Source organism: Ruegeria arenilitoris, assembly GCF_013030985.1.
Lineage (GTDB): Bacteria > Pseudomonadota > Alphaproteobacteria > Rhodobacterales > Rhodobacteraceae > Ruegeria > Ruegeria arenilitoris_B.
Genome location: NZ_WPYP01000011.1, coordinates 1 through 164,403, shown reverse-complemented (window position 1 = coordinate 164,403; position 164,403 = coordinate 1). Strand labels below are relative to the sequence as shown.

The window sequence follows — 164,403 nt, the reverse complement described above, 5'->3', positions numbered from 1 at the left end:
GCCATGCGGTCGCCTGTTCGGTGGCGTCGAATTTCACTTCGATCTGGTTCAGGACATAAAGCTCGACGATCGTGTCCGCGATCAGGGCCGATTTGCGCGCCGATTCCGTTTCGGCCGTCACCTCGAACACCAGGCTTTGCGGCACGTTGCGTACCGATACGTTTTTGAGCAGTTCGGTGATCACATCGTCCCGGGTCAGCTGTTTGGCCAGTTCCTCGGAAACCTGCTCTTCATCGGGGTTGGCACCAAGCATGGACTGGAGGAACTGTTTGACCCCTTCCAGCGCCGAGGCGGGCACGAGGTCTTCGTTGAACTCCGGGTCCGAGACGAGGTCCAGCCTGTCGACAACCTTGCCCATCAGGCCGCGGGACCGCAGCACTTCAAGCTCGGAATTGACCTCGGCGGTGTCGCCGGCCAGACCGCCCACGACGCTTTGCAGGTCGATCACGCTGGCCTGCTCTGTTTCCAGCATGACCACGGCTGAGGATTTGTAGATCGGGACAGCAGCAACAAAGGCGTAGAAAGCGCCGACCAGAATGGCCAGGGTGGTGGTCAGGCCAATGATCCACTTGCCACGCCACAACGTGGTCACCAAAGTGTTCAGGTCGATGACGTCTTCTTGCGGTGCGTCATTCGCCGGGGACCGGTTCGATTTGAACTGCGCGTCGTGTATCGGAGATTGCTTCATATCAAATATACGATCCCAATGGCCAGACACACGCGAAACGCGTGTGCCGCTGCTCTCTACACGGTCCCAATGCAAGAATAAAGGTCTGTACGCCTGTTACCGGCCGGTTCGGAGAAGGACTGCCGAGGCGGTCAGAGAGATGATTTTGATATCGCTGAGAAAGCTGCACCGGGTCAGATAAGTGACATCCATCGCCACCCGCTCGGCATAGCTGATGTCGTTGCGCCCCGAGACCTGCCACAGCCCGGTGATCCCCGGTTTCTGCGCCAGATAGGCCGAGGCCGAGCTGCCGTATTTGACCAGTTCGATGGCCACAACAGGGCGCGGGCCGACAAAGCTCATCTCGCCTTTCAGCACGTTCCAGATCTGCGGCAGCTCGTCCAGACTGGTCTTGCGCAGGATGTGCCCCAGCCGGTTGATGCGCGGATCGTCGGTCAGCTTGTGATCGCGTTCCCACTCGGCCGCGGCTTCGGGATTGGCGTCCAGATACGCCTGCAGCCGCGCTTCGGCGTCGATCACCATGCTGCGAATCTTCCAGCATTTGAAGGGTTTGGCATTTTGGCCCACACGGGTATGGCCGAAAAAGCCCGGACCGCCGTCACGGCGCACAAGGCACCACAGCACCGCAATGACCGGCGCTACAACGGGCAGCAGCAGCAAGGCAAACACGATGTCGAAGGCCCGCTTGCCCAGCCCCGAATACAGCCCCGAGGGTGCCTGATGCGGCACCGGCTGGTCCGCTGTTCCGCCTTGTGAAGTTGTTGAGGAAGCAAAATCCAACATCGTAAATAAATCCTGACACCGTAAGAGCAGCTGCTAATGCATCAAAGAAGCAATCAAACGGTGTCCCGGATAAAGCCGCGGCGTAACATATTTAAGATGTAAAATTAATTAGAGGTTAAACTTGCCCTGAATTTGCACAGTTGTTGCGCAGTTGCATCATTTGCCAGCGTGCAAAAAACAGCGGTTTGGCGCGTAACAACCAATAGTTGAACCAATTCACACAGCTCCGACGCCCAAATCGCAGGAGTGCAGGTAAATCTGGTTCAGGATTCGAGGATGAAAATATGCACAGTCTTGACGCGCCTGTTGTCGGGATTGAGTGCCGGTCAGCGCATCGGAAGAATGCCGATTTCGATCACTCGGACAAGCGGTGAAATGCGGTGATTGCACCGACTGCCTAAGAAGCGCTCGAAGGCGCTGCGGATAGGACGGGGCCTCACGGATGAGACTGAAAAAATTGACTGAACAGTAAAAAAATGCTGGCATCCCGTTACACAGGAGAGAGATATGACAAAAAGCACATTAACACGCAGAGTGCTGCTGGCTGCGGTCGCGGCGGTATCAACATTGTATTCCGCCGGGCTGGCGGCGGCAGAAACGGTCAAGGTGGCGGCGATTTACACGCTGCCCGTGGAACAGCAATGGATCAGCCGTATCCACAAGGCACTGAACACCGCGGCCGAGCGAGGCGACATCGAATATGTGTTCTCGGAAAATGTCGCCAACACCGATTATGAACGCGTGATGCGCGAATACGCCGAACAAGGTGCCCAACTGATCGTGGGCGAGGTGTTCGGTTTGGAACGCGCCGCGCGCAAGGTAGCGAAGGACTACCCGGATACAGCGTTTCTGATGGGCTCGTCCTTTGGTCCGGTTGCCCCCAATTTCTCGGTCTTTGACAATTGGATCCATGAACCCTCCTACCTGACCGGCATGGTGGCTGGCGCTGCGACGGAATCAAACGTGATCGGAATGGTTGGCGGCTATGCCATCCCCGAGGTGAACCGTCTGATGAACGCCTTCATGGATGGCGCGCGCGAGGTGAACCCGGATGTCACTTTCCTCGTGACCTTCATCGACAGCTGGTATGACCCGCCCAAGGCCAAGGAGAGCGCCATCGCGATGATGGATGCCGGAGCGGACATCATGTACGCCGAACGCTTTGGCGTGTCGGACGCGGCGGTTGAACGTGGCGTCAAGGCCGTGGGCAATGTCATCGATACGTCGGGCGATTATCCCGGCACGATCATGGCTTCGGCCCTTTGGCATATGGAGCCGACCATCGACAAAGCGATCGCCAACGTCGCCAACGGGTCATTCGAGGCTGCGGATTATGGTCAATACAGCTTTATGGGCTATGGCGGCGGTTCGATGGTTCTGGATGAAGAACTGGTTCCGGCTGATGTGCTCGAAGCTGTGAACGCGCGCCAAGCCGAGATTCTGGACGGGCTGTTCCGTGTGAACGTCAACGATGACCGTCCGGTCTCGGACAACTGATTGCAATCGGGCCGGCCCTGCGTCGGCCCGCTTTCCCAATGACCACAGTTCTGAAGCTCAACGGGCTGAGCAAGCATTTCGGTCCGGTCATCGCCAATGACGATGTCAGCCTGACCCTGAACAAGGGTGAAGTTCTGGCATTGCTGGGCGAAAACGGCGCGGGCAAGACCACGCTGATGAATATGCTGTTCGGGCATTATCTGCCCGATTCAGGGTCTATCGAAGTCGCGGATGAGGCGGGCGTTTTGCAGCCACTGCCGCTGGGCCATCCGCAGGTGGCGCTGGCCGCAGGTGTCGGCATGGTGCATCAGCATTTCACGCTGGCCGAGAATATCTCGGCTTTGGACAATATCACCTTGGGCGCTGAACCCTTGTTCGCCCTGCGCCGCAACCGGCGCGCTGCGCGGCGCAAGGTCGAGGAAATCATTGCCCAAAGCGGACTGACTGCGCCACTGGATACGCCGGTCGGGCGGTTGTCGGTGGGGGAAAGGCAGCGGGTCGAGATCCTCAAGGCGCTCTATCGGCAGGCGCGTATTCTGGTGCTGGATGAGCCCACCGCCGTTCTGACCCCACAAGAAGCCGACACGCTGTTCGAAAACATCCGCTTGATGACGGCCGAGGGGCTGTCGGTCATCTTCATCAGCCACAAGCTGCGTGAGGTTCTGGCCTTTTCCGACCGGATCGCCGTACTGCGCCACGGGCGGAAAGTGGGTGAAATGGCGACCTCGGAAGCAGACGAGAAATCCATTGCCCGGATGATGGTCGGGGCAGATACACCGGAACTGGCGGGGGCTGCGATGGCGCCGGGTGCGCCGGTGCTGGCCCTGACGGGCGTGTCGGTCACTGGCCGCTCCAAACGCGATACCCTCAGCGGCGTTGATCTGACGGTACACGCACATGAAATCCTTGGGATTGCCGGGGTATCGGGCAATGGTCAAAGCGGGTTGGCCAATGTGATCTCGGGCCTGACTCGGCCCGAGCAGGGTCTAATACGGGTGAATGGCGTTGAAATCGGTGCTCCCAGCCCCTCGGCTATGGTGCAGGCGGGCGTTGGCCGCATTCCCGAAGATCGCCACCACGAAGGCATCGTCGGCGCGATGAGTGTGGCCGAAAACATGATCATCGAACGGCTGGATGACGCGGACGTGCAATCGCGCGGCCTGCTGCGGCGAGAGGCTATTCAGGACAACGCCGAACGTCTGGCCAGGGCATATGACGTACGTGGGCCGGGTGTTGAGGCCCCGGCGCGGCTGCTGTCCGGGGGCAATATTCAGAAACTCATTCTGGCACGCGTGTTCGATCGGTCGCCGACCCTGATCCTGGCCAACCAACCCACCCGCGGTCTGGACATGGGTGCCGCGGCCGAGGTCGGGCGGCGTTTGCTTGAGGCGCGCGAACGCGGCGCGGGGGTGGTGCTGATTTCCGAGGATCTGGACGAAATTCTGGGCCTTGCCGACCGGATCGTGGTCATCCGCGATGGAGCTTTGCATGAGGCCCCCAGCCGCGACCGCGAACAGATCGGGTTGATGATGGCAGGAGAACCGGCATGATCCGCATTGAACCTCGTCAAACCCAGTCGCGGGCCTTCACGCTGGGCGTGCCAGTTCTTTCCGCCGTAATCGCGCTGGCGTTTGCGGCAATCCCGCTTCTTGCTGCCGGGGCGAACCCACTCCAAGCATACGCTGAGATGTTTCGCGGCGTGTTCGGCTCTGTTTTTGCATTTTCCGAGGTGCTGACCCGCGCGACGCCGCTGATCTTTACCGGCCTCGCTGCAGCTTTGGCCTTTCGCGCCAAGCTGTGGAACATCGGGGCCGAGGGGCAGCTTTATCTGGGGGCGATGGCCGCTGTCGCCATCGGTTCGGGGGTGCTGGATGTTTCGGGCATCCTCTTGCTGCCGCTGATTGTCCTGCTGGGCGCAGCGGCGGGGGCGGCGGGCATGGTTGCCCCCACCTATCTGAAGACCCGCTTCGGTGCAGATGAGGTTGTGACCACGCTGCTGCTGAACTTCATCATCCTGATCTTTGTGCAGATGATGCTGGAAGGCCCGTTGCAAGACCCGATGAGCTTGGGTTGGCCGCAATCGGCCCCGGTTCTGGATCAGGGAATGCTGCCACCGTTGATGGATCGGATGCGGGTGCATTCCGGGCTGGTTGTGGCTCTGATTCTGGCGGGTTTGGCCCAATTCATGCTGGCGCGGTCGGTCTGGGGCTTCCGGTTGCGGGCGGTGGGGGAAAACGCCGCAGCGGCACGCCATGCGGGGATCAACGTGAACCGGTCGCTGTTTGGCGTCGCCATACTGTCCGGAGGGCTGGCCGGTCTGGCAGGTGTCAGCGAGGTGGCCGGGCTAAAAGGCTATCTGACCTCGGACCTGTCACCCGGATTTGGCTATACGGGGATTGTTGTAGCGATGCTGGCAGGATTGTCACCGGCAGGCGTGGTCATCGCGGCACTGTTCATCGCGTCTGTCTTTGTCGGCGCCGACAGTATGAGCCGCGCCATGGGCGTGTCGTCCTTTCTGGCCGATCTGGTGGTGTCGGTCTCGCTGCTCTGCGTTCTCGTCGGCGGCTTTGTTGCGCGGTATCGGATCGTCCGGGCCAGCACCACGAGGGCGGCGTCATGATGGATATCCTCAATATTCTGATCAGCGAAAGTTTCTGGGCGGCTTCCCTGCGCATCGCAACGCCGCTGATCTTTGGCGTTCTGGGTGCGCTGATCTGCGAACGGGCGGGTGTGCTGAACCTCGGGATCGAGGGGATCTTCGTCGTCGGTGCCATGTGCGGCTGGATGGCGGTCTGGCTGGGCGCGGGCCTGTGGGGCGGGGTTCTGGTTGCAGCGCTTGCCGGAGCGTTCTTCGGCCTGCTGCATGCGATCCTGACAGTGCCTTTGGGGCTGTCGCAACATGTCTCGGGGCTGGGGATCACGTTGTTTGCCACTTCGGTCAGTTACTACACCTATCGCACGGCACTGCCCAACGTATCTTCTCCGCCCCGGATCGAGCCGTTTCAACCGCTGGACCTGCCTGTTCTATCCGAATTGCCCTTTTTAGGGTCTGTTCTGTTTCAGCAAACCGCCCTTACCTGGCTGGCGTTGCTGATGGTGGCGGTGGTCTGGTATGTGATGAACCGCACGGCTCTGGGCGTGGCGATCAAAGCCGTCGGAGACAACCCGGACAGCGTCGATGCGCAGGGCCTGTCGGTCTATGGGTTGCGGATCGGCGCCATTGTTGCGGGGTCTGCCTTGATGGCGCTGGGCGGGGCCTTCCTGACCATGAGCGCCTTTGATGCGTTTTTCTTCGGCATGGTCAACGGGCGCGGCTGGGTTTGTATTGCGTTGGTGATCTTTGCCAGCTGGCGGCCGGGCAAGGCGCTGTTGGGCGCGCTGCTGTTCGGTGCGTTCGATGCGCTGCAAGTGCGGCTGCAAACTGAAATCGGCGCGCTGGTGCCCGGTCAGGTGTTCCTGATGGCGCCGTACATCCTGTCGATCATCGCGCTTGTGGTTGCCGCACGGTCGGCGGATTATCCGCGTGCACTGCTAACCCCCTGGTTCAAAGGCCAACGATAGGAGCCGCCATGTTTGATCTGATCGTCAAGAATGCCACCCTGACCGATGGCCAGACCGGCGTGGACATCGCCTGCAAGGGCGGCAAAATCGCGGCTGTTGAGGTCGGGATCACCGCTGAGGCGCAAGAAGTGATCGACGCAAATGGGCAACTGGTTTCTCCGCCCTTTGTCGATCCGCATTTCCACATGGACGCGACGCTTTCACTGGGCACCCCGCGGATGAATGTCTCGGGCACGTTGCTGGAAGGGATTGCGCTGTGGGGAGAGTTGAAGCCGATTCAGTCCGTCGACGACATCATTGCCCGTGCGCTGCGTTATTGCGAGTTGGCGGTGGCGAAAGGCATTGGCGCGATCCGCAGTCATGTGGATACCTGTGATGATGACCTCAAAGGCGTGCAGGCCCTGGTGCAGGTGCGCGAGCAGGTGAAGGAGTATCTTGACCTGCAACTGGTCGCCTTCCCGCAGGACGGCGTGTTGCGCGACGCGACCGCGATGCAGAACACGATCCGCGCGCTGGATATGGGCGTGGATGTGGTCGGTGGCATCCCGCATTTCGAACGCACCATGGCCGACGGGGCGGAATCCGTACGCCTGCTGTGTGAAATCGCGGCCGAGCGCGGGCTGATGGTCGATATGCATTGCGATGAAAGCGACGACCCGCAAAGCCGCCATATCGAAACGCTGGCCTACGAAACCCAACGTTTGGGTCTTAATGGCCGGGTTGCGGGCTCGCACCTGACGTCGATGCACTCGATGGACAACTACTACGTCTCCAAGCTGATCCCGCTGATGGTTGAGGCCGAGGTTCATGCCATTCCGAACCCGCTGATCAACATTATGCTGCAGGGACGGCATGACACCTATCCCAAACGCCGGGGCCAGACCCGCGTGCGCGAGCTGCGTGATGCCGGGATCACCGTGGGGTTTGGCTCGGACTGCATGATGGACCCGTGGTATTCGCTGGGGAAAGCCGACATGCTGGATGTGGCCTTCATGGGGCTGCATGTGGGGCAGCTGTCCAGCCGCGCCGATATGGCGTGGTGTTTCGATGCGGTCACCGAGAACTCGGCCAAGATCATGGGGCTGGAGGGGTACGGCGTCGCCAAAGGCTGTGCTGCGAATTTCGTGCTGCTACAGGCGACGGACCCGATCGAGGCCATCCGGCTGCGCGCCCACCGGCTGGCGGTGGTGCGCAAGGGCCGCGTGATTGCACGATCAAACCCGGTCACCTGCGACCTGGCCCTGCCCACGGGGCAAAAAACTCTGGACGAGGCGCGGGTGCCTTTTGCCTGATCCATCCTGTCCAGTCTGGGGCCTGCACAGCGGCCTCGAAAGGACCCGGCAGTTGGGCAAGCTCTTTCGGCCGATGGGTTGAGCGCCGAGGTCCGTTGCCCTCATGTCGGGCATATGGGCATACATAAATATTAATTTCGTTAACCATTGCAGACTCAAAGGGGTCTGCTGTGCTAGGTCTGTCTCTGAAGTTAGGGGGCTTCAGAGGGGCGACATGTCTCAGGACCTTAGGGACTGGCTGGGCGCGCTTGGACTTTCTGAATACGCGCAAGCCTTTTTGGATAACAAAATTGATTTCGCAATTCTGCCCGATCTTACGGGCGAAGACCTGATCGAAATCGGAGTGACCGCTGTCGGAGACCGCCGCAGGCTGCTGCGCGCGATTGCCGAGCTTGAGACCGTTGAAACCGTTCAGGCCTATGAACCTGATACCCCGCCCGAGCCCGCAAAGCGGCAGGTGACGGTGATGTTTGCCGACCTCTCCGGATTTACCCGCCTGACCAGCGAGCTGGACGCCGAGGACATGCACGCGCTGCTGAACGCGTTTTTTGCCAAGGTGGATCACGTGGTCGAGAAATTCGGCGGCCGGATCGACAAGCATATCGGCGACGCCGTCATGGCCGTATTCGGGGCGCCGATTTCCCACACTAACGACACCGAACGCGCGGCCCGCGCGGCGCTGGAAATTCACGCGGTGCTGCCCAGCCTGAACCCGCCGCTGTCCTGCCATATCGGCATCGCCTCGGGGCAGGTGATCGCCAGCACCACCGGCAGTCAGGCGCATACGGAATACACGGTGACCGGCGATGGCGTGAACCTTGCCTCGCGCATCACCGACATGGCCGTGCCGGGCGAGACCTTTGTCTCACACGACATTCAGCTTGCGTTAGGGCCGCTTTTCGTCGGCGAATCCATGGGCAAGAAGGACATCAAGGGCTTGAATGAACCGGTCGAGCTGTGGCGGCTGGACCGGCTGGCGCGCAACATCCGCGCGCGCCGTCACCGCTTTGTCGGGCGCGAGCGCGAGATGTCGCTGTTCTCGGCCACGTTCGACCGCTGTCAGCAGCATGGCAAGGGTGAGGTTCATATCGTTCTGGGCGAGCCGGGGATCGGCAAGACACACCTGTCCGAACAGGTGGCCGAGATGGCCGCTGGCCTCAACTACTCGATCCACAACGGTGTCGTTATGGATTTCGGCACCCGCGAGGGGCACTCGGCCATTCAATCTGTTGCCCGCAGCATTTTAGGGCTCGAGGCTGAGGATGACGCTGCCACCTGCGCGGCGATGGCGCAGGATGCGGTGACCAAGGGCTGGGTCTCGCCCTCGAACGCCACCCATCTGAACGCGCTGCTGGAGCTGGAGCAAGACCCCGGTCTGGCCGAGGTTTACGCGGTGATGGACAACGCCACCCGATTGCGCGGGCGGCGGCAGGTGATCGACGAGCTGATTGCCGCGCGCAGCCGCAAAGCGCCGATGCTGATCCAGATCGAGGATATCCACTGGGCAGCGCCGGATATCCTGACCGCCTGCGCCCATATCGCCGCCACCACCCGCGATTTGCCCTGCGTCTTGCTGATGACCAGCCGCGTCGAAGGCGACCCGATCAACCGCGAATGGCAGATGAGCACGGATGGTGCGCTGATCTCGAAACTGGAATTGGCGCCGATGGGCGAGGATCAGGCCCGGCAACTGGTCGAGGAGTTCACCGGCATCGACCCCGAACTTCTGGATGCCTGTGTGCAGCGTGCCGGGGGTAATCCGCTGTTTCTGGAACAACTCTTGCGCAATATCGACGTGTTGAAACGCGAATCCGTTCCCGGCAGCATTCAGGGCATCGTGCAGTCACGCCTGGATGCGCTGGACCGGTCCAGCCGGGCAGCGATTCAGGCGGCCTCGGTCTTGGGTCAGCGGTTCTCGCCCGAGGTGCTGAACTTTATCTTGGGCGAAGGGCATCTGGACGTATCTACCCTGATCCGGTCGGCCCTGATCCGAGAGGCAGGGACCGAGTTGATGTTTGCCCATGCGCTGATCCGCGACGGGTCCTATGCCACGCTGGTCAAATCGGAACGCGCGCGGTTGCATCGTCAGGCCGCGAAATGGTTCGAGGACCGCGATGCCACCCTGCGGGCACAGCATCTGGACCGGGCGGGGGCAACCAACGCAGCGCAGGCCTATCTGGACGCCGCCGAGAACCTGATCCAGGCGTTTCAATTCGACGATGCCAGCCCGCTGATCGAACGGGCGCTGGAACTGCCCGCCCCATCCGGGGTGCGGTTCGATCTGTTCTGCGCCCGGGGTGAGACGCACCGCTTGCAAGGTTTGTCGGATGACGCCCTGCGCGAGTTCAAAGAGGCCGCAGATCTGGCCGAAACCGATGAACAGGTCAGCCGGGCCCATATCGGTCTGGCACAGGCGGCGCGGCAGGCCAGCCTGTATAAGGACGCGCTGCAAAGCCTCGATACGGCCGAAGAGGCGGCCGAGCGTTGCGGGTCCGAGCGCGACATCGCCCAGATCAACTATGTGCGCGGCAATGTCTACTTCCCGCTGGGCCGGGTCGAAGATGCGATGCAGAGCAACGAAAAGGCTCTAACACTGGCCAGAAAGCTGGAATCGGCCCGGTTGGAGGTCGGTGCGCTCAGCGGGTTTGGCGATGCCAATTTCATGAATGCGACGATGCAGACCGCCGCCGGGTTCTATACGCAGGCGGTCGAGCGGGCGCGCGAAAAGGGGCTGGTGCGGGATCTGGCGGCCAACCTGCACAACCTCAGCGTGGCGCGCAGCTATACCGGTGATGTGGCGCAGGGAAAGCGCGACGCGCAGGAGGCCATTGAGGTATCGCAGAAGTACTTTGCCTTTGTGCCCGAATGTGTGGCGCAGACCTGTCTGGGCGTGGCGCACACCTTTCTGGGCGAGCTGGATCAGGCGCTTGAGACCTTCACCGTTTCCGCCGAAATCGCCAACCGCGTGGGCGCCAAACGGCTTGAGGCGCAGGCGTTGGAGCATCTGGCCCGCACGCAGGTCTATGCAGGGCGATTGGATCAGGCGCGGGAAACCGGGCAGCACGCCGTGGACATCGCCTTGGAACATGGCCGCAACTTCGTGGGGCCCAAGGCGCTGTCGGCGCTGGCCATGGCGGAAACAGATCCTAACAAACAGGATCAGCACCTGAAACTGGGTGCTCAGATTATTGCCGAGGGGTGCGTGGGGCACAGCCATCTGCATTTCTATCCCGATGCCAGCGCCGTCATGCTGGCGCGTCGGGAATGGGACAAGGCCACGGAATACGCGGATGCTTTGGCCAAGTTCACCGCCGATGAACCCCTGCCGATGGTCGAACTGTCGATTCAGCACGCAAAGGTTCTGGCCGCGTGCGGCGGCTGGGGCATTCCAATGTCCGCGCATGAAGACTTCGAGGCGCTGGGCGCGCGGTTCGCCCAGATGGGCATCACGCAGTCCCTGGTCGGCAGCTGGACCACGCACGAAAGGGGCTGAATGAGCATCGAAAAGAAGGTTTGGTGGATTTCCGGTGCCCTGACCTTTGGTCTGGCAGTGCTGCTGTTCAGGCTTCTGGTTGCGCTGAACCATTTCGAGGGCGATCCGACGCAATTGCCGGATCAGGCCTCGGTCGATGAGTATCTGCAAAAGCTGGGGAATGCGCCGGAATACAGGGTGAAAACCGGCATTTTCATCAAATCCTTCAGCTTTATTGGTGCCAGCGACGTGCATGTCAGCGGTTATATCTGGCAGCACTACGAAGACGGCATCCATGATGCGATCAAACCCGCCGAGGGCGAGGTCGGGTTCATCCTGCCCGAGGCTACCGATGCCGCGAATGGTCTGATCGAAGAGGTCTATCGCATGGATCAGGATGGGTCGGAACTGATCGGCTGGTACTTCGAACAGACCTTACGGCAGAGCTTTGATTACACCAGCTATCCGTTCGACCACAAAACCGTCTGGGTCCGGTTCTGGCCCGGCGAGTTTGATGTGAATGTGGCTCTAATACCGGACTTTTCGGCCTATCCGGCCACTGGCCCGGAAGATATCTTCGGCATCGATCCCAGTATCGTCATGGGCACTTGGGAGCGGGAAAACACCTATTTCGACTATCGCCTGTCAGATCTGGATACCACGCTGGGCATCGGTGAAAACGAGTTCCAGACCAACCAACCGGAACTGCACTATAACTTCGTCATCAAGCGGAATTTCGGGAATGCCTTCATCGTCCACATGATCCCGCTGATCGTGGTGACGATGTTGCTGTTCGGCGCGGTGATGACCGTCACCCGCCTCCCCAATCTGGTCGAGCGGCATGATTTCAGCACCTCCAGCGTGATCGGCACCTGCTCGGTCCTGTTCTTCGTGATCCTTTTGGCGCATGTGCAACTGCGCGAAGGCTTTGCCGGTTCGCCGGTGATCTACATGGAGTCGTTCTTTTTCCTGATGTATTTCCTGCTGCTGGCGGTCTCGATCAACACCTATCTGTTCGCGTCCGAGGCAGTGCCTTCGCTGCGGTTCATCCACTACAAGGACAACCTGTATCCCAAGGCCGCATTCTGGCCCTTCGTTCTGCTGTGTATGGTGGGGATCACGGCCTACAACCTCAGCTTCAAGGCTGATCCGGACGATGAGGCCGTGATCGAGATGCAGAACTAGGCCGGGGGCTGATACCCCGGCTTGGGCGTGCCCGTGGCCATATCCAGCGTGTATTCGGCGACGATGCCGGCTGTGCCTTGCTCCCATTGATCCAGATACTTGTTGGGATGCGCAATCACATAGGTGTAGGCGGGTTTTTTCACGCCGTTGATCAGCACCTTGATCCGCTTGCGCACATAGACATTCTCGGGCGCGTTGGGACCGTGATAACCTTCCAGCTTGTCCAGCTCTTTCATCCCGCTGGACGAGACGCGGTAGACCTCGCCTTTCACCGCTTTGCCACGGCCTTTCTGGTCGACCAGCGTAGCCATGCGATGCAGGAAACCGCAGTTGGGATTGTCGCAATGCGGTTCGTGCGGCACGATCAGAGGCATCCGTTGCCGGGTTATGGCCTCGCCCACGAAATCATCCAGCACCTCGGTATGGGCATCGTGGTTGGGAAACCCTCTCTTGAGCGAGCCGTAGGTGAAGTAGAGATAGGTCTTTTCGCGATCCTCGATCAGATCGCTTTCGTCCTCTTCCTCCAACTCGGTCAGGGTGTGTGTGTTGGCCCATTCGTCCAACATCTCGACGATCTCTTCCGAGAGTTTGAGGCCCCTGGTGTTGTTCGGGTTTTGCAGGAAGTGAATGCAGGCACTGGCGTCGATCCCGTCGTTCCCCAGCAGGATTTCCACCATCTCGACCGAGTTGTTCATCACCGCCACATGCAGGCTGGTAAAGCCGTGATCATTGCTGGCGTTGACGTTGATGCCCCGGTCGATCAGCGCCTGCGCGGCCTCAAGATCGGGCTTGCCCAGATCCACCCCGTCGTCCTTCAGCTCACCTTGGCCGCCAGCTGCATAGTGCAGCAACGTGTCGCCATTGCTGTCATCGACGATGTCGATCCCGGCCATTCCGGTGTCGATGGCCTGGAATACCCGGCCCCATTGCGCGAAATCGTCCGAGGCGGCGGCCTCCTGCGCCCATTTGCAGATGTTGTGTTCCTGATCGGCCAGTTCCTCGAAGGCTTCGTCCAGCACTTCCATGATCTGGTCCGGGGTGGCCATCATGCCGATCCCCATCCTGCCGTTGGACAACCGCCCCTTGCGTGGGCCGACCAGATCAATGCCCAGATCGCGCAGCTTTTCCACGTTCCGCTGGGTGGTGACGTTGTTCCACATGTTGGTGTTGCAAGCCGGGCAGAGGATCGCCGGTTTGTTCCGGTACTGCCACGCTACAAAGACCGAGGACAGCAGATTGTCGGCAATCCCGTTGGCGATTTTGCCCATCGTGTTGCAAGTCACCGGAGCGACAATCACGCAATCGGCCCAGTCGCACAGCGCCAGATGCGAGGCGCGCAGGGGCATTCCGAATTCGATATAGCGGAAGTTCCATTCGTCATCGTCGCGGTAATAGTCATTGTGGGTGATGCATTTCTCGATCCGCTCGGTGCCGAAGTCGCGAAAGAACTTCTCGGCCGAGATCGAGGGGATCAGTTTCACGTTGTGACCGGCCTTGGTGATCCGTTCCACCAGTTCCGGCACCTTGTCCGCCGCCGATGATCCGCAGGCGCATAGCAGCACGTTGCGCTTTTCGGTGGGTGCATCGGTCAGCCCGCCCTTGGGGTAGCCAAAGATGTTCTTGTCCAGGCTGGGGGATTCATGGCGCAGCAGTACCGGCAGCCCGGCCTCGTGCACCCGCTCCTGCAAGTGCCCTTTCAGGATCATGTCGACAATATCGGTGCGTCGGCCCAGACATTCGCCCTGAAAGAACAGATACGGCGCTTTTTCCTTGCCCGTCAGCACGTTCAGTTGCCGCCGCATCTTCATAACATTGGCCCCGTGGCCTTCGACGTCGATCAGCTTGACGCTGGTGATGCCGATATTGGCCAGAATACTGCGCAGCATGTAGGACCAGGGGTCTTCGTCAGCATAGAACATGACGATCGGATGGCGCGCCACGATGCGGGCAACGTCGGTCGGGTCTTCGGGCGGCTCATGTTCCTCGATCACCAGCATCGCCGGGTTCTTGAGGTCACGCAGGCCGCGGAAGATATGCCCGCGCGGGGCCTGCCAGACCTGCGAGGTGGCGGGGCTCATGTCTACCACGGTCACCAGATCACTGTCCTCGTCATAGGCGATGCAGAGGCACCAGAACTCCTCCAGCAGCGCGGTCTCGCGATACACGTTCTCGGGTGGGCGGATGACTTCGAACCCCAGCACGCGGTTGAAATCGATATTGATCATCAGGTGCCGGTCCTGGTCTTCGTTCAGGCTGCGCAGCTTGTCGCGGAACCAATCCTCGGGCGCTTTGTCCTCGGCGCCCTTGCGGGTGGAATAGCCATGGAAGGTGCTGCCCAAATGCACGTCCGGCGACTGGCTGAGATAGCGCTGCGCCAGCGCGTGCATCTCTTTTGCGGTGGAAACCCGGCTGAGCGCATCGGTGAAGTTGGTTTGCGTTGCGATCAGCAGCTTGTCCTCGTCGACCTGCGCATCCCCCAGTATCGCAAGGCTTTCCGCCAGCACGCCCAGCGAGTTCATGTTCGGGCTGGCCCGCCGGAACAGGTTGCGCCGTTTCTTGGGGTCCTTGGCCAGATATTGCGTGCTGTCGACATAGTTGCAGTCCTGCTGCAACGTCTGCAGGTTGGTCTTCACCGCCTCACGCGCCGAGAACCGCAGGATGCCCCGCGACCGCATCGAGGTTCCGTCGCGGTCCGACATCCCGGCCCAGATGCGGTCCACCGTGGTGACCCACAGCTTGCCGTACTTTTCGGGGTGAACGTCCATCATGTGCACCAGCCCGGTGCTGGGGTTGCATTTGGCAATGATGGCAAAATGCCCGCCCGGCATGTTCGGTTTGCCATGGGCAACGCCAACCTGGAAATTCGCCACCAGGATGTCGTTGTCGCCGCCCAGCCGGTTGGATTCGTCGATCGCCTCCAACAGCAGCTCAACCGAGGTGGTGGCCTCATCCATGAAATAGGCCTGAACCTGCACTTTTTCGCGCAGTCCTTGCGAGTGAATGAAGGTGCAGGCAACGTCGTAAAGTTCGCCCAGCGAGATACCGTCATTCACCACGAATGAGGTCGGCAGGCCGCATTCGCGGAAGATGTCGTTCACCTCGCAACTGAACCCCAGCGCCGACATGCTTAGTGCCGCCGCCGTGACGCTGCAGCAATTGATAGGCTGCTGGAAGTTTTGCAGATGCACGCTGACCAGATCGCCGAACAGGGTGGCATAGCAGGCCTCACGCACCTTGGCCGGGACTTCGAACCAGTGGTTGCTGGACAGGTAAGCCAGCTTGGTGCCGGGTGTGGCCAGTGCCTCGAGGCTGACGGGGATGTCAAAAATCTCAAGATGTTCTTCGTAGAAATAATCGCCCGTGTCGGCGGTGGCCAGAACCGCCCCGTCCTGGCGCAACTGTACCTCGCCGCCCAGCACAACATACATGCCCTGCGAGGGCAGAACCGTTTCCTCAGCCATTTCGAAACACTCGAAATGTGGCCTGATGGTCGACGGATCATCCGCAGGCAGGATGTCCTGTATCAATGCCCATTCTGGTTCGGTTGGAGTAAAGGAAATGGTGTTTTCAATCGGGTCCTTAGGCACGTCTGTTCCCCCCTGAACTTAGCCATGAAACGCATAAAAAAACCAACGCTGTGTCTTGTGCCTGTGTCAGGCTGCAATAGTCACACGGAATTTCATGACCGGCCCGACGGGGCGTTCTGCGCTGGCCGGGCCGCGCGACCGCAGAAATTGTGCGAACAAATGGGCCCAATTGGCTGTACCGTAGCTTATTTGGACACAAAAATCACGGATGTTGTTGATTTGACTGTGCGAGTTTCCAAGGGCCCGGCCGTAAGCCAGCCCGCGCTTTGATGTCAGGTTTCTGACAATGCCCTCTTCATAGATATAGCTATAGAGTCCGGTAAAACCGGGTCATGCACATAGCTGTTGGTCGCGCCAATTTCGTGAACAAGGACGCTTATCATGTCCTCCTTTCCCCACCCCGAACTTGGAGAGCCTTACCGGCTGACTTCAGCGCCGTGGCACCGGCCGAGGTGGTCGCATCGCGCATGGTGTAGATCGTCAAAGACATAACGACGAAAGCGCCGTCAATATGACGTAAGTTTCGGCGTTTTCGTCAAGATACCCCCTGCGGATCGAACAGCCCGCGCCCCATACTTTCAATAAACGAAAGAGGAGGCGCGTTTTGAGCTGGAATATTTGTGTCATAGGGGCAGGCAAGATCGGTCAAATGATTGCCAGCCTGCTGCAATCATCCCCCAATTACTCGGTCACCGTGGCGGACCGCGATCTGGCCGCATTGTCGGTGCTCAACAAGCAGGGCATTGCGACCCGGCAGATCGATGTGGGGGATGAAGCGCAACTGGCGCAGGGGCTGGCCGGGTTCGATGCCGTCATCTCGGCGGCGCCGTTCTTTCTGACGCCCAAAATAGCCAAAGCCGCCAAGACAGCAGGCGCGCATTACTTTGATCTGACCGAAGACGTCGCCGCCACCAACGCCGTGCGTGACCTGGCCAAGGACAGCGACACCGCATTCATGCCGCAATGCGGTCTGGCGCCGGGCTTTGTCGGCATCGCTGGGGCAGCGCTGGCGTCGGATTTCGACGAACTCGACAGCCTGCACATGCGCGTTGGTGCTCTGCCGCTCTATCCGACCAATGCGCTGAAATACAATCTCACATGGTCCACCGACGGGCTGATCAACGAATACTGCAACCCTTGCGATGCCATCGTGAATGGCGAGCGCGTGAAAACCGCACCGCTGGAAGACTATGAGGTGCTGGGCCATGACGGGGTGGAGTACGAGTGCTTCAACACCTCGGGCGGGCTGGGCACTTTGCCGGAAACGCTGGAAGGCAAGGCGCGGGCGGTGTCCTATCGCTCGATCCGCTATCCCGGCCATTGCGATATCCTGAAGCTGCTGCTCAAGGATCTGGGGCTGGAACGCCGCCGCGATCTGCTGAAGGACATCTTTGAAACCGCGCTGCCGCGCACCGATCAGGATGTGGTGCTGGTCTATTGCACCGCCAAAGGTACGATCGACGGTGCGCTGCGCGAGAAATCCCTGATCAACAAGAGCTTTGCCCGTGAGATCAACGGACAGGTCTGGAGCGCGATTCAGGTCACCACCGCCGCGGGTGTTCTGGGTGTGGTCGATCTGATGCGCACCGGCGCTTTGCCCAGCAAAGGCTTTGTCCGGCAGGAGCAAGTGAACCTGTCCGATTTCCTCAACACCGAATTTGGCCGGCTCTATCGCGCCGGTGACGTCACCCAACAGAACAAGGCGGCCTGAGATATGAAAGACATCGTGATGACTGCACAAACCACCCTCGCAAACCTGGACCTGACCGAGGCTGAGCTGACCGGCGGAACTCTGGCCGTTCGGTCCCCCATCGACGGCAGCCTGCTGGCCGAGGTGCACGAAACGCCCGTCGCCGAAATGGATGCCGTCTTTGCCCGTTCCAAGGCGGCGTTCAAGGCATGGCGCACTGTCCCGGCCCCGCGCCGGGGCGAGTTGATCCGCCTGCTTGGCGAGGAACTGCGCGCCGCCAAGGACGATCTGGGCGCTCTGGTCAGTTGGGAGGCGGGCAAGATCACCTCGGAAGGTCTGGGTGAAGTGCAGGAGATGATCGACATCTGCGACTTTGCCGTCGGCCTGTCGCGGCAGCTATATGGCCTGACGATTGCGTCCGAACGCCCCGGTCACCGGATGATGGAGACATGGCATCCGGCGGGGCCGGTTGGTGTGATCTCGGCCTTCAACTTCCCGGTTGCGGTCTGGTCGTGGAATGCGGCGATTGCGCTGGTCTGTGGGGATACGGTGATCTGGAAGCCGTCCGAGAAAACCCCGCTGACCGCGATGGCCTGCCAGAAGATTTTCGAACGTGCACTGGCCCGGTTCGGCGACGCGCCTGACCATTTGCTGCAAACCCTGATCGGCGGTGCCGCGCTGGGCGAGGCGCTGGTGGCCAGCGAGGACGTTCCGGTGATTTCCGCCACCGGCTCGACCCGCATGGGCCGTGCTGTCGCGCCCGTCGTGGCGCAGCGGTTCGGCAAGTGCACTCTGGAATTGGGCGGCAACAACGCGATGATCGTTGGCCCTTCGGCCGATCTGGAAATGGCGGTGCGGGCGATTGTGTTCTCGGCCGTGGGCACTGCCGGTCAGCGCTGCACCACGCTGCGCCGTCTGATCGTGCACAAATCGATCCGCGTGGAACTGGTGAGCCGCCTGAAAAAGGCCTATGCCGGTCTGCCCATCGGCAACCCGCTGGTCGAGGGTACGTTGATCGGCCCGCTGGTGGACGAAGCCTCGGGCGCGGCCATGACCGCCGCGTTGGAGGCCGCCAAAGCCGAAGGCGGTACCGTGTTTGGCGGTAACCGGGTGACCGAAGGTGTTCCGGCGGGCATTTACATGCAGCCTGCCATCGTCGAGATGCCCGGCCAGACCGCAACGGTGAAGACCGAGACCTTTGCGCCGATCCTCTACGTGATGGAATACAATGATTTCGACGACGCCATCGAGATCCAGAACGACGTGCCGCAGGGCCTGTCTTCCTGCGTGTTCACCCTGAACATGCGCGAGGCCGAACAGTTCCTGACTGCAGCCGGGTCCGATTGCGGTATCGCCAACGTCAATATTGGCCCTTCGGGGGCCGAGATCGGCGGTGCCTTCGGAGGTGAAAAAGAAACCGGTGGCGGGCGCGAAAGCGGCTCGGACGCGTGGAAGGCCTATATGCGCCGTCAGACCAACACCGTGAACTACTCGGCCGAGCTGCCGTTGGCGCAAGGCGTCAAGTTCGACATCTGATCATTCGGCCCGGCGGCGGTAGCAGCGTCGCCGGGTCAATCCGCAAACAGGTAATCCAGCCGCATCACGGCTTGTGCCTTGTCTTGTGAGACACCCAGAAACTCGGCCACGGCGGCCTCGTTTTCGGCGCGCGGGCTGATTTCCCGGATACGCAAATAGCCGTCAAACCCGGCCCCCCGGATCAGTTCGGATTCGTAGCTGATCGAGTTGCGCAACGCCGGTACAAGTCGCGCAACCCTATCGGTGGGGCTGTTTTCACCGGCCAGGCCAACCCTCCGGGCGTGACCAATCAGGTAGTCGTCGGAATACTCACACTCGACTTCCAAAATATGGGTCTTGGCCTGATCGGCACAGAAATCCTGAATGATGTCCAGATTGGCCGGGTCCACGCAGATCACCAGCTTGTCGGTGCCGAAATGGTCAAACAACATCCGCACCACCGCCCGCCGATGCCGCGAACGTTTAAGCAGGGTCGTCTCGATCCCGCCCAGATCGGGCAGCGGGGCGCCTTCTTCGTTGAACAGGTATTCGACGCAGGGAATATCCGTCTCGGACGTGATCTGATCGACCAACCGTTTGGCCACGTGCCATTTCTTGCAGGCGATCAGGAAAATCTCGCGCTCGGGGCCCAGCGTATTTCCAGCCTCCCAGAAGCGTTGCCCGAACCGACGGCCAACCCGCCCGCGCCCGGTCAGAAACCCATAGAGGTTGCGGCCCTCATCCGAGATTTGGAACTCGACCCCTTCGCTGGCGTACAGCTTGCCCAGCCGCTCTTTCAGCTCATGTGCTTCGGGGCTGATCTTGCGGGCGAACAGATAATCCTGCCCCAAAAGCATGTCATAGTGGTCGTTGTAGAAGGTCACCGGCATCCCATAGTCCGAGAACATCAGAAAGGTCGGGGTGCGGTTTTCAATCTCTTCCTTCGGGATCAGGTGGCGGACGAGGGTCTGAAAGAAGGTTTCATCCGGAATCCAGGTGGTCGAGAAAAAGCGTTTCACATCCGGGCGCTGTTGCAGAAAGTCGAGGATCATCTCGACCGTGCGGCGGCGCAGGCACCACCATTGGCTGCCGATCATGACCTGTATGTCCGCCGGGATGTCGCGGGTCAGGCCAAAGCGTTTCTGCAGGTCGTATGAGGTGTAGAACAGCTTGCTCTGGGTGCGTTCGTTGAAGAAATGGCGATAGATCAACCGGTCGTCCTTCATGCCGGTCTTGATCCAGTTGCTTGCAAAGAAATCGTGGCTTTCGACAAAATCCTTGTCGTTTTCGCCGAGAAACCAATGAGCGTATTCCGCCGTTTTGATCGCCATGCAGTCGCCGGACAGCATGTAGAAATGCGTGGCGCGGGGAAAGGCATCCACGGCGGCCTGCAAGGCATTCAGCGTTGCCTGAACCAAAGACCACTCGCCCCAGCCGCATTTGATGCGTTTTGCCGCGAAGGTGACATTCGGATTGTCCTTCAGGGCGGTGCGGATACTGTCATACGCCGCAGCGCTGGCCCGCGCATCAAAGTGAATGGCCATGCAGTCCCCTGCAGCGGTCAGTTGCTCGGCCTGGGCAATGATCGCTTTGGGGTCTTTGTGGCACAAAAGAATATAGGCAATCTTTGCCATTTCGTATCTGTGATGTCCGATTCAGCCTGTTTGACCCGTGATACTGAGGATGAGCGATTGAATAAACAGAATATTTTTGGTTCTTTGAGGGCCTAGGCGGGCGCGTAGGGCAATTTCTGACCCGTTGAGGAGGCACAGCATATGGGTTTTCCCGGTACATGGATGACCGAAAGTGAAAGCATGGTTTACCGTGTCGTGCCGAAATGCGCGTGTTCGACCATCGGGCAGATCATGTATTTCTCGGACCATGGCCGGTTCTTTGATGGCGATATTCACGACGCAAAGGATGGGATGCACAAATGGGCGTTCGACCATAGCCAGGATCGCATCTCGGGCAACATTCGCAACCATGCGTCCTATTCCTTTACCTGCGTGCGCAACCCCTACACGCGGATTCTAAGCTCGTTCTTCGACAAGATCTGCGGCATCCAGCGGAACGGGAAACGCTATCGCGGCAATCTGGTCCCGACGCTGATCTACAATTACGGGATCGAGGTGGGGGGTGATGACGGCAAGGGTGAGTTCGACCAGATCGCCAGCTTCCGCCGCTTTCTTCTGTTTGCACGGGATACGATACGCTGGCGCAGGCCGATGGACCCCGACATCCACTGGTCTGCCATGTCAGGTCATGTCTCGACATTCATCGTAAATGGTGGGCGGTATGACCGAATTTTCTGGACCGAGAAGTTCAACGACGGGATGCAGGGTGTACTGGATAACCTGGACACGCCGCACGCGGTGAACCTGTCAGACATCCCGAGGTTCAACGAATCCGAGGGCCACGGCCCCAAGCGCGCCCATCCGGTCGAGGATTATTTCGACGATCTGTCGATGCATTTGGTCTATGAAATCTACAAACAGGATTTCGAGCTGTTCAAATATGATTTCGAGAATCCGGCGAACAAGATGCCGATTGGCGAAATTGATCTGGATGAGGTTCACGCCAAACTCGGCGACTGACGCAATTCCGGGGAAACTCCCGCCCATCGTCAATGTCTCTGACGAGACATCTCCTCTGGTTGGGCCCGGCGCCGCGCAAAGCGCGGCGCCGGGCCCAAGGCCGAACGTGGCATCGGCGTAGCCGATGGTGCGTTTCGGGCGCGGGAGCCTATCCAGGTTGGAAGGAACCGACCCCAATCAGGGACCGGTTATTATCGATCAGACCTGACGCACGGCGCCTTTGGCGGCACTGGTGGTCAGCTTGGCATAGGCCTTGAGCGCCGTGGATACCTTGCGTTTGCGCGGCTCGGCTGGTTCCCAGCCTTTTTCGTCCTGCTCTTCCCGCCGCGCCGCCAGTTCTTCGTCGGAAACGGCCAGATGAATTGAACGGTTAGGGATGTCGATCTCGATCTTGTCACCCTGGCGCACCAGTCCGATCTCACCACCCTCGGCGGCCTCTGGCGAGACGTGACCGATCGACAGACCCGAAGTACCGCCCGAGAAACGACCGTCGGTCAACAGGGCGCAGGCTTTGCCCAAGCCTTTGGATTTCAGGTACGAGGTCGGGTACAGCATCTCTTGCATCCCCGGACCGCCGCGCGGCCCTTCGTAGCGGATGACGACCACGTCGCCCGCTTCGACCTTGCCGGTCAGGATGTCGTTCACCGCCTGATCCTGGCTTTCGCAGACATAGGCCGTGCCGGTGAAGGTCAGGCTGGCCGGGTCGACGCCGGCGGTTTTCACGATACAGCCGTCACGGGCGATATTGCCGAACAAAACCGCCAGACCACCGTCCTGACTGAAGGCGTGCTCCTTGCTGCGGATCACGCCGCCCTCGCGGTCGGTGTCCAGTTCCTTGTACCGGTTGGACTGGCTGAACGCTTGCGTGGTGCGGACGCCGCCGGGGGCGGCCTTGAACAACTCCTGCGCCTTCGGGTTGTTGGCGACCTTGATGTCCCAATTGGCAATCGCCTCACCCATGGTGCCGGAATGAACGGTGCTGCAATCCTCGTGCAGCAGGCCCGCCCGACCAAGCTCACCGAGGATCGAGAAGATGCCACCGGCGCGGTGGACGTCCTCCATGTGCACGTTTTCGGTGTTCGGCGCGACCTTGCACAGGCACGGCACCTTGCGGCTGAGGCGGTCCATGTCGGTCATGGTGAAGTGCACTTCGCCTTCATGCGCGATGGCCAGCAGGTGCAGCACGGTGTTGGTCGAACCACCCATGGCAATATCCAGGCTCATGGCGTTTTCGAACGCCTCGAACGTGGCGATCTCGCGCGGAAGGAAGCCTTTTTCGTTCAGGTCATAGTGGCGCTTGGTGATCTCGACGATGCGGCGACCGGCCTCAAGGAACAACTCTTTGCGGTCGGCGTGGGTGGCCAGAGTCGAACCGTTGCCGGGCAGCGCCAGACCCAGCGCCTCGGCCAGACAGTTCATCGAGTTTGCCGTGAACATGCCCGAGCACGACCCACAGGTGGGGCAGGCATTTTCCTCGATGTGCTTTACCTGCTCATCGGTATAGTGATCATCGGCGGCGGCGACCATCGCGTCGACGAGGTCGATTTTCTTGACGTCCAGATCCTCGATGTCGATCTTCCCGGCCTCCATCGGCCCGCCCGAGACAAAGATTGCCGGGATGTTCAGGCGCATCGCGGCCATCAACATGCCCGGAGTGATCTTGTCGCAGTTCGAGATGCAGACCATCGCATCGGCACAATGCGCGTTGACCATGTATTCAACCGAATCCGCGATCACCTCGCGCGAGGGCAGCGAGTACAGCATCCCGTCATGGCCCATGGCGATGCCGTCATCTACCGCGATGGTGTTGAATTCCTTGGCCACACCACCCGCAGCTTCGACTTCACGCGCGACCATCTGGCCCAGATCCTTCAGGTGGACGTGGCCGGGGACGAACTGAGTGAACGAGTTGACGATGGCGATGATCGGCTTGCCGAAATCGCTCTCGGTCATGCCGGTGGCGCGCCACAGGCCGCGGGCACCGGCCATGTTGCGGCCATGGGTGGAGGTTCTGGATCGGTACATTGGCATGATGCTGTTTCCCTTTTGCCCCGGTTGCGATATGCGGGATATGTGCGTTATAGCGCACGTACCACATGTGCGCTATAACGCACAAGGGGATTCGAAAGACGATTGATATGGCACCGGAAGATATTACGCTGAAACTACGGGATGTACGGGCGGCCTCGGGGCTGAGCCTGTCCAAGGTGGCTGAAATGACCGGCGTCAGCAAAGCCATGCTGGGCCAGATCGAGCGCGGCGAATCCAGCCCAACTATCGTCACGCTGTGGAAGATCGCCAAAGGGTTCCAGCTGCCGCTCAGCGCGCTGATCGGACCGGCGGCGTTGCGAGATACGGCTACGCCGGACGTGTTCCGCACCGTGACGTTCCCCGGCAGTATCGAGGTCAAGATCGTCTTTCCCTTTGATCCCGCCCTGCGGGCTGAGACCTTTCACGTCGATCTTGCGCCGAACCAGAGCCACGAATCCGCTGCCCATGCCACCGGCGTGACCGAAGAGGTCTTTGTTCTGAACGGCTCGCTCGAGATTCTGCGCGATGGCGAATGGGTGCCGCTGCAGGCCGGGCAGGGGCTGCGGTTTGCGGCGGACCTGCCGCATGGCTATCGCGCCGGTGATCAGGGTGCCGCGTTTCTGAACATGCACCATTACGCGCAGCTTGATGCGCTGGCCGCGATCGGCTGAACGCGAATCTAATAACCCCGAGGAACGACATGGCCGCTATTCTTGAAACTCTGACGCTGGCGGATGCTGTCGGCTCGTTCGGTGCGCTGGTCGTTGTGGCTGCGTATTTCGCCACCCAGATGCGAATGATGAATTCGGACGATCTGGCGTTTCCGGTGCTGAACTTGGCGGGGTCCATCCTGATCGTCTATTCGTTGCTTCAGAACTTCAATCTGGCTTCGATGTTGATCGAATCCTTCTGGATTCTGATCAGCATGATCGGGATCGTTCAGTTTTTCCGCCTCAGGCGTGCGCGTTAGGCGGACGACGCCCCATCCAGCCTTGAACCCAAATGCGAGCACGTATAGGGACAAAACAAGCTCGCTTTTGGGGAGGCTTTGATGCAGGACGATCCGAAAACCCTCGTTTCAACCGAATGGCTTGCAGCCCACATCAAGGACCCGGATCTGCGGATTCTGGACGGGTCCTGGTATTTGCCGCAGCAGGGGCGGAACGCCAAGGCGGAATACGACGAAGCACATATTCCCGGCGCGCGGTTCTTTGACATCGACGAGATTTCTGACCGGCGGTCGGACCTGCCGCACATGGCACCCCCGGTCGAAAAGTTCATGTCGCGCCTGCGGGCGATGGGTGTGGGCGACGGCCATCAGGTTGTGGTTTATGACGGTGCCGGGCTGATGTCGGCGGCGCGGGTCTGGTGGCTGTTTCGCCTGATGGGCCAGGAAAACGTCGCCGTTCTGGACGGGGGCTTCCCCAAATGGCAGGCCGAGGGCCGCGAGATCGAGGATTTGCCCCCCGTCATCCGCGACCGTCACATGACGGTGCGCGTGCAGAACCATCTGGTGCGTGACGTGACACAGGTGTCGGCCGCAACCAAACTGGCTGATCATGAGATCATCGATGCCCGCTCGGCTGCCCGTTTCGCCGGAACCGAGACAGAGCCGCGTGAAGGCCTGCGTTCGGGCCATATTCCGGGCTCGCGCAATGTGCCCTTTGGCAACCTGTTGAACAAGAACGGCACCATGAAGTCGCCCGACGAATGCCGCGCCGTGTTCGAGGCCGCAGGCGTGGACCTGTCGAAACCCGCCATCACCTCTTGCGGGTCGGGCGTGACCGCTGCGATCCTCAGCCTGGCGCTGGAACGCTTGGGCAAGAAAGACCATTCGCTTTATGACGGCTCCTGGGCTGAATGGGGTGCCTTCCCGACCCTGCCCGTCGCAACCGGAGAGACCTGATGTTCGAGAACCTCAAACCGCAGCCCGCCGACAAGATTCTGGCGCTGATGCAGATGTACCGCGAAGACCCGCGCGATCAGAAGATCGATCTGGGTGTGGGTGTCTACAAGAATGCCGAGGGCGTGACCCCGGTGATGCGCGCGGTGAAAGCCGCCGAAAAGCGCATCTGGGAAGAGCAGGAGACCAAGGCCTATACCGGTCTGGCCGGTGATCCGGGCTATGCGGACGCGATGATCGGCCTGATCCTTGGCACTTCGGTTCCGCGTGGCAACATTGCCGCCGTGGCGACCCCCGGCGGCACCGGCGCGTGTCGGCAAGCGTTCGAGATGATCCGTATGGCCAACCCCTCGGCGCGCGTCTTCGTGTCGAACCCGACCTGGCCGAACCATCTTTCGATCCTGAACTACCTGGGCATGGAGACGGTCCAATACCGCTATTTTGACGGCGAAACCCGTGGCGTCGATTTTGACGGCATGGTCGAAGACCTGAAAACCGCCAAGGCGGGCGACGTGGTTCTGCTGCACGGTTGCTGCCACAACCCCACCGGCGCCAACCTGAACATGGTGCAGTGGCAAGAGGTCGTGAATATCATCAACGAGCTTGGCCTCGTGGCGATGATCGACATTGCATATCAGGGCTTTGGCGACGGTCTGGAAGAGGACGCACAAGCGACCCGTCTGGTGGCGTCGTCGGTAAAACGCTGCCTGATTGCGGCGTCCTGCTCGAAGAACTTCGGCGTTTACCGTGAACGCACCGGTCTGCTGATGGCGATCAGCGATGACGCGGCGCAAACGGCTCTGAATCAGGCGACTCTGGCGTTTCTGAACCGCCAGAACTATTCCTTCCCGCCCGATCACGGCGCGCGGGTTGTGACCACGATCCTGACCGACGACGCCCTGCGTGCCGACTGGAAAGCTGAGCTGGAAGAGATCCGCCTGTCCATGCTGGGTCTGCGCCAGCAGTTGGCCGATGACCTGCAGCGCCTGACCGGCTCGGACCGCTTTGGCTTTGTCGCGCAGCACCGCGGCATGTTCTCGCGTCTGGGTGCGGCGCCGGAACTGGTCGAGAAACTGCGTGCCGATCACGGTATCTACATGGTCGGCGACAGCCGCCTGAACATCGCCGGTCTGAACGCCACGACCGTGCCGATCCTTGCGCAAGCGATTGTCGACGTCGGCGTCTGAGCCAACCAACCGAAATTGACAAAAGCCGCGCTGACCAGCGCGGCTTTTTTGCTTTCTGGCCCTATCCAGAAGACGCTGCCCAAACAAAAAGCCGGGCGCGAACGCCCGGCCTTCGAGTGGTTAACTCAGGTTTTAGCCCTTGGAGAACTCGGGGTAGGCTTCCATACCCAACTCGCCCATATCCAGGCCGTTGATCTCTTCTTCTTCGCCAACCCGCAGACCAACAGTTGCCTTGAGGATTGAGAAGAGGATGAAGCTGACCACAAAGACGAAGATACCGATGGCCGCGAAGCCGATGATCTGGGTCACAAAGGACGCGTCACCGTTGGTCCAGGCCACGATGAAAGTGCCCCAGAAGCCGGCTATCAGGTGAACCGGGATGGCGCCGACAACGTCGTCGATCTTCATCTTGTCCAGCATCGGGACGGTGAGAACAACGATCACGCCACCAACTGCACCGATGATCAGCGCCTGGAACAGCGACGGGGCCAGCGGTTCAGCGGTGATCGACACCAGACCGGCCAGCGCGCCGTTCAGCACCATGGTCAGGTCGACCTTGCCAAACATGACCTGCGTCAGGATCAGCGCGGCGACGGCACCGGCAGCAGCAGCCATGTTGGTGTTGGCAAAAATGCGGCTGATGTCTGCGATGTCACCGATGGTGCCCATTGCCAGCTGCGAACCGCCGTTGAAGCCGAACCAACCCAGCCACAGGATGAACGTACCCAAGGTTGCCAGCGCCAGGTTCGAACCGGGGATTGGAACCACTTTGCCGTCCTTGTTGTACTTGCCGATCCGCGGGCCCAGCACGATGGCACCTGCCAACGCTGCGAAACCACCTGCGGCGTGCACCAGGGTCGAGCCTGCGAAGTCGCTGAAGCCCATCTCGGACAACCAGCCGCCGCCCCACTGCCAGGACGCTTCGATCGGGTAGATGATGCCGGTCAGGACGATCACGAAGGCAAAGAAGGGCCACAGCTTGATCCGCTCGGCCACGGTGCCTGACACGATCGAGGCGGTGGTGGCGCAGAACATCAGCTGGAAGAAGAAGTCCGAGCCAACGGTGGCATAGGACAGGTCGGCATTCACGCCGTCCAGGCCCACGGCCTCTAGCGATGCAGGGGAGATTGCGCCCAGAACGCCGGGGATCATCCAGCCATCGCCGGGATACATCAGGCCATAGCCGACCAGCCAGTACATGATGGCGGCGAACGAAAACAGGCCCATGTTCTTGACCAGCTGCATGGCGACGTTCTTCGAGCGCACCAGACCGGCCTCGAGCATGGCAAAGCCCGCGGCCATCCAGAACACCAGGAAACCGCCAACCAGGAACAGCAGCGAAGTCAGGATAAATTGCGTGTGTTGCGCGGTCTCGCCACCGGCGGCCTCTTGCGCAAGACCCATCTGCGGCAGCGCGACGATCGCGGCGGCAGGGATGAGAGATTTCATCAGATTCATTGTCAGTCCTCGAATGATTGTGAGTGGCGGCGCCTTACAGCGCCTCTTCGTTCGTTTCCCCGGTCCGCACGCGCAGGGCCTGCTCGACATCGAGGACGAAAATCTTGCCGTCACCGATCTTGCCGGTCTTGGCGGTATTGGTGATGGTGTCGACGATCTGATCGACCATCGTAGCTGGGACTACGATTTCCAGTTTGATCTTGGGTACGAAATTCACGGCGTATTCGGCGCCGCGATAAATCTCCGTGTGACCGGATTGCGAGCCGAAGCCCTTGATTTCGGTCACCATCATGCCGCGCACACCTGCCTCGGTCAGTGCCTCGCGCACCTCCTCGAGCTTGAACGGCTTGATTGTCGCAATGATCAGTTTCACGTTATTCCCCTCTGCTTCCCCGGTCTGTCCGGCTTGTTTGCACCTGCAGAAAAAAAGCGCACCTTCGCGTGGTAAGGAACGGTCCGGGTGATGAAGTGCTGGGGAAATTAGCGGCAGATCGCACAATTTTTGCACATAATACGGTGAATGATTAAAAAATAGGCGGACTAAGGAGGGCAGCTTCCTGAATTTCCGCCCTCTACTTCACCGGTGTGTCAGGGTATGGTGCCTCAAAATGATAACCGGGCAGAGTTTGAGCATGACTGAGTCCAGGCGCCGAAAGACACCGTTGGTCGCGGACAAGAGATACTCGTCGAAAGGGCGCAAGCCCACGGCGACCAAGCGGGCTGCGAAGCCCGCGGGAAAGAAGGCGACCGCGCGCAAGACGACAACCCGCAAGACCGTCCGGAAGAAGACCCGCAAGAAACCCGGCGGCGGAGGCGGCGGGTTCTTCCGTCGGCTGTTCCGCTGGATTTGGCGGTTGATCTGGGGGGTTACGTGGCGCGTGGGTGCTGTGGCCGGGTTGCTGCTGGCGCTGGCGGTGGGGGTTGTCTACACCTCGCTGCCTGACGTGGATGCCTTGCTGGATGGCCGGGCGCGGGGCTCGGTCACGTTGCTGGACCGCGATGGCAAAGTCTTTGCCTGGCGCGGGGACCAGTTCGGCGGGGTGATCACCGCCGATACCGTCTCACCCCATCTGAAAAACGCCGTGGTCGCCACCGAGGACAAGCGATTCTATCGCCATTTCGGTGTCAGCCCCCGGGGTGTCGCCAGTGCGGTCCGAATCAACCTCAGCGAAGGGCGCGGGCCACTTTCGGGCCATGGTGGCTCGACCATTACGCAACAAACCGCCAAGCTGTTGTGTCTGGGCGTGCCTTACGTGCCCAGCGAGTGGGAGTCCGAGGCCGCCTATGAGGCCGATTGCCGTCAGGGGTCGCTGTGGCGCAAGGCCAAGGAAGCGGTCTATGCGATGGCGATGGAGGTGAAATACTCCAAGGATGAAATCCTCACCATCTATCTGAACCGCGCCTTCCTTGGGGCTGGTGCCCGCGGGTTCGAGGCGGCAAGTCAGCGTTACTTTGGCATTTCCGCCGCCGAGGTGAACCCGGCGCAAGCGGCGATGCTGGCCGGTCTGCTGGTCGCGCCGACGCGCTATGCGCCCACCAACAACCTGCAACGTTCACAAGACCGGGCGAAGCTGGTGATCGGGCTAATGGAGGCGCAGGGATATCTGACCACCGCGCAGGCCAGCAGTGCCCGCAGCAGCCCGGCGCAACTGTCCGAGGCCGCTGCGGCGCGGGCGGGCGGCTATTTTGCCGATTGGGTGATCACCGAGCTGCCCAGTTATTTTGGCACCGACACCACGGATGATGTTGTGATCCGCACCACGCTGGACCAGCGCCTTCAGAAATCGGCGGAAGAGGCGTTGAAATACATCTTTCAGGAAAAGGTGCGCGAAGGCTCCAAGGCGCAGGCCGCGATTGTGGTGATGTCGGCGGATGGGGCGGTGCGGGCGATGGTCGGCGGACGCAAGACACGCGTGTCGGGGGCGTTCAACCGGGCCACGCAGGCTCTGCGCCAGACCGGGTCGTCCTTCAAGCCATTTGTCTATGCCACGGCGCTGGAGCTTGGCTATTCGCCGCTGGATACAGTGGTGGACGAACCCTATTGCGTCAACATTCCCGGCTCGGGTCAGTGGTGCCCCAAGAACTATACCAACAAGTTCTATGGCCGGGTGACATTGGCGGATGCGCTGAAGAACTCGCTAAACATCCCGGCGGTGAAAGTGGCCGAGGTGGCCGGGCTGGAAAACGTGCGCACCGTGGCCAGCGAGTTCGGCATCGAAAGCAACCTGGCCGAAGGTCCGGCGCTGGCGCTGGGCGCCTCGGAAAGCACGCTGATCGAGATGACCGGGGCCTATGCAGGTATCCTGAACGGGGGTTCTGCTGTGGAGCCCTATGGCCTGTCCGAATTGAAACTGCTGGGTGACGATACACCGATGATGGTGACCAGCTCGGGCATTGGTGAGCGGGTGATCAACGACAAGGCCGCCAAGCAGCTGACATGGATGATGGAGCGCGTGGTGTCCGAAGGCACCGGCGGGCGGGCCAAGCTGCCGGGTTGGCAGGTGGCGGGAAAGACCGGCACCACTCAGGCGGCGCGGGATGCGTGGTTCATCGGGTTTACTGCAGATTATGTGGCAGGTGTCTGGATGGGCTATGACGACAACACGCCGCTGTCGGGGGTGACTGGCGGTGGCTTGCCTGCGGAAATCTGGAAAGAAACCATGCTGCGGGTGACCGAAGGCATGACGCCAACACCGCTGCCGATGCTGGCCCCCGATCCGCCGGTGCGGACGGCGCAGCCAAAACAACAGCGCCGCAAACAACAGACCGGTCTGGACAGGGCTATCAACAACTTGCTGAACAATATCTTCGGCAATTGAGGTGAAAAAAAAGGCGGTGCACCGGGCACCGCCTTTTACTTTGGAATGTCAGACCTGATCAGAGGCTTTCGTCCAGAGCTGCCAGAATCGCGTCACCCATTTCGGTGGTCGAGACCGGCTGAACGCCTTCTTCGGCCAGCAGATCGCCGGTGCGTACGCCATCGGCCAGAACCTTCTCGATCGCGGCTTCCAGGCGGTCGGCCTCGGCGCCCTGATCAAAGCTGTAGCGCAGCGCCATGGCGAAGCTGAGGATACACGCGATCGGGTTGGCCTTGCCCTGACCGGCGATATCCGGGGCCGAACCGTGGACCGGTTCGTACATCGCCTTGGGACGGCCATTGGCCATCGGAGCGCCCAGAGATGCCGATGGCAGCATGCCCAGCGAACCGGTCAGCATCGCGGCACAGTCCGACAGGATGTCGCCGAACAGGTTGTCGGTGACGATAACGTCGAACTGCTTGGGTGCGCGCACCAGCTGCATTGCACCGTTGTCGGCATACATATGGGTCACTTCGACTTCGGGATAGTCCTTGGCCACACGGTCCACGACCTCGCGCCACAGGATACCGGCCTCCATCACGTTGGCCTTTTCCATCGAGCACAGCTTCTTGTTCCGGCGCATTGCCAGTTCAAAAGCCGAACGCGCGGCGCGTTCGATCTCGGATTCGGTGTAACGCTGGGTGTTGATGCCGACGCGTTCGTTGCCTTCTTCGAAGATACCGCGCGGCTCGCCGAAATAGACGCCCGAGGTCAGCTCGCGCACGATCATGATATCCAGACCGGCGACGATGTCTTTTTTCAGCGACGAGAAATCCGCCAGCGCGTCAAAGCACTGCGCCGGGCGCAGGTTGGAATACAGGTCCATTTCCTTGCGCAGGCGCAGCAGGCCGCGCTCGGGCTTTACACCAAAGTCCAGATCGTCGTATTTCGGGCCACCCACGGCGCCCAGCAGAACCGCGTCCACTTCTTGCGCCTTGGCCATGGTCTCGTCCGACAGGGGCTTGCCATGCGCGTCATAGGCGGCGCCGCCGACCAGATCCTCGCTCACGTCGAATTCCAGGCCGCGGTTCGCACCGAACCAGTCGATTACGCGGCGCACTTCGGCCATGACTTCGGGGCCAATTCCGTCTCCGGGCAGGATGAGGAGCGAGGGGTTGGACATGAAGGATCTCCTTGCGTTTCGTCGCATTGGCCCTAGCGCCTGCGCCGCATCGGGTCAATGAGACGAACCGGTCTTTGTGGGTCGGAAATCCGGTTTCCGGGCCGAAACCGCCGCCCAACCTGCGCTTTGCGGTCAAAGACTGGCCTTCAACCCCTCGGCCAGCAGGTCCCAGACGCGTCGGATTCGGGGCGTCTGGCGCATCGCCTGCGGGGCGGCCAGCCAGACGGGAAGCGGCTCAATATCGACATCCAGATCCAGCACTTCGACATCCGGGTCGGCCTCGGCCACCTGTACCTGTGAAAAGCCGATGCCGCACCCGGCCCGGACCAGCTGCCAATAGGCGCTTTGCAGGTCGCATCTGGTGGCAAAACTGTTTTTGCTGGCGGGCCAGCCCCGTTGCTGCATCTTTTTGATAATCTGCTCATTGGCGTCAAAGCCGACCAGATCGTGATTGAACAGGTCCTCGGGGTTTTGGGGCCGTCCGGCCCGATCCAGATAGGCCCGGGCGGCGCAAAAGCACAGGTTCACATCCCCAAGATAGCGCGAAATGATGTCCATCTGCGCGGGGCGGTACATACGCACGGCGATATCAGCCTCACGATACAGCAGGTTCTCGGTGGTGTCCGTGGCCACCAGTTCAAGCTGGATCGCCGGTTCCAAAGCGCGGATCTGCGCCAGAATCGGCGGCAGCAGATGGTGCGAGGCAAAGACCGAGGCGGTGATACGCACCGACCCCTCCAACTGCTGCGACTGCCCCGCGGCTGCCAGGCTGAACGATGTCATGGCCGTATGCATCTGCTGCGCCATCGGCAACAGTTGCGTGCCCACCTCGCTGAGTTTCAGGCCGCGCGCGTGACGGTCGAACAGGGACACGCCCAGCTCATCCTCAAGTGCGTGGATCTGGCGGCCCAGCGTGGGCTGGCTGCGGTCCAACTGTCGCGCCGCCGCCGACAGCGAGCCGGTTTCGGCCACGGCCAGAAAGCTTTGAATTAGGGACCAATCGGCATGGGTGAGTGATTTATCCATTCATAAATGAATACACGTTCTGCATTTCCCGGCAATTGCCCGATTGAATTGAATTGGTAATTTTGATTTGAAAGGAGTTTCCCATGACCCAATCCGTTCTCATTTTAGGTGCAACCGGCCGTTTTGGACGAAACGCCATGGCTGCGTTTCGAAACGCGGGGTGGGTCGTTCGCACCTTTGACCGCACCACCGAAAGGCTGGAGCAGGCCGCGCAAGGCGCGGATGCGATCGTAAACGCCTGGAACCCGCCCTATCCGGATTGGCAGGCACAGGTGCCAGAACTGACCCGGCAGGTCATTTCGGTTGCGCGGGACACAGGAGCGACGGTCATCATCCCAGGCAATGTCTATGTCTTTGGGGCCGATTCACCGGGGCCGTGGTCAACGGCCACGCCACATCTGGCCCAAAACCCTCTGGGCCGGATTCGGATCGAGATGGAGGAAGCCTATCGCGCCTCATCCGTGCGCACGATCATCCTGCGGGCCGGGGATTTTCTTGACACATGCGCATCGGGGAACTGGTTCGATCAGGTCATGATCAAACCTTTGGCGCGGGGGCGGTTCATCTATCCCGGAAACCCCGACATCGCCCATGCCTGGGCCTATCTGCCCGACCTTGCGCGTGCGGCGGTTGCCCTTGCCGAAATGCGCAAGAGGCTGCCCCGTTTTTGCGACGTGCCTTACGAGGGGTACACAGTGACCGGCTCTGAAATGGCGCAGGCGTTGTCTCGGGTCACCGGTCGGCCTGTGTCTGTGCAATCGATGAACTGGCTGCCGATTCAGCTTGCCCGCCCTTTCTGGCGGATGGCACCTCATTTGCTTGAGATGCGGTATCTGTGGAATACGCCGCACAGTCTGGAGGATGGGTTTTTCCGCGATCTGGTCGGATATTTTCAGCGTACGGATCTGGACGCCGCGCTGAAACGGGCGATCCCCGGCGCACTGCGATCAGATGGGGTTCTGGCCCACGCCTGATCGCCGCTAGGGCGCGGTCACGTCAACCCAGACCAGACGGTGCCTGCTGGCTTGTTCGGCCGCCGCGCGTTCAGGCGAATCTGGTTCGGGCCAGAACACGCCCGAGCCTGTGACGTGCAGACCGGCTGACGGCAGCACGTAGTCCACCCGCATCTCTCCCACCGCTTTCCATTCCACGGTGTTCAGCGCGCCCGACACGTCAGCGGGCCGAGGGTCTTGCAAGCGGGGGTCCGCCAACAGCGCTTGGATCGCCTCTTTGCGGCCCTCTCCCTGTTCGGGGTCCAGATTGGCATCTCCGGCGATCACGAACGGGCCGTCGAGAGGATGCCCCAGTTTGCCGTCCAGTACCGCGGACCAGAGGCGGATTTCGTCGCGGTTGCGCAGCCCGTTGCGGTCTTCGGGGCCGTCAAACACCGGTGGGGCGGCGTGGAAGGTCATCAGGTCCACCATACCGAGGGGCGTGTCGACCGGCACGATCCAGTGGGCCACGGCAGACAGGCGCTGAATGCTCTGCGCCTCTTCCGAGGGGAAAGGATCGTTTTCCGTAACCGGCATCTGCGCGCCGGGCAGGTCGCGCCACAGCAAATCGGTGAATGCCTGCACGTCATTCGCGCGGATCGGATAGCGCGACAGCACCGCAAGCCCGCCCTGACCAGTGAACCGGCCCCATCCCTGCGCGTCTGCCGGGCCATGCGTCCGGCCATCTCCGTTCAGGTCCAAAGAGGTTTCAAGCCCGGCATTGGGCTGCGCGGCAAAGTAATGGGGATAATCCAACCCCGCGGCGCGCAGCTGTTTGGTCAACGCGTTCAGGGCATCTGCGTTCAGGTCCCAGTCGATGCTCTGCAGAGCGAGGATGTCCGGCTGCGTGGCCACCAGTACCTCGACCACTGCACGCACCTGCGGATCACCGCGCCGGATGTCCCGCAGCAGCAAGCCCGGCCCATCTCGGCTAAGCTCTGTATTGTAGGTGGCAATGCGTACTGTCTGCGCCTGCGCCATCACGGGCAATAGCAGCAGCAGAAGGATGCGGATCATGCAGCCTGCGTGGACTCGGCGGTGGAGTAGGCGCGGCGCTTTTCGACGATCAGATTGGCGATACGCAGGGTTGCCATACCGCGCATGATCATGCTGGCGGGTAGGAAGGCCCAGGCGCTCAGGGTCCAGATCAGGGTCTGAGGGTTGCTCAGCGAGATCGGGTTGGCGTAATCGGTCAGCATCTTGATCAGCGCCGGGATTAAAAACGGCAGCAACACTCCGATCGAGATGTTCAGCCGTCCGTCCCGTTGCAGGCGGGTGACGACGTCGCCGCCCTTGGTCGGGTCGAACAGCGGCAGGTTGGTCCAGACGTTGAACGCGCCGTTGCCCGTCGGCCAGCCGCGCATCTTCACCGCATAGGCAAAGCTGCCGATGGTCACCAGTGCCGCGACATAAGCCACGCTGGCGGCAACGCGCACCAGTTCGATCAGCGGCGCGCTGGCATCTGCGGGCAGCATCAGCACCACCAGACGAACCGGGGAATAGGGGAAATCGACCACATTGGCGACGCCCAGACCCAGCGAGTAGAAAACAGCGGTCAGGCTGCTGGGCGCGTAGGCGTTCTTGCAGATCAGCGTCAGGAACATGATCATCGACATCAGCCCGACAAATCGCAGGCGGTTCACCGGCGGTGCGTCGCGGAATTCGATAAAGCTGGGAAAGGCCGAGTTGTATTCGGCAAAGGTCAGAAAGAATGCGAGAATGGCGAGAAAGACGACAATCTCGGTCCCATTCGTTGACGATACGGGCAGGTACAACGCGGGGGTCAGCACCATCAGTGCAACCAATAATCCCCGAATCGCCGCCCCTGTTGTGCGCGCAATCACTATCCGAACCCTTTCAAACTGGATTAGTCGATTCTTCGCCGACTTCGCTTCCAACTTGTGCCCGCCACTAATCGTTGTGGCGGATGTCTTGATTCACCAATGTTGAACTGGTGGGTGCCTGTACCCGCCACATTGGCGATAAGCGACATTTCGCTCAAGCCAAGGCGCAGAAAACACGTGATTTCGGGCAAAATGATGGCGCAACTGGTGCGGGATTGCATCATTTTTGACGCAAATCCGGCGTGTGTATCAATATGATACCTATATATTGTGGTTCCTGAATATACAGCCCCAAGAAAGCGAACGGGGCCGCCTTGGCGACCCCGTAAAGTTGTGCATTCCCGGATTCGTTTCCAGAATCACACCCAGGGACGGGCCTGGCTGGCGTGGTCCTCGAACTTGTCGATGTGATGGTCTTTTTCCATCGTCAGGCCGATATCGTCCAGACCGTTCAGCAGGCAGTGCTTGCGGTGCGGGTCGATGTCGAACGCGATCACGACGCCATCCGAAGTGGTGATCTGCTGATCTTCCAGATGCACGGTCATGCGGGCGTTTTCGCCCTTATGCGCGTCTTCCATCAGGATCGCGTGATGCTCTTCTTCGACCACGATCGGCAGGATGCCGTTCTTGAAGCAGTTGTTGAAGAAGATGTCGGCAAAGCTGGTCGAGATCACGACCTTGATGCCAAAATCCTTGATCGCCCAAGGCGCGTGTTCCCGCGACGAACCGCAGCCAAAGTTGTCGCCTGCGACCAGAATCTCGGTCTGGCGGTAGGCGGGCTTGTTCAGGATGAACTCTTCGTTCTCCTGCCCGTCATCGTGATAGCGCATCTCGTCAAACAGCACGACGCCCAGGCCGGACCGTTTGATGGTTTTCAGGTGTACTTTCGGGATGATCATATCGGTATCGATATTGATCAGCGGCATTGGGGCGGCCACCCCGTGGACTTTTTCAAACTTTTCCATGTTCACACTCCTGCGGGAGAGGGCCGACCCCTTGCCCCGCGTTTAAGCCTGTTTCGCTTCCGTTGTTTCGTCTTTGGGTGCGTTCTTGACGAAGAACGCCATGAAGACCAATCCGAACCCGTTGAACAGCATCTCGATGCCCAGGAAGATCCCCAGAATGCTCAGCAGCACCTGAGGGTCGCTTCCGACGTAGGTCCAGATGATCCCTGCGAGGATGATCGACAAGATGCCCGAGATCATCGTGGGCCAGAAAAACTGCGTTCCTTTCATCTGGAACGACAGAATGACCCGCGCGATGCCGCCTGCCATGAACAGGATCAACATCACCGTCGCAAGGGTCAGGGTTCCCTGTAGCGGGTGATCCAGAAAGGACCAGCCCAGAAACAGCATCACCGCACCCATGATGAGTGACAGAATCTTGTTGCCGGTGCCTTCAACCGTGAAGCCACCCACAAGTTGCAACGCGCCCGAGATCAGCAGCAACACACCGGTTACCACCGTCACGGCGACAGACGCCACAACTGGCGCGCCCAGTACAAAGATACCGAACGCGATAGACAGAAGCCCCAGCAGGAGCCATTTGACCCAGTCACTCATGTTTTCAATCCCTCAAATATCTAGATATGAGGGGACCTTACATCAATTCGCGGACGTCTGTCAGCCGTCCTGTGATTGCCGCTGCGGCAGCCATTGCCGGGCTCAGAAGGTGGGTCCGTCCACCGCGGCCCTGACGGCCTTCGAAGTTGCGGTTCGAGGTCGCGGCGCAGCGCTCGCCCGGCTGCAGCTGGTCGGGGTTCATCGCCAGACACATCGAGCATCCCGCCAGACGCCATTCGAAACCGGCCTCTTTGAAGATGTCCGCCAGCCCTTCTTCTTCGGCCTGAGCCCGCACAAGACCCGATCCCGGCACGACCATGGCGCGCAGACCGTCCTTGATCTTTTTGCCCTTCAGGATTTCAGCCGCGGCGCGCAGGTCTTCGATACGGCCGTTGGTGCACGAACCGATAAAGACGGTGTCGATTTCAACGTCGCTCAGCTTTTGACCGGCTTCCAGCCCCATGTATTCGATCGAACGGCGGGCCGCGTCGACCTTGCCGCCTTCGAAATCCTCGGGGTTGGGCACGGTTGCGGTGATCGGCAGAACGTCCTCGGGGCTGGTGCCCCATGTGACGACCGGTGCGATATCTTCGCCGCGCAGGGTGATGACCTTGTCGAAATGCGCGTCTTCGTCGGTATAGAGCGTTTTCCACCACGCCAGAGCCGCTTCCCACTGTGCGCCTTTCGGGGCGTGCGGGCGACCTTGGACATATTCATAGGTGGTTTCGTCCGGCGCGATCAGACCGGCGCGGGCGCCGCCTTCGATGGCCATGTTGCAGACGGTCATGCGGCCTTCCATCGACAGATCGCGGATCGCTTCGCCGCAATATTCGATGACGTAGCCGGTGCCGCCGGCGGTGCCGGTCTCGCCGATCACGGCCAGAGTGATGTCTTTGGCGGTCACGCCCGGCTGCAGTTTGCCGGTGATTTCCACCTTCATATTCTTGGATTTCTTCTGGATCAGCGTCTGGGTGGCCAGAACGTGTTCCACTTCGGACGTGCCGATGCCGTGGGCCAGCGCGCCAAACGCGCCGTGGGTGGCTGTGTGGCTGTCGCCGCAGACCACGGTCATGCCGGGAAGGGTCCAGCCCTGTTCCGGTCCGACAATATGGACGATGCCCTGACGCACGTCATGCACCGGGTAATAGTGAATGCCGAAATCCTTGGCGTTCTTGTCCAGCGCTTCGACCTGAATGCGCGATTCCGGGTTTTCGATCCCGTTCACACGATCCGGCGTTGTGGGAACGTTGTGATCCGGCACAGCGATGGTCTTCTCCGGCGCGCGCACCTTGCGGCCCGCCATGCGCAGGCCTTCGAACGCCTGCGGGCTGGTCACTTCGTGCACCAGATGGCGGTCGATATACAGCAGGCAGGTGCCATCATCGGCTTCGTGCGCGACATGGGCATCCCAGATCTTGTCATAGAGTGTTTTGGGGGACATCGGTCCTCTCCCGTATTTAAATGAGAAATAGCTGGCGAGTGGCTGGACGCCGCTTATAGGCGGGCCAGAACCGTGCGGGCGGCCCCAAAGAACCGTTCACGCAGGCGCGTGCGGTCTTGCAACGTCGGTGCAGGGGCCAAGGTGAGTCTCATGCGCACCAGATATATCGCGTCTGGCCGTCAATCAAGGTTCAATCCCCGATGGGCTTGCATCGCGCGGAAACGCTGTCCAAGCTGGGGCAATGAATCAGGATCTGATCCCCAGCTCGCTGTCGGACCTCTATGACAACATGGTCGCGGGCTTTTCCGTGCAAATCGAAAACCTTGTCGAGCTGGTCGTCACGCCGGGCTGGCGTCAGCACCAATTGGTTATCATTCTGGGCCTGTGGGCGCTGGCCTTTGTTCTGAAGCTGACGACACAAGGCCGGTGGGAGGCCTGGGCCCGTGCCCGCGAAGGTTGGCCGAAATGGCGATTGCGGATTCTGGTGCAACTGATGCAGCGCCTGACGCTGGTCTATTTCGTGCTGTTGTCCTGGGCGCTGTATCTGTTGATGCAGCAGATCACATGGCCCTCGCGCAGTTATATCATCGGTGTTGTGGCGACTTTGGCCCTGGCGTGGCTGGCCATTGCGCTGGTGGCGCGGCTGGTGCGCAACCGGACCCTGCGGCGCATCTTCAAATGGGCAATGTGGGTCTATGCAACGCTTGTGGCCCTGAATCTGACCGATGACGTGGCCGAGTTTCTGGACGGCGTGGCGATTTCCATTGGCGATCTGCACATCTCGGCGCTGGGGATTCTCAAGGCGATCTTGCTGATCGGTGTCCTGCTGACGCTGGCCCGTGTCGGCACCCGCGCCGCCGAACGGGGGTTGATGAGCAATGATGACATCACCCCGTCGATGCAGGTGCTGCTGGCCAAGGGCATTCAGGTGCTGCTGTATGGCGCGGTCTTTCTGGCGGCCATCCGCACGCTTGGGTTCGACCTGACCGGGATCGCGCTGCTGTCCGGTGCGATCGGTGTGGGGATTGGTTTCGGGCTGCAAAAGGTGGTATCGAACCTGATCTCGGGGATCATCATCCTGATGGACCGGTCGATCAAGCCGGGCGACGTGATCTCGTTGGGCGATACGTTCGGATGGATCAACGCGCTGGGCGCCCGCTATGTCTCGGTGGTCACGCGGGACGGGCGGGAGTACCTGATCCCGAACGAAGATCTGATCACCAATCAGGTGGTGAACTGGTCGCATTCGGACAAGTTCGTGCGGCTGGATCTGGAGTTCGGCACCAGCTATGACGACGACCCGCACAAGGTAAGGGCCACGGCGATCAAAGCGGTCAAATCCGTCACCCGTGTATTGAGCGGCGGTTCCCATGAGCCTGTCTGTCACATCACCGGCTTCGGCGACAGCAGTGTGGACTATGTGCTGCGTTTCTGGATCAGCGATCCGACCAAGGGGCTGACCAATATTCGGGGCAATGTCTATCTTGCACTATGGGACGCCTTTAAGGACGAAAGCATCTCGATCCCCTTCCCGCAGCGCGAAGTTCGGCTGTTGTCCGACAGCGCAGACGCGCAACAGGTCGCCAAAGAGTGACCGCCCGTGCGCCCCGCCCGGCGGCCTTTCATTGAAATGTTGCATTCCCCTTGTTACCTTATTAGTACCCCTGCGCCGGGGTTTGGCGGCGCGCAGCAAAGGAGGACTATGTCCTGTCTCTACATACCCAGGCGGGTTTGCCCGCCGATGACGGAGCCGGTGTAATGGCTCACTCTCAGTCAATCAGCGACAAGCTGCTTGAACGCATCCTTTCCTCACTTTCCGATGACAAGGCCGAAGACGTCGTGCAGATCAACCTGCAAGGCAAATCCTCGGTTGCGGATCACATGGTGATTGCCTCGGGTCGGTCGACCCGTCAGGTCTCGGCCATGGCGGAAAAGCTGACGGATCGCATCAAGCAGGAATTCGGTTTCACCTCGAAGGTCGAAGGCAAGGATGCCGGCGACTGGGTGCTGATCGATACGGGCGACGTTATCGTCCATATCTTCCGCCCCGAAGTGCGTGAATTCTACCAGCTGGAAAAGATGTGGCTGCCCCAGGGCGGCAGCGCCTCAGCCAACTGAGGCGCCATCCCGGTCTGCAATAACAGACCGGAGGCGAGAGAAATATGCGTATAAGCATTTGTGCGGTCGGGCGATTGCGTGCCGGACCGGAAAAGACCCTGCTTGACGATTACCTGACCCGATTTGACCGGACCGGCCGCAGTTTAGGCCTTGGTCCCGCGCGGGTGATCGAGGTCGAAGACAAGAAAAACGCCGGCATGGGGACCGAGGCCACGCTGTTGCGCAAGGCGCTGCCCAAAGGTGCCGTGATCTGCACGCTGGATGAGCGCGGGCGGGTCATGTCCTCGCCGGAATTCGCCAAGAAACTGGGTGGTTGGCGTGACGCCGGGCGGCAGGATTTGGCGCTGATCATTGGCGGCGCGGACGGAATAGACCCTAATCTGCGGGCCGAGGCCGATTTTTCCATCTCATTCGGGTCGATGGTCTGGCCCCATATGCTGGTCCGTGTGATGCTGGCCGAGCAACTCTATCGGGCCGCAACCATCCTGTCAGGCGGCCCCTATCACCGGGTCTGACATGGCGCAGCTTTTAATCGTTTACCATTCGCGCACCGGCGGTGCCCGACAGATGGCCGAAGCGGCGGCTGAGGCCGCACGGGATGAAGCCGAGACTATTCTGAAACCCGCCGATCAGGCCGGACCTGACGATCTGCTGCGCGCCGATGGCTATATCTTTTGCGCGCCCGAGAATCTTGCGGCGATTTCGGGTCTGATGAAAGAGTTTTTCGACCGCAGCTACTATCCGGTCCTGGGTCAGATCGAAGGGCGTCCTTACGCCCAGATGGTCTGTGCCGGATCTGATGGGGAAAACGCGGCCCGCCAGATGGCCCGGATTGCCACCGGCTGGCGGCTGAAAGAGGTGCAACCGCCCCTGATCATCTGCACCCACGCCCAATCGCCCAAGGCGATCCTGGCGGAAAAGACCATCCCTGATGATCAGCTGGAAAAATGTCGCGAAATCGGCGCCGCCTTGGCCGCAGGCCTGAGTCTGGGTGTTTTCTGACCCTCAGTTCAGATCAACAACCGTGGTGATTTCGTTCCAGCCATCCACATTGCACCGTGCCTGAACCTGCACTTGAGTAGCGCCCTCGGGAATCACGACACCACTGAGTGAACGGGTAAAGGGTTGCTCGGTCTCATGCGGGTGGTGCAGCACACGCATCCCCAGTTCGTTGCCGTCCATGTCCAGAACACGCCACCCGTCGGCGTAGTGATCCCAGCCGGTGTCCGGATGCCGGATCGTCACGTCGAATCGCCATGTATCGCCGTTCTGCCGGGTCGAGATATTCTCGATCACAGCAGGATCGGCAAAGGCGGGTGCGGCCAGAACGGCGCTGAGAATCAGGTATCGCATAAGGCGACCTTAAGGCGCGATGCGCGGCGACGTCATCACGACTCTGTGTTGGGCGGCAGGGTCAACAGCACCGACCGGGAATGGGATGCGAATTCGCGCCGATACAGAACGCCCAGTGTGATGACCGTCCCGAGTATCAGGGCAAGCGGCCCCAGTATCCACGCCAGCGAGGCCAGCGCAAAATAGGTGGCACGCAGGCCGCGATTGAAACTGCGCGCTGCGGTGACGCAAATCTCGGCCGCTTGCGCCGCGCGCGGATAGGCTTGCGGGTCGTCAGGATCGTTCGGGACGGCGGCCATCAGCACCGCGCAATAGCCGAACAGCCGATGCGCCCAGACATATTTCAGGAAGGCGTTGGCCAGGAACAGGATCACCACCAGAATCTTGATTTCCCACACCATCGCCGGGGCGCTGCCGATGGCCAGATCACTGGCGACGCCCGCCAACCGTTCGGTGTTGCCCAACAGTGCCAGCCCACCGCCGATGGCGATCATGGTGGTCGAGGCAAAGAACGTGCTGCCCTGCCGCATCGCCGCCACGACCTGTGCGTCGAACATCCGGGGTTGCCGCGTGACCATCTCGTGCATCCAGGCGCGCCGGAAGTCGTCCATCATCATCGCGACCGATTGCCGGTTTGGCGTGGGATGCTCGATCCGCCAGCCAATCCACTGCCACGCGCCCACCAACAGCAGCACGGCAGTATAATCCAGCGATGAGAATAATAGGGCGCGGTCGATCCATGTCATGTCGGCGACAGTAGGGCCAGAGATCAGAACTTGCCAGATAGGTAAATTGGTAATATTATTTTACCAAACGGAGGATCAGCAATGGAAATGCCCAGGCCAAACCCTGAAATCCTGGCGCGTAAACAGGCCGTATTATCGCGCCTGTTGCAGGTGTTGCCTGCGGATGCCGTGATCCATGACCCGGCTGAAACCCGCGCCTATGAATGTGACGCGCTGACCGCTTATCGTTGTCCGCCGATGCTGGCGGTGCTGCCGTCGGATACGCAAGAGGTCTCGGACGTGCTGCGCATCTGCCATGAGGAAGGCGTGCCGGTGGTGCCGCGCGGCTCGGGTACCTCGCTGGCGGGTGGGGCGCTGCCCACTGCGGATAGCGTCATTCTGGGCGTCGCCCGGATGAATGAGGTGCTGGAAACGGACTATGACAACCGTTTCATCCGGGTTCAAACCGGTCGCACCAACCTGAGCGTGACCGGCGCGGTCGAGGAAGAAGACTTTTTCTACGCGCCCGATCCGTCCTCGCAACTGGCCTGCGCGATTGCCGGCAATATCGCGATGAACTCGGGCGGGGCGCATTGCCTGAAATACGGCGTGACCACCAACAACCTGCTGGGCGTGAAAATGGTGATGATGGATGGCAGCGTGGTCGAGATCGGCGGCGCGCATCTGGACGCGGGCGGGCTGGACCTGCTGGGCGTCATCTGTGGGTCCGAAGGGCAGTTGGGCGTGGTGACCGAATCCACGCTGCGCATCCTGCGCAAACCCGAGGGCGCACGGCCGGTGCTGATGGGGTTCGATGATAATGAGGTCGCGGGCCAATGCGTGTCTGATATCATAAAGTCCGGTATTCTACCGGTGGCGATCGAGTTCATGGATACGCTCTGCATCAAGGCCTGCGAGAATTTTGCCCACGCGGGTTATCCGGATTGCCACGCGCTGCTGATTGTCGAGGTCGAAGGGTCGGAAGCCGAGATCGACGATCAGTTGTCGAAAATCATCGAGATCGCCAAACGCCACAACCCGGTAGAACTGCGCGAAAGCCAGTCGGCCGAGGAAAGCGCCAAGATCTGGCTGGGGCGCAAATCGGCCTTTGGTGCGATGGGTCAGATGAACGACTACATGTGTCTGGATGGAACAATCCCGGTGTCGTCGTTGCCCGAAGTTCTGCGCCGGATCGGTGAACTGAGCGCGGAATATGGCCTGCCCGTGGGCAACGTGTTCCATGCGGGTGACGGCAATATGCACCCGTTGATCCTGTTCGATGCCAACAAGCCCGGCGATCTGGAAAAATGCGAGGCGTTCGGGGCCGATATCCTGAAACTCTGCGTCGATGTCGGTGGTTGTTTGACCGGTGAGCATGGTGTGGGCATCGAAAAGCGAGACCTGATGTCCCATCAATACGCGCCTGCAGACCTTGAGGCGCAGATGGCCGTCAAGGATGTGTTCGATCCCAAATGGCTGCTGAACCCCGCCAAGGTGTTCCCTCTGGATGCGTCCGAATCCCGTCGGGAAGTGCGGGTGGCTGCGGAATAACAGGCTCTAACAAAGAAGTTTTGCGATGAAACCTGAGACAGAGGCCGAACTGGCCGAAATGGTGGCCGGGCTGACGGAGCCGGTTCGGATTGTCGGCGGCGGTACACGCGGGGTGGGCGGGCCGGAGGCGGTGCTTGAGACCGCGGGGCTGAGCGGGATTACCCTCTATGAGCCTGGCGCGCTGACGCTGGTGGCGCAAGCGGGCACGCCGGTGGCCGATATCGAGGCCGCTTTGGCGGCGGAAGGGCAGCAACTGGCCTTTGAGCCGATGGATCATCGCGGGCTGCTGGGCACCAGCGGGACGCCGACCATTGGCGGTGTTGTGGCCGCCAATATCTCGGGCCCGCGCCGTATTCAGGCCGGGGCGTGCCGCGATTTCCTGCTGGGCGTGCGTTATGTCGACGGCATGGGACAGGTGATCAAGAATGGCGGCCGGGTAATGAAGAACGTGACCGGCTACGATCTGGTCAAGCTGATGGCCGGGTCGTGGGGCACGCTTGGGGTTCTGACCGAGGTGTCGCTGAAGGTGCTGCCCAAGCCCGAGGCCGTTGCAACCAATGCCGTTCACGTCGCGAGTGCCGGGGATGCGATACAGGCCTTGTCTGCCGCGCTGAAATCCCCGTTCGAAGTCAGCGGGGCCGCCTATGATCCACAGAATGGGCAGGCGCTGTTGCGGGTTGAGGGGTTCTCGGACTCGGTGACCTACCGGACAGAACAGTTGAAATCCACGCTTTCGCTGATTGGCGAGATCACCGATATCCCGGACCCCACCGAACTGTGGCAGGGTCTGCGCGATGTCATGCCGTTTCACGGGCAGGAAGGCGATGTCTGGCGGATTTCGGTCAAACCAACTGATGCGCCAGATGTTGTGACCCGTCTTGAGGCGGATCAGATTCTGCTGGATTGGGGCGGTGGTCTGATCTGGGCACGCGTTCCCGAGGGCACCGATCTGCGTGCTCGGTTGGGCGCATTCGAAGGTCACGCGACGTTGGTGCGAGCAGACGCAAAAACTGCCGAGACCTTGGACCGGTTTCAACCTGAACCCACTGGCGTTCAGGCTCTAACACGGGGGTTACGAGCACGTTTCGATCCCCGCGGTGTGTTCAATCCCGGGCTGATGGGGTAAGCCGATGCAGACGACGTTCACCGACAAACAACTGCAAGACCCGGCAATCCAGCGCTCGAACGAGATATTGCGCAGCTGTGTGCATTGCGGGTTCTGCACCGCCACGTGTCCGACTTACCAAGTGTTGGGGGATGAACTCGACAGCCCGCGCGGGCGTATCTACCTGATCAAGGACATGTTGGAAAACGAGCGTGTGCCGGATGAAAAAACCGTCAAGCACGTCGACCGCTGCCTGTCCTGTCTGGCCTGCATGACGACCTGTCCTTCGGGCGTGCATTACATGCATCTGGTCGACCATGCGCGGGAATATATCGAGGCCAACTACAAACGCCCCCTGACGGATCGCGTCTTGCGCTGGGTGCTGGCGCAGATCCTGCCCTATCCGATGCGGTTCCGCTGGGCGCTGATCGGAGCCAAGCTGGGTCGCCCGTTTCGCTTCCTGATGCCGGATGCCCGGCTGCGGGCGATGCTGGACATGGCGCCGAAGCATATTCCTCCGGTCAGTCGCAATGACGACCCGCAGAGTTTTGCGCCGAAGGGGTCGCGTATCAAACGGGTGGTGCTGATGACGGGATGCGCGCAAAAGGCGCTGAACACCGATATCAACGACGCAACGATCCGCCTGCTGACGCGGCTGGGATGCGAGGTCGTGGTGGCCGAAGGCGCCGGGTGCTGCGGCGCGCTGACCCATCACATGGGCAAAGTGAAAGACAGCCACAAAGCGGCAAAAGCCAATATCAGAGCCTGGATAGCCGAGATGGATAATGGCGGTCTGGACGCCATCGTTATCAACACCTCGGGTTGCGGCACCACCGTCAAGGATTACGGGCATATGTTTCGCAATGATCCTCTGGCCGAGGACGCGGCGCAGGTGTCGCGCATTGCAATGGATATCAGCGAGCTTCTGGTGCAGTTGGACCTGCCCGAAGGCACCGACAAGGGCTTGACCGTCGCCTATCACGCAGCCTGTTCCCTGCAGCACGGGCAAAAGGTCAAGTCCCATCCCAAGGACCTGTTAAAAAGGGCCGGTTTTGCCGTGTTAGAGCCTGCAGACAGCCATCTGTGCTGTGGCAGCGCGGGAACGTATAACCTGATGCAGCCTGAAATTTCGGGCCAGTTAAAGCAGCGCAAGGTCAGAACGCTTGAGGCGAAAAATCCTGATGTGATCGCTGCTGGCAATATTGGCTGCATGATGCAGATCGGTTCGGGAACGGATGTTCCGGTTCTGCACACGGTCGAACTGTTGGACTGGGCCACCGGTGGTCCCGAACCGAGGACCCTGCAAGGTGACCGTGCACCTGAGGTTCCGATCCTCAGGTAGACGTCAATGATGCAGCGGTGCATCAGGTTCCGGGGGAAACCGCATCCGGCGTTGCCGCCCTATTTTCGCCCCACCGGGTCCGTAGGAAGGTAACCCAACAGCAACGCCGGAGAACCGCTTGCGAAACTGGATCAGGGCAATCGCGCTGGCATTGATGCCGATGGCCGCCATGGCGCAGGACAGCGGGCTGAAAAGCCTGGACACCACCGATGCCGGGCGGGCGTGGATGGCTGTGGGTCGGCTGGACATCAACGGTGCAGGATTCTGCACCGGAACGCTGATCTCACCAACTTTGGTTCTGACCGCCGCTCATTGCCTGTTTGACAAGGCGACGGGCCAGCGGGTCGATTTGTCCGAGGTCGAGTTTCTGGCCGCGTGGCGTCTGGGCCGGGCCTCGGCCTACCGAGCGGCGCGGCAGGCGGTGATTCATCCGGATTACCGCTACAGCCGCGAAACCCCGACGGCGCGGCTGGGCAATGACATCGCCCTGATCGAGCTGTGGCAACCAATACGCAATACCACCGTGATTCCCTTTGAAACCGGCGACAGGCCGCGCCGGGGGGCCGAGGTGGGGGTGGTTTCCTATGCGCGGGACCGGGCCGAGGCCCCGTCACTGCAAGAGGTCTGTTCGGTCATGACCCGTCAGTCCGAGGTTCTGGTGATGTCCTGCGATGTCGAGTTCGGCTCATCCGGTGCGCCGGTATTTTCCTTTGACGGCGACCGCCCGCGCATCGTGTCGGTAGTGGCCGCAAAGGCGGAGTTCAACGGCCAGCGGGTCGCGGTCGGCACAGCGGTCGAGGGGTCATTGCCCCTGTTGCAGGCCGAATTGTTGGCCGGTCGCGGATTTCTTGCCGCCACACCCAATGGGGGGCGCAACAGGAACATTGGCGCGAGGTTCATCAAACCATGACACGATTCCTGCTGGCGGCCTTTCTGGGTCTGTCGCTTTTTGCCACCATGTCCCATGCTCAAAGCAGCAAGCGTGAACTGACCGACCGCGAGGACCTGTTCGGCTGGGAAGCCATCGGTCGTCTGGACATTGGCAAGCGGGGCTTCTGCACGGGCACGCTGATTGCGCAGGATCTGGTTCTGACCGCTGCCCATTGCGCGATCGACAAGAAAACGGGCCAATCCTATGCCCCGGGCGAGGTGACCTTTCGGGCCGGGCTGAGCTATGGCAAATCGCTGGCCGACCGCAAAGTTGTCCAGATCGCGGTGCATCCGGATTACCTCAAACACCCCGAGCTTTCAGCCGCGTCCGTTCGGGCAGATGTTGCCCTGATGCGGTTGGAACAGCCCATTCCTTATTCCGTCGCTGACCCCTTTGTGCTGTTCAACGGCGGCGTGGCAGGAAAAGAGGTCAGCCTTGCCTCATACGGGCGCGGCCGGTCCGAGGCGATCACCCGCGAGCGGTCCTGCCGTATTCTGCAACGGCGGCAGGGTCTGATCACCTTCAACTGCGACATTACCTTTGGCTCGTCCGGTTCGGCGCTGCTGGCCCAGAACGGCCCGCGCTGGCAGATCCTGTCGGTCGTTTCCGCAGTCGGAACCGACGGGCGGCAAAAGGTCGGGTTCGGAATGGAACTGGTTGGAATCATTTCGGAACTCAAAGCCGATCTGCGCCGCGATGCACCCAAACCCAAGGCCGCGATCCGGCGGTTGCAGGTGGGGTCCGGCAAGTCCAGTTCGGGTGCGAAATTCATCTCGTCCGACGGGTCTTGAACTCGGTCAAAATGCTCCCCATGTGAACTGTACCGGGTCGCCGCAAACGGGGCCCGGCATTCTGAACCGCCCGTCCGAACGGAGGGCAAAACACAGATCGCTCAGACATGAGGATATGACACATGCGTACGTTTGATTTTGCACCGCTGCACCGCGCCACCATTGGGTTCGACCAGATCGCCGACATGATGGACCGCGTCCTGACCAATGACGTGGCTCAGCCCAGCTATCCGCCTTACAACATCGAAAAAACCGATGCCGACACCTATCGCATCTCGGTCGCTGTCGCCGGTTTTTCGGAAGATGACCTGTCGGTCGAAATGAAGGAAAACGCGCTGATCGTCGCCGGCAAGAAAGCCGCCGAGGACAAAGAACGCAGCTACCTGCACCGTGGCATCGCCACCCGCGCGTTCGAGCGCCGCTTTGCGCTGGCCGATCACGTGCGCGTCACCGGCGCGAGCCATGAGAACGGCATGCTGAACATCGACCTGAAGCGCGAAGTGCCCGAGGCCCTGAAACCGCGCCGGATCGAGATTTCTTCGGCCAAGGCCATCGAAAAGGACGTGGTCGACGCCAAGGCCGTGAACTGAGGCCGTTGACCCCAAAGCGACAGTCCCGCCTCTCTGGACTGTCGCAGACTGCACGCCCCGCGCACCTCCAGGCGCGGGGCGTTGTTTTTTCAGGGATGAAAATGTCTGCGTTTGCAATGGACAGATGCAAACAACCCGTCTGGCGATTGAACTCATCCCCCGAGTTCCGCGAGCACTACGGTATTTCATAGCGGCGACTGGGCTGTTAGTACGTGACAACCCGGTGAAGCCCGCATGTTTTGGTTCAATGTACATGATCGCGGCTGGGGTCGGTTGGGCAGGCAAGAGAATACTTTTCAAGATGGCGAACATACTGTTTTCGGCGATGAAGAACGAAGCCCCCTTTCTGTTGGAATGGGTCGCCTACCACAAAGCGATTGGGTTCGATCAAATTGTTGTCGTTTCGAATGATTCTGTTGACGCCACGGACGATCTGCTGCGGGCTCTTTCCGAACGGGGCGAAGTCAAGGCCATTCGCCAGGACGTACCGACTGACCGCTCTGCGCAAGAAAATGCCACCCGGTTAGTAGCGGAAATGGGAATTCTAAAGGAAGGCGACTGGGGTATTTTTCTGGATGCCGACGAGTTTCTGAACATTCATATCGGCAGCGGCACCGTCGGAGATCTAGCGCATCACCTCAGTTCGCAGGACCGTATCGGGATGCTGATTAATTGGCGTGTCTTTGGAGATTCCGGAAACCTTGTCTTTAACGGCCGGTATATTTCCGGCGACTACACGCATTGTGACGCAGGCCTGGAAAGGACGCAATTCAAGACGTTTTTCCAAAAGAACAAAGAGACTGGAGGATTTTCCCAGTTCCTGCACCTCTGTGATCTTGAACCGGCCGCCTCTCGGCTGGATCGGTTTTCGACCCCGACAGGCGAGGCCCTGTCTCTGGACGATGCCAACGTGAACGACCGCCAAAGGAACTGGCTCAAACGCTGGGTTCAAACCGGGCAGAGCCCGATGGGGAGCTTTTTCGGTCGGGTCGACAGATATGAAATCGCGCAGATCAATCATTATATGGTGCGGGACCCGCATTCGTTCAGCCTCAAGGCAAAAAGGGGTCGTGGATACAAAAAGTCGAGTGATCGACACACGCAGAACTTCTACAAAAAATGGAACCTTAATGAGGCCAAGGATACGTCCATCCTCAGGTGGGAAGAGCAGACCGGTCAAGAAATGGACCGGCTCACGAAAGCCTGCGGCTTGCGCGAACTGCGTGCGCGGATCAGAGCAGATTATCTGAGCGTGTGGCAGCCTCCGGACCAACAAAAGCCGATACATTATTCACGGGATGCGCTGAGGATCATTCGCGACAATGGCCTGCACGGTGTGGATCTGGATCCTCCGCCCGGTTTTCAACGAGGGATTGATGTCATTGGCGAATCCCTACCGGTTGCCTTGGCGCAGTCCATTCGAAAATACCTTCGGTTTCACAAACGGTTGCCGAACCTGATTGCGCCGACGACCTTCACCGAAAAGCAGGTTCTGTTCAAGTTCTTCGGCCCGATACCCGAGCCAAGCCCGTCTGACAAATTGCGAAGTGCCGGATATCTGCCGCGAGATTTGCGGGAAAAGGTAACCATACCGCAAAGGCCATGGATTTCAGATCGACCGGGTTTACCCGCGGATGACGAACTTCCTGATGGCGTTTATTTCTTTAAATCGAACCACAGTTCCGGAACGAATATGCCGGTCGCTTTGCCGGCATCCGATCAATTGCGTGATGAGGCCGCAGAAATCTCGACTGAGTGGCTGACAAAGGTGCATGATGAAGTGCGCTCGCTCTGGTGGTATGAAGCCATGCCGCGCAACATCTACTTAGAAGAAGATCTGAGCCTTGAGGGCGGCGACGCACCGGACTGGAAATTCTTCGTGGCCAACGGTCGGGTTGCGCTGTTTCAGGTCGACACAGGCCGCCATACCCATCACATCCAGACAATCTATGATCGTGACGGCAATTTCATCGAGAAGGAATTGTATTTCAGATCCGGTGATCCGGTTTCCATTCCGGATTGCCTGCCGACAATGATTCAGGTCGCGGAAGGGATCGGACGGAATTTTGACTTCATTCGCGTCGACATGTTCCTGAGAGTGAATCAGATTTATCTGGGTGAGATTACGCTGGTGCCAAACGGTGCAACCAACAAGATTCGCAGCGACGAGATTGACGCGCTGCTTGGCGCAGCCTGGCAGTGCCCCTGGATGGGTCGCGTCGATCCTGATTGGTCCAACAGTCACTATTCCGACGTGCGATACGAGCCTTGGGACTGAACCAACACCCTGAGGCTTCGGCAGGTGCCCCAGAGTGGTTTGACGTCAGGTTCAAGAAAGCCCCACTCGTAGCCGAGTGGGGCCTATCATTCAGGCAGCCAATCAGTTCCCAGCTGTCATCGACCCGATCGACCAGAACATCGTTTCGCCCGAAGCATCGTCGACGCCGTCATTGTCGGTCATCACGAACGCCTCACCCGAGGGCAGGATGGCCAGACCTTCGATCTTGTCCAGAACGTAACCGCCGGTCGAGGTCAGGTCGGGCAGCAGGTCGCGGACCTCTTGCTTGCTGACCACGGGTAGTTCACCACCCAGCGGGGCCGGAGTCATCTCGGACAGCGGGATGCGGTAGATCTTCTTGGTCACCGCGCGGTGGTCGTGTTGGTTGTCACGCTCAATGACATAGACAAAATCACCGAAGGCCACGATCTCCGACAGACCGACCCAGCCTTTTTCCGGGTCCGCCTTGGGATAGTGCACGGCGCCCCATTCCTTGGTGTCCAGATTGTAGGCGACCAGTTTCACGTGGTTCTCCGGGTCGTCTTTCCATTCGCGCTGAACGGCCATCCAAAGGGTGGCGCCAACCTTGGTGATGCCTTCGAACCCAAAGCGTTTTTCGACCGCCATCAGTTCCGGCGGCAGGCCGATCTCACCCTTGCGGTCCTTGATCTTGCCCTCGGCCGAGACGTGGTAGATCGCGTGCGGGATAACGCGGTCGGTACGACCTTCGGAGGCGACGTAGAAGCCACCCTTGCCGTCCAGCGTGATGCCTTCAAGGTCCAGCTTCTGCGCCGGGTTCCCGTCCTGACGGTGGATGCGGATCACGTCCACGATGCGGGCAGGCTGTTGGCTGGGATCGATCTTGAAGATCGAGGGCTGGAAGCCGTAGAAGCTGTCGTTGACCGCGTAGATCATGCCGTCCTCATCCGCGACCAGACCGGACAGAGCCCCCCATCCGATCAGCTCATCCGCGCCTTCCGAGGTCAGATGCGGGTAGGCGGCAAGGGCGTCCTGATATTCGAAGATCGACACATGCGCCCGCGGGCCGCCATCTCCGACCAGGTCTTTTTCGTTGGCCGAGATCAACAGGTTGCGGTCCGGGATTGCAACATAGCCTTCCGGGCCCACACCCGAGGGCAGCAGTTGCTTCAGAACCGGGTTCGCCGGATCAGTAGCGTCATAGACACCCACGACCGAGGCGCGCTCGGCACCCACAAAGATCATCGGTGTGCCGCCAAAGGTCGCTGCGGTCACGCTTTCGGGCTCAACGCCTTTACTGTCCGAGCGTTTGTCGGGGTAGTGCCCGATCTGAATGATGGCTTTCTCGAAATCGGTGCCGTTCTCGTAAACAACGGTGCCGTCCTTGTGGAAGATGGTCCAGCCGCGCGATCCGCCTTGGTAGTCGCCTTCGTTGGCGGTGGCGAAGTGGTTGTCGTCGATCCATTTCACCGCGTCCGGCTCGCGAAGACGGCCCGGTTGGCTTTCGGTGAAGATCAGCGCGCCGCGCTCGTCGGTGGCATCGATGCCTTCCAGATCCACCGCGCCCGCCGAGAAATGGGTGACCACGTTGCCGCCCTTGTCGACAACCGCGATGTGGTTGTTTTCCTGCAAGGTGACGACGGTCTCGCCCAGGCCGTTGATGTCAACGAATTCCGGCTCGGGGTCGGTCGGGGCAACGTCGGCCAGACCGGTCAGCGTGGCCATTTTCATGCCCGCACAGTCCAGCGCGCCATCTTTCAGCGGCACCAGAGCCAGCGACCCGGCGGGCAGTTGCGGGATGATGCCGTCGTTGAGGTCTTCGTCACGCTCGTTCTCGATGGCTACGGCAACAAAGCTGCTATCGGGGGCGATGGCGACACTGTCAGGCTGGCCGCCCAGATCACAGGCACCTGTTTCGGACTTGCCTGCGATATCGACCGAGATCAGCTTGCCCGAGGGGGCTGTATAGCTTTCGGACGTGTTCACACCCACAAAAGCCGTCGCGCCGACGATGCCCACGGATGTCGGCTCACCGCCCACGTCCATCGCGCCCAAAGGTGCCGGGTGCGCGGGGTTTGTGATGTCGACCATGCCGATCACGCCCAGCGGGCTGTCGGTATAGACCAGCGTCATGCCATCCGCAGTCGCCGCAATGATCTCGGGCGAGGTCTCACGGGTGGTATCGGCCCCCTCGGCCATATTCTTGACGACCGGGAAGGACGCAATTCGGTTGAAATTCATCTCTGCCATGGCCTGACCTGTGGTCAGGGCAAGGGCAGATGTCAGGCAGACAAGGCGCAGTGACATCAGTAGGTTTTCCCTCTTACTTGGATGCGAGAGGGATGACCGCCATTGATTGCGCTTTTGTGACGTTTTGGATTCAGTTTGATGACAAGGGTATGAGAAATGGCCATCGCCCATATGCGATGGCCTGATTTATTTAGACCGACATGCAGACGTATTTCATCTCAAGATAGTCCTCCATGCCGTGATGGCTGCCTTCGCGGCCCAGGCCGGATTGCTTGACGCCGCCGAACGGCCCAAGCTCGGTTGAGATGATGCCGGTGTTCACGCCGACGATGCCATATTCCAACGCTTCGGCCACTTTATACACGCGGCTCAGGTCCTTGGCATAGAAGTACGAGGCCAGACCGAAGATCGTGTCATTGGCCATGGCGATCACGTCATCCTCATCCTCGAACTTGAACAGCGGGGCCAGCGGGCCAAAGGTTTCGTCCTGCGCGACCATCATGTCCTGTGTCACACCGGTCACGATGGTCGGCTGGAAGAAGGTGCCGCCCAGATCATGGGGCAGTCCGCCGGTCAGAACCGAACCCCCTTTGTCGGTGACGTCCTTGATATGCTCTTCGACCTTGGCGACCGCATCGGCATTGATCAACGGACCGGTGGTGGTGCCAGAGGTCAGGCCGTCCCCGACTTTCAACGCGTCGACCGCAGCTTTCAGCTTGGCGGCGAATGCGTCATACACCCCGGCCTGAACATAGATGCGGTTGGCGCAGACGCAGGTCTGGCCATTGTTGCGGAACTTGCACAGCATCGCCCCTTCGACGGCGGCATCCAGATCGGCGTCGTCGAACACGATGAAGGGCGCGTTGCCACCCAGCTCCATCGAGCATTTCATCACCTGATCCGCGGCCTGCCGCAGCAGGATGCGCCCCACCTCGGTCGAGCCGGTAAAGGTCAGTTTCCGCACGCCGGGGTTTTCGCAGAACTCCTTGCCGACTTCGCTGGCGCGCGACGAGGGCACGACGTTGAACACACCCGCGGGCACACCGGCTTGCTCGGCCAGCAAGGCCAACACCAGTGCAGACAGAGGGGTCTCGGCCGCCGGGCGCGCGACAAAGGCACATCCCGCCGCCAAGGCAGGCCCGGCCTTGCGGGTGATCATCGCGTTGGGGAAGTTCCACGGCGTGATCGAGGCCGCCACCCCGATGGGCTGTTTCAAAACCATGATCCGCTTGTCGCGCTGATGGCCGGGGATGGTCTCGCCATAAACCCGCTTGGCCTCTTCGCCGAAGAACTCGATGAAGGACGCGCCATAGCCGATCTCGCCAACGGCTTCTGCCAGGGGCTTGCCTTGTTCCGCAGTCAGGATCTTGCCCAGATCCTCGGCGTTTTCCATCATCAGGTCGAACCAGCGCCGCAGGATCGCCGCGCGTTCCTTGCCGGTCAGTTTGGCCCATTCCTTTTGAGCGGCTTCAGCCTGAGCAATGGCCCCGGCCACCTGCGCGCGGCTGACATCGGCGACCTCGGCCACCACATCACCGCGGGCCGGGTTGGTCACCGCAAAGGTGCCATTGTCGCCATCCACCCACTGGCCGCCGATATAGGCTTTGGTCACCAGCAGATCGGGGTTCTTCAGGATCGATTTCAGGTCGGTTGTTGCGTCCAGCATGGGTCGGCCTCCGGCAGGAATTTAGTTCACGCGCACCCAATCAGGTGGGGTCTGGATTGTCTATGTCCACTGTGCCCTGCGGATCAATCCAGATTTGATCAAAAATCTGGCTTTGCAGATGTCCAACAGATCGCAAACGGCGGCATCATGGCGCTATCTTTTTCGTGATGAGTTTGCCAAAGTCTGGATGATTTTTGGACCCGAGGGGATGTAAATCATCGTAACATTCCCTATCTTATTGGGTAATTAAAGAAAAAAAGGGGATAGCAGAGATGTCGAACCATCAATTTGACGCCTTGATCGAAGAGACTCAGACCAAAGTGCGGGAAAGCCAGTCGCAGATCGAAAGCCTGACGTCGCGGATCGAAGCCGCGCGCGCCAAGATTGGCACCGCCGAGGCGGATATCGACATCGAAAATGCCACGCTTGAGGACGTGCACGCCCATACCGAGGTGATGAACGCCAACATCGCCGAGCTGATCATGGGGCTGGACGACGTCACCAACGCGTTTTCCAAGGATTTCGACGAGATGCGCTCGAAAACCGGGTGGGAGAGCTTTGTCGGCATCTTCTCACGCGGCAAATCGGAATCGATGCGGCAGGAGCGGATGCGCACCGCCAATATCGACGACAAGCTGCAGGACCTGATCGCAAAATCCGACGTGATCGTGAAACTGCTGGACGGGCAGTTGTCCGTACTGGAGGAACAACGCGTCAAGGTCGAGGACAACCTGACCGGCACACTGGATGACCGCGAGGCGACCGTGGCCGAGCTGGAATCGCTGCGCGCTGAAATTCAGGGCATGGACCCGACGATCATCACGCTGGAAAACAAGATCAGCGTCGAACAGGACGCCGCCGCGCGCACCCAGCTGGAAACCGAACTGGCCGAGTTGAACAAGCAGTACAACGCCAAGGTTCAGGAAGAGCAGGTCAAGCTGGCCAAATCCCAGACTCTGGAGCGTTACATCGAAAAGGGCAAAACCTGGGTCGATTCCCTACAGAACCAGGCGGCGACGCAGATGGTTCTGATCAACAAGTTGCAGACAGACACGCAGCAGCGTGTGGTGCTGTATGACGCCCTGACCAAATCGCTGAAAACCGCACAGCAGCAGGACGTGGCCCACCGCATCAACGAGATCGGCGTGCAGACCGACCAAGAGGCGCAAACCGCCATGGCTGCCATCGGCACCGCGACCAACCAGAAGATGGCCGACATGCTCGAGGCGCATGAGGACCACATGGTCTTTGCCCGCGACGTGCTGGAGAAAAAGGCCAAGGCAGATGAACGCTTTGCCCGCCGGTTCGCGTCGATTGTCGAGAAGCATGATAAAAATTTGTATGGTAGGTAAGGCGTTAAGAACTGGTCGTTCCAGTACCTTTGTGGTTTGGGGGCTTCTCGCATTCTTCGTGATGTCTAACATGCTGATCGGCGGGGTTGTGTTGGATCATCGAGAACTCGGTGCGGGCTACGAATTGCTCATTCGAGATCCGCAGGAGCATTGGGTTTCAGTGTCTATCTGGCAGTTCTGGCTGTACTTCCTAGCACGCTATGCTCTTTTCATCGTTGTCTTGTTTGGTTTGAGTTTCTGGATACTGGCTTGGGTCAAAAGGGAGATGTTCGATCAGAAAGAAATCAAACGGCAAGGTGAATAAATGAAGCGCGTTGCACAAAAAACGTTTTTGGCGAGTAGTTGGCTAATTCTGATTTGCGCGATGTTTCTAGGGCTGGACTTGGCAGGTCTTACTCCAAGTTCGGTTGCGTTCATCCCGATGTATTCTTTTTGGACAATTTTGGTTTGCACTTTGATCGGCGCAGTTGCTCGAATGTTTTCAGGATCGCCTCAAAAGTGGCACTCGACTAAGCAGCAATACGAAAATGACTAAAACCGACCCCACCCAAGACCATGTCGGCTTGACCGACACCTTCGCCTCGCGCCGTTATTTCCGCAAATTCGAGGTGATCACCGTCCACCTCCTGCGCGTGGCCGCTACGATGGAGGCCGAGGGTGCGATCAGCAAACAAGAGGTGCGGATCGTGTCGCGCTACCTCTCAGGATTACTCTACACCTTCCGTGCGCTGTCCATGAAATACCTGCTGGTCGGACGCGATACGGGACGGTTCTTTGGCAGCCTCGCCATGGATAAACGCGACAGCGGGTTTCCGGTGGCGGCCGAGTTGCTGACCATGGCCAATGACGCACAGCAAGCGCAGGTGCATCTGGCGAATATGCCATCCGAGGATGACCTGAAAACCGATATGGTGCGCACCATCATCGGGGATCAGGAAATCCCCACCAAACTGCAATTCGCGTTGTCGCAAAGGCTCTATTACGAGGAATTGCTGAAAGGTCAGCTGTTCTGGTCCCGCAACGACCCCGAGTGCCACTGGATCGGGAATGAGGGGGATCGGCGCAGGTTCATGATCCACTGGGCGGTCTATGACAGCCAGATCAACTTGCCGGTCATCTACCTGATGCAGTTGGAGGACAGCGGCAAGACGGCCCTGCCCAAGGATCAGCGCCGCTGGCCCGAAGTGCAGGCGCATCTGATGGCGCAGTCCTTAGGCGGGTTGAAGCTGGTGACCATTGCCAAAGGGTTCGATCAGGATTTCGACGACCTGCACCCCAAGCATCTGCGCCGTATCCATGTGGGGCCAATGTATTCCTCGGCCTATACCGAGCAATCCGGCCCCCTGCGGCAGGTGCTTGAGGACGCGCAGGCACCCGAAGGTCAGGATTGGGCGCTGGCCTGGACCACGGAAGAGCTGGAAAGCGAAGAGGTGATCGAAGAACGCGCCGGGTGGTTCTCGACCGTCGAACGCGAGGTCTTCGCTTTGGATCCGTTCGGCGGACAGGGGGCCGAGACCGGGGCGACGCGCACCCAGCGGTCGATCATCCTGCCCCAGCGCCCGTTTCAGGTGCTGGCCGAACGCAACCCGCCGGGTTTCGCCGATGTACGCAAGTTCGTGGTCAGCAAGACCGGACAGGTGTTGAGGTATTGAGGTTTTCGCCTTCGGCGAGAGTATGTTCGAAAAGATGAAGCAAGGACTGTTTTGAAATGAGTTTGACGTCAGATCAGATGGAATTGCGCGAAGACGATATTCGCAAACACTATCCGGCTGCGACCGCCTTGCTGAACGGGTTCGAGCACGCGCCGCGTATTGCCAAACCCGTTGAGGCCGCTGTTGAACGGTCTCCGGGCGTGTCGACCGGGCGACGGTTCCGATCTACGACTCCGGGGCTGGTCACACGTCGTACCGTGCGCGCGGACGGCGTGCATCTGGTCGAGCGCATCGAGACGTCGGACGATGGGGACGCGCTGGTGTCTCCGCCCCAGGCGACCACACAACAGGCGATCCGGCGCGCTATCGCCGTCGCTCTGGCCGTGGCTGAGGCCTATGCGGAACAGACCCCGCTGGCCGATCTGAAACGCGCCAATCTGGCCGGGGACCTGCCCGCTGCGCGCAAGACCGAATTCTCGGAACTGCTGACAGCCGAGGCGCTGATCACGCTACACACCTTCGGCAATGCGCTGGCTTATCTGATGTCCTCGCACCTGGGCGAGACCACTGCCGATATCGGTGAGATCGAAGAGGTTCTGACTGACAATGGTCAACTCGCCCTGCACGGCGCGTTGTGGGAGCTGGACCAGACGCTGGCCAAACACGCCCCCGACGACGCGCATCTGATCGCGGCCACCAGCGCCTATGCCGAGCAACTGATGGAGAAGGCCGCACTGCGTGCCCAATCCGCAGGCCATCTGGCCCCGTTCCAGAACGCCGCCTGGCATATCGAGGCGGATGACCTGACGATCCGGGGGTTCGAACCGGCCTCCAAGGCCAAATCCACAACCCTGACCATGACGTTCAAGAAACCGAACGAGGTGGTCGGCAACCATATCGCCAAGTATCAGGCCATGAAGCTGGCCAAAATGGTGATGGCCTATGATTTCGACCGCCGCCTGAACCCGTTTGCCGAACTGGGTGGGTTCATCTTTACCTTCATGGGCGACGGCAAACCGGGCACCGGCAAGACCACCCTGATCCAGATGATGGCCGGGCTGATCAACGACTATTGCCAGAACGCGGGCTATCCGTTCCGCTATCAGAACCTGAGCACCGATAATATCGACAGCTATCAGGGTAAATCCGGCCAAAACGCCAAAGCGTTTATCAACACGATCATCGACCCCTCGGTCATTGGTTTCGGCACCATCGATGATATCGACCAACTGGCAGGCAAACGCGGCGACCGGCAGTCCAGCGCCGGGCAGTTGGAAATCACGGCTGTGCTGATGGAGAGCTTTGCGGGTGCCAACACCGTCGTGCGTGGCAACTGCACCTTTGGCATGTTCTCGAACTACCCCGAGAATGTGGACGACGCCCTGCGCCAGCGCGCCGGCGCTCGGTTTCTGGTGGACGGGCCGCAAACGCGTGAGGATTACATCGACATCCTGCATCTGCTGATGGGCCGCAACCACGACATCCCTCTGGGCGAGCACGACGCCTATGCCGCGCAGGAAATCAAAAAGGCCGTCGCCGCCAGTTTCGAAAGTCATTCCCGCCCGCACGAGGACGCCTTGCTGCAGGTCTATGACCGGGTTTCCGGCGATATCGGCCAGATGGACACGATCGCCAAGCTGGGTACCTACCTCAAGGCGATCCAGCAGGCGGATGAGCGTTTCACCGGTCGCGCGATCAAGAACATCACCGACGCGGTCAAGGTCCGCGCGATGGATTTCGAACTGCCCGACGAATGGATGGAAACCCCCGACCTGTTCCTGTTCTGCGACTACGACACCAAGAAGGCCATGATCGAGGACCTGCGCCAGCCGATCACGGTTGAGATGGTGATACAGGAGATCAACCGCTACGCAGACAGCGAGTTCCGCTATGCCGACAAGAGCGACGAGGTCGCCATCGAAAACGCCGTCCGCGAGATGGGCCGGATGGAAGAGGCTAAGCGTCGGTATCTGGAGGGGAACTGAAATGAATGATCTTCTGCCGCTCGTTACGTATTACTCCTTAAGCGTCGCGATTTCGGCGGTTGTGGGTTGGCACGCCGGAAAACTTCGTTTGAAGAGAGACGAACACACCGGAATGGGAGCGGTACTCGTAAGTTTGTTTCTTGTATTCGTTGTCGTGCCAATTGGACCGGCCATTATTTCGTCAATACTATCGGAAGGGTTCGGTAGTGTTCCGTCTCTATTGAGTTTGTGGGGCTGGGCGTTACTTATTTCTACCGGTTCTGAAGGAGGGGCTGAGTTCCTACTGCTCCTCGTAGTTTCGAGCGTTGCGGTCTGCCTATTGAACCACGCTCTAGGGCGTCGCGCAGCCGTTGAAGACGTTGTTTCGCGGCGAGAACTGCAAAGTCGAATAAGTGCTCAGAAAAGCCGGATGGAAGAGGCCAAGCGGCGGTATTTGGAGGGGAAAGGGTGAGTCAAATCAGCGCCTTACCTCTTGTGGCATTGCTTTTAGCCCTACCAGCTGTTTTGGGCTTGGTGGTTGTCTACTTTGTTGCGCGTACAAAATTCGAGCATCATAAGGCGCAGGAACGTCGCTATGAGGGTTTTGAACTAGGGCCGATCGCAGGATGGTCTCTATTATTAAATATGACTATCGTGCCGATGCTAATGACATCTCTGACATGGCTTCTGATCGCCTCAGAGGACTTTGAAGTCGTGTCCGCGTGGTGGTGGTGGTTCGTTGGCGCAATCGTGCTTACGCTTCCTTGGTTGGTATTCTCGGGCGTAGTATTCGCCTACTTCAAAAGAAAATTGTATGAAGTTGAGTGCGCCAGTCTTGAGGCGAATGGGAGCGAAGTATGATCCGCCTCATCAAAAAAGGCCTGATGTTTGGCAACCTCGTCCACATCTCCAGCCCGGCCTTAGTCGAGCGGTATAACCGCGCGCTGCAGCATCTGGCGGGCAAAACCACTCAGCTTTCGGATTTCCATGTCGATATCTCGGGTTATTCGCCCGAGGTGGGGATTGAGTTGGACGATCCGCTCTACCTTAACCCCAACGGGGTTAACCGGCAGTTCATCCTGCTGACGACCGAGCAGAAACGCGCGCCTTTGCTGAACGTCAAATTCTCGACCTCGCGCGATATCCTGCGCGAATTCATCGAAATGAACGAGGCGCAGCTGTTTGCCCTGACCGCCACCGATGCGGTGGCCGGAGAGCTGGTGAACTCGGTCTTCAAACTCACCACGCCACGCGACCTGCTGAACCTGCGCAAGATCGAGATCGAGGCCGACACGGTTGGCGGCACCCTGCGCAAAGCCGAGCAATTGGCGGGCATGGTCGAACGGTTCAAAACCAAAGAGGACGCCTGGTTCGACGATGTGCTGATTGCGAAAATGATCGAGACGGCCAGGGAAACCGGCGACGTCACCCGCAACCCCGTCCATCTGCGCCACACGGCGTTTGAGCAGCGCAACTTCTGGACGGCGCATTTCGGCGGGCTTTACCTGTTCCCCGATCTGGATGATCCGGCTGCAATTTGCATGGGAGAACGGCCCGATGACATGCCGATCGAGAACGTATTCGATCCCACGCAACGGCACCGGATTGCGGCATTTCTGAACGACAACGATCTGGTCGAAACGATCATCGAGGCGCGCGGCGTGAACTCGGCCGCCGTTCTGCAGCAGAAGATGGATTTTCTGACCGTCCACGCCGCAGCCGACGCGGGCGTGGACCTGACCGGGCTGGACCGCAGCGACATGCGCCGTTTGGCCCGGAACCACGCCGACCGTCTGCCCAATGCGTTTCACGGTCTTGCCCAATTGCTGCGCTGGGCCAGCGATGGCGGACCGTGGCCGCGCATCACCTCGGACCATCCGGCCTATTTCTATACGCTGCGCGCGGCGGATACGCCCAACCGCGATCTGGTGAACATGCTTCTGGCGGAACTGGCCCCACTGGATCCGCGCCAGATGTTCATCTGCCATAAGGAGTTGTTCTATAGCACCTATTCCACCTGGCCCGAGTCCAAGAAAGCCTATGTTGCCGACTTCCTCGCGCGCGAGTATCAGGTGGACAAGGCAGGCGCCCGCGCCGCGCTGTTCGGCCATGAACCGGACATGAGCGGCAATGACCGGGCCAGCGATGACATCATCGCGCGTGTCGGGCCATGGGGTGCCGTTGGGAGGAACTGAATGATCGTTGCAATCCGCTTTCTGATTCCGCTGCTGATCATTCTCACGGTGATCTATGTCGGGCTGTCGATCTATTCCCGTCTGGTTCGGCGGCGCAAGCTGATCGCGCATTGGGAGAAGAAGGGGCTGACCGGCGATCGCGATGCCTTTGTCGCGCGGGGGTTGAAGAAATACGACAACTCCTTTCGCAGGAAACTGTTGCTGGGCGTCTATGTCGTTCCGCTTGGGGCAATTGCCCTGCTGATCTATATTACGAATTTTATGTGAGGGCCGGATAGATGGTCTATGTCAAATGGGCGTTCATCATAGTTTTCTGGGGCTTGGTCGCCGCAGTGCTGGAATACACCCTGCCGCAGCAGGATGTGGTGCGGATCGTCAAAACCGAGGTGAGGCGCGTCGATTTCGGTGAGAATTCGATTTTCTGGGCGCAGCAGGACACCGGCCAGGAAGGGGCCCAAACCACCAACCGCGATGTGCGTTTTGTCGAAACCTTCCGCCCCAACGGTAAGCCGCGCGTTTATCGGAACGAGGATACCGGCTGGGGCTGGCCGCCCTATTTCAAGCTCGACAGCTCGAACCTGCAGGCGGAACTGACCAATCTTGTGTCGACGGCCGCAGACCCGCAATGGGTGGTGATACGCCACTATGGCTGGCGCAACCAGCTCATGTCGATTTTCCCCAACGTGGTGTCGGTGCGCCCGGTGGACAGCCCCGATGTCCGGCTGATCCCGTGGTTCAACATCATCTTCCTGACGGTGTTCTTTGCCATCATCTGGGCGATCTGGGTGCGCTGGCGCAGGTTCCGGCAACGCCGCATCGACCCGATGCTGGAAAATGTCGAAGACGGCTTTTATGCAGCAGGCGACGCGATTGAAGAGAAACGCAACGGTTTTCGCCGATGGCTGGACAGTTGGAAATCAAAGTGAGGGCGCGGGTCGTTTGACCCATGCCCCCGCGGCTTCCGTTATCTGACCACGAACTCGGCATGCAGCGCCCCGGCGGCCTTGATCGTTTTCAAAATGTCGATCATGTCGCGGGGCGACACCCCAAGCGCGTTCAGGCCTGCCACAACCTCGGACAGGGTGGTGGCTTCGGGGATTTCGGCCAGTCCGGTGCCTTCTTCCTCTTCGATCCCGGCGAATGTGCGGGGGACCACAACCGTTTCGCCGCGGGCAAACGGGTTGGGCTGGACGGCGATTGGCGATTCCTCGACCGTCAGGGTCAGATTGCCCTGTGATACCGCCACGCGCGAGATGCGGACCTCTTGACCCATGACGATGGTGCCCGAACGCTGATCAACGACCACGCGGGCCTTGGTTTCCGGCTCGACCAGGATGTTTTCGATCCGACCCAATGCGTGCGCCGTCGAAATCGCCTGCGTTGCAGCGATGTTCAGTTCCACCGTGCCGGAGTCGCGCATGATCGCCACCGCCCGGTTGAATTCGGTGTTGATCGCAACCTCAATGCGGCTGGCGGTGGTGAAATCCGGCTCGCGCAGGGCGAGGCGCATTTGCGTCAGTGTCGAGAGGTCAAAGTCGATCTCTCGCTCCACCCGCGCACCGGACGGGATCACGCCAGAGGTCGGAACCCCCTGCACGACCGAGGCGGCCTCGCCCTCGGCCACGGCGCCACCGGCCAGAACCGAGCCTTGCGCTACGGCGTAAATCTGCCCGTCAGCCGCGTTCAGCGGTGTCATGACCAGCGTCCCGCCCAACAGGCTTTTGGAATCACCAATGGCCGACACCGTCACGTCGATCTGCCCGCCGACCCGGGCAAATGGCGGCAGGCTGGCGGTCACCAACACGGCCGCAACGTTCTTGGGGCGAAAATCCTCGCCGTTCACATTGACGCCAAGCCTTTCGAGGATGTTCGACATGATCTCTTCGGTGAAGGGCGAGTTGCGCAACCCGTCGCCGGTGCCGTTCAACCCCACAACCAGACCATAGCCCACCAGATCATTGCCTCGCACCCCGTCGAAATCCACAAGGTCTTTCAGGCGGATCGCACCAGCAGTGGCGATTCCGGGCAGCAGCATCAACAGGAAAACAATGAGTTTCATCTCAGGAAATTCACCAGCGAAAGGTTTGCGTTGCGAACGGTGACGGAATAGAGGCTTTCCAACTGGAACTGCACGGTTTGCAGCTGCGCCGCGGTTTCGTAGGGGTCCGCCGCGATCAGCTTGTTCCGGCTGTATTCCAGGCTGGTTTGCGCCGCACTGTTGCGCGTTGCGGCCTGTTCGATCCGCGCCTCGGCCGATCCCACCTGCGCGCGCAGATTGACGATATCATTCTGGGTATTGGCCAGATCGACGCCCAATTGCGTGAACAACGCCGTGCGCTGATCACGCGGCAGGTTCAGCGCGTCGTCAGACACCAGCGCCGCAACGGCAATATCGCGCAACGCATCCTTGATCGCAGGGTCGGTTGCCGTGATGGGGATACGGACACTTTCATTCTCGGAGATCTGCATCGCCGCCAAGGCGGTGTCCGATCCCTGATAGATCACCGCGTCAAACCCGGCGGGGTCGTTGAACCAATCCTCCGCCGCCTGCCGGATATCCGACGCAGTGACGTGTCCGGTCAGCTCTGCCTCCAGTGCAGTCAGCAACGTGTCGGTTGAGGGCAGCGGCGAAACATCCGTTGCGATGCCGGAATACAGGCTGCGCCCGCCGGCCCGCGTGTTCAGCGCCGAAATGAGCGTATCCAGTTCGTTGCGCGCCTGCACGGACGCATTTTCATGGCTGACCGCCTGGTTCGACGTGCCAAAAGACAGCAGGGATGCGGTGAACTCGCTGACAGATCCGTCAATTGTCGTCAGGCTCAGTTGCATGGCGTCGGTGAACAGCCCGGCCTCGGCCGTCGAGACCCGATAGGCGTCCAGCCGCGACAGGCTGCGATCCAGATCCAGCAGGTGTGAGTAATCTCCGTCGAGACGTCCGGACACGTCCTGAACCTTGCCGGTGGACATCTCATAGGACAGGGTTTCGATCTGGGTTTTCAGTTCGGCTGAGCGGGTCTTCAATGTCATGCCCCGCGCCAGATCACCGATAGACGTCAAATTCATCATCACAACCTCAACAGTGTGTTCATCAGTTCATCCACCACCGAGATGACTCGGGCATTGGCGGCATAGGCCTGCTCGATCTCCATCAGGCGCTGCAGTTCCTGATCCGTATCGACGCCATCCTCGGCCTCAATCCGGGCCATTTCCAGTTGGGCGCTGTTGGCGAAGGTCAGGCGCTGGCCGGCGGTGTGGGCGTTTGCCCCAGCTTTGGACGAAAGCGCCTCGGTCAGGTCAGAGGCGCGCATGGCACCGGTGCCGAAAGGCGATCCCGCAACCGGGCGTGCGTCGCTGAGAATGGCGCCAAAGGCCTGCAGCTGTGTAGCATCACCCGGATCGCCGGGGGCCGCCGCGCCCAGCCCGTCACGCAGCCGCCAGCTGTCGCCGCCATTGTCGGGATCGACAATCGTGTTCAGGCTAAGGCGCGAAGCCAGCCCCGCCGGGGCCGCCACGTCGAACCGGTTACCGGCGTCGGTGAACAGGCCCGCGTCGGTAGGCAGCGCGGTGGGGTCCAGACCGGGGGTTTCGAACCGTTCGATCAGGTCCCGGGCGACCGAGTCCAGATGAGCTTGCGCTTCAACCGCCAGCTCATCGCGAATCTGAAACTGTGCCATCAGCGCGCCGCCACGTATTTGGGCAGTGTCGCCACTGGTGCGCACCGGATTTCCGTTCATCTCCAACCCCGACAGCAGGCCGTTTCCGACCGTCATATGAGGCTTGGTGTCGCCGGTGGTGGTAAAGGAAAACTGCGCTGCAGTGCCTTCCAGCAGGATCAAGCCGCCATCGGAATACAGCGAGACCTGATCGTTCGCCCGTGGCACCGCGTTGACAGGCACCAATTCATTGACCTGATCGATCAGAACCTGCCGTTGGTCCAGCAAGGCCCCGATGTCACCGCCCGAATGTTTGACCGAGGGAATTCTGGCGTTCAGCTTCTCGATATCCTTGAGGGTCTGGTTCAGGCTGTCCACCTGCTTGCCAATGGTACGGTCCGCGTCCGAGCGTAGCTGCCGCACGCCTTCGGAGGCGGAATTGATCCTGCTGGCCAGATCGCGCCCGGTGCGGGCGACCTGATCCAACCGTTCGGACGAGTCCGGCAGGCTGGCCGCCGTGATAAGGCTGCTGTCGAAATCCGCCAACCGGGCGGAAAGCGATGACAGATCATCAGCCACGCCAATGAAACCTTCGATGCTGGTGTGAAAGTTCGACACGGCGGTTTGGAAGGCCAGATCCGCGTCGGTGGCGCGGCGATTGGCGGTCAGAACCGGATCCTGGTTGCGCACCACGCCAACCGGTCGCACCCCGTGACCCGATATCGCGTTTGTCGTCAGCTCCAGCGACCGGCGGGCAAAGCCGGGGGTTAGCGCATTGGCGATATTGTCCGATACAACCGACGTGCCTCGGCCCGCGGCTGTCAGACCGCTTACTGCGTTGTTGAATGCCGTCGTCATATTCATCGGACAGCCCCCCTTTCCGGGTCAAAACCCAAATCAGCGTTTGATGTTGGTGGTTTCCTGCAGCATCTCGTCGACCGTTTTGATCACCGTCGCGCTCGAGGAATAGGCGCGTTGGGTCTGAATCAGAGAGGTCAGTTCGGTCGCGATGTCGGTGGTCGATTCCTCGCGTGCAAAGGACACCAGATCGCCGGTTGGCCCTTCGCCCGCGTTCCACAGGAAGAAGGTGCCGCTTTCACGGGACGGCGCGTAGGTCTGGCTGTCCAGTGCGGTCAGACCGTTGGGGTTGGGTACATCCGCAAGCGGAATCTGGAACATGCGTCGGCTGACACCAGTGTCATAAAACGCGTAGACATAGCCATTCTCATCCACCTGAACGCTGGTCATAGTCCCCACGGCCGACCCATCGCGCGTGATCGAAACCGGAGCGAAAGTGTCGGACAGCTGTGTGATGCCATCGGCGTCGCCGATCTGGCCGATATTGACCTCCATCGGGCCACCGGCCACGTTCACCACAAGACCGCCCGTGGTCGGATCGTAAGCCCCGCCAGATACGGTCGTCACACTTGCCAGCGTGCCGCCCGCTGTCCGGCTGTCCGTGAAGGTCAGCGTATATTCTCCGATCACCGCCCCGCCCGAAGCCGAATCGCGCAGGATCATGGTCCATTCATTGCTGCTGCCGGCTGCGGGCACGGTTGGCACAAGCTCGATATCGACGCTTTCGGATTTGCCAAGGTTGTCGAAATACTCAACCGACAGGGGCTGCGTGTCACCCGGCGCGCCGGCTTCGGTTGCCGTTGCCGGCAAGTTCATGCGCAGGTTCATTGCCGTGGTCGGAGAGCCGGACAGCTGATTGACGCTAAGCTGGATGGGCTCCAGCGCCGCCGGAGTGTCCCGTGGCACCGCCGGAATCGTTCCGTCCGGATTGGCCCGCCAGCCCAGCAGGACAAGGCCGGATTCGGTGACCAGATACCCTTCTTCATTGGTGCGGAACGATCCGGTGGTGGTCAGCTGCATCTCATTCGATCCGCCCGCGATCTGCGAGCTTGGGCGCACCGGCAACATGCCGCGCCCGCGCACCGCCAGATCGGTCGAGTTGTTGGTGGTCACCAGCGATCCGCGCTGGTCGATCAGGCGCTGGCTGGTGGTTCTGACCCCGCCCGCAGAATAGCTGCCGCCCTGGCCCGACGTGACCATCGAATGAAAATCCGTTTCGACCCGTTTGTAGCCGAAGGTCGAAGAGTTCGCGATGTTGTCCGAAATGGTGGCCAGCCGGTTGGCGTTGGCCTTCAATGAAGCCACACCGGCATTCAGCGAGGAGGAAATCGTCATTGGCACGCCCTTCTGTTGCGTCAATCTTTGATGCAACAGCTAACGCACTGCCCCTTAACAGCGCGCTAACAGGTAAAATGCGTCTATCCTCTGGCCTTCAGGTCTCGCGCAGGAAGATGATCTCGATCCGGTTGTTGCGCACGGCCATCGGGTTCTCATCTGACAACTCCCGGTCGGCGTGGCCGGTCACGCGATCCAGTCGCGACGTCGTAAACCCCTTATCTTCAAGCAGTTGACGCACCACCTGCGCGCGTGAGGTCGATATCTCCCAGGACGGATCGTGTGCCAGAACCACGGGCGAGGCGCTGACATGGCCTTCGACCGCCACGTCATTGGTCACCAGATCCGAAGACCGCGCCACCAGCAACGCCAGCGCCCGCATCATCGTTGTCGGTTCATCGGTACCCGATTCGAACAGCGGTTGATCCTCGGTGTCGAACAGCTCGACCACCAGACCTTCGTCGGTGACGCGCGTGACGATGTGTTTCAGTACCTTGTCCGAGACCATACTTTCGCCGGTATGCCCCAGAAGCTGGGCCTCGAGCGTCGAGAATTCGTCGGACACTTCTTTGCCGCCATCCGGATGAACCCCAATCGAACCCCGCGCTTGCCGGGCGACTGTGGGATGTCGTTTGGCCGCCCCCGAGCCATCCATCACCATGGTCTTTTCGGAAAACATGTTATTGCCGCCAAAGGCTCCGTCGCCACCGCCCGTGACTGGATTGACCGGAATCGTCGGCGAGAAATAATCCGCCAGCCCCTTGCGTTGTTTCTCAGTCGTTGCATTCAGCAGCCACATCAACATGAAGAACGCCATCATGGCCGTGACAAAGTCGGCATATGCGACCTTCCACGCGCCACCGTGGTGACCATCGCCACCTGACACACGTTTCTTCTTGATGATGATTGGCGCCGCATTGGATTGCGCACCCATCTCCACCACCTTTTTTATCACCCGACTACAGGCGTAGCCGGGCAGGTCTTAAGGTGGGCTTAACACTTAAAACTGTCCGGACTTCTCTAGCGCGGCAGGTTGGCGCTGGCCCGCCGCAGGATCAGTTGCAGTCGGTTAAAACTGTTCTGGATGCCGTCGGGCTCAGCCTTGCCGAAGAACGCATCCAGTTCCTCGTGCACCCGCACGGCCTGATCCAGCAGCGGGTCTGCGCCTTCCGTATAAAGCCCGGCCTTGATCATCACCTCGGACTGTTCATAGCTGCCGACCAGCTTGCGGGTTTCCGAGATCATCTGGTTTTCTTCCGGTGTCGCCGCGCCCGGCAGGCTGCGCGAGACTGAGCGGCTGAGGTCGATGGCCGGAAACCGCCCGCGCTCGGCAATGTCGCGGTTCAGCACGATATGCCCGTCCAACACGCCGCGCAGGATGTCGGCGACGGGTTCATCCATGTCCGACCCGGCGACCAGAACGCTGAACACGGCAGTGATATCGCCCTGATCGGCGGTGCCCGGACCCGCGCGTTCGCACAGCCCGGCGATCAGCGGCGTGACCGACGGGGGAAAGCCGCGCAGTGAGGGCGCTTCGCCCATCGCGACGGCAATCTCCCGATGTGCTTCGGCAAAGCGGGTGACCGAATCGGCCAGAAAAAGCACGTTCAACCCTTGGTCACGCAGGTATTCCGCCACCGACATGGCCGACCACGCGCAGCGTCTGCGGGCCAGCGCCGACTGATCCGAGGTCGCCGCTACCACGACCGAGCGTTTCATCCCCTCGGCCCCCAGCGCGTGTTCGACGAATTCATTCACCTCGCGCCCGCGTTCGCCCACCAGCGCCACCACGACAGCGTCCGCTTGCATCGAACGTGCCAGCGTCGCCAGCAGGGTGGACTTGCCCACACCCGACCCGGCGAACAGGCCAATGCGCTGTCCTTGCACCACGGGCAGCATGGTGTTGAGCATCGCCAACCCGGTCTCCATCCGCGCGCCCAGCGGTTTGCGTGCCACCGCCGGGGGCGGCGCACGCATGATGTCCTGCTCCTGCACACCCGGCAGCAGGGGCTTTCCGTCCAGCGGTTTGCCGAACGGATCAATCACACGCCCCAGCCAGTGCATCCCAGGTGCAAAAGCCGGTGTCTGGTCCAGAATCACCCGATCACCCAAACAGACTCCATCGGGTGCAGCGGTCGGCATCATGTGAATCACCTCGGCCTCGACATGCAGCACTTCACCCGGCAAATCCGGCCCGCTGCGCCGCCGCAGCGTCAGGTGGTCGCCGATCCGCGCCTGCCCCTCAAGCCCCTGTATTTCAATGACACCCCGCGCCACGCCGGACACGCGGCCCATATGGCGCACAGCCGACAGGCGATCGAATTCGCATTTCAGAAGCATCGGGTCGAGATCGGACATCGTGGGTTCTCCAACGGGTTTCTGAAAACGCTTTCTAAAGGAATCGGGGTTAAGCCTTGATTGAAATTGATCGAGGGAGAAGCCCCGATGTTCTATGACCTGAACGTCTTTAAGACAGCGCACGCAATGGCAACCCATGCCGGGCAACGGCAGGCCGTCATCGCGCGCAACATGGCCAATGCGGATACGCCGGGCTACCAGCCGCGCGATATCGAGGCCTTTCAGAAAGCATTCGAAAACGCGGGCCGCGAGGTCGCCATGACCGCCACGCGGGCGGGTCACCTGAACGGTGCCTCAGGCCCTCAGCCCTGGGCCGAATATGAGGTCGCGCCCTCGGGCGATCCCAATGGTAACGGCGTGTCCGTCGAGGAAGAGATGTTCAAAGCGGTCGAGGTCAAGCGCCAGCATGACCGCGCGCTGACAATCTATAAATCCTCGATGAACATTCTGCGCAGCAGTATTGGCCGGTCATAGGGGGGCAGGAACATGAGTGATTTTTCCCATTCCCTTGCGGCCTCGACCAGCGCCTTGCGCGCGCAATCAGCACGGCTGCGGCATGTATCCGAAAACATCTCGAACGCCGACACACCGGGCTATCGCCGCAAGACAGTGCCGTTTGAGACGGTGCAGAAGGACGGGCGCGAAGTGGTGCAGGCCGGGCGCGTCAAGCTGGACCGCCGCGACGGGACACGCATCTATGATCCCGGGCACCCGATGGCCGATGAAACCGGTCATTATCGCGGCTCGAATGTCGATCTGATGATCGAGATCGCCGACGCCCGCGAGGCGCAGCGCAGCTACGAAGCCAATCTCAAGATGTTCGACCAGACACGCCAGATGTCGTCGAGCCTGATGGAACTTCTCAGAAGATAAAAGGACACCAGAATGGATATCCGATCCCTGACCGCAGCTCAGAATTATGCCGTTGCGCGCCCGGCCACGCAGGCCGATCCCAACCACGCCGGACTGGCACAGGGGCTGCGCAACACGTTTCAGGATTTTGCGGCAACGTTGAAACAAAGCGAGCAGGTCTCGCAGGCCGCCATGACCGGGCAGGCCGATCCGCACGCGCTGGTGCAGGCGCTGGCGCAGACCGAGCTGGCCGTCGAAACGGCCGTGGTCGTGCGCGACAAGGTGGTCGAGGCCTATCAGGAAATCCTGCGGATGCCGGTCTGACGAGATGCTGAGCGAAGGTCTCTTCTATGACATCGTGCGTCAGGCGCTGTGGGTCGCGGTGATCACCTCGGTCCCGATCCTGGCGGTGGCGCTGGTGTCGGGCCTGATCGTCGGCCTGTTCCAGGCGCTGACCTCGGTGCAGGAGATGACGCTGACCTTCGTGCCCAAGCTGATCGCCATTGTCGTCGTGTTCTGGATTTCGATGGGTTTCATGACCCAGACGCTGGTGACGTTTTTCACCACAACCCTCATCCCACTGATCGCAGGAGGCCGCTGATGGATACCGCCTATGTCACCCTGTCCCGCCAGTCCGGACTGATGAATGAAATGCGGCTGGTGGCGAATAACATCGCCAATGCCAACACAACCGGATACCGCGCGCAGGGTCTGGTGTTTTCCGAATTCGTCCAGGACATACCGGGCAACCCGTCCCTGTCGATGAGCCGGGCCGAGGCGCGCAATACCTCGCAGCAGCAGGGGTTGCTGACCGAAACAGGAGGCCAGTTCGATTTCGCCATCGAAGGGGACGGGTTTTTCATGGTCGAAACCGAGTCGGGCAACCGTCTGACGCGGGCGGGTGCCTTTTCCCCAAGCGCCGAGGGTGATCTGGTCACGATGGATGGGCACCGGGTGCTGGATGTGAACGGCGCGCCTGTTTTCATCCCGCCGGATGCGGCCTCGATCGATGTGGGCAGTGACGGCACGCTCAGTATCGAAGGGCAGCCGCTGGGGCAGATCGGTGTCTACCGCGTGGCCGACCCCAGCACGCTGGTGCGCGAAGGCAGCACGCATTTCCGCGCCGAGGATGAGATTGAACCGGTGGAAAGCCCGGTGGTTGTGCATCGTTTCCTCGAAGGGTCCAACGTCAACGCCGTTCATCAGGTGACCCGGCTGGTCGAAATCCAGCGCGCCTATGAGCTGGGGCAGAGCTTTCTGGAAACCGAAGACGAACGAGTGCGCGGCGCGCTCAAGGCGCTGATGCGTTGATTTGTGAAAAGGAGAGTTCAACATGCGGGCATTGAAAATCGCAGCGACGGGCATGGCTGCGCAGCAGATGCGGGTCGAGACGATCTCGAACAATCTGGCGAACACGAACACCACCGGCTACAACGCCCGCCGGGCCGAGTTCGCGGATCTGCACTATCAGCAGATGGCACGGGCCGGGACAGTGAACGCCAATGACGGCACGGTCCTGCCCACCGGCATTCAGCTGGGCCTGGGCGTGCGCCCGGCGGCTGTCACGGTGCAACTGGCGCAGGGCGGGTTGTCGGCCACTGGCAATGATCTGGACGTCGCCATCGAAGGCCGCGGTTATCTTGAGGTGACGCTGACCAACGGCCAGTCCGGCTTTACCCGCGATGGCAGTCTGAAACGCTCGGCCGAGGGGCTGATCGTGACGTCCGACGGGTACGCGGTGGCGCCCGAGATCACCATTCCCGACGATGCGCATTCAATCTCGATCAACGCCTCCGGCGAAGTTTATGCCTATTTCGACGATGCGCCCGAGGGGCAGCTGTTAGGGGAAATTACGCTGGCCAGTTTCTCGAACGCCAAGGGGCTCGAGGCGATCGGCAGCAACTTGTTCAAAGAAACCGAAGCGTCCGGCGCGCCGGTGGTCGGAACCCCGGGCGAAGACGGGCTGGGCACCTTGCGGCAGGGCTACCTGGAGGACAGCTCGGTCGATGCGATCCGCGAGGTGACCGAACTGATCGAGGCGCAGCGCGGATATGAGATGAACGCCAAGGTCATTTCCGCCGTCGATCAGATGATGGGCGCAACGACGCAGGTGCGGTGATGCGGGTCCTGATCCTGGTACTAGGGTTGCTGATACCGGTGTTGGCGCAAGCTGACATCGTTGTGCCGACACGCACCATTCGCGCAAAGGAAATCATCTCGGCCACCGATCTCGAAATCAAGGCGCAGCAAGTGCCCGGAGCGGTGACCGATCCCGAAATTCTGATCGGGCAAGAGGCCCGCGTCGCGCTCTACCCCGGGCGCCCGATCCACGCCGGGGATGTTGGCGCGCCGGCGCTGGTGGATCGCAACGATCTGGTTGTGCTGATCTTTGACCGCAAACCGCTGTCGATCACCGCCGAAGGCCGCGCGCTGGGGCGCGGGGCCGCCGGGGAGCGCATCCGGGTCATGAACTTGTCCTCCCGTACAACCGTGACTGGTCTTATCCGGCCCGACGGCCAAATCGAGGTGAAATGATGTCAGCTCTTTCGAAATCTCTGTTGCTTGCGGTTCTTGCCGTTTCGGCCTGTGGTCGGGTGGATCATCTGGGAAAGCCACCCAGTTTCACCCCGAATGAGGACTCGCCCGAACATGTCGCCATGTTGTGGCCGGGCCTGCCGCTGCACACACAACCGCAGCGCAATGTCGACCGGTCCTCGTTGTGGAGCGGTGGCCAGCAATCGCTGCTGGGCGATCAGCGGGCGATCAAAAAGGGTGATATCCTGACGGTTGTGATCGAGCTGGACGAGAAAGCCGAATTCTCGAATGACACGGAACGTTCGCGCTCGGCCTCGGAAAGTCTGGGGATCGTCGGCCTGTTCGGCCTGCCGCAGCGCGCGGCCAAGCATCTGCCGGAGGGTGCGTCGCTTGCTGACGCGGTCGAGATCGACTCGTCCTCGGAAAGCACGGGCGAAGGATCGGTGAAACGCAAGGAGAAGCTGACCCTGCGCGTGGCCGCCACCGTCGTCGATGTGCTGCCGAACGGCGTTTTGTCGATCTCGGGCTCGCAGGAACTGCGTGTGAACTTCGAACTGCGCGAGCTGTTGGTGGCAGGCTATGTGCGGCCGCAAGATATCTCGCGGCAGAATGAGATCACCTATGACAAGATCGCCTCGGCTCGTGTGTCTTATGGTGGGCGCGGGCAGATCACCGATGTGCAGCAGCCGCGATATGGCCAGCAAATCCTTGACGCCGTGCTGCCGTATTAAGGAGCAGAAATGATGAAGAAACTGTTGCCCGTCATCTTTCTGCTGCTCGGCCTGGGGGCCGGTATCGGTGCCGGCGTCATGCTGTCACCCTCGGAATCGAAAGAGACTGCAAAGCAGGAAAGGCCGGACGCCAAGACAGAAAAACCAATGGAGAAATCTGTCAAAGCCAAGGATGGCAGGGCGGCGAAAAAGGACAAGCCAAGCGACTATGAGTATCTCAAGCTGACCAAACAGTTTGTGGTGCCGGTCGTAGATTCCGAGCGTATCGAGGCGCTGGTCACCATGTCGCTGAGCCTTGAGATCACCCCCGGCATGACCGAGGCTTTCTACGCGGTCGAGCCAAAGCTGCGCGACGGGTTCCTGCAGGTCATGTTCGATCACGCCAACACGGGCGGTTTCGACGGTGCCTTCACCGAGTCCGATAACCTGAAAGTGCTGCGAAAAGCACTGCTGGAGACGGCGCGCAGAGATCTCGGGGATGATGTCTCGCAGGTCTTGATCATGAGTGTCAGCCGCCAGGATGTTTGATCCGGGCGGCGCAGTCGTAGCCGGTTAAACGGAAAGTTTCTTGTTTAGCGCACGTTTGCGCGCGTCTTTCTGGGCCGTTGACAGGTTTAAAACAGCCTGTTTGCGGCCAAAGGCCGTGCGCAACGCCCCCATCGCCGTCAGCTTTTGCGCCCGCAGCCGGGCGAGTTCCATGTTCAGTTGGCGGCGCGTCGCTGATTCCCACCCATTCCACAGAACGTCCGTGCCGGTGACGCGGTATCCTTCGGCTGAGGCGCTGTCCTGTCGGGATTGCAGCACCTGAGCATCCAGCCGCGCCAGTTGTTGCTGCACCCGGGCCTCGGCTTCGATCAGTGGGCGAAGGGTGTTGTATTCCTTCTGGAACGCAGCTTCGGTGACTTTTTCGAGGTCTGAAAATCCACCCTGTCTCATCTGATCTGTCCCTTCACCCGTTTGCGCATCGCCTCGGCAAACCGGATCGCGGCGGCCACGGGGCGATAGTGCTCTTCGGCGATTTCCTGTCCGATCTCGACGGCGGCATGAAGCGCACGCGCGGTGGGTGGATCGGAGTGAATGGGAACTCCAGACTCGGCGGCGCGTGCACGGATTGCCGCGGCGACCTCATCCACGCCCTTGGCCACGCAGACCGGCGCCGAGCCCGCCGTGCGGGCCCATTTCAGCGCCACCGCAAAGTGGGTCGGGTTGACGATCACCACATCTGCTGAGGGCACATCCGACATCATCTGGTTTGTCGCGATATCCTGCGCCCGCTGACGGCGTTGCTGTTTCACATGCGGATCGCCCTCGGCATCCTTGGTTTCGTCCTGGATTTCCTTGCGCGACATCCGGTTCTTGCGCATGTGCTCGGCGTATTGCCACAGATAATCCACCACCCCGATTGCCAGGGCCACGGCGATGACGATGAACAGGAAGCGAAACAGCAGGTTCATCATCAGCATCACCGAAGATCGCGCCGGGGCTGCGCTGGCCGATAGAATTTCGCTTAGGTTCGCGCGCAGGAAAAGCGCCAGGCAGGTGCCGTAGATCGCAAGTTTCACAAAGCTCTTGGCAAATTCGAAGAGGCCCCCTCGCCCGAACTTGTTTTTGGCGTTTGACAGGATTGAGACGCGGGACAGCTTTGGTTTCAGCTTGCTGGGCGCAAAGATCAGTGCGCGCTGGGAGATCAGGCTGAGCAATACGGCAGTGGCGGGCAGGGCGAACAGGATCGAGACCGACAGCAAGGCGGCTTTCAACATCCCACCAACCGGGCTGGCCGCCGGACCGTCAGTCAATAAAGGGGCAAAGGTTTCCGCTTGGTCGATCAACACGACAAACAGCGTCCCCAAGTGCTGGACGCCAAACTGGCCGGCTGCAAACAACGCGATGAGAAACCCGGTATAGGCAGCCACAACGGACAGGTCGTTGGATTTGGCAACTTCACCCTTTTCCCGCGCTTTCTGCAGTTTCTGCGGCGTCGGCTCATAGGATTTGTCACTGTCGTCATCCGCTGCGCTCATCGTACACCCTCAAGCGGGTTCAGCATGAAGGCGAACAGGGCGTCGGACCAGACGGACAGAATCAGCGGGGTTCCGGCGAATAACAGAAACAGGCCAGCAAAGGTGATGGCCGGGGCACCGACAAAGGCCACCATCAGCTGCGGCATCGCGCGATTGATGACCCCTAGCGCGAGATTGTAGATCAGCGAAGCTATGACAAATGGCATGGCCAGCGCAAAAGCCATGCCAAAGCTGCGCGCGATCTGCTGCACGCCCCATTGCGACAGGTCGGGCGCCATCGGAGCCATACCCATCGGAAACAGGGTATAGCTGTAGATCAGGAACTGCGCGACGCGGATGTGCAGGCCCAGCAGTACCGCCAAGGCCAATCCCGCCAAGGTCAGCAGATATCCCATCGCAGGGACCGGGTCTGCCGCGGCTCCGCCCAGAATCTGAGATAATGAGGTCGCCTGCGCCGCAATCGACCCGGCCGTTTGCAAGGCCAGCACGAACAAGCGCAGGCCCATGCCCAGAACCACGCCGATAAGCGTCTCAACCACAATCATCCGCGCCAACGGAAACAGGTCGGATGCGGTACCCGCAGCCTGAACTGCTGGCGCTACAATCAGTGTGAACGCCACCGCGATCCCGAGTTTGACGCGGGCCGGGATGCTGCGTTCTCCGAAAGCCGGCAGTAAGGAGACCATGGCAGAGATTCGTAGAAAGACGGCAAACATGTGCCACAGACCCTCGCCCAGCTGGGGCAGAAGCTCTGGCGGCAGCACGATCACGCGGGCACCGTTCCGACCAGCGCGGGGCGTGCCTCGAGTCCGATTTCCTCGAAGGACAGAACCGGGTTGGCGATGCCGCGCGCGTGCATGATGGTTCGCAGCAGCCTGCGCCGCCGGGTCGAGGTCACCACCGCCGGAAACACCCCGTGATCGGTGGACTGCGCCACACTGTCGACCACACCGTCGGCCAGCTTGTTGAACAGGTTCGGTGGCAGCGCCACGTCCAGCCCGGCATTCGGCGCGTCGATCTGGTAGGTGGCGAAGGTGTCCTCCCATTCCGGGGCCAGCTGGATCAGCGGGATCGAGCCATCCTCGCGTTTCATCTCGGCCACCAATTGGAAGCCCAGCCGTTGCCGGACCAGCTCACAGATACCTTCGGGTTGGGTCGTGGTCAGACGCGCCTCGGCCACGCTTTCCAGGATCAGGGCCATGTTGCGGATCGAGACGCGTTCGTCCAGCAGCAGCCGCAACACCGCGTGCAACGTGTCGATCGGCACCTTGTCGGGGATCAATTCGTCCAGCAGCTTGCGGTTGGCCTCGGCCCGAACCGGATCGCTGAGCCGCGTCATCTCGGACAGCAGGCGGCGCAGGGATTTCAGGGTCAGCAGGCGCGAGAAGTTCTGTTTGATGATCTCAAGCAGATGGGTCGCCAGAATCTCGGGCGGAGAGACAATGGTGGCCCCGCTCATCGCGGCGGCCTCCCGGTCCTTGGGTAGAATCCAACGGGCGGGGGCGCCATAGACCGGCTCGGTCACATCATTGCCGTCGGGCAGCATGTCGCGGTCATCCTGCACCAGCGCCAGTACCAGATCGGGGTTCAGAACGCCGCGGGCCTGTTCGACCCCCTGCACCTTGACCACATAGGTGCCCATGGGCAGATCGGCGCGGTCGGTCAGTCGGATATCAGGCAGGATCAGGCCAAAGCTTGAGGCGACATAGGTCCGCATATTGGCGATCCGCGCGTCCAGGCCGGTGCCGGGGTTCAAAACCATGCTGACCAGATCGGGGGCGAACTCCAGATGCACGTCGTCCAGATCCAGGATGTCGCCAATGGCCTGCGAGACCGGCGTTTCATCCTGTGGCGTGGGCTCCAGCGCCGCCTCTTCTTCGGCCTTTTGTTTGCGGTGCACGTTGAAGGCGGCATAGCCCAATACGCCCGCGCCCAGAATGAAGGGCAGGAAGGGCAGGCCGGGAACCAGCGCGAACAGCACCATCAGAATTGCAACCGTGCCCAGCGCCGCCGGATGCTTGCCCAGCTGCGAGAAAATGGCGTTGTCGGTGGCCCCTTGCGTGCCGCCGCGTGCCAGCAGCAGGGCCGAGGCGATGGAAATGATCACTGCGGGGATTTGCGAGACCAGGCCATCCCCCACAGTCAGGATCGCATAGGTTTCGAACGCTGCTGAGATCGGCATCCCGTGAACGATCACGCCCATGATCAGACCCATCACAAGGTTCAGCAGTGTGATCAGCAACCCGGCAACCGCGTCGCCCTTGACGAATTTCGACGCCCCGTCGAGTGAGCCGAAGAAGGTCGTCTCCTGCTGCTCACGCTCGCGCCGTTCTTTGGCCTGTTGGTGGTCGATGGCGCCCGCGGACATATCGCTGTCGATGGCCAGTTGTTTGCCGGGCATCCCGTCCAGTGCGAACCGCGCGCCAACCTCGGCCATGCGCGCGGCGCCCTTGGTGATGACCATGAAATTCACGATCAGCAGCACGCCGAACACCACCAGCCCAAGGAAGATGCTGCCGCCCATGACGAAATCGGCAAAGCCCTCGATCACGTCTCCGGCGGCGTTGGGGCCGGTGTGCCCGTCTCCGATGATCAGTTTGGTCGAGGAGACGTTCAGCGACAGCCGCAACATCAGCGAGGCCAGCAGGATCGTCGGGAAAGAGGAAAAATCCAGCGGCCGCTCGATAAAAAGTGTCAGCGTGAAGATCAGGATCGCCAGCGCGAAGGACGCCGCCAGCCCCACGTCCAGCACCCAGGCGGGCATCGGCAGGATCATCATCACGATGACTGTCATCAGTGCCAGCGCCAGAAGCACGGTCGGAGAGAACAGGGAACGGGCGTCGATCTTGGGCACGCAGGCCTCCTAGTTGAACGAGATAAAGGCGGTGGCGGTGCCCGAGGGCGGAACCAGTGACCCCAAAACGCTGCCGGATTGGGGCAGGTTGACCGGGATCAGAGGGCTTGCGGCGGTGGTGAACGGGTCGCGCGCTACCTGCAGGGGCGCTTCGGGTACGGTTTGGCCCAGCTGCGCCAGAACGGTCTGGAACCGGCCGGAATAGGCGTTGGCCAGCGACGGTGTGCGTGAATGATAAGCCCCGACAGCGGCGGGCCATGAGCCAAGCTCGGCATAAAGGTCTTTCAGGAAACGGGCCGCGTAAGTGGCGTTTTCATCCGGGTCGAACATGGCGTCGATCGACCGGAACGCTTTACCATGCCAGCGGTAGTTGATCTGGAAGCAGCCGATGTCAAAGCTGCGCTTGCCCGCCTTGAAGATGTTGAAAACGTAGGATTTCGCCTCGATTTCAGAGGTAAACCAAAACCCCTGCCCTTCGACATTGATGGTCCAGGGCCAGGGTTCCAGGCGCCCGTCCCGCAAGCGTCCGGTTTCCACCCTTGCAATCGCGCGCAGAACGTCCAGCGGGACGCCTTCGGAGCGCGCAGCCCGCTGCGCGGCTGAGTCACAGACACCGGCCACACGGGCATCAGGCATGGCAAAGCCCTGCTGCGCCGCACACAGCGCAAGGAAAGTCAGGCCAAAGATCAAACGATGGGGCATTCTGCCGGTCCGGGATTCTGATCAGTCCCGGCCAAGCTAGTCCCGCTTGGGTTTACAGAGGGTTATCAGCCACCTAATTCCGGTCGATCCGGCGGCCGAAGACAACGCTGGTATTGGTGCGCAGCACGCCGGGGATCTTGGCCAGATCGTCGACCAGAATGTCCAGATCCTCGATCCTTGGGGCCTCGGCCGACAGCAGCAGGTCAAACTCGCCATTGATGGACAGGCAGAGTTTCACTTCCGGATAGGCCTCGAGCCGTTTGATGATGCGCCTGGTTTCCTTTTGCTGCACTTCCAGCAGCACCACGACCTGCACGCGCGGGGCGTCTTCAGAGCTGTTTAAAACCACCGAGTATCCGGCGATCACGCCGTTTTCTTCCATCCGCCGAATGCGTTCATGCACGGTGGTTCGGGCCACGCCTAGTTTTGCGGCGATTTTTGAGGTCGTCTCGCGGGCGTTGTGCTGCAGGGCAGCGATAATGCGGCGGTCTAGTTGGTCCATGATCCCCAAGGTGTAATGCACAGGGGGCGGGAGGCTCAAGACATGTCAGAGCGTTCTGTTGAAACGGCTTTCCGACCCGGGCGCGGCCAGATCAGGGCCGCCGCCACAAGGCCGGGCGACGCGACCACAGACATGACCGCAAGCGTCGTTGCGGTGTTGGTCGTCGTCATGATCCATCCTGCCAGCGGGTACAGCACCAGCCAGCACGCATGAGACAACGTGAACTGCGCCGCAAAAACGGCAGGTCGGTCCTCGGGGCGGGCCGAGCGGGTCAGTAAGCGACCCGAAGGTGTCAGGGTTGCGGAATAGCCGAACCCGACGAAGGCCCAAAGTACTGCCAGCCCGATCAGAGAGACTTGTGTGACGGCAAACGAAACGGTCGTAACCCCCATGGCCAGGGTGCCGATCGCCGCCCCTGTCAGCATGACGCTGCGGTCTTTGTAGGTATCCAGCAATTTGGGAAGGGTGAACGCGGCCAGCATCGAGCCGCCGCCAAACCCGGCCAGAGCTATGGCAACCGCGCTTTCGGACAGACCCAGATCGGCGCGGACGATGACCACGGTGTTGACGATGACCATCGAACTCAGCGCCGCCGCCGTCCAGTTGAGCGCCAGCAGGCCCCGCAGGCGCGGCGTGTTCAGATACAGGCGGATGCCCCGTGTGGTCCGGTCATAGATGCCTCGGCGTTGCGTGGGTTTGGGCGAAGGCAGGGCAACCGAGACCACAAGCAGGGCCGAGGCGATGAACCCCAGCCCGGTGCCCCAGAACAGGCTGTCAAAGCTGACGATCAACAGCAGCGCGGCGGCCAGCATCGGGCTCAGCAGGCTTTCCAGATCATAGGCCAGCCGCGACAGGGACAAGGCCTTGGTATAGTCCTGCTCGTCCGTCAGAACGTCCGGAATGGTGGCTTGAAAAGCAGGGGTGAACCCGGCCGAAGCCGATTGCAGTACGAAGATCAGCACATAGATCTGCCAGATCTCGGTCACGAAGGGCAGGCAGATCGCAACCAGCGCGCGCACCAGATCCAGTGCCACCAGCATCCGGCGGCGATCCAGCCGTTCGGCAAAGGCCGCAGCGAGGGGGGCGATGGTCACATAGGCGACCATCTTGATCGTCAGGGCCGTGCCCAGAACCATGCCCGCCGCGTCTCCGGCCAGATCATAAGCCAGCAGGCCCAGCGCCACCGTCGCCAGCCCGGTGCCCGTGAGGGCAACCAGTTGGGCCGCCAGCAGGTGGCGATACGTTTGATTTCGCAGAACACTCAGCATCAGCCGGTTGGACCTTTTGACCATTCGAGCCCGCCCCGGAGCCCATGTGACCCGAAGTGTTGCGCCCGAATCCATTTTCCCGTCAATACCTTCAGGGTCAAGAAATCCGCGCAACTTGGCCGCATTCTATTGATAGCGTTGAGTTCGGGGATCAAACCCCCTATCTCGGGGGCGATACCGGACAAAGGAAGACCCGCGTGGCGAACCATCTCTATAAAAACGACCTGCCGGACGGGTTGGACCTGGGCCCTGTTGTGGCCATTGACTGCGAAACCATGGGGCTGAACCCGCATCGGGATCGCCTGTGCGTGATCCAGATGTCTGGTGGTGATGGCAACAGCCATATCGTACAGGTCGAAATGGGTCAGACAGAGGCCCCGAACCTGTGCGCAATGCTGGAAAATCCAGATGTGCTGAAGCTGTTCCATTTCGGTCGGTTTGACATTGCCGCGATGTACCACACCTTTGGGGCATTGGCCGCGCCGGTCTATTGCACCAAGATCGCCAGCCGTCTGGTGCGTACCTACACCGACCGCCACGGCCTCAAAAACCTGTGTCAGGAGCTGATCGGCGTCGATATCTCGAAGCAGCAGCAGATGAGCGACTGGGGCGCCGAGACCCTGACCGATGCGCAGCTGGACTATGCCGCATCGGACGTTCTTTACCTGCACCGCCTGCGCGAAGCGCTGGATGGGCGTCTGGCCCGCGAAGGGCGCACTGAAATGGCGCAGGCATGTTTTGACTTCCTGCCGATGCGTGCGAAACTCGACCTCGCCGGTTGGCCCGAAACGGATATTTTTGCGCACTCATGACCGATACCGAAGCATTCCTGAGAACCGCCCGGCAGGTCGTCACCGACGAAGCCCGCGCGCTGGACGTTCTGGCCGACAGTCTGGACGAACACTTTGCCGAGGCCGTGCAACTGATCCTGCAGGCGCCGGGCCGGATCATCATCAGCGGCATCGGCAAGTCGGGTCATATCGGCCACAAGATTGCCGCGACGCTGGCCAGCACCGGCACGCCCGCCTATTTCGTGCACCCGGCCGAGGCGAGCCATGGTGATCTGGGCATGGTGTCGAAAGGTGACGTGGTTCTGGCCATTTCGAATTCGGGCGAGGCGCCGGAACTGGTGAACCTGCTAGCCTTTACCCGCCGCTTTGGCATTCCGCTGATCGGATTGTCCAGCAAGCCGGAAAGCACGCTGATGAAACAGGCCGACGTGCACCTTTTGATCCCGTCGATGGGTGAGGCCTGTGGCTTCGGCATGGTACCCTCGATTTCCACCACGCTGACGCTGGCGATGGGGGACGCGCTGGCCATCGCGCTAATGAAATACCGCGACTTCAAACCCGAAGATTTCCGCGCCTTCCATCCCGGCGGCAAGCTGGGCGCACAGCTGTCCACCGTACGTGACCTGATGCATAAAGACCTACCTCTGGTGTCCGTTGGCACACCCATGACCGAGGCACTGCTGGTCATGAGTCAGAAAAGTTTCGGCGTCGTCGGCGTGACGGATGAAGCGGGCCGCCTGATGGGCATCGTGACCGATGGCGACTTGCGTCGAAACATGGACGGGCTTCTGAACAAGACCACCGAAGAAGTGATGACCGAAAATCCGCTGACCATCGCACCCAATGCGATGGCAGAAGAGGCAGTTGCGATCATGAACGATCGCAAGATCACCTCGCTGTTCGTGGTCGACCCCGAAACGCAGGGCCCGGCACAAGGGTTGCTGCATATCCACGACTGCCTGCGCGTCGGTCTGGGCTAGGTGGAGGGTCGCACGGTGGACGGACATTCCCGCATGGTTCAGTTCTTCAAGGTGGTGCTGCCGTTGGTGGCCATCCTGATGCTGTCCACCGTTTTCCTTCTGTCGCGCAGTATCGAGACCAATGTCAGCGTTCCGTTTACCCAGCAGGACATCGATGAACGGCTGGCCGATCAGGTGGTGACGCAACCGAATTACCGTGGCACCACCCGCAAGGGCGAAGAGGTTCAGATCGAGGCGATCCGGGCAACGCAGGGACGCGAAGGCTCAATTCCCACTGCGGCCGAATTCCGTGGCCGTATGAACCTGTTGGACGGTGGGGTCATCACGCTGGATTCCAATTCGGGCATGATCCGGCCCGACAAGAACACGGCCACGTTTGTCGGTGACGTCGTTATCACTTCGACCGATGGCACGGAAATCACCACCGACCTGCTGAATACCTCATTGGACGAAATCCGGGGCGACGCGCCCGGTCAGGTCAACGGAACCGGGATCATCGGCAATTTCACCGCCGGCAGCATGAGCTTTGGTACGGAAAAAACCGATGGCCCCGTGCATATTCTTTTTACAGATGGCGTGAAGCTGATATACGAGCCTCAAAGAGCAGAAAGATAACCTGTGTTCGATTTCCGATTTGTGCCACTTTGCCTATTTATGATCCTTGGTGCCTTTTCTGCGGCGGCGCAGGAGACTCAGGTTGCGTTTGGCGCGACCCAGGCCGACCCCAGCCTGCCGGTTGAAGTGACCTCGGAAAAGCTGAACGTCAATCAAGAGGACGGATCGGCCGAGTTTCTGGGCAATGTGATCGTCATTCAGGGCGAAATGCGCCTGACTGCCGAACGTGTGCTGGTCATCTACAACGAGGACCGCTCGGGCATTGAGAGGATGGAAGCGACCGAGGATGTGGTTCTGGTCAGCCCGCCCGACGCGGCCGAGGGCGACTGGGCCGAATATACCATCGATTCCGGCGTGATCGTGATGAAGGGCAATGTGCTGCTGAACCAGGGGCCCAGCACCATCAGCGGCGATCAGATGAATGCCGACCTGACCGCAGGTACCGCGACGATGACCGGCAATGTCAAAACCATCCTGCAGCAGGGCAACAACTGATGGCGCGCCCCGAACTGACCGTGGCCGAGGGCAATTCCGGCCTCAGTATCGAAAAGCTGCGGAAATCCTACCGCAAGAAGACCGTGATCCGGGATGTGTCGATGACGCTTGCCCGGTCCGAAGTTGTGGCGCTGTTGGGGCCGAACGGGTCGGGCAAGACGACCACATTCTACTCGGTCGCCGGGCTGGTTTTCCCCGAGGCGGGCACGGTCACGATTGACGGGCAGAACGTCACGACCCTGCCGATGTATCGCCGCGCCCGACTGGGTATCGGCTATCTGCCGCAGGAAATGTCGATCTTTCGCGGCATGAGCGTCGAGGACAATATCGCCGCTGTTCTGGACATTACGGTGCGTCACGCCCATCGCCGCAAGGAGCGACTGGAAGAGTTGCTGTCGGATTTCTCGATCGAACACCTGCGCCGGGCACCAGCCCTGGCACTGTCGGGCGGTGAACGCCGCCGCGTTGAGATTGCCCGCTGTCTGGCGGCTGATCCGAAATATTTGCTTTTGGATGAACCCTTTGCGGGTGTTGACCCGATCAGCGTCGGCGATATCCGCCACCTTGTCGCGGATCTGAAAAAGCGCGGCATCGGCGTTCTGATCACCGACCATAACGTGCGGGAAACGCTGGAAATTGTGGATCGCGCCTATATACTGCATGACGGGCAGGTTTTGATGTCCGGAACCCCGGACGAAGTGGTCGAAAATGAGAACGTCCGCCGCGTCTATCTGGGTGAAAATTTCCGGATTTCATAAGCTTGCGCAGAAATGCGCCGAGTGCATGGCGGAAATCACGTATATACACGTCTGTTTTGATTGACTCTTCGGCCGTCTCTTGCCTCAATTGGGTCATGGCATTTCTTCGGTTCCCGTCTGGATCACGATGCCCCTTCATGGAAAGGGGAACGGTGCGGCTACCGCTGGAAATGTCTCTACCCCCCACCCGATAAAAAGAAGTGCGTCGCGTTACGTGACGTCAGAATGGGTGTGAATTGTGAAGGAGATCACATGCGTTACCAAATCAGCGGAAAACAGATCGACATCGGTGTTGCACTCCAGACTCATGTGCAGACCGAACTGGGCGAGGTCGTGGGCAAATACGCCCAGCGTCCGACCGATGCCAATGTCGTCTTTTCCCGTTCTGCGCATGAATATGTATGCGAAACCACCGTACATCTTTCCACCGGTCTGACGGCGCAGGCCAAGGCTCACGCAACCGAAATCTACGCGGCGTTCGAGGGCTGCTGCGACAAGATGGAAACCCAATTGCGCCGCTACAAACGCCGCCTCAAGGATCACCACAAGGATCGGTCCGAGCCGGTTGAACTCTTCGGAGCTTCCTCATATATCCTCGCTTCTGACGAGTCTGAGTCCGCAGCGGAGCCGGAATCCCTGCAGCCGATGATCGTGGCTGAGATGGAAACCAAGATCCCATCGTTGAGTGTTGGTGAAGCCGTTATGCAGATGGAACTGGCCGGCGCTCCGGTGCTGGTGTTCCGGAATGAAAACAAGGACGGATTGAACGTCGTGTACCGCCGGGATGATGGCAACATCGGCTGGATCGATCCGTAACAGGCAAGAATAGTAAAGGCTCGCCCCTGCATCCTGCGGGGGCTCCGCCATGGAGCGTAATCATGGAGCTTTCGAGCATACTGAAGCCCGAAGCAGTGCGTGTACTGTCGGCCGCGTCCAGCAAGAAGCGGCTGTTTCAGGAAATCGCCGACGTGGCCGACGCAACTCTGGGCCTTGGGGCCCAGATCGTTGTGGACGGGCTGCTGGAGCGGGAAAGCCTCGGCCCCACCGGTGTCGGGCATGGCGTGGCACTGCCACATGCACGCATGGCAGAGCTGGAAAGCGTGTCGGGCGTGTTCGTGATGCTGGAAAAGCCGATTGATTTCGGGTCGGTCGACCGTCAGCCGGTGGATATCGCCTTTGCGCTGTTCGCACCGGAAGAGGCCGGGGTGGATCACCTGAAGGCGCTGGCTCTGGTGTCGCGAACCCTGCGCGACACTTCGGTTTGTGCGAAACTGCGGGCCAATCCCGATCCGGTCAAGCTGTACGCCATTCTGACCGAAGCGCAGTCCATGCAAGCGGCCTAAGCCCCTGTAGATACAAAAAAGCCCCCGGTTTGCCGGGGGCTTTTTTGTTTTCGGTTGGGGCTGCGGTTATCCGCCCGCGCCCATTTCCAGCGTCCACCAGATTTTACCGCCGCCTTCCTGGTGCCAGGCAAAGCCCATCTGCGTGGCATTGGGGTCCATGATCACCGAACGCGGGCCGGGTTCCTGCATCCAGGCGGCCAGAGTTTCGGTCTCGGTCTCATAGGTTTCCGAGATCGCTTCACCCAGGAATGTGCCGTAATAGCCAACCCTCTGAGCGCGATCGATCGGCGATGAACCGTCCGACCCAAAGTGCCAGGGGCGGTTCTGGCGTGCCATGTCCTTGGCATGCGTAGCCGCCGCGGCGTTCAGTTGCGAATTCAACTGCACCGCCTGCAGGCCCTGCGCCTGACGCAGCGCGTTGACCGAATCAAGCATACGGAACTGCAGTTTTTCGGGGTTTCCCCGGATTTTATAGACTGTCGGCAGTGGCCGTCCGTCCGATCCATAGGTTGGAGTGCTGCCGGGGGTACATGCGGCCAGCCCGACAAAGCAGGCAAATAGCAAAGAAATGATACGCGTCATGATCGACCTGATATTTGGTTTAACCTAGGGCATAGCGCGACAGGCCGCCTTGGGCAAACGCACATTGGCCCGGTTCCGCATGATTCTGCCGGTTTGATTTGCGACTGACGCATTCTGGCCATAAAATACGCGTGAATTTCAGACTGGCCTTAGAAAAGGACCGCCCGTCATGGTCAAAAAACACATTCATGCGCCCTCCCGCCGGGGATTCCTGGCCGGAGCGTCGGCCCTGCTGGCCACGCCCGCGGTCGCCCAATACATTCCCGGCGACCCGTTGCGCCCCGCGCCCGAGCCGGAACCAGATGTGCGTCGCAATATCTCGGGGTTCCGTGCGCTGGACTGGCAGCCCTATTTTTCCAACACCAATAATGGGGCCATTCTGGTCGATACCGTCTCGCGCGCACTGCATTACTGGTCCGAGGATCAGCGGGTGTACAAATTATATCCCTCTTCCGTGCCTCTGACCGAGGAGCTGACCCGCCGCGGCCGCACCAGTGTGGTCCGCAAGGTCGAAGGACCCAGCTGGTCGCCTACGCCGTCGATGAAAAAGCGCAATCCGGAATGGCCGGACTATATCCCACCGGGACCGGATAACCCATTGGGAACACATGCTTTGTACCTGGGCTGGAAATATTACCGTATCCACGGCACCCACGATACGCGCAAAATCGGCCGCAGATCGTCAAATGGCTGTATCGGCCTGTTCAACGAAGACATTGCCGAACTGTTTTCTATGGCGAAGGTCGGCACGCAAGTGTTGCTTATTTGACGACATTTTCGCGCACGAACCCGCTTGCGGCGCAAGTTGCAATTGCATTCCAGTTGGATAGCTGATTAGAAAAAACCTACGAGGTAAGTCTTGGATGTGCGGTTTCGCTATTTGGAACCGTGCAAATTCTGGAGGTTAATATGAAGAAACTCGTTCTCGCCGCTGCACTGACCGCTGCTGCTTCGACCGCTTATGCCGGTAACCTGGAAGAGCCGGTTGTGGAAGCACCGGTTGTTGTTGAGGAAACTCAAGGTTCGTCGCAGGGCATCATCCTGCCGCTGATCCTGCTGGTCGTAGTTGCCGCAGCTGTTGCAGCAAGCTAATTTGACAGGCGTCATCTAGAGAAAAGGCGGTGGAGCAATCCACCGCCTTTTTTCATGTCTGGTTGAGTGGGCCTGATGGAAGGGCCGGTCAGTCCAGCCAGCCCTTCAGGTTGTCTTCGATCACCTTGCCGAGCGCCGCGATATGCGAATCATCGTCGTTGAGGCAGGGGATATAGGTAAAGCTCTCACCGCCCGCCTCTTCAAAGCTTTCCCGGATTTCTTCGTTGATCTCTTCCAGCGTTTCGATGCAATCGGCAGAAAACGCCGGAGCGATGACGGCGATGTTCTTTTTGCCCTGCTTGGCCAGCTCGGCCACGTGGTCGACCGTATAGGGCTTCAGCCATTCCTCGGGTCCGAATCGGGACTGGAAGGTTGACACAAGCTGGTCATCCGACCAGCCGAGCCGTTCCTTCAGCAACCGCGAGGTTTTTGCGCATTGGCAGTGATAGGGGTCACCCTGCTGTAAATAGCGTTCCGGCATTCCGTGGTACGAGACGACCAGAATGTCGGGCTTTGCTTCCATCGCCGCATAGGCCTGTTCCACCGATCCGGCCAAGGCGTCGATATAAGCGGGTTCATCAAAATAGGCGGGCACGGTGCGGGTTGCCGGTTGCCAGGCTTCCTCCATCAGTGCGCGGAAGAACTGGTCGTTGGCGGTGGCGGTCGTGGCACCGGCGTATTGCGGATAAAGCGGAAAGAACAGGATGCGGTCGCAGCCTGCGGCGACCATCTCGCGCACTTTGGACTTGGTCGAGGGGTTGCCGTAGCGCATGCAGAAATCGACCAGCACACGATCACCATAGCGCGCTTGCATCACGTCGCGCAGCTTGGCGGTCTGGTCCTTGGTGATCGTCATCAGCGGGCTTTCGCCCTTGTCGTGGTTCCAGATCGATTTGTAGGCCTCGCCCGAGCTGAAGGGGCGTTTGGTCAGGATGATGCCCTGCAGGATCGGTTGCCATTTCCACTTGGGATAATCGATCACGCGCTGATCCGACAGGAACTCGTTCAGATATCGGCGCATCGGCCAATAGCTGTAATCGTCCGGCGTGCCCAGATTGGCCAGCAGAATGCCGACGCGGCCCATCTTGACCTTGGGGTGGTCTGCGGGGGCGTGGGATGGGCGAGTGGCGTCAAACATGTCGAGCTTCCTGAGATTTCTCTATGCCAAGCTGAGATAACCGGAAAAACCCGGTCGTCAATCGGGCAGTTTGCCTTCTTTTGCACCCAGTGCATCGGCAAGACGTGCTTTGGCCGATCCCGGGCGTAGGGGTTTCTGTTGGCTTTCGTCCGGCGACCAGCCGGTCAGGCAGATCAGCTCGAACGTGGCGGCCAGACGGCCCTGAGGCGTGGTGAAGTGGTCGGCATAGATCTGCTGCGCCCGGGCAAAGACCTGCCGTCTTGTTGGGTGTTTCACGCGGCCCGACAGGCTGTTGGTCTCTCCCATCGCCCGAAGATCGCGCATCAGGTGGGTCAGGTCGCGATATTCCGCCGTCAGGCGCGCGGTGTCGGCGACCGGCAGAGCGAGCCCCGCCCGTTGCAGCAAACCGCCCAGATCGCGAAGCTCGGCCATAGGCGCGATGCGCGGGCTGAGGCCGCCGGCAACTTCGATCTCGGCCTGCCCAAGTGCGGCTCGCAACTCGTGCAGGGTCTCTCCACCCAGGCAGACCACCAGCAGCAGCCCGTCGGGACGCAGGGCGCGGTGGCATTGGATCAGCTGCCCCACAGGATCATTGGCCCAATGCAACGCCATGGCGTGTATGACCAGATCATGTGCGCCGGGTGTCAGGTCCAGTACGTCATCATCTGCGATGATCTGTGCTCCGGGCAGCACATCCTGCCAAATCTGCGCAAACGGCGTCACCACTGCGGGCGCCGTAAAGGTTTTGTTAACCATGGAGAGCCGATCCTGCACCTCGTCCACGGCGGCGTGGTGCAGAAACAGCGCGTCATCCTGCGCGCGGGCGCGGTGCCGGGTCAGGGCCAGGTGGTCGAACAGAGAGGGTGCGTTGGAGTCAGGCAGCTTCATAGGGCGCAATTATCGCATGTGGCAGCGGATTCAAACCGCTGTTCAACTGATCTATCCACCGCGCTGCCTGGGATGCGGCGATCTGACCGAACAGGATTTCGGCCTGTGTGGCCAATGCTGGCGCGACACGCCCTTTATTGGTGGGGTGGTGTGCGAATGCTGTGGCGTGCCCCTGCCGGGTGAGGCGGATGGCCACCGGATCGAGTGTGATGACTGCATGAAGGCGCCCCGCCCCTGGCAGGACGGGCGCGCGGCGCTTTTGTATGACGGTAAGGCGCGGTCCCTGATTCTGGCGTTGAAGCATGGGGACAGGCCGGAGTTGGCGAAACCGGCGGCCCGCTGGATGGCGCAGGCCGGGCGAGAGTTGTTCCGTGACGACATGCTGATTGCTCCGGTACCCCTGCATTGGTCGCGGCTGTTGAAACGACGTTATAACCAGTCGGCGCTGCTTGCTCAGCATCTGGGGCGGCAGACCGGGAAGGACGTGTGTCCGGACTTGCTGGTGCGACGGGTGCGGACTCCGGTTCTGGATGGCAAAACCGCTGCGGAACGGGCTGAGACATTGTCGGACGCCATTGTAGCGCATCCCAAACGGTGTAACCGGATGCAGGGGCGTGATGTTCTGTTGGTGGATGACGTGATGACCTCGGGCGCAACGCTGGCGGCTTGTGCCCGTGTCTGCCTTGCCGCGGGAGCAAATCATATTTTCGTGTTGGTACTGGCGCGCGTTGCCAAGGATGCCTAATTCGCTCAGGATTGCGCGAAACCCGAAGGGACGGAATATGAAGCCGGTAGAACTCTACACCTCGCCGCTATGCGGTTATTGCCACGCGGCCAAGCGGCTGCTGAAACAGAAAGGCGTCGAATTCAAAGAGATCGACGTCTTGCTGCACCCCAAACGCAAGCCCGAGATGATTCAGCGCGCGGGCGGCAAACGCACCGTGCCGCAAATATTCATCGGCACCGAACATGTGGGCGGCTGCGATGATCTCTATGAGCTGGAGCGCCAGGGCAAGCTGGATCGCCTGCTGGCGGCCTGATGAAAACCGCGCTGCTGCAACTCACCTCGTCGGATGATCCGGCCGAAAACCTGGCAACCGTGCGCGCCATGATGGCCGAGGCCGCCGGGCAGGGCGCGCGGTTCATCCTGACGCCCGAGGTGACGAACTGCGTATCCACCAGCACGACACGGCAGCGCGAGGTTTTGCAGCATGAAGAAGATGACCAGACGCTGGCGGGACTGCGAGATCAGGCCGCAGCGCTGGGCGTGTGGCTGCTGATCGGCTCATTGGGGATCAAAACCCACGATGCTGACGGGCGCTTTGGCAATCGCTCTTTCATGGTCGACCCGCGGGGGCAGATCGTGGCGCGGTACGACAAGATACATATGTTCGATGTGCAAGTGTCAGAGTCCGAGACCTTCCGCGAATCCAAGAACTACCGCCCCGGCGACCGGGCGGTGCTGGCCACGACCGATTTCGGCGCGGTCGGCATGACCATCTGTTATGACATCCGGTTCCCGCATCTTTATGCGGCCTTGGCGCACGCGGGCGCGCGTATCCTGACCGTCCCGGCGGCGTTTTCGCCGGTGACCGGCGCGGCCCATTGGCAATCTCTGCTGCGCGCCCGGGCGATTGAAAACAGCTGTTGGGTGCTGGCGCCCGCACAGACCGGCACGCATCCGAAAACCCGCGGCAAGACGCGCCATACTTATGGTCACAGCATGGTCGTGGCCCCGTGGGGAGAGGTCGTCATCGACGCAGGCACCGATCCGGGCATTCACTTTTTCGATTTGGATGATAGTTCTGTGACAGAGGCGCGCCGTCGCGTGCCCTCACTGACTCACGTGCGGCCTTTCGACGGGCCCTGACCCAGAACCGAGACATGACTGACGAACACAATGCCCTTGCGGTCACGCTATTCAGCGAGATCCTGACCGCCGACCAACTGTTGCGGAACCGGCTGAGCCGGGTGCTGCCCAAGGGCATGGAAATCTCGCATTTCTCGGTGCTGAACCATCTGGTGTTTGTGGGCGACGAGCGCACCCCGGCGCAATTGGCCAGCACTTTCCACGTCACGCGCGGGGCGATGACCAACACCCTGGCCAAGCTGGAATGGGCCGGATACATCCACATCCGCCCCGACTGGGACGACGCCCGCCGCAAGATGGTCGCGATCAGCCCCGCCGGTCGCAGGGCGCGGGATCAGGCGATTTCATCTATTGCCCCTCTGATCAACCGCGTGGTCGGAGAGCTGGGGCTGGAGCGCGTCCGCAGCACGCTGCCCGTGTTGCGGGATTTGCGGTTGCAGCTTGAGGGTGAATAGGGCTTAACGGATTGAAACAACACGGTTCAGTAGGTCTCGGAAGAGTTTGAGAAGCTGACGAGTGACCGGCGAGCAGGAAATTAAGTTATGCCTTGGATACTAGACGTTCAATCTGCCAACATTCGTTTAGGTTTAGAGGGCGGCTACTCAAACGAGTACAATCCGATTGATTCACATTGCTTATCGGGTTTTGTTGCCGATGTTCCGCCCGAACTGCTTCCGTTCCGGCTTGACATCTGGGAAGCGCCTAATCCTCTGCCAGAGTTTGCGAACTATTGCTATACCGATATCTACGTAGGAGAAACGGCTCGTCGATTGATTGAGGAACTCGAACCATCGACGCACCAGTTCCACGACACAATTGTTACCCGAAATGGCAAGCCTGTGACTGGTCGCCCTTATCGTTCATTCCAAACCGAGCCGCCATTTTTTCGCTTCGGAATTGGAGGAGAGTTCTTTCGCTTCCAATTGGGGGCAGAAAATGTCTTGGATGGTGCCATTGTTATTGAAGAGTCTGACGTAGCTGAATGGCACAGAAAGCTGCGCCGCAAAGACGGAAGTATTGCAGAGATACACTCTCTGGCTGTGAAAGCGCGCCCGCCGCGTCTGAAATGGCGTCGAAGCGTTGTGTTAAACCGGCACCTTTGGATCGAGAAGAGGCTGACGCAATTCTTGATCGCATCAGATGAATTGTACTCTGCATTCAAGTCTGCAGGCGTGACAGGCTTCAATGCTCAAGAGTGCCGGTTTGCTGAGAATGCTTAGGACGGGTGTGATTACCCAAACTCACCCCGGCTTCACACTCGCCGTCACATAATTCACGCTCAGATCCCGGTCCGAGATCGACCAGCTCCACAGGATCGGGTTGAACACGAATCCCTTACGGTCCACCGGGTCCAGCCCGGCCTGGCGCAGCAGGTCAAACAGCTCATCAGGCGTGATGAACTTGTTCCATTCATGCGTACCGCGCGGCAGCCAGCGCATGACGACCTCGGCCCCGAAAATCGCCATCGCATAGGATTTCGGGTTGCGGTTGATGGTCGAGCAGATCAGCAAACCGCCCGGTTTCAGCAAGTGTTGTGATGCGGTCAAAAATCCCGCCGGGTCGGCGACGTGTTCGACCACCTCCATGTTCAGAACCACGTCGAATTGCTCGCCCGCAGCGGCCATGTCTTCGGCGGTGGTGTGGCGGTAGTCGATTTCCAGCCCCGATTGCTCGGCATGGATGCGGGCGACGGGCAGGTTGCCTTCGGCGGCGTCGGCTCCGACGACCGTGGCCCCAAGACGCGCCATCGGTTCGCTCAGCAACCCGCCACCACAGCCGATATCCAGCAGTCGCAAGCCCTCGAACGGGCGCGGCGCCTTCAGATCACGGTCAAATTCGCCCGCAATCTGTTGTGTGATATAGTCCAGACGGCACGGATTCAGCATGTGCAGGGGCTTGAATTTCCCATGAGGGTCCCACCACTCGGCCGCCATCGCTTCGAATTTTGCGATCTCGGAAGGGTCCACCGTGTTCGGATGCGCTTGCATTCCTGTCTCCGTATGCTCTTTTACGTTTAAGGACTATATAGGCCCATAATGGACAAGTACCCGGACCAAAAGCGCGCAGTTCAATATCTGTACCCGCCGATCGATCCTTTCGATCAGCGCATGGTCGATGTGGGCGACGGGCACCGTATCTATATGGAACAATGCGGCAATCCCAACGGCAAGCCGGTGGTCGTGCTGCATGGTGGGCCGGGCGGCGGCTGCAGCCCGGCGATGCGGCGGTATTTCGACCCGGCCGTCTTTCGGGTGATTCTGTTCGATCAGCGCGGCTGTGGCCGGTCGCGGCCGCACGCGTCAGTGACCGACAACACGACGTGGCATCTGGTCGCTGATATCGAGCGGTTGCGGACCTTGCTGGATATCGAGGATTGGACCGTGTTCGGCGGCAGCTGGGGCGCGACTCTGGCACTGGTCTATGCGCAGGCGCATCCAGACCGCGTCAATCGCCTGGTGCTGCGCGGTGTGTTTCTGGCCACCAAGTCTGAGCTGGACTGGTTCTATGGCGGCGGCGCGGGCAAGTTCTGGCCCGAACCATGGGCGAAATTCACTGCTCTGCTGACCGAGGAAGAGCTGTCCGACACCATCGGGGCTTACAACAAGCGCCTGTTCTCAGGGGATCGCGCAACGGAAATCCTGTACGCGCGTGCGTGGTCGGCATGGGAAAATGCGCTGGCGTCGATTCACACCAACGGCGCAACAGGGGAAAGCCCCGGCGAATATGCGCGTGCCTTTGCGCGGCTTGAGAATCACTATTTCATCAACGGTGCCTTCCTTGAGAAAGACGGGCAGATTCTGGATCAGGTCGAGAAGATCGCCCATATCCCCGGCCATATCGTGCAGGGGCGCTATGACATGATCTGCCCGCCGCAGGCCGCCTGGAATTTGGCGGAACGCTGGCCCAACGCCGACCTGAGAATGGTGCGCAACGCAGGCCACGCCTTGTCCGAACCCGGTATCAGCGCCGAACTGGTCCGGATCATGGACCGCGTGGCCGAGGGGGTGGCATGACCCGGATTGACCGCCGCGCATTATTTGCCTCGGGTGCTGCCGCTGCGTTGCTGGCGGCGACCGGGGCCTCGTTGGCGGATACGCCCAAGAAAGGTGGCACGCTGCGCCTTGCGGTGCCGCGCGATGACAGTCTGGAACAGGTGGCCCGAGGGGCCGTGTTCGATACCCTGACCGAGATTGCGCCCGACGGCACCCTGCGCGGTGAACTGGCAACCGGCTGGCAGACCGATGCCGACGCGTGCGTCTGGCGTTTTGACCTGCGCAGCGACGTGGCGTTCCACGATGGCACGGTTTTGGACGTGGCTGATGTGGTCTCGGTGCTGCGCGAGGTCGGACGGGCCGAGGCGCTGACGCCCGACTCGGTGCGGCTGGAACTGGCCGAGGCCAATCCGGGCCTGCCTTTCCTGTTGGCCGACAACCGCTTTGTCATCACGCGCGAGGGTCAGGGCGTGACGCCTCTGCACGCGGCCAATGGCACCGGTTGTTATCGTGTCGAACGGGCCGAGGATGATCGCAATTTCCTGGGCCGCAAGGTTGCCGGGCATTACAAGGACGGCACCGCCGGGTGGGCCGACACGTTCGAAATCATTGTCATCCCGGATGCCCGCGTCCGGGCCGAGGCGTTGCGGGACGGCTATGTAGATGTGGCGGCCCTGCCCGAAGGCGATGATCTGAAAGGCCAGCGCGGTCTGCGGTACCACCCCAGCGAATCGGATGTGGCGCTGGCCGTAGCCCCGCAGGTGGGTATGCCGCGCCAGATCGGGGCAAGACGCGCACTGGACGACGGGCGCATTGCCGAGCGGTGGTGGCGGGCGTAAATTCGTTCACGACTCGTGCCGGGGGTTGCAGTTTCGGTAAACCCTGCGTATATGCAGTTTCAACAGCGGCGTGTCGGGCTTCGGTCCGGGGCTCCACCGGAAAGTTCGACGGGCCGCGCGCCCGTTTTTTTGTGCCCGGCTGAAGGGTAGAGAACCTGATGACAAACGACCTTATTGCCAAAGCCGCCATTGACCGGCGACTGGCCGAGATCATCACCCCCGTGATCGAGGATCTGGGGTACGAGCTCGTCCGCATCCGCCTGATGAGCGGTAAGCAGACCACGCTGCAGATCATGGCCGACAAGCCCGATGGCGGCATCGAAGTGGATGACTGCGCCGAGATTTCCAACGCGGTCAGCGCCACGCTGGATGTCGAGGACCCGATCCTTGATGCCTACACGCTGGAAGTGTCCAGCCCCGGCATCGACCGCCCTCTGACCCGTCTCAAGGACTTTGAGACATTCGAAGGGTATGAGGCCAAGATCGAGACCGCCGAGCTGATCGACGGCCGACGCCGCTTTAAGGGTGAACTGGCCGGGATCGAAGGGGATGAGGTTCTGATCAACATCCCCGAGGGGGCTGAGACGATTACCATCGGTCTGCAATTCGACTGGCTGAGCGACGCCAAGCTGGTCCTGACCGATGACCTGATCAAGGAAATGCTGCGCCAGCGCAAGGACGCCGGTGCCCTGAACGAAAACGCTTTCGACGAGATTGAGACCGAAGGGTCCGAAGAGGAGACGAACTGATGGCAATCACCTCAGCCAACCAGCTGGAGCTGCTGCAGACCGCCGAGGCCGTGGCCCGCGAAAAGATGATCGACCCCGGTCTGGTCGTCGAAGCGATGGAAGAATCGCTCGCCCGTGCCGCCAAGAGCCGTTACGGCGCCGAGATGGACATTCGCGTCTCGATCGACCGCAAGACCGGCAAGGCAACCTTTACCCGCGTCCGCACCGTTGTCGAAGATGATGAGCTGGAAAACTACCAGGCCGAGATGACCGTCGAGCAGGCGAAACAGTATATGGAATCGCCCGAAGTTGGTGACGTCTTCGTCGAAGAAGTGCCGCCGGTTGAAATGGGCCGTATTGCTGCCCAGTCCGCCAAGCAGGTGATCCTGCAAAAGGTGCGCGAAGCCGAACGTGATCGTCAGTACGAGGAATTCAAGGATCGCGCCGGTACCATCATCAACGGTGCGGTCAAACGCGAAGAGTTCGGCAATGTCATCGTCGATCTGGGCGGGGCCGAGGCCGTTCTGCGCCGCAATGACAAGATCGGTCGCGAAAGCTATCGCCCGAACGACCGTGTGCGCGCGTACATCAAGGAAGTTCGCCGCGAGGTCCGTGGCCACCAGATCTTCCTGTCGCGCACCGCGCCGGAATTCATGGCCGAGCTGTTCAAGATGGAAGTGCCGGAAATCTATGACGGCATCATCGAGGTCAAGGCCGTGGCCCGTGACCCCGGATCGCGCGCCAAGATCGCCGTGATTTCCTATGACGGTTCGATTGATCCCGTCGGCGCCTGCGTTGGTATGCGCGGCAGCCGCGTGCAGGCCGTTGTTAACGAACTGCAGGGCGAAAAAATCGACATCATCCCGTGGAACGAAGACCAGCCGACCTTCCTGGTGAACGCGCTGCAGCCCGCCGAGGTTTCCAAGGTGGTTCTGGACGAAGAAGCCGGCAAGATCGAAGTCGTGGTGCCCGAGGAGCAGCTGAGCCTCGCCATTGGCCGTCGTGGTCAGAACGTGCGCTTGGCCAGTCAGCTGACCGGTCTGGACATTGATATCATGACCGAGGCCGAAGAATCGGCGCGCCGTCAGAAAGAATTCGAAGCCCGCACCAAGCTGTTCATGGACAGCCTCGATCTGGACGAGTTCTTCGCGCAGCTGCTGGTGTCGGAAGGCTTCACCAACCTCGAAGAGGTCGCCTATGTCGAGCTCGACGAACTGCTGGTGATCGACGGCGTCGACGAAGGCACCGCGCAAGAGCTGCAGACCCGCGCACGGGAATTCCTGGAAGCACAGGCCAAGGCGGCATTGGATGCGGCCCGCTCTCTGGGCGCCGAGGATAGCCTTATTGAATTCGAAGGCCTGACACCCCAGATGGTAGAGGCGCTGGCCAAGGACGATGTGAAGACCCTGGAAGACTTCGCAACCTGCGCCGACTGGGAACTGGCCGGTGGCTGGACCACGGTCGATGGCGAACGCATCAAGGATGATGGTGTACTGGAGCCCTTCGGCGTGACGCTTGAAGAGGCGCAGGATCTGGTCATGACCGCCCGCATCATGCTGGGCTGGGTCGATCCGGCCGAGTTGGAGCAGGCCGAAGAAGACGGCGAAATTGCTGAAGAGGAGGCCGAGGCCTGATCTCAGGGCCTCGGGTGGCACACATGGGTCGCGGTGGCGTCCATAAGGATCGGTCCGAAGGACCTGAGCGCAAGTGCATCGCCACGGGCGAGATTCAGCCTAAATACGGGCTGATCCGCTTTGTGACGGGGCCGGACGGTCAGGTCTTTCCGGATGTCGCGGCGAAACTGCCGGGGCGCGGGGTCTATGTGGCGGCGGATCGCGCTGCACTGGACAAGGCCGTGGGCAAGAAGCTGTTCGCCCGCGGGTTCAAGGCGCAAGTAAGCGTGCCGCAGGACCTGGTGGACGAGGTCGAAAAGCAGGTTGCGCGCCGGGTGATCGAGTTGCTGAGCCTTGCGCGCAAGTCCGGTGACGCAGTTGCCGGATATGAAAAGGTCAAGACGTGGCTGGACCGGGAAGAGGCCCAGGTGCTGATTCAGGCCATCGATGGATCGGGGCGCGGCAAGTCGAAACTCAGCACGCCGCACTTCGGAAAATACATCGGATGGCTCACTGCGGACGAGTTGGGACAGGCATTTGGACGCCAAACGGTGATTCATGCGGCCTTGGCCTCTGGTGGACTCGCCAAACGTGTTGTAGAGGAAGCGCAGCGCCTGCGTGGCTTGCGCGAAACGGATGACGGCGGCAGGGGCCGCGCGGAAGGGTAAGAAGCTTTATGAGCGATAATGACGGCAAAAAGACATTGGGTCTTCGTGGCGGGGCACGCCCCGGAAATGTGAAACAGAGTTTCAGCCACGGACGTACCAAGAATGTCGTGGTGGAAACCAAACGCAAGCGCGTGGTGGTTCCCAAGCCGGGCGCCGGCAAACCGGGTGGCGGAGCAACGCCCTCGGGTGATCCGTCGCGCCGCCCTGCCGGGATTTCCGACGCGGAAATGGCCCGCCGGATGAAGGCGCTGCAGGCCGCCAAAGCGCGCGAGGCCGAAGAGGCCGCCGCCCGCGAGGCTGCCGAAAAGGCGCGTGAAGAAGAACGCGCCCGTCGCCGTGCCGAGCAGGAAGCCAAGGAACGCGAACAGCGTGAGGCTGAAGAACGCGCACGTCAGAAGGCCGAAGAGGAAGAACGCAAGCGCAAAGAGGCAGAAGAAGCCGCCAAACGCGCTGCTGCCGCCCCGGCCCCCGAAGAACCCAAAGCCGCCCGTGCACCGGCCAGCAAGCCGGCGCCCGCCGCCGCTCCGCGCAAGCAGGATCGCGAACGCGAACAGCGTGGCCGTGGCAAGGGTCGTGACGACAACCGCCGCTCGGGCAAGCTGACATTGGGTCAGGCCACCGGTGGCGAAGGCAACCGTCAACGCTCGATGGCGTCGATGAAACGCAAGCAGGAGCGTGCGCGTCAGAAAGCCATGGGCGGCCCGGTCGAGCGGGAAAAGGTCATCCGCGACGTTCAGCTGCCCGAGGCGATCATGGTCTCGGAACTGGCCAACCGTATGGCCGAGCGTGTGGCTGATGTCGTCAAGGCGCTGATGCAGATGGGCATGATGGTGACGCAGAACCAGACCATCGATGCTGACACCGCCGAGCTGATCATCGAAGAATTTGGCCACAAGGTCACCCGCGTATCCGATTCGGATGTTGAAGACGTCATCAAAGAGGTCGAAGACAGCGAGGAAGATCTGCAGCCGCGTCCGCCGGTCATTACCATCATGGGTCACGTTGACCACGGTAAGACCTCGCTGCTGGATGCGATCCGCGACGCACGCGTTGTGGCAGGTGAGGCCGGTGGCATCACTCAGCATATCGGCGCCTATCAGGTGAAAACCGATGGCGGCACCACGCTGACCTTCCTGGATACGCCGGGTCACGCGGCCTTTACCTCGATGCGTTCGCGCGGGGCTCAGGTCACGGACATCGTTGTTCTGGTTGTTGCTGCGGATGACGCGGTGATGCCGCAGACGATCGAGGCGATCAACCACGCCAAGGCGGCCGAAGTGCCGATGATCGTGGCGATCAACAAAGTCGACAAGCCGGACGCAAACCCGGACAAGGTCCGCACCGATCTGCTGCAGCATGAAGTGATCGTCGAGAAAATGTCGGGCGAGGTTCAGGACGTCGAAGTCTCCGCCGTCACCGGTCAGGGTCTGGACGAGCTGCTGGAAGCCATCGCGCTGCAGGCCGAGATTCTGGAGCTGAAAGCCAACCCCGACCGCGCCGCCCAAGGTGCCGTGATCGAGGCGCAGCTGGACGTGGGCCGCGGTCCCGTGGCCACCGTTCTGGTTCAGAACGGCACGTTGCGTCAGGGCGATATCTTCGTTGTGGGTGAGCAATACGGTAAGGTCCGTGCGCTGATCAACGACAAGGGCGAACGCGTCCAGGAAGCTGGCCCCTCGGTTCCGGTCGAGGTTCTGGGTCTCAACGGCACGCCCGAGGCCGGTGACGTTCTGAACGTGACCGAGACTGAAGCGCAGGCCCGTGAGATCGCCGCTTATCGTGAGCAGGCCGCCAAGGACAAACGCGCCGCCGCCGGTGCCGCGACCACCCTTGAGCAGCTGATGCAGAAGGCCAAGGAAGACGAGAACGTGGCCGAGCTGCCGATCCTCGTCAAAGCTGACGTACAGGGTTCCGCCGAGGCCATCGTTCAGGCGATGGAAAAGATTGGCAACGACGAAGTGCGCGTGCGTGTGCTGCACTCGGGCGTGGGTGCGATCACCGAGACGGATGTCGGTCTGGCCGAAGCGTCCGGCGCACCGATCATGGGCTTTAACGTCCGTGCCAACGCATCGGCACGGAACACCGCGAACCAGAAGGGTGTGGAGATCCGCTATTACTCGGTAATCTATGACCTTGTGGACGACGTGAAAGCCGCCGCCTCTGGCCTGCTGAGCGCTGAGATCCGTGAGAAGTTCATCGGTTACGCCGAGATCCGCGAAGTCTTCAAGGTTACCGGTGTTGGCAAGGTTGCCGGCTGTCTGGTCACCGAAGGCGTTGCCCGCCGTTCCGCAGGTGTCCGCCTGCTGCGCGACAACGTGGTGATCCACGAAGGCACGCTGAAGACGCTGAAGCGTTTCAAGGACGAAGTGGCCGAGGTTCAGTCGGGTCAGGAATGCGGTATGGCGTTCGAAAACTACGACGATATCCGCGCAGGCGACGTGATCGAAATCTTCGAGCGCGAAGAAGTCACCCGCACGCTGGACTGATCCGGTACGGTATAGAAACAGAAAACAGCGGCCCCCTCGGGCCGCTGTTTTTTTGTGGAAAGTCGCGAGTTTTCGATCGTGTGTTCAGGATCTTCTGAAATCAGTCGGTGCCGCGCGTCTTACAATCCTGTCCTGATTACGGGTGAAGCTGGCTAAACGTCGGCTGTGCGGACAAAGCAGTCGTTCATTATTTGTTGCAGAAAACCGAAATGACTAACTTAAGATCAAACAAATCGTTCATTTGGATCGATTGATTGAGCTACTTTTATCGACCGGTGGTGCGAACTCTGGAAGCGTAAAGACCTGTGTTGTTTGTGACATACCTGCTAACTGGTGTTGTCCCAAGGGCTCAAGCCGCGTTGCAACATCCGCTGCGAATTCCGAGGACATTACCAAAGGTGTTTTTAGAGACTTACACAGTCCCTCAAGCCGATTGACTTGGTTTACCGCCGGGCCAATCGTGGTGAAATCCAGCCTACGTTCCGTGCCGACGTTTCCATACATTACGGAACCCCGATGTAAGGCAATTCCAAATTCAATTCTGCCGCCGTGCTTTTGCCAGGTGATGTTTTTTTCCCTCGCGCGAGCTAAGCTCTCCAACACTGAAGACAATGCAGCGCGGCTCATGTCGACTGCCGGCCTCGACTTTTCGTCCACTGGGAAGATTGCCATAACCGCGTCGCCGATAAATTTAAGGATTTCACCGCCGTGATCTTCTACTGCTCCGGCCGTGCAATCGAAATAGTCGTTAATTAACGCAAGATATCTATTCAATGGCATGTCTTCTGCCATCCGACTGGAGTTTCTAAGGTCGCAATAAAACAAAATACAGTCGATTGCCCCTCCATCGCCGCGCTCGATTACGCCTTCAAGGACACGGTTTCCAGAGTAGCTTCCTAGATAGGCATCCATGAGACCTTGCGCAAGAATGCGCGATTGAGCGTTTTTTATAACCAGCGCAAGGGCAGGCATGAGTGCTCGGATATAGTTGATTTCAGAGTCGCTAAATCCGCCTATACGTCGTGTAGAAACCGACATCATAACGCCCTCCATTCCGGGCGGAAAATCCGACCAGCGGCTAGCGTCGTCGCGATGATAGCTTTCAAATTGAACCAGGTAATCCGTTGCACCATCTGAACGAAGGTCTTCCAGGATCGGAAAACTGGTCTCGACCGACCCATCCTCCAACTTGTAACGCCTATAGGAACCGCCGTTATGCGCCAAATCGAAAAAAGGTGTATTGCGGAATCCAGGTGTCGCAAGCTGGTCTCTGGGCGTTAGTTCGACCTTGGCTTGGTCGTCGCGGACCGTCCAAAGCACATTCAAGGCGCCAAAAATTGGGTGCAGGACCATGCCCCCGACGTTGATCCGAGCTACAGGGACACCAGCGGAAACCAGACGGTTGCCAAAGCCTTGCACTACATCCTCGGCCTTAGTATCGCGAAGACCGCACCCCATCAGCCAAGCAGCAACGCTATCTAAAAGTGGAGACCTGCTGAACTCAATCATACTGAGACATTTTCTTGCCTAATAAAGCGTATTGAACCAGCTCGGTACTGAGACCTTAGACCGATTTGACACAATGAGCGCAGGGAGCCTTGTACCGAGTGTTCAGTCCTTTTGTATCACAGCACTGCTATTGTCTCCTAGCTTGGTGCGCTAAATAACCAGTTTCACCCCTCTACTCAAAGGTCGGCTACGGGCTCGAACCGGACATTCGAGGCTCGGTCAAAAAAGTACGGTTTGTATTGGTTGTGTTGGCTCTTTGAGGCAAAGACCAAATCTGTTTAACGCTCAATACCCTTTATTATCAACACGTTGCCAAAAACGTCCCCGGGTGCATGATGATATCGAAATGCTGCATCCCCTTTTGCAGGTCGAAACTGACTGAATGGCCGCCTTTGCGCAGCAATTCGGCATAGTCGCGGCTCTGACGGATGAATTCGGGTGTGTCCCGTTCCGCCACGGTCACGTGATAGCGCGGGCCGGGGGCGGGGAGGTGCAGGATGGGGGACAGGTCGTGTACCTCGACCGGGGTCAGTTGCAGCGGATCGTTGACAGGCGTCAGGCTGATCGGCTCCAGATCGTAGACGCCGCTGATCAGGATCACATCGCGCACCCGCATCCCGGCGCGGGCCAGCGCATTGGCCGACTCCGCCATGACCATGCTGACCAGATGCGCACCAGCACTGTGGCCGGACAGGGTGACGCGGGATGGATCGAACCCCAGGTTGAACGCATTCTCCGCCAGCCAGAGCAGTGCGTTGCGGCATTCCTCGATCATGTCCCCGATACGCGCATCCGGGGCGAGCGTGTAATTGAGGGTGGCAAAGGACTGCTCGGCCTCGACCAGTGCCGGGGCCATCATCGCCGACTCGCGCTGGCTGAGCGCCTGCCAATAGCCGCCGTGGATAAACACATGCAGCGGCGCGCCTGCGCCTTTGGCAGGAAAGAAATCCAGAACCTGCGCCGGGCTGTCGCCATAGGCCAGGTTCTCTTTCACCTTCATCTGCGCCCGGTGCTGCGCGCTGAGCGCGGCATAGCTGTCGATATAAGGGGTGAGATCACCGCCGATCATCGACCGGGGCGAATATTCCTGATCCAGCTCCTCCTGAGTGAAACCCCGGTACAGCATCGCTTACTCCTGCTCGGTATACATCAGTTCGGTCCGCATATCGTAAAGATCATGGAAGAACCGCAAATCCAAGGCCTTGCGCAGGAAGGATACGCCGCTGGACCCACCCGTACCGGGCTGGTTGCCGATCACCCGTTCGACCGCTGTGACGTGATCGAAGCGCCAGCGCTGAAACAGAGATTCCACATCCATCAGCTTTTCCGCCAGCGCATAGAGGTCCCAAAACCGGTCGGTGTCGCGATAGACCTGTACCCAGATTTTCACAACACGCGCGTCGCCAGAATAGGGCTGCGCATAGTCACGATCCAGCAGGTCCTGCGGCACGTCGAATCCCTGACGCGCCAGCATGAACAGCACTTCGTCATAAAGCGACGGCTTGGTCAAAGCTGCGTTCAGTATCTCCATGACCTCGGGGTCATGTTCATGCACTTTCAGGGTCGAGGCATCCTTGTTGCCCAGAATGAACTCGATCTGACGATAGCCATAACTTTGAAACCCCGAAGAGCTCCCCAGAGCTTGACGGAATGTCATGTAATCTGCGGGCGTCATGGTCAGCAGGGTTTCCCATGCCGCGATCAACTGCCGCTGGATCGCCTTCACCCGGTCAAGGTTCTTCATCGCCGGGCCAAATGCATCCTGTTGCAGGAAGTGGCGTGTCTCGACCAGTTGGTGGTGCATCAGTTTCAGCCACAGCTCGCTGACCTGATGGATGATGATAAACAGCATCTCATCGGGTTGGGCGGGGTCCTGAAAGGTCTTTTGCAGGTTCAGCAAGGTCTTGAGCTGCAGGAAATCGCCATAGCTCTTGCGGTGGGTTTGCGCGAAATCCGTGACCAGCGAGTCCTCGATCCCGCGTTCCAGATACCTGTCTTTATCGCCCATGTGCTCCTCCAAACGCGCGGGTTCTTCCCTGTTTAGGATCAAAACCCGCGCGGTGCCAGAGCGTTAGGTCCAGTCGAGCACCACCTTGCCCGACCGGCCCGATTTCATTGCGGCAAAGCCTTCGGCGAAATCGTCGACCTTCATCTCGTGTGTGATCACCCGGCTGACGTCCAGACCGTTCTGCAACATGGCAATCATCTTGTACCAGGTTTCGAACATCTCGCGCCCATAGACGCCTTTGATGGTGATCGCCTTGAACACGATGCGCGACCAGTCGACCGGAGATTTCCCCGGCGGAATACCCAGCAGGGCGATCTTGCCACCCATCACCAGTGCCTCGACCATCTGATCCAGAGCAATTTGTGAGCCCGACATTTCCAGCCCCACATCGAAGCCTTCTTTCATGCCCAGTTCGGTGATGACGTCCTGCAACTCTTCTTTAGAGACATCGACGGTGCGCACGGTGGGTACAACGTGTTCGGCAAGTTTCAGGCGGTCGGGGTTGATATCGGTGATCACCACGTGCCGTGCGCCTGCGTGGCGCGCGACAGCCGCGGCCATGATGCCGATGGGGCCAGCGCCGGTGATCAAAACATCCTCGCCCAGCAGATCGAAACTCAGCGCAGTGTGCACGGCGTTGCCCAGCGGGTCGAGGATGGCGCCGATCTCATCCGGCACATCATCGGGCAAAGGCACGACGTTGAAGGCGGGCAGTTTCAGGTATTGCGCAAAAGCCCCCTGTTCGTTCACGCCGATCCCGCGCGTGCCGGGGTCCAGATGGAACTTGCCTGCGCGGCTTTGACGGCTGTCGGTGGTGATCAGGTGGCCTTCGCCGGAACAGCGCTGACCAATCTCAAGCCCGGTCACATTGCGCCCGAGTTCGACGATTTCACCGGCGAACTCGTGCCCGGTGATCATCGGAACCGGCACCGTCGCGGCGGCCCACTCATCCCAGTTCCAGATATGGATATCGGTGCCGCAGATGCCGGTCTTGTTGACGCGGATCAATACCTCTTCCGGGCCGATTTCGGGCACCGGGGCCTGTACCATCCAGAGGCCCTCTTCGGGCTTGGATTTCTCAAGTGCTTTCATGGTGTTGGGTCGCATGAGTTTACTCCCACAAATCGGTGGACAGGTATTTCAGTCCGCTGTCACACATCACAATCGCAACGCAGCCGCCTTTTTCCGGCCCGCGCAGCAGGTCGATGGCCGCAGCGAGGTTGGCTCCTGCCGAGAAGCCCGCGAAAATGCCTTCGGTCCGGGCCAGCAATTGCGCGCTGTCCCGTGCTGCGTCACCCGAAACCGACAGATGCCCGGCCAGGGTTGTTCCGTTCAGGTGGATCAGATCGCCCATGGCATAACCGCCGCCCTGAATCGGGTGATCGGGATTGCTGATGGCTTCTCCGGCGATGGCCCGCGCGCCTTCGGGTTCGACCGCAAAGCAGCGCACGCCCAGCGGGGTCAGGTACTCTGCCGCCCCGGCCAGAGTGCCACCGGATCCCGCAAAATCGCAGAACGCCGTCACGGACCCGCCGGACTGGTTCCAGATTTCTGGTCCCGTGCCGGTGGCATGGGCTTTGGGGTTGCCCGAATGACCGAATTGGTCGGCGCGAAACGCATTGCGTTCTGCGGTGATGCGCTGCGCGGCCTCATCCACCATGGCCAGATCGGCCCCCGAGACTTCTCCGGGTTTGCTGCCTTCGGCTTGCGGGACAATCACGACCTCGGCCCCCAAGGCCCGCATCATGCGCGCGCGTTCGATCGAGTTTCCGGCGCTCATGACCGCGACGAAGGGATGCCCCAGAATGCTGCAGACAATCGCCAGACCAGTGCCCATATTGCCCGAGGTCAGTTCAACAACCGTCTGCCCCGGAGCCAATGTGCCATCGGCCCGCGCCAGTTCGACGATGGATTTCGCGGCCCGGTCCTTTTTCGAAAATCCCGGCAGCAGGTAATCCAGTTTGGCCAGAATGCGACCGTCCAGATCAAGCTTCTGACAAACGCGTGACAGATCGACGAGCGGCGTGTCACCAATTGCGTCGATCACAGAGGGCAGAATCACGAGATCACTCCCAATTCTCTGCCAACTTTGCCGAAGGCAGCCAGCGCCCGGTCCAGCTCGTCTTTGGTCAGAGCCGCATTCATCTGTGTTCTGATCCGCGCCTGTCCACGCGGGACGACAGGGAAGAAAAAGCCCGAGACATAGACGCCCTCATCAAACAGTTTGGCGGCCATGTCCTGTGCCAGCGTTGCCTCACCCAGCATCACCGGGATGATCGGGTGTTCACCGGGCAGCAGGTCAAAGCCCAGCTTTTCCAGCCCGGCGCGCCAATATTTGGCGTTGCCGAACAGTTGGGCGCGCAGCATGCTGCCTTCTTCGACCAGACGGATTGCTTCCAGTCCGGCAGCAACGATGGACGGCGGCAGCGAATTCGAGAACAGATAGGGCCGCGCCCGCTGCCGTAGCAGATCTATCACTGGCTGCGGCCCGGCGATGTAACCGCCGATTGCCCCCCCAAGTGCCTTGCCCAGAGTTCCAGTCAGAATGTCCACATCGACGCCGAAATGATCCGGCGTGCCTGCGCCGTTCGGCCCCATGAAGCCGGTGGCGTGGCAGTCATCGACCATGACGATGGCATCGTATTTGTCGGCCAGTTCGCGAATCTTCGGCAGGTTGGCCAGATAGCCGTCCATCGAGAACACGCCGTCGGTGGCGATCATGATATGCCGTGCGCCATCCTCGCGCGCCTGCTTCAGCCAGGCTTCGAGGTCGTTCATGTCGTTGTTCATGTAGCGATAGCGCTTGGCCTTGCATAAGCGAACTCCGTCGATGATCGAGGCATGGTTCAGGCTGTCCGAGATAATGGCGTCTTCAGGCCCCAACAAAGGCTCAAACAGCCCACCATTGGCGTCGAAACAGGCGGCAAACAGGATCGCATCGTCCTTGTTCAGGAATTTGGCCAGCTTCTGCTCCAGCTCGCGGTGAATGTCCTGCGTGCCGCAGATGAACCGGACCGAGGCCATGCCGAAGCCCTTGGGCTCCATCGCGCCCTTGGCGGCGTCGATCAGGGCCGGGTGATCGGCCAGACCCAGATAATTGTTGGCGCACAGGTTGATCACCTGTTTGTCGCCCACCGTAATCTCACCGCCCTGAGGCGAGGTGATCATTCGTTCGTTTTTGTACAGGCCTTCCGCCCGGATCTGGCCGAGCGTTTCGGTGACGTGGTTCAGGAACTGTTGAGACATCGAATCCTCCTTGCGCAGGACGTTATCTATCATAGCGGAATAGATTCCGGAATACGGGAATTTCTGTATTGCGGAATAAAATCCGAAATATTGGAAATACAAGGGTGCACCCCGCTGGATGCGCCTAACTACTTTGTGTCGTTGATCTCTTTCTGAAACTCTTTGCTGGAATTGGTCAGAGGATAGGGCTCGTCAGGGGTGTCGACCCCAAGGAATGCGCACAGCGGGTCCCAACCACTCCCGGTTTCATAGATCAGCAGCCGGTCTGCCGGAATTGTCTGGCGGACGGTGTCGGCATGTGCCTTGAACACGCGCGTTGCGTGGTCGCGGTCATTCAATTGGCCACCAAAGATATCCTGCGCAATGAACTTGCTGCACATTTCGGCAATAGCATTCAAATGCGGTTGATCGTGTTTGCCCCGCATTGTTGTCATGAACGGGCCAATGGTGGCCTGCACGCTGTCAAACCAAGCGTCAGGGTCGCGGACGCTCAGGATGACTTTGGCGTCGGGATAGTGTGCGGCCAGTTGCTGCCAATAGGCTGCGCCGGGCCAGTCGACCTGTGCGCGATACCCTTGGAACATGGCATCCCAGTCCGAAGGCTTACCTTGCGCGGCGGCTTCCCACGCGGGCAATTGGTCGGGATTGTCCCGAACTTCGAACATGTGATGACAGGGGCCAAAACCCAGTCGTTCCAAAGCGATTTTTAATGAATTTGTTCCCGTGCGGCCAAAACCGGCCCCAATAACTTCAAGCCCCATCCGGATGCCCCCAATGGTTGAGAAAGCTCCAAGCTATCACAGAATCAGAGATTTTCCCAATTTCGGGGCGGAAACCGTCAGGCGTTCTTGACGATCAGGAACACGCGCGCGGGGCTGTCAGCCGTGATTGAATGGGCTGCGTCAGCGGCATAGCGCGCTGTGTCACCCTGTTGCAGATCGTTCGAAGCCGCGCCCGAAGTCACGCGGACCGACCCTTCCAGCACCGTCAGTTGTTCGCGGGCACCCCGTGCATGGGGCTGGCTGGTCAACGCGCCGCCCGCGTCGAACTCGATATCATAGACCTCGTGCCCGCCGGCCTCTTCGGGCGGGGAGAGGATTCGGATGCGGCAGTTCTGGCCCATATTGTCGATGCTGGGCACCTCGGCCTTGCGCAGCACTTCGATCTGATCGGTGGTGTTGGCCTCTTCCAGCAGGCCCGCGAAATCGACCTGCAGGGCGCGGGTCAGGTTCCACAGGGTCGAGATGGTGGGGCTGCTTTCGCCCCGTTCGATCTGGCTGACCATCGAGCGGGACACGCCGCTGAGATTGGCCACGGCTTCCAGCGACAGGCCCTTGGCCCGGCGCGCTTCTTTCAGGCGGGCGGGCAGGCGTGTCAGGATATCGTCTGTGTTTTCCGTCATGACGGAATTTCATGCGCCTTGCGGGCGTGGTTGTCAATTCCAACCGTGACGGGACGTCCCATAGGACATGTCTATGCTGCAAGTGCATACTGCCTGCGAATCCCGGAGGAGACTGACATGACCGATATCGTATTGCTGGATGGTGCCCGCACCGCAATTGGAACCTTTGGTGGCGCGCTGGCATCGACCGCGCCCATCGACCTGGCGACCGTCACCACCGAGGCCGCGCTGGAGCGGTCGGGTGTCGAGGGCGCGCAGATCGGGCATGTGGTGTTCGGGCATGTGATCAATACCGAGCCGCGCGACATGTACCTGTCGCGCGTTGCCGCGATGCAGGCGGGAATTCCGAACGGGACGCCTGCGATGAATGTGAACCGGCTGTGTGGATCGGGTGCGCAGGCGATTGTCTCGGCTGTGCAGTCCCTGATGCTGGGCGATGCCGACTTTGCTGTGGCGGGCGGGGCCGAAAGCATGTCGCGCAGCCCGTATATCGTACCGCAGGCACGGTGGGGGGCGAAGATGGGCGATGTGACTTCGCTGGACATGATGCTGGGGGCGCTGAATTGTCCCTTCGGCACCGGTCATATGGGCGTGACAGCCGAGAATGTCGCCGATGAGCATCAGATCAGCCGCGAGCAGATGGACGAGTTTGCTATGACCAGCCAAACCCGCGCGGCGGCGGCGATCGAGGCGGGGTATTTCGACAGCCAGATCGCGCCGGTGCAGGTCAAGGTCAAACGGGACATGGTGGACTTCAAGGTCGACGAACACCCCAAGGCCACCACGGTCGAGGCGCTGGCAGGTCTGCGGCCGGTGTTCAAGAAGGACGGTCGTGTGACGGCGGGCAATGCCTCGGGCATCAATGACGGTGCGGCGGCGATGGTTCTGGCAACGGCGGACGCCGCCGAAAAGGCCGGGCTGAAACCCAAGGCGCGCATTCTGGGCTATGCCCATGCCGGGGTCCGTCCCGAAGTGATGGGCATCGGGCCCGTTCCGGCAGTGCGGAACCTAATGGAAAAGACTGGTCTGTCGGTGGATGATTTCGATGTGATCGAAAGCAACGAGGCATTTGCGGCGCAGGCTCTGGCGGTGAATCAGGAGTTGGGGCTGGATGCGTCGAAGGTGAACCCGAACGGTGGGGCGATTGCTCTGGGTCACCCGGTGGGTGCGACCGGTGCAATCATTACGCTTAAAACACTGTACGAGCTGGAGCGCACGGGCGGGTCCAAGGGGCTGGTGACCATGTGCATCGGCGGCGGGCAGGGGATTGCCATCGCCATCGAGCGGCTCTGAGTCGAAGCCCGGCGGGGGGGCTGTCTGCCCCCCATCGCGCGGGCGCGAATCCCTCCGAAGGTATTTCTGGCCAGCTGAAGCGGGCGGGCTGGTGTCTAGCTGAGCGCGTTGAGCAGCAGAACCAACGCGGCACCCGCTGCGGCGCCGATACCGGCGGGCAGGGCCGCGGACCACAGAGGTGATGTCTGCGGCTCGTCCTTCTGGGTCTGAGCAATCAGTGCGTTCTCGACCAATCTCGGCAGGCGGGGACCGAAGCGGGCCAGAACCCACGCGGTTTTGCTGAAATCGCGCAAGGCGGCACGAGGACCGATGGATTGCTTGATGTAATCCTCGACCACGGGGCGCGCGACCTCCCAGATGTTCGTGTGCGGGTCCAGTGATCGCGCGACGCCTTCGACAACCACCATGGTGCGTTGCAGCAGGATCAGCTCGGTCCGGGTTTCCATGCCAAAGCGTTCGGTGACCTCGAACAGATAGTTCAGCAGGCGTCCCATTGAGATATTCGAAGCGTCCATTCCGAAGATCGGCTCACCCACTGCGCGCAGGGCGCGGGCGAATTCATCGACATCCTGGTTGGCGGGGACATAGCCGGCCTCGAAGTGCACCTCGGCCACGCGTTTGTAGTCGCGGCGGATGAAGCCAAAGAGGATCTCGGCATAGACCCGGCGGGTGTATTCGTCGATATGGCCCATGATGCCGTAGTCATAGGCGATGATATCGCCATTGGCGGCGACCTTCAGGTTGCCCTGGTGCATGTCGGCGTGGAAATAGCCGTCGCGCAGCGCGTGCAGCAGGAACAGGCGCAGGACCCGTTCGGCCAGATCGCGGCGATTGTGGCCTGCGGCATCAAGCGCTTCGTTTTCGCCCAGCGGAATACCGTCGGCCCAGCTGAGTGTCATGACCCGGCGGGCAGACAGGGACCACACCACGGGCGGCAGCCAGAAGCCTTCGTCATCCTTGGTATTGGCGGCGTATTCCGAGGCGGCGGCGCTTTCCAGACGCAGGTCCAGCTCGCCCCGCACGACGCCGTCGAAATGTTCGATCACGTCCATGGGGCGCAGGCGGCGCGCGCCAGGGGCGAACAGCTGGACGATACGTGCGGCGAAATAGAACGCGTCCACGTCCTTGCGGAACGCGCGTTCGATGCCGGGGCGCAGTACCTTGACGGCGACATCCTCACCCGTGCTGGTCAGCTTGGCCTTGTGGACCTGTGCGATTGAGGCCGCGGCGATGGGTTCGCTGAACTCCGAGAACACCTCATCCACCGACTGACCGAGTTCCTTTTCGACCTCGGCCATTGCCTCGGCGCGTGAAAAGGGCGGCAGCTTGTCCTGCAGCACGCGCAACTGGGCGGCCAGATCATTGCCCACCACGTCCGGGCGGGTCGAGAGCACCTGACCGAACTTGATATAGGCCGGACCCAGCGCCGTCAGCGCCCGGGTGGCGGGCGGCATTTCGGGATCGCCCTTGTAGCCCAGCCATTGGAACGGTTTTCCCAAAGCGTGAGCAATAAAACGCAATGGACGTGGGGCTTCGAAAGCGTCCAGCACCACGTTCATGGCGCCTGTGCGTTCGAGCGTGGCGCCTGTGCGGATCAGGCGGATGATATTGTGAGGACCGCGCATGGATCAGATCTTCCAGCCGGAGTGTAGCGCAGCGATACCCATGCTGAGGTTGCGGTACTTGGCGTTTTCGAACCCGGCGGTGCGAACCATGTTCAGGAAGGTCTCCTGGTCGGGGAATTTGCGGATCGATTCCACAAGGTACTGATAGCTGTCGTAATCGTTGGCGATCAGCTTGCCCATGCGCGGGATGACGTTGAAACTGTACAGATCATAGAGCTTCTGCAGCCCGTCATTCGGCAACTGGCTGAATTCCAGCACCATCAGGCGGCCACCGGGTTTAAGTACACGGAAGGCCTCGTTCAGCGCTTCTTGCGGGCGGGTGACGTTCCGGATGCCGAAAGAGATGGTGTAGACGTCAAAGGTGTTGTCCTCGAAGGGCAGGGACATCGCGTCGCCGACCACCCAGTTCAGGCTGTCGGCCATCTGGTCGGCTTCGGCTCGTTGGCGACCTTCGACCAGCATTGGCTCGGTCAGGTCCAGCACGGTGGCGTGGCCATAGCCCGCGCGTTTGAGGAACCGGAACGAGATGTCGCCTGTACCGCCGGCCACGTCCAGCAGCCGTTGACCCGGGCGCGGGGCCAGCCAATCCATCATCGCGTCTTTCCAGACCCGGTGGATGCCCATAGACATGACATCGTTCATCACGTCGTATTTCGAAGCGACCGAGTTGAACACGCCCTGTACGCGCCCGGCCTTGTCGGCCTCGCGTACGGTTTCGAACCCGAAATGTGTTGTCTTGTCGTTGCTGTCGGACATTGAAAGGACGCCTTTGCCTGTGTTGCTCATCCTTATAGGCCCCCGCGCCGGGAAGACAATCGCGCGAAAAGGTAGCAGGGGCCGTGTCGCGCCACAGAAATTCCTCAGTCTCTGGGTAAGACACCCAGTAAACTTCATTCAGCACTCTTTCAGACATGCCATATTTTTCCATTCTTGCAGTTTTGGTCGCATTGGTCCTGGCGCTTGTCTTCATTGCATGGCGGATCAGGGCCGTTATTCGCACGATCCAGGAGGTCCGGCAGGCCAGAGGGCTGGGCGACAAACTGGACGCGGCCGTCGGGCATATCCCGAACGACTTCCTTACCTCTTCAATGTCGCGGGCAGGCAGCGAACAGCCTGCGCAGCAATCCCTGACGCGGCTGACCTTTCGCGCGACGCCGGGCGTCATCATCCTGACTGTGTTGTTGCTGGTTGGGTTGTTTTACATCAGCTTTGTCCAACCGGAACTGGCGCGGACAGATGAGCTTTTTCCGTCTTTGGATGCAGAGACGGTGGTTTTGATCAAGCTGGGCGTCATGGCGTTGGGGATTTACACGCTGATTTTTCATCTGGCCAATTCCATCTCGATCGACGGGTCGGAATTGGTGACGACGGGGCCTCTGTTTCAGCGGCGATATTATGACCTTAAAAAGCTCACCAGGATCAGCCTCAGGAATGATGGGAGATATGTTCTGCGTTTTTCGGATGGGAAGACGGCGCGGATTCTGAAATATGTAACCGGACATGATGAAATGGTGCAGGCGTTCGAAAGCGCACTTGCGGCAAATCAGGAGAGCACATGCCGGAGCTTCCCGAAGTCGAAACGGTCCGCCGCGGGCTGACGCCTGCGATGGAAGGGGTGGTGATCGAACGGGCGGATGTGAACCGCCCAGATCTGCGCTGGCCCTTTCCCGACCGCATGGCGGAACGACTGACCGGGCAGCGGGTCGACCGGCTGCGGCGGCGCTCGAAATACATTCTGGCCGATCTCAGCAGTGGTGAGACCTTGCTGATCCATCTGGGCATGTCCGGGAGGATGACAGTGTCAGGCGATCCGCTGGGACAATTCGTACACGAACACCCGATGCCTGAAAAACATGACCACGTTGTGTTCCACATGGCCAATGGCGCGCGTGTGACCTTCAACGACCCGCGTCGGTTTGGCGCGATGGACCTGCTGCCGACAGCCACCGCCGAAGCGCATAAGCTGTTGTCGGTTCTGGGGCCCGAGCCATTGGGCAACGATTTCCACGAACAACATCTGATCAAGGCGTTCCATGGCAAGAACACCCCGGTCAAATCGGCGTTGCTGGATCAGGGAATCGTTGCCGGATTGGGCAATATCTACGTCTGTGAGGCGCTTTATCGCGCAGGCGTGTCGCCACGTCGCAAAGCCGGACAGATTTCTGTGGCCCGTGTCGCGGCACTGGTCCCGATCATCCGGCAGGTGCTGCAGGACGCCATCGAGGCAGGCGGATCGTCCCTGCGCGATTTCCGCCAAGCCGATGGAGAGCTTGGATATTTTCAGCACAGCTTTGACGTCTACGGCCGCGAAGGCGAACCCTGCCGCACCGAGGGTTGCGATGCGGTCGTGAAAAGAATCACTCAGTCCGGTCGGTCATCCTTCTATTGCGCGCAATGCCAAAGATAGCTTGATCCAGCTTCCTCGCGTGATAAGGAATCGTAACTGAACGGAACAACCGGAAGCTTACACCTCATGGCTTTTGAGACGATCATCGTCGAAATCGAAGACCACGTCGCACTTATCAAGCTCGACAGACCCGATGCGCTGAACGCGCTGAACGCCCAACTCACGCAAGAGCTCTGCTCGGCGCTGGAAGATGCGGACCAGAACGACAAGGTGCGCTGCATCATCATCACCGGCTCGGACAAGGCCTTTGCGGCCGGCGCAGATATCAAAGAGATGTCCGAGATGAGCTTTGTTGATGTGTTCAACGCGAATCTGTTCGGTGACGTCAATGACCGGGTCAGTGCGATCCGCAAACCGATCATTGCCGCCGTTTCCGGCTATGCGCTGGGCGGCGGGTGCGAACTGGCCATGCTGTGCGATTTCATCATTGCCGCCGACACCGCCAAGTTCGGTCAACCCGAGATCAATCTGGGCGTCATTGCCGGGCTGGGGGGCACGCAGCGCCTGACCCGATTCGTCGGCAAGTCCAAGGCAATGGACATGAATTTGACCGGGCGCTTCATGGATGCCGAAGAAGCGGAACGCGCCGGGCTGGTCAGCCGGGTCGTTCCGGCCAAGAAGCTGATGGAAGAAGCGATTGGCGCGGCCCAAAAGATCGCCGAGAAATCCCTGCTGAGCACGATGGCCGCCAAAGAGGCCGTCAACCGCAGTTATGAGGTCACGCTCAGCGAAGGCCTGCTGTTCGAACGCCGCGTCTTTCATTCCATGTTCGCGACCGAAGATCAGAAAGAAGGCATGGCCGCGTTCCAAGAAAAACGCGCCGCCCAGTTCCGCGACAAGTAAGGCGCGTGTATTGGATCGAAATCAGGCGGGCTTGGCCCGCCTTTTTCATATCTGCCATGCACAGTGAAAGAATCGGCTTGGCAAAGCGCGCAATCTTGGATAACTAGCGCCGCTATACATGCGCGTGCGGCCCGCTTGGCCCGACTCACACTCGTGATTTCTGATCCGGTGCGGATAATCCGTGACGCGTAACCGAATATAACCGTACCGAACGAAGGTCAGAATCACATGGCAAATTCGCCCCAGGCTAAGAAACGCGCGCGTCAGAACGACAAGCGCTTCGCAATCAACAAAGCACGCCGCTCGCGCATCCGCACCTACCTGCGCAAAGTCGAAGAAGCGATCGCATCCGGCGACAAGGACGCAGCGACCGCAGCTCTGCGTGCCGCTCAGCCCGAACTGATGCGCGGCGTCACCAAAGGCGTCTTCCACAAAAACACCGCCTCGCGCAAGATGTCGCGCCTGTCGGCCCGGGTCAAAGCGCTGGGCTAAACTCGCGGGTTGACCTAAGGTCAACAACTCACGGATGAATTGTTTACAAAAGCGTCACAATTTGTGGCGCTTTTTTTATGCTGTTGCCGGAAAGCCGCGTCTTCACGAAGACGAGAGATTCTTTCGGTCAAAGACCCGAGTCAACATCAGAGTTTCGTTGCCGTACGCCTTGGCCTCTTGTTACCACTAAGTCAGCGATTCACTCGCTTGGGGGGACAGGCTGTTTCATTGATCAAACTGACGGGCATCAGGATGGTCGCGAAACGAATGTTGGCAAACGGACACTGCCCGTTTGTTGATCTGCTAAAGGTTTTTGGGTCACCAAAGATCTGAGCCCTGTCTAAAAAAATATGTTTGCGACGCGCAACCCGGCTTATGGGGCGCCCTCTTTTCGGGTGTCCGCTTGTCAGGCTGTGCTGAGTTTAAGGGACAGTCCCGCCGGACCAATGTGGTTTGGCGTGTGGGTATCCTATTGCGAGTGAATGCAAAATAACCGGGTAACCGGAACTGGGTAATAAGGCCGACAGGCCAATAAAGAATGGGATGCGTGAGGCGCTTGATGACACAAGAGAAATGGGGACAACTACGTAACAAATTGCTCAAGGCAGTCGGCAAGAACAACTATACCACCTGGATCGAACCTCTTGAATTCCAAGAGCTGCAGGATGGCGTAGCCGTTTTTTCGGTGCCGACGAATTTCATGGGCAATTATGTAAGCCAGAACTTTGCGGATCTCATCCTGTACGAGATGAATACCGCAGGGGAGTCGGTGCAGCGCCTGGCATTTCGCGTTGCCGCCAATTCGCCGGTGCGCCCGTCCAACGAACTCGTATCCGCGCCCGCTGTCGCGCAGGCTGCGCCGCAATCCCAGTCTCTGTCACAGCAGGCCGAGGCGTCAGGTGATGCACTGGAATCGCTTCAGGCCGCACCATTGGACGCGCGTTTCACCTTTGACAGCTTCGTGGTCGGCAAGCCCAACGAGCTGGCGCATGCCGCCGCGCGCCGTGTCGCGGAAGGTGGTCCGGTCACTTTCAACCCGCTGGTCCTCTATGGTGGCGTCGGTCTGGGTAAAACCCACCTGATGCACGCCATTGCATGGGAGCTGAAAACCAAGCGGCCCGAACTGAATGTGCTGTACCTGTCCGCAGAACAGTTCATGTACCGCTTTGTGCGTGCTCTGCGCGAACGCCGGATGATGGATTTCAAACACCTGTTCCGTTCGGTCGATGTACTGATGGTGGATGACGTGCAGTTCATCGCGGGCAAGGACTCGACTCAGGAAGAGTTCTTCCACACCTTCAACGCGCTGGTGGACCAGAACAAACAGATCATCATCTCGGCCGACCGCGCCCCGGGCGAGATCAAGGATCTGGAAGACCGCGTGAAATCACGCCTGCAATGCGGTCTGGTCGTCGACCTGCACCCGACCGATTACGAACTGCGTCTGGGCATCCTGCAGAACAAGGTGCAGCAATACAGCAATACTTACCCAGACCTGACCATTGCCGATGGTGTGCTTGAGTTCCTCGCCCATCGCATCTCGACCAACGTCCGCGTGCTCGAAGGCGCCCTGACCCGTCTGTTCGCCTTTGCCTCGCTGGTGGGGCGCGAGATCGACATGGAGCTGACGCAGGACTGTCTGGCCGACGTGCTGCGCGCATCCGAGCGCAAGATCACCGTCGAAGAGATCCAGCGCAAAGTCTCGGATTACTACAACATCCGCCTGTCCGACATCATCGGACCCAAGCGCCTGCGGTCCTATGCCCGCCCGCGTCAGGTGGCGATGTATCTTTGCAAGCAATTGACCAGCCGCTCGCTGCCCGAGATCGGCCGCCGCTTTGGCGGGCGTGACCACACCACGGTGATGCATGGTGTCAAACGCATCGAAGAACTTAAAACCACCGACGGCCAGATTGCCGAAGACGTGGAAATGCTGCGCCGCGCGCTGGAAGCCTGAGACTTACCTCAAGCCTCTCAGGAATGCCCCGGACCTTCGCGCCCGGGGCTTTTTTGTGCGCTTTAATCCACGGTTGCCCAGGAACTGTGCCCGCGGGGCCACGCGGCCCTTGACGCATTGGGCGTTCCGACCCAGAAAACCATAAAAAATCCTTGTGCCTCAGGGTGGAACCGCTAACGTGCCAGTCCCGCCCATGTTGGCACGCAAGTCAGAGGAATTGAGGGTATGAAGATCAGCATCGAACGCGGCACCCTTCTCAAGGCCGTTTCCCAGGCCCAATCTGTTGTCGAACGTCGCAACACCATTCCCATACTTGCCAACGTACTGATCGAGGCCGAAGGCGATCAGGCCATGTTCCGCGCCACCGATCTGGATATCGAAGTGGTCGACAAGGCCCCGGCGCAGGTGGAAAAGGCGGGCGCCACAACCGTGGCCGCAACGACCCTGCATGAGATCGTGCGCAAGCTGCCGGACGGCGCGCTGGTGACCCTGACCGCCGACAGTGCCGCAGGTCGTTTGACGGTTGAAGCGGGGCGGTCGAACTTCTCGTTGGCGACGCTGCCGAAAGAGGATTTCCCGGTGATGGCGTCCTCGGAATATCAGTCGAACTTTTCTGCCTCGGCCGCGCTGCTGCGGCGGCTGTTCGACAAGTCGAAATTCGCCATCTCGACAGAAGAGACCCGGTATTACCTGAACGGCGTCTACATGCATGTGGCCGACGGGTCCGAAGGCGGCAAGGTGCTGCGCTGCGTGGCCACCGATGGCCACCGTCTGGCCCGCATCGACGCCGACCTGCCGGATGGTGCGGCGGACATGCCCGGCGTGATCGTGCCGCGCAAAACCGTGGGCGAGTTGCGCAAACTGTTGGACGATGACGAGATGGACATCGCCGTTTCGGTCAGCGAAACCAAAATCCGTTTCGCGACACCCGACATCACGCTGACGTCCAAGGTGATCGACGGCACGTTCCCCGACTACACCCGGGTGATTCCGCAGGGCAACACCCGCCAGCTGGAAGTGGACGCCGCCGAATTCGCGCAGGCTGTTGACCGGGTTGCCACCGTTTCGTCCGAGCGCTCGCGCGCGGTCAAGCTGCAATTGGACGCGGACAAGCTGGTTTTGTCGGTCAATGCACCGGACAGCGGCGCCGCCGAGGAAGAACTGGCCGTGGCCTATGGCGATGAGCGGCTGGAGATCGGCTTCAATGCGAAGTACCTGCTCGAGATTGCCTCGCAGGTGGACCGTGAGAACGCTGTGTTCCTGTTCAATTCGGCCGGTGATCCGACATTGATGCGCGAAGGCAATGATCAAAGCGCGGTTTACGTTGTCATGCCGATGCGCGTCTGATCGACCCTTCGGGGTGATCCTTAACAGAAGGGAGGGGTCATGACTTTGGCCCTGACCGAACTTACGGTCTCGCATTTCCGGTCCCATAAGCTGGCGCGGTTGTCTTTGGATGGGCGGCCGGTGGCGATCCATGGGCCGAACGGGGCTGGTAAGACCAACATTCTGGAAGCTGTGTCCTTGTTCTCACCCGGTCGCGGGATGCGACGGGCGAGCGCTGCCGAGATGACCCGCCGCCCCGAGGCGCTGGGCTGGAAACTGTCCGGTCTGCTGAACGCACAGGGGCAGAACTACGAGATCGAAACATGGTCAGAGGGCGGCGCAGCGCGTCAGGTCCGGATTGATGGCAAAGCGTCCAGTCAGATTGATTTGGGTAAGCTGGCGCGCGTTGTTTGGCTTATCCCGTCCATGGACCGGTTGTGGATCGAGGGTGCCGAGGGGCGGCGGCGATTTCTGGACCGTATCGCGTTGAGTTTCGACCCATCCCATGCCGAGGCGTCCCTGACCTATGAAAAATCCATGCGCGAACGGAACCGCCTGCTGAAAGAGCAGGTGCGCGACGCGCATTGGTACGCCGCGCTTGAGGGGCAGATGGCCGAGACCGGTCATCGCATTCATGCCGCGCGCTTGGCAGCGTTGAACCACCTGCGCGCGGCGCAGGAGCAGGCGGAAACCGCTTTCCCATCGGCTGATCTGGAACTGGTGCAAACCGAAGGGGCAATGCCCGAAACGGCCGAGGATCTGCGCGAGGCGCTGAACGAAAGCCGGTTCCGCGATTTGGCGGCGGGACGCACGCTCGTCGGGCCGCATCGCTCAGATCTGTACGGTGTGTTCACGGCCAAGGGGGTCCCGGCCAAGGATTGCTCGACCGGAGAGCAGAAGGCGTTGCTTGTTTCGCTGATCTTGTCGAATGCGCGGGCGCTGGCCGGAATGGTGGGTGCGCCTCCGATCGTGTTGCTGGATGAGGTGGCCGCGCATCTGGATGCCGGGCGGCGGGCGGCGCTTTATGATGAGATTTGCGCGCTGGGGGCTCAGGCCTGGATGACGGGCACCGGGCCCGAACTGTTCGCGGAACTGGGTGGGCGGGCGCAGAACGTTACTGTTGATGAACGGGATGGGCAGTCAAATGTTCATATCTGCGATGCCTGAAGCTGTCGGAGCGGCCATGCGCGACAGGATCATACGAAAGCTGAAAGAAATCGAGCGCGATGAGGATATTCGCATTCTGTTTGCTGTTGAATCGGGGTCGCGCGCCTGGGGATTTCATTCTCCGGATAGCAATTACGACGTACGGTTTGTGTATGCGAGGCCGGTGCAGTGGCACTACCGGCTGGATCAGGTTCGGGACGTAGTAGAGCGGCCCATCGACGATGAACTTGACCTGTCCGGATGGGAGTTGGGCAAGGCACTGAAGCTGGCCGTGGGGTCGAATGCGGTCATCGGTGAATGGCTGCAATCTCCGATCCGTTACTTGGGTGACCCTGAAGCTGTTGACCTATTGACCGGGTTTTGCGCGCAGGCGCTTGATCGCAGGTCGGTCACGTGGCACTACCTGAGGTTAATGTCGCGTCAGCGCAGCCGTCTGATCGGTCCGGGCGGGCATCCGCGGATCAAGCGGTACTTCTATGTTCTGCGACCGGCTCTGGCGTTGCGCTGGATGAGATTGCAACAACAGGCTCTGCCGCCGATGCATATGGCCGGTCTAATGCTGGGGTGCGATCTGAACGACGCTACCCGGGCCGCGATTGACCGCCTTGTGGAACAGAAAATCTCGGCGAAAGAACGCGCTGAAATTCCAAACACAGATCCGCTTTTGGACAGTTTGATTGATGCAGAAGAACAAGCGGCCCAAGATTGGTTGAGCACGCCTGCACAAAGAGCACGTCAAGACCTTTGGGACAGTGCGAGCAAGTTACATCTGCGCCTCAGCGGTGCCTGAACCATAGCGCTGTTTCACCACCAATGCTGACGGCTGAGCGACCGAGCCCAGACATGAGATGCCGCTGAGGGCTCGGTCCTGACCTTTTAAGCCGGTTCGTTGACTTTGCGTTCCCAAAGCAGGGGGTGGAAAACTTCGTCTACTGGCGTTTGCGCCATGTGGTTGATGTAGTTCGACATGGTTTTTTGCGCCAAGCCCAGCACCACGTCCAGAACTGCGCGGTGCGAGTAGCCGGCGTCAAAGAACGCCTGCAGTTGCGCCTCGGTCGGGTTGCCGCGGGTTTCCATCACTTGCAAGGTGAAGGTGCGGAGAGCTTCCAGCTTGGCCGACGGCAGCGGTGTTTCGTTGCGCAGGGCTTCGGTGATCTCGTCCGAGACCTTCATCATTTTGGCGATGCCGGTGTGGGCAGGCACGCAGTAGTGACATTCGTTTTCCACGTTGATGGTCTGCCAGACGACGGTTTTCTCGTCATTGTCGAAATCGGTCTGCAGGAACAGGCCGTGCAGAACCTGATAGCCTTCCAGATGCTGTGGGCTTTCCGCCATTACCTTGTGCAGGCCGGGCAGACGACCGAATGCGGCCTGAGATTTCTCGAGCAGCAGTTTGGACCCTTCGGGCGCGGTTTCGAGATCATGAGACGGGAAATTGGCCATGTCGGAACTCCTGTTTCTGGCGTGATGAGACAGAAATAGGGTTTCTTGAGCGGTCGCTCAAGTATATATTTGAGCGAACGTTCAAGAATTGGTGAAGACGATGCCCCGCAAACCTTCCTATGACCGAGACGCGCTGATCGCGCAGGCCCGTGACATTTTCTGGCGTCATGGTTGGGCCGGGACGTCGCTGAAGGATCTGGAGCGGGAGTTGAAGCTGAAGCCGGGCAGCTTTTATGCCGCGTTCGGGTCGAAAGATGCGCTCTATGCCTTGGCGCTGGAGCGCTATGCGCAGGACGGGGTCGCAAACATGATGGCACTGGCGGAGGAACTGGGGCCGCTCGGTGCGCTCAAGGCGCAGCCGCGTCGCGTGGTCGAGGCGTCGGGACTGCCGACCAAAGCCTGTATGTTGGCCAAGACCTATGCCGAGCTACAGGCCAAGGATCATGATCTGGCTGGTCAGGCCCGCGCCCATATGGTCGCGATGAAGACCTGCTTTGCAGACCTGTTTCGCCGCGCGCAACAGGTCGGAGAGATCGCCTTGGACCGCGACCCGGACCGCCTTGCCGCGCGGTATCAATCTGACCTTCTGGGGCTGCGGTTGTCCGCCGAGCGCGATGACGTGAACGCGGTGGAAATCGCCGAGGATATCGCGGCGGACCTCGATCGGCTTTGATCCGCAAATAAAGCCTCCCAGACCCACAAAATATTGGGGGAGCGCGTGACAATCCCCACCAGAAAACGTATAAGTTACCAAAATAATATAGGTACTAACGGCATGTCCGAAGACGCACAGGCACCACAAGAATACGGCGCTGATTCCATCAAAGTTCTCAAAGGGTTAGAGGCGGTTCGCAAACGTCCCGGTATGTATATCGGTGACACTGACGACGGCTCGGGCCTGCACCACATGGTCTATGAGGTTGTGGACAATGGAATTGATGAGGCACTGGCCGGTCATGCCGATCATGTGACTGTGAAAATTCACGCCGATTCCAGCGTCTCGGTCAGCGATAACGGCCGCGGAATTCCGGTGGATATCCACCCGGAAGAAGGGGTTTCGGCGGCCGAGGTCATCATGACCCAGCTGCACGCGGGCGGTAAGTTCGACAGCAACTCGTACAAGGTATCGGGTGGTCTGCACGGTGTGGGCGTTTCAGTGGTGAACGCCCTGTCCGACTGGCTGGAGCTGCGCATCTGGCGAGCGGGCAAGGAACACGTTGCGCGCTTTGAGGGCGGCGAGACGGCCGAGCACCTGAAAGTGGTCGGTGAGTGCGGTGATCGCACCGGGACCGAGGTGCGTTTTCTGGCCTCGACCAATACGTTCTCAAACCTCGAATACTCGTTTGAAACGCTGGAAAAGCGTCTGCGGGAACTGGCCTTCCTGAACTCGGGCGTGCGGATCATCCTGATTGACGAACGCCCGGCGGAACGGTTGGAAACCGAGCTGTTCTATGAAGGCGGCGTCAAGGAATTCGTCAAATACCTCGACCGGTCCAAGACCCCGGCCATGCCCGAGCCAATCTATATCAAGGGTGAACGCGACGATATCGGCGTCGAGATCGCGATGTGGTGGAATGACAGCTATCACGAGACGGTGCTGCCCTTTACCAACAACATCCCGCAGCGGGATGGCGGTACCCATGTGGCGGGCTTCCGCGGTGCTCTGACCCGGACGATCAACAACTATGCGCAGTCCAGCGGGATCGCGAAAAAGGAAAAGGTCAGCTTCACCGGCGATGATGCGCGAGAAGGTCTGACCTGTGTGTTGTCGGTGAAAGTGCCCGACCCGAAATTCTCGTCCCAGACCAAGGACAAGCTGGTGTCGTCCGAGGTGCGCCCGGCGGTCGAAGGTCTGATGAACGAAAAGCTGGCCGAATGGTTCGAGGAAAACCCGAACGAGGCCAAGGGGATTGTCGGCAAGATCATCGAGGCCGCGCTGGCCCGTGAGGCCGCCCGCAAGGCGCGCGAGCTGACCCGCCGCAAGACCGCGATGGATGTGAATTATCTGGCCGGCAAGCTGAAGGATTGTTCTGAAAAAGACCCGTCCAAGACCGAAGTCTTCCTGGTTGAGGGGGACTCGGCCGGAGGATCGGCGCAAACCGGCCGGGACCGGCTTACACAGGCTGTTTTGCCCCTGCGCGGCAAGATCCTGAACGTCGAGCGTGCGCGGTTCGACCGGATGCTGTCGAGCCAGGAAATCGGTAACCTCGTGATGGCTCTGGGGACCGGCATTGGCCGTGATGAGTTCAATATCGAAAAGCTGCGCTACCACAAGATCGTCATCATGACCGATGCGGACGTGGACGGCGCACACATCCGAACGCTGCTGCTGACCTTCTTCTACCGGCAGATGCCGGAGCTGATCGAGGGCGGATTTCTGTATATCGCGCAGCCACCGCTCTATAAGGTTTCTCGTGGTAAATCAGAAGTTTACCTGAAAGACCAAGCGGCGCTGGATGACTACCTGATCAACCAGGGGGTCGAGGGCGCGGTGCTGAAACTGGGCTCGGGCGAGGAAATCATCGGTCAGGATCTGACCCGCGTGGTCGACGAGGCACGCCAGCTGAAACGCGTGCTGGATGCTTTTCCAACCCATTACCCGCGTCACATTCTGGAACAGGCCGCGGTCGCAGGTGCCTTTGTGCCGGGTGCGGTCGATGCCGACCTGCAAGGCGTGGCCGACAAGGTCGCCGCCCGTCTGGACCTGATCGCGCTGGAATACGAGCGCGGCTGGCAGGGCCGGATCACGCAGGATCACGGTATCCGTCTGGCCCGCATCCTGCGCGGCGTCGAAGAGGTGCGCACGCTGGACGGCCCGATGTTGCGCTCGGGCGAGGCCCGCAAAACCGGCAGCTTCACCCAAAGCCTGCAAGAGGTCTACAACACCCCTGCCACGCTGGTTCGCCGCGACCGGTCTCAGGTCATCCACGGGCCGCTGGACCTGCTGCGCGCCATTCTCGAAGAGGGCGAAAAAGGTCTGTCTCTGCAACGGTACAAGGGTCTGGGCGAAATGAACCCGGATCAGCTGTGGGAAACCACGCTGGACCCGGATGCCCGCACGCTGCTGCAGGTGCGCGTGGATGACATGGTCGAGGCGGATGATCTGTTCACCAAGCTGATGGGCGACGTGGTGGAGCCGCGCCGCGAATTCATCCAGCAAAACGCACTGAGCGTCGAGAACCTGGATTTCTAGTCCTGTGAAGTGAATGGCAAAACTTTAATGACCATGGTCCACATCGGTGTTGAAGCGGGCACGGCAGGTGCCGGTGGCTGGAATCAGGCCGTTGACAAGCTCGCCGAGTGTCTTTCTGCAAGAGAAGTTAGCTGACAGGTAGGACACACGCGACAGCTTGCCATTCTGACATTCGTGACGCTCGATGGCGTGATGCAATCCCCGAGTATGCCAGAAGAAGGCCCTTCGGAAGGATTTGAAAACGGTGGCTGGGCCGCGCCATATTGGGACGGCGTGATGGATCAGGTCGAGCGTCACGCCATGTCCGAGCCATATGACATGGTTTTTGGTCGCAAGACCTACGACATCTTCGCGAGTCACTGGCCGAACGCACCAAAGTCCGCTCATTCAGACCGAATGAATGGCGCAAGGAAATACGTAATGACTTCGCAGCCTGACAGTTTGCGCTGGGAAAACTCACTCGCGATCAACAATGAAGTTGCCGAAGAAATCTCGGGTTTGAAGGCACAGGATAGGCCTCTTTTGCAGGTGCATGGTAGCGCCCAACTGATATAAACGCTTCTAGCCCATAACCTTATCGACGAGTTCCGCTTGTGGATTTTTCCGGTGGTTGTCGGCAGTGGAAAGCGTCTTTTCGAGAACGGCAGTCCGCCGTGCCAACTAAAGCTCACCAGATTTGAGCACTGCGGAAATGGTGCAACGATGCAGTTCTATCGGCCCGAACGTGACAGTTTTTTTGGTGTGAGCATTAAACCTCAACGGCTTCATTGCGGGTCATAATATTCTTGCGGGTGATCCGCCAACGATCATTTTCAAGCGCAAAGTCGATGCTGAGAGAGATGAGTTGATTACGCCTCGGTCGCATTTTTTTCCGCTGACCACCGTGGGTCCACGCGTGTCGTCGGTCACTACCAGGTGATAGTTCAGCTTTTGTGGATTAGAACCGGTACAACTCGACGGCTGTAGCGAGAATTGTTCGAGATAAGTTTTGAGTGTGCAAGCACGCTGACGAGCGTGTTGATTTTCGGAGATGAGCGCATGGATATAGTTCGGTTCTCCGAGCGTCTTATGGGGATGAAAGACGAGGTTTGGCTTCGACATGCCAATCCTTTGTCAGTCTGGACCCGTGTGTTGACGCCACTGCCGCTTTTGGCTGTGGCGATCTGGAGCCGCGCTTGGGTAGGAGGCTGGGCATGGGTGGCCATTGCTATCGTTCTGGTTTGGATCTGGCTGAATCCACGCGTGTTTCCACAACCCAAAAGCTTCGACAGCTGGTCGGCGCAAGGCGTGCTAGGTGAGCGTGTGTGGCTGCGGCACCGCGACAAGGTCGCAGCGCACCACAAGAGAGTTGCAAAAGCACTGGCTGTTGGAAGCGGGTTGGGTTTCGTACCATTTGCTTATGGGCTGTGGATGTTCGATATCGGGTTCACCTGCCTTGGAATCGTTATGATCTCAGGTGGTAAAATGTGGTTTGTGGATCGAATGGTCTGGGTCTGGCGCGACTTCCAAAAAGGTGGTGGGTCGTTGAGTGATCTTGAAACTGAGCGCTGAAATATTGCCCTCTTGGAACAGTTCGCAGCTGCCTGTTCCCGTTTGGGTTAGATCGCACCCATTTTCCGGTGTAGGTACTGTGCGAGCGCAGCCACTCGTCGAGGTTGGGCTCGACTGGGTGGAAACATCATTTGTAGCGGCTTGGGTGGCGGGAGGAAATCGCCTAACAGGGCTACCAGCTTTCCGGTTTTGACATCATCGCCAACATCCAGCTCCGACTTCAACACAATGCCGTGACCTGCCAGAGCCCAACTGCGGATAAGCGAGCCATCATTTACAATTCGGTTTCCCTTGACCGGGACATGTCGGCGTTCTCGGCCTGAGCCAAACTCCCAAACGTTGTCGAGCGAACCGCCGAAACGCATAATCAGGCAGTTATGATTTGCGAGGTCTTCGGGCCGTTCTGGTGCTCCGTACTTCGCCAGATAGCTGGGTGCTGCGCAGACGAACCGCTGGTAGCTTCCGAGGTTACGTATTCGAAGTGAGCTGTCGGTGATGTCCCCAAACCGAACAGCCAGGTCAAAACCCTGGCCCACGAGATCGACATAGCCATCGGATAGCGACAGTTCTATTGAAACAGCCGGGTTCTCTTCGGTGAATTCAGCGATCACGTCAGAGACAACACCACGACCTAAATCAATGGGCGCACTGACGCGGATCAGGCCAGAAAGGGTTTCGGCGCCGAGGCGAATGCGGGTGTCGAGGTCTGTGACTTCACTGAGAACGCTCTTGGCGCCATCGACCAGAACCCGGCCCTCTTCGGTCAAACTGATTGAGCGTGTCGTTCGGTTGAACAATACCACACCGTAGTGTGTTTCCAGCGCAGCGAGCCGTTCGGAGACAGTTGTGCTCGACAAGCCTGCCTCTCGGGCGGCTGCAACCAAACTGCCTTTTTCAGCAATAGTGAGGAAGAGGCGGAGGTTGTCGAGAAGCATTGGTCGGCATTTCCGGATTATGTGTCCGATGAATGCCTATTTATCCCGTTTTGTCGGCGGCGTAAATCTACGACACCAACGAAACAGCAAAGGAACGACCTGATGGCCAAGCTGACCATTGTCGCCAACATCAAAGCCAATCCCGACAAGATCGACCTTGTCAAAGCAGAGCTCACCAAGCTCATCGACATCACCCGGTCTGAAAGAGGTTGCATCAACTACGACCTGCACCAAGACAACGATAACCCGGCTCATTTCGTGTTTTATGAAAACTGGGAAAGCCGTGAGCTCTGGCAGACTCATATGGGGGCCCCGCATCTGGCTGCATACATGGCGGCGACAGACGGAGCGGTCGCCGAATTCACATTGAATGAGATGACCGTCATCGGTTGATTTTGAACCAGAACGAGGAGCACGCCATGAAAGCTGTTGGATATCGTACGGCCGGACCAATTGATCGGGCGGATGCATTGATCGATTTCGAAGCAGACAAACCCACCCCGTCTGGTCACGATTTGCTTGTCAAAGTGCAAGCCGTTTCGGTGAACCCGGTCGACACAAAAATTCGGCAACGGCGTGCTCCTGAGGGTCCGGCACCTGACATTCTAGGGTGGGACGCCGTAGGGATCGTCGAAGCTGTTGGCGAAGAGGTCGAGACTTTCAAACCGGGAGACACCGTTTGGTATGCCGGGGCGATCAATCGGCCCGGAACCAATGCCGAATACCATCTTGTGGATGAGTGCATCGTGGGGGCTGCTCCAAAGTCCATTCCAGCCTCTGCGGCAGCTGCGATGCCACTTACAACACTGACAGCATATGAAATGCTGTTCGACCGCCTGCGTGTAAACGAGCCCGTGCCTGGCGGAACCAAAACTCTGTTAGTCATTGGGGGCGCTGGCGGCGTGGGATCAATCACCATTCAGTTGGCGAGAGCCTTAACCAACCTCACTGTGATCGCCACAGCATCGCGACCCGAAACACAAGACTGGGTCCGGGAGTTGGGAGCGCACCATGTCATCAACCATGCAGATCCGATGGGTCCGCAACTCGAAGCGCTGGGTGTCGAAAGCGTGGATTTCATCTACTCGACCAATCAATCTCACCTGTACACGGCCCAGGCCGGGGAGGTGATGACGCCCCAAGGTCGTTTTGGTCTGATCGATGATCCCGAAGTTTTTGACATCATGCCGTTCAAACCCAAGTCGATCTCAGTACACTGGGAATTCATGTACACCCGCTCGCTATTTGCGACTGGTGATATGCACCGACAGAGTAAAATTCTGAATAATGTTGCCAGTTTGATAGACGAGGGAAAGATCAGGTCTACTGCGACCGAGACGCTTGGTACGATCTGTGCTGCCAACCTGATCAAAGCACATACAATCCTCGAAAGCGGCAAGGCAAAGGGCAAGTTCGTCCTTGAAGGATTTTGAAATGGAAATCAAACGGCTCGATCACGTGAACATAGTGACCAACAGACTGCCTGAACTGGTGGCGTGGTATGAAGAGATACTCGGTTTGAAATCTGGACCACGCCCCGACTTTCCGTTCCCTGGCGCATGGATGTATGCAGGTGAACATGCTTTGGTTCACCTTGTGGGTCGTGAAGGACAACCCAGTGTTGGCTCAGAGGTGAAGCTGAAACTCGAACACTTCGCATTCTCGGCACAGGGAATGAGTTCGTTTGAGAAGAAGCTCGTTGAACACAATTTTCCGTTCAGAAAAACGGATGTCCCGGGCACCGGCGTCATCCAATTCCATCTAGCTGATCCTGACGGTAACCATATCCATATCGACTTTGAGGAAAGTGAATAGCTGAAGAAATCTAGGCGCCACACTTCATTGTTTCTGGGCCTTGAATGCCTGGGTGGATTTCGATTGCCCAGATCATCTGGGCCTGTTCAAACAAACAGAAACTCAGGACTTGAAAGGCACGCGACATGGCAAAGAGCTTCGATCCACCGAATGTCTGGAGCCCTTTCTCCACCATCGCGTCAGAAGCGTATCGGATGAAAATGCGAACTTGAGGCCATTCCATTCCAGCAGAAAACTCACGGCCTGCTCACCGTGAATGGCTGGAAGTGTTCGGACCTGAACGCCGTTTTTGTCAGGACCAGGAGTTTCAGTTCCAGGGTAATATACAGTTTGGTTGGGGTAAGGTTCGGTTTTCGATCATTCAGTAGGGCCTTGGTTTTCGGCTGCCAACCTCTTGGCAGACGCCGCGTACATTCCTGCACCAAGTGCCATTGCTTGTACAATAAATTTGGAAAACAACATTGATAATCTCCCCCACTAGGACTCTGAGAAAACGTACAACTGCGCGGATTCGGCTCTTTAAGGGATCGAAATTTTGGAATGCACTTGGCAAGTCGTGCCCTGAAATGCCGAGTGGACCGCCCTATGCAGGTTGCTGTTTGGGATTCGGCCCCGCCATCGGGATGGCGCTGATCCGCAGCGGGCGGGCAAGGTGGCCGTCGCGACCGCGGTGGACATTGCCGGTTGAGCGTGTAAGGCCTTGGGATTACACGCTTCGGCAAGAAAATTCCGCCCACGCTAGCGATATCAGAACATTCTTCTGTTCTGGGTGGTGGTAAATTCGCCACAAACACCATATGAACAGCGTCACGAGTTCATCAGGCAGAAAAACAGTCCCGTGTTCGACCTACCCGCGCAGCGCGCGCATCTCTCCGAAAAGTATGACCTGGCCCCGTCGCCCGAGCTTGCCGAAAGCATGAGCGATATCTACGACCGCATGTCCCGCGTGGTTTCGCCCGTGGATTGGGCGATCTATGCGCCCTACGTGAAGGCGATCAATGATCTGAAGGCCGAGCGCAACGCCGTCATTCTGGGCCACAACTACATGACGCCCGAGATTTACCACGGCATTTCCGATTTCGGCGGCGACAGCCTGCAACTGGCGATCAAGGCGACCGAGGTCGAGGCGGATGTGATCGTGCAATGCGGTGTGCATTTCATGGCCGAGACGTCCAAGATTCTCAGCCCCCAGAAAACGGTGCTGATGCCGGATATGGAGGCAGGATGCTCGCTGGCGGAATCGATCACCGCCGAGGGGATCGAGGAAATGCGCCGCCGCTATCCCGGTGCGCCGGTGGTGTCCTATGTGAACACCACGGCCGAGGTCAAAGCGGCCTCCGACATCTGCTGCACATCGTCCAACGCAGCGCAGATTGTTGCCGCGCAAGACAGTGACACGGTTATCATGACCCCGGACCAGTATCTGGCGCAGAATGTCGCCCGCGACGTGCCGCAGAAGAATGTCGTGTGGTGGGAAGGGTCGTGCATCGTGCACGAACAGTACTCGGCCCGCGACCTGCGTGACTTCCGCGAATGGAACCCGGGTACGCGCCTGATCGCACATCCCGAATGCCCGCCAGACGTTGTGGCCGAGGCCGATTTCTCGGGTTCGACCAGTGGCATCATCAAATACGTTACCAATGAAAAGCCGGAAAAGGCGCTGCTGATCACCGAATGTTCGATGGCGTCCAATATTGCCGACGAGCTGCCCGAGGTCGAGTTTGTCGGCCCTTGCAACATGTGCCCCTACATGAAGAAGATCACGCTGGAAAAGGTGCTGTTTGCGCTGGACACCATGACCGGGCAGGTCGAGGTGGACGCGGACGTCGCCGACAAGGCGCGTTTGTCGGTGCAGCGCATGATCGATTTGTCACGTAAACTGGGTATTTGATCGGCGACATGCAGATCGTTGAGACGCCGCGTGTGGTCATTATCGGGGCCGGGCTGGCGGCGGTTTATACCGCGCTGAAACTGGCCCCGTGTCCGGTCGTGATGATCTCGCCCGAACCGTTGGGGTCCGGCGCAAGCTCGGCCTGGGCGCAGGGTGGTGTCGCGGCGGCGATGGCCCGGACGGACAGCCCCGAAGCCCATGCCGAGGATACCATGCGTGCCGGCGCCGGGTCGGTTCTGCGTGAGGTGGCCGAGTTCGTAACTCAGGCCGCACCGGAACATATCCATGACTTGTCCGACCTTGGCACCGGGTTCGACCGCACCGCCGACGGTGGGTTTGTGCAGTCCCGCGAGGCGGCGCATTCCGCAGCGCGGGTGGTGCGGGTCAAAGGTGATCAGGCCGGGTCAGAAATCATGCGCGCGCTGATTGAGGAACTGCGCCAGACCCCTTGGATTCAGGTGGTTGAAGGCGCGCAGGCCGTCGGATTGGAAAGCGACGGGGCCCGGGTCACCGGCGTTTACCTGACCAATGCTGATATGGCCGCAGCGCCAACCGTCCTGTTGCGCGGTGCGGCGCATGTTCTGGCCACCGGCGGGTCGTCGGGGCTCTATGCCCAGACCACCAATCCGGCGCGTATCCGCGGGCAGGGGATCGGCATGGCCGCCCGTGCCGGTGCGCGGATTGCCGATGCAGAATTTGTGCAGTTTCACCCCACTGCAATCGATGTGGGTGAAGACCCGACACCATTGGCGACTGAGGCGCTGCGTGGCGAAGGGGCTATTCTGATCGACCGTGACGGTCATCGGTTCATGCCGGACATCCACCCCGACGCCGAACTGGCCCCGCGCGACACGGTTGCGCGCGCCGTCTACCAGCAGGCGCAGGCGGGCAGGAGACCCGCTTTGGACACGCGCCAAGCCATCGGGGCCGAGATCGAGGCGCAATTTCCCGCCGTGACCGAGGCCTGTCTGCGCAATCGTGTCGATCCTGTACGCGACGCCATTCCGGTGACCGCTTCGGCGCATTATCACATGGGTGGGGTTGAAACTGATCTGGCAGGGCGCAGTTCGCTGACGGGGCTTTGGGTTTGCGGTGAGGCGGCCTCGACCGGGTTGCATGGGGCGAACCGTCTGGCCTCGAACGGATTGCTTGAGGCGCTGGTGTTCGCCCGCTCCTGCGCGCGCGACATTGCGGATGTGGTGACCACGCAGGAAGCGCCCGAGGTTGATGTCCAACTGACCCCCGGCGACGAAGCCGCGTTGGATCAGGATGTGGCTGCCCTGCGCCGCACCATGACGGAACATGTCGGCGTGGTGCGCGACGAAACGGGTCTGCGCCGCGCCCTGACGCAGATTGCCGCGCTTGAGGCCAAGCACGCCGAGTCCGAGGTCTTCCACAACATGACCGCCACTGCCACGTTGATCGCCGCCGCCGCTTTGCTGCGCGAGGAAAGCCGCGGTGCGCATTACCGATCCGACTTCCCTGACCTTATTCCCGGCCCCGGCCAACGCTCGGCCCTGACCCTGACCGAGGCACTGGCCCTGCGGGACCGCATTGCAAAGGATGCAGCATGAATTACCCGGCTTTGCCCGATATGATCCTGGAACCCATAGTGCGCGCGGCGTTGATGGAGGATCTGGGCGCCAATGGCGATATCACCACCCTGACCGTGATCCCGGCTGATGCTACCTATAACGCCCGGCTGAACGCGCGTGAGGATGCGGTGGTTTCAGGGATGCAGATCGCCGCGCTTGCATTCCGGCTGGTCGATCCGGCGTTGCAGATCACCACTCACTTGGTTGACGGCCAGCGCTGCGCCAGGGGCGATACGCTGATGGAAATCAAAGGCAGCGCAGCTTCGATCCTGTCGGGTGAGCGGGTGGCGTTGAACTTTGCCGGGCGCATGACCGGTGTGGCGACCGCAACTGCGGCGCTGGTGGCCGAAACCGAAGGCACCAAGGCGCGGATCACCTGCACCCGCAAGACCACGCCCGGCCTGCGCATTGTCGAGAAACAGGCGGTGCTGCATGGCGGCGGTTTCAACCACCGTTTCTCTTTGTCCGATGCGATCCTGATCAAGGACAACCACATCGCCGCCGCCGGGGGCGTACGGGCGGTGCTCGAAGCGACCAAGGCGCGCGCCTCGCACATGATGAAGGTCGAGATTGAGGTGGACACGCTGGATCAGCTGGCCGAAGTGCTTGAAGTCGGCGGCGCCGATGTGGTGCTGCTGGACAACATGCCGCCCGAAGTTCTGAAACAGGCGGTTGCGCTGGTGGATGGCCGGATCGTGACCGAGGCCTCGGGCAATATCAGCCGTGACACGGTGGCGGCCGTGGCGGCGACCGGCGTGGATTACATCTCGTCCGGGGCGCTGACCCATTCCTATCGCACCATTGATATCGGGTTGGACTTCTAAGCGCCTCAGCCTGAACAAAAGTGGCGCGTGTCTGCAAAACGTGACACACCCTAGGCCTGAAAGATGTTCAGGTCAGGGTGCAGGCATGAAAGACGTCCCCGAAGTAGTCGAGGGTTATCCAAGACGGTCGCTTGCCGTGGCCTTTGCAATCGGCATCGCGCTGGTGATCATCCTGTCGGTGTTCCTGTATATGTCGCGCGAAACCGGGAATCGCATTGGCGAGATGCGACAGGCCTGGCACAGCTATTCAGTGGAAACCACGCCGCGCGGCTATTGGATATCCGACATCCGTGCGGATTTCGGCTATGGCGGTCTGATTCACAACTTCAAGAACTACGTGCTGCGGCAGGACCCGAATTATGGCCCGATTCTGCGCCAGCAATCTGCCCGCTTACTGGGGACGATTCAGGCCTATCGTAACTCGGGCCCGTCGCAGGTGGAACTGGACGCCCTGCGGCAGATCGAAGACGTTGCCCTGGAATATACCGGCAACATCCCCCTGATTGAGGAGGGTATTGCCGCAGGCCAGACCGCCGAACAGATCGACACCCGTGTCCGGGTCGATGACAGTGGCGCGCTGGCGGCTTTGGCGGCGCTTGAAAACCTGTGGGTCGAAGAGCGGGATCGTAGCCTCTCGGGCATGGTGCGGGCGTTTTCGGATGGCGAGCGGCTGGTGCGTAACTTCTCGGTCCTGCTGGTCGGGCTGATCGTTCTTGTCGGTGTGGTCGCCATTCTGACCACCTTGCTGATCGCCAACATCCTGCGCACCAACAGACGTCTGAAGGCCGAGCTGACCTTGCGCGAGCAGGTTGAACTGGCCGAACGCAAACTGGCCCGCGCGGTGGAACAAAGCCCGACCTCGATCCTGATCACCGATACCGATCTGAATATCGAATACGCCAATCGCAAATTCTTTGACCTCAGCGGGTATACGGCGGACGAGGTCTATGGCCATACGCCCAAAATGCTGCAGTCGGGGTATTCCGGGCAGGCGGTCTACAAGGACCTGATGGGGCGGCTGAAACAGGGTCAAAGCTGGTATGGCGTGTTCCGGAACCTGCGCAAGGATGGCGCGCATTACTGGGTTTCGACGGCGATTTTCCCGCTGGTGGATCAGAACGGCTCGGTCACGCATTACATTGGTATCGGCGAAGACATTACCGAAACCCGTCGCACCCGCGAACAATTCGCCCAGGTGCAGAAGATGGAGGCCGTCAGCATTCTGGCCGGCTCGGTTGCGCATGATTTCAACAATGTGCTGATGAGCGTGATCGGCAACGCCGATCTGATCGAACTGGACGCGGACGGGAATGAGGACGTCCAGACCTCGGTCAGCCATATCCGGATTGCGGCGCGGCGCGCGCAGGCACTGGTGCGCAAGATGCTGACCTTTGCCCGCCAGCGCCCCCGCAACCCGCAGCGCGGTGATCTGGTGAAAGCCACGCAAGAGGCGCTGGAGTTGATCAGGGTCTCGGCCCCGCCCAGCATTGAGACCCGCTTTGATGTTGAGATTGACGCGGCGTTTTCCGATTTTGACACCACCCTGTTTTTCCAGACCCTGCTGAACCTGTGCCACAATGCGTTCGAGGCGATGGGCGACCAGCCCGGCGAGGTGGTGCTGCGGATCAGCCGGGCGGATGACAATGCGCTCGATGACTTGCCGGACGAGGCGATCGGCGTGATCCGTCTGGATGTCACCGACACCGGGCCGGGGATGAGCGACGAGGTACAGCAAAAGGTGTTCGAGCCGTTCTTCTCGACCAAACCGGTGGGTAAGGGCACCGGCCTGGGGTTGACCATCGTGCATAACAGTGTCGAGGAATCTCATGGTCGGGTCGAGTTGCACTCGGAACCCGGCAAGGGCACCCGGTTCAGCCTGTTCTACCCGATGATGCCCGCACTCAGCCCCGAACAGCAGGCCGAACTGCGCGCGGTGGCCGGGGATGAACACGTTCTGCTGGTCGATGACGATGAAAACGTTCTGTATGTCACGCGCCGGTTGCTGACCCGCTATGGCTATCGGGTCGAGGCCTACTCCGATCCGCAACGGGCGCTGGAGGCATTCCGTACGGCACCCGATAGCTATGATGTCATTTTGACCGACCTGATGATGCCGGGGCTGACCGGCACCGATCTGATCAGTGCGGCGCGGACCCTGCGGCCCGATATCCCGACTATTTTGGTCAGCAGCTACTTTGACGATGCGGAAACGCCCGATGACGGAGACTCGACCGTGCGCGTTCAGAAACCCGTTGATGTCCAAAGTCTTGCGCGCATTATCCGCACGTCACTGAGCCAGGCTTCGAAACAAAATTTAACATCTCTTCACAGACCTTAACCTGGATCAAATCACCACGAAACATCTGCCCTTTAAGGTTTGCTCAGCCGGTCCTCGGTCAACCCGTGTGGTCGGAATAGCGATAAAGGGGCTTTCAGATGATGACCAAAGCCAGAACATGGTTCTCGGCGCTGTCGACAGTTTCATTGCTGACGATCTGCGCTGCGTTACCGGTACACCAGGCCCAGGCCGATGAGCCGGGCCCGGTAGAAGCCATAGAGTTCGACCCAGCCAAGGCGGCTCTTGGCAAGCGTTTGTTTTTTGATCCAAGACTTTCCGGCGATACCGAGCTGTCCTGCGCCAGCTGCCACCAGCCGGAGAACGGCTTCACCGACGGGCAGGCCCTGTCGGATGCCTATGCGGGCAACCTGCACTTCCGCAACGTGCCAACGCTGATCAACAGCGCCAAACGCGCCGCGTGGTTCCATGACGGGCGCATCGGCACCAACCTGAATGACGTGACCCGCGAAAGCATCACCGAGACCTATTCGATGAACATGGACATGCGTCTGATGCAGGAACGCATCAAGCAGGACCCGGTCTATGTCGAGATGTTTGAAGCTGCCGGATTTGGCGAGCCCTCGAATGGCGGCGTCCGCAACGCGATTCCCGAATATCTGAAAACGCTGATCTCGCGCGGGGCTCCGTTCGATACCAGCGAGATGTCGGACGAGGCCAAGGCGGGTTATGAGCTGTTCCAGGCAAACGGCTGTAACTCCTGCCACGCTGGCAGACGGTTCACCGATGACCTGCCGCACAATATTGGCGTCGGCGACAACCCCGATATCTGGGCGACACCGGAACGTCACATCACCTTTGTGGCGATGATGAAATTCCTGGGCGTTGCGAATTATATGAACCTGCGCGCCGATCCGGGCGCTTATATCCGCACCCACACCGCCGACACGTTCGGCACTTTCATGACCCCCACGCTGCGCGAGCTGACCTACACCGCGCCGTATATGCACAACGGCACGCTGGCGACGCTCGAGGATGTGGTGGCCTTCTACAACGCCGGTGGCGGCGACGATGAAAACAAGGATCCGCGCATCAAGCCGCTTGGCCTCACCGAGACCGAGCAAGCGCAGCTGGTGGCCTTCCTCAAGGCCCTGTCCGGCGAGCCGCTGACCGGCCCGGAATTCGTCGCCGAGAGTATCGATACGGACTATGCGCCGATCGAGAACTGGCAAGACGCGACAAACTGAGGAGTGGACCCATGAAAGACCTTAAGTCTTACCTTTCAGGTACAATCGCCACCGCTGCTCTGGTTGCCGCCCTCGGTTCGCACGCCTTTGCAGAAACCAGCATGGAGATTGAGGCCGGTGTCGGCGGGGCAGATCCCGATCCGGATGCGCCATTGGTGGCGCTGGGCGAACCGCCCATCCCGCTGGACAACCCCCAAACCGATGCCAAGATCGAACTGGGCAAGATGCTGTTCTTCGATCCGCGTCTGGGCGGTAACCCGTCGACCCCGTGTTCGGCCTGTCACAACCCCTATATCGGGTGGGATGTCGAGGCACCGATCTCATTCGGCTATCCCGGCACGACCCACTGGCGCAACAGCCAGACCATCGTGAACTCGGCCTATTACGGCAAACTGTTCTGGGCGGGCTCATCCAAGAGCCTTGAGAGCCAGGCCAAATCCGCCGCAGGCGGTGCGGTCGCCGGGAACGGCGAGGCCGACATGATGGAGGCCCGTCTGGCCTTTGTCCCCGAATACGTCGAACGCTTCAACGACGTCTTCGGCGATCAGTGGCCGCGCGTCAGTAACGCATGGCGGGCCATCGCTGCGTTTGAACGGACCATCGTTCAGACCGATACCCCCTTCGACAATTATCTGCGCGGAGATGATGCGGCGCTGACCGAGGAACAAAAACGCGGGCTGGAACTGTTCACCGGCAAGGCGCAATGTTCCGAATGCCACAACGGCGCGCTGCTGTCGGATGAGAAATACTACAACACCGGCGTGCCCGCCTATGACGGTTGGCAGGATGACGGTCTGGCGCAGGTTACCTTCCGGTATGAGCTGTATGCCAAAGGCTCGACCGAAGAGATGTATCGCCACACCAAGGACGACCCCGGCTTCTATTTCCGCACCAAGGAAAAGGCCGACAAGGGCAAGTTCCGCACACCGTCCCTGCGTTACACCCTCTATACCGAACCCTACATGCATAACGGCATGTTGGCGACGCTCGAGGATGTGGTTGAATTCTACAACCAGGGCGGCGGTGAGAATGAGTTCTCGGATAACAAATCCCCGCTGATCCAACCCCTTGGTCTGAATGATCAGGAGAAATCGGATCTGGTGGCCTTCCTGAAATCCCTGTCCGGCGAGGAAATCCTGATCGAGGAACCCGACCTGCCGGATTACCAGCCGCTGCCTGCGGCTGCCACAGAGGAGTAAGCGTCATGACAGATCATAACGCAACCGGATGCAGCTGTTCGGGCGAGGCCAAGAAGGCCTGCACCGTGAACCGCCGCCAGTTCCTGTTCGCCTCAGGTGCCACGACCTTTGCCGTGATGGTGGCCATGCCCACCCGCCACGGTCAGGCCGAACAGGTGCCCGCCCTCGTGTCCACCTATCCGCGCAAGCTGATCGGCAAACTGTCCGAGCTGGAGCAGGATGTCCCGGTCGAGTTCTATTACCCGGATGAGGGCGACTATTCGGACTCGATCCTGGTCAAGACCGGCGTGGAAAGCGGCGGCGGCATCGGTCCGCAAAAGGATGTGGTGGCGTTCAACCTGACCTGTACGCATCAGGGCGGATCGCTCTACGACACCTACAAAGCGGATCACAAGGTGCTGGGTCCATGCCCGCTGCACCTGTCCACCTATGACGTGACACGGCACGGCATCCTCGTTTCGGGGCAGGCCTACCAGTCGCTGCCGCAGGTCCTTTTGGAACTGGACGGTGATGACATCTACGCCGTTGGCATGTTCGGCCTGATCTATGGCCGCTACGACAACCTGATTGCATAAGGGGAAACGGTATCATGGCAACCCCGTATTACGTACCCGAAACCAACGTCCCGCTGCCGCCCAAAGGCGCCGAGGTCATTTCGACTGCCTGCGATTACTGCATCGTGGCCTGTGGTTACAAAGTCTATCGCTGGCCCGTGACGGCCAAATCCGGTGGCCCCTCCGCGGACGAAAACGCATTTGGCGAGGATTTCCCCGTTGCACCGCTGGGTGCCTGGGTCGCGCCGAACCAGCACAATATCGTTCTGCACAAGGGCCAGCCGCACCATGTAGTGATCATCCCCGACAAGGACACGCAATACGTCAACACCGACGGCGACAGTTCCTTGCGGGGCGGGTGTATCGCGCAGAAATGCTATAACCCGCAGACACCGACACGCGACCGACTGAAGACGCCGCTGATGCGGATCTATGGCACCTTGATGCCGGTCCCGTGGGATCTGGCGCTGGATGTGGCGGCTGAGGTGGGCAATCATGTGATCGCCAAACACGGCACCAATGCCTATGGCGTGAAGACCTTCAGCTATCAGTATATCGAGAACACCTATGCGATCTCGAAATACGCGCTGCGCCATATCAACACCGCGAACTTCACCTTCCATGACACGCCGTCCGACGTGACCTCGACCCCCGGTTTCCGGGATGCGGGTTTCGACAATTTCGGCCCGTCGTATGAGGACTGGCGGGATGCGGAAACCCTTCTGGTTTGCGGCACCGACCCGTATGAGACCAAGACCATCCTCTATACCCAGTGGATGATGAAAGGGATGCAGAACGGTCAGAAGGAAATCTATCTGATCCCGCGCCGGTCCGCCGGTGTGGCCCATGCGGAAAAGATGGGCGGCCTGCATATCGACGTTCTGCCCGGCACTGACCTGCTGGTCGTCAACGCCATCGCCCGCGTCATCGTGGAAAATGGCTGGGAAGACAGCGACTGGATTCAGAAATGGGTCAACAACAAGTGGGAAAGCTCATCCGGCTTCGGTCAGGGCACAAGGAACACGCCATGGCAGTGGCGCACGACCTGGGGCAAGTTCCAGACCAAGGGGTTTGAAGACTGGAAAGAGTGGCTGCTGTCGCAGGACGAATTCGCGCCCGAAACTGCTGCGGCCATGGCCGAGATCGATGTGCAGAAGATCTACACCGCTGCCGAATGGCTTGCCAAACCCAAGGAAGACGGCTCGCGCCCGAAAACCTCGATCATGATCGAGAAAGGGTTCTACTGGTCCAACAACACCGGCAACACACAGGCGATTTCCGCGCTGGGCATCATCTGTGGCTGTGGCGGTCGTCCGGGTCAGGTCATTGGCCGGGCCGGTGGTCACCAGCGGGGCGGTGTGAAGGGCGGGAAATACCCGCGCAACAAATCGCCCGAGAAACTGCCGGGTCGCCGTCGCCGCGCCATGGATACCGACCGGTATCTGATCGCAGGTCATACTCGCATGGCCCATGTGATCGGCACCACATGGATCCAGTCCATGTGCGGATCGCAGCAACTGGCCGACAAGTTCGAGGAGCTCACCGTCCGCAACCCGAACCAGATCGCCTCTTTCGACAAGCAAGAGATGATCGACACGTTGAAGGCCCGCGCCGACAGCGGCGGTATGGTGGTGATCAACCAGGACATCTATCTGCAGGATCCGATCGGCAACCGCTACGCCGACATCGTGTTCCCCGCAGCGACCTGGGGTGAAGAGGACTTCTTGCGGGCCAATGGCGAACGTCGCCTGCGCCTGTATCAGAAGTTCTATGATGCCCCCGGTGCGGCGAAACCCGACTGGTGGATCATCGCGCAACTGGCGCAGAGGATGGGTTTTGACGGGTTCGACTGGCAGAATTCGAACGAGGTCGCCGAAGAGGCCGTGCGCTTTACCCGCGGGTCGCGCAAGGACTTCCACGCGGTCTATCGTCTGGCCAAGATGGAAGGTAAAGGCCTGCACCAGAAGGTCCGTGAGTTTGGCACCGACGGTGTGCAATGCCCGGTCATGCTGGACGCCGATGGGGTCACGCTGATTGAAACCAAGCGTCTGCACGACACGACCCGTACGCTGCCCGATACCGGCGCCGCAGGTAAGGATGTGTTCAACAAGAAGCTGACGCATTTCAACAGCCAGACCGGCAAGTGCAACATCCAGAAATCGCCCTGGGGTCTGTTCTCGGACTATTGGGAATGGCTGAAACCTAACAAGGAAGAAGGCGAGCTTTGGGCCACATCCGGCCGGATCAACGAACGTTGGCAGTCCGGCTTCGACGACCGCCGCCGCCCGTATATCGTGCAGCGCTGGCCGGAAAACTGGGTTGAGATTCACCCCGACGATGCGGCCGAGCGTGGCATCGAAAGCGGTGACTATGTGATGGTCTATTCGGAACGGGTTCCGGGCAACAAGACTACGCTGCTGGGTGTGGAAGGCGATGACTTCCAGTTCTCGAAACTGATGGAGAACGGGCATATCGAACTGACCAAAGCGGCAATCACCGCCGTGGCCATGGTCACGCCCGCCATCAAGAAAAGCGTTGTTTACATGGACTTCCTGCACATGCAGCAGCCGGCCAACGCGCTTGAGGGTCGGATCGTCGACTGGATCAGCGGCAACTACAACTACAAGATGGGCGTTGCCAAACTGCGGAAACTGGGTCCGAGCCCCTACAAGACCTCGTTCCGCACGATGTCCTTTGCACCGCGCGACATCGCCTGATGACAGCTTTCCGGGGGGCGGACGCCATGCCGCCCCACGGGTTCGGTCCCACTGCAGAAGGGGCCTTGAACCGGCCCCCCGGTTCACCTGGAAGGCAGGTTTCGGTTGGGAAACCTGTCTTCCACTTTCCCCAACCTTTCCCAACCGCAGACATGGCAGCTTGATATGAACATGCATTCCGATACCGCTTTGCGCGATGAGGCTACCGGCCTGTTTTCCGAATACGCAAAATCCGAATATGACGTGATCCGCCTGCGCGCCATTCAGGCCCTGACCGCCATTGGCGCAGGTGATAGCCCCGCGCTGGTCGAGGCGCTGTTGGATGACGATGAAGATGTGCGCCAGGACGCGGCCCAAGCGCTGGGCGCGCTGGGCGTGCACGAGGCCGCGCCGCAACTGCTGGAAAACCTGATCCACGATCCCTGCGGAGAGGTGAAGCTGGCCTGTGTGACGGCCTTGGCCGAACTGAAATCCGACGATGCCACGCCCTATTTGCGCACGCTTGTGACCGGACGCGGGGACGAGATCACCTGGGACGAAGACGAATTGCATCAGGACGAATGGGACGATTGGCTCGATACCCAGATCGCCGCGATCAAGGCGCTGGGTCAGATGGGCGACGCTGAGGCGATTGAACCCATCGTCATGGCCTTGATGGATGAAGACGGGCAGGAACTGGGGGATGTGGCTTGCGAGGCGCTGGGCCGGATCGGGGAACCTTCGGTGCCGACTTTGGGCGTGTTCACCCTATCCTCCAACCGCCGCTTGCGCCACCGCGCCCTGCGCACGCTGGCCTCAATTGGCGGGACCGAGGCCGAAGCCATCCTGCGCAAGGCCGTCACCGACAAGGACGGGGCCGTGCGTCTGATCGCCTATCAGGCGCTGATGCCGAAAGATGCTGCGCTTGTCGATCAGGCCCTGACCGATGCGGTCGAAGATATCCGCATCGCGGCGTTGAACCTGTCCGGTTTTTCGGAGCCCGAACTGCTGGATCGCATGATGCGCGACCCTGGTGCCAAGGTGCAATTGGCGTTGATCCAGCGTTTGGACCGTAGTCAGCCAATCGTGGATCAGGAAGATCTGCGCTGGCAGGTGCTGGACTTCCTCGCCACCGGCCAACAGCCCGAAGTGTCCGCGCAGGCGCTTGGCTTGCTGGCCGCGCTGGCCCCGGAACTGGTGGCCGACCGGCTGAATGCGCTGTTTTCAGTCGATGCGGATGATCTCAAGGCCGAGCGCATCCAATGGGCCATTGTCGATGCGCTGGCGACCTCGCCTTTGCGCGAAGCAGCAGAGTGGTTGCAGCGCGCCTGCCGTTCGCCTTTCCGGTCGGTGCGGCTGAAGGCCGTGGCTTCTCTGGCAATGATCGTCACCGATGCGGACCGCCCGCATGTGAACCAGCAGCAGGGTCGCGAATTGCTGCTGTCCTTTGCTTTGGCCCCGATGACCGATTCGGAAGAAGAACCCATCGAGACGCCGCAAACCGACATCGCCGCGCTGGAAGCGGCCGGTCTGGATGTATCCGAGGGCGGCGAGAATGGCCCGACCTCCAGCCTCGGCGCGATCCTCGGCCATGACGCCATTGCCGCCGAAATGACGCAGGAGGCCGAGGAGGACGAAGTCCAACCCCTGAGCCCGCGCGAACAGGCATTGTTGGCCAAGGCGACCCGTCATCCCAAACGCCGCCGCGTTGCATTGGATGACGATGCCGAGGCGCTGGAACGCGAAACCCGTATGTCCGCCATCCGTCTGCTGGGTGAGGTGGCGGGGATGCAGGTCATGCTGGCGCAGATCGCCAAGGACCCCGAGACTGAAGTCGCGCAGCAGGCTTTTGCTGCGCTGGGCGTCGCGGTGGCGCGTCACGGTGCGGAGCTGGATGAAAGCCAACTGGTCGATCTGATCACCCAGGGCTTGTCACACACGGATTCTGCCCTCTCGCTGCAGGCTCTGAAACTGCTGCAACAGGCTGATCTGCCACCGCAGGATGCGCTACGCGGCAAGCTGCGGGCGATGGTGAAAACCGGGGATACCCCGTTCCGCATCGACGCCATGCACATTCTGACCAGATGGGATGGCACCCCGGATGTGGCGCGCAGCCTGCTGGATGACGTCTCGGCCCCGGTGCGTCAGTCGGCGATGCGGCTGCTGTCGGAAACTGCGCCGGATCAGGCCGGGGCGACCATCGTGCCCTTCCTGCTGGCCAATCCCGAGCAGCGGATCGTGACCTATGTCAATGACAGCGCCCCCGCGGTCGTGACAATTGGGCGGGAATTGCTGACCGGGCTGCGCGACGAAGACCGCCGCGCCCAGTGGCCAGTGATGATCAGCGCGCTGGCCGATCTGCTGGGGAATCCCTCGCGGGTGGCCTGAACCCGGAGGGACAGATGAAAATTTCGCTGAAACTGAGTGCAGCGATCATTGCGGGGGTGATGGCCTTTGCCCCCGCCGCACAGGCCGAGGATATTCCCGAAGTTGCCGTGGTGCACCAGATCATAGACCTGAATGCCGACACCCCGGCCCATGCCTTTCGGTTCGAGCCGAAGCTGCTGCAGGTCCCGGCCGGATCGACCGTCCGTTTCAAGGGCTCGACCGGGCGGCATACGGTGACCTCGATCATCCGCATGATCCCGGTGGGTGCACGCGCGTTCGAGATCCGCGGCCAGCCCGAAATGGATCTGACCTTCGACAAGGAAGGCGTCTACGGCATCCGTTGCCGCGTGCATGGGCGACATGGAATGGTGATGTTGCTGATTGTGGGCGACCCCAGCTCGAACCTGGAAGAGGCGCGCGCCTATCTGCCGAAATTGGGTGAGGCCGAACGGGCCGGGTTTGAAGAGCTGTTCGAACAATTGGAGGATCAAAATGGCTGATGGATGCGCCTGCGACCGGCACGCTCAAATGTATTTGACGGTGTCCGAAGCTCTGACCCGGGGGCTGGCCGTGGCCGATCCGGTTGCCGGGACCGAGGCGTTGCCGCTGATCGACGCCATCGGCCGAGTGCTGGCCGAGGACTGCACCAGCAAGGTGGACATGCCGGCCTTCGATAACTCGGCCATGGACGGCTATGCGGTTCGGACGGCGGAACTGGGTGATGGTCCGACCTTTGACATACCCGTCGCCGGGCGTGTGGCCGCCGGGGACAGCGGTGCCCATGATGCGCCCGCAGGTGCAGCGTTGCGGATATTCACCGGCGCTCTGGTGCCAGCGGATTTCGATGCCGTTCTGATGCAGGAAGATTGCGAGATCACCGCCGACGGCATCCGCTTTACCCGCCGTCCCAGGCCCGGCCAGCATATCCGCCGCGCAGGCGAGGACCTGAAGGCCGGTGCCCCGATCCTGCGGCGTGGATGCGAGATCACCGCACGCGAGGCCGCCGCGCTGGCCTCGGCCGGGTATGGTGAGGTCAAGGTGTATCGCAAGCTGAGGGTCACGATATTTTCAACCGGCAGCGAGCTGCGCCAACCCGGTGAGGCATTGGGCCCCGGCCAGATTTACAACTCGAACCGTTACATGCTGCGGGCGCTGCTGGACAAGCCGTGGATCGACCTGACCGACAAAGGCCCGGTTGAGGATGATCCAGAACTGCTAGGGCAAGTGCTGCGTGAGGCCTGCGATACCTCCGATCTGATCGTCACCACGGGGGGCGTGTCGGTGGGCGACGAAGACCACATGCCGCGCCTGTTTGCCGAAATAGGCGGCCAGACCGATGTGATGAAAGTGGCGATGAAGCCGGGTAAACCGATCATGTTTGGCCGCCGTGGCGATGCGCTCTATGTCGGGCTGCCGGGCAATCCGGTCTCGGCCTATGTGACCTGGCAGATCATCGGATCGCACATGATGGCACGCAGGGCCGGTCTGCACCACGCCCCGCACACGCCGGAACAGGCGGTTCTGGCCGAACCGCTGGAGCGTCGCGCAGGGCGTCAGGAATACCGCCCCGTCACGATCGAGGGCACCTCGCCCGACGGCACCCCGCAGCTGCGTCTGATGGCAGCATCCTATAGCGGTCGGGTCGCGTTGCTGGCGCAGGCGGATGGTCTGGCCATCATTCCGGCCGAAACCGAGACGCTGCCGCAAGGCCACGGGTTGCAGTTCCTGCGTTTCTGACGCTGCTGAACAGGTCAGCCACGTTCTTGTATGAAGCGGTCAGAAGCAGCTACAACTGTTCCGCGCCAGCTCAACACGCCCGCCTGGACTCGATTATGGTTAAAGAACATATCCTTGTCGTCGATGATGACCCGCAGGTCACGTCCTTTCTGCAGCGCTACCTTGAAAAGCAGGGTTGCCGGGTCAGCTGTGCCGCAGACGGCAATGCGATGGACGCTGTTCTGGACTCCTCCAAGATCGATCTGATCCTGCTGGATATCGGTCTGCCCGGTCGCAACGGGTTCGACATCACGCGCGAGTTGCGGGTCAACTCCAACATTCCGATCATCGTTCTTTCGGGCCGGGATGAGATCTTTGACCGGGTTGTCGGGTTGGAGTTCGGGGCCGATGACTACATCACCAAACCGTTTGAGGCGCGCGAGGTTCTGGCCCGCATCCGTACCGTTCTGCGCCGGGCTCGGCCCGAAGAGAAGGGAACGAACGAAACCGAGATGCCTCAGGTCCAATTTGGTGACTGGGTGCTGAATGTGAATGAGCGCACCCTGACCGCCGCTGGTGCATCCGGGGCAACGCCTTTGACAACCACCGAATTTGATGTGCTGCTGGCCTTTGTGACAAACCCCCACATGGTGTTCTCACGCGATCAGCTGCTGGACAAGGCCCGTGGGCGCGAGACCATTGTCGGTGACCGGACTATCGACGTGCATGTGGCGCGGCTGCGCAAGAAGATCGAGCCCGACCCCGCCGCGCCGACCTTTATCAAGACGGTGCACGGCATCGGCTATTGCTTTGCCGCTAATGTGCGCAAAAGCTCGGCCTAGCTCAGGTCTTTGAACATATAGGTTGTGGGCTCCAGCCGGTCTTCGAACGGGTTGCGGCAATAGTTCGGAATCTCTCCGGCGATCTGAAACCCCATGCTTTGGTACAGGATGCGCGACGGGTCAGTGCTGCGCGTATCCAGCACCAGTAGGGTTCGATTCAGTTGGGTCGCCCGATCCTGAAGCGCGGCCATCAAAGCACGCCCAAGCCCCCGCCGTCGGGCCGCAGGGTGGACCAGCAATTTGCCCACATCGGCGCGATGCGGTTGGTTGGGCATCGCTGCCGGAATCAATTGCACCGTGCCTAGAATACGACCGTTGTCGCGGGCCACGAAAAGATCCAGCGCACCGGTCTGCACATCCGGTCTCACGCGGTTTTGCCAATAGGCGCGGGCTTGATCCGGAGTAAACGGCAGGACGAACCCGATGCTGGCGCCATCCTGCACGCAGGCGTGCAGGATATCCGTCAAATCCTCCAACGCATCGTCAAAGCCGCTGTCGTCCTGACGCGAGATCATATCAGCACCAGCAAGTATCGCGCCCCGCGGGCGGGTGGTGTTTCGAACCGGGTCGGACCGGACAGGTGATAGCGCAGGCAATCGCCGCCATTCAGATCATGCGCGACCCCGTCCACCGTCAGGGTCAAGGCGCCGTCCAGCATGATCAGGTGATGCTCCTGTCCGGGCTTTGGCGGGGTGTCATAGGTGATCACCGTTCCGGGCGGCAGATGGCCTTCCAGAACCTCGGCGCTGAGGCCCGTGGCAGGCGGAGACACCGACCGGCGCGTGAACCCGGTTTCCGGATCGCGCCATTCCGGCTGCCGCTCAAAAGGTACGCGCGGGTCGAAACTGTCCTCGACCATCATCAGCAGGCGTGACATCGGCAGGCCATACGCGGCACACAACCGCCCCAGCGTGTCCGCGGTGGGGCTGACATCCCCTTTCTCCATTCGCGAGAGGGTGGCGCGGCTGACGCCGCTGCGCTCGGCCAATTGGTCCAGTGACCATCCGTGGCCCCGGCGCAGCTCGTTCAGGTGGTTGGCAAGTCGGTCTGAGAGGTTATCCAGCATGGTTCATATACGGGAATTGCGTTCGTATTCGGGATTATTGTCCAAAAATATTTGCAGCGCAACAAGAAAGGGCGCAGAAAAATCTGCGCCCTCTTTTACTGCTCGGGTTTTTGTCTGGATCAGTTCCAGCCAACCTCGTTGAAGATTTTCTGCGCCTCGGGCAGGTTCTTGGCGACCTCGGACAGGTTCACCTCATCAGCCTTGAACTCACCCAGTGCCTTGACCGAGTCCACAAGTTCGACCCCTTCCACCGCCGGGAATTCGTCATTGCCCGCCGAGAAGTATTTCTGGGCCGAGTCGCTGGCCAGGTATTCCAGGAACAGCACCGCGTTTTCCTTGTTCGGTGCGTTTGCTGCCACACCGGCGCCGGACAGGTTCATATGCGCGCCGGTGCTGTCCTGGTTGGGGAAGACCCAGCCGATCGAGTCGATATCAGCGGACACGCCTTTGACGTCTTTGCGGATGGCGCGGGCAAAGTAGTAGGTGTTCGATACTGCGATGTCGCACTCGCCCGAAACGATGCCGCGCAGCTGATCGGTGTCGCCGCCCTGCGGATCGCGCGCCATGTTGGCGACGATGCCTTCGGCCCAGGCTTTGGCTGCCTCGGGGCCCTCATGGGTGATGATCGAAGCCAGCAGGGTCTGGTTATAGGTGTTGCTGGACGACCGGATGCAGATCAGGCCCTTGTATTCCGGCTTGGCCAGATCGGCATAGGTGGCCGGCGGGTTGGCTACGTTTTCCTTGTCGAAAAAGATGATGCGGCCGCGCTGGGAAAAGCCGAACCACTCGTTGTCGGTGTCCTGTAGGTTGGAGGGGATGCGCTCTTCCAGAACGGCGCTGTCGATGGATTGAAGAACGCCTGCATTCTTGGCCCGCGCCAGACGCGAAGTATCGACGGTCAGCAGGATATCGGCAGGCGAGTTCGCCCCTTCGGCTTCCATCCGGGCGATCAGCTCATCGGCCTTGCCCTCGATGCGGTTGATGGTGATGCCGGTTGCCTCTTCGAATTCACCGTACAGGTTTTCGTCGGTGTCGTAGTGGCGCGAGGAGTAGAGGTTCAGCTCTCCCTCGGCAGCGGCAGAGGTTGCAATCAGGGCCGTCAGGGCGGCGGCAACGCAGGTAGAGGATTTCAGCATCATGTTTCCCAACTTTGAAAGCTGTGGTGGTTTATTTCTGACTGAAAAGGTCAATGAAACAATTCTTGTGGGGATGCAAGTAAATCCGACAAATTTAGTTGGGAAAATGGTCGCACGTGAAAACGTCCGCGGCGGACCACCGAATCCACTGCCCGTTTTGCTGAAAGCCACGTCATGTACCGGCTATCAGATTGGATCACTCAGGTGGAGCTGATCAATCGGCCATCAGAATAATCTGTCTCAGGCCGCAGGCTCCGAAAAGGGCGGAACCGAACATTTCACAGGTTTCTTCGGCGAGCGTAACGTAACGCCCATTTTCCATTTCATGAAAAAACATAAAGGCGGCAGTCATCTCGAGCCCGAGTGCGCCTCCCAGATAAACCACTACTGCAAGGATAAAATACCGTCGTGGCGCAGGCTTCATACCGTAGACCACAAAGCGAAAACCGAGCAGCATAAGTATAAAGACAACTGCAATACCGTAGACAACCCATTCCCACGCAAAGAATCCGGTGCCGTCAAAATTCCTGGTGAAATACGCGCCAACTGGTTCGTGTACCTGGGCTGCGTCGTCAAACGCCGCGAAGAATATGATGGCCGCAAAGGCAAGCCAATGCCAGCGCCACCGGTCCTTGACAGCAAAAGCCTGAGCAGCCGCCAGAAAAATAAAGATGCTCGAAACAACGAGGAGCGTGAAGTTCACAAATGTTGGCACGTTTGCTTCTTCACCGACCCAAAAGATCTCGAAAGCAAGCCGCCCAAATTCGCTGTCGGTGTTCGATACAACCTGAGCAAGAGCCGCCAGCGCCGCAGTTGGAAGAATAACTGCGGCTGAATAAATCAAGTATCGGTTAGGAGTTGGCAAAAAGGGTATGTGAAACATGTCTACATTAATTCTTTAACTTACCCCACCAAGCTTAAGAGCAGAGTTTTGGCTGTATAGTGAGTTGCGGCATAAGGTGACTGTTGGGCCGATTCTTGCCGCGAAACGAAATCAATATTCCATGACGGCCTTTATTGTCCCCATAATGTTGACAATATCGACTCGGCCTTCCCGAACGAAGTACCCCGATCTTTGGCGCGATAAGTGAGCCAGCTACCGGAGCGGCACGCTGTGGCTGCGCCCGTCATGACCGCAAGACAGACTTAGCCACAAAAAAACCGCACCCGAAGGCGCGGTTTCTTTAAACGGTTATGCGTAGTTCTTAGCCCTGGCGAGCTTTGAACTTGCGCTGCGTCTTGTTGATCACGTAGACGCGGCCTTTGCGACGCACAACCCGGCAGTCGCGGTGCCGGTTCTTGAGCGAGCGGAGCGAGTTCTTGACCTTCATGGGTCTGTCTCCAATCTGCGGCGCCTTCATCAAAGACGTGGCCAGCGCCTGGGTTAGCGGGTGCCCCGGTATTCCGGAACAGTGAAACGATGGTGGGCGGTACAAGGATCGAACTTGTGACCCCTTCGATGTCAACGAAGTGCTCTACCGCTGAGCTAACCGCCCACTTAAACCTTTGCGTTGTCCTGCCCCATAACGAAATGGGGCGCGGAACCCCGCGCCGGTAGCGGGGTCTATAAAAGGAGTCGCAGAGGGGTTCAAGGGGTTTGGTGGAACTATTTTCCGGTCTATGCTGAAACCGAACAAGGAGTCACCATGCAGAACACGCCCTATGTACTGGATATGCCCACCAGCCGCACGTCCTGCGTTGTGTTTTCTTCTCCGCATAGTGGCCGGAACTACCCTGAAACCATGCTCAGCCGCACGGTTCTGGGCGAAAATGTGATTCGATCCTCGGAAGATGCCTTTGTGGATCAGTTGTTCCGCGCTGCGGCTGACTTTGGCGCGCCGTTGATCTCGGCGGTGATGCCGCGCGCGTATCTGGACCTGAACCGCAGCGCCGAGGAGCTGGACCCTGCGCTGATTCAGGGCGCGCGCCGACATGGGCACAATCCGCGTGTGGCCTCGGGGCTGGGGGTGATTCCCCGCGTGGTGGCCAATGGACGTGCGATTTATCGCGGCAAGCTGACGATGGATGAGGCCCGTCTTCGTATCGACACCTGTTGGCGGCCCTATCACGCCCGGATCAAATCCCTGCTTGCCGACTCGCACGATGCGTTCGGGCAGGCGATTCTGGTCGATTGCCATTCGATGCCGCATGAGGCCGTTGCCATGGTCAGCAACCCAAGAGCCCGACGGCCGGATGTGGTGCTGGGTGACAGGTTCGGGGCGTCGGCTTCGGTTGATGTGGTGGACCGGATCGAGGCGGCTTTTGTCGCGGCCGGGCTGAACGTGGCGCGTAACACGCCCTTTGCCGGGGCTTACGTGACCCAGACTTATGGTCGCCCGACTCGTGATCAGCACGCCGTGCAGATCGAGATCGATCGGGCGCTATACATGGACGAAGCCCGAATCGAGCCGAATGAGAATTTCGCTGAGTTTCAGAAGATTCTGCGCGAGGTCATCCGGGACATTGCCGGTATCGGCGAGGAATCCCTGCCTCTGGCCGCCGAGTGATCTCAGCGCAGGGCGCGGCCTTTCACAATCGCATCGCTGCCAAAGCGGCGCCGGATTTCGTCGGTTGCGCGTTCGGCCTGTGACCTCTGGGTGGCACCGGGGTCCAGCAGGTCGCCGGAAATGTCCGCTTGCGATTCAGCGCACAGATCGGACAGGCCAACGCCCAGCAGGCGATAGGGCCCCTGATCCCCGACCTGATCGAACAACCCCCGTGCGGTGTGATAAATCCGGTCGGCGATCTGCGTCGCGTCCCGCAGGGACAGGCGGCGGGTGATGATCTTGTGATTGGCGCGTTTCAGCTTCAGCGTGACGACCCGCCCGGCCAGAGCTTTGGCCTTGGCGCGGTCGGCGACCTTTTCCGACATGCGCCACAGGTGACCGTCCAGAATGTCCAGGTTGGCGGTGTCTTCGAAAAATGTGGTCTCGTTGCTGATCGACTTCATCGGTTCGTGCGCCGAAACGCGCCGCTTGTCCTGCCCGCGGGCCAGATGCCACAGCCGATAGCCCATGGAGCCGAACCGCGCAGTCAGCGCCTCCTGATCCCAGCGCAGCAGGTCGGAAAAGCTGCGGATACCGGCGCGGTCCAGCGATTCCTGCGCGGCCGGCCCAATGCCCCAGATCAGCCGTACCGGTTTGTCATACAGAAATTCCGCCGTTTCAGCCTGACCGATCACCGAAAACCCGCGCGGCTTGTCGAGGTCCGAGGCCACCTTGGCCAGAAACTTGTTGTGCGACAACCCGATCGAGCCGGTCACACCCAGCTCATCCTTCATCCGCTTCACCAGTCGTGCCAGCATCACTGCAGGTGGCGCGCCGTGCAGGCGTTCGGTGCCGGACAGGTCCATGAAGGCCTCGTCCAGTGACAGCGGTTCGACCACCGGGGTCAGCTCATCCATCATCTTGCGGATCTCACGGGACACTTCGGCATAGACCGACATGCGTGGCTTGATCACCACCGCCTCGGGGCAGAGTTGAAGCGCCTTGAACATCGGCATGGCTGAGCGCACCCCGCGAATGCGGGCGACGTAGCAGGCCGTGGACACCACCCCCCGCTTACCGCCGCCGATGATCACCGGCTTGTCGGCCAGCTCCGGGTTGTCGCGTTTCTCGACCGAGGCATAAAAGGCGTCACAATCCATGTGGGCGATGGACAGATCAAACAGTTCGGGATGTGTCTTGATCCGCGGGCTGCCGCAGGCAGGGCAGCGCCCTTCAGTGGTCAATGTGGTCAGGCAATCTCGGCAGAGACCGGGCATGAAGTTTTCCCGCCTTCCGTGCGATCCAATCAGCCGCTTACTTATACCAGCCCTGGCTGCTGCGCAAAGTGCGGGCAGATGCAAAGGTCACAGCGATGTCCAGAAGAAGACCCCCCGCGAAGTGGCGGGGGGAGGTGACGGACCTCAGGAAGAGACGGTCCGCGGGGAGTATCACGGCCCCAGAATCGCTTAAATTCACGGGTTTCGATAGGACCCAGGACACAGAAGAAAAACTCGGGTTTTTCATGTGTGTTTTGGGGCACAGGGACGATTTGGCGCGGATCGGCGGGAAAGTGACGCAAGGTCAACCGGTTGGCGGCGCTTTTTGGCGCGGAAATCCGCCGATTTGGCGGGGTGCGTCAGTGCCGTGTCAAGGAATTTAACTCGGCAAGAACTGCCTCTGCGGCCGCTTTCGGGTCCTTTGCCTGATAGATCGGACGGCCGACAACGATATGGTCGGCTCCGTCGCCAATGGCGCTGGCCGGGGTGGCGACGCGTTTCTGATCGCCCAAGGCAGCCCCTGCCGGGCGGACGCCGGGGGTCACGATCAGGCGGCCTTCGGCCTGGGGCAGGGCGCGGATCAGGGCGGCCTCCTGCGGGCTGGCGATGACGCCATCGGCCCCGGCCTCAAGCGCGCGGGCGGCGCGTTCGACCACCAGATCCTGCACGTCGCCCTGTTTCAGCAGGCTGGCATCCAGATCGTCGCGGTTCAGCGAGGTCAGAATGGTCACGGCGAGAATCTTCAGGTCCTTGCCCGATGCGCCCTCTTTCGCCGCGCGCACCACGTGCGGGTCGCCATGCACGGTCAGGAAATCCAGATCGAACTGCGCCAGCCCCCGCACGGCGTTTTCGACCGTGTTGCCGATATCGAACAGCTTCATGTCCAGAAAGATGCGTTTGCCGTGGTCCTGTTTCAGCTCATTGGCCAGGGCCAGCCCGCCACCTGTCAGCATCCCCAAGCCGATCTTGTAAAAGGACACGGCGTCGCCCAGCCGCTCGGCCATGGCCAGCCCCTGCAGGGCGTTCGGGACATCTAGGGCAACGATCAAGCGGTCATCAGACATGGGGCAAGCTCCTTTTTGGCAAACGTCTGCGTCCTAGCGGGTTCGGGCGCTTCTGTCCATGCAGCGCCGGAGAGATATTGATCAAGTCGCAGAAACCGGGTTGTGCTATGGTGACGGTCGAACAAGCGAGCAATTCTGATGGGGGGAATATGAAAGCGCGGTTTGGGTTTGGACTCGGTCTGGTATTGGCGGCCTGTCAGGACATGCCTTTGGAGACGGAGGCGGCGGATACATTCATCGTGTCGCCGACAAATGATGATCTGCGTCTTGTGCGCGGATATCGGTCCACCGATGACGATTGCCAACTGACCGGGGAAACGGCTTTTACCATCGATTTTCTGGATGACGCAGCGGATCTTGTGTCCTGCCCGACAGGCAGCGATGCGGCGCAGTCTCTGGTCGATATGTACGGGGCGCGGCAGGTGGCGAAAACCGGGGGCTACTCGGTGTATACTGTTCCACGGCGATAGGCCGCCCGGGCGTAGCAGTGCCTAGGAAAAAAGCTTGGTCAGCCTGTCATCCATCTCCGCCAGGATACTGATGTTGCGCAGCCTGCGTGGTGCCACGCGATATTCTTTGCCCTCAACAACTCTCATCGAACTGGTCAGATGCGGCACGGCCTGCAACGCGGCTTCGCGCAGGGGAACGGGGTTGTCACTGTCGTGCACTTCCGCCGTGACGTTGGCTTTGCGGCGTTGCACGTCCCCCCACTTGATCAAAGCGATGTGGCGGAAACTGCGGTCCTGCACCGGTGCGTTGCGCAATGTCTCGAAATCAGCCTCCAGCGCGTCGGAGCGGTGTTTCATGGAGGCCCTGTTGGCCAGTGGATAGTGGATCAGCGCAAGTCCGGGTGCATGCGCCCAGGTATGGAAGGCCCCGTGTGCGCCCAGAGAAAACGTGATCGGTTCGCTCAGGGCAAAGGGTTTCGAATAGCGTGCCGAAAACCTGAGCTGCAACCTGTCGTCCGTCAGCGGCTCGACCTCGAACCCCACGGCGCCCACGACACTTTGCGACTTTTGGTTTTCCAAAATCTGAAGAAGGGTCTGGTCGGTCTGTGTTGGCAGGACGATTTCATCCACATCTCCGCACAGCACCCAGTCATGCGCGTTGAGAAGAACGGCGCAGATATCGGTGAGCATCCACCAGCGCTGTTCATCAAAATCCTCAGGCAACTGATTGCGCGGGATTCTGATCAGGTTGCAATCCTTCGCCAGTTCAGCATGAACGTTGTCGTTGCCATGACCGATAATGTACAGGTTTTGCGTGCCGAGCAGCTGGCCGTAATACTCGATCCATTTCGATAAGTACCAATGATCCTTTTAGACCATGGTGACGGCGCAAACTTTCAACTCGAATTCTCCTGTCGGTGACGCGAAACTAATTGAGCGTGAATCTCCGGGCAAGACCAAAGGTTTCGGTTAGGTGCCGTCCTTTCGGCGTAGCAGGGTGTTTCGTTAGGTCGTTGTCAACAATCGGCGCATTACACGCGGAACCAGAGGAAGACTCAGAGCTATTTGCGTATACTATGTCTTGAAAGCCTTTAGAAATTCACCAGATTGAATGCGAGGCCCAGACCGATGCGTGCCGCCAAGCGGGCGCATCATATTCAGGGCGCTTAGAAAAAGGAGATTGCTATGGACTTAAACAAGTTCACCGAGCGGGCACGGGGGTTCGTGCAGGCGGCGCAGACAATTGCACTGCGCGAGGGGCACCAGAGGCTGGAGCCCACACATATACTGAAAGCATTGATGGATGACGATCAGGGGTTGGCCAGCAACCTGATCACACGCGCGGGCGGTGCGCCGAACCGCGTGGTCGAGGCGTTGGACGTGGCCATGGGGAAAATCCCGAAGGTCAGCGGGGACGCAAGCCAGATTTACATGGACGGCCAGACCGCCAAGGTTCTGGACGAGGCGCAGAAGATCGCCACCCAGGCGGGCGACAGTTTCGTGCCGGTCGAGCGCGTTCTGATGGCGCTGTGCATGGTGAAATCCAAAGCCAAAGAGGCTTTGGAGGCTGGTGCCGTATCCGCGCAGAAACTGAATGAGGCGATCAATGACATCCGCAAGGGTCGCACCGCCGACAGCGCGTCGGCCGAAGAAGGGTATGACGCGCTCAAGAAATACGCGCGCGACCTGACCGAGGCTGCAGCCGAAGGCAAGATCGACCCGATCATCGGACGCGACGAGGAAATCCGCCGCTCGATGCAGGTTCTGTCGCGCCGCACCAAGAATAACCCGGTTCTGATCGGTGAGCCCGGTGTCGGGAAAACCGCGATCGCCGAGGGCATGGCCCTGCGCATCGTCAACGGTGACGTGCCGGAATCGCTGAAGGACAAGAAACTGCTCGCGCTTGATATGGGCGCGCTGATCGCCGGTGCGAAATATCGCGGCGAGTTCGAAGAACGCCTCAAGGCCGTTCTGACCGAAGTTACCGAGGCCGCCGGTGAGATCATCCTGTTCATCGACGAGATGCACACGCTGGTCGGTGCCGGGAAATCCGACGGTGCGATGGATGCGGCCAACCTGATCAAGCCCGCGCTTGCGCGGGGTGAGCTGCATTGTATCGGTGCGACCACGCTGGATGAGTATCGCAAATACGTGGAAAAAGACGCGGCCCTTGCGCGCCGGTTCCAGCCCGTGATGGTCACCGAACCGACCGTCGAGGACACAATCAGCATCCTGCGTGGCATCAAGGAAAAGTACGAGCTGCACCACGGCGTGCGGATTTCCGACTCGGCGCTGGTATCGGCGGCGACGCTCTCGCATCGCTATATCACCGACCGCTTCCTGCCCGACAAAGCCATCGACCTTGTCGATGAAGCCGCGTCGCGCCTGCGGATGGAGGTGGATTCCAAGCCCGAAGAGCTGGATCAGCTGGATCGCCAGATCCTGCAGATGCAGATCGAGGAAGAGGCGCTGAAGCTGGAAGATGACGCGGCCTCCAAGGACCGTCTGGAGACCTTGCAAAAGGATCTGGCCGATCTGCAGGAGAAATCCGCCGAGATGACCGCTCAGTGGCAGGCCGAACGTGACAAGCTGGCAGGTGCGCGCGATCTGAAGGAACAGCTCGATAAAGCGCGGGCCGATCTGGAGATCGCAAAGCGCGAAGGTAACCTGGCCAAGGCGGGTGAGCTGTCCTATGGCGTCATCCCCGAGCTTGAGAAAAAGTTGACCGAGGCTGAGAACGCCGAAAGCAACGCCATGATGGCCGAGGAAACGGTGCGTCCGGAACAGATCGCCTCTGTCGTGGAGCGCTGGACGGGTATCCCGACCTCGAAAATGCTGGAAGGCGAGCGTGAGAAGCTGCTGCGGATGGAAGACGATCTGCATTCCCGCGTGATCGGTCAGGATGCAGCGGTCACCGCCGTGGCCAACGCCGTGCGCCGTGCGCGTGCGGGCCTGAATGACGAAGGCCGCCCGCTGGGTTCGTTCCTGTTCCTCGGGCCGACCGGCGTGGGTAAGACCGAGCTGACCAAGGCCGTGGCGAATTTCCTGTTCGATGACGACAACGCGATGGTGCGTATTGATATGTCCGAGTTCATGGAAAAACACGCGGTCGCCCGTCTGATCGGTGCCCCTCCGGGTTATGTCGGCTACGACGAAGGCGGCGTGCTGACCGAGGCCGTGCGGCGCCGGCCCTATCAGGTCGTGCTGTTCGATGAGGTCGAAAAGGCGCACCCGGATGTGTTCAACGTGCTGTTGCAGGTTCTGGATGATGGTGTTTTGACAGATGGTCAGGGCCGCACCGTGGACTTCAAGCAGACGCTGATCATTCTGACGTCGAACCTTGGATCTCAGGCGCTGAGCCAATTGCCCGAAGGCGCGGACAGCGCGCAGGCACGGCGGGACGTGATGGATGCGGTCCGGGCGCATTTCCGGCCGGAATTCCTCAACCGTCTGGATGAAACGATCATCTTTGACCGCCTCAAGCGGGCCGATATGGATGGCATCGTCGATATTCAGATGGCGCGTCTGCAGAAACGTCTGGCCGCCCGCAAGATCGAGCTGGTTCTGGACGATGGCGCCAAGGAATGGCTGGCCAATGAAGGCTATGACCCGGTTTTCGGTGCCCGTCCGCTGAAGCGCGTGATCCAGCGCGCCTTGCAGAACCCTCTGGCCGAAGCCTTGCTGGCCGGTGAGATCAAGGACGGCGAAACCGTTCCCGTGACTGCCGGTGCCGATGGCCTGATCATCGGTGACCGCCTTGGCACGTCAGAGCGGCCCCGCCCGGATGATGCTGTCGTGCACTGACGAACATCTGAGAACGAAAAAGACCCGCCATTTCGGCGGGTCTTTTTTATGCCCTGGCAAAATGCCGGTTCAGAAAACCGGCGATTTCCGTCAGAGACGCGTCCGCTTCGGGAATATTCGGGTAGAACTCGAACACGTGCCACATGCCCTCCCAAATGCGCAGGGTGCTGTCCGCGCCCGCCCTACGCAGGAGGTGATCCAGTCGCACGCAACCGCTCAGCAGGTGATCGCGGGTTCCGCTGGTCAGGAAGACGGGCGGAAAATCGGCGTCGAAAGGGCCGTAGATTGGTGAGATGCCGGACTGTGTCAGGTCGGTGTCCTGAGGCAAATAACAGGACCGGAAAAACTCAATCTCGGGCTGGTTGAGGAACGGGTCCTGACCCGCCCGGCCGCTGTCACCGGGATTGAGCAGATCGACAAATGGCGACAGCATGGCCAGCGCCTTTGGTTGCGGTCCACGAGTCGCACGCAGCCGGTGAAGTGCTGCCAGCGCCAGGTTACCGCCAGCAGATTCTCCGCACAGGCAAGCGCCGGGCGTTTCGGCCAGAACGGAAGAGATTACTGCGGTACAGGCGTCAAGTGCCGCCGGGTAAGGATGTTCGGGGGCCAGAGGGTAATGCGGCGCGATCACAACCGCGCCAGTTTTTGCTGCAAGCGAGGCAGAAATCGGCAGGTCCTCGAACGGGCTGCCTAAAGTGAAACCACCACCGAACAGGTAGACAAGTTTGCGGCCCCCGCGCGGTTCAGGCGGCGCGATGACCGTGCATTGCACGCCTGCGATAGTTTGTTCTGACAAGGAGACGCGGGTCTTTTCAATCATAAACGCGCATCCCTGTTCGCTTTCCTTTCGCGACATGGCCCGAATGTCGTCGACAGGCTGGCTTAGATCGCGTTTCGGGGCATCGGCGGCAAATGCCTCGGCCTCGGGGCTGATCAGGGCAAAGGTGGGGGAGGGATGATTTTTGGTCATGGTGGTTTCTTGAGAGGGGGCAATAGACCCGCCTGCGCAGGCGGGTCTGAAACGGCTTTATATCAGTGCAAATATCCGTGCCGGACCGCCCGTGCCGCCGACATGTTTGGGTGCGCCGATAACCAGCGTGGCACCGGCGGCCGGCACCCGGTCCAGACCGGCCATGTTTTCGATCCCGAAACGGCCGGTCGGCAGCCATGCATAATGCGTGGCGAAATCCGTTGAAATGCCGTGGTCCAACGACAACGTGTCCGATGCGATCGACCGCGCGCCGGTTTCTTCCAACAGCATCTGCGCGGCTTCGACGTGGAAACCGGGGTAATGCTGTGCCTCACCGTCAAATCCGCGATAGGCATCGCTGTCGGCCTTGGCGGCCCAGCCGGAATAAAGCGCAACGCACGCACCGTCCGGTATATCGCCGTTGGCCGAAACCCACGCCCTCAGGTCGTCCGGGGTCAGCAGCGTGTCCGCGTCCTCGGCCGCGCGGGCCGCGATGTCTACGACACAGAGCGGTGCGACCAGATCCGAGACCGGGATTTCATCCACCGAGGCCCCGTCTGCCGAGAAATGCAAAGGGGCATCAATATGCGTGCCGGTGTGTTCGTTCACCACCATGCGTTGAACGTTGAAGCCATGTTCTGCGAAGTTGAAAACCTGTTCGGACGCGTATCCCGGCTCTCCGAAATAGGTCGGGAAATCGGGGCTGATCGCGTGGGTCATGTCTTCGACCCCGCCGTGACCAGCAGCCAGCGCTGCGGGCGCGGCAACTCCGGTTGCGGCAGCGGCCACGCCGGAGGCAGCGGCGGCTTTGAAAAACCCGCGTCGCGACAGCATACGGTCCTTGACGGCGTTCATTACGCAAATGTCACACATTCGTCTTCTCCCTCTGAGGTTCTTCAGCTGTTGGGACGGGCAGGCCATCCGCTTTTCGTCTTCAGTACCTGGGGATCAGCCTGCATTTTTGCCGCAAGCCTTGTAAACCCGGGAAGGGTGTAGGCGCCGCCACGGCCGCGCCCGCAAATGTGGACGCTAGCCGGGTTTAGTAGTTGCCTGTCTGGCGGCTTTTGCGCAGGGCGCGCAGGTCTTCCGCGCTCATCCGTGGGGTGTCCTCGGTGTCCTGCTTGGACTTTTGATTGGCCTCGATCACCTCGGACAGTTTCGGTGCCGTCTCGCGCAACCTCAGATACCCCAGTACCCCGCCTGCGCATTGCAGGCTGAAAGCCCAAGTCCCGATCAGCATGTAGACGACGAACAGGCCAAGCAGCGACCAGAGGGGCCGGATGGAGGCCATGCCCTTGGTCATGTCTTCAAATTCCTGCAGGTCAGCCTGCAACGAACCGAAATAGTCCATGGCGATCATCAGCGCGATCAGAAGTGCGTGCAGGACGAACATCCCGACATAGCTGAAGATGGTCAGCGCAAACAGAGGGCCGAACGAGGCCCGAAAATGCCGAAAAGGTGTATAGTGCATACCATCCGGGTCCCGCCCGATCGAGGCGGATGTGATCGGCACAAGCAGGCTGGCCCGGATCGAGCACACCGACAGAAAGACCGCAAGCAGCCCCAGCAGCCCCGGAGTTACCCAGGACGGGTCGACATATTCAAGCGCCAGGTCGGCGATTTCACTCTGTTGCAGGATGTCCGGTGAAATCACGAAAATTGAGGCCGCAACGATCACGCCAATGATAAGCGTCACACTTACGCCCTCGACGGCACCATAGATAACAGCCGGGGTGAACAGACCCTTGATGCCAGTGCTGGGCTTCACGCCTTTGACCTGCAGCCCCATCCTTGTCCCAAGCAGGGTCGGAACGACGCTGGAAGAGGCCATGATCAGGAACGTCACGATGAAGGCAAATGGCGGGAAGATGAGGCCCAGCAAAAATCCGACCAGGGCTCCGAACAGGTTATAAAGGGCCAGGGCAATAAACATGACCGGCAAGACAACGGCCAGGCGCCAGCAAATGGACAGGGACAAAGGGAACGCTTTGGCAAACAGCACTGTAGTAATCTCTTATCGGTATTCGTTTAACTGTCGGCGTATCCAACCGGAACAGGCTGCGCCAGTTCTTTTCAGAAGGGATTGTCAAATGCAGGGCGGCAATGTGTCATTTTGGAATCGCAGTGACCGGCCGATGGGCCCGATACGTTACAATCTCGTCTCTCAATCGTGACGCCTGTTTCCTTGGCTCTGTGCTATCAGCGGATTACCTCACTATCTGAGGATGTTTGACGACTGGAGACATACATGGCGCATCGCTGGACCAATACACTGACACATGCTGACGTCACCCCACGGGCGGCGTTTCTGAACCGGCGGCAGGTCATGGCCGGACTGGCAGGTGTCGGACTGGCAGGGATGTCGCGGGGGGCCGCGGCGCAGGAGGCGCTGGAGCCGAACACCTGGGAAGAGATCACCTCATACAACAATTTCTACGAGTTCGGGACCCGTAAGGACGATCCGGCCAAATATGCCGGCGCCCTGACCACCGAGCCGTGGAGCGTCAAGATCGACGGACTGGTCGACAATCCGGGTGAGTATGACTTCAAGGCCATCCTGTCCGAGATGACGGTCGAGGAGCGGATCTATCGCTTCCGCTGTGTCGAGGCCTGGTCGATGGTGATTCCGTGGAACGGGTTCGAACTGGCCGATCTGCTGAACATGGCAGGTGTGCAGGACGGCGCCAAGTACGTGGCCTTTGAGACCGCCGTGATCCCCGATGAGATGCCGGGCGTGCGCTATCCGATTCTGGACTGGCCCTATCGCGAAGGCCTGCGTCTGGATGAGGCGATGCACCCGCTGACGATCATGGCGACCGGTATCTATGGCCGTCCGATCCCGAACCAGAACGGCGCGCCTCTGCGTTTGGTGGTGCCGTGGAAATATGGCTTCAAGTCGATCAAGTCGATCGTGCGGATCACCCTTACGGATGTCGAGCCACCCACCAGCTGGAACATGTCCAACCCGCGTGAGTATGGCTTCTATAGTAATGTGAACCCGAACGTGGATCATCCGCGCTGGTCGCAGGCCTCGGAACGTCAAATCGGCGGCGGTCTTTTTGCCAAGCGCATCCCGACCCTGATGTACAATGGTTACGAGAAAGAAGTCGCAGGCCTGTACGAGGGCATGGATCTGGCGGAATACTATTAAGCCTATGCAGTGGGTGAATCAGATATTGCGCCGTATCCCCGTCTGGGCGGTGTATCTGCTGGGGGTGCTTCCGGCCCCGTGGCTGTTCTATCAGGCGCTGACCGGTGGCTTGGGCGTGGAGCCGATCGAGGCGCTGGAACATCGGTACGGAGAACTGGCGCTGCAGCTATTGATTGCCGTGCTGGCGATTTCTCCGCTGCGGCGGTTCCTTGGTCTGAACCTGCTGAAGTTCCGCCGAGCCCTTGGCGTGCTGACATTCACCTATGTCGGTCTGCATCTGCTGGTGTGGCTTGTTCTGGACGTGCAGGTGCCCAGCCAGATCTGGGCCGATATCGTCAAACGCCCCTATATAACGGTCGGCATGGCCGCGTTTGTCCTGATGCTGCCGCTGGCGGTGACATCGAACAATCTGTCTGTGCGCAAGTTGGGGCCTCGTTGGCGCAGCCTGCAGCGACTGGTCTTCCCAGCGGCGGTCTTGGGTGGGTTGCACTATGTCATGCTGGCCAAGGGCTTTCAGATCGAGCCACTGGTCTACTTGTCCCTGATTGTCGGCTTGTTGCTGCTGCGTGTTCCGTTTGCGGGTCTGCTGACTCGGCCGCATGAAGCCGATTCCGCCTGACTCGCGACCGAGTCTGTGGGTAACCCTGTGCAAAAGCCGGGATTCGAGGTGAGGTCAGCGCGGAAATGCGTGGTCGGCTCAATTCGACATGATGTAACCTATTGTTTTTGTTAATTTAAATACGTTTCTGCGGTTTTTTGCAGGTTTCTCGAATTTTCCACTTGCGGCTAGTGCTGGTTATACTTAGAACCCCCTTCACCGGCGCTGCTGAGGCGGTGCTGACGGGTCGGAGAGACGGCCTGACG

General features: G+C 60.1%; 156 protein-coding genes, 1 tRNA gene and 2 pseudogenes. 100 read left to right on the top strand and 59 right to left on the bottom strand.

What is annotated here, in order from left to right:
- Both GOX88_RS19900 and GOX88_RS19895 read right to left on the bottom strand, forming a co-directional pair.
- A partial coding sequence (locus GOX88_RS19900) for a Wzz/FepE/Etk N-terminal domain-containing protein (RefSeq protein WP_254443369.1) occupies positions 1-688 on the bottom strand: 688 nt, incomplete at its 3' end.
- A 96-nt stretch (positions 689-784) separates the two neighbouring features.
- Entirely contained in the window at positions 785-1,471 is a 687-nt protein-coding gene (locus tag GOX88_RS19895; protein WP_170406009.1) for a sugar transferase, read from the bottom strand.
- Positions 1,472-1,978: 507 nt separating this feature from the next.
- Here GOX88_RS19895 and GOX88_RS19890 point away from each other — a divergent pair.
- The 7 genes from GOX88_RS19890 (at position 1,979) to GOX88_RS19860 (ending at position 12,478) form a co-directional block, all read left to right on the top strand.
- Entirely contained in the window at positions 1,979-2,968 is a 990-nt protein-coding gene (locus GOX88_RS19890; protein ID WP_170406006.1) for a BMP family protein, read from the top strand.
- Between the two features lie 38 nt (positions 2,969-3,006).
- The gene (locus GOX88_RS19885) at positions 3,007-4,518 is read left to right on the top strand and encodes an ABC transporter ATP-binding protein (protein WP_170406003.1); all 1,512 of its coding nucleotides are present in this window, start codon (positions 3,007-3,009) and stop codon (positions 4,516-4,518) included.
- On the top strand, positions 4,518-5,588 hold the full coding sequence (locus GOX88_RS19880; RefSeq protein ID WP_437436438.1) for an ABC transporter permease: 1,071 nt from the start codon (positions 4,518-4,520) through the stop codon (positions 5,586-5,588). The genes GOX88_RS19885 and GOX88_RS19880 overlap by 1 nt, the downstream gene beginning before the upstream one ends.
- Entirely contained in the window at positions 5,588-6,529 is a 942-nt protein-coding gene (locus GOX88_RS19875) for an ABC transporter permease (RefSeq protein WP_170406033.1), read from the top strand. The genes GOX88_RS19880 and GOX88_RS19875 overlap by 1 nt, the downstream gene beginning before the upstream one ends.
- Positions 6,530-6,537: 8 nt before the next feature.
- Positions 6,538-7,821, top strand: coding sequence for an amidohydrolase family protein (locus tag GOX88_RS19870; protein WP_170405997.1), 1,284 nt, complete (start codon positions 6,538-6,540; stop codon positions 7,819-7,821).
- Positions 7,822-8,035: 214 nt separating this feature from the next.
- The gene (locus tag GOX88_RS19865; protein WP_170405993.1) at positions 8,036-11,314 is read left to right on the top strand and encodes an adenylate/guanylate cyclase domain-containing protein; all 3,279 of its coding nucleotides are present in this window, start codon (positions 8,036-8,038) and stop codon (positions 11,312-11,314) included.
- Positions 11,315-12,478, top strand: a complete 1,164-nt coding sequence (locus tag GOX88_RS19860; RefSeq protein WP_170405990.1) for a hypothetical protein — start codon at positions 11,315-11,317, stop codon at positions 12,476-12,478.
- Here the strand turns inward: GOX88_RS19860 and GOX88_RS19855 are convergent.
- A complete protein-coding gene (locus tag GOX88_RS19855; protein WP_170405987.1) occupies positions 12,475-16,065 on the bottom strand; it encodes a flavoprotein in 3,591 nt (1,196 codons plus the stop codon). The genes GOX88_RS19860 and GOX88_RS19855 overlap by 4 nt on opposite strands.
- A 604-nt stretch (positions 16,066-16,669) precedes the next feature.
- Between GOX88_RS19855 and GOX88_RS19850 the strand changes: the two genes are divergently transcribed.
- Both GOX88_RS19850 and amaB read left to right on the top strand, forming a co-directional pair.
- Complete coding sequence (locus GOX88_RS19850; RefSeq protein ID WP_170405984.1) at positions 16,670-17,776, top strand: saccharopine dehydrogenase family protein; 1,107 nt, start codon at positions 16,670-16,672, stop codon at positions 17,774-17,776.
- Between the two features lie 18 nt (positions 17,777-17,794).
- The gene (gene amaB, locus GOX88_RS19845; protein ID WP_437436436.1) at positions 17,795-19,291 is read left to right on the top strand and encodes an L-piperidine-6-carboxylate dehydrogenase; all 1,497 of its coding nucleotides are present in this window, start codon (positions 17,795-17,797) and stop codon (positions 19,289-19,291) included.
- Positions 19,292-19,326: 35 nt separating this feature from the next.
- On the opposite strand, the gene GOX88_RS19840 is transcribed toward amaB, so the two are convergent.
- The gene (locus tag GOX88_RS19840) at positions 19,327-20,904 is read right to left on the bottom strand and encodes a DUF5928 domain-containing protein (protein ID WP_170405978.1); all 1,578 of its coding nucleotides are present in this window, start codon (positions 20,902-20,904) and stop codon (positions 19,327-19,329) included.
- Between the two features lie 141 nt (positions 20,905-21,045).
- Between GOX88_RS19840 and GOX88_RS19835 the strand changes: the two genes are divergently transcribed.
- Positions 21,046-21,864 (top strand): sulfotransferase family protein, encoded by an 819-nt coding sequence (locus tag GOX88_RS19835; RefSeq protein WP_170405975.1) that lies wholly within the window; start codon positions 21,046-21,048, stop codon positions 21,862-21,864.
- Between the two features lie 198 nt (positions 21,865-22,062).
- Here GOX88_RS19835 and ilvD read toward each other — a convergent pair whose 3' ends face one another.
- Positions 22,063-23,895, bottom strand: a complete 1,833-nt coding sequence (ilvD, locus tag GOX88_RS19830) for a dihydroxy-acid dehydratase (RefSeq protein WP_170405972.1) — start codon at positions 23,893-23,895, stop codon at positions 22,063-22,065.
- A 107-nt stretch (positions 23,896-24,002) separates the two neighbouring features.
- Between ilvD and GOX88_RS19825 the strand changes: the two genes are divergently transcribed.
- From GOX88_RS19825 to GOX88_RS19810, 4 genes are all read left to right on the top strand, one after another.
- On the top strand, positions 24,003-24,566 hold the full coding sequence (locus tag GOX88_RS19825) for a helix-turn-helix domain-containing protein (protein ID WP_170405969.1): 564 nt from the start codon (positions 24,003-24,005) through the stop codon (positions 24,564-24,566).
- Positions 24,567-24,595: 29 nt separating this feature from the next.
- Positions 24,596-24,865, top strand: coding sequence for a CBU_0592 family membrane protein (locus tag GOX88_RS19820; RefSeq protein ID WP_170405966.1), 270 nt, complete (start codon positions 24,596-24,598; stop codon positions 24,863-24,865).
- 81 nt (positions 24,866-24,946) lie between these two features.
- Complete coding sequence (gene sseA, locus GOX88_RS19815) at positions 24,947-25,801, top strand: 3-mercaptopyruvate sulfurtransferase (protein WP_170405963.1); 855 nt, start codon at positions 24,947-24,949, stop codon at positions 25,799-25,801.
- Complete coding sequence (locus tag GOX88_RS19810; RefSeq protein WP_170405961.1) at positions 25,801-26,985, top strand: aromatic amino acid transaminase; 1,185 nt, start codon at positions 25,801-25,803, stop codon at positions 26,983-26,985. Before sseA ends, GOX88_RS19810 begins: the two co-directional genes overlap by 1 nt.
- A 132-nt stretch (positions 26,986-27,117) precedes the next feature.
- Here the strand turns inward: GOX88_RS19810 and GOX88_RS19805 are convergent, their stop codons facing one another.
- Together GOX88_RS19805 and GOX88_RS19800 are read right to left on the bottom strand one after the other, a co-directional pair.
- Positions 27,118-28,443, bottom strand: coding sequence for an ammonium transporter (locus tag GOX88_RS19805; protein WP_170405959.1), 1,326 nt, complete (start codon positions 28,441-28,443; stop codon positions 27,118-27,120).
- A gap of 34 nt (positions 28,444-28,477) precedes the next feature.
- Positions 28,478-28,816, bottom strand: coding sequence for a P-II family nitrogen regulator (locus GOX88_RS19800; RefSeq protein ID WP_170405956.1), 339 nt, complete (start codon positions 28,814-28,816; stop codon positions 28,478-28,480).
- Between the two features lie 259 nt (positions 28,817-29,075).
- Here GOX88_RS19800 and GOX88_RS19795 point away from each other — a divergent pair, with 259 nt between their 5' ends.
- Positions 29,076-31,262 (top strand): transglycosylase domain-containing protein, encoded by a 2,187-nt coding sequence (locus tag GOX88_RS19795; RefSeq protein WP_170405952.1) that lies wholly within the window; start codon positions 29,076-29,078, stop codon positions 31,260-31,262.
- A gap of 58 nt (positions 31,263-31,320) precedes the next feature.
- Here GOX88_RS19795 and leuB read toward each other — a convergent pair whose 3' ends face one another.
- On the bottom strand, positions 31,321-32,424 hold the full coding sequence (gene leuB, locus GOX88_RS19790; RefSeq protein ID WP_170405949.1) for a 3-isopropylmalate dehydrogenase: 1,104 nt from the start codon (positions 32,422-32,424) through the stop codon (positions 31,321-31,323).
- 132 nt (positions 32,425-32,556) lie between these two features.
- Positions 32,557-33,450: a LysR family transcriptional regulator gene (locus GOX88_RS19785; protein ID WP_170405946.1), complete on the bottom strand. Its 894-nt coding sequence runs from the start codon at positions 33,448-33,450 to the stop codon at positions 32,557-32,559.
- An 83-nt stretch (positions 33,451-33,533) separates the two neighbouring features.
- Here GOX88_RS19785 and GOX88_RS19780 point away from each other — a divergent pair, with 83 nt between their 5' ends.
- Entirely contained in the window at positions 33,534-34,424 is an 891-nt protein-coding gene (locus tag GOX88_RS19780; protein WP_170405943.1) for a sugar nucleotide-binding protein, read from the top strand.
- 6 nt (positions 34,425-34,430) lie between these two features.
- On the opposite strand, the gene GOX88_RS19775 is transcribed toward GOX88_RS19780, so the two are convergent.
- The 5 genes from GOX88_RS19775 to leuC all read right to left on the bottom strand — a co-directional run bounded on the left by GOX88_RS19775 (position 34,431) and on the right by leuC (position 39,289).
- Positions 34,431-35,459, bottom strand: coding sequence for an endonuclease/exonuclease/phosphatase family protein (locus tag GOX88_RS19775; RefSeq protein WP_170405940.1), 1,029 nt, complete (start codon positions 35,457-35,459; stop codon positions 34,431-34,433).
- Positions 35,456-36,235 (bottom strand): hypothetical protein, encoded by a 780-nt coding sequence (locus tag GOX88_RS19770; RefSeq protein WP_174826192.1) that lies wholly within the window; start codon positions 36,233-36,235, stop codon positions 35,456-35,458. The genes GOX88_RS19775 and GOX88_RS19770 overlap by 4 nt, the downstream gene beginning before the upstream one ends.
- Before the next feature lie 410 nt (positions 36,236-36,645).
- Positions 36,646-37,251: a 3-isopropylmalate dehydratase small subunit gene (leuD, locus tag GOX88_RS19765; RefSeq protein WP_170405934.1), complete on the bottom strand. Its 606-nt coding sequence runs from the start codon at positions 37,249-37,251 to the stop codon at positions 36,646-36,648.
- Positions 37,252-37,293: 42 nt separating this feature from the next.
- Complete coding sequence (locus GOX88_RS19760; RefSeq protein WP_170405931.1) at positions 37,294-37,848, bottom strand: HdeD family acid-resistance protein; 555 nt, start codon at positions 37,846-37,848, stop codon at positions 37,294-37,296.
- Positions 37,849-37,885: 37 nt separating this feature from the next.
- On the bottom strand, positions 37,886-39,289 hold the full coding sequence (leuC, locus tag GOX88_RS19755) for a 3-isopropylmalate dehydratase large subunit (protein WP_170405928.1): 1,404 nt from the start codon (positions 39,287-39,289) through the stop codon (positions 37,886-37,888).
- A 241-nt stretch (positions 39,290-39,530) separates the two neighbouring features.
- Here leuC and GOX88_RS19745 point away from each other — a divergent pair, with 241 nt between their 5' ends.
- From GOX88_RS19745 to GOX88_RS19730, 4 genes are all read left to right on the top strand, one after another.
- On the top strand, positions 39,531-40,883 hold the full coding sequence (locus GOX88_RS19745; protein WP_170405924.1) for a mechanosensitive ion channel family protein: 1,353 nt from the start codon (positions 39,531-39,533) through the stop codon (positions 40,881-40,883).
- A 164-nt stretch (positions 40,884-41,047) separates the two neighbouring features.
- The gene (gene rsfS, locus GOX88_RS19740; protein WP_058276550.1) at positions 41,048-41,407 is read left to right on the top strand and encodes a ribosome silencing factor; all 360 of its coding nucleotides are present in this window, start codon (positions 41,048-41,050) and stop codon (positions 41,405-41,407) included.
- Positions 41,408-41,451: 44 nt separating this feature from the next.
- Positions 41,452-41,922, top strand: coding sequence for a 23S rRNA (pseudouridine(1915)-N(3))-methyltransferase RlmH (rlmH, locus tag GOX88_RS19735; RefSeq protein ID WP_170405921.1), 471 nt, complete (start codon positions 41,452-41,454; stop codon positions 41,920-41,922).
- Position 41,923: 1 nt separating this feature from the next.
- Positions 41,924-42,409 (top strand): flavodoxin family protein, encoded by a 486-nt coding sequence (locus GOX88_RS19730; RefSeq protein ID WP_170405918.1) that lies wholly within the window; start codon positions 41,924-41,926, stop codon positions 42,407-42,409.
- A gap of 3 nt (positions 42,410-42,412) precedes the next feature.
- On the opposite strand, the gene GOX88_RS19725 is transcribed toward GOX88_RS19730, so the two are convergent.
- Both GOX88_RS19725 and GOX88_RS19720 read right to left on the bottom strand, forming a co-directional pair.
- Positions 42,413-42,760, bottom strand: a complete 348-nt coding sequence (locus tag GOX88_RS19725; protein WP_170405914.1) for a hypothetical protein — start codon at positions 42,758-42,760, stop codon at positions 42,413-42,415.
- Positions 42,761-42,795: 35 nt separating this feature from the next.
- Positions 42,796-43,506 carry a DUF599 domain-containing protein gene (locus tag GOX88_RS19720; RefSeq protein ID WP_170405911.1) on the bottom strand — a complete coding sequence of 237 codons (711 nt, stop codon included), beginning with the start codon at positions 43,504-43,506 and terminating at the stop codon, positions 42,796-42,798.
- A gap of 81 nt (positions 43,507-43,587) precedes the next feature.
- Here GOX88_RS19720 and GOX88_RS19715 point away from each other — a divergent pair, with 81 nt between their 5' ends.
- The 7 genes from GOX88_RS19715 to GOX88_RS19685 all read left to right on the top strand — a co-directional run bounded on the left by GOX88_RS19715 (position 43,588) and on the right by GOX88_RS19685 (position 52,073).
- Complete coding sequence (locus GOX88_RS19715; protein ID WP_170405908.1) at positions 43,588-45,036, top strand: FAD-linked oxidase C-terminal domain-containing protein; 1,449 nt, start codon at positions 43,588-43,590, stop codon at positions 45,034-45,036.
- 25 nt (positions 45,037-45,061) lie between these two features.
- Positions 45,062-46,162, top strand: a complete 1,101-nt coding sequence (locus GOX88_RS19710) for an FAD-binding protein (protein ID WP_170405904.1) — start codon at positions 45,062-45,064, stop codon at positions 46,160-46,162.
- Between the two features lie 4 nt (positions 46,163-46,166).
- The gene (glcF, locus tag GOX88_RS19705; RefSeq protein ID WP_170405902.1) at positions 46,167-47,483 is read left to right on the top strand and encodes a glycolate oxidase subunit GlcF; all 1,317 of its coding nucleotides are present in this window, start codon (positions 46,167-46,169) and stop codon (positions 47,481-47,483) included.
- Between the two features lie 118 nt (positions 47,484-47,601).
- Positions 47,602-48,393, top strand: coding sequence for a trypsin-like serine peptidase (locus GOX88_RS19700; protein ID WP_254443368.1), 792 nt, complete (start codon positions 47,602-47,604; stop codon positions 48,391-48,393).
- Positions 48,390-49,205, top strand: coding sequence for a trypsin-like serine peptidase (locus tag GOX88_RS19695; protein WP_170405899.1), 816 nt, complete (start codon positions 48,390-48,392; stop codon positions 49,203-49,205). Before GOX88_RS19700 ends, GOX88_RS19695 begins: the two co-directional genes overlap by 4 nt.
- Positions 49,206-49,327: 122 nt before the next feature.
- Positions 49,328-49,795: an Hsp20 family protein gene (locus GOX88_RS19690; RefSeq protein ID WP_170405897.1), complete on the top strand. Its 468-nt coding sequence runs from the start codon at positions 49,328-49,330 to the stop codon at positions 49,793-49,795.
- A 301-nt stretch (positions 49,796-50,096) separates the two neighbouring features.
- A complete protein-coding gene (locus GOX88_RS19685; protein WP_170405894.1) occupies positions 50,097-52,073 on the top strand; it encodes a glycosyltransferase family 2 protein in 1,977 nt (658 codons plus the stop codon).
- Positions 52,074-52,175: 102 nt separating this feature from the next.
- Here GOX88_RS19685 and GOX88_RS19680 read toward each other — a convergent pair whose 3' ends face one another.
- Together GOX88_RS19680 and GOX88_RS19675 are read right to left on the bottom strand one after the other, a co-directional pair.
- Complete coding sequence (locus tag GOX88_RS19680; RefSeq protein WP_170405891.1) at positions 52,176-54,359, bottom strand: esterase-like activity of phytase family protein; 2,184 nt, start codon at positions 54,357-54,359, stop codon at positions 52,176-52,178.
- 133 nt (positions 54,360-54,492) lie between these two features.
- On the bottom strand, positions 54,493-55,968 hold the full coding sequence (locus GOX88_RS19675) for an NAD-dependent succinate-semialdehyde dehydrogenase (protein WP_170405888.1): 1,476 nt from the start codon (positions 55,966-55,968) through the stop codon (positions 54,493-54,495).
- A gap of 272 nt (positions 55,969-56,240) precedes the next feature.
- Here GOX88_RS19675 and GOX88_RS19670 point away from each other — a divergent pair, with 272 nt between their 5' ends.
- The 9 genes from GOX88_RS19670 to GOX88_RS19630 all read left to right on the top strand — a co-directional run bounded on the left by GOX88_RS19670 (position 56,241) and on the right by GOX88_RS19630 (position 64,057).
- Complete coding sequence (locus tag GOX88_RS19670) at positions 56,241-57,320, top strand: hypothetical protein (RefSeq protein ID WP_170405885.1); 1,080 nt, start codon at positions 56,241-56,243, stop codon at positions 57,318-57,320.
- Positions 57,310-57,624: a hypothetical protein gene (locus GOX88_RS19665; protein ID WP_170405883.1), complete on the top strand. Its 315-nt coding sequence runs from the start codon at positions 57,310-57,312 to the stop codon at positions 57,622-57,624. Before GOX88_RS19670 ends, GOX88_RS19665 begins: the two co-directional genes overlap by 11 nt.
- Before the next feature lie 223 nt (positions 57,625-57,847).
- On the top strand, positions 57,848-58,972 hold the full coding sequence (locus GOX88_RS19660; protein WP_170405880.1) for a hypothetical protein: 1,125 nt from the start codon (positions 57,848-57,850) through the stop codon (positions 58,970-58,972).
- Between the two features lie 56 nt (positions 58,973-59,028).
- Positions 59,029-60,957 (top strand): AAA family ATPase, encoded by a 1,929-nt coding sequence (locus GOX88_RS19655; protein WP_170405878.1) that lies wholly within the window; start codon positions 59,029-59,031, stop codon positions 60,955-60,957.
- Between the two features lies 1 nt (position 60,958).
- Positions 60,959-61,408, top strand: a complete 450-nt coding sequence (locus tag GOX88_RS19650; protein ID WP_170405876.1) for a hypothetical protein — start codon at positions 60,959-60,961, stop codon at positions 61,406-61,408.
- The gene (locus GOX88_RS19645) at positions 61,405-61,797 is read left to right on the top strand and encodes a hypothetical protein (protein WP_170405873.1); all 393 of its coding nucleotides are present in this window, start codon (positions 61,405-61,407) and stop codon (positions 61,795-61,797) included. The genes GOX88_RS19650 and GOX88_RS19645 overlap by 4 nt, the downstream gene beginning before the upstream one ends.
- Positions 61,794-63,131, top strand: coding sequence for a DUF6638 family protein (locus tag GOX88_RS19640; protein ID WP_170405870.1), 1,338 nt, complete (start codon positions 61,794-61,796; stop codon positions 63,129-63,131). The genes GOX88_RS19645 and GOX88_RS19640 overlap by 4 nt, the downstream gene beginning before the upstream one ends.
- Positions 63,132-63,398, top strand: coding sequence for a hypothetical protein (locus GOX88_RS19635; RefSeq protein ID WP_170405867.1), 267 nt, complete (start codon positions 63,132-63,134; stop codon positions 63,396-63,398).
- A gap of 11 nt (positions 63,399-63,409) precedes the next feature.
- A complete protein-coding gene (locus GOX88_RS19630; protein ID WP_170405864.1) occupies positions 63,410-64,057 on the top strand; it encodes a DUF1523 family protein in 648 nt (215 codons plus the stop codon).
- Between the two features lie 38 nt (positions 64,058-64,095).
- Here GOX88_RS19630 and GOX88_RS19625 read toward each other — a convergent pair whose 3' ends face one another.
- The 6 genes from GOX88_RS19625 to GOX88_RS19600 all read right to left on the bottom strand — a co-directional run bounded on the left by GOX88_RS19625 (position 64,096) and on the right by GOX88_RS19600 (position 71,317).
- Positions 64,096-65,190: a flagellar basal body P-ring protein FlgI gene (locus GOX88_RS19625; RefSeq protein ID WP_170405861.1), complete on the bottom strand. Its 1,095-nt coding sequence runs from the start codon at positions 65,188-65,190 to the stop codon at positions 64,096-64,098.
- Positions 65,187-66,194 (bottom strand): flagellin, encoded by a 1,008-nt coding sequence (locus tag GOX88_RS19620; RefSeq protein WP_170406027.1) that lies wholly within the window; start codon positions 66,192-66,194, stop codon positions 65,187-65,189. Before GOX88_RS19620 ends, GOX88_RS19625 begins: the two co-directional genes overlap by 4 nt.
- Positions 66,195-66,196: 2 nt before the next feature.
- Positions 66,197-67,648, bottom strand: a complete 1,452-nt coding sequence (gene flgK / locus GOX88_RS19615) for a flagellar hook-associated protein FlgK (RefSeq protein WP_170405858.1) — start codon at positions 67,646-67,648, stop codon at positions 66,197-66,199.
- Positions 67,649-67,681: 33 nt separating this feature from the next.
- Positions 67,682-68,977, bottom strand: coding sequence for a flagellar hook protein FlgE (locus GOX88_RS19610; RefSeq protein WP_170405855.1), 1,296 nt, complete (start codon positions 68,975-68,977; stop codon positions 67,682-67,684).
- A 97-nt stretch (positions 68,978-69,074) separates the two neighbouring features.
- Entirely contained in the window at positions 69,075-69,911 is an 837-nt protein-coding gene (locus GOX88_RS19605) for a flagellar motor protein MotB (RefSeq protein WP_170405853.1), read from the bottom strand.
- An 86-nt stretch (positions 69,912-69,997) separates the two neighbouring features.
- Positions 69,998-71,317 carry a FliI/YscN family ATPase gene (locus tag GOX88_RS19600; RefSeq protein ID WP_437436437.1) on the bottom strand — a complete coding sequence of 440 codons (1,320 nt, stop codon included), beginning with the start codon at positions 71,315-71,317 and terminating at the stop codon, positions 69,998-70,000.
- Between the two features lie 105 nt (positions 71,318-71,422).
- Between GOX88_RS19600 and GOX88_RS19595 the strand changes: the two genes are divergently transcribed.
- Genes GOX88_RS19595 through GOX88_RS19555 form a run of 9 tightly spaced genes read left to right on the top strand, consistent with a single transcriptional unit; the run spans position 71,423 to position 75,981 of the window.
- Positions 71,423-71,809 carry a FlgB family protein gene (locus tag GOX88_RS19595; protein WP_170405846.1) on the top strand — a complete coding sequence of 129 codons (387 nt, stop codon included), beginning with the start codon at positions 71,423-71,425 and terminating at the stop codon, positions 71,807-71,809.
- A gap of 12 nt (positions 71,810-71,821) precedes the next feature.
- Positions 71,822-72,208, top strand: a complete 387-nt coding sequence (flgC, locus tag GOX88_RS19590; protein WP_170405843.1) for a flagellar basal body rod protein FlgC — start codon at positions 71,822-71,824, stop codon at positions 72,206-72,208.
- Between the two features lie 12 nt (positions 72,209-72,220).
- The gene (fliE, locus tag GOX88_RS19585) at positions 72,221-72,511 is read left to right on the top strand and encodes a flagellar hook-basal body complex protein FliE (protein WP_170405836.1); all 291 of its coding nucleotides are present in this window, start codon (positions 72,221-72,223) and stop codon (positions 72,509-72,511) included.
- A 4-nt stretch (positions 72,512-72,515) separates the two neighbouring features.
- Positions 72,516-72,788 (top strand): flagellar biosynthetic protein FliQ, encoded by a 273-nt coding sequence (locus GOX88_RS19580; protein WP_170405833.1) that lies wholly within the window; start codon positions 72,516-72,518, stop codon positions 72,786-72,788.
- A complete protein-coding gene (locus GOX88_RS19575; RefSeq protein ID WP_170405830.1) occupies positions 72,788-73,498 on the top strand; it encodes a flagellar hook-basal body complex protein in 711 nt (236 codons plus the stop codon). Before GOX88_RS19580 ends, GOX88_RS19575 begins: the two co-directional genes overlap by 1 nt.
- 22 nt (positions 73,499-73,520) lie before the next feature.
- Positions 73,521-74,306, top strand: coding sequence for a flagellar basal-body rod protein FlgG (gene flgG / locus GOX88_RS19570; RefSeq protein WP_170405828.1), 786 nt, complete (start codon positions 73,521-73,523; stop codon positions 74,304-74,306).
- Positions 74,306-74,722, top strand: coding sequence for a flagellar basal body P-ring formation chaperone FlgA (flgA, locus tag GOX88_RS19565; protein ID WP_170405825.1), 417 nt, complete (start codon positions 74,306-74,308; stop codon positions 74,720-74,722). The genes flgG and flgA overlap by 1 nt, the downstream gene beginning before the upstream one ends.
- Entirely contained in the window at positions 74,722-75,453 is a 732-nt protein-coding gene (gene flgH, locus GOX88_RS19560; protein WP_170405822.1) for a flagellar basal body L-ring protein FlgH, read from the top strand. The genes flgA and flgH overlap by 1 nt, the downstream gene beginning before the upstream one ends.
- A 9-nt stretch (positions 75,454-75,462) precedes the next feature.
- Entirely contained in the window at positions 75,463-75,981 is a 519-nt protein-coding gene (locus tag GOX88_RS19555; protein ID WP_170405819.1) for a flagellar basal body-associated protein FliL, read from the top strand.
- Between the two features lie 24 nt (positions 75,982-76,005).
- Here GOX88_RS19555 and GOX88_RS19550 read toward each other — a convergent pair whose 3' ends face one another.
- From GOX88_RS19550 to GOX88_RS19520, 7 genes are all read right to left on the bottom strand, one after another.
- The gene (locus GOX88_RS19550) at positions 76,006-76,389 is read right to left on the bottom strand and encodes a hypothetical protein (RefSeq protein WP_170405817.1); all 384 of its coding nucleotides are present in this window, start codon (positions 76,387-76,389) and stop codon (positions 76,006-76,008) included.
- Positions 76,386-77,474, bottom strand: a complete 1,089-nt coding sequence (gene flhB, locus GOX88_RS19545) for a flagellar type III secretion system protein FlhB (protein ID WP_170405814.1) — start codon at positions 77,472-77,474, stop codon at positions 76,386-76,388. The genes GOX88_RS19550 and flhB overlap by 4 nt, the downstream gene beginning before the upstream one ends.
- Positions 77,471-78,190 (bottom strand): flagellar biosynthetic protein FliR, encoded by a 720-nt coding sequence (locus tag GOX88_RS19540; protein WP_170406024.1) that lies wholly within the window; start codon positions 78,188-78,190, stop codon positions 77,471-77,473. The genes flhB and GOX88_RS19540 overlap by 4 nt, the downstream gene beginning before the upstream one ends.
- A 50-nt stretch (positions 78,191-78,240) precedes the next feature.
- Positions 78,241-80,268: a flagellar biosynthesis protein FlhA gene (gene flhA, locus GOX88_RS19535; protein ID WP_174826191.1), complete on the bottom strand. Its 2,028-nt coding sequence runs from the start codon at positions 80,266-80,268 to the stop codon at positions 78,241-78,243.
- A 69-nt stretch (positions 80,269-80,337) separates the two neighbouring features.
- Positions 80,338-81,030 carry a lytic transglycosylase domain-containing protein gene (locus tag GOX88_RS19530; RefSeq protein WP_254436261.1) on the bottom strand — a complete coding sequence of 231 codons (693 nt, stop codon included), beginning with the start codon at positions 81,028-81,030 and terminating at the stop codon, positions 80,338-80,340.
- 73 nt (positions 81,031-81,103) lie between these two features.
- A complete protein-coding gene (locus GOX88_RS19525; RefSeq protein WP_170405808.1) occupies positions 81,104-81,532 on the bottom strand; it encodes an Lrp/AsnC family transcriptional regulator in 429 nt (142 codons plus the stop codon).
- A 35-nt stretch (positions 81,533-81,567) separates the two neighbouring features.
- Complete coding sequence (locus GOX88_RS19520) at positions 81,568-82,800, bottom strand: MFS transporter (RefSeq protein ID WP_170406018.1); 1,233 nt, start codon at positions 82,798-82,800, stop codon at positions 81,568-81,570.
- Between the two features lie 197 nt (positions 82,801-82,997).
- Here GOX88_RS19520 and GOX88_RS19515 point away from each other — a divergent pair, with 197 nt between their 5' ends.
- From GOX88_RS19515 to GOX88_RS19485, 7 genes are all read left to right on the top strand, one after another.
- Positions 82,998-83,612 carry a ribonuclease D gene (locus GOX88_RS19515; RefSeq protein WP_170405805.1) on the top strand — a complete coding sequence of 205 codons (615 nt, stop codon included), beginning with the start codon at positions 82,998-83,000 and terminating at the stop codon, positions 83,610-83,612.
- Positions 83,609-84,571, top strand: a complete 963-nt coding sequence (locus GOX88_RS19510) for a KpsF/GutQ family sugar-phosphate isomerase (protein WP_170405802.1) — start codon at positions 83,609-83,611, stop codon at positions 84,569-84,571. The genes GOX88_RS19515 and GOX88_RS19510 overlap by 4 nt, the downstream gene beginning before the upstream one ends.
- 15 nt (positions 84,572-84,586) lie before the next feature.
- The gene (lptC, locus tag GOX88_RS19505; protein WP_170405800.1) at positions 84,587-85,186 is read left to right on the top strand and encodes an LPS export ABC transporter periplasmic protein LptC; all 600 of its coding nucleotides are present in this window, start codon (positions 84,587-84,589) and stop codon (positions 85,184-85,186) included.
- 39 nt (positions 85,187-85,225) lie between these two features.
- Positions 85,226-85,681 (top strand): LptA/OstA family protein, encoded by a 456-nt coding sequence (locus tag GOX88_RS19500; protein ID WP_170405798.1) that lies wholly within the window; start codon positions 85,226-85,228, stop codon positions 85,679-85,681.
- Positions 85,681-86,439 carry an LPS export ABC transporter ATP-binding protein gene (gene lptB, locus GOX88_RS19495; RefSeq protein ID WP_170327805.1) on the top strand — a complete coding sequence of 253 codons (759 nt, stop codon included), beginning with the start codon at positions 85,681-85,683 and terminating at the stop codon, positions 86,437-86,439. The genes GOX88_RS19500 and lptB overlap by 1 nt, the downstream gene beginning before the upstream one ends.
- A gap of 252 nt (positions 86,440-86,691) precedes the next feature.
- Complete coding sequence (gene hpf, locus GOX88_RS19490; protein ID WP_170405795.1) at positions 86,692-87,255, top strand: ribosome hibernation-promoting factor, HPF/YfiA family; 564 nt, start codon at positions 86,692-86,694, stop codon at positions 87,253-87,255.
- A 62-nt stretch (positions 87,256-87,317) separates the two neighbouring features.
- Positions 87,318-87,782 carry a PTS sugar transporter subunit IIA gene (locus GOX88_RS19485; RefSeq protein WP_170405793.1) on the top strand — a complete coding sequence of 155 codons (465 nt, stop codon included), beginning with the start codon at positions 87,318-87,320 and terminating at the stop codon, positions 87,780-87,782.
- 66 nt (positions 87,783-87,848) lie between these two features.
- Here GOX88_RS19485 and GOX88_RS19480 read toward each other — a convergent pair whose 3' ends face one another.
- Positions 87,849-88,364 carry a CAP domain-containing protein gene (locus GOX88_RS19480; RefSeq protein WP_170405790.1) on the bottom strand — a complete coding sequence of 172 codons (516 nt, stop codon included), beginning with the start codon at positions 88,362-88,364 and terminating at the stop codon, positions 87,849-87,851.
- A 169-nt stretch (positions 88,365-88,533) separates the two neighbouring features.
- On the opposite strand from GOX88_RS19480, the gene GOX88_RS19475 reads away from it, so the two are divergent.
- Together GOX88_RS19475 and GOX88_RS19470 are read left to right on the top strand one after the other, a co-directional pair.
- Entirely contained in the window at positions 88,534-89,133 is a 600-nt protein-coding gene (locus GOX88_RS19475; RefSeq protein WP_170405787.1) for a L,D-transpeptidase, read from the top strand.
- Positions 89,134-89,273: 140 nt separating this feature from the next.
- Positions 89,274-89,456: a hypothetical protein gene (locus tag GOX88_RS19470; protein ID WP_010442520.1), complete on the top strand. Its 183-nt coding sequence runs from the start codon at positions 89,274-89,276 to the stop codon at positions 89,454-89,456.
- Positions 89,457-89,544: 88 nt separating this feature from the next.
- Here the strand turns inward: GOX88_RS19470 and hemH are convergent, their stop codons facing one another.
- Together hemH and GOX88_RS19460 are read right to left on the bottom strand one after the other, a co-directional pair.
- Positions 89,545-90,594, bottom strand: a complete 1,050-nt coding sequence (hemH, locus tag GOX88_RS19465; RefSeq protein WP_170405784.1) for a ferrochelatase — start codon at positions 90,592-90,594, stop codon at positions 89,545-89,547.
- Positions 90,595-90,651: 57 nt separating this feature from the next.
- Entirely contained in the window at positions 90,652-91,482 is an 831-nt protein-coding gene (locus GOX88_RS19460; RefSeq protein WP_170405782.1) for a methyltransferase domain-containing protein, read from the bottom strand.
- 16 nt (positions 91,483-91,498) lie between these two features.
- Between GOX88_RS19460 and GOX88_RS19455 the strand changes: the two genes are divergently transcribed.
- The 5 genes from GOX88_RS19455 to GOX88_RS19435 all read left to right on the top strand — a co-directional run bounded on the left by GOX88_RS19455 (position 91,499) and on the right by GOX88_RS19435 (position 94,572).
- Positions 91,499-92,227, top strand: a complete 729-nt coding sequence (locus GOX88_RS19455; protein WP_170405780.1) for a ComF family protein — start codon at positions 91,499-91,501, stop codon at positions 92,225-92,227.
- Between the two features lie 37 nt (positions 92,228-92,264).
- The gene (grxC, locus tag GOX88_RS19450) at positions 92,265-92,522 is read left to right on the top strand and encodes a glutaredoxin 3 (RefSeq protein ID WP_170327797.1); all 258 of its coding nucleotides are present in this window, start codon (positions 92,265-92,267) and stop codon (positions 92,520-92,522) included.
- Positions 92,522-93,352 carry a carbon-nitrogen hydrolase family protein gene (locus GOX88_RS19445; protein WP_170405777.1) on the top strand — a complete coding sequence of 277 codons (831 nt, stop codon included), beginning with the start codon at positions 92,522-92,524 and terminating at the stop codon, positions 93,350-93,352. Before grxC ends, GOX88_RS19445 begins: the two co-directional genes overlap by 1 nt.
- 14 nt (positions 93,353-93,366) lie before the next feature.
- Positions 93,367-93,807, top strand: a complete 441-nt coding sequence (locus GOX88_RS19440) for a MarR family winged helix-turn-helix transcriptional regulator (protein ID WP_170327795.1) — start codon at positions 93,367-93,369, stop codon at positions 93,805-93,807.
- A gap of 87 nt (positions 93,808-93,894) precedes the next feature.
- Positions 93,895-94,572 (top strand): hypothetical protein, encoded by a 678-nt coding sequence (locus tag GOX88_RS19435; RefSeq protein ID WP_170405774.1) that lies wholly within the window; start codon positions 93,895-93,897, stop codon positions 94,570-94,572.
- Between the two features lie 21 nt (positions 94,573-94,593).
- Here the strand turns inward: GOX88_RS19435 and ubiG are convergent, their stop codons facing one another.
- Entirely contained in the window at positions 94,594-95,340 is a 747-nt protein-coding gene (ubiG, locus tag GOX88_RS19430) for a bifunctional 2-polyprenyl-6-hydroxyphenol methylase/3-demethylubiquinol 3-O-methyltransferase UbiG (protein ID WP_170405771.1), read from the bottom strand.
- Positions 95,341-95,388: 48 nt separating this feature from the next.
- Between ubiG and pip the strand changes: the two genes are divergently transcribed.
- The 6 genes from pip to infB all read left to right on the top strand — a co-directional run bounded on the left by pip (position 95,389) and on the right by infB (position 102,676).
- On the top strand, positions 95,389-96,366 hold the full coding sequence (gene pip, locus GOX88_RS19425; protein ID WP_170405768.1) for a prolyl aminopeptidase: 978 nt from the start codon (positions 95,389-95,391) through the stop codon (positions 96,364-96,366).
- Entirely contained in the window at positions 96,363-97,184 is an 822-nt protein-coding gene (locus tag GOX88_RS19420; RefSeq protein WP_170405765.1) for an ABC transporter substrate-binding protein, read from the top strand. Before pip ends, GOX88_RS19420 begins: the two co-directional genes overlap by 4 nt.
- Positions 97,185-97,342: 158 nt before the next feature.
- Positions 97,343-97,933: a ribosome maturation factor RimP gene (rimP, locus tag GOX88_RS19415; RefSeq protein WP_170334691.1), complete on the top strand. Its 591-nt coding sequence runs from the start codon at positions 97,343-97,345 to the stop codon at positions 97,931-97,933.
- Positions 97,933-99,546 carry a transcription termination factor NusA gene (nusA, locus tag GOX88_RS19410; RefSeq protein WP_170405762.1) on the top strand — a complete coding sequence of 538 codons (1,614 nt, stop codon included), beginning with the start codon at positions 97,933-97,935 and terminating at the stop codon, positions 99,544-99,546. The genes rimP and nusA overlap by 1 nt, the downstream gene beginning before the upstream one ends.
- A gap of 23 nt (positions 99,547-99,569) precedes the next feature.
- Positions 99,570-100,193 carry an RNA-binding protein gene (locus GOX88_RS19405; RefSeq protein WP_170405760.1) on the top strand — a complete coding sequence of 208 codons (624 nt, stop codon included), beginning with the start codon at positions 99,570-99,572 and terminating at the stop codon, positions 100,191-100,193.
- Positions 100,194-100,201: 8 nt separating this feature from the next.
- Entirely contained in the window at positions 100,202-102,676 is a 2,475-nt protein-coding gene (gene infB, locus GOX88_RS19400; RefSeq protein ID WP_170405757.1) for a translation initiation factor IF-2, read from the top strand.
- Between the two features lie 237 nt (positions 102,677-102,913).
- Here the strand turns inward: infB and GOX88_RS19395 are convergent, their stop codons facing one another.
- The 8 genes from GOX88_RS19395 to GOX88_RS19360 all read right to left on the bottom strand — a co-directional run bounded on the left by GOX88_RS19395 (position 102,914) and on the right by GOX88_RS19360 (position 110,841).
- Positions 102,914-104,185 (bottom strand): adenylate/guanylate cyclase domain-containing protein, encoded by a 1,272-nt coding sequence (locus GOX88_RS19395; protein ID WP_170405754.1) that lies wholly within the window; start codon positions 104,183-104,185, stop codon positions 102,914-102,916.
- A gap of 301 nt (positions 104,186-104,486) precedes the next feature.
- Entirely contained in the window at positions 104,487-105,311 is an 825-nt protein-coding gene (locus GOX88_RS19390; protein ID WP_170405752.1) for an alpha/beta hydrolase, read from the bottom strand.
- A 3-nt stretch (positions 105,312-105,314) separates the two neighbouring features.
- Entirely contained in the window at positions 105,315-106,193 is an 879-nt protein-coding gene (locus GOX88_RS19385; RefSeq protein WP_170405749.1) for a tryptophan 2,3-dioxygenase, read from the bottom strand.
- 63 nt (positions 106,194-106,256) lie between these two features.
- On the bottom strand, positions 106,257-107,285 hold the full coding sequence (tdh, locus tag GOX88_RS19380) for an L-threonine 3-dehydrogenase (RefSeq protein ID WP_170406015.1): 1,029 nt from the start codon (positions 107,283-107,285) through the stop codon (positions 106,257-106,259).
- A gap of 19 nt (positions 107,286-107,304) precedes the next feature.
- Complete coding sequence (locus GOX88_RS19375; RefSeq protein ID WP_170405747.1) at positions 107,305-108,255, bottom strand: PLP-dependent cysteine synthase family protein; 951 nt, start codon at positions 108,253-108,255, stop codon at positions 107,305-107,307.
- Positions 108,252-109,439, bottom strand: coding sequence for a glycine C-acetyltransferase (locus tag GOX88_RS19370; protein ID WP_170405744.1), 1,188 nt, complete (start codon positions 109,437-109,439; stop codon positions 108,252-108,254). The genes GOX88_RS19375 and GOX88_RS19370 overlap by 4 nt, the downstream gene beginning before the upstream one ends.
- A gap of 128 nt (positions 109,440-109,567) precedes the next feature.
- A complete protein-coding gene (locus GOX88_RS19365; protein ID WP_170405741.1) occupies positions 109,568-110,200 on the bottom strand; it encodes a sulfotransferase family protein in 633 nt (210 codons plus the stop codon).
- A gap of 77 nt (positions 110,201-110,277) precedes the next feature.
- On the bottom strand, positions 110,278-110,841 hold the full coding sequence (locus GOX88_RS19360; RefSeq protein WP_170405738.1) for a helix-turn-helix domain-containing protein: 564 nt from the start codon (positions 110,839-110,841) through the stop codon (positions 110,278-110,280).
- Between the two features lie 117 nt (positions 110,842-110,958).
- Between GOX88_RS19360 and GOX88_RS19355 the strand changes: the two genes are divergently transcribed.
- Positions 110,959-112,134: an acetyl-CoA C-acyltransferase family protein gene (locus GOX88_RS19355; RefSeq protein WP_170405735.1), complete on the top strand. Its 1,176-nt coding sequence runs from the start codon at positions 110,959-110,961 to the stop codon at positions 112,132-112,134.
- A 95-nt stretch (positions 112,135-112,229) separates the two neighbouring features.
- Here the strand turns inward: GOX88_RS19355 and ubiB are convergent, their stop codons facing one another.
- Both ubiB and ubiE read right to left on the bottom strand, forming a co-directional pair.
- Positions 112,230-113,759 (bottom strand): 2-polyprenylphenol 6-hydroxylase, encoded by a 1,530-nt coding sequence (gene ubiB, locus GOX88_RS19350; RefSeq protein WP_170405732.1) that lies wholly within the window; start codon positions 113,757-113,759, stop codon positions 112,230-112,232.
- Positions 113,760-113,762: 3 nt separating this feature from the next.
- Positions 113,763-114,515 (bottom strand): bifunctional demethylmenaquinone methyltransferase/2-methoxy-6-polyprenyl-1,4-benzoquinol methylase UbiE, encoded by a 753-nt coding sequence (gene ubiE / locus GOX88_RS19345; protein WP_170405729.1) that lies wholly within the window; start codon positions 114,513-114,515, stop codon positions 113,763-113,765.
- Between the two features lie 155 nt (positions 114,516-114,670).
- On the opposite strand from ubiE, the gene GOX88_RS19340 reads away from it, so the two are divergent.
- The 8 genes from GOX88_RS19340 to GOX88_RS19305 all read left to right on the top strand — a co-directional run bounded on the left by GOX88_RS19340 (position 114,671) and on the right by GOX88_RS19305 (position 122,741).
- Positions 114,671-115,357: a hypothetical protein gene (locus GOX88_RS19340; protein ID WP_170405726.1), complete on the top strand. Its 687-nt coding sequence runs from the start codon at positions 114,671-114,673 to the stop codon at positions 115,355-115,357.
- Positions 115,315-116,166 (top strand): bifunctional DNA-formamidopyrimidine glycosylase/DNA-(apurinic or apyrimidinic site) lyase, encoded by an 852-nt coding sequence (gene mutM, locus GOX88_RS19335; RefSeq protein ID WP_170405723.1) that lies wholly within the window; start codon positions 115,315-115,317, stop codon positions 116,164-116,166. Before GOX88_RS19340 ends, mutM begins: the two co-directional genes overlap by 43 nt.
- Positions 116,167-116,232: 66 nt before the next feature.
- Positions 116,233-117,009 (top strand): enoyl-CoA hydratase, encoded by a 777-nt coding sequence (locus GOX88_RS19330; protein ID WP_170405720.1) that lies wholly within the window; start codon positions 116,233-116,235, stop codon positions 117,007-117,009.
- 228 nt (positions 117,010-117,237) lie between these two features.
- Positions 117,238-117,501, top strand: coding sequence for a 30S ribosomal protein S20 (gene rpsT, locus GOX88_RS19325; protein WP_058282200.1), 264 nt, complete (start codon positions 117,238-117,240; stop codon positions 117,499-117,501).
- 559 nt (positions 117,502-118,060) lie between these two features.
- Complete coding sequence (gene dnaA, locus GOX88_RS19320; RefSeq protein ID WP_170405717.1) at positions 118,061-119,458, top strand: chromosomal replication initiator protein DnaA; 1,398 nt, start codon at positions 118,061-118,063, stop codon at positions 119,456-119,458.
- Between the two features lie 225 nt (positions 119,459-119,683).
- Entirely contained in the window at positions 119,684-120,805 is a 1,122-nt protein-coding gene (dnaN, locus tag GOX88_RS19315) for a DNA polymerase III subunit beta (RefSeq protein ID WP_170405714.1), read from the top strand.
- Positions 120,806-120,844: 39 nt separating this feature from the next.
- A complete protein-coding gene (recF, locus tag GOX88_RS19310; protein WP_170405711.1) occupies positions 120,845-121,951 on the top strand; it encodes a DNA replication/repair protein RecF in 1,107 nt (368 codons plus the stop codon).
- 16 nt (positions 121,952-121,967) lie between these two features.
- On the top strand, positions 121,968-122,741 hold the full coding sequence (locus GOX88_RS19305; protein ID WP_170405707.1) for a nucleotidyltransferase domain-containing protein: 774 nt from the start codon (positions 121,968-121,970) through the stop codon (positions 122,739-122,741).
- An 86-nt stretch (positions 122,742-122,827) separates the two neighbouring features.
- Here the strand turns inward: GOX88_RS19305 and GOX88_RS19300 are convergent, their stop codons facing one another.
- On the bottom strand, positions 122,828-123,394 hold the full coding sequence (locus GOX88_RS19300; RefSeq protein ID WP_170405704.1) for a carboxymuconolactone decarboxylase family protein: 567 nt from the start codon (positions 123,392-123,394) through the stop codon (positions 122,828-122,830).
- 100 nt (positions 123,395-123,494) lie between these two features.
- On the opposite strand from GOX88_RS19300, the gene GOX88_RS19295 reads away from it, so the two are divergent.
- The 5 genes and pseudogenes from GOX88_RS19295 (at position 123,495) to GOX88_RS19280 (ending at position 128,138) form a co-directional block, all read left to right on the top strand.
- Entirely contained in the window at positions 123,495-124,067 is a 573-nt protein-coding gene (locus tag GOX88_RS19295; protein ID WP_170405700.1) for a TetR/AcrR family transcriptional regulator, read from the top strand.
- 102 nt (positions 124,068-124,169) lie between these two features.
- The gene (gyrB, locus tag GOX88_RS19290; RefSeq protein ID WP_170405699.1) at positions 124,170-126,587 is read left to right on the top strand and encodes a DNA topoisomerase (ATP-hydrolyzing) subunit B; all 2,418 of its coding nucleotides are present in this window, start codon (positions 124,170-124,172) and stop codon (positions 126,585-126,587) included.
- Between the two features lie 276 nt (positions 126,588-126,863).
- Entirely contained in the window at positions 126,864-127,142 is a 279-nt protein-coding gene (locus GOX88_RS23325) for a dihydrofolate reductase family protein (RefSeq protein WP_217354262.1), read from the top strand.
- Positions 127,143-127,157: 15 nt separating this feature from the next.
- Positions 127,158-127,367: pseudogene (locus tag GOX88_RS23775) on the top strand (dihydrofolate reductase family protein); the annotation flags it as partial.
- A gap of 258 nt (positions 127,368-127,625) precedes the next feature.
- Positions 127,626-128,138, top strand: coding sequence for a DUF6653 family protein (locus tag GOX88_RS19280; protein WP_170405696.1), 513 nt, complete (start codon positions 127,626-127,628; stop codon positions 128,136-128,138).
- Positions 128,139-128,185: 47 nt separating this feature from the next.
- Here GOX88_RS19280 and GOX88_RS19275 read toward each other — a convergent pair whose 3' ends face one another.
- Positions 128,186-129,073 carry a LysR family transcriptional regulator gene (locus GOX88_RS19275; RefSeq protein WP_170405693.1) on the bottom strand — a complete coding sequence of 296 codons (888 nt, stop codon included), beginning with the start codon at positions 129,071-129,073 and terminating at the stop codon, positions 128,186-128,188.
- A 102-nt stretch (positions 129,074-129,175) separates the two neighbouring features.
- On the opposite strand from GOX88_RS19275, the gene GOX88_RS19270 reads away from it, so the two are divergent.
- The 15 genes from GOX88_RS19270 to GOX88_RS19200 all read left to right on the top strand — a co-directional run bounded on the left by GOX88_RS19270 (position 129,176) and on the right by GOX88_RS19200 (position 148,136).
- Complete coding sequence (locus tag GOX88_RS19270) at positions 129,176-129,466, top strand: putative quinol monooxygenase (RefSeq protein ID WP_170405689.1); 291 nt, start codon at positions 129,176-129,178, stop codon at positions 129,464-129,466.
- Positions 129,467-129,492: 26 nt separating this feature from the next.
- Positions 129,493-130,506, top strand: coding sequence for a zinc-binding alcohol dehydrogenase family protein (locus tag GOX88_RS19265; protein ID WP_170405686.1), 1,014 nt, complete (start codon positions 129,493-129,495; stop codon positions 130,504-130,506).
- A 1-nt stretch (position 130,507) separates the two neighbouring features.
- The gene (locus tag GOX88_RS19260; RefSeq protein ID WP_170405682.1) at positions 130,508-130,888 is read left to right on the top strand and encodes a VOC family protein; all 381 of its coding nucleotides are present in this window, start codon (positions 130,508-130,510) and stop codon (positions 130,886-130,888) included.
- Positions 130,889-131,726: 838 nt separating this feature from the next.
- Positions 131,727-132,779 carry a quinolinate synthase NadA gene (nadA, locus tag GOX88_RS19255; RefSeq protein WP_170405679.1) on the top strand — a complete coding sequence of 351 codons (1,053 nt, stop codon included), beginning with the start codon at positions 131,727-131,729 and terminating at the stop codon, positions 132,777-132,779.
- 8 nt (positions 132,780-132,787) lie between these two features.
- Entirely contained in the window at positions 132,788-134,353 is a 1,566-nt protein-coding gene (locus GOX88_RS19250) for an L-aspartate oxidase (protein WP_170405676.1), read from the top strand.
- Entirely contained in the window at positions 134,350-135,198 is an 849-nt protein-coding gene (gene nadC / locus GOX88_RS19245; RefSeq protein WP_170405673.1) for a carboxylating nicotinate-nucleotide diphosphorylase, read from the top strand. The genes GOX88_RS19250 and nadC overlap by 4 nt, the downstream gene beginning before the upstream one ends.
- Before the next feature lie 85 nt (positions 135,199-135,283).
- Positions 135,284-137,536, top strand: a complete 2,253-nt coding sequence (locus GOX88_RS19240) for a hybrid sensor histidine kinase/response regulator (RefSeq protein ID WP_170405670.1) — start codon at positions 135,284-135,286, stop codon at positions 137,534-137,536.
- A gap of 101 nt (positions 137,537-137,637) precedes the next feature.
- On the top strand, positions 137,638-138,741 hold the full coding sequence (locus tag GOX88_RS19235; protein WP_170406012.1) for a cytochrome-c peroxidase: 1,104 nt from the start codon (positions 137,638-137,640) through the stop codon (positions 138,739-138,741).
- Positions 138,742-138,752: 11 nt separating this feature from the next.
- Positions 138,753-139,940 (top strand): cytochrome-c peroxidase, encoded by a 1,188-nt coding sequence (locus GOX88_RS19230; protein WP_170405667.1) that lies wholly within the window; start codon positions 138,753-138,755, stop codon positions 139,938-139,940.
- A gap of 5 nt (positions 139,941-139,945) precedes the next feature.
- Positions 139,946-140,515 (top strand): arsenate reductase (azurin) small subunit, encoded by a 570-nt coding sequence (locus GOX88_RS19225; protein ID WP_170327762.1) that lies wholly within the window; start codon positions 139,946-139,948, stop codon positions 140,513-140,515.
- Positions 140,516-140,529: 14 nt separating this feature from the next.
- Entirely contained in the window at positions 140,530-143,211 is a 2,682-nt protein-coding gene (locus GOX88_RS19220) for an arsenate reductase (azurin) large subunit (protein WP_170405664.1), read from the top strand.
- Positions 143,212-143,376: 165 nt separating this feature from the next.
- Positions 143,377-145,578: a HEAT repeat domain-containing protein gene (locus tag GOX88_RS19215; RefSeq protein WP_170405661.1), complete on the top strand. Its 2,202-nt coding sequence runs from the start codon at positions 143,377-143,379 to the stop codon at positions 145,576-145,578.
- Positions 145,579-145,592: 14 nt separating this feature from the next.
- Positions 145,593-146,078 carry a plastocyanin/azurin family copper-binding protein gene (locus GOX88_RS19210; protein ID WP_170405658.1) on the top strand — a complete coding sequence of 162 codons (486 nt, stop codon included), beginning with the start codon at positions 145,593-145,595 and terminating at the stop codon, positions 146,076-146,078.
- Complete coding sequence (locus GOX88_RS19205) at positions 146,071-147,315, top strand: molybdopterin molybdotransferase MoeA (RefSeq protein WP_170405654.1); 1,245 nt, start codon at positions 146,071-146,073, stop codon at positions 147,313-147,315. The genes GOX88_RS19210 and GOX88_RS19205 overlap by 8 nt, the downstream gene beginning before the upstream one ends.
- Positions 147,316-147,410: 95 nt before the next feature.
- Positions 147,411-148,136, top strand: a complete 726-nt coding sequence (locus GOX88_RS19200) for a response regulator (protein ID WP_170405651.1) — start codon at positions 147,411-147,413, stop codon at positions 148,134-148,136.
- Here the strand turns inward: GOX88_RS19200 and GOX88_RS19195 are convergent.
- From GOX88_RS19195 to GOX88_RS19185, 3 genes are all read right to left on the bottom strand, one after another.
- Positions 148,133-148,651, bottom strand: a complete 519-nt coding sequence (locus tag GOX88_RS19195) for a GNAT family N-acetyltransferase (RefSeq protein WP_170405649.1) — start codon at positions 148,649-148,651, stop codon at positions 148,133-148,135. The genes GOX88_RS19200 and GOX88_RS19195 overlap by 4 nt on opposite strands.
- Positions 148,648-149,202: a helix-turn-helix domain-containing protein gene (locus GOX88_RS19190; protein WP_170405647.1), complete on the bottom strand. Its 555-nt coding sequence runs from the start codon at positions 149,200-149,202 to the stop codon at positions 148,648-148,650. Before GOX88_RS19190 ends, GOX88_RS19195 begins: the two co-directional genes overlap by 4 nt.
- 119 nt (positions 149,203-149,321) lie before the next feature.
- Positions 149,322-150,338 (bottom strand): Fe(3+) ABC transporter substrate-binding protein, encoded by a 1,017-nt coding sequence (locus GOX88_RS19185; protein ID WP_170405644.1) that lies wholly within the window; start codon positions 150,336-150,338, stop codon positions 149,322-149,324.
- 1 nt (position 150,339) lies between these two features.
- On the opposite strand from GOX88_RS19185, the gene GOX88_RS23315 reads away from it, so the two are divergent.
- Positions 150,340-150,552, top strand: a complete 213-nt coding sequence (locus tag GOX88_RS23315) for a hypothetical protein (RefSeq protein WP_217354260.1) — start codon at positions 150,340-150,342, stop codon at positions 150,550-150,552.
- On the opposite strand, the gene GOX88_RS19180 is transcribed toward GOX88_RS23315, so the two are convergent.
- From GOX88_RS19180 to GOX88_RS19170, 3 genes are all read right to left on the bottom strand, one after another.
- Positions 150,553-151,221 carry a hypothetical protein gene (locus GOX88_RS19180; RefSeq protein ID WP_217354259.1) on the bottom strand — a complete coding sequence of 223 codons (669 nt, stop codon included), beginning with the start codon at positions 151,219-151,221 and terminating at the stop codon, positions 150,553-150,555.
- A gap of 322 nt (positions 151,222-151,543) precedes the next feature.
- Complete coding sequence (gene ykgO, locus GOX88_RS19175; protein WP_005648635.1) at positions 151,544-151,669, bottom strand: type B 50S ribosomal protein L36; 126 nt, start codon at positions 151,667-151,669, stop codon at positions 151,544-151,546.
- Between the two features lie 90 nt (positions 151,670-151,759).
- Positions 151,760-151,834 (bottom strand) — tRNA-Val (locus GOX88_RS19170).
- 150 nt (positions 151,835-151,984) lie between these two features.
- Between GOX88_RS19170 and GOX88_RS19165 the strand changes: the two genes are divergently transcribed.
- On the top strand, positions 151,985-152,845 hold the full coding sequence (locus GOX88_RS19165) for an N-formylglutamate amidohydrolase (RefSeq protein WP_170405638.1): 861 nt from the start codon (positions 151,985-151,987) through the stop codon (positions 152,843-152,845).
- Positions 152,846-152,847: 2 nt separating this feature from the next.
- Here GOX88_RS19165 and GOX88_RS19160 read toward each other — a convergent pair whose 3' ends face one another.
- Together GOX88_RS19160 and pyrF are read right to left on the bottom strand one after the other, a co-directional pair.
- Positions 152,848-154,101 (bottom strand): DNA polymerase IV, encoded by a 1,254-nt coding sequence (locus GOX88_RS19160; protein ID WP_170405635.1) that lies wholly within the window; start codon positions 154,099-154,101, stop codon positions 152,848-152,850.
- 359 nt (positions 154,102-154,460) lie between these two features.
- Positions 154,461-155,165 carry an orotidine-5'-phosphate decarboxylase gene (gene pyrF / locus GOX88_RS19155; protein ID WP_170405632.1) on the bottom strand — a complete coding sequence of 235 codons (705 nt, stop codon included), beginning with the start codon at positions 155,163-155,165 and terminating at the stop codon, positions 154,461-154,463.
- A 149-nt stretch (positions 155,166-155,314) separates the two neighbouring features.
- Between pyrF and GOX88_RS19150 the strand changes: the two genes are divergently transcribed.
- On the top strand, positions 155,315-155,635 hold the full coding sequence (locus tag GOX88_RS19150; protein WP_170405629.1) for a hypothetical protein: 321 nt from the start codon (positions 155,315-155,317) through the stop codon (positions 155,633-155,635).
- A 21-nt stretch (positions 155,636-155,656) separates the two neighbouring features.
- Here the strand turns inward: GOX88_RS19150 and GOX88_RS19145 are convergent.
- Positions 155,657-156,469, bottom strand: a pseudogene (locus tag GOX88_RS19145) (hypothetical protein); the annotation flags it as partial.
- Positions 156,470-156,799: 330 nt separating this feature from the next.
- Here GOX88_RS19145 and clpB point away from each other — a divergent pair.
- The gene (gene clpB / locus GOX88_RS19140; RefSeq protein ID WP_170405623.1) at positions 156,800-159,418 is read left to right on the top strand and encodes an ATP-dependent chaperone ClpB; all 2,619 of its coding nucleotides are present in this window, start codon (positions 156,800-156,802) and stop codon (positions 159,416-159,418) included.
- Positions 159,419-159,464: 46 nt separating this feature from the next.
- Here clpB and GOX88_RS19135 read toward each other — a convergent pair whose 3' ends face one another.
- The 3 genes from GOX88_RS19135 to GOX88_RS19125 all read right to left on the bottom strand — a co-directional run bounded on the left by GOX88_RS19135 (position 159,465) and on the right by GOX88_RS19125 (position 162,390).
- Positions 159,465-160,388, bottom strand: coding sequence for an alpha/beta hydrolase (locus tag GOX88_RS19135; RefSeq protein WP_170405620.1), 924 nt, complete (start codon positions 160,386-160,388; stop codon positions 159,465-159,467).
- Between the two features lie 57 nt (positions 160,389-160,445).
- Positions 160,446-161,261 carry a cyclase family protein gene (locus tag GOX88_RS19130; RefSeq protein WP_170405617.1) on the bottom strand — a complete coding sequence of 272 codons (816 nt, stop codon included), beginning with the start codon at positions 161,259-161,261 and terminating at the stop codon, positions 160,446-160,448.
- Between the two features lie 166 nt (positions 161,262-161,427).
- On the bottom strand, positions 161,428-162,390 hold the full coding sequence (locus GOX88_RS19125) for a hypothetical protein (protein ID WP_170431031.1): 963 nt from the start codon (positions 162,388-162,390) through the stop codon (positions 161,428-161,430).
- 246 nt (positions 162,391-162,636) lie between these two features.
- Here GOX88_RS19125 and msrP point away from each other — a divergent pair, with 246 nt between their 5' ends.
- Entirely contained in the window at positions 162,637-163,539 is a 903-nt protein-coding gene (gene msrP, locus GOX88_RS19120; RefSeq protein WP_170405612.1) for a protein-methionine-sulfoxide reductase catalytic subunit MsrP, read from the top strand.
- 4 nt (positions 163,540-163,543) lie between these two features.
- The gene (msrQ, locus tag GOX88_RS19115; protein WP_170405609.1) at positions 163,544-164,158 is read left to right on the top strand and encodes a protein-methionine-sulfoxide reductase heme-binding subunit MsrQ; all 615 of its coding nucleotides are present in this window, start codon (positions 163,544-163,546) and stop codon (positions 164,156-164,158) included.
- Positions 164,159-164,403 lie beyond the last annotated feature (245 nt).

Coding starts and splice junctions, on each gene's coding strand:
- GOX88_RS19500 (WP_170405798.1), top strand. CDS start 85,226: ATGATCCTTGGTGCCTTTTCTGCGGCGGCGCAGGAGACTCAGGTTGCG.
- GOX88_RS19295 (WP_170405700.1), top strand. CDS start 123,495: ATGCCCCGCAAACCTTCCTATGACCGAGACGCGCTGATCGCGCAGGCC.
- GOX88_RS19690 (WP_170405897.1), top strand. CDS start 49,328: ATGCGTACGTTTGATTTTGCACCGCTGCACCGCGCCACCATTGGGTTC.
- GOX88_RS19275 (WP_170405693.1), bottom strand. CDS start 129,073: ATGCTTCTCGACAACCTCCGCCTCTTCCTCACTATTGCTGAAAAAGGC.
- GOX88_RS19360 (WP_170405738.1), bottom strand. CDS start 110,841: ATGACGGAAAACACAGACGATATCCTGACACGCCTGCCCGCCCGCCTG.
- GOX88_RS19640 (WP_170405870.1), top strand. CDS start 61,794: ATGATCCGCCTCATCAAAAAAGGCCTGATGTTTGGCAACCTCGTCCAC.
- GOX88_RS19525 (WP_170405808.1), bottom strand. CDS start 81,532: ATGGACCAACTAGACCGCCGCATTATCGCTGCCCTGCAGCACAACGCC.
- GOX88_RS19280 (WP_170405696.1), top strand. CDS start 127,626: ATGGATATAGTTCGGTTCTCCGAGCGTCTTATGGGGATGAAAGACGAG.
- GOX88_RS19445 (WP_170405777.1), top strand. CDS start 92,522: ATGAAAACCGCGCTGCTGCAACTCACCTCGTCGGATGATCCGGCCGAA.
- GOX88_RS19885 (WP_170406003.1), top strand. CDS start 3,007: ATGACCACAGTTCTGAAGCTCAACGGGCTGAGCAAGCATTTCGGTCCG.
- flhA (WP_174826191.1), bottom strand. CDS start 80,268: ATGACAGTCATCGTGATGATGATCCTGCCGATGCCCGCCTGGGTGCTG.
- GOX88_RS19185 (WP_170405644.1), bottom strand. CDS start 150,338: ATGCTGAAATCCTCTACCTGCGTTGCCGCCGCCCTGACGGCCCTGATT.
- nusA (WP_170405762.1), top strand. CDS start 97,933: ATGGCAATCACCTCAGCCAACCAGCTGGAGCTGCTGCAGACCGCCGAG.
- GOX88_RS19455 (WP_170405780.1), top strand. CDS start 91,499: ATGTGGCAGCGGATTCAAACCGCTGTTCAACTGATCTATCCACCGCGC.
- GOX88_RS19475 (WP_170405787.1), top strand. CDS start 88,534: ATGGTCAAAAAACACATTCATGCGCCCTCCCGCCGGGGATTCCTGGCC.
- tdh (WP_170406015.1), bottom strand. CDS start 107,285: ATGAAAGCACTTGAGAAATCCAAGCCCGAAGAGGGCCTCTGGATGGTA.
- rsfS (WP_058276550.1), top strand. CDS start 41,048: ATGGCTCACTCTCAGTCAATCAGCGACAAGCTGCTTGAACGCATCCTT.
- flgK (WP_170405858.1), bottom strand. CDS start 67,648: ATGAATATGACGACGGCATTCAACAACGCAGTAAGCGGTCTGACAGCC.
- GOX88_RS19235 (WP_170406012.1), top strand. CDS start 137,638: ATGACCAAAGCCAGAACATGGTTCTCGGCGCTGTCGACAGTTTCATTG.
- recF (WP_170405711.1), top strand. CDS start 120,845: ATGACTTTGGCCCTGACCGAACTTACGGTCTCGCATTTCCGGTCCCAT.
- GOX88_RS19720 (WP_170405911.1), bottom strand. CDS start 43,506: ATGACATGGATCGACCGCGCCCTATTATTCTCATCGCTGGATTATACT.
- GOX88_RS19760 (WP_170405931.1), bottom strand. CDS start 37,848: ATGAGTGACTGGGTCAAATGGCTCCTGCTGGGGCTTCTGTCTATCGCG.
- grxC (WP_170327797.1), top strand. CDS start 92,265: ATGAAGCCGGTAGAACTCTACACCTCGCCGCTATGCGGTTATTGCCAC.
- rimP (WP_170334691.1), top strand. CDS start 97,343: ATGACAAACGACCTTATTGCCAAAGCCGCCATTGACCGGCGACTGGCC.
- GOX88_RS19730 (WP_170405918.1), top strand. CDS start 41,924: ATGGCGCAGCTTTTAATCGTTTACCATTCGCGCACCGGCGGTGCCCGA.
- GOX88_RS19405 (WP_170405760.1), top strand. CDS start 99,570: ATGGGTCGCGGTGGCGTCCATAAGGATCGGTCCGAAGGACCTGAGCGC.
- GOX88_RS19610 (WP_170405855.1), bottom strand. CDS start 68,977: ATGACGATTTCCTCCTCGCTGAATGCCGGTGTGGCTTCATTGAAGGCC.
- GOX88_RS19865 (WP_170405993.1), top strand. CDS start 8,036: ATGTCTCAGGACCTTAGGGACTGGCTGGGCGCGCTTGGACTTTCTGAA.
- GOX88_RS19150 (WP_170405629.1), top strand. CDS start 155,315: ATGAAAGCGCGGTTTGGGTTTGGACTCGGTCTGGTATTGGCGGCCTGT.
- gyrB (WP_170405699.1), top strand. CDS start 124,170: ATGTCCGAAGACGCACAGGCACCACAAGAATACGGCGCTGATTCCATC.
- GOX88_RS19835 (WP_170405975.1), top strand. CDS start 21,046: ATGGGTTTTCCCGGTACATGGATGACCGAAAGTGAAAGCATGGTTTAC.
- GOX88_RS19130 (WP_170405617.1), bottom strand. CDS start 161,261: ATGTGTGACATTTGCGTAATGAACGCCGTCAAGGACCGTATGCTGTCG.
- leuC (WP_170405928.1), bottom strand. CDS start 39,289: ATGTCCCCCAAAACACTCTATGACAAGATCTGGGATGCCCATGTCGCG.
- dnaN (WP_170405714.1), top strand. CDS start 119,684: ATGAAGATCAGCATCGAACGCGGCACCCTTCTCAAGGCCGTTTCCCAG.
- rpsT (WP_058282200.1), top strand. CDS start 117,238: ATGGCAAATTCGCCCCAGGCTAAGAAACGCGCGCGTCAGAACGACAAG.
- GOX88_RS19685 (WP_170405894.1), top strand. CDS start 50,097: ATGGCGAACATACTGTTTTCGGCGATGAAGAACGAAGCCCCCTTTCTG.
- GOX88_RS19440 (WP_170327795.1), top strand. CDS start 93,367: ATGACTGACGAACACAATGCCCTTGCGGTCACGCTATTCAGCGAGATC.
- flgG (WP_170405828.1), top strand. CDS start 73,521: ATGCGGGCATTGAAAATCGCAGCGACGGGCATGGCTGCGCAGCAGATG.
- GOX88_RS19180 (WP_217354259.1), bottom strand. CDS start 151,221: ATGTTTCACATACCCTTTTTGCCAACTCCTAACCGATACTTGATTTAT.
- GOX88_RS19135 (WP_170405620.1), bottom strand. CDS start 160,388: ATGACCAAAAATCATCCCTCCCCCACCTTTGCCCTGATCAGCCCCGAG.
- GOX88_RS19660 (WP_170405880.1), top strand. CDS start 57,848: ATGACTAAAACCGACCCCACCCAAGACCATGTCGGCTTGACCGACACC.
- GOX88_RS19840 (WP_170405978.1), bottom strand. CDS start 20,904: ATGGCAAAGATTGCCTATATTCTTTTGTGCCACAAAGACCCCAAAGCG.
- GOX88_RS19770 (WP_174826192.1), bottom strand. CDS start 36,235: ATGGTGCTGACCCCCGCGTTGTACCTGCCCGTATCGTCAACGAATGGG.
- mutM (WP_170405723.1), top strand. CDS start 115,315: ATGCCGGAGCTTCCCGAAGTCGAAACGGTCCGCCGCGGGCTGACGCCT.
- msrP (WP_170405612.1), top strand. CDS start 162,637: ATGGCGCATCGCTGGACCAATACACTGACACATGCTGACGTCACCCCA.
- GOX88_RS19575 (WP_170405830.1), top strand. CDS start 72,788: ATGGATACCGCCTATGTCACCCTGTCCCGCCAGTCCGGACTGATGAAT.
- GOX88_RS19795 (WP_170405952.1), top strand. CDS start 29,076: ATGACTGAGTCCAGGCGCCGAAAGACACCGTTGGTCGCGGACAAGAGA.
- GOX88_RS19160 (WP_170405635.1), bottom strand. CDS start 154,101: ATGCCCGGTCTCTGCCGAGATTGCCTGACCACATTGACCACTGAAGGG.
- GOX88_RS19435 (WP_170405774.1), top strand. CDS start 93,895: ATGCCTTGGATACTAGACGTTCAATCTGCCAACATTCGTTTAGGTTTA.
- GOX88_RS19305 (WP_170405707.1), top strand. CDS start 121,968: ATGCGCGACAGGATCATACGAAAGCTGAAAGAAATCGAGCGCGATGAG.
- GOX88_RS19470 (WP_010442520.1), top strand. CDS start 89,274: ATGAAGAAACTCGTTCTCGCCGCTGCACTGACCGCTGCTGCTTCGACC.
- GOX88_RS19230 (WP_170405667.1), top strand. CDS start 138,753: ATGAAAGACCTTAAGTCTTACCTTTCAGGTACAATCGCCACCGCTGCT.
- GOX88_RS19675 (WP_170405888.1), bottom strand. CDS start 55,968: ATGCTGGACGCAACAACCGACCTGAAATCGATCCTGAAGAACCCCGAT.
- GOX88_RS23315 (WP_217354260.1), top strand. CDS start 150,340: ATGTTTCCCAACTTTGAAAGCTGTGGTGGTTTATTTCTGACTGAAAAG.
- clpB (WP_170405623.1), top strand. CDS start 156,800: ATGGACTTAAACAAGTTCACCGAGCGGGCACGGGGGTTCGTGCAGGCG.
- ubiG (WP_170405771.1), bottom strand. CDS start 95,340: ATGCAAGCGCATCCGAACACGGTGGACCCTTCCGAGATCGCAAAATTC.
- msrQ (WP_170405609.1), top strand. CDS start 163,544: ATGCAGTGGGTGAATCAGATATTGCGCCGTATCCCCGTCTGGGCGGTG.
- GOX88_RS19530 (WP_254436261.1), bottom strand. CDS start 81,030: ATGCCCCATCGTTTGATCTTTGGCCTGACTTTCCTTGCGCTGTGTGCG.
- hpf (WP_170405795.1), top strand. CDS start 86,692: ATGCGTTACCAAATCAGCGGAAAACAGATCGACATCGGTGTTGCACTC.
- GOX88_RS19665 (WP_170405883.1), top strand. CDS start 57,310: ATGGTAGGTAAGGCGTTAAGAACTGGTCGTTCCAGTACCTTTGTGGTT.
- pip (WP_170405768.1), top strand. CDS start 95,389: ATGGACAAGTACCCGGACCAAAAGCGCGCAGTTCAATATCTGTACCCG.
- GOX88_RS19165 (WP_170405638.1), top strand. CDS start 151,985: ATGCAGAACACGCCCTATGTACTGGATATGCCCACCAGCCGCACGTCC.
- GOX88_RS19635 (WP_170405867.1), top strand. CDS start 63,132: ATGATCGTTGCAATCCGCTTTCTGATTCCGCTGCTGATCATTCTCACG.
- nadC (WP_170405673.1), top strand. CDS start 134,350: ATGAATTACCCGGCTTTGCCCGATATGATCCTGGAACCCATAGTGCGC.
- flgC (WP_170405843.1), top strand. CDS start 71,822: ATGAGTGATTTTTCCCATTCCCTTGCGGCCTCGACCAGCGCCTTGCGC.
- GOX88_RS19550 (WP_170405817.1), bottom strand. CDS start 76,389: ATGAGACAGGGTGGATTTTCAGACCTCGAAAAAGTCACCGAAGCTGCG.
- GOX88_RS19540 (WP_170406024.1), bottom strand. CDS start 78,190: ATGTTTGCCGTCTTTCTACGAATCTCTGCCATGGTCTCCTTACTGCCG.
- GOX88_RS19780 (WP_170405943.1), top strand. CDS start 33,534: ATGACCCAATCCGTTCTCATTTTAGGTGCAACCGGCCGTTTTGGACGA.
- GOX88_RS19365 (WP_170405741.1), bottom strand. CDS start 110,200: ATGGGGCTTGAAGTTATTGGGGCCGGTTTTGGCCGCACGGGAACAAAT.
- GOX88_RS19215 (WP_170405661.1), top strand. CDS start 143,377: ATGAACATGCATTCCGATACCGCTTTGCGCGATGAGGCTACCGGCCTG.
- GOX88_RS19510 (WP_170405802.1), top strand. CDS start 83,609: ATGACCGATACCGAAGCATTCCTGAGAACCGCCCGGCAGGTCGTCACC.
- GOX88_RS19485 (WP_170405793.1), top strand. CDS start 87,318: ATGGAGCTTTCGAGCATACTGAAGCCCGAAGCAGTGCGTGTACTGTCG.
- GOX88_RS19390 (WP_170405752.1), bottom strand. CDS start 105,311: ATGCTGTACCGGGGTTTCACTCAGGAGGAGCTGGATCAGGAATATTCG.
- GOX88_RS19460 (WP_170405782.1), bottom strand. CDS start 91,482: ATGAAGCTGCCTGACTCCAACGCACCCTCTCTGTTCGACCACCTGGCC.
- GOX88_RS19725 (WP_170405914.1), bottom strand. CDS start 42,760: ATGCGATACCTGATTCTCAGCGCCGTTCTGGCCGCACCCGCCTTTGCC.
- flgH (WP_170405822.1), top strand. CDS start 74,722: ATGTCAGCTCTTTCGAAATCTCTGTTGCTTGCGGTTCTTGCCGTTTCG.
- GOX88_RS19890 (WP_170406006.1), top strand. CDS start 1,979: ATGACAAAAAGCACATTAACACGCAGAGTGCTGCTGGCTGCGGTCGCG.
- GOX88_RS19385 (WP_170405749.1), bottom strand. CDS start 106,193: ATGGGCGATAAAGACAGGTATCTGGAACGCGGGATCGAGGACTCGCTG.
- GOX88_RS19260 (WP_170405682.1), top strand. CDS start 130,508: ATGGAAATCAAACGGCTCGATCACGTGAACATAGTGACCAACAGACTG.
- GOX88_RS19710 (WP_170405904.1), top strand. CDS start 45,062: ATGAAACCTGAGACAGAGGCCGAACTGGCCGAAATGGTGGCCGGGCTG.
- GOX88_RS19630 (WP_170405864.1), top strand. CDS start 63,410: ATGGTCTATGTCAAATGGGCGTTCATCATAGTTTTCTGGGGCTTGGTC.
- lptB (WP_170327805.1), top strand. CDS start 85,681: ATGGCGCGCCCCGAACTGACCGTGGCCGAGGGCAATTCCGGCCTCAGT.
- GOX88_RS19520 (WP_170406018.1), bottom strand. CDS start 82,800: ATGCTGAGTGTTCTGCGAAATCAAACGTATCGCCACCTGCTGGCGGCC.
- GOX88_RS19270 (WP_170405689.1), top strand. CDS start 129,176: ATGGCCAAGCTGACCATTGTCGCCAACATCAAAGCCAATCCCGACAAG.
- GOX88_RS19595 (WP_170405846.1), top strand. CDS start 71,423: ATGTTCTATGACCTGAACGTCTTTAAGACAGCGCACGCAATGGCAACC.
- GOX88_RS19825 (WP_170405969.1), top strand. CDS start 24,003: ATGGCACCGGAAGATATTACGCTGAAACTACGGGATGTACGGGCGGCC.
- GOX88_RS19190 (WP_170405647.1), bottom strand. CDS start 149,202: ATGCTGGATAACCTCTCAGACCGACTTGCCAACCACCTGAACGAGCTG.
- GOX88_RS19220 (WP_170405664.1), top strand. CDS start 140,530: ATGGCAACCCCGTATTACGTACCCGAAACCAACGTCCCGCTGCCGCCC.
- GOX88_RS19805 (WP_170405959.1), bottom strand. CDS start 28,443: ATGAATCTGATGAAATCTCTCATCCCTGCCGCCGCGATCGTCGCGCTG.
- GOX88_RS19265 (WP_170405686.1), top strand. CDS start 129,493: ATGAAAGCTGTTGGATATCGTACGGCCGGACCAATTGATCGGGCGGAT.
- GOX88_RS19650 (WP_170405876.1), top strand. CDS start 60,959: ATGAATGATCTTCTGCCGCTCGTTACGTATTACTCCTTAAGCGTCGCG.
- hemH (WP_170405784.1), bottom strand. CDS start 90,594: ATGTTTGACGCCACTCGCCCATCCCACGCCCCCGCAGACCACCCCAAG.
- GOX88_RS19605 (WP_170405853.1), bottom strand. CDS start 69,911: ATGGGTGCGCAATCCAATGCGGCGCCAATCATCATCAAGAAGAAACGT.
- GOX88_RS19860 (WP_170405990.1), top strand. CDS start 11,315: ATGAGCATCGAAAAGAAGGTTTGGTGGATTTCCGGTGCCCTGACCTTT.
- infB (WP_170405757.1), top strand. CDS start 100,202: ATGAGCGATAATGACGGCAAAAAGACATTGGGTCTTCGTGGCGGGGCA.
- ubiB (WP_170405732.1), bottom strand. CDS start 113,759: ATGCGCGGTCCTCACAATATCATCCGCCTGATCCGCACAGGCGCCACG.
- GOX88_RS19195 (WP_170405649.1), bottom strand. CDS start 148,651: ATGATCTCGCGTCAGGACGACAGCGGCTTTGACGATGCGTTGGAGGAT.
- amaB (WP_437436436.1), top strand. CDS start 17,795: ATGACTGCACAAACCACCCTCGCAAACCTGGACCTGACCGAGGCTGAG.
- GOX88_RS19785 (WP_170405946.1), bottom strand. CDS start 33,450: ATGGATAAATCACTCACCCATGCCGATTGGTCCCTAATTCAAAGCTTT.
- GOX88_RS19820 (WP_170405966.1), top strand. CDS start 24,596: ATGGCCGCTATTCTTGAAACTCTGACGCTGGCGGATGCTGTCGGCTCG.
- leuB (WP_170405949.1), bottom strand. CDS start 32,424: ATGTCCAACCCCTCGCTCCTCATCCTGCCCGGAGACGGAATTGGCCCC.
- GOX88_RS23325 (WP_217354262.1), top strand. CDS start 126,864: ATGGATCAGGTCGAGCGTCACGCCATGTCCGAGCCATATGACATGGTT.
- fliE (WP_170405836.1), top strand. CDS start 72,221: ATGGATATCCGATCCCTGACCGCAGCTCAGAATTATGCCGTTGCGCGC.
- GOX88_RS19680 (WP_170405891.1), bottom strand. CDS start 54,359: ATGTCACTGCGCCTTGTCTGCCTGACATCTGCCCTTGCCCTGACCACA.
- GOX88_RS19715 (WP_170405908.1), top strand. CDS start 43,588: ATGGAAATGCCCAGGCCAAACCCTGAAATCCTGGCGCGTAAACAGGCC.
- flgA (WP_170405825.1), top strand. CDS start 74,306: ATGCGGGTCCTGATCCTGGTACTAGGGTTGCTGATACCGGTGTTGGCG.
- GOX88_RS19420 (WP_170405765.1), top strand. CDS start 96,363: ATGACCCGGATTGACCGCCGCGCATTATTTGCCTCGGGTGCTGCCGCT.
- GOX88_RS19555 (WP_170405819.1), top strand. CDS start 75,463: ATGATGAAGAAACTGTTGCCCGTCATCTTTCTGCTGCTCGGCCTGGGG.
- GOX88_RS19895 (WP_170406009.1), bottom strand. CDS start 1,471: ATGTTGGATTTTGCTTCCTCAACAACTTCACAAGGCGGAACAGCGGAC.
- GOX88_RS19240 (WP_170405670.1), top strand. CDS start 135,284: ATGAAAGACGTCCCCGAAGTAGTCGAGGGTTATCCAAGACGGTCGCTT.
- GOX88_RS19695 (WP_170405899.1), top strand. CDS start 48,390: ATGACACGATTCCTGCTGGCGGCCTTTCTGGGTCTGTCGCTTTTTGCC.
- GOX88_RS19810 (WP_170405961.1), top strand. CDS start 25,801: ATGTTCGAGAACCTCAAACCGCAGCCCGCCGACAAGATTCTGGCGCTG.
- GOX88_RS19200 (WP_170405651.1), top strand. CDS start 147,411: ATGGTTAAAGAACATATCCTTGTCGTCGATGATGACCCGCAGGTCACG.
- ilvD (WP_170405972.1), bottom strand. CDS start 23,895: ATGCCAATGTACCGATCCAGAACCTCCACCCATGGCCGCAACATGGCC.
- dnaA (WP_170405717.1), top strand. CDS start 118,061: ATGACACAAGAGAAATGGGGACAACTACGTAACAAATTGCTCAAGGCA.
- GOX88_RS19625 (WP_170405861.1), bottom strand. CDS start 65,190: ATGAAACTCATTGTTTTCCTGTTGATGCTGCTGCCCGGAATCGCCACT.
- sseA (WP_170405963.1), top strand. CDS start 24,947: ATGCAGGACGATCCGAAAACCCTCGTTTCAACCGAATGGCTTGCAGCC.
- leuD (WP_170405934.1), bottom strand. CDS start 37,251: ATGGAAAAGTTTGAAAAAGTCCACGGGGTGGCCGCCCCAATGCCGCTG.
- pyrF (WP_170405632.1), bottom strand. CDS start 155,165: ATGTCTGATGACCGCTTGATCGTTGCCCTAGATGTCCCGAACGCCCTG.
- rlmH (WP_170405921.1), top strand. CDS start 41,452: ATGCGTATAAGCATTTGTGCGGTCGGGCGATTGCGTGCCGGACCGGAA.
- GOX88_RS19480 (WP_170405790.1), bottom strand. CDS start 88,364: ATGACGCGTATCATTTCTTTGCTATTTGCCTGCTTTGTCGGGCTGGCC.
- GOX88_RS19210 (WP_170405658.1), top strand. CDS start 145,593: ATGAAAATTTCGCTGAAACTGAGTGCAGCGATCATTGCGGGGGTGATG.
- glcF (WP_170405902.1), top strand. CDS start 46,167: ATGCAGACGACGTTCACCGACAAACAACTGCAAGACCCGGCAATCCAG.
- GOX88_RS19580 (WP_170405833.1), top strand. CDS start 72,516: ATGCTGAGCGAAGGTCTCTTCTATGACATCGTGCGTCAGGCGCTGTGG.
- GOX88_RS19250 (WP_170405676.1), top strand. CDS start 132,788: ATGCAGATCGTTGAGACGCCGCGTGTGGTCATTATCGGGGCCGGGCTG.
- GOX88_RS19870 (WP_170405997.1), top strand. CDS start 6,538: ATGTTTGATCTGATCGTCAAGAATGCCACCCTGACCGATGGCCAGACC.
- GOX88_RS19745 (WP_170405924.1), top strand. CDS start 39,531: ATGAATCAGGATCTGATCCCCAGCTCGCTGTCGGACCTCTATGACAAC.
- GOX88_RS19330 (WP_170405720.1), top strand. CDS start 116,233: ATGGCTTTTGAGACGATCATCGTCGAAATCGAAGACCACGTCGCACTT.
- ubiE (WP_170405729.1), bottom strand. CDS start 114,515: ATGTCCGACAGCAACGACAAGACAACACATTTCGGGTTCGAAACCGTA.
- GOX88_RS19205 (WP_170405654.1), top strand. CDS start 146,071: ATGGCTGATGGATGCGCCTGCGACCGGCACGCTCAAATGTATTTGACG.
- GOX88_RS19775 (WP_170405940.1), bottom strand. CDS start 35,459: ATGATCCGCATCCTTCTGCTGCTGCTATTGCCCGTGATGGCGCAGGCG.
- GOX88_RS19620 (WP_170406027.1), bottom strand. CDS start 66,194: ATGAATTTGACGTCTATCGGTGATCTGGCGCGGGGCATGACATTGAAG.
- GOX88_RS19355 (WP_170405735.1), top strand. CDS start 110,959: ATGACCGATATCGTATTGCTGGATGGTGCCCGCACCGCAATTGGAACC.
- flhB (WP_170405814.1), bottom strand. CDS start 77,474: ATGAGCGCAGCGGATGACGACAGTGACAAATCCTATGAGCCGACGCCG.
- GOX88_RS19655 (WP_170405878.1), top strand. CDS start 59,029: ATGAGTTTGACGTCAGATCAGATGGAATTGCGCGAAGACGATATTCGC.
- GOX88_RS19340 (WP_170405726.1), top strand. CDS start 114,671: ATGCCATATTTTTCCATTCTTGCAGTTTTGGTCGCATTGGTCCTGGCG.
- GOX88_RS19395 (WP_170405754.1), bottom strand. CDS start 104,185: ATGATTGAGTTCAGCAGGTCTCCACTTTTAGATAGCGTTGCTGCTTGG.
- GOX88_RS19600 (WP_437436437.1), bottom strand. CDS start 71,317: ATGCTTCTGAAATGCGAATTCGATCGCCTGTCGGCTGTGCGCCATATG.
- ykgO (WP_005648635.1), bottom strand. CDS start 151,669: ATGAAGGTCAAGAACTCGCTCCGCTCGCTCAAGAACCGGCACCGCGAC.
- GOX88_RS19300 (WP_170405704.1), bottom strand. CDS start 123,394: ATGGCCAATTTCCCGTCTCATGATCTCGAAACCGCGCCCGAAGGGTCC.
- GOX88_RS19225 (WP_170327762.1), top strand. CDS start 139,946: ATGACAGATCATAACGCAACCGGATGCAGCTGTTCGGGCGAGGCCAAG.
- GOX88_RS19875 (WP_170406033.1), top strand. CDS start 5,588: ATGGATATCCTCAATATTCTGATCAGCGAAAGTTTCTGGGCGGCTTCC.
- GOX88_RS19670 (WP_170405885.1), top strand. CDS start 56,241: ATGTCGAACCATCAATTTGACGCCTTGATCGAAGAGACTCAGACCAAA.
- GOX88_RS19370 (WP_170405744.1), bottom strand. CDS start 109,439: ATGTCTCAACAGTTCCTGAACCACGTCACCGAAACGCTCGGCCAGATC.